150 protein-coding genes (1 of these 150 only partly in view) are annotated in these 167,395 nt (G+C 41.5%); 97 read left to right on the top strand and 53 right to left on the bottom strand.

What is annotated here, in order from left to right; all coding sequences use genetic code 11:
* Positions 1 to 214 precede the first annotated feature (214 nt).
* Both L3V25_RS04790 and L3V25_RS04785 read left to right on the top strand, forming a co-directional pair.
* On the top strand, positions 215 to 13,357 hold the full coding sequence (locus L3V25_RS04790; RefSeq protein ID WP_237294305.1) for a hypothetical protein: 13,143 nt from the start codon (positions 215 to 217) through the stop codon (positions 13,355 to 13,357).
* A gap of 291 nt (positions 13,358 to 13,648) precedes the next feature.
* On the top strand, positions 13,649 to 14,563 hold the full coding sequence (locus tag L3V25_RS04785) for an aldo/keto reductase family oxidoreductase (RefSeq protein ID WP_237294304.1): 915 nt from the start codon (positions 13,649 to 13,651) through the stop codon (positions 14,561 to 14,563).
* 99 nt (positions 14,564 to 14,662) lie between these two features.
* Here the strand turns inward: L3V25_RS04785 and L3V25_RS04780 are convergent, their stop codons facing one another.
* Complete coding sequence (locus L3V25_RS04780; protein ID WP_237294303.1) at positions 14,663 to 15,643, bottom strand: LysR family transcriptional regulator; 981 nt, start codon at positions 15,641 to 15,643, stop codon at positions 14,663 to 14,665.
* Positions 15,644 to 15,752: 109 nt separating this feature from the next.
* Here L3V25_RS04780 and L3V25_RS04775 point away from each other — a divergent pair, with 109 nt between their 5' ends.
* From L3V25_RS04775 to L3V25_RS04750, 6 genes are all read left to right on the top strand, one after another.
* A complete protein-coding gene (locus L3V25_RS04775; protein ID WP_237294302.1) occupies positions 15,753 to 16,958 on the top strand; it encodes a multidrug effflux MFS transporter in 1,206 nt (401 codons plus the stop codon).
* Positions 16,959 to 17,120: 162 nt separating this feature from the next.
* Positions 17,121 to 18,110: a 2-hydroxyacid dehydrogenase gene (locus L3V25_RS04770; RefSeq protein ID WP_237294301.1), complete on the top strand. Its 990-nt coding sequence runs from the start codon at positions 17,121 to 17,123 to the stop codon at positions 18,108 to 18,110.
* An 81-nt stretch (positions 18,111 to 18,191) separates the two neighbouring features.
* Complete coding sequence (locus tag L3V25_RS04765; protein WP_237294300.1) at positions 18,192 to 18,476, top strand: DUF1294 domain-containing protein; 285 nt, start codon at positions 18,192 to 18,194, stop codon at positions 18,474 to 18,476.
* 24 nt (positions 18,477 to 18,500) lie between these two features.
* A complete protein-coding gene (locus L3V25_RS04760) occupies positions 18,501 to 19,337 on the top strand; it encodes a sulfurtransferase (RefSeq protein WP_237294299.1) in 837 nt (278 codons plus the stop codon).
* A gap of 18 nt (positions 19,338 to 19,355) precedes the next feature.
* A complete protein-coding gene (locus L3V25_RS04755) occupies positions 19,356 to 19,775 on the top strand; it encodes a GFA family protein (RefSeq protein ID WP_237294298.1) in 420 nt (139 codons plus the stop codon).
* Between the two features lie 110 nt (positions 19,776 to 19,885).
* On the top strand, positions 19,886 to 21,301 hold the full coding sequence (locus L3V25_RS04750; protein ID WP_237294297.1) for a class II fumarate hydratase: 1,416 nt from the start codon (positions 19,886 to 19,888) through the stop codon (positions 21,299 to 21,301).
* A 103-nt stretch (positions 21,302 to 21,404) separates the two neighbouring features.
* Here L3V25_RS04750 and L3V25_RS04745 read toward each other — a convergent pair whose 3' ends face one another.
* A complete protein-coding gene (locus tag L3V25_RS04745; protein ID WP_237294296.1) occupies positions 21,405 to 22,448 on the bottom strand; it encodes an OmpA family protein in 1,044 nt (347 codons plus the stop codon).
* A gap of 559 nt (positions 22,449 to 23,007) precedes the next feature.
* Between L3V25_RS04745 and L3V25_RS04740 the strand changes: the two genes are divergently transcribed.
* The gene (locus L3V25_RS04740) at positions 23,008 to 23,922 is read left to right on the top strand and encodes an ROK family protein (RefSeq protein ID WP_237294369.1); all 915 of its coding nucleotides are present in this window, start codon (positions 23,008 to 23,010) and stop codon (positions 23,920 to 23,922) included.
* A 110-nt stretch (positions 23,923 to 24,032) separates the two neighbouring features.
* Here L3V25_RS04740 and L3V25_RS04735 read toward each other — a convergent pair whose 3' ends face one another.
* Positions 24,033 to 25,253 carry an ammonium transporter gene (locus tag L3V25_RS04735; RefSeq protein ID WP_237294295.1) on the bottom strand — a complete coding sequence of 407 codons (1,221 nt, stop codon included), beginning with the start codon at positions 25,251 to 25,253 and terminating at the stop codon, positions 24,033 to 24,035.
* Positions 25,254 to 25,513: 260 nt separating this feature from the next.
* Positions 25,514 to 26,962 (bottom strand): H(+)/Cl(-) exchange transporter ClcA, encoded by a 1,449-nt coding sequence (clcA, locus tag L3V25_RS04730; RefSeq protein WP_237294294.1) that lies wholly within the window; start codon positions 26,960 to 26,962, stop codon positions 25,514 to 25,516.
* A 622-nt stretch (positions 26,963 to 27,584) separates the two neighbouring features.
* On the opposite strand from clcA, the gene L3V25_RS04725 reads away from it, so the two are divergent.
* The gene (locus L3V25_RS04725) at positions 27,585 to 28,586 is read left to right on the top strand and encodes a GTP-binding protein (RefSeq protein WP_237294293.1); all 1,002 of its coding nucleotides are present in this window, start codon (positions 27,585 to 27,587) and stop codon (positions 28,584 to 28,586) included.
* A 24-nt stretch (positions 28,587 to 28,610) separates the two neighbouring features.
* Positions 28,611 to 29,009 (top strand): nitrous oxide-stimulated promoter family protein, encoded by a 399-nt coding sequence (locus L3V25_RS04720; protein WP_237294292.1) that lies wholly within the window; start codon positions 28,611 to 28,613, stop codon positions 29,007 to 29,009.
* On the opposite strand, the gene ylqF is transcribed toward L3V25_RS04720, so the two are convergent.
* A complete protein-coding gene (ylqF, locus tag L3V25_RS04715; RefSeq protein WP_193000208.1) occupies positions 29,006 to 29,950 on the bottom strand; it encodes a ribosome biogenesis GTPase YlqF in 945 nt (314 codons plus the stop codon). The genes L3V25_RS04720 and ylqF overlap by 4 nt on opposite strands.
* A gap of 196 nt (positions 29,951 to 30,146) precedes the next feature.
* Entirely contained in the window at positions 30,147 to 30,860 is a 714-nt protein-coding gene (locus tag L3V25_RS04710) for a UTRA domain-containing protein (protein ID WP_237294291.1), read from the bottom strand.
* Between the two features lie 206 nt (positions 30,861 to 31,066).
* Between L3V25_RS04710 and L3V25_RS04705 the strand changes: the two genes are divergently transcribed.
* Genes L3V25_RS04705 through L3V25_RS04680 form a run of 6 tightly spaced genes read left to right on the top strand, consistent with a single transcriptional unit; the run spans position 31,067 to position 36,360 of the window.
* On the top strand, positions 31,067 to 32,149 hold the full coding sequence (locus tag L3V25_RS04705; RefSeq protein ID WP_027695818.1) for an ABC transporter substrate-binding protein: 1,083 nt from the start codon (positions 31,067 to 31,069) through the stop codon (positions 32,147 to 32,149).
* Between the two features lie 10 nt (positions 32,150 to 32,159).
* Entirely contained in the window at positions 32,160 to 32,966 is an 807-nt protein-coding gene (locus L3V25_RS04700; RefSeq protein ID WP_237294368.1) for an alkaline phosphatase family protein, read from the top strand.
* Positions 32,963 to 33,871, top strand: coding sequence for an ABC transporter permease subunit (locus L3V25_RS04695; RefSeq protein ID WP_237294290.1), 909 nt, complete (start codon positions 32,963 to 32,965; stop codon positions 33,869 to 33,871). The genes L3V25_RS04700 and L3V25_RS04695 overlap by 4 nt, the downstream gene beginning before the upstream one ends.
* 2 nt (positions 33,872 to 33,873) lie before the next feature.
* Complete coding sequence (locus L3V25_RS04690; RefSeq protein WP_237294289.1) at positions 33,874 to 34,680, top strand: ABC transporter permease; 807 nt, start codon at positions 33,874 to 33,876, stop codon at positions 34,678 to 34,680.
* A complete protein-coding gene (locus tag L3V25_RS04685) occupies positions 34,677 to 35,696 on the top strand; it encodes an ABC transporter ATP-binding protein (RefSeq protein WP_237294288.1) in 1,020 nt (339 codons plus the stop codon). The genes L3V25_RS04690 and L3V25_RS04685 overlap by 4 nt, the downstream gene beginning before the upstream one ends.
* Before the next feature lies 1 nt (position 35,697).
* Positions 35,698 to 36,360, top strand: coding sequence for an HAD family hydrolase (locus L3V25_RS04680; RefSeq protein WP_237294287.1), 663 nt, complete (start codon positions 35,698 to 35,700; stop codon positions 36,358 to 36,360).
* A gap of 178 nt (positions 36,361 to 36,538) precedes the next feature.
* Here the strand turns inward: L3V25_RS04680 and L3V25_RS04675 are convergent, their stop codons facing one another.
* The 4 genes from L3V25_RS04675 to tal all read right to left on the bottom strand — a co-directional run bounded on the left by L3V25_RS04675 (position 36,539) and on the right by tal (position 40,721).
* Complete coding sequence (locus L3V25_RS04675) at positions 36,539 to 37,390, bottom strand: universal stress protein (protein ID WP_237294286.1); 852 nt, start codon at positions 37,388 to 37,390, stop codon at positions 36,539 to 36,541.
* A gap of 10 nt (positions 37,391 to 37,400) precedes the next feature.
* A complete protein-coding gene (locus tag L3V25_RS04670; RefSeq protein WP_237294285.1) occupies positions 37,401 to 38,888 on the bottom strand; it encodes a SulP family inorganic anion transporter in 1,488 nt (495 codons plus the stop codon).
* Positions 38,889 to 39,243: 355 nt separating this feature from the next.
* Positions 39,244 to 39,675 carry a universal stress protein gene (locus L3V25_RS04665; protein ID WP_237294284.1) on the bottom strand — a complete coding sequence of 144 codons (432 nt, stop codon included), beginning with the start codon at positions 39,673 to 39,675 and terminating at the stop codon, positions 39,244 to 39,246.
* A gap of 95 nt (positions 39,676 to 39,770) precedes the next feature.
* A complete protein-coding gene (tal, locus tag L3V25_RS04660) occupies positions 39,771 to 40,721 on the bottom strand; it encodes a transaldolase (RefSeq protein WP_237294283.1) in 951 nt (316 codons plus the stop codon).
* Between the two features lie 486 nt (positions 40,722 to 41,207).
* On the opposite strand from tal, the gene L3V25_RS04655 reads away from it, so the two are divergent.
* The gene (locus tag L3V25_RS04655; RefSeq protein ID WP_237294282.1) at positions 41,208 to 42,539 is read left to right on the top strand and encodes a glycoside hydrolase family 18 protein; all 1,332 of its coding nucleotides are present in this window, start codon (positions 41,208 to 41,210) and stop codon (positions 42,537 to 42,539) included.
* A gap of 51 nt (positions 42,540 to 42,590) precedes the next feature.
* Here L3V25_RS04655 and speG read toward each other — a convergent pair whose 3' ends face one another.
* The 3 genes from speG to L3V25_RS04640 form a co-directional block, all read right to left on the bottom strand.
* A complete protein-coding gene (speG, locus tag L3V25_RS04650) occupies positions 42,591 to 43,139 on the bottom strand; it encodes a spermidine N1-acetyltransferase (protein WP_237294281.1) in 549 nt (182 codons plus the stop codon).
* A 257-nt stretch (positions 43,140 to 43,396) separates the two neighbouring features.
* Complete coding sequence (locus L3V25_RS04645) at positions 43,397 to 43,912, bottom strand: GNAT family N-acetyltransferase (protein WP_237294280.1); 516 nt, start codon at positions 43,910 to 43,912, stop codon at positions 43,397 to 43,399.
* A 38-nt stretch (positions 43,913 to 43,950) separates the two neighbouring features.
* A complete protein-coding gene (locus L3V25_RS04640; protein ID WP_237294279.1) occupies positions 43,951 to 45,291 on the bottom strand; it encodes an alpha/beta fold hydrolase in 1,341 nt (446 codons plus the stop codon).
* A 173-nt stretch (positions 45,292 to 45,464) separates the two neighbouring features.
* Here L3V25_RS04640 and L3V25_RS04635 point away from each other — a divergent pair, with 173 nt between their 5' ends.
* From L3V25_RS04635 to aroG, 6 genes are all read left to right on the top strand, one after another.
* The gene (locus tag L3V25_RS04635) at positions 45,465 to 46,481 is read left to right on the top strand and encodes a lipoate--protein ligase (protein ID WP_237294278.1); all 1,017 of its coding nucleotides are present in this window, start codon (positions 45,465 to 45,467) and stop codon (positions 46,479 to 46,481) included.
* A gap of 329 nt (positions 46,482 to 46,810) precedes the next feature.
* Positions 46,811 to 47,020 (top strand): cold-shock protein, encoded by a 210-nt coding sequence (locus L3V25_RS04630; protein WP_017025742.1) that lies wholly within the window; start codon positions 46,811 to 46,813, stop codon positions 47,018 to 47,020.
* A gap of 631 nt (positions 47,021 to 47,651) precedes the next feature.
* Positions 47,652 to 48,170, top strand: a complete 519-nt coding sequence (locus tag L3V25_RS04625; RefSeq protein ID WP_237294277.1) for a chalcone isomerase family protein — start codon at positions 47,652 to 47,654, stop codon at positions 48,168 to 48,170.
* Between the two features lie 26 nt (positions 48,171 to 48,196).
* On the top strand, positions 48,197 to 48,724 hold the full coding sequence (locus L3V25_RS04620) for a DUF3833 domain-containing protein (RefSeq protein ID WP_237294276.1): 528 nt from the start codon (positions 48,197 to 48,199) through the stop codon (positions 48,722 to 48,724).
* 184 nt (positions 48,725 to 48,908) lie between these two features.
* Positions 48,909 to 50,987 (top strand): DUF4962 domain-containing protein, encoded by a 2,079-nt coding sequence (locus tag L3V25_RS04615; RefSeq protein ID WP_237294275.1) that lies wholly within the window; start codon positions 48,909 to 48,911, stop codon positions 50,985 to 50,987.
* Positions 50,988 to 51,250: 263 nt separating this feature from the next.
* Complete coding sequence (gene aroG / locus L3V25_RS04610) at positions 51,251 to 52,306, top strand: 3-deoxy-7-phosphoheptulonate synthase AroG (RefSeq protein WP_237294274.1); 1,056 nt, start codon at positions 51,251 to 51,253, stop codon at positions 52,304 to 52,306.
* A gap of 72 nt (positions 52,307 to 52,378) precedes the next feature.
* Here the strand turns inward: aroG and rlmF are convergent, their stop codons facing one another.
* The 7 genes from rlmF to rbsD form a co-directional block, all read right to left on the bottom strand.
* On the bottom strand, positions 52,379 to 53,527 hold the full coding sequence (rlmF, locus tag L3V25_RS04605; RefSeq protein WP_237294273.1) for a 23S rRNA (adenine(1618)-N(6))-methyltransferase RlmF: 1,149 nt from the start codon (positions 53,525 to 53,527) through the stop codon (positions 52,379 to 52,381).
* A gap of 114 nt (positions 53,528 to 53,641) precedes the next feature.
* Positions 53,642 to 54,652 carry a substrate-binding domain-containing protein gene (locus L3V25_RS04600; protein ID WP_237294272.1) on the bottom strand — a complete coding sequence of 337 codons (1,011 nt, stop codon included), beginning with the start codon at positions 54,650 to 54,652 and terminating at the stop codon, positions 53,642 to 53,644.
* Positions 54,653 to 54,694: 42 nt separating this feature from the next.
* Positions 54,695 to 55,627 (bottom strand): ribokinase, encoded by a 933-nt coding sequence (gene rbsK / locus L3V25_RS04595; protein WP_237294271.1) that lies wholly within the window; start codon positions 55,625 to 55,627, stop codon positions 54,695 to 54,697.
* A 114-nt stretch (positions 55,628 to 55,741) separates the two neighbouring features.
* Positions 55,742 to 56,626, bottom strand: a complete 885-nt coding sequence (gene rbsB, locus L3V25_RS04590; protein ID WP_237294270.1) for a ribose ABC transporter substrate-binding protein RbsB — start codon at positions 56,624 to 56,626, stop codon at positions 55,742 to 55,744.
* A gap of 73 nt (positions 56,627 to 56,699) precedes the next feature.
* Positions 56,700 to 57,689, bottom strand: a complete 990-nt coding sequence (gene rbsC, locus L3V25_RS04585; protein WP_027695841.1) for a ribose ABC transporter permease — start codon at positions 57,687 to 57,689, stop codon at positions 56,700 to 56,702.
* Complete coding sequence (gene rbsA / locus L3V25_RS04580; protein ID WP_237294269.1) at positions 57,686 to 59,191, bottom strand: ribose ABC transporter ATP-binding protein RbsA; 1,506 nt, start codon at positions 59,189 to 59,191, stop codon at positions 57,686 to 57,688. Before rbsA ends, rbsC begins: the two co-directional genes overlap by 4 nt.
* A gap of 13 nt (positions 59,192 to 59,204) precedes the next feature.
* Positions 59,205 to 59,624, bottom strand: a complete 420-nt coding sequence (rbsD, locus tag L3V25_RS04575; RefSeq protein WP_237294268.1) for a D-ribose pyranase — start codon at positions 59,622 to 59,624, stop codon at positions 59,205 to 59,207.
* Positions 59,625 to 59,873: 249 nt separating this feature from the next.
* Here rbsD and L3V25_RS04570 point away from each other — a divergent pair, with 249 nt between their 5' ends.
* A complete protein-coding gene (locus L3V25_RS04570; protein WP_237294267.1) occupies positions 59,874 to 60,377 on the top strand; it encodes an NUDIX domain-containing protein in 504 nt (167 codons plus the stop codon).
* Positions 60,378 to 60,467: 90 nt separating this feature from the next.
* Positions 60,468 to 61,649, top strand: coding sequence for a BamA/TamA family outer membrane protein (locus L3V25_RS04565; protein ID WP_237294266.1), 1,182 nt, complete (start codon positions 60,468 to 60,470; stop codon positions 61,647 to 61,649).
* A 43-nt stretch (positions 61,650 to 61,692) separates the two neighbouring features.
* On the opposite strand, the gene L3V25_RS04560 is transcribed toward L3V25_RS04565, so the two are convergent.
* From L3V25_RS04560 to tesA, 4 genes are all read right to left on the bottom strand, one after another.
* On the bottom strand, positions 61,693 to 62,196 hold the full coding sequence (locus L3V25_RS04560; protein ID WP_237294265.1) for a M48 family metallopeptidase: 504 nt from the start codon (positions 62,194 to 62,196) through the stop codon (positions 61,693 to 61,695).
* An 85-nt stretch (positions 62,197 to 62,281) separates the two neighbouring features.
* Entirely contained in the window at positions 62,282 to 63,931 is a 1,650-nt protein-coding gene (locus L3V25_RS04555; RefSeq protein WP_237294264.1) for an ABC-ATPase domain-containing protein, read from the bottom strand.
* A 224-nt stretch (positions 63,932 to 64,155) separates the two neighbouring features.
* Positions 64,156 to 65,355 (bottom strand): enoyl-ACP reductase FabV, encoded by a 1,200-nt coding sequence (gene fabV / locus L3V25_RS04550; RefSeq protein WP_237294263.1) that lies wholly within the window; start codon positions 65,353 to 65,355, stop codon positions 64,156 to 64,158.
* A gap of 231 nt (positions 65,356 to 65,586) precedes the next feature.
* The gene (gene tesA, locus L3V25_RS04545) at positions 65,587 to 66,195 is read right to left on the bottom strand and encodes a multifunctional acyl-CoA thioesterase I/protease I/lysophospholipase L1 (RefSeq protein WP_237294262.1); all 609 of its coding nucleotides are present in this window, start codon (positions 66,193 to 66,195) and stop codon (positions 65,587 to 65,589) included.
* Here tesA and L3V25_RS04540 point away from each other — a divergent pair.
* The 5 genes from L3V25_RS04540 (at position 66,194) to L3V25_RS04520 (ending at position 72,546) form a co-directional block, all read left to right on the top strand.
* Entirely contained in the window at positions 66,194 to 67,000 is an 807-nt protein-coding gene (locus L3V25_RS04540; RefSeq protein WP_237294261.1) for an ABC transporter ATP-binding protein, read from the top strand. The two genes, tesA and L3V25_RS04540, sit on opposite strands and share 2 nt — an antisense overlap.
* Positions 66,997 to 69,474 carry an ABC transporter permease gene (locus L3V25_RS04535; RefSeq protein WP_237294260.1) on the top strand — a complete coding sequence of 826 codons (2,478 nt, stop codon included), beginning with the start codon at positions 66,997 to 66,999 and terminating at the stop codon, positions 69,472 to 69,474. Before L3V25_RS04540 ends, L3V25_RS04535 begins: the two co-directional genes overlap by 4 nt.
* A gap of 435 nt (positions 69,475 to 69,909) precedes the next feature.
* Positions 69,910 to 71,364 (top strand): FAD-dependent oxidoreductase, encoded by a 1,455-nt coding sequence (locus L3V25_RS04530; protein ID WP_237294259.1) that lies wholly within the window; start codon positions 69,910 to 69,912, stop codon positions 71,362 to 71,364.
* A 94-nt stretch (positions 71,365 to 71,458) separates the two neighbouring features.
* Positions 71,459 to 71,863 (top strand): MbcA/ParS/Xre antitoxin family protein, encoded by a 405-nt coding sequence (locus tag L3V25_RS04525; protein ID WP_237294258.1) that lies wholly within the window; start codon positions 71,459 to 71,461, stop codon positions 71,861 to 71,863.
* A 2-nt stretch (positions 71,864 to 71,865) separates the two neighbouring features.
* Positions 71,866 to 72,546, top strand: a complete 681-nt coding sequence (locus L3V25_RS04520; protein ID WP_237294257.1) for an RES family NAD+ phosphorylase — start codon at positions 71,866 to 71,868, stop codon at positions 72,544 to 72,546.
* 234 nt (positions 72,547 to 72,780) lie between these two features.
* On the opposite strand, the gene L3V25_RS04515 is transcribed toward L3V25_RS04520, so the two are convergent.
* Positions 72,781 to 73,704: an endonuclease/exonuclease/phosphatase family protein gene (locus L3V25_RS04515; RefSeq protein ID WP_237294256.1), complete on the bottom strand. Its 924-nt coding sequence runs from the start codon at positions 73,702 to 73,704 to the stop codon at positions 72,781 to 72,783.
* Positions 73,705 to 73,972: 268 nt separating this feature from the next.
* Here L3V25_RS04515 and nrdD point away from each other — a divergent pair, with 268 nt between their 5' ends.
* From nrdD to L3V25_RS04395, 24 genes are all read left to right on the top strand, one after another.
* Positions 73,973 to 76,111 (top strand): anaerobic ribonucleoside-triphosphate reductase, encoded by a 2,139-nt coding sequence (gene nrdD / locus L3V25_RS04510; protein ID WP_237294255.1) that lies wholly within the window; start codon positions 73,973 to 73,975, stop codon positions 76,109 to 76,111.
* A 25-nt stretch (positions 76,112 to 76,136) separates the two neighbouring features.
* On the top strand, positions 76,137 to 76,607 hold the full coding sequence (nrdG, locus tag L3V25_RS04505) for an anaerobic ribonucleoside-triphosphate reductase-activating protein (RefSeq protein ID WP_237294254.1): 471 nt from the start codon (positions 76,137 to 76,139) through the stop codon (positions 76,605 to 76,607).
* Positions 76,608 to 76,735: 128 nt separating this feature from the next.
* Positions 76,736 to 77,920, top strand: a complete 1,185-nt coding sequence (locus tag L3V25_RS04500) for an amino acid aminotransferase (protein WP_237294253.1) — start codon at positions 76,736 to 76,738, stop codon at positions 77,918 to 77,920.
* A gap of 32 nt (positions 77,921 to 77,952) precedes the next feature.
* Positions 77,953 to 78,663 carry an ATP-dependent zinc protease gene (locus L3V25_RS04495; protein WP_237294252.1) on the top strand — a complete coding sequence of 237 codons (711 nt, stop codon included), beginning with the start codon at positions 77,953 to 77,955 and terminating at the stop codon, positions 78,661 to 78,663.
* Between the two features lie 92 nt (positions 78,664 to 78,755).
* Positions 78,756 to 79,139 carry a VOC family protein gene (locus L3V25_RS04490; protein WP_237294251.1) on the top strand — a complete coding sequence of 128 codons (384 nt, stop codon included), beginning with the start codon at positions 78,756 to 78,758 and terminating at the stop codon, positions 79,137 to 79,139.
* Positions 79,140 to 79,156: 17 nt separating this feature from the next.
* Positions 79,157 to 80,641 carry a cobyric acid synthase gene (locus L3V25_RS04485; RefSeq protein WP_237294250.1) on the top strand — a complete coding sequence of 495 codons (1,485 nt, stop codon included), beginning with the start codon at positions 79,157 to 79,159 and terminating at the stop codon, positions 80,639 to 80,641.
* Positions 80,642 to 80,693: 52 nt separating this feature from the next.
* Positions 80,694 to 81,503, top strand: a complete 810-nt coding sequence (gene modA, locus L3V25_RS04480; RefSeq protein ID WP_237294249.1) for a molybdate ABC transporter substrate-binding protein — start codon at positions 80,694 to 80,696, stop codon at positions 81,501 to 81,503.
* Between the two features lie 99 nt (positions 81,504 to 81,602).
* On the top strand, positions 81,603 to 82,349 hold the full coding sequence (gene modB / locus L3V25_RS04475; RefSeq protein ID WP_237294367.1) for a molybdate ABC transporter permease subunit: 747 nt from the start codon (positions 81,603 to 81,605) through the stop codon (positions 82,347 to 82,349).
* A complete protein-coding gene (gene modC / locus L3V25_RS04470) occupies positions 82,346 to 83,488 on the top strand; it encodes a molybdenum ABC transporter ATP-binding protein ModC (RefSeq protein WP_237294248.1) in 1,143 nt (380 codons plus the stop codon). Before modB ends, modC begins: the two co-directional genes overlap by 4 nt.
* 132 nt (positions 83,489 to 83,620) lie before the next feature.
* On the top strand, positions 83,621 to 83,791 hold the full coding sequence (locus L3V25_RS04465) for a hypothetical protein (RefSeq protein WP_237294247.1): 171 nt from the start codon (positions 83,621 to 83,623) through the stop codon (positions 83,789 to 83,791).
* The gene (locus L3V25_RS04460) at positions 83,784 to 84,638 is read left to right on the top strand and encodes an HAD-IIB family hydrolase (RefSeq protein ID WP_237294246.1); all 855 of its coding nucleotides are present in this window, start codon (positions 83,784 to 83,786) and stop codon (positions 84,636 to 84,638) included. The genes L3V25_RS04465 and L3V25_RS04460 overlap by 8 nt, the downstream gene beginning before the upstream one ends.
* A 50-nt stretch (positions 84,639 to 84,688) precedes the next feature.
* Positions 84,689 to 85,912 (top strand): glycosyl transferase, encoded by a 1,224-nt coding sequence (locus L3V25_RS04455; protein WP_027695866.1) that lies wholly within the window; start codon positions 84,689 to 84,691, stop codon positions 85,910 to 85,912.
* A 2-nt stretch (positions 85,913 to 85,914) separates the two neighbouring features.
* Positions 85,915 to 87,672: an alpha-amylase family glycosyl hydrolase gene (locus tag L3V25_RS04450; protein WP_237294245.1), complete on the top strand. Its 1,758-nt coding sequence runs from the start codon at positions 85,915 to 85,917 to the stop codon at positions 87,670 to 87,672.
* Positions 87,673 to 87,813: 141 nt separating this feature from the next.
* A complete protein-coding gene (gene mog / locus L3V25_RS04445; RefSeq protein ID WP_237294244.1) occupies positions 87,814 to 88,347 on the top strand; it encodes a molybdopterin adenylyltransferase in 534 nt (177 codons plus the stop codon).
* Positions 88,348 to 88,855: 508 nt separating this feature from the next.
* The gene (locus tag L3V25_RS04440) at positions 88,856 to 89,554 is read left to right on the top strand and encodes an HNH endonuclease signature motif containing protein (protein WP_237294243.1); all 699 of its coding nucleotides are present in this window, start codon (positions 88,856 to 88,858) and stop codon (positions 89,552 to 89,554) included.
* Between the two features lies 1 nt (position 89,555).
* Positions 89,556 to 89,966, top strand: coding sequence for a hypothetical protein (locus tag L3V25_RS04435; protein ID WP_237294242.1), 411 nt, complete (start codon positions 89,556 to 89,558; stop codon positions 89,964 to 89,966).
* Positions 89,967 to 89,968: 2 nt separating this feature from the next.
* Positions 89,969 to 90,268 carry a hypothetical protein gene (locus L3V25_RS04430; protein WP_237294241.1) on the top strand — a complete coding sequence of 100 codons (300 nt, stop codon included), beginning with the start codon at positions 89,969 to 89,971 and terminating at the stop codon, positions 90,266 to 90,268.
* Positions 90,269 to 90,457: 189 nt separating this feature from the next.
* Positions 90,458 to 91,027, top strand: a complete 570-nt coding sequence (locus L3V25_RS04425; protein ID WP_237294240.1) for a hypothetical protein — start codon at positions 90,458 to 90,460, stop codon at positions 91,025 to 91,027.
* Positions 91,028 to 91,428: 401 nt separating this feature from the next.
* Positions 91,429 to 92,415 (top strand): endonuclease/exonuclease/phosphatase family protein, encoded by a 987-nt coding sequence (locus tag L3V25_RS04420; RefSeq protein WP_237294239.1) that lies wholly within the window; start codon positions 91,429 to 91,431, stop codon positions 92,413 to 92,415.
* 108 nt (positions 92,416 to 92,523) lie between these two features.
* The gene (locus L3V25_RS04415; protein ID WP_237294238.1) at positions 92,524 to 92,979 is read left to right on the top strand and encodes a YhfG family protein; all 456 of its coding nucleotides are present in this window, start codon (positions 92,524 to 92,526) and stop codon (positions 92,977 to 92,979) included.
* The gene (locus L3V25_RS04410) at positions 92,972 to 93,574 is read left to right on the top strand and encodes a putative adenosine monophosphate-protein transferase Fic (protein WP_237294237.1); all 603 of its coding nucleotides are present in this window, start codon (positions 92,972 to 92,974) and stop codon (positions 93,572 to 93,574) included. The genes L3V25_RS04415 and L3V25_RS04410 overlap by 8 nt, the downstream gene beginning before the upstream one ends.
* A gap of 359 nt (positions 93,575 to 93,933) precedes the next feature.
* Complete coding sequence (locus tag L3V25_RS04405; protein ID WP_237294236.1) at positions 93,934 to 94,746, top strand: formate/nitrite transporter family protein; 813 nt, start codon at positions 93,934 to 93,936, stop codon at positions 94,744 to 94,746.
* A gap of 158 nt (positions 94,747 to 94,904) precedes the next feature.
* Positions 94,905 to 96,608 carry a bifunctional protein-serine/threonine kinase/phosphatase gene (locus tag L3V25_RS04400; protein ID WP_237294235.1) on the top strand — a complete coding sequence of 568 codons (1,704 nt, stop codon included), beginning with the start codon at positions 94,905 to 94,907 and terminating at the stop codon, positions 96,606 to 96,608.
* Positions 96,609 to 96,842: 234 nt separating this feature from the next.
* Entirely contained in the window at positions 96,843 to 98,264 is a 1,422-nt protein-coding gene (locus tag L3V25_RS04395; protein WP_237294234.1) for a hypothetical protein, read from the top strand.
* 78 nt (positions 98,265 to 98,342) lie between these two features.
* On the opposite strand, the gene L3V25_RS04390 is transcribed toward L3V25_RS04395, so the two are convergent.
* The gene (locus L3V25_RS04390; protein ID WP_237294233.1) at positions 98,343 to 100,946 is read right to left on the bottom strand and encodes an MMPL family transporter; all 2,604 of its coding nucleotides are present in this window, start codon (positions 100,944 to 100,946) and stop codon (positions 98,343 to 98,345) included.
* A 147-nt stretch (positions 100,947 to 101,093) separates the two neighbouring features.
* Between L3V25_RS04390 and L3V25_RS04385 the strand changes: the two genes are divergently transcribed.
* Complete coding sequence (locus L3V25_RS04385) at positions 101,094 to 101,786, top strand: aspartate/glutamate racemase family protein (protein WP_237294232.1); 693 nt, start codon at positions 101,094 to 101,096, stop codon at positions 101,784 to 101,786.
* 133 nt (positions 101,787 to 101,919) lie between these two features.
* Here the strand turns inward: L3V25_RS04385 and L3V25_RS04380 are convergent, their stop codons facing one another.
* Both L3V25_RS04380 and L3V25_RS04375 read right to left on the bottom strand, forming a co-directional pair.
* Positions 101,920 to 102,378 carry a DUF3069 domain-containing protein gene (locus L3V25_RS04380; RefSeq protein WP_027695266.1) on the bottom strand — a complete coding sequence of 153 codons (459 nt, stop codon included), beginning with the start codon at positions 102,376 to 102,378 and terminating at the stop codon, positions 101,920 to 101,922.
* A 61-nt stretch (positions 102,379 to 102,439) separates the two neighbouring features.
* Complete coding sequence (locus L3V25_RS04375; RefSeq protein WP_237294231.1) at positions 102,440 to 103,891, bottom strand: protein adenylyltransferase SelO; 1,452 nt, start codon at positions 103,889 to 103,891, stop codon at positions 102,440 to 102,442.
* 147 nt (positions 103,892 to 104,038) lie between these two features.
* Here L3V25_RS04375 and L3V25_RS04370 point away from each other — a divergent pair, with 147 nt between their 5' ends.
* The 6 genes from L3V25_RS04370 (at position 104,039) to L3V25_RS04345 (ending at position 111,275) form a co-directional block, all read left to right on the top strand.
* Positions 104,039 to 105,022, top strand: a complete 984-nt coding sequence (locus L3V25_RS04370; protein ID WP_237294230.1) for a Solitary outer membrane autotransporter beta-barrel domain — start codon at positions 104,039 to 104,041, stop codon at positions 105,020 to 105,022.
* Positions 105,023 to 105,132: 110 nt separating this feature from the next.
* Complete coding sequence (locus tag L3V25_RS04365) at positions 105,133 to 105,408, top strand: HlyU family transcriptional regulator (protein WP_237294229.1); 276 nt, start codon at positions 105,133 to 105,135, stop codon at positions 105,406 to 105,408.
* Between the two features lie 309 nt (positions 105,409 to 105,717).
* A complete protein-coding gene (gene pntA, locus L3V25_RS04360; protein WP_237294228.1) occupies positions 105,718 to 107,271 on the top strand; it encodes a Re/Si-specific NAD(P)(+) transhydrogenase subunit alpha in 1,554 nt (517 codons plus the stop codon).
* A 9-nt stretch (positions 107,272 to 107,280) separates the two neighbouring features.
* On the top strand, positions 107,281 to 108,663 hold the full coding sequence (pntB, locus tag L3V25_RS04355; RefSeq protein WP_237294227.1) for a Re/Si-specific NAD(P)(+) transhydrogenase subunit beta: 1,383 nt from the start codon (positions 107,281 to 107,283) through the stop codon (positions 108,661 to 108,663).
* A 257-nt stretch (positions 108,664 to 108,920) separates the two neighbouring features.
* Complete coding sequence (locus L3V25_RS04350; RefSeq protein WP_237294366.1) at positions 108,921 to 110,564, top strand: sensor histidine kinase; 1,644 nt, start codon at positions 108,921 to 108,923, stop codon at positions 110,562 to 110,564.
* Positions 110,565 to 110,573: 9 nt separating this feature from the next.
* Complete coding sequence (locus L3V25_RS04345; RefSeq protein WP_237294226.1) at positions 110,574 to 111,275, top strand: response regulator; 702 nt, start codon at positions 110,574 to 110,576, stop codon at positions 111,273 to 111,275.
* Positions 111,276 to 111,369: 94 nt separating this feature from the next.
* Here the strand turns inward: L3V25_RS04345 and L3V25_RS04340 are convergent, their stop codons facing one another.
* From L3V25_RS04340 to L3V25_RS04330, 3 genes are all read right to left on the bottom strand, one after another.
* Positions 111,370 to 112,911 carry a tripartite tricarboxylate transporter permease gene (locus L3V25_RS04340; protein WP_237294225.1) on the bottom strand — a complete coding sequence of 514 codons (1,542 nt, stop codon included), beginning with the start codon at positions 112,909 to 112,911 and terminating at the stop codon, positions 111,370 to 111,372.
* Positions 112,912 to 112,921: 10 nt separating this feature from the next.
* Positions 112,922 to 113,392, bottom strand: a complete 471-nt coding sequence (locus tag L3V25_RS04335; protein WP_237294224.1) for a tripartite tricarboxylate transporter TctB family protein — start codon at positions 113,390 to 113,392, stop codon at positions 112,922 to 112,924.
* Positions 113,393 to 113,562: 170 nt separating this feature from the next.
* Positions 113,563 to 114,531 carry a tripartite tricarboxylate transporter substrate binding protein gene (locus L3V25_RS04330; protein ID WP_237294223.1) on the bottom strand — a complete coding sequence of 323 codons (969 nt, stop codon included), beginning with the start codon at positions 114,529 to 114,531 and terminating at the stop codon, positions 113,563 to 113,565.
* Positions 114,532 to 114,895: 364 nt separating this feature from the next.
* On the opposite strand from L3V25_RS04330, the gene vxrA reads away from it, so the two are divergent.
* Genes vxrA through L3V25_RS04310 form a run of 4 tightly spaced genes read left to right on the top strand, consistent with a single transcriptional unit; the run spans position 114,896 to position 118,020 of the window.
* Positions 114,896 to 116,311 (top strand): sensor histidine kinase VxrA, encoded by a 1,416-nt coding sequence (vxrA, locus tag L3V25_RS04325; RefSeq protein ID WP_237294365.1) that lies wholly within the window; start codon positions 114,896 to 114,898, stop codon positions 116,309 to 116,311.
* On the top strand, positions 116,286 to 116,942 hold the full coding sequence (vxrB, locus tag L3V25_RS04320; protein ID WP_237294222.1) for a response regulator transcription factor VxrB: 657 nt from the start codon (positions 116,286 to 116,288) through the stop codon (positions 116,940 to 116,942). Before vxrA ends, vxrB begins: the two co-directional genes overlap by 26 nt.
* Positions 116,943 to 116,963: 21 nt before the next feature.
* The gene (locus L3V25_RS04315) at positions 116,964 to 117,824 is read left to right on the top strand and encodes a DUF2861 family protein (protein WP_237294221.1); all 861 of its coding nucleotides are present in this window, start codon (positions 116,964 to 116,966) and stop codon (positions 117,822 to 117,824) included.
* Positions 117,825 to 117,858: 34 nt separating this feature from the next.
* Positions 117,859 to 118,020 (top strand): YoaH family protein, encoded by a 162-nt coding sequence (locus L3V25_RS04310; RefSeq protein WP_237294220.1) that lies wholly within the window; start codon positions 117,859 to 117,861, stop codon positions 118,018 to 118,020.
* 83 nt (positions 118,021 to 118,103) lie between these two features.
* Here L3V25_RS04310 and L3V25_RS04305 read toward each other — a convergent pair whose 3' ends face one another.
* Both L3V25_RS04305 and hdfR read right to left on the bottom strand, forming a co-directional pair.
* Positions 118,104 to 118,280: a hypothetical protein gene (locus L3V25_RS04305; RefSeq protein WP_237294219.1), complete on the bottom strand. Its 177-nt coding sequence runs from the start codon at positions 118,278 to 118,280 to the stop codon at positions 118,104 to 118,106.
* Between the two features lie 109 nt (positions 118,281 to 118,389).
* Positions 118,390 to 119,253 carry an HTH-type transcriptional regulator HdfR gene (hdfR, locus tag L3V25_RS04300; RefSeq protein ID WP_237294218.1) on the bottom strand — a complete coding sequence of 288 codons (864 nt, stop codon included), beginning with the start codon at positions 119,251 to 119,253 and terminating at the stop codon, positions 118,390 to 118,392.
* Between the two features lie 173 nt (positions 119,254 to 119,426).
* Here hdfR and L3V25_RS04295 point away from each other — a divergent pair, with 173 nt between their 5' ends.
* Positions 119,427 to 119,777, top strand: coding sequence for a DUF413 domain-containing protein (locus tag L3V25_RS04295; RefSeq protein WP_237294217.1), 351 nt, complete (start codon positions 119,427 to 119,429; stop codon positions 119,775 to 119,777).
* A gap of 430 nt (positions 119,778 to 120,207) precedes the next feature.
* Here L3V25_RS04295 and L3V25_RS04290 read toward each other — a convergent pair whose 3' ends face one another.
* Positions 120,208 to 120,969: a DsbA family protein gene (locus L3V25_RS04290; protein ID WP_237294216.1), complete on the bottom strand. Its 762-nt coding sequence runs from the start codon at positions 120,967 to 120,969 to the stop codon at positions 120,208 to 120,210.
* 211 nt (positions 120,970 to 121,180) lie between these two features.
* On the opposite strand from L3V25_RS04290, the gene L3V25_RS04285 reads away from it, so the two are divergent.
* Positions 121,181 to 121,516: a hypothetical protein gene (locus L3V25_RS04285; RefSeq protein WP_237294215.1), complete on the top strand. Its 336-nt coding sequence runs from the start codon at positions 121,181 to 121,183 to the stop codon at positions 121,514 to 121,516.
* 16 nt (positions 121,517 to 121,532) lie between these two features.
* Here the strand turns inward: L3V25_RS04285 and L3V25_RS04280 are convergent, their stop codons facing one another.
* Entirely contained in the window at positions 121,533 to 121,769 is a 237-nt protein-coding gene (locus tag L3V25_RS04280; RefSeq protein ID WP_237294214.1) for a hypothetical protein, read from the bottom strand.
* A gap of 365 nt (positions 121,770 to 122,134) precedes the next feature.
* Positions 122,135 to 122,548, bottom strand: coding sequence for a hypothetical protein (locus tag L3V25_RS04275; RefSeq protein WP_237294213.1), 414 nt, complete (start codon positions 122,546 to 122,548; stop codon positions 122,135 to 122,137).
* A 219-nt stretch (positions 122,549 to 122,767) separates the two neighbouring features.
* Between L3V25_RS04275 and ccoN the strand changes: the two genes are divergently transcribed.
* The 11 genes from ccoN to ttcA all read left to right on the top strand — a co-directional run bounded on the left by ccoN (position 122,768) and on the right by ttcA (position 132,990).
* Positions 122,768 to 124,198, top strand: a complete 1,431-nt coding sequence (gene ccoN, locus L3V25_RS04270; protein WP_237294212.1) for a cytochrome-c oxidase, cbb3-type subunit I — start codon at positions 122,768 to 122,770, stop codon at positions 124,196 to 124,198.
* Between the two features lie 12 nt (positions 124,199 to 124,210).
* Positions 124,211 to 124,828 carry a cytochrome-c oxidase, cbb3-type subunit II gene (gene ccoO / locus L3V25_RS04265; protein WP_237294211.1) on the top strand — a complete coding sequence of 206 codons (618 nt, stop codon included), beginning with the start codon at positions 124,211 to 124,213 and terminating at the stop codon, positions 124,826 to 124,828.
* A 10-nt stretch (positions 124,829 to 124,838) separates the two neighbouring features.
* The gene (locus L3V25_RS04260; RefSeq protein WP_237294210.1) at positions 124,839 to 125,015 is read left to right on the top strand and encodes a cbb3-type cytochrome c oxidase subunit 3; all 177 of its coding nucleotides are present in this window, start codon (positions 124,839 to 124,841) and stop codon (positions 125,013 to 125,015) included.
* Positions 125,015 to 126,007, top strand: coding sequence for a cytochrome-c oxidase, cbb3-type subunit III (gene ccoP, locus L3V25_RS04255; RefSeq protein WP_237294209.1), 993 nt, complete (start codon positions 125,015 to 125,017; stop codon positions 126,005 to 126,007). Before L3V25_RS04260 ends, ccoP begins: the two co-directional genes overlap by 1 nt.
* 76 nt (positions 126,008 to 126,083) lie before the next feature.
* A complete protein-coding gene (locus tag L3V25_RS04250; RefSeq protein WP_237294208.1) occupies positions 126,084 to 126,563 on the top strand; it encodes a FixH family protein in 480 nt (159 codons plus the stop codon).
* A 9-nt stretch (positions 126,564 to 126,572) separates the two neighbouring features.
* Entirely contained in the window at positions 126,573 to 128,963 is a 2,391-nt protein-coding gene (locus L3V25_RS04245; protein WP_237294207.1) for a heavy metal translocating P-type ATPase, read from the top strand.
* Between the two features lie 13 nt (positions 128,964 to 128,976).
* Entirely contained in the window at positions 128,977 to 129,171 is a 195-nt protein-coding gene (ccoS, locus tag L3V25_RS04240; RefSeq protein ID WP_237294206.1) for a cbb3-type cytochrome oxidase assembly protein CcoS, read from the top strand.
* On the top strand, positions 129,168 to 129,839 hold the full coding sequence (locus tag L3V25_RS04235) for a sulfite exporter TauE/SafE family protein (protein ID WP_237294205.1): 672 nt from the start codon (positions 129,168 to 129,170) through the stop codon (positions 129,837 to 129,839). The genes ccoS and L3V25_RS04235 overlap by 4 nt, the downstream gene beginning before the upstream one ends.
* Before the next feature lie 93 nt (positions 129,840 to 129,932).
* Complete coding sequence (locus tag L3V25_RS04230; protein WP_237294204.1) at positions 129,933 to 130,679, top strand: FNR family transcription factor; 747 nt, start codon at positions 129,933 to 129,935, stop codon at positions 130,677 to 130,679.
* A 228-nt stretch (positions 130,680 to 130,907) separates the two neighbouring features.
* Positions 130,908 to 131,846 (top strand): universal stress protein UspE, encoded by a 939-nt coding sequence (gene uspE, locus L3V25_RS04225; RefSeq protein WP_237294203.1) that lies wholly within the window; start codon positions 130,908 to 130,910, stop codon positions 131,844 to 131,846.
* Positions 131,847 to 132,036: 190 nt separating this feature from the next.
* The gene (gene ttcA, locus L3V25_RS04220; protein ID WP_237294202.1) at positions 132,037 to 132,990 is read left to right on the top strand and encodes a tRNA 2-thiocytidine(32) synthetase TtcA; all 954 of its coding nucleotides are present in this window, start codon (positions 132,037 to 132,039) and stop codon (positions 132,988 to 132,990) included.
* Positions 132,991 to 133,088: 98 nt separating this feature from the next.
* Here the strand turns inward: ttcA and L3V25_RS04215 are convergent, their stop codons facing one another.
* From L3V25_RS04215 to L3V25_RS04205, 3 genes are read right to left on the bottom strand one after another with little or no spacing between them, the layout of a single operon-like run.
* Entirely contained in the window at positions 133,089 to 133,745 is a 657-nt protein-coding gene (locus tag L3V25_RS04215) for a DUF2987 domain-containing protein (RefSeq protein ID WP_237294201.1), read from the bottom strand.
* Entirely contained in the window at positions 133,745 to 134,536 is a 792-nt protein-coding gene (locus tag L3V25_RS04210) for a glucosaminidase domain-containing protein (protein ID WP_237294200.1), read from the bottom strand. Before L3V25_RS04210 ends, L3V25_RS04215 begins: the two co-directional genes overlap by 1 nt.
* Positions 134,533 to 135,345 carry a hypothetical protein gene (locus L3V25_RS04205; RefSeq protein ID WP_237294199.1) on the bottom strand — a complete coding sequence of 271 codons (813 nt, stop codon included), beginning with the start codon at positions 135,343 to 135,345 and terminating at the stop codon, positions 134,533 to 134,535. The genes L3V25_RS04210 and L3V25_RS04205 overlap by 4 nt, the downstream gene beginning before the upstream one ends.
* Positions 135,346 to 135,658: 313 nt before the next feature.
* On the opposite strand from L3V25_RS04205, the gene potA reads away from it, so the two are divergent.
* The 4 genes from potA to L3V25_RS04185 all read left to right on the top strand — a co-directional run bounded on the left by potA (position 135,659) and on the right by L3V25_RS04185 (position 139,684).
* Positions 135,659 to 136,798: a spermidine/putrescine ABC transporter ATP-binding protein PotA gene (gene potA / locus L3V25_RS04200; protein WP_267135406.1), complete on the top strand. Its 1,140-nt coding sequence runs from the start codon at positions 135,659 to 135,661 to the stop codon at positions 136,796 to 136,798.
* Positions 136,799 to 137,659 carry a spermidine/putrescine ABC transporter permease PotB gene (potB, locus tag L3V25_RS04195; protein ID WP_193001682.1) on the top strand — a complete coding sequence of 287 codons (861 nt, stop codon included), beginning with the start codon at positions 136,799 to 136,801 and terminating at the stop codon, positions 137,657 to 137,659. It begins immediately after the preceding gene.
* Positions 137,659 to 138,444 carry a spermidine/putrescine ABC transporter permease PotC gene (gene potC / locus L3V25_RS04190; protein WP_237294198.1) on the top strand — a complete coding sequence of 262 codons (786 nt, stop codon included), beginning with the start codon at positions 137,659 to 137,661 and terminating at the stop codon, positions 138,442 to 138,444. Before potB ends, potC begins: the two co-directional genes overlap by 1 nt.
* Before the next feature lie 193 nt (positions 138,445 to 138,637).
* Positions 138,638 to 139,684, top strand: a complete 1,047-nt coding sequence (locus L3V25_RS04185) for an extracellular solute-binding protein (RefSeq protein ID WP_237294197.1) — start codon at positions 138,638 to 138,640, stop codon at positions 139,682 to 139,684.
* Between the two features lie 101 nt (positions 139,685 to 139,785).
* Here L3V25_RS04185 and cobB read toward each other — a convergent pair whose 3' ends face one another.
* Positions 139,786 to 140,499, bottom strand: a complete 714-nt coding sequence (gene cobB, locus L3V25_RS04180) for a Sir2 family NAD+-dependent deacetylase (protein WP_193001676.1) — start codon at positions 140,497 to 140,499, stop codon at positions 139,786 to 139,788.
* 356 nt (positions 140,500 to 140,855) lie between these two features.
* On the opposite strand from cobB, the gene L3V25_RS04175 reads away from it, so the two are divergent.
* From L3V25_RS04175 to L3V25_RS04165, 3 genes are all read left to right on the top strand, one after another.
* Positions 140,856 to 143,207, top strand: a complete 2,352-nt coding sequence (locus L3V25_RS04175; RefSeq protein ID WP_237294196.1) for an ATP-binding protein — start codon at positions 140,856 to 140,858, stop codon at positions 143,205 to 143,207.
* Position 143,208: 1 nt separating this feature from the next.
* Positions 143,209 to 144,096: a mechanosensitive ion channel domain-containing protein gene (locus L3V25_RS04170; RefSeq protein WP_237294195.1), complete on the top strand. Its 888-nt coding sequence runs from the start codon at positions 143,209 to 143,211 to the stop codon at positions 144,094 to 144,096.
* A gap of 107 nt (positions 144,097 to 144,203) precedes the next feature.
* Positions 144,204 to 144,476 (top strand): DUF2960 family protein, encoded by a 273-nt coding sequence (locus L3V25_RS04165; RefSeq protein ID WP_237294194.1) that lies wholly within the window; start codon positions 144,204 to 144,206, stop codon positions 144,474 to 144,476.
* A gap of 82 nt (positions 144,477 to 144,558) precedes the next feature.
* On the opposite strand, the gene nagK is transcribed toward L3V25_RS04165, so the two are convergent.
* Complete coding sequence (gene nagK, locus L3V25_RS04160; protein ID WP_237294193.1) at positions 144,559 to 145,482, bottom strand: N-acetylglucosamine kinase; 924 nt, start codon at positions 145,480 to 145,482, stop codon at positions 144,559 to 144,561.
* A gap of 265 nt (positions 145,483 to 145,747) precedes the next feature.
* Between nagK and L3V25_RS04155 the strand changes: the two genes are divergently transcribed.
* The 4 genes from L3V25_RS04155 to L3V25_RS04140 all read left to right on the top strand — a co-directional run bounded on the left by L3V25_RS04155 (position 145,748) and on the right by L3V25_RS04140 (position 149,317).
* The gene (locus tag L3V25_RS04155; RefSeq protein WP_237294192.1) at positions 145,748 to 146,215 is read left to right on the top strand and encodes an NlpC/P60 family protein; all 468 of its coding nucleotides are present in this window, start codon (positions 145,748 to 145,750) and stop codon (positions 146,213 to 146,215) included.
* 149 nt (positions 146,216 to 146,364) lie between these two features.
* Positions 146,365 to 147,237: a fructosamine kinase family protein gene (locus L3V25_RS04150; protein ID WP_237294191.1), complete on the top strand. Its 873-nt coding sequence runs from the start codon at positions 146,365 to 146,367 to the stop codon at positions 147,235 to 147,237.
* Positions 147,238 to 147,573: 336 nt separating this feature from the next.
* Positions 147,574 to 147,771 carry a CPXCG motif-containing cysteine-rich protein gene (locus tag L3V25_RS04145; RefSeq protein WP_237294190.1) on the top strand — a complete coding sequence of 66 codons (198 nt, stop codon included), beginning with the start codon at positions 147,574 to 147,576 and terminating at the stop codon, positions 147,769 to 147,771.
* A 172-nt stretch (positions 147,772 to 147,943) separates the two neighbouring features.
* The gene (locus L3V25_RS04140; protein ID WP_237294189.1) at positions 147,944 to 149,317 is read left to right on the top strand and encodes an MATE family efflux transporter; all 1,374 of its coding nucleotides are present in this window, start codon (positions 147,944 to 147,946) and stop codon (positions 149,315 to 149,317) included.
* A 64-nt stretch (positions 149,318 to 149,381) separates the two neighbouring features.
* Here L3V25_RS04140 and L3V25_RS04135 read toward each other — a convergent pair whose 3' ends face one another.
* Positions 149,382 to 150,260 carry a DNA ligase gene (locus L3V25_RS04135; protein ID WP_237294188.1) on the bottom strand — a complete coding sequence of 293 codons (879 nt, stop codon included), beginning with the start codon at positions 150,258 to 150,260 and terminating at the stop codon, positions 149,382 to 149,384.
* Positions 150,261 to 150,419: 159 nt separating this feature from the next.
* Between L3V25_RS04135 and hxpB the strand changes: the two genes are divergently transcribed.
* A complete protein-coding gene (gene hxpB, locus L3V25_RS04130) occupies positions 150,420 to 151,073 on the top strand; it encodes a hexitol phosphatase HxpB (RefSeq protein WP_237294187.1) in 654 nt (217 codons plus the stop codon).
* Between the two features lie 76 nt (positions 151,074 to 151,149).
* Here the strand turns inward: hxpB and L3V25_RS04125 are convergent, their stop codons facing one another.
* The 11 genes from L3V25_RS04125 to L3V25_RS04075 all read right to left on the bottom strand — a co-directional run bounded on the left by L3V25_RS04125 (position 151,150) and on the right by L3V25_RS04075 (position 163,119).
* Complete coding sequence (locus L3V25_RS04125; RefSeq protein WP_237294186.1) at positions 151,150 to 152,337, bottom strand: betaine/proline/choline family ABC transporter ATP-binding protein; 1,188 nt, start codon at positions 152,335 to 152,337, stop codon at positions 151,150 to 151,152.
* Entirely contained in the window at positions 152,337 to 153,230 is an 894-nt protein-coding gene (locus L3V25_RS04120; protein ID WP_237294185.1) for a proline/glycine betaine ABC transporter permease, read from the bottom strand. The genes L3V25_RS04125 and L3V25_RS04120 overlap by 1 nt, the downstream gene beginning before the upstream one ends.
* 68 nt (positions 153,231 to 153,298) lie before the next feature.
* Positions 153,299 to 154,309 carry an ABC transporter substrate-binding protein gene (locus tag L3V25_RS04115; protein ID WP_237294184.1) on the bottom strand — a complete coding sequence of 337 codons (1,011 nt, stop codon included), beginning with the start codon at positions 154,307 to 154,309 and terminating at the stop codon, positions 153,299 to 153,301.
* Positions 154,310 to 154,477: 168 nt separating this feature from the next.
* Positions 154,478 to 155,497, bottom strand: coding sequence for a formate dehydrogenase subunit gamma (locus L3V25_RS04110; protein WP_237294363.1), 1,020 nt, complete (start codon positions 155,495 to 155,497; stop codon positions 154,478 to 154,480).
* A 16-nt stretch (positions 155,498 to 155,513) separates the two neighbouring features.
* The gene (gene fdh3B / locus L3V25_RS04105) at positions 155,514 to 156,167 is read right to left on the bottom strand and encodes a formate dehydrogenase FDH3 subunit beta (RefSeq protein ID WP_038149519.1); all 654 of its coding nucleotides are present in this window, start codon (positions 156,165 to 156,167) and stop codon (positions 155,514 to 155,516) included.
* A 10-nt stretch (positions 156,168 to 156,177) separates the two neighbouring features.
* Positions 156,178 to 159,048, bottom strand: a complete 2,871-nt coding sequence (locus tag L3V25_RS04100; RefSeq protein ID WP_237294183.1) for a molybdopterin-dependent oxidoreductase — start codon at positions 159,046 to 159,048, stop codon at positions 156,178 to 156,180.
* A gap of 11 nt (positions 159,049 to 159,059) precedes the next feature.
* Positions 159,060 to 159,278, bottom strand: a complete 219-nt coding sequence (locus tag L3V25_RS04095; protein ID WP_027695323.1) for a twin-arginine translocation signal domain-containing protein — start codon at positions 159,276 to 159,278, stop codon at positions 159,060 to 159,062.
* Between the two features lie 208 nt (positions 159,279 to 159,486).
* Positions 159,487 to 160,143: a molecular chaperone TorD family protein gene (locus tag L3V25_RS04090; protein ID WP_237294182.1), complete on the bottom strand. Its 657-nt coding sequence runs from the start codon at positions 160,141 to 160,143 to the stop codon at positions 159,487 to 159,489.
* Positions 160,144 to 160,145: 2 nt separating this feature from the next.
* Positions 160,146 to 161,840, bottom strand: a complete 1,695-nt coding sequence (locus L3V25_RS04085; RefSeq protein WP_237294181.1) for a 4Fe-4S dicluster domain-containing protein — start codon at positions 161,838 to 161,840, stop codon at positions 160,146 to 160,148.
* A 258-nt stretch (positions 161,841 to 162,098) separates the two neighbouring features.
* A complete protein-coding gene (locus L3V25_RS04080) occupies positions 162,099 to 162,683 on the bottom strand; it encodes a DUF3306 domain-containing protein (protein WP_237294180.1) in 585 nt (194 codons plus the stop codon).
* Positions 162,673 to 163,119: a DUF3305 domain-containing protein gene (locus L3V25_RS04075; protein ID WP_237294179.1), complete on the bottom strand. Its 447-nt coding sequence runs from the start codon at positions 163,117 to 163,119 to the stop codon at positions 162,673 to 162,675. Before L3V25_RS04075 ends, L3V25_RS04080 begins: the two co-directional genes overlap by 11 nt.
* Positions 163,120 to 163,307: 188 nt before the next feature.
* On the opposite strand from L3V25_RS04075, the gene L3V25_RS04070 reads away from it, so the two are divergent.
* The 6 genes from L3V25_RS04070 to L3V25_RS04045 all read left to right on the top strand — a co-directional run.
* Positions 163,308 to 164,141, top strand: coding sequence for a formate dehydrogenase accessory sulfurtransferase FdhD (locus L3V25_RS04070; RefSeq protein ID WP_237294178.1), 834 nt, complete (start codon positions 163,308 to 163,310; stop codon positions 164,139 to 164,141).
* A 104-nt stretch (positions 164,142 to 164,245) separates the two neighbouring features.
* Positions 164,246 to 165,055: a substrate-binding domain-containing protein gene (locus L3V25_RS04065; protein ID WP_237294362.1), complete on the top strand. Its 810-nt coding sequence runs from the start codon at positions 164,246 to 164,248 to the stop codon at positions 165,053 to 165,055.
* Between the two features lie 26 nt (positions 165,056 to 165,081).
* A complete protein-coding gene (locus L3V25_RS04060; RefSeq protein ID WP_193000574.1) occupies positions 165,082 to 165,780 on the top strand; it encodes an ABC transporter permease in 699 nt (232 codons plus the stop codon).
* Between the two features lie 46 nt (positions 165,781 to 165,826).
* Positions 165,827 to 166,534, top strand: coding sequence for an energy-coupling factor ABC transporter ATP-binding protein (locus L3V25_RS04055; RefSeq protein WP_237294177.1), 708 nt, complete (start codon positions 165,827 to 165,829; stop codon positions 166,532 to 166,534).
* A gap of 20 nt (positions 166,535 to 166,554) precedes the next feature.
* Positions 166,555 to 167,172: a molybdenum cofactor guanylyltransferase MobA gene (gene mobA, locus L3V25_RS04050; protein ID WP_237294176.1), complete on the top strand. Its 618-nt coding sequence runs from the start codon at positions 166,555 to 166,557 to the stop codon at positions 167,170 to 167,172.
* Between the two features lie 15 nt (positions 167,173 to 167,187).
* A protein-coding gene (locus L3V25_RS04045) for a bifunctional molybdopterin-guanine dinucleotide biosynthesis adaptor protein MobB/molybdopterin molybdotransferase MoeA (RefSeq protein ID WP_237294175.1) crosses the window boundary here: on the top strand, positions 167,188 to 167,395 show its 5' portion. 1,607 nt of this gene lie beyond the right edge of the window; 208 of the gene's 1,815 nt are visible here — the first part of the coding sequence; the start codon lies at positions 167,188 to 167,190; the stop codon falls past the right edge of the window.

Here is a 167,395-nt window from a genome sequence, read left to right as displayed (position 1 = left end):
AGATGGTGAAGATCCAAGTTTTGGTGACAATACCGAGATTGCTGAAATCACAGAAAACGACGGTGAACAAACGGCCAATGGCAGCATTGAATTTGACCAAGGCAGTGATGAGGTTGACCAAATTGTTTTCGACCCAAGCCAACCATCTCTAAATGACATCACCAGCAACGGCGAAGCGACTAGCTACAGTGTTGATGGAAACACGTTAAGTCTAGTGGATGCCGATGGCAATCCAGTGATGGATGTGACCATTGACGCTGACGGTAATTACGATGTCACTCAATACCAACCGATCGATCAAGATGACAGCACTATCACCAACATCGACTTAAACGTCTCAGGTACGGATGACGATGGCGATACCGCGAACGGTACCATCCACATCGTGATTAATGATGGCGAAAATGCTGCGGATGTCGATGCTGAAGTGACGGTAACGGAAGGGGATTTAGAAAACCCTGCTGATGGTAACGACTATCCGGTGGACAACAGCGTCTCGGTAACCATTGAGTCGCCAAGCGATAATTTAGTAGCGGGCTCACTGCGCTTAAGTGAAGCGGGTAAAGCTGCTCTACAAAATGAGAAGTCCGAAATCACCACCAATAATGGCGATCCGGTCGTGTTCAAGATGACCACTGATGAGAATGGTGTGATCACCATTACTGGTGTGGATGGCGAGGGTAACCCTGTTTTAGATATCACCATGACGCCGACCATGTCGGACAATGGCGATGTCACTGTGGTTACGGATGTCAATCAATATCAACCGCTTGATGAAAATGATGGTGCAGGTGATACCGATGGCCTTATCACCAATAATGGTGATGTGATCTCGATTGACCTACCGTTGGAAATTGATGACACCGATGGTGATACGTCTAAGGTTGATATCACGGTTAATTTTGCAGATGGTGAAGATCCAAGTTTTGGTGACAATACCGAGATTGCTGAAATCACAGAAAATGACGGTGAACAAACGGCCAATGGCAGCATTGAATTTGACCAAGGCAGTGATGAGGTTGACCAAATTGTTTTCGATCCAAATCAACCGTCTCTAAATGGCATCACCAGTAATGGTGAAGCGACGACCGTTGTGGTTGACGGCAGTACGTTAACGCTGGTTGATGTGAATGGTGACCCAGTAATGGACGTGACCATTGACGCGCAAGGCAATTACACGGTTACTCAATACCAACCTATCGACCAAGATGACAGCAACATCACCGACATCGACCTCAATGTCTCCGGTACGGATGACGATGGCGATACCGCGAGCGGTACCATCCACATCGTGATTAATGATGGTGCAAATGCTGCTGATGCGGCTGCTGAAGTGACGGTAACGGAAGGGGATTTAGAAAATCCTGCTGATGGTAACGACTATCCGGTGGACAACAGCGTCTCGGTGACCATTGAGTCGCCAAGCGATAACTTAGTCGCGGGCTCACTGCGCTTAAGTGAAGCGGGTAAAAGCGCTTTACAAAATGAGAAGTCAGAAATCACCACCAATAATGGCGATCCGGTCGTATTCAAGATGACCACGGATGAGAATGGTGTGATCACCATTACTGGTGTGGATGGCGAAGGCAACCCTGTTTTAGATATCACCATGACGCCGACCATGTCGGAAAACGGCGATGTCACTGTCGTTACCGATGTCAATCAATACCAACCGCTTGATGAAAATGATGGTACAGGCGATAGCGAAGGCCTTATCACCAACAATGGTGATGTGATCTCGATTGACCTACCGTTGGAAATTGATGACACCGATGGTGACACGTCTAAGGTTGATATCACGGTTAATTTTGCAGATGGTGAAGATCCAAGTTTTGGTGACAATACCGAGATCGCTGAAATCACAGAAAACGACGGTGAACAAACGGCCAATGGCAGGATTGAATTTGACCAAGGCAGTGATGAAGTTGACCAAATTGTTTTCGATCCAAATCAACCCTCTTTAAATGGCATCACCAGTAATGGTGAAGCGACTCACATTGATACCGATGCACTGGCCAACGATCCAAGCACGTTAACCTTGTTGGGTGTTGATAATAATCCTGTGATGAGCGTGACCATCGATGCGGATGGTAATTACACCGTGACGCAATACCAACCTATCGATCAAGATGACAGCACTATCACCAACATCGACTTAAACGTCTCAGGTACGGATGATGATGGCGATACCGCGAACGGTACCATCAATATCGTGATTAATGATGGCGAAAATGCTGCTGATGCAAGTGATACGGTCGATGTAGTGGAAGGGGATGTTGATACTGGAGCCGTGGATGCGGATGGAAATCCTATCCAGACCTACCCTGTAGAAGGCCATAGTTCAGTCACGATCGAATCACCAAGCGATAACTTAGTCGCGGGCTCACTGCGCTTAAGTGAAGCGGGTAAAGCTGCTCTACAAAATGAGAAGTCCGAAATCACCACCAATAATGGCGATCCGGTCGCGTTCAAGATGACCACTGATGAGAATGGTGTGATCACTATTACTGGTGTGGATGGCGAAGGCAACCCTGTTTTAGATATCACCATGACGCCGACCATGTCGGACAATGGCGATGTCACTGTGGTTACCGATGTCAATCAATATCAACCGCTTGATGAAAATGATGGTGAAGGCGATACCGATGGCCTTATCACCAACAATGGTGATGTGATCTCGATTGACCTACCGTTAGAAATTGATGACACCGATGGTGACACGTCAAGTGTCGACATCACGGTGAACTTTAAAGATGGTGAAGATCCAAGTTTTGGTGACAATACCGAGATTGCTGAAATCACAGAAAACGACGGTGAACAAACGGCCAATGGCAGCATTGAATTTGACCAAGGCAGTGATGAGGTTGACCAAATTGTTTTCGACCCAAGCCAACCGTCTCTAAGTGACATCACCAGCAACGGCGAAGCGACCAGCTACAGTGTTGATGGAAACACGTTAAGTCTAGTGGATGCCGATGGCAATCCAGTGATGGATGTGACCATCGATGCGGATGGTAATTACACCGTGACCCAATACCAACCGATCGATCAAGATGACAGTACTATCACCAACATCGACCTAAATGTCTCCGGTACGGATGACGATGGCGATACCGCGAACGGTACCATTCACATCGTGATTAATGATGGTGAAAATGCTGCCGATGCGGCTGCTGAAGTGACGGTAACAGAAGGGGATTTAGAAGATCCTGCTGCAGGTAACGGTTATCCAGTGGACAACAGCGTTTCGGTGACTATTGAATCGCCAAGCGATAACTTGGTCGCGGGCTCATTGCGCTTAAGCGAAGCGGGTAAAACTTCCCTAAAAAATGAGATGTCAGAAATCACCACCAATGGTGGCGATCCGGTTGTATTCAAGATGACCACTGATGAGAATGGTGTGATCACCATCACTGGTGTGGATGGCGAGGGCAACCCAGTTCTTGACATCACCATGACCCCAACCATGTCTGAAAATGGTGACGTGACGGTTGTTACAGACGTCAATCAATACCAACCATTAGATGATAACGATGGCACGGGCGATACGACGGGGTTAATCACGAATAATGGTGACACCATTTCGGTTGACCTGCCGCTAGAAATTGATGACACCGATGGTGACACGTCAAGTGTCGACATCACGGTGAACTTTAAAGATGGTGAAGATCCAAGCTTTGGTGACAATACCGAGATTGCTGAAATTACAGAAAACGACGGTAAACAAACGGCCAATGGCAGCATTGAATTTGACCAAGGCAGTGATGAGGTTGACCAAATTGTTTTCGACCCAAGCCAACCGTCTCTAAGTGACATCACCAGCAACGGCGAAGCGACCAGCTACAGTGTTGATGGAAACACGTTAAGTCTAGTGGATGCCGATGGCAATCCAGTGATGGATGTGACCATCGATGCGGATGGTAATTACACCGTGACCCAATACCAACCGATCGATCAAGATGACAGTACTATCACCAACATCGACCTAAATGTCTCCGGTACGGATGACGATGGCGATACCGCGAACGGTACCATTCACATCGTGATTAATGATGGTGAAAATGCTGCCGATGCGGCTGCTGAAGTGACGGTAACAGAAGGGGATTTAGAAGATCCTGCTGCAGGTAACGGTTATCCAGTGGACAACAGCGTTTCGGTGACTATTGAATCACCAAGTGACAATCTTGATCCAAGTACCTTGCGTCTAAGCGAAGACGGTAGAAAACAACTAGTTTCAGAAATGAGTGAAATGACCACTCATAATGGCGAACCCGTTAAATTCTCAATGACCACTGACGCTAATGGTGTAATCACTATTTCAGGGGTAGATGGTGAGGGTAATCCTGTTTTAGACATCACCATGACACCAACCATGTCAGAAAATGGCGATGTCACTGTCGTTACCGATGTCAATCAATATCAACCGCTTGATGAAAATGATGGTGCAGGCGATACCGATGGCCTTATCACTAATAACGGCAACACCATCTCGGTTGACCTACCGCTAGAAATCGATGACACCGATGGTGATACTTCAAATGTTGATATCAAGGTGAATTTTGTTGATGGCCAAGATCCGTCGTTTAGTGTTGATAGTGAAGCCGTTGTTATCACCGAAACAGATTTTGATAATGTTGATCCAGAGACTGGAGAAGTAACTCAAACTCCAGGTGAATCCACAGGTAAAATCCCAAGCTTTGATATGGGCTCTGATGAAATAGCATCGATGACGTTTGATGACCCTCAAGGTGAAAATTCCGGCTTAGATGATATTACTTATGATGGCGGCAAAGAAACCGACTATGAAGTGGATGGTAATACCATTACCGTCACCGGTGAAAATGATGAACCCATTCTAAGTATTACCGTTGATACGGATGGTAATTACACCGTTACGCAATATGAACCTATCGATCAAGATGCAGGAGATGTTGACCTTAATCTCAGCATTACTGCAGTGGATGATGATGGTGATAGTGCCTCGGGCAGCTTTAACATTGTGATTGTCGATCCAGAGGGAGTCGATGTTACTGATGAGGTCAATATTACCGAAGGTGATCAGGAGAACTGGGCTGATGGAAACGCTTATCCAGTATCAGGTAGTAGCTCAGTAGTTATTGATTCTTCTAGTGATGATCTACGCCCTGAGACCTTACATATTGATCCAGAAGTCTCTACAGCTTTGGAAGCCGAACTTGATGGCTTAACCAGTAATGGTCAACCGATTGACTTTGAAATCACTACAAATTCAGATGGCACAATTACGATAACGGGTACTTCTGGTGGCTCGGATGTCTTAACGATGACGATGACTCCAACCGTTGATGCAGACGGTAATGCCACCATTACCACCGATGTTATACAAAATGGTCCAATTGATCACGAAGATGGAGATGGTGATAGTGAAGGCTATGTGACCAACAATGGTGACACCATCAGTATTGATGTGCCATTAGTGATTGATGATGCAGACGGCACACCAAATAATGTTGATATCACGGTTAACATTGAAGATGGCCAAGATCCAAGTTTTGGTGACGATACTGGTGTAACAATTAGTGATGGCACTGATGGTGTGGATTCTGGGTCAGGTCAGATTCTTGTCGATACCGGAAGTGATGAAGTTGTCGATGTACGATTTAGTGACGACCAATCCCAATTAGATGGATTGACTAGTGATGGGCAAGCAACTTCCGTTATCGTAAGTGAAGATGGTCATACTTTAACCATTGTTGATGCTGACGATAATCCTGTAATGGACGTCACCATTGATCAAGAAGGTAATTATGATGTTAAACAATATCAACCGATTGACCAAGTTGAGCAAGTAGATGACATTTTAGATATCGATCTTAATGTCGAAGTTGAAGATGCAGATGGTGATGTAGGCAAAGGAACGATTACCATCAATGATGCCGATGGTACTAATGCGACCGGCGGCGGTAGCATTAGTGTTGATTTCACCGAAGGAGATTTAACGCCGGACACTGGTGATAGTGATGCTTATGGTCAAACTTTTTCGAGTGATAAAGTCCATGTTGAGCCTGGCGTTGACAACTTAGATCCATCAACCGTACAAGTTGACCCTGAAGTTATGGACGACTTGATTGCAGAATTAAATAGTGAAATTAAAACCGGCGGTGGTGAGTCGGTTACCTTCAGTTTTGACCCAGATACAGGTTTGCTTCAAGGGGTAGATGCTGATGGTAATCCTGTTTTAGATATCAACTTAATTGCTGAGCAAACTGAAGATGGTGGTGTAGACATCTCCGTTGATATGACTCAATACCAACCGATTGATCATATCGATGGAGATACAAGCGGTTATGTTCAATCTGAAGGTGATTCAATTAGCATTAATGTGCCAATTCAGATCCAAGATACCGATGGTGACTACCTAGATGAGTCAATTGACTTCAATGCGGTTATTCATGACGGTGAAGACCCTGAAATCATCAGTGCAGATGCGATTACCGTCGATGAAAGTCAAATTGATGCTGGCGGTGATAATCACCAAGGTTCAAACCCTAATGGTAGTGGCCAAACTGCGACAGGTACGATTAACACGGATTCGGGAAGTGATGGTTTCACTCACTTTGTTATTGATGTTGATGCTTTCAATAACACAAATGACATCACTTCTGGCGGTGAAAACGTTACTTTAATTGATAATGGTGACGGTACCTATTCTGGTATGACCGATTCAGGTGATGAAGTATTTAATATCACTTTTTCTGAAAATGGCAGCTACACCTTTACAGTAACAGGTGCGTTGGATGATCCTCTAGATGAGAATAATGGTGAATACATTAACGTCACTATTCCAATTAGCGGTGTCGATGATGATGGCGATCCAAGTAACACTGTTAATGCCGTTGTTACTATAAAAGATGATGTTCCGACAGCTACTGATATTAGTCATTCAGTCGAAGAAGGTGCTGAGTTTACCTACCTTGGTGATGTATTGACCAATAAAGGTGAAGGTGCTGATGGTGCTAAAGTTACTGCGATTATCGTTGATGGGAGAGAGATACCTTTAGATAGTTTACCTGTAGAAACAGCTCCAGATGGCAATGAATACTATGTTTATGAGCTTATAGATTCTGATGATGGTAATCAGGATTTAGGTACTTTATACATTTCAGACTCAGGTGAGGTGTATTTTGAACCTAATGATAACCTTGATCACAATGGTGAAGATTTAAGTGAGCTTGTGCAATTCGTTGTCACTGATGGTGATGGCGATACCGACACCGCAGATGTCAACATTGTTGTGACTGACGAAGGCCCAAGTTGGGAGATTGACGGTGGCAGTTATAGTGGCCATGAGGAAGATGGGCGCACAGACACAACGGATCTTGATAATCTGGATGACGTGCCAGACGAGACTCCAAATGGCATTCCGATTGAAATGAAATTGAACGTGGGTGATCGTGATGAAGGAGAGACCATCATCAACCCTGATAACCCAGAACAGAGTACCGTTGTCATCACACCTCCAGAAGAAGGCGCCCATGGGGTGTTTATGTACGATGGTGAGCCACTTGAAACTGACGCTGATGGCAATTTCATCATACCAGCAGCTGCATTTAGCTTAGTCGATAATGGTGATGGAACTTATAGTTATGAACTGTCTGGTGTCACGTTTGTACCTGATTCAGATTTCTCAACCGTTGATGGTAACTTAGAATTTGGTGTGCAAGCGGAAGTTATTGATGACGATCCCGAACAATCTGGTCAGATAATCAATGGCAACTTCAACATCACGGTTGAAGGGATTGCCGATACACCAACATGGGATATGGATAATACTGATCTCTATTATGAAACCGGTGAAGACAGTGACAATGTAAAACTGAATATAGATGTAAATCTGAATGATAATGATGGTTCAGAAACCCTAGAATATCACCTTGAAATAAAAGAAGGTGAAGGGGACATTTATGTTGATGGAGTAAAAATAGAGCCGGATGAAAATGGTGTATATACCATTTCAGCTGATGATATCGATAAAGTGGAAGTTGACCCTGCGGATGACTGGTCAGGTGAAATGCAAATTGATGCTTGGGGAACCAGTACAGAAAATGGCGATACGGTTGAAGGCAAAGAAACAGCAGAATCTGATCACCAAACGATTGTCATCGATGTGACTCCAGATGCTGATGAAGTCAGCTTGAGTACGAATAACAACATCAAAGTCGATGAAGATACTGCTATTCACTTATCGGATGTGATTACCAAAGCGCATACTTCTGTCGATGACGATGGTTCAGAAAGTTACTTTGTGCGTATTTCAGGTTTACCAGAAGGCGCAACAGTATGGGGCGTAGATGATGAAGGGAATCCTGTAGAACTAGAGCCAAATGCGGACGGTTTCTATGTGATTTCTTTCGATGATATTGATGATACTGTCATCATGCCACCGCCACAAAGTAATGACGATTTTACTTTTACCGTTGATGGAATGTCGGTTGATAACGCCGATCTGAGTGATACGGATCTGAATGATGAAGATACTTGGGCTGGCCAAGATAGCACTGAAATCAATGTCGATATGCACGGTGTTGTTGATGACCCATCCATTATTGCCAATGGTGAGTGGGAAGTTTCTGATGATGGTAAAACGATCTCAACCACAGTGAATGAAGATGGTTCAGCCACGATAGATTTCAACTTTATTTCTGGTGAGTATACAAACACCGATGGGCATGGAGCGGTATCGGAAGATACAGATTCATCTGAAAAGATCACTTTCACAACATTACAAGATATCCCAGAAGGGGTGTATTTTAGCGATGCTGATGGTAATCCATTAGAACCGACACTCGTCTCAACCAATCCAGACTTATACCAATTTGATGTTGATTCATTGAACGGTATTCAAATTCATACCGATAGCAATAGCGCGGATGATATTGATATTCCAGTACGTATTGTGGTGACTGAAGATGACGGTGCTTCGAAAGAATTTGAATATAATATCCATATTAATGTTAATCCTGTCGTTGATGGCGTTGGTAAGGACGAGAACGGCAATCTAGAGGAATACAACACCACATCAACAGGTAATGAAGATGAGTTAATCAAACTGAATTGGGATCCTACTGCGCAGTTTGTCGATAATGACGGCAGCGAAAAAGTGGTTGGATTAACCATTAATGGGTTTGAGAATTATCCTGATGGTTATGCAATCGTTATTGGTGATGAAGTACTTACCCCTGATGAAAACGGTTCAATTACCTTAACACCAGAACAATTAGCAGAAGCTCAAGAAAGTGGCTTGTATCTTAGCATGCCAGAAGATTCAGATAGCGATTTGCATTTAACCACGGATGTCACGATTCGAGATTCAGATACTGAAAATCCAGATGATAACTACGATGAAACCACAATCCATGGCAATTTAGATGTGGATGTTACCTCGGTCGTCGAAGAAGACGGTGATGGTGTGAATGATGGTGGTAAGTTGGTTATCGATGGTGCTGACGGTAATGCGATTGAAGATATCGATGGTGACGGAATTCAGGATGTATATGAAGACCAAGACCCTAATGATGAGTGGTCAAATGAAATTCACTTGTCAGTTAACGATGTAGTTAATGGTAGCTCAGGTGGTAACAGCTTAGATTGGGTCAATGATGACACTTCAAGTGATGAAGTAATCAATAAAGTGATCATTACCTTCCCAGATGATTTGCCCGATGGTTTCCAGGTTGAAGGTGCGGTAAATAACGGCAATGGTTCGTTTACGATTACTGAAGATCAACTCGATGATATCGTGATTAAAGCGCCTCGTGGGTTTGATGGGGATGTGACTATACACGTCAGTGTTACCGTACAAGACCAGGGTGATGATGCTAACTCGGAAAGTGAGACAGTAATCAAAGAAACCGATATTACTCTTCACTTTACTGATGAACATGATGGCGGTGGCGGCACTTATACTCCACCAGCTGCCGGCGATATTGATGATGATGCAACTCAAGATCAACAAGTCGATGCTTCTGAAGATCAAGCAGGTGGCGTCAATATAGGTGAGTTAATTTCTGATGGTTTGGTGATTAGCACTGATGATACTGATGGTGATGGCGTCTCTGATCTGGATAACGATACCACTTCGATCATTATTAATGCCGATGATTTGCCTCCAGGTGCCACGATTGGTGGTATGGAGTACAACGAGCAAACGGGTGAGTATGTCATTAGTGTCACTCCAAATGCAGATGGTTCAATAACGTTACCACCAGATGTGATTCTATACTTACCACCAGATTATGCTGGTGATATCGATATTCCCGTTAAAGTTGTGGAAACTGATAACGAGAGTGGCCAGTCTAATGAAGGCTCAATGAATATCACGGTTAATGTTAACCCTGTTGCAGATGCTCCAGACGTCACCATCACTGGCGGTGGCGATGAAGATAGTCTAATTGAGTTAGATTTAAGTGCTGTTATTGGCGACCAAAATAACGGTGGTACAGATAATGGCGGCGATGAAGAAATTACCGATGTGACAATTAAATTAGTTGATCCATCACAAGGTGAATTTGTCGACGCGAATGGAAATGTGATTCAACCTGATGCCAATGGTGAAATTCATGTTGACCCAAATGACCCAATTTATTTCCAACCTGCTCCAGATTTCAGCGGTACTGTTGATGTTACCGTGACAACGGATGTGACTGATACAGCAATGGTTGATGGTGAAGAAGTCAGTAATAGTGGTTCGTTTGAGCAGAATGTAAGCTTTGATGTTAATGCCGTAAACGATGATATTGAAATCAATGGTGAAGTCGCTACCGATGATAATCCTGTTCAAGTTACAGGTGACGAAGGGACATCGATTTCATTTGGTGATTTTAACGGTAATGTGACTGATATGGATGGCTCGGAAGAGATTGTTTCTGTCAGTATTACCGGCGTGCCAGATGGTTTCGTCATTGAAGGCGCTAATAATATGGGGGGTGGCGTTTGGTCTATCCCTGACGTGATTAGTGATGATGGCCAAAGTTTTGATTTATCAGGTTTGAGTATTCTGCCACCAAATGATTTTAGTGGTGATATTGATCTGACACTTAAAGTCTACACAACAGATGATAATGGTGATCCTGTTGAGAAAGACGTACCTGTTAATATCCATGTTGATGCAAAAGCAGATGCAGTGAATACCGATGTGGATGCTTCCGCTTCTGGGGATGAAGATGCGGCGAATGGCATAACAATCAATATCAATGCACATGCCGTTGATGATGAAAATAGCGTAACAGACCCGGCAAGTAATGTTCACGAAGATGAGCCAGAGCAAGTTCAAGTGACCATTTCTAATGTGCCAGATGGTGCGACTTTTGGATTCCCAGAAGGATCAGATGGTGAAATTATTCAAAATCCAGATGGTACGGTAACGATCATTTCAGATGGTTCGGATCTGGATAGCATCATCTTTTACCCACCAGAAGATGGTAACTCTGACAACATGACTGTGGCTGGCGAAGATTGGGACGGAACCCTTGATCTTGCTATCCAAGGTAATGATAACGGTGATACCTCTGGCCCTGTTGAAAACGTCACAGTTGATATTGATGTGAAGGCAGAAAATGATGCGGCGGTGAATACAGTTCCTGACTCCGTTCCTGCGTCTGCTGATGGTGTCACTACGATCACAGGTTTACAAATTAGTGATGTGGACGCCTCGGAAGGTAAGGGTGACTTTACTGTTGAGTTACATGCTGGAAATGGCAGTTTATCTTTACCAGAAGGTACGGACACATCAGGTCTTACTATTACTGAAAGTGGTGATGGTACTTACACTATCGAAGGTTCATTAGATGATATCAATGCCGTACTTGATGGCGGTATTATCTATACACCAGATGATGGCTACAGTGGCGATGACACTATCACCATGACGACGACAGATAATGGTGATGCTGATGGTAAGAATCAAGAAACAACAGAAAGCACGATCACCATTACTGATGTTGTAAGCACTGAATCAGATGAACCGAATGAGCAAGCTTCTAGCTATAACGCAACTTATACACCAACAGAGCCAGCCCAGAACTTACGTAGTCATCTAGCATCAGCAACATCACAAGTGAATGCTACATCGGCGATACCTTTAACAGCGTTACTATTAGGCGCTGCTGTTGCTGCAGACGAAGTAGAGTCGCTGCAATTAAATCAACTAGATGGTGCTAAGATTGTTGATGCAGATAACCAGCCTTTAGGGACGGTTGCTGAAGATGGTTCTGTAACATTAACACCAGACCAAGTTGCAGAGGCTTATGTACACCAACAAGCGGAATCAACCACGACTGAATTTACGGTAGTGACTAAATCTGCGGATAACCGTGTTGTGGGCGAGCATAATGTTTCTACCGCAAGCTTTAATACGACAGGGTTAGACTCACAACGTGATGTTGCAGGTCAAAATAACTCATCGGCTTCGTCTAACAACGCTGAGAATGTACAAGCCGCAGCAGTGGGTGATGCTGAACATGCTGTAGAAGGTCAAAATGTGGCGGATTTATTAGCCACAAACCCTGAAATGGCAGAGCAATTAGCCGAGAATGCTGAGCAGCTTTCGGATGATTTACACGCGATCGTTGATGAAGTATCTGCGCTTTCTCAAGATAATATTGATGAAGATATCCTAGATAAAGTATCGGAACTTCAACACGATCTTAATGATGTGTTGAACCAAGATGATTTAGCGAATCAAGATTTATCACCAACGGCTAACCCATTTGAGCAGGTAGATGAGACGGATGAGCTAGCAAGTACTGATGATAGTGCAAATTATTACGAGCAATCTCAGCAAGATGATGAGAACGCTCTAACGAATGATTATGCACAAGATGCCGATGATGAGCTTGATAGCGAGCAAGATGGCTTGTATTCAAATGACGACGCGAGTGACAGTTCACTATACGCGGATAATGACAATCAAGATGACGGCTTCTTCGATGAAGATGACAGCTTCGATTGGGATCACCTTGCTGCCAACGGTCTAGATGGCGAACTAACTGGCGATGCTTCTGGAATGGAAATAGCTGACGATGTGATGATGATGCACAGCGATACGGATTTTGATGTGTCAGATTTGCTTGATCAAGACGATCAGAATGGCAATCTTGATATGGATAAATTACTAGGTGAGGCAGCACCTTCATCGGCAGCAGATATTGGTAAGCCGGAAGAAGCATCAGCGGATGATTTAGCGTCTACCCAGCATCTTGACCAACCGGATGTATCTGGAATGGGAATGGATTTATCAGGGTTGCATGACACAAGCTCAGCAGGTCATATCATTAATGACTTGTTTGATCCAAACTCAATGAAGCCAACCGATGGCTAATGTCATTTTAAGTTTGTAGTAATACAGATGGCCTCACCGAGAAACAATTGGTGAGGCTATTTTTTTATGGGTAGGAGCAAGAAACGGTTTCATACATTCATCGTATTAGCTGGAAAACGCTACTAAGATCGAACATTCTATAACCTGCATTACCGTGATGTTAGCTTTTTAAACTAGCCATTGTACCTAGGTGAAAAACGCCATAGGATTAATAAAAATCGAGAGTAGTCATAGGCTTTCATCGAATTCAAAATATCCTCATCTGAGGTTAAACAACAGGGAGTCAACCAAATGGTTGCAGTGAAAAAACAACAAATTGCACCTCAAGGGCCTGAATTTTCAGAACTAGTTCAGGGTTATTGGCGCTTGGGTGACTGGGGTATGACACCACAAGAACGTTTAACGTTTTTAAAGCAACACGTTGAACTCGGTGTGACCACGGTTGACCACGCGGATATTTATGGTTACTACGAGTGTGAACAATTATTTGGTGAAGGATTAGCTCTCGATAAAAGCATGCGTGATCAAATTGAGATCGTCACTAAATGCGATATCAAACTATGCGGCGATAAAAATCCTGAGTGGAAAGTGAATCACTACAACACCAGTAAGAATCACATTGTTGAATCAGTTAATAATTCATTAGCGCGCCTACAAGTTGAAAATATTGATGTGCTATTGATTCACCGCCCAGATGCATTAATGGATGCAGATGAAGTAGCTGAGACATTTTCTGAGCTAAAACAAGCCGGTAAAGTGAAGCACTTTGGTGTGTCTAACTTTACGCCTCGTCAATTTGAGTTGCTGCAATCTCGCTTAGATGCGCCGCTAGTGACCAATCAAGTTGAAATTAACCCATTAAATTTTGATGTGGTTGATGATGGTACTCTAGATTTGCTTCAACAATTACGTGTTAAGCCAATGGCTTGGTCTTGCCTTGCTGGTGGCTCTATTTTTAATGGTTTAAAAGAGCAACATATTCGCGTACGTGATGAACTAGAAGCGATTCGTGAAGAAGTCGGCGCACAAAGTATTGACCAAGTGATTTATGCTTGGGTTCGTCGTTTGCCATCTAAGCCCATGCCAATCATTGGTTCTGGTAAAATTGAGCGAGTTCAAACTGCGATTGATGCTCTAAGTATTGAATTAACTCGTGAGCAATGGTTCAGAGTTTGGATTGCGTCGAAAGGTCACGGTGTGCCATAAATCACTATGCACGTATAGTAATAGTACTTAGTTAATAAGGAGCTCACTTGAGCTCCTTTTTACATTGTTTTGGTGTTGAATTCGGGACAACCCGTTGTTTTATGATAATGAGGTAGGTTGGTACGGCAGTCCGGCCTGTTGAATAGATTGGCATATCGTTTCACGTATCCATTGATGACCTTTATCTTGATTGTTTCTTTCATGCCACAGCAATACATAAGCCATTGGCATAAATTCAAAGGGTAGCGGTAATTGAGTCAGCGGATAAAGCTTTAGTGCGTGGCTAGCAAAGCTTGAGGGTAGGGTGAAGATCAAATCAGTATGAGCACATACGCTAGCCGCGCCATAAAAATCCGGCACAGTAGTATTAATTTTACGATGATGACCTAACTCTGCGAGGTAGTAATCTAACGCCCACCATTCTTTACCTTCGCACCTAACCTGCACATGTGATAAAGCTAAATAGTGCTCTAATGTCCAGTCAGTCTCTTTAATAGCTTTTAATACAGGGTGATCATTTCGTACTAAGCAAACTTGTTGATCCTTAAATAAGGTTTGGTGCTCAATGCCTTCGGGTAGCTTTCCGACACTAAATTCTGATTGAGGATGCAAATCCCGCCCAGCAATACCAAAATCGATTTGTCCGTGTTGTAAGTCGTTAAATGATTGGCCAGTCCATAGATAAGAATCAAGTTGAATATCAGGCGCTTGATTGAGTAATGAGCCAATAAAAGAGGGAATCAAGGTTTCGTAGGCGCTTTCTACCATAGAAAAACTAAACTTACGGTGACTCGTCTCTGGGGTAAACGTGGGTGGTTGAGTGATTTGGTATAAGTCTTGGAGTATGCTCGGCAAAATTTTGGCTAATGCGAGGGCATGAGCGGTTGGTTTTAAACCATGAGAAGTACGCTGAAAGAGGGGATCTTCTAGCGTATCGCGTAGACGGTTTAAACTTTTACTTAATGCCGATTGGCTTAAATTCAAACGACTGGCAGCACGCGTAACACTTTGTTCTTCAATCAGAACTTGTAAAATTACAAGTAAGTTAAGATCGATTCTGGCTAGTTTATCTAAATTCACTGTTATTCCTTTAGGGAAATTGTCTTTAGCTATTATACCATTTCTATTCATAACATCTAAGCGCTACACTAGCGGCCTTATCTGATGTGCCAACTTTTACGAGAATTCAATGCAACGCAACTTATTACCAATGTTAATGGCGATGGTGTTACTTAGCCCATTAGCTATCGATATTTACTTACCGTCTCTCCCGACGATGGCGGCGGAATTTTCTGTTTCCAATAGTGAAGTTCAATCCACATTAATTCTATTTTTGTTCGCAATGGGGTTAGGCCAGATTGTGATTGGCCCGCTTGCTGACCGTTTTGGTCGCCGACCAGTTGCGTTGTTTGGTGTCATTTTATACGGGTTGAGTAGTGTTCTAGCCGCCGTGGCACAAGAGTTTGAGCTGTTACAAATTGCCCGAGTGCTACAAGGGTTAGCGGCTTGCTCGACTTCCATTGTCGTATTCAGCGCAGTTCGAGATTGTTACAGCGTAAAAGATGGTGCAAAAATTTATAGCTACCTGAATGGCGCGATTTGCGTGATCCCTGCATTAGCACCGACCCTAGGTGGGGTACTGGCGCTCCACTTTGGTTGGCGTTCAACATTTGTATTTATGACCTGTTATGCCATTTTGATTTTATGCATGGTGGCGTTCCGCTTCCCTGAAACTCGTCCATCTCATACGGTTAGTGATGGTGCGTTATACCGTTGGGCTCGTTATAAGCCTGTACTGATGGATCGCCATTTTCTCTTTTATGCCATTTGTTGCATGACAGGCATGGGCGCGATTTTAACTTACGTGTCTTATTCTCCAGTGTGGCTGATTGGACATTTAGGTATATCGGAATTAGCATTTAGTGGTTTATTTGGTGTCAATGCGTTGATTAATATCGGTGCTTGCTTTGGCGCACCTTGGGTGATCAAAAAGCTTGGTAATCGCCCAACGGTTATCTTTGCGCTATCACTGTTCATTATTTCAGCGGTTTTACAGTTTGTGGTTCAGCAGTGGGGACTTGTTTCACCATTGGCAGCTGCGGCAGGTTTCATGTTACCAATGGCATTGCTATGTATTGGTTTTGCTTTGTTGCTTGGTCCGGCAACCAGCATGGCCTTATCTGGCTTTGGTGAACGCGCTGGAACCGCGGCAGCAATGCTTGGTTTTATTCAAATGAGCGGCGCGTCATTATTGGCGGGCTTGATTCAACAAACCTCGTTAACCGCTCCTTATGCGGTGATCTGTGTGATGGGGGGCGGCGCTATTGTCTTACTTAGCGTGATGTCGATGAAAAGAATGAATGCATGGCATGTCGAACGACTGGCTCACGATTGATGTGTCATGCTTCTCTTTATGAGTAATAGATGAAAGCCAGCCTAGTGCTGGTTTTTTGTTATTTGAATTTTGTATGTTTATCTTTAAATTATTTGTGCGACTGAAGCTTATGAAGCGTAGTATGGGTTTCAAATCATGAAACTTTAAATTAGAGGTGTACGGATGAAAATCTCAATGTTCAGCACAAAATCTTATGATGAAAGATCGTTTCTTCAAGCGAATGAAAATTATGGCTATGAGTGCCATTTTTATAACTTTCAACTCGATCTAAAAACAGCATCGATTGCTGAAGACTCTCAAGTCGTTTGTGCTTTTGTGAATGATGATTTAAGTCGCCCAGTACTAGAGAAATTAGCAAAGCAAGGCACTAAACTGATTGCAATGCGCTGTGCTGGTTTTGACCGCGTTGATTTAGAAGCCGCAAAAGAGTTGGGATTACAGGTTGTGAGAGTTCCCGCTTATTCGCCAGAAGCGATCGCAGAGCATGCCGTTGGTATGATGATGTGTTTGAATCGTCGTTTTCATAAGGCTTATCAACGAACCCGTGATGCTAACTTTTCTTTGGAAGGTCTAACCGGATTTAACTTTTATGGTAAAACCGCAGGCGTGATTGGTACGGGTAAAATTGGTTTAGCCACCATGCGTATTTTAAAAGGGCTAGGCATGAATGTTTTATGCTACGACCCATATCCTAGTGATGCGGCAAATGAAATTGGTGCCACTTACACATCGCTTGACGATATTTATCAGCAATCAGATGTGATCACTCTACATTGCCCTTTAACACCAGAAAATCGCCAACTCTTAAATGCTGAATCATTTAGTAAAATGAAAGATAAAGTGATGATTATCAATACCAGTCGAGGTGGGTTACTGGATTCACAAGATGCCATTGAAGCACTTAAAGCCGGAAAAATTGGCGCATTAGGACTTGATGTATATGACAATGAAAAGGAATTATTCTTCCAAGATAAATCAAACGACATCATTACCGATGATATTTTTCGTCGTTTATCTGCTTGTCATAATGTCTTATTCACCGGACATCAGGCATTTCTAACTAATGAAGCATTGGCTAATATTGCTGATACGACATTAAGTAACATTAAGTTGTTCTCGCAAAGTAAATCTTCTGGTAATGAAGTGATCTAAAGTCAAACTGTAGTAGTTAGTAATGGGGTGGAGTATTATTCGTATATCAATTTTACGCCACCCTTAAAAGAGTACGATTTAATGATTTCCCTGCAAGCTGGATTAATTTACTGCTTAATCCTGAGTTTTGTCACTTTTATTATTTATTGGAAAGACAAGCGAGCGTCAATCAAAGGCAATTGGCGTACCCCTGAAAAAACGTTACACATACTTGCTTTTTTAGGTGGATGGCCGGGCGCGTTGTTAGCTCAGCGCCTCTTTCGCCATAAAACCAGTAAGTTTCGTTTTCAGTTTGTATTTTGGTTATTAGTTGTCCTTAATTGTATTGGTACAGTCTTGATCCAAAACCCTGATTTTTATATGTGATGTGAATCAACAAGGATTACCGCCATGAACTCTGATTATCCTCTCGTTTCTGCAACTTGGCTCTTCGACCATTTTTCTGATGATAATGTCGTTGTTCTTGATGCGACAACTCAACATGCCGTAGTCGGTGAAGCCTTAGAAATGCCTCGCCAGTATTTACCCAACTCTCAGCTTTTTGATATCGAAAATGTTTTCCTTGATTTAACCAATCCGCTCCCAAATACCATGCCAAGTCCTGAGTTGTTTACCGAACAAGCTCGTCAGCTAGGCATAAATCAAGATAGTGTGGTGGTGCTCTATGATGCTCGAGGTTTATATTCTGCCCCTCGCGCCTGGTGGATATTTAAAACAATGGGCTTCGATCACGTCTATGTCTTAGATGGTGGAGTGTCATTATGGCAATCATTGGGCTACCCATTAGCGGATTCTTATTCCGATATAGATAGAGCGATGGGGAATGTGAAAGCAAACTATCAAGCGAATAAAGTGTTTAATGCAGATGATGTGTTAGCGGCGATTTCAAATGATGATATTCAAATTATTGATGTACGTTCACAAGACCGATTTTTAGGTAAAGTAGCAGAGCCTCGTGAAGGAATGCGCTCTGGGCATATTCCATCTTCAATTAACCTACCTTTTAGTACAGTACTTGAAGGCCACCAGTTTAAGACATCAGAAGTTTTAGACGCTTTATTTTCACAACAGTTAGACGCTTCAAAACAGCAGGTATTTTCATGTGGTTCAGGCTTAACGGCGTGTATCGTCCTGATGGCGGCTTATCTTTGTGGCTATACTAACCTAGCGGTATACGATGGCTCTTGGGCTGAATGGGGCGCAAACCATGATCTACCGATTGAATAAATAATAAGGAATCGAGTTATGACGGATGTCAGTTATCCAGTAAAAGGTCAATGTCAGTGTGGTAGTGTGAACTTTACATTGAAAGCGGCACCTAAAGTGGTAATGGCTTGCCATTGTAAAGAATGCCAGAAATTATCCACCAGTGCGTTTAGTATCACTTGTGTTGTGGATGCAAAGGATATTGATATTCAAGGTGAGCTAAAGCAAACCAGTCGTACTGCAGACAGCGGCAATGAAAACATCGGCCATTTTTGTGCTGGTTGCGGTAACCGTATCTATCAATTAAATCCTGCTGTGCCCGATATGATCAAATTTAAGGCCACGGCCAGTTTAGATGATACTCGAATGATTGTGCCGGCGATGCATGTATGGACAAGTCAAAAGCAAGACTGGGTTGTGATCCCTGATGATGTTCAGCAATTTGAAAAACAACGTTAATTGATAACAGGTGAGCGTTTAATTACTTTTCCTTATCACAATGATAACTTGCATATCGACTGAATAGGTTCGACACTGAAGCCATTCCATCACAACTTAAGGATGATGTTATGGCTTCTGTTCCCTCCAATACTTTTTACCGTACCGAACATGACAGCATGGGAGAGGTAAAAGTCCCCAAAGATGCTTTATATCAGGCTCAAACTCAACGAGCCGTCGATAACTTTTCAATCAGTTCTTTGACAATGCCACCTCGTTTTATTCAATCTGTTGCCATGATTAAACAAGCCGCCGCTAAAGCGAATGAAGAGTTAGGTCTACTCGATAGTTCAATGTCTAAAGCGATTCAGGCTAGTTGTCAGGCCATTATAGATGGCGAGTATCTAGACCAATTTCCGATCGATGTTTTTCAGACAGGTTCTGGTACCAGCACCAACATGAATCTTAATGAAGTGATCGCGACTTTATCAAACCAAATTCTTGAAGAAGAAACGGGGCAAGCACAGCGTGTTGGGCCGAACGATCATGTCAATATGGGGCAAAGTAGTAATGATGTCATTCCTTCGGCGATTCAGCTTAGTGCATTAATAGCAATTGAAGATGAACTGTTTCCTGCCATGGAGCATTTAAGTCAAGTGGTGGAAGAAAAAGCGTCGGCACTGTCTCATATTGTGAAAACCGGTCGTACTCACTTAATGGATGCAATGCCAGTAACCATGGGGCAGGAGTTATCAGGTTGGAAGGTGCAAATTGATAAAGCTCGCTGCCGCATAGAACAACTCTTGCCTGATTTAAAGCAATTGGCGCAGGGCGGAACCGCAGTCGGTACTGGAATTAATGCACCACAAGAGTTTGCTGAATTATTTACTCAGCATCTGAGTTCAATAACAGGAAAACCCACCCAACCAAGCGATAACTATTTCTACAATTTAAGTAGCCAAGACTCAAGCGTAGCAGTATCTGGTGAATTGAAAGCTTATGCCGTAGCGTTAATGAAAATATCCAATGATCTACGTTGGATGAATTCAGGGCCACTTGCGGGAATCGGTGAAATAGAACTGCCAGCTTTACAACCAGGTTCATCGATTATGCCGGGTAAAGTGAATCCCGTTATACCCGAAGCTGTAGCCATGGCAGCAACCCAAGTGATGGGGAATGACACAACGATTTCGGTTGCAGGGCAAAGTGGTAATTTTCAGTTAAATGTGATGTTGCCAGTGATTGCTTTTAATCTACTACAAAGCATTGAACTACTTGCTAATAGTTCACGTAGTCTTGCGGATAAAGCGATAAAAGATTTTGCTGTACGAGAAGATAACTTGGATTTGGCTCTCGCTAAAAACCCAATTTTAGTGACAGCGTTAAACCCTATTATTGGCTATGAAAAAGCCGCGCAAATTGCCAAGAAAGCGTATAAAGAAAAGCGTGCGATCATTGATGTAGCCGAACAAGAAACCGAACTATCACGTGAAGAGCTTGAGCGATATCTCGACCCAAGTAAGTTAACCAAAGGTGGACTAGCTTAAATTTTCTGATATTGAAGTTGGGAATAAAGTTACTTAGGTAGTGATGAAAAGAAAGAAGCCACGATCATGTGGCTTCTTTAGTGAGAAATTTTATATTAGCTGATTACTCGTAAAGTACTTCAACGCGGCGGTTATGCTCACGGCCTTCTTCAGTACTATTATCTGCAATCGGATCTTCTTCACCTTTACCGATAGTGGTAACACGTGATTCATCAATACCTTGAGATTCTAGGTAGTTAGAAGCAGATTGCGCACGTTGTTCTGATAATTTTTGGTTGTATTCAGCACTACCTGTTGAATCGGTATAACCAATGACATCTACGCGCGTTTCAGGGCTTTCTTTTAAATGAGTGACCACTTGATCAAGAGAGCTTTTCGCTTCAGGTGTTAACTCAGTTGAGTCATGTTCAAATGCACCTTTTGAAAGTGTCACGGCTGGAACTGGATCCGCTGGTGGAGCAGGAGCAGGCTCTACCACTGGCTCTGGTTCTTGCTCTTGAGTAGCAACTACTGCGGCGGTCGTTGCGGCTGCAGCTGTTGCCGCGGCACCATTATCAGAACTACCAAAGTAGTAGCTTAGACCTAGAGTTAAGTAGTTCACATCTGTTTTGTCGGTAGTGCTGTGCTCACCAACATTATTAAACCATTGATACTCTGTACGGATTCGCCAGTTATGGCTTAGTTGATACTCGATACCTGCACCCAACATGACTGACCAGTTTTCTTCGCTATCGTTGTAGTTACCTTCTTGATCAACATAGTTATAAGAACCACCTACTTTACCAAATAAGTTCCATGCGCTGGTTAGGTTCCAATCTAGTTTAGCGCCAAGCTCACCATTCTGAATTTGAGTTTTATTAACTTCATTGCCAGCGATATGCTCTTTAGAGTTACCTAGATAGTTATAACCACCCTCTAAAGAGAACCATTCGTTAAATTGATAACCACCGTAAACACTGCCACCCCAGGCATCATCATCACAATCACCGCCATTTTGGCAGAAATCGAAATTGGCCCAGCCGGTTTTTGCACCAAGGTAAAACTCTCCGGCATTTTCTGCAGCGGCATTGACCTGTGGCGACATAAGAAGGGAAAGAGAAATGATCGACGCGACAGAAGGGTAAAGAGACATCCGTTTAATATTCATATTGGCACCAACTATAAAGTTATTTTGTCCATACAAGCGATCCATAACTTCGACAAAGGAAACTTGGACCATGATTTTGCTAGCGAGTTATTGAAAACTATAAAGTTAATCAAAAATCTACCTACACAATACTGCTGTAAGAATAGTTTATCAATCCATTGGTGTGAAACCTTTGTAAATATTTGGTGTCATCGATTGGTTTGTTGAATGCTAGTGTGAAGTACATGTCGGTTGTGCTATGTATGGTATGTTACTGTTCGTAGTGTCAAATAAAGAAATTATATTTCAATGGTTTATATTTTATTTATGCCTGTTGAGTCATTTTCTAAATAATGAATTACGATTATAGTGATACCGTTTTTAGCTCTGGCTCGTCGTAATGTTGCTGTTTTGTGTTGAAAATGAAAATTAAATATTGTGATCTAGATCTCTATTTTTTAGTGCGCTCTATCACATAAAAAGGGATTTATTCGGTTCTAGCTAATTTATTACTTTCTAGTAGAAGAATAGAGTGTAGATCTAAATAGAGGTCATTAAGGTTCATAAGGAAAATGAAATGCTGAGTTTAGGTCTGGATATTGGTGGAACAAAAATTGAAGCGGTTGTGCTATCGGAAGATGGCCAAACTATTTATCAGAAGCGCATACCGACGCCAACTAGTAGTTACTCTGAATTCTTATCAACAGTCACCGGTTTTATTCAAAGTATCCAACAAACATTACAACAGCCTATGACGATTGGTATCGGCCTACCTGGGGCAATAAGCCCTGATAGCCAAACCATAAAAAATTGTAATTGCTTAATCTTGAATGGCCAGCATTTGGATAAAGATATTGCTGACATAGTTAAGCAACCTGTATTTATCGCAAATGATGCCGATTGTTTTACATTATCGGAAGCGCAAGATGGTGCAGGGGCTGGGCATGGCACAGTCTTTGGCGTCATTATTGGTACAGGTTGCGGCGGTGGTGTTGTCGTCAATGGTCAGTTACTTTCCGGGCCCAATGCGATTGCTGGAGAGTGGGGACATAATACCTTGCCACAATATCACCGAGATAATGATGGACTTGCACAGCAATGCTACTGCGGAAAAATTAATTGCATTGAACGTTTTATTTCAGGTTCAGGCTTTTCTGAACGCTACAATCAACAACATGGCACAGACTACAACTCTGCAGAAATCATGGATTTAAAACGTGCTGGCAATACGAATGCTGAGCAACATTATTTATCGTTTATTGATATGTGTGCCCGTAGTTTGGCATCAGTCATTAATGTGCTTGATCCACATGTGATTGTGCTTGGTGGCGGTTTGTCGAATGTAGAAGAAATTTACCAAGATATAAACGATGTAATTGGAACTTATGTTTTTTCGGATGTGTGTAACACTAAGATTGTGAAAGCGAAGTACGGTGATTCAAGTGGCGTGAGAGGGGCGTGTTGGTTGCCTAAAATGCATCAAGCTAATACCTAATTAACATTCAATGCAATTGCTAAAATAGCCACTCACTTTTCCTGATTGAACCGGATCGTTAAAGTTAGTGGCTATTTTTTAGAATCAACTTCAATTGAAGTTAATCAATATTAATCTTCATTGGTTGCGCTGATTTTATGGATAGATAAATCGGCACCGTTATATTCTTCTTCTTGGCTTAAACGTAAGCCTGATACTTTGTGGATCGTGCCATAGACCAGAATTGAACCTAATACGGCAATGGTAATACCTAGCAGTGTACCGAGAACTTGAACAGTTAAACTCACACCACCCATTCCGCCTAGTGCGGTTTGTCCAAAGATACCAGCAGCAATTCCACCCCATGCTCCACACACGCCATGCAGCGGCCAAACACCTAATACGTCATCGATTTTGGTTTTGTTTTGCATGAAGGTAAATAGCCACACAAAAATTGCAGCAGCTACAACACCCGTTGCTAATGCGCCGATGGGATGCATTAAATCTGAACCAGCACAAACCGCGACTAAACCCGCCAGTGGACCGTTATGAATAAAGCCTGGGTCATTTTTACCCATCACCATTGCCGCTAATATTCCGCCAGCCATCGCCATTAAAGAGTTAATCGCTACTAATCCACTAATACCATTAATAGTTTGTGCTGACATAACATTAAAGCCGAACCAGCCAACACATAGTATCCAAGCACCTAGTGCCAGAAATGGGATATTAGATGGCGCAAAGTTAGTATGTTTGCCTGCGCGGATCCGTCCGTTTCGCATACCAAGGAATATCACGGCGACTAGTGCAATCCAACCCCCGACACCGTGTACAACTACTGAGCCTGCAAAATCATGAAAACCAGTACCAAAGGTGCTTTCAAACCATGCTTGTAGGCCAAAATTACCATTCCAAATCATGCCTTCAAATAATGGATAGACTAAGCCAACAATAAAGAATGTGCCGATCAACACAGGGTAGAAACGAGCTCGCTCGGCGATACCGCCAGAGACAATTGCCGGAATTGCGGCAGCAAAGGTCAATAAGAAAAAGAACTTAACCAGTTCGTAGCCATTACCTGCTGAAAGGGTTGGGGCATCTACGAAAAAAGAGTGGCCGTAAGCAACCCAGTAACCAAAAAAGAAATAAGCAATGGTCGAGACACCAAAGTCGGACAGTATTTTCACTAACGCGTTAACTTGGTTCTTATGCCTTACGGTACCCACTTCAAGGAAGGCAAACCCTGCATGCATAAGAAAGACCATGATAGCGCCGAGTAATAAAAATAAAGTGTCAGAGCTTTGGGTCAATGCTTGTACTGCGCCATATACTTGAGTGGTGGATTCATCCATGTTCACGTATCTCCTAAAAATGAACGTATTTAACCTTTGGGGTTAGTGATGCACAACGGTGAAAAATCAGCACCGTTTTGATGCAACTACCGTCTCATAAAGCAACTATCATGCCACTTATATTTATGTGGTTATTGGATTGGTTTCGCAGTTTTATTGGGTTATATCGGTGATATTCATAAAAGAAAATGCACCAAGTTTGATCGCGAAGTTCAAACTTGGTGCATTTGTTGAAATAAGGAAGGATTTATTTGGTGCAATTACTTACGGTTGATTTCAGCTTCTACTTCAACACTGGCTTCAATTTTTTCTTCTTCATGCTTAGGAAGATCAACTTGTTGTAGTTTGGCCTTTTTCAAGGTTCTATGCAGTAATTGAGTGTAGATAGGTTGACCGCCTAGTAGCTGAGCCATAATGGTTGCACCTAGTGTGGTAATAATTAAAGGCAAAATCAGATGGTAGTTATTGGTCATTTCAATTACCAGTAAAATACCTGTGATCGGTGCTCGCACAGTTGCCGCAAAAAGTGCTCCCATACCAGCAATAGCAAACATACCTGGGTCAATGTTTAAGCTTGGGTCGATATAAAGTGCAAGTTGTCCAAAGAAAGTACCAAATAGAGTACCAAGCGCAAGCATAGGCGCGAAAATACCCCCTGGTGCTCCTGAGCCAAAACAGACTAAAGTCGTTGCAACTCGGGCAAAGAATAGAATAAGCAATAAGCTGATGCTGTAGTCGCCGTTCGTCGCACCAGGAATAAGTTGGATACCGCCGCCAGTTAACTCTGGAAGGTAAAGAAGTAGGAGACCAAAGGTACCACCGATGATAGTACCTGTGATTAAGTATCGCTTTCTATCGTTGCGATGAATCAACACGAACATATCTTGCGACCAAGTCACGAGACGGTTGAAGGTGACGCCAAAGATTCCGAAGATCAAACCCAAGACGAGAAACAGCCATAGGGTGTTGAGATCTGGTGCAATATACTGCGGCATCGTTATAACGGCTGCTTGTCCGCTGATTGAACGAAATACAATAGTCGCCACAACAGAAGAGATAATTACCGCTTTAATCGAGAGTAGGTTGTATCGGAAGTGAGGTCGCATTTCTTCAACCACAAACATGATGCCAGCCAGTGGCGCATTAAACGCCGCCGCCAAACCACCTGCCGCACCACAAGCGAGTAACGAATGGCGGCCATCTGGATCTTTTAAGCGAAAAATATCAGACACCATGCGGCCAATATTACCGCCCATTTGCACGGTTGGACCTTCACGGCCGAGTACCATACCGGAACCTAAAGCGCCAAGCCCACCGAAGAATTTTACTGGAAGGACTCGCCACCAACGTACCGGGCGAATATCATCCATCGCGCCTTCAATTTCAGGGATCCCAGAGCCTGCTGCTTCAGGAGCAAATCGACTTACCAGGTAATAACCAATAAATGCGAGACCTGCACTAACAAGAATGGCCGATACCCACAAAGGAAGTAATGAGCTCATTTCTTGTTTTAGCCAATCGGTACGAGTTTCCGAGACCCAATGCACACCAATTTCAAAGAAAGAGCCAACTAAACCCGCCAAAAGCCCCACAATCACAGAAAGTAATAAAATAGAGACTGGTGTCTTGTCTCTAGTCAGAATGACACCAACAAACTTTTTAGATTTGTATTGTGATAGAGAATTTCGAAATGATTTTGAATTGGCCATTAGGTTAGATTTTTCCACCATTGCTGAGAAAAGGTCGAGTATCTGTTTAGATGAAGAATAGATACATTGAAAAATAAAGTTCCACATCATTATAAGATGCAATGAGAGTATTACATCAAATTGTTACGAAAAGTTATTTTACTTAGATCATTAAAAGTGTACATAACGAAAAATAATAATATTTTGACTAGGTTACGAGTGAGTGACTTAAAGCGTGATAGAAGATGCTATTCACTAACTTGTCATTTGGTGTTTTTGTGCCATTCTTGTAATTAGATAGAAGAGAGTGACATTTCATTACGGAGGAAATCATCTTCTATCTACGTAACCGGTTACAAGAAGGTTATGTGTTTTTAGACGTAACACTACAATATGGATGTACATAGAGACATAAATTGAAATCCTCGACAATGATCATAGCTCAAATAAAGCTTAATGATTCGCATACTCACGATTGAGTCTCGAGGGGAGAAGCGCACTCAAATGGGTGCGCTTTTTACGTTTATGGCGATTGGTTATTTATCGTAGTTGAAGTTACTTACGGCGGTTATCTACTGCATCTTCAAATGAGTTGAGTATAATGCGGAAAAAAATATATACCCAAGGTTCAACGGAGTAGGACATGACACAAAGAGTGCCAACTAACATCATTACAGGTTTTTTGGGAGCAGGGAAAACCACCACTATTTTGCATTTACTCAAAAATAAGCCAAAAGACGAAAACTGGGCGGTTTTAGTTAATGAGTTTGGAGAAGTTGGTATTGATGGTGCGTTGATGACAGATCAAGGTGCGATGATTAAGGAAATCCCCGGTGGTTGTATGTGCTGTACTGCGGGCGTTCCTATGTCGGTAGGGATTAATGCATTACTTCGAACCAATCCCGATCGTTTACTCATTGAACCAACCGGTTTAGGTCATCCCAAAGAAGTGATTGCCAAATTGCTGTCTGAACAATTCATGCCTTATGTGGATTTAAAAGCCACGATAGCATTAGTTGACCCAAGGCATTTGTCGATTGAGAAATACACTGAAAATCAAAACTTCAATGATCAACTCGATTCCGCCCAAATTATTATGGCTAATAAAGTCGATCAGGTTGCTGAAAGTGATTTAGCGCAATTGGCGGTTTGGTTTGAATCATTTAAGCAAAAGCATAGTGCTAACGCTGAACAATTGCATTTGGTTACCGCTATTCAAGGCGAGTTAGATCTTTCTCTACTCGATATAGAAAGAATAGTAAGTGACCAAGATGAAGCTAAGCATGGCCACCACCACCATCATGATGATCTAGACCCTCAGTTTGGTTTAAAGCCTGGTGATAAATTTGTCCGCAAAGAAAATAAAGGGCAGGGCTATCACAGTTGTGGCTGGTTATTTGGCGCAGAATTCACGTTTAATTTTGATCAACTTTTCTCAATGCTGTCTGCACTAACGGCTGAACGAGTCAAAGCGGTAATGAATACCGACCAAGGTTGTTACGCTTTTAATGTCTCGAATAGTGTGGTGTCAGTGAATCAAATTAGTTTGGATGGTTTTGAATCTCGCATTGAAGTGATCGATAGCCAATTAATGCCATGGCAGCAACTAGAAGATGTATTGCTTTCTATTGCTGAAGAAAAGTAAGAAAGACCGATGTAGGTTGGAACGATGCAAGATGATATTTTACAAGGTGCATTACGCACTGAAATGAAAACCGTGACGGCAATGGTGGAGATCTATTGTCGCGCGCATCATCATGCTGAAGGCTCGCTATGTCAGCACTCGTTATGCCAGCAATGCAACGATTTGGTGGAATATGCTCGAATGCGTTTAGACCGCTGTCCGTATGGCGAAAGCAAACCAACGTGCAATAAGTGCCCAATTCATTGCTATAAACCTGAGCAAAAAGAGCAAATGCGTTTAGTGATGCGTTACTCTGGCCCGAGAATGTTACTACCGCATCCACTATTGGCAATTCGACATTTATACAAAGAAAGAAAAAAGGCGGTAGGAAAACCTGCCGCCAATCAATCAAATCGTGCTCAGAGACTACAAAAGCAAGATTAACGTTTGTTACGCAGGTAGCGTTTACGACGTTCTTCTTTTTTCTTAATTTGCATTTCTTTTTTACGCTCAGCTTCTATCTCAACTTGAATTAATTCTTCCGTGATCATCTCCGGTAGCTCAAGAGTAATTTTACCGAGTGTGCCATTACGAAGCTCATGTAGCAGAATCTCAGAGGCTTTATGTAGATCAATGCGGCCACCGGCACGTAAAGCACCACGCTTACGACCAATTGCTTCCATTAATTCAATTTCAGTTTCTGGCAATTCATCAATGTTGTAGCGTTCTTTAAGTAGTTCAGGGTATTGCTTAGCTAAATACTCAACCGTATAAAAAGCCACTTCATCGTATTCCATTGCAGTATCTTTTACCGCGCCGGTAGCCGCTAGACGGAAACCACTGTGCGGGTTCTCTACCTTAGGCCACAAAATCCCCGGAGTATCTGAAAGCACCATACCATTTTGCAAGTTAATACGTTGCTGACGACGAGTTACCGCTGGTTGGTTACCGGTTTGTGCAATCATGCGTCCCGCTAGGGTATTGATAATGGTAGATTTTCCAACGTTTGGAATCCCCATGATCATAGTGCGAATATCTTTACCAATCGCTTCACGGTGCGGAGCTAACTTACGGCACAACTCCATGATCTTAAATACTTCTTGAGGATTTTCAGTCGTGATCGCCATAGCCTTCACACCTTGCTCTTTCTCAAAGTGATCGATCCACATTTGAGTCAGTTCCGGATCAGACAAATCGCGCTTATTCAGTACTTTAACGCAAGGCTTATCACCACGCAGTTGCGAAATAAGCGGGTTTTCACTCGAAAATGGAATGCGCGCATCCAGCACTTCAATAATGACATCAATTTTAGGAATGACTTCTTCGATCTCTTTACGAGCCTTGTGCATATGGCCTGGGAACCATTGGATTGCGTTGTTAACCATTTGAATTTATTAACCTTGTGTTTGAAATTTTGCGCCTCGGGCCCTTTTGGGGTACTTCTTGGGGTATTAAAAATAAAAGTGAAACCACCAAAAGTGAGTGCAAATAACGAAATGCATTTTAATGGCGCAGAGTATAGCAGGTATGGATATGGGAGAGAAATTAAGTAATAGCCATGGTTACCACATTAAGTTATCCCTAACCAATCTTTATCCTCACCGCATCGGGTCGCCAATATTCAAACTCACAATCGATCAACTCGCCATCTTGCTTATAATTAGTTCGCTGAATTTTGAGTACGGGTTGGCCTTCTGCCAGGTTCAACGCATGTGCCACATGGTAAGGGGCTGCGGTGGGGATCACTTCAAATTGCGAATGAGAAGTCTGATAGCCGTACTTGTTTTGATATAACAGTGTTAGCGATGAAGTTAGGCATTCATCTAAAATCCCTTCAAATAATTTTTCTTTTAAGACGTTTTCAACAAACAAAACGGCGCGGCCATCAATTAAACGCAAACGCTCAATAATGATAATGGGCTCTGGTTGCTTTAAGGCTAACGCTTGTGCGTAATCAGCATTGGCAAGCTCTTCACGAACCTTTATTAAATGGGTTTTCGCAGTTCGATTTTGGTCGTTGACCATTTGATGAAAGTGGCAACGAGAGAGCGGGTTATAGGTTAATCGCTCTGGTGAAACGTACCAACCACGACGCTTTTCTCGGTAAATAACCCCTTCAGTTTCTAGTGCAATTAGCGCATCTTTTATCGTAATGCGGGTAGTGTCAAACAAGGTACTCAGCTCCCTTTCTGATGGGATTTTTTGTCCTTGTTGTAACTGCCCAGAGTGAATTTTGTTTTTTAGATCCGACTTGATTTTGCTGAGCTGCGTTGTAAATAAGGGAGCATTGTTCACTTGTATTCTTGACCTAGTCCATGAGTAATTCTTATTAAATTTAATCAGCAAAGGTAACAGAAATATGACAAGTTTCGATTGAGAATTCTGAAATGATTCCGTCATATAAAGTCATTAAAACTGTCAAAAAAGTGGCACGGAACCGTCATTTTTCCTCCCTAGGATAACTAGTGAACTCACTGACCTAGTCCAGAAGGATGGAAAACATGAAAACCTTAACAAGTCGTTCAATTCAATTTCCGATAAAGCATGTTGTGACTGCATTGATAGCGGTAGGTGTCTCTTCATCAGTATTTGCAAAGGAAAGCGATATCGATTCATTAGTGACTGCAGCAAAGAAAGAAGGCGCGGTATACAGCGTTGGAATGCCAGATAGTTGGGCAAACTGGAAAGACACTTGGCAAGATTTGAATGAGAAGTATGGTTTAAAACACCAAGATACGGATATGAGCTCAGCGCAAGAAATTGCTAAGTTTGAAGCGGAAAAGAAAAATGCTACGGCAGATATTGGTGATGTCGGTTTTGCTTTTGCGCGCGTTGCAGTGAAAAAGGGCGTGACTCAGCCTTATAAACCAACGACTTGGGATGAGATCCCAGATTGGGCAAAAGATAAAGACGGCCATTGGGCACTTGCTTATACCGGTACGATTTCTTTTATCTCAAATAATAACCTAGTAAAAGATGCACCGAAAACTTGGGCTGATCTCTTAAAAGGTGACTATAAAGTGACGGTAGGTGATGTGGGTGTTGCGGCGCAAGCTAACAATGCAGTATTAGCAGCGGCGTTTGCGAATGGTGGTGATGAAGCGAACTTAAAACCGGCATTAAAGTTCTTTGGTGAACTGGCGAAACAAGGTCGTTTATCCTTTACTGACCCCAGCATTGCGAACCTTGAGAAAGGGGAAGTTGAAGTTGCGATCTTATGGGATTTCAATGCTTTGAACTATCGTGACAAAATCGACCGTGAGCGTTTCACTGTTAATATTCCTCAAGATGGTTCTATCATTTCTGGTTACACCACCTTAATCAACAAATACGCGAAAAACCCAAATGCGGCCAAACTTGCTCGTGAATATATCTTTAGCGACCAAGGCCAAATCAACTTAGCAGAAGGGTATGCGCGTCCTATCCGCACCAACATTACTTTACCTAAATCGGTACAAGACAAGCTACTGCCAAATGAGCAATACAAAAATGTTCATCCAGTGACTGACTTTGCTGCATGGGAAAAATCAGCACGTAAACTTCCACGCCAATGGCAAGAAAGCGTTTTGATTAACCAGAAGTAGGGCCATGACTATGAACAATAAGGTTATCCTTGTTGTTTTAGATGGACTGAATAACCAAGTAGCCCGTGATTGTATGGGCTACTTAAATGGTCTACTAGAGCAACAACGCGCGACATTTTATACCGTACAAAGTGAGCTACCTTCCATGTCTCGCCCGTTATATGAATGTATTTTAACTGGCGTTCGTCCGGTTGATAGTGGCATTGTCAGCAATCAAATAGTACGACGTTCACATCATGAATCCATATTTAGTCTGGCAACTTCGCAAGGGAAAACCACCGCTGCTGCTGCCTATCATTGGGTGAGTGAGCTGTATAACCGTGCGCCGTATGAGGCAGTGCGTGATCGATTTACTCACGATAAGGATCTCAATATTCAGCATGGTTGTTTTTATCATTGGGATAATTATCCAGATGAAGCTTTGTTCTTGGATGCTGAACATTTAAGACAAACGCATCAGCCAGATTTCTTGCTAATCCATCCGATGAATATTGACGATACCGGTCATAAATTTGGTTTAGATTCTCGTCAATATCGAAACTCTGCTCGTCATGCCGATATTATTTTGTCGCACTATATCGATACCTGGTTACAAGAGGGCTATCAAGTGATTATCACCAGTGATCACGGTATGAATAATGATCTCTCCCATGGCGGTATTTTGCCCGAAGAAAGAGAAGTGCCATTTGTGGTGATTGGTGATGGATTTTCGCATCAAGATTGCAAGATCAAACAAACGGATATCTGTGGCAACGTATGTCAATTATTGGGCATTCAACACCAAAAAGATGTGACTCAAGGATTATTAGCCGTATGAATTCTCCTATCTCATATTCCACCACAGTGACGCAACCAAAGGCGAAAAAGCAGCCTGTTTGTCTTTGGTTCAAGAAGATCAAACCTGCCATTTGGCTTGTGCCTTTTGCTGTGGTGTTTTACTTATTTCAACTCGCCCCTATGTTGTGGGTGTTGGTCAATAGCTTTATTTATGATGAAGCGTTTGGCTTGGATAACTACTTAGATGTGCTGGATTCTGCATTTATGATGCAAGCGTTCGGCAATAGCTTATGGTTGTCGATTTGGTCGAGCTTTATTGGGCTGGCGATTGCCACTTTATTGGTGTCGTCACTGAGAAAAGTCAGTGGAAAATTGCGCGATGCGGTGATTGCTTTTACCAATATGAGCAGTAATTTTGCCGGCGTTCCGTTGTCATTTGCTTTCATTATTATCTTAGGAACCAATGGCGCGGTGACCTTGTTGCTTAAACAATATGGGCTACTGGGAGATTTTGATCTTTATGGACAATGGGGCCTGTTGGCGATTTATATCTACTTTCAAATCCCACTCGCGGTGTTGCTGCTTTATCCCGCGTTCGATGCGTTAAGCGATGATTGGCAATCGGCTGCATCTCTACTTGGCGCTAATACCTTTCAATACTGGTGTCGAGTGGCGCTTCCTGTGTTATCTCCGGCATTGCTCGGTACTTTTATTATTCTAGTGGCTAATGCGATGGGAGCTTATGCCAGTGTCTACGCATTAACTTCCGGCAACTACAATCTGATCACGATTCGTATTGCGAGTTTGGTGTCTGGCGATCTCTTCCTTGAGCCGAACTTAGCCGCTGCCATTTCCGTTATTTTGATGGGCATTTTAGCCTTTATTACAGTGATTAATCAGTGGCTTATTTCAAAAAGTTATGCAGCGAAAAAGGGAAGTGAATAGTCATGAAAGAACTGAATACTCAATTTCATAAAACGATGCTATTCCATAAAACCGTAGTGTTTAGCATTGTTAGCGTCATGATGCTCCCGATTGTCGCCACATTAGTGTATTCCATCTCATCACGTTGGGGAGCGACCATTTTACCGGATGGTTTCACCTTAAATTGGTATGTGCAATTACTGACCGACCCGCGCTTTGTGCAAGCCTTTGGACGTTCGTTATTTATTTGTATCGCGGCGCTACTACTCAGTGTGGTGTTGATTTTACCGGCAATTTTCGTAGTGTTTTATTACTTTCCAAAGCTGGATAAGGTCATGAATATTATGATCTTGCTACCGTTCGCCGTACCGCCAGTGGTGTCATCGGTGGGTTTGTTGCAATTGTATGCAGACAGCGATTGGTCGTTAGTGGGGACGCCATGGATTTTAGTCGGCACCTACTTCACTATTGCAGTGCCATTTATGTATCGCGCCATTGCCAATAGCTTTGAATCGATCAATCTGCACGACTTGATGGATGCCGCGCATTTGTTAGGTGCGAGTACCAGCAAAGCGTTTTTACTGATCATCTTACCGAACTTGAAGAAAGGCTTAATGGCATCGTTGTTTTTGTCTTTCTCTTTTTTATTAGGTGAGTTTGTTTTTGCCAATATTTTGGTGGGAACGCGTTATGAAACGCTACAAATTTATCTCTTCAACATGCGACAAACCAGTGGTCACTTTACCTCTGCACTGGTGATCACTTACTTCATCTTTATCTTTGTATTGACTTGGTTGGCAAGTCGTTTCAGCCGCGGAGCAACAGCATGAGTTACGTTACTGCAAAACAATTAACCAAATCATTTGGCGACAATACTGTTTTTGAGAATGTGGATTTTACCATTGAACAAGGCGAATTTATTACGCTTTTAGGGCCAAGTGGCTGTGGTAAATCAACCTTGTTGCGTAGCCTTGCAGGATTAAATCCGGTCGATCAAGGTGAGATTTGGGTCAATGGTGAAAACATTACTCACCAATCACCACAAGAGCGTGGCATTGGTATGGTGTTTCAGTCGTATGCTTTGTTTCCGAATATGACCGTTGAGGGCAATATTGCTTTTGGGCTGAAAATGAAAAAAGTAGCTTCCGGTGAGGTGGCTAAACTGGTGAGCCAAGTGATTGAGTTAGTGGATTTAAAAGGTAAAGAGAAACAGTATCCACATCAATTATCAGGCGGTCAGCGCCAGCGTGTAGCATTAGCGCGTGCTTTGGTCGTGAAGCCGAGAATTTTATTGTTGGATGAGCCATTATCGGCATTGGATGCCAAAATTCGTAAGCATTTACGCCAACAAATTCGCGATATTCAAAAAGAGATGAATTTGACTACGATTTTTGTCACTCACGATCAGGAAGAGGCGATGATCATGTCTGATCGTATTTTCTTGATGAACCAGGGTGAAATAGTACAGGCGGGATCGCCTGAAGAGATTTATACCCAACCTGCCAATGAGTTTGTAGCCGGTTTTATGGGGCACTATAACCTGATTGATGGCAGCTGTTCTAAAGCCTTGTTTGACCTTGACACGATAAGTAAAGTAGCAATCCGTCCTGAGTCGATATATGTCAAAGAAGAAGGGCGTCAGTATGCGCAACATATCTCTTCGCCACGACAAGGGGTGATTAAAAGTCATCAATTATTAGGTAATATTATTCGTTACCAAGTGGCGGTGGATGAGTGTGAATTGACGGTTGATTTATTAAACCGTTCATCTGAGCGCTTGATGCCAGAAGGGAGTTCGCTTGAGCTACTCTTTAATCTCAATGAAATTCAACCTGTGGGTGCTTAAGATGACACAACCTTTGTATGTCTTTGATATGGATGAGACGTTAATAGATGCTGATTGTGCGATGTTATGGAATGCTTTTTTAGTGCGTAAAGGCATCATCAAAGATCCGAATTTTCTTGAGCAAGACAAGCGTTTGATGAGTCTGTATGCACAAGGGAAAATGGATATGCAAGATTATCTAGAGTTCTCGATTGCCCCTTTAGCGAGTTTGCCGGTTGAAGAGGTGAATCAGCTGGTGGAAGAGTGCGTGGTGGAAGAGATCTTAGCTAAGCAGTTTTCTCAATCGAAAGGCTTGATTGAACAGCTTAAACAGCAACAAGCGCAGATGGTGATCATTTCCGCTAGCGTGTCATTTTTAGTGAGCGTCGTCGGGCGTCATCTTGGAATCCCCCATGCTTTAGGGATCGACTTGGTGACCAAGCAAGGTTGCTATACGCCTGAGATTTCCGGTATTCCCAGCTATCGTGAAGGAAAAGTATTGCGATTAAAAGAATGGATTAAGCGACAGCCAGAACGATTTTCCGAAATCCACTTCTATACTGATTCAATCAATGATTTACCTTTGTGTGAGTTTGCCGATTATGCGTATTTAGTGAATCCCTGCCCAGCTTTAAAAGCCCATTCTGATCCAGAAAACTGGCAAGTGTTGGAATGGAGTGTTTGATAGTGGCTCGTGTGATAATAGATCGCGTGATAGGCTGGTATTAGCTTGTTGTCCCTACTAGTTTAGTATCACTATTAGTTTATTTGCCACTATGTATTGGATATTCACGAAAGAAGAAAGAGTCGCCTAAGGTGCTACTCTTTATCTAGTCAACGTTGATCTGCATTAATCGGAGATACTAACGCAAAATCAATAATGGCAAGTGAGTATGCTCCAACATTTTTAGGGTGTTACTGCCTAGAAATATTTGTGCAAGTTTAGAGTGCGAGAAAGCACCCATCACCAACATGTCTACTTCATTATCTCTTTTGTAATCCATCAGAGAATCAAACACATTACCTTCTAAAAATTGAGACTTAACGTTAAAGCCATTTTCAATTAACAAAGCTTCAGTTTGTTTGAATTTATCCGCTAAGTCATTTTGGTTATTTTTTACTGTCACTAGGTGGCAAGTAAGGCCATGTAATAACCCTCCGTCAATCACACGTTGCACCGCTTTATCTGCGGTTTCACGTCCATCATAAGCCAACATAAAACTTTTAGGCTCGCTAAATTCCTTATTGGTAATGAGGATAGGAGTGTGAGCTTGACGAATGACCTTTTCGATATTCGAACCAAGCTTTTTAAACCCTTTATCGTGATCTTCACCTGAGCGGCCAATGACAATCAGTCTAGCTTCAAACTCTAGATCAAGAATGGCTTCTACGATGTGGCTGTAACGTTGAGTTTGTTCTACCGCCTGGCAACCTTGTTCTGCTGCAATCTGAGAAGCATGGGTGAGCATATCTTTGCCAACTTCTACCGCGAGCTTGCTTCTTTGTTCGTCTAGCGATGCCATATCTTTTAATAATGAAGAACGTGCACCAAGGCCAATTGCGCCACTCAAATCTTCGCTGGTGGATTGATTGTTTTTTTCAATCGCATGTAAAAATAGTAGGGTTTTATCGAGCTTATTCGCAGCCCAAATCCCACTTTGACAGACAGCATTGGCATAAGTTGAGCCATCGATACAGGTAATAATCTTATTCATAGTTCTCTCCTTAGTGACCAGCCATCAATTTTTCAACTTCTTTGGGATCGTTATGAACGCCAAACTTGTCGACAATGGTTTCTGTTGCTTCGCTCATGCCAATAATTTCCACTTCAGCGCCTTCACGACGGAATTTGATGACGATTTTATCGAGTGAAGAGACCGAGGTGATATCCCAAAAGTGTGCATGAGTTAAGTCAATAACCACTTTATCAACTACTTCTTTGAAATCGAACGATTCAGTTAATTGCTCAGAAGAAGCGAAGAACACTTGCCCTACGACTTGATATTTACGTACGCCATTGTCGGTTATGTCTGATTTCACCACCATAAAACGACCGATTTTGTTGGCGAAGAATAGCGTCGCTAACAAGACTCCTGCTAGCACACCTAAAGCTAAATTATGCGTGGCGACAACCACAATAACCGTCACGACCATCACAATGTTGGTCGATAGAGGGTGCTTTTTGAGATCTTTAATCGAGCTCCAAGAGAAAGTACCGATAGACACCATGATCATTACCGCGACAAGGGCCGCCATTGGGATTTGTTTCAGCCAATCATCTAAGAAAACCACCATGATGATCAAAAAGACCCCAGCAGAAAATGTAGAAAGACGTCCACGACCACCAGATTTTATATTAATCATAGATTGACCAATCATCGCACAACCAGCCATGCCACCCATTAAACCAGCTCCGATGTTGGCAATACCTTGGCCTTTACATTCTTGGTTACGGTTACTTTTGGTGTCGGTTAAATCATCCACAATGGTAGCAGTCATCATCGACTCTAATAAACCAACCACCGCTAAACCTACAGAGTAAGGCAAAACAATCAGTAGAGTATCAAGGTTAAGAGGAACATCTGGCCATAAGAAGATAGGTAAAGTATCAGGTAGTTGCCCCATATCGCCTACGGTACGAATATCAATTCCAAAAGAGATCGCAATAGCGGTTAATACCACAATGCAAACTAAAGGCGAGGGAATGGTTTTACCGACAAAAGGTAGGTAAGGGAAAAGGTAAATAATCGCTAAGCCGGCAGCCGTCATTGCATAAACATGCCATGTAACGTTGGTGAGTTCTGGTAGTTGCGCCATAAAAATCAAAATAGCTAGCGCGTTTACAAAGCCGGTGACAACGGAGCGAGAAACAAAACGCATTAGGCTGCCAAGTTTCAAATAGCCGGCAAGAATTTGTAATACACCGGTGAGTAGTGTTGCCGCGAGTAGGTACTCTAATCCATGTTCTTTTACCAGAGTGACCATGAGTAGCGCCATTGCACCGGTTGCCGCAGAGATCATACCTGGGCGACCACCCACAATAGCAATAATGACTGAGATACAAAAAGAAGCATATAAACCGACTTTAGGGTCAACACCGGCAATAATCGAAAAGGCGATGGCTTCGGGAATTAAGGCTAGTGCAACAACAATACCAGCCAGTAGATCGCCTCGAATGTTCGAGAACCATTCTACTTTCATTTTTTCAAGCATAGAAATCCTTATTATGTACTTGTAAATAACCTGACAGACAGCATGCGAGAAAAGACAGACATGAGTAGTCTTTCTGCGAGCATGGCAGTATGTACAGTTTTTTGAGATGTTATTTGTGTGTAATAGTGGTGACTCTGATATTTATATCAAAGTACCTACCGTGGAAACGGCATAAAAGTGTCACGCGAAAAGTGGTGACTTTTGGGAGGGTGTACGTCTAGGGCGGCGTAACAAGCAAAGTACTTTACCTTATGTATTGCAAATAGTGCTTGGAATATATAACAATTTTATTAACTAAGGAATAAAAAATTGTCGCACTATTCGTAAGGACTATCTGAATTAAGCTATGAAAACATTAATCAAAACTGTGTATTTGTAAGATATCGCACTGCAGATCGGCGGACAAATTGTCTTCAATACCACCAAAAAAGTGAGTGAGTTTATTTTTATGGCCGACAACCACAAGCTTCGCTTCAACTTCTTCAATTAAATCTTCTAAGTGTTTAATGACTTCCCCAGCAGCAAAGTGGATATTTTTTACAGGGTAAGGGCTTGATTGGCTTAACTCATGCAACTGTTGAATGAGTTCAAGTTCTTTGCCTGGATGAAAATTAAACAATCCTTCATCTCGATAAAGATACTGAATATTGAAAATGCCTTTTTCGACATAAGCAAGGTGAAGTTCTGCTTGGTTTTGCTTAGCCACGGTTGCAGCTTTAAAGACAAGCTGTTTGGCATGTAAGTCGTTTGGGTTAATGGCGACCAAAATAGTAGGATATAGATACATAAGCACTCCGATAAACAAAAAATGGCCAGTGATTAACTGACCATTTTAGCAAGGTAAACCTAGGGCAACATCTCCTAGATCTTGGTGTTGTAGGATTATAGTTTCGCTTTAATCATAGCTTCTAGTTTGCCTTGGTCGACAGCAAAAGCGCGGATGCCCTCAGCTAGTTTTTCAACTGCCATCGGATCTTGGTTGTGCTCCCACAAGAACTCAGCGTGCGTCATTTTTTCTGGTTGAGCTTGAATGCTTTGCGCAGGTTTCAGTTTTTGCACCACTTCACCTTGGCTATCTTCCAGCTCTTGCAACAACTGAGGGCTGATAGTTAAGCGATCACAACCAGCAAGTTCTAAAATCTCACCGGTATTACGGAAGCTTGCGCCCATTACTACCGTTTCGTAGCCATGTTGCTTGTAGTAGTTGTAGATACTGGTAACCGATTTAACACCAGGATCTTCACTCGCTTCAAAATCACGACCTTCTTTCGCCTTGTGCCAGTCCATAATGCGACCAACAAACGGTGAGATTAAGTAAACACCAGCTTCAGCACAGGCACGTGCTTGAGCGAAAGAGAAGAGTAGAGTGAGGTTACAGTTGATGCCTTCACTTTCTAAAATTTCCGCTGCGCGAATGCCTTCCCAAGTCGAAGCCAGTTTAATCAAAATACGGTCGTTAGTAATACCAGCATCGTTGTACATTTTGATTAGCTGGCGAGCCTTAGTCACACTGCCTTCAGTATCGTATGAAAGACGAGCGTCTACTTCAGTTGAAATACGACCCGGAATCACTTTTAAGATCTCTTGACCAATCGTTACCGCTAGCATGTCACAAGTATCTTGCACTTGTCGGTCTGCATCGTCGCTTTGCGCTTTGGCATAAGCGATAGATTGATCAATCAGGCGTGAATAGTTTTCAATTTGCGCCGCTTTTAAAATCAATGATGGGTTAGTGGTGGCATCTTGAGGTTGGTATTTTGCGATGGCATCAATGTCACCAGTATCTGCAACAACGGTAGTGAGTGCGCGAAGCTGTTCTAATTTACTACTCATGTATAACCCTATCTAATAATTGAAATGAAATAACAGAAGAAAAATAACTCAGCTAAGCGACATCAAGGTGGCAAGCTAAAGTCTGTAAGGTTTAATTAGGTATTCATAGTCGAAATATAACGAGCTCAAGTCAAACCAAGTGAGTGAAAAAAGATGCCTAGATCTCACTTTATTTTAAGGAAACGATTGCTAATTTTAGAACTTCTCTCTTTTCAATATCACGTCTTTTTAGCCAAACGATTGCATTAAATACCTCATTATTTTTGCGTGTGAATTTGAAAAAACATGCAACACACATGGTGAGATACATTAATTTTCTTCTAAAAATAACCACAGGTCATAAATTGAACTATTTGGCTCTACGAACTTAATAATTAAGATTAAGTTTACTCAATAGCATGATTAATTGAGGCTGCATAATCATGTGCTTAGGGTGCATTTGAACAGCGTACTCTTTGATTTGTCATGATTTATTGGGAGATAGAAATGAAAAAATTAGTATTACCCACGTTAGTCGGTTCTATTTTGTGTGCAAGTTTCAGTGGGGGCACTGCTTTTGCTGCTGAAAAGCCGATGAACTCACCCATCGTTGCTGGGTATTTTGCTGATTGGTTTTATAAAAGCGAGATCAATCCATATTCTGTAAAAGATATTCCGGCGGACAAACTGACGCATATTATTTATGCATTTCTATCTATGTGTGGGCCACATACTGGTGCAGGTGAAGCCGTTCAAACTCAAGTAGCCCAACAATGTGAAGGAAAAGAGCCTTATACGGCAATTATTGTCGATAAAGAGGCGGCGCTTGAGCATGATTTCGGGAGTGTATCTGTCGATGTGGATTACAAAGGTCATTTCTCTCAATTAGCACAGCTAAAAGCTAATCACCCAAATTTGAAAATTCTGCCATCTTTTGGTGGCTGGACAATGTCTGAACCTTTCCACGAAATGGCTAAAAATAAAAAAGCAATAGACCAATTTTCACGTACAGCTGTAGAGCTCATTGCTCAATATGATTTTTTTGATGGTATCGATTTAGATTGGGAGTATCCAGGAGGCGGTGGCTTAACGACTTCTCCATGGAATCCAGACACAAAATTAACCGATGAACAAAAAGCATTGGAAAAAGAAGCCTTTACTTATTTAGTAAAAACCATGCGGGCGGATCTCGATGCGTTAGAAGAGAAAACAAAGCGTGAGTATGAATTATCTATGGCGGTTGGGGTTGGTCCTAAAACAACGCAAATAGATTTTCAGAACGCGGAGCAATATCTAACCAATATGTTTGCTATGACCTATGACTTTTTAGGCGGCTGGGGTCAACAAACCGGTCATTTAACCAATCTACATGCAACAGAGCGTAGTTGGTGGGGAATGGGCGCTGATGTGTTTATTCAACAAATGATCGATCAAGGTATCCCCCCAGAAAAATTGGTTATTGGCGCGACATTCTTTGGCCGTGGTTGGGAAGGAACGAAAGACTTTGATGGTAAGTTGCCTAGCTCAACATTAACTTCAGAGAAAGGGGCAGCGTTTGGTACAACGGAGCCTGGCTTCTTCATGTATTGGGATCTGATGAAGAACTACACCAGCAAACAGGGCTACGTACAAGGCTATGATAAAGCAGCTCAAGCACCTTATTTATGGAACCCTGAAAAACAAGTGTTCATTAGCTACGATAATCCTGAATCTATTAAAGCTAAGGCTGAATGGGCCAAAGCTAATAATTTGGCAGGGATTTTTTCATGGGATTTATCAGGAGACACGAAAGATCATGATTTAGTTAATGCGATGGCTGATGGCATGAATAAAGAGTAGCAAAACAGAGAGCGCCACCTAGAAGAGATAATCAGGTGGCGCTAATTTTATTTATTCAGTTGCATTAATCGCACTAGGTTCATGTTGCAAGTTAATGTAGTCCCGCTGCAGCATGTACATACGAATGGCATTTCGATACTGACCATTCATGAAGAACTCCTCAATCAATAGGCCTTCACGTTTAAAGCCAAAGCTTTCGTACAGGTAAACGGCTTTCTCGTTTTCATCCGAAACTTGAAGATATAACTTGTTAATATTCAATATTTTGAAAGCGTAATTAACAGCGCGATCAATGATTTCTCGTGCATAGCCTTTGCCTTGAAAGTGAGGGGCAATGATGATCTGAAACTCAGCCGTTCGGTGGATATAGTTGATTTCAACCAACTCGACCAAACCAACATGCTCGCGGTCTCCATTCTCAGCAATAAAGCGTCGCTCATTCAAATCATGGATATGTTTAACATAAAGACTTTCTAGCTCCATAAAGGATTCATACGGCTCTTCGAACCAATACGACATCACACTGCGGTTATTGTTGAGGCTATGAATAAATCTAAGATCGTCTTTTTCTAAAGCGCGAATACGGATAGTGTCCGGCATAATTAACTCTTTAATATTCAATGATTAATAATAGAACCCAATCGACGGGTTGGCTTGAGTATAAAGGATTCAAGTTACGTTGAAGAACGAGAAATATTGCAGATCTTGATAAGATTTTTTTCTTGACATGGTGACGGCGTCACAATTGGTTTTACAGTGTAAATATGGCGATCGGTATAAAAATGCCGATGTAGTGGGTACATCGGCGTTGAGCTGTTAGTTATTGAAAATATTAGATATTTGTTTTTCGATGTGATTTAAGAAAGCATCTTATAGAAAAACGTGGTGCCATCTAACTCACCAGTGGCGCTTAAAGCAAAGTCAGGAATATAGCCAGCTTCGGTATAGTTCATACGTTTGTATAGTTCTGAAGCAATATCGCCGACACGGGTATCGAGAATTAATAATCGACGGCCGGCCACCAGAGCCTCTTCTTCTAGGTGTGATAATAAAGCCTTGCTGATTCCATTACCTCTATGCTGGGTATGTACCATTAACTTTTCAACTTCAGCGCGATGCTTAGCGTTTGATTTGCTAGCTAGAGATAATTGCACGCAGCCAATCAATTGTTCGCCTTCAAATGCGGCGATTAATAATCGAGTTGAAGGTTTTGCTTCGAGTGCAGCTGCGACATCTTGCCAATACTTTTGCGCTGTTTGAAGCTCTACTGGTGGCAAAAAACCAACCGATGCACCGCTCGCAACACAATCTTGCAATAGTACAACCAGATCATCCATGTACGGAGTAATATCTATTAAGACTTTGGTTTTCATCGTTATTTCCTTATAGCACCCTAGGCTAGGGGATTCGGCTATTGGTGGCTTGGCAGTTGGCTAATTTGGTTTAGCATTTCATCAAGTCGGTTAAAGATGGTTTCACCGTCGACACCAATGCCGTTGTGTTCATATTCATTAGTCATCCAAGCTCGACTGTTCGGTATGTTTGCTAGGGTTTCGCGTGAATAATCGAACTCAACATACATATCTTCAACATAAACCGCGCAAGCAATGGGAACGGTATTCTTTTTTAACTGTTCTACATCGTAAAGAGCAGACCAATCTTGTTTTTCAGCGAGTTTGTTTGCCGCCTCTTTTAATGGTTTTAAGCATTGCATTTGTTCAAACATCCACGGGTACACCATTTCACCAGTAAATAGGAAAGGGTTTCCAGTTTGGTAGTTGAATTCAGGGTAGGTTTGTCGAACACGATGCGCTGACCAAGCCGATGCTGTTTGCTCGGAATCATTCTTAGCAAAAGGCTGGCAATAAATCGATTCATGCAAAATGGCATAGATAGGATTGGTCTGGTAAGCCTGTTCCGCCAACATGGCATTCAAAAAGGCGTAGCTTAATGTTTCTTTGCCATCTACGGTGACAAAAGCGCTTTCAAGCAGGTAGTACATAGGAAGGGCTGCATTGCCACGACCTAGGTTAATACCGATCATTTGAAATTGTTCTACGGTAAATAGCTGGCCGTTAGGAAAATAGGTATCGTGATTGAGTAAGTAGTCTGCAATGCGCTGACACAAGGTTTGCGCCTGTGGAAATTGGCGGAAGAAACTATCATTTTTTTGTTTTACTCGTTGGTAGGTCGCTTGGTAAACCTCATCGGCATGGCGAGTTAAAGAAGGAACGCCGCCAGTAATATAAGATTTTAATAGACTATCAGGATAAAGCGATAGGTAGGTTAATGAACAAAAGCCGCCAAAGCTTTGGCCAAGTATTGCCCACTTTTCTACATTGAAATGTTTACGTATGGTTTCGGCATCTTTGACAATGCTGTCTGCTCTGAAATGGCAGAGATAGTCTGCTTGTTCATCACTACTCATACCTTCAAGTGTTTGGTGAGTAATAGGTGAACTTAGCCCTGTGCCGCGTTGATCGAGTAATAATACGCGATATTGCTGGAGCGCCGCTTTTAACCAACCCGATTGTCCATTCGCTCTAGGGGAAGGAAAACCTGGGCCACCTTGAAAATAAACTAGCCAAGGTAAATCTTGCGTTTGTTTCTCTAGGCTGACTAACTCGCGAGCATAGACGGTAATAGTCTGGCTTTGCTTATCATCATGCTTAAGAGGAACTTGAAATTGGTGCGGCTGATAAAGTATTCCATTATCAACAAATGATGAAGCAAGCTCATGAGGAATGGGCACTAGAATTCTCCTTAATTCAACAAACTACTTTTTATTGATGGAGCTTATCACCAAGCGTGAAGTGAGTTAATGGAAAGCTGCTGGAAAAGCAAAATTTTACATCTTGGTTAAGGACAGATGCTTTTCATTCAGGTTAATATCTGGCTATTAATGCATTACTACTGAGAGTTTTTATGTCATCACTTCGTTTGCTGTTTTCTACTTCAACCAATCCTCTATTTAACTTAGCGGTAGAAGATACCATTTTCCGTTCGATGAGTGCCGACCAAAAGGTGTTGTTTCTGTGGCGTAACGACAATACGGTGGTGATTGGCCGAGCGCAGAACCCTTGGAAAGAGTGTAATACTCAGCGTATGGAAAGAGACGGTATTACTCTCGCTCGTCGACAAAGCGGTGGTGGAGCGGTATTTCATGATCTTGGTAACAGCAACTTTACTTTTATGGCAGGCAAGCCGGGATACGATAAAACTGTGTCTACTCAAATTGTATTAGATGCATTAAAAGCATTAGGTATAGAAGGTAAAGCCACAGGGCGTAATGATCTTGTAGTGGAAACCGAAGAGGGAGAGCGTAAGTTCTCTGGCTCAGCTTATCGAGAAACAATGGACCGAGGCTTTCACCATGGCACGATTCTATTAAATGCAGACATGAGTCGCTTAGCGGACTATCTCAACCCAGATCCGAAAAAGCTACAAGCGAAAGGCATCACCTCGGTGCGATCTCGCGTAATTAATCTCAATCAGTTAGATGACACTTTAACCCACGACAGTTTATGTGAAGCGATCAAACAGGCATTCTTTGACTACTATGGTGAAACAGTCGAGCCAGAGTTTATCTCCGAAGAATCGATGCCGGATTTACCAAACTTTGAAGCGACCTTTACTAAGCAGCAAGATTGGCATTGGAACTTTGGTAATACTCCTGAGTTCAGCCACCACATTGACGAACGTTTCAAATGGGGCGGCGTAGAGCTACATTTTAACGTCAAGAAAGCGCACATTACAGAAGTGCAAGTGTTTACTGATAGCCTAGATCCTGCACCGCTTGAAGCATTGCAAGAGGCTTTGACTGAGCAGCTTTATAATGCTGAAGGAATAACGACCGCGTTAGATGAGGTTTCAATTCGATACCCACAGAATGCTGAAGAGTTAGCCCAAGTAAAAGAATGGTTGTTAGTTCAACTAGCTTAAGTAAAGCAAAGAGTAGGCTGAGTTTTTGAGAAAAATCAGCCTACTAAATATGTGACGAAAAACACAAACAAGATTTATTTTCAATAATATGTACGAAATAGGTGTACATCTCTCTCAAACCCTGTAATATCTACCTCGCTCTGTTGATAAGAGTGATTGATGAAACAATTTAGTAAAAGTAGAATCCTCAAATACAGCTTCGTTTTTGTCTTTGTTATTAGATTTTCCCTTCGCTTAATAAACCATTAAATCGTTCAACGTAGCACCCGTCGCATTTAGCGACATCATTTATGAACTGCATTTATTGCACACAAGATAAGGGACATAATATGTCTAAAACAACTGGTATCGTTAAATGGTTTAACGAAGAAAAAGGTTTCGGCTTCATTACTCAAGACAACGGCGGCGCTGACGTATTCGTACATTTCCGTGCTATCGCTTCTGAAGGTTTCAAAACTCTTGCTGAAGGCCAAAAAGTGTCTTTTGAAGTAGAGCAAGGCCAAAAAGGTCTTCAAGCTGCGAACGTTGTTCCTGCTTAATAATTGATTTTTTAGTGTAGAGTTTATCTCTAACACTGGAAGATATAATAAACGCTGGCTTTATTAGTCAGCGTTTGTTTTTATAAGAAGTAACACAAAAATAAAAAACCAGACTAAGCATTTTGCTTAACAAGCTGGCAAGGCAAGCCCAAATAACCCATTTATAAACTTCATTGTTTGAAGTGTGAAAAATTAATACTCGACCCTCTGCTTTAGCATCAAGTCCCGTTGTAATTCTGTTCACCGTACTTTCGATAAAAGAAAGTGTCTTCGAAAAGTCGTTTTATCGATCTTCTCTAAAAGCGAAACTCGAACTCAGCGTCAAAATAAATAGGTTAATACCGGCTTATATGCTCATTTTTGAGTATTCGATTAGCATCACAGTTTTTCTCTAAATAATTGAGTAATTTCAGTGATGTAATAGAAAAATAAGAAGGAAAATAACTATGATTCGTTCAAACGGTAGAAAACGTTTTTGGTTTCAACACCAACGTGATCAATCTCAGTCTCAAATGAAAGACAAATAGATTCTCTCTAAGAATCAACCCTCCCATTAGGGAAATGAAGCACAGCACTGATTCAGTGGTGTGCTTTTTTGATCTAAAAGCCCTTCAATAACGTATTAGCTAAAATGATTAACCAACCTAGCGATGATGTTATGTGGAAGTGGCTATTTATAGGATGTTTAGCGGTAAGCCAGGTAGTCAGAGCCCAAGTTGATTCGAGCAATTTACAGCTTGTTGGCGAAGCTCGCATGACATACTTGTTTTGGGATGTTTATGATGCGCGGCTATACAACTTATCAGGGAACTACACTACCCAGAGTTTTCCACTGTTACTTTCACTATCTTACCTAAGAGATTTTAAAGCCAAAGATATTGTCAAAGCGACCAATGATCAGTGGCAACATCTAGGTAAACAATCTCTTGTTGGTCAGTACGATCAAATATTAATGGCACTATGGCCAGATATTAGGCAAGGCGATACGTTAAGTGTTCTAGTCGATAACAATCAGACTTCCGTTTTTTTCTACAACGGTAAAAAGCTTGGCGTGATCCGAGATCCTACTTTTACCGAATCTTTCCTCGCGATTTGGCTTTCACCGAATACCTCTCATCCCAAAGTGCGTAAGCAACTCATTGGGCAATAAACATCAATAAACTCAAGGAAGCAGTTATGAACCTGATTAAATCGTTTTTTGTTATCTGTTTAGCGGCCGTTTTATCCAGTTGCTCAGCTCCCGACGTTGACTCTTATAAAGGTAGCCAACCTGAGTTTGATTTTAAGAGTTTTTTCACTGGTAAATTAAAAGCTTACGGCGTGGTGCAAGATTATAAGGGTGAGCTGACCAGAAAACTCGTTGTCAATATGGACGCAAGTTGGCAAGGAAATAAAGGCGTTATCGAAGAAGATTTTGTTTATGATGATGGCGAAACTCAAAAACGAATTTGGTATATCACCTTAAATGATGATGGTTCAATTTCAGGCGAAGCAAGTGATGTAATAGGCATTGCCTCTGGCCGCAGTTCCGGCAGTGTTTTCCACTGGAGTTATGATGTTGAGATCCCCTATAAAGAGGATACACTTGAAACTCATTTTGATGATTGGATGTATCTGGTGACTCCTACACGTTTGATTAACCGTACTAGCATTTCAAAGTTTGGTATTGAAGTAGGGCAAGTGACCTTAATTATAGAAAAGTGATATGGCTACTTTAAATATTGGTACTTTAAATCATGCTAATGATATTAATTTTGTGACAGAGCTAAGCACTTTTAACAAAAGCTTGTTCAGATTATTTTACTCGCTTTCTCTTTTTGTAATACAATAAGATTAATTTAGTGGTTCAGACAAACTTAATCTTAAAATTTATATAAAGAGAGTGACTATGACAGACCAAAAATCTCTTGATGCGATCAGGAAAATCAAACTAGAAAACGATACATCAGCGGGTAACTTAGTTGATTTACTTCCTATTGAAGTCCAAAAACGTGACTTTGATTTATCTTTTTTAGATAGCTTGAGCGCTGAGCGTCCACGTCTTTTAGTGCAATCAAAAGATCTTGCTGAGTTTAAAGCGAAAGTAAAAGCTGACGACTCATACTGCATGTTCAATGATTTTTATAACAATTCTACCGTTAAGTTCTTAGATGTAGAACCTTATGAAGAGCCACAAGCTTATCCTGAAGAAACAGTAGGTAAAGCATCACTATGGCGTCCTTATTGGCGTCAAATGTATGTCGATTGCCAGATGGCGATGAATGCAACTCGTAACCTTGCTATTGCAGGTATTGTGAAAGATGACGAAGATCTGATTGCCAAAGCAAAAGCTTGGACACTGAAGTTATCGACTTACGATCCAGATGGCGTGACTTCTCGTGGTTACAATGATGAAGCGGCTTTCCGTGTTATCGCTGCAATGGCTTGGGGTTATGACTGGTTACACGCTTACTTTACTGATGAAGAACGTCAACAAGTTCAAGATGCGCTCGTTGTTCGTCTTGATGAGATCATGCATCACCTTAAAGTGACCGTTGATCTACTGAACAACCCATTGAACAGCCACGGTGTGCGTTCGATTTCTTCTGCGATTATTCCAACGTGTATTGCTTTGTATCACGATCACCCGAAAGCGGGCGAGTACATTGCTTATGCTCTTGAGTACTACGCGGTTCACTACCCACCATGGGGCGGTGAAGATGGCGGTTGGGCGGAAGGTCCTGACTACTGGAATACTCAAACAGCGTTCCTAGGTGAAGCATTCGATCTATTGAAAGCTTACTGTGGCGTAGATATGTTTAATAAGACTTTCTACGAAAATACAGGTGATTTCCCACTGTATTGCATGCCAGTACACTCTAAACGTGCAAGTTTCTGTGACCAATCATCTATTGGTGATTTCCCTGGTTTGAAACTGGCTTATAACATCAAGCATTATGCGGGTGTAAACCAAAAACCTGAGTATGTTTGGTATTATAACCAACTTAAAGGCCGTGATACTGAAGCGCATACTAAATTCTACAACTTCGGTTGGTGGGACTTTGGCTATGACGATCTTCGTTTCAATATTCTTTGGGATGCACCAGAAGAAAAAGCGCCGTCTAATGAGCCATTACTGAAAGTCTTCCCAATTACCGGTTGGGCAGCGTTCCATAACAAGATGACTGAGCGTGATAACCATATTCATATGGTATTCAAATGTTCTCCGTTTGGTTCAATCAGCCACTCACATGGCGACCAAAATGCCTTTACTCTGCATGCGTTCGGGGAAACCTTAGCATCGATTACGGGTTACTATGGTGGCTTTGGTGTTGATATGCACACCAAATGGCGTCGTCAGACATTCTCTAAAAACCTTCCACTGTTTGGTGGCAAAGGTCAGTATGGCGAAAACAAAAATACTGGTTACGAAGCGCACCAAGATCGTTACTGTATTGAAGCGGGCGGTAACATTACCGATTACGATACAGAGTCTGATGTTAAATTCGTGGAAGGTGATGCAACCGCATCTTATAAACATTTTGTTCCTGAAATTGAATCTTACAAGCGTAAGATCTGGTTTGTGAAAGGTAAAGTATTTGTGATGCAAGACAAGGCAACGCTTTCTGAAGAGAAAGACATGACTTGGTTAATGCACACTACATTCACAAACGAAGTGGCAGATAAGAACTTCACTATTCGTGGCGACATCGCGCATCTTGATGTGAACTTTATCAATGAAAGCGCTGATAACATTCTTTCTGTGAAAAATGTAGAAGGCTTCGGTGAGGTTGACCCTGCTGAATATGAAGATTTAGAAATTCACCGTCATGTTGAGGTAGAGTTTAAATCAGCAAAAGAGCACAACATTTTGACCCTTCTTGTTCCTAATAAGAATGAAGGTGAGCAAGTAGAAGTGTCGCATAAACTCAATGGTAACGCTTTAGAGCTTACAGTTGATGGCGAAACGGTTGTGATTACGCTGTAAATCATCATTAAATTCCAGTAAATGAAAACCACCGATATCAAATCAGATACGGTGGTTTTTTATTTGGCTCGAACAATTTGAACTTCACTTGCTTCAAAAATGTATAAAATATGCCTTATATGGCAATTAATGATTGAAGTTCTGTTTTTGTAGGGATAAGTTAACTAGAAGGAAAAGAAATTAACATATTTTAAGCATTAGAGAATTCGAACTGTTTATCGAATCAAAGCTTGAGATGCACATAAAACAAGGACAATGTCGTTATGCAAAAAGTAGATGATGTAAGAATCAAACAAGTTAAAGAACTTTTACCGCCAATCGCTGTTTTAGAAAAGTTTCCTGCCACTGAAACCTCTAGCGATACGACATTTGAGTCTCGCCAAAGTATCCATAATATTCTTGAAGATAAAGATGACCGCCTTCTAGTCGTTATTGGCCCATGTTCTATTCATGACACCGAAGCCGCTCTTGAATATGGCAAACGCTTAAAAGTATTACGTGATGAGCTAAAAGACGACCTTGAAGTGGTAATGCGAGTCTACTTTGAAAAGCCACGCACAACCGTAGGCTGGAAAGGGCTTATTAACGACCCGTACTTGAATGATAGTTATCAAATCAATGATGGCGTGCGTATGGGACGTAAACTGCTTCTTGATTTAACCGATAGCGGCATGCCAACGGCGAGTGAGTTTTTAGATATGATCACACCGCAATATGTGGGTGATTTGATTAGCTGGGGCGCAATTGGTGCTCGTACAACCGAGTCACAAGTTCACCGTGAGCTTGCATCTGGTCTATCTTGTCCAGTTGGTTTTAAAAATGGCACCGATGGCAACATTAAAATTGCAACAGATGCTTGTAGTTCTGCTGGAGCCTCTCACCATTTCTTGTCAGTCACTAAATACGGCCATTCTGCAATTGTAGAAACCGCAGGGAATCCAGATTGCCACATTATTTTACGTGGCGGTAAAGAGCCAAACTATAGTGCTGAACATGTTGCTGCGGTGAAATCAGAATTAGCAGGTAACGGTCTACGCCAAAAAGTGATGATTGATTTCAGCCACGCAAATAGCTCTAAGCAATTCCAACGCCAAATGGTGGTTGCAGAAGATGTTGCCACTCAAATTTCCGGTGGTGAAGATGCTATCTTTGGCGTAATGATTGAAAGCCACTTAAATGAAGGTCGTCAAGATCTGGTTGATGGCAAAGTTGAAAACTATGGTCAGAGTATTACCGATGCGTGTATCGGTTGGGATGATACAGAAACAGTATTGCGCCAACTTGCAAAAGCAGTAGCGGATCGTCGTAAAGCGAAGTAATCCGAATTAGAAATACGATTAAATAGAATGCCCAGCGAATGTGCCGGGCATTATTGTATGTGAAGTTATTACTTAACTAAAAAACGACTTCTGCTCTAAATTAGTTAAAAAGCTCCACGCCACAAAGCGACTGATCTTCTGGCCTTGTGCCATCTCAACAACGCGAATATTAGTTGCGCCTAATTTTTTCAACTGTTGCTGCAGTAACGGCACATTTTCTTTCTTGGAGACTAGGCTGGTAAACCAACATACTTGCTTGGCAAAATCTTTACTTTCGATGGCCATTTGTTTTAAGAAAGCAATTTCACCACCTTCATAACACAATTCACTTTCAGTCCCTGCAAAATTTAAAACCGGTTGGCTATTTTTTGATAGCGGATCAGCTTTGCCTTTATTGAGGTTATTCACTTTACGTAAGCTGCCTTCACGTGCTTTTTCCAATGACTCGTGAAATGGAGGATTACACATGGTTAAAATGAAATCGTCGGTTTTCTTGATAATCCCGTGGAAAATGCTGTTTGGCTTAGCTTGCTGACGAACTTTCACTTTGTTCGTCAATCTCTTATTCGCCTGAATTAACAACTGTGCGGTTTTGACTGAAATAGGATCAATATCGCTGGCAACAAAATTCCAGTCATAAAGGCTTGAGCCTAAAATAGGGTAGATGCAGTTTGCCCCTGTGCCGATATCAAGCACGGTATGTTTATGATTGGCTGAACCTGCATTCGGATCGCGCTCGTCATTTTCAACTACCAGTGTATCGGTTTTTTCTTTAGTTGCGGTTAATAAGTCAGCAAGATAATGAATATAATCGGCTCTTCCCGGAATTGGCGGGCATAAGTAACCCGGTGGGATTTGCCAAAACTCTAAACCATAATACGCTTTTAACAGCCCTTCATTGAGTGCTAACACCGCTTTAGGATCGCTAAAACTAATCGAACGTTCACCACGAGGGTTTAGGATCACAAATTCTGTTAATGCCGGATTAGCAGCTTCTAATTTATCAAAATCATAACGACCATTATGCAGGTTACGTGGATGCAATCCGGTAGGTTTTTTATGTACGGGTGATTTTGAACGGTGTGATGCTGTCTTACTAATATTAGCTTTGGGTTTATTCGTTCTAGGCTGATTGGATCTTGGTTTCTGAGAGCTGGACTTATTACTTCTGTTAGTCGTTTGAGAGTGACGATTATTTTTGTTATGAGGTCCAGTGGCCATGAGGGCTCCAAGAAATAGGTAGAATGAAAAACGGCGTGAATAATAACTCACTTCGGTATCATACCCAAGTAACTTCCCAGCTAATATGTTCGGATGCTGCTCAGCGTATATCTGCTATTTTACTTGGTATTTGATCACGGAGTGACGCTCTATCAAGGTTGGCTCTAATTGAATCACTTGTTGAGGTGCATTTGGGCTTTCAAGACGTGACAATAAGGTATCTACCGCGGTTTTTCCCAGCTGATGTTTTGGCTGGTGGATGGTGGTTAAAGACGGAGTGATGTACTTAGTTAGTTGGATATCATCATAGCCAACAATGGAAAGCTCGTGAGGGATCTTTATACCATCCTGGCTAGCCGCATTAATTAAACCCAATGCCATCATGTCATTACAGACGAATAAAGCACTTGGTAAAGCCCCATTGAGTTTCAGAGCTTGATAAGCATCATAGCCACCGTCACATTCAAAGTTGCCTTGAGCAATCCAGTTTTCATTTAAAGTGAGGTTGTTATCATGCAGCGCTTGTTTAAACCCATCAAAACGCAGTGATGCTTGACTACGATGTAGCGGACCGGTGACACAGCCTATGTTGGTATGGCCATGGTCGATTAAATATTGAGTGGCTAAGTAACCACCTTTGAAAGAGTTATCTTGAATTTTATCGCTAGCGTATTCCATTGGGCCCCAGTCCATAACGACCACTGGTAGTTCTGGATAGCGTTCAAAAATTTCAATTTCTTCGCCTTCAAGGGTAGAGCACATGAGCATTAAACCATCGACACGCTTTTGTAGCAGAGTGTCGATAGAGGCTTTCATGCGTTCGCTGTCACCTTCGGTATTACAAAGTATTAAGTTATAACCTTTTTCATAACAACGTCTTTCAACACCTTTAAGTACCTCCCCAAAGAAAGGGTTGGTTGAGGTGGTCACTAGCATGCCAACGGTTTTAGTGCACTTCATCTTTAAACTACGAGCTAATGCCGATGGCGCGTAGTTAAGCTCTTTTGCTGCTTGTTTTACGCGCTTTTCAATATCTTCACTAACAAATCGTGTTTTATTCAATACATGGCTAACGGTGGACGTTGAAACCTGAGCAAGTCGGGCGATGTCTTTCATTGTTGCCATGTGATGTTTCCCTATTGATTGAAAATAAATTTAAACACGAAATTAAAGTGATTGTGATACCAAAAAATTATCCGTTTCTTGTCGTGTCGGAATGGAGGTTTGTGCGCCAAACCGTGTAACCGAAAGGGCAGCCGCAGCGTGTGCGAAATAGATCGCTTGTACAGTGTCAACGCCTTCAAGTAATGCAGTAACAAAAGCGCCATTAAAGGTATCTCCAGCGGCGGTTGTATCCAGCGCTTTTACTTTAAAGCCTTGAATAATTTTACCTTTACCATTTTCACTTAGCCATACACCTTTAGCACCTAGGGTAATAATTACGGTTGAGATACCTTTTTCATGGAGATTATTCGCCGCTGCTTGTGCTGAATTATCATCGGTGACAGCAATCCCGGTTAAGACTTCAGCCTCAGTTTCATTCGGGGTAATAATATCAATTTTATTCAGGATAGAGTCCGGCAATGCTTTCGCTGGAGCTGGGTTTAAAACGACTTTTATATCAGCATTCGAACTCGATTTAGCCAATTTGATTGCCGATTCAATACCATCTAAAGGGGTTTCAAGTTGCAGCAGTAAATAATCACAGTGTTGGATGGGATCTTTAAAAATAGATACTCGTTCTTGGTCTAGAGCATTATTGGCTTCTGGTGAGAGGCAAATACTATTTTCGCCTTCATCAGAGACTTGGATCAATGCTACGCCAGTAGGAGTCGATGGAATGCTAGATACATAGTCAGTGTTGATACCATCTTGTGCAAAACTTTGAATGATATTTTGCCCAAAGGAATCACTTCCTACACAAGCTATAAATCCAATGTCTGCACCTAAACGTGCGGCAGCCACCGCTTGATTAGCTCCTTTTCCACCAGGAATAACTTGGTAATTACGTCCCATTAGAGTTTCACCTGGGCGAGGGAAAGAGGGGACTTGAAGTACATGATCGGCATTAACACTACCTAAAACGATCAGCTTGTTCATATATCATCCTTATGGCGATAACGTTTAAATACGAATTGATATGACCGAAATACGTCATATCAATGAGCATTTTCAGTGAAGAAAGTGAGGGCAGTTCAGCCCCCACATTAGTGATTATTTAGTAATAACTTTAAGTGGAACCGGAATGTTTTTTTCCACTGACTCACCTTTTAAAACTTTGTCTGCAGTGGCAACACCCAGTTCACCAATTAAGGCTGGTTGCTGAGCAATTGTTGCGCCTAACATGCCGCGGTTAACAGCTGCAATACCATCATCGGTACCATCAAAGCCAACAATTAAAATTTCTTTACCGGAGGCTTGTACTGCACGTAAAGCGCCAAGTGCCATTTCATCATTTTGTGCGAATACTGCTTGAACTTCACCATTAGCCGCGAGTAGGTTTTCCATTACATTCAAACCTTTGCTGCGGTCAAAATCAGCAGGTTGGCTGGCAAGAAGGTCGAGTTGTGAATTTTTCACAGCGTTCATGAAACCTTCACCACGTTCACGAGCGGCGGAAGTACCGGCAATGCCTTCAAGTTGAATAACTTTGGCTTTTTCACCGACCTTTTCAATAATGAATTTACCCGCCATTTCACCACCAGCAACATTATCAGAAGCAATATGGCTGACAACGTCACCACGGCTTGCGCCACGATCGAGTGTTAATACTGGGATATTTGCGCGGTTAGCAATTCGAATCGCGTTAGAAACCGCGTCGGAATCGGTTGGGTTAATAAGAATCGCTTTTACACCTCGAACCGAAAGATCTTCGACATTAGAAAGCTCTTTACTTGGGTCATTTTGCGAATCTAAAACAATCAGATCGTAACCGAGTTCTTTTGCTTTGGCTTCGGCTCCATCTTTCATACTCACGAAGAATGGGTTGTTTAGTGTTGATACCACAATAGCCATTGTATCTTGAGCTTGCGCTGCAACCGACATCGTACTGGTTAACATGGCAGCGGAAAGCAAAGTAGTCAGTTTTTTAAGTTTCATGTTGTTATTCCTTTATCGTAGGGGAGCTTATTGTTAGCTCTTAGTGTCGGTAATGACGTTTATTATCAATCAATTACTTATTTTTATTATCAACTAGTACGGCCAATAAAATCACGACTGCTTTGGCAATCATTTGGTAATAAGAAGATACATCAAGCAGGTTTAACGCGTTGTTTAAGAAACCGATAATCAATGCGCCAATTAAGGTGCCCATAATGCGGCCACGGCCACCCATTAAACTGGTACCACCTACGACAACGGCAGCAATCGCATCGAGCTCATACCCCATGCCAGCGGTTGGTTGGGCGGAAGATAAGCGTGATGTGACGATCAAACCCGCAAGAGCTGAAAGTAGGCCACAAATCGCGTAGACACCAATTTTTACTCGGTCGACATTAATGCCAGATAAGCGAGTTGCCGATTCGTTACCACCTAATGCGTAAACGTATCGACCAAAGCGAGTGTGGTTTAAAACATACCAAGCGGCAGCAAAAACAAAGACCATGATCCACACAGGAACAGGAATGCCTAGTGTGTAACCAGTACCAAACCAAGCAAAGTTATCTGCGACATCCGTAAAGCCAGTTGAAATTGGGCGACCATCGGTATAAACCATTGTGACACCGCGTAAAAGCGTCATCGTGACTAAGGTTGCAATAAAGGCTTGAACTTTACCCTTGGCGATAATGACACCACTGATACCACCTAAAATAGCACCCGCTAATAGGGCAGTTGGAACAGCAATTAATACGGGTACTTCCATGGCAATTAAACTGGCGGCGAAAGCGCCACATAAAGCCAGAACAGAACCGACACTTAAATCGATACCAGCCGTTAAAATAACCAAAGTCATACCCACTGCAATAATGGCGCTAACGGAGGTTTGGCGCAGAATATTGAGTATGTTGTCGACGGTGAAAAAGTTAGGGTTTAAAAAGGAAACCACCACGATTAAAAAGATCAAGGCAATGAGCGATTTTTGCTCAATTAACCATTCCTTGCTCAATAAAGGCTTTTTTGGTTGTTCTGGTGTATTGGGTTTATTGATAGTGTTGCTGCTCATGCGACGTCCTTACTGATGTTTTTACCGACTGCACAAGCCAGTAGTAATTCTTGGTTAGCTTGTTTGGCGTCAAATTCGCCACTGATTTTGCCTTCATGCATAACTAAAATCCGGTCACTCATGCCAAGCACTTCCGGCATTTCTGAAGAAACAAGAATGATGCTCATCCCTTCGGCTTTAAATTTATTAATTAACTGGTAGATCTCTTTTTTGGCGCCAACGTCAACGCCACGAGTAGGCTCGTCCAAAATCAAAACATTAGGTCGAGTCATCAAACCTTTCGCAATCGCCACTTTTTGTTGGTTTCCGCCGGATAGATTTCCGATAATTTGTTCGCGGCTTGGCGTTTTTATATTAAATAGATCAATAAAGTCATCCACTGCCATGACTTCACTTTTATGCTGAATTTGAGCGCCAGAACTAAAGTGTTGTAGGGCAGAAAGCGTCATGTTGTCTTTGACAGAAAGCCCTAGTACTAAACCATCACCTTTACGATCCTCTGAGATATAAGCGATACCACAAGCCAGCCCTTCTTGAGGTGAGGTTGGATGAATTTTGTTGCCCTCTAATAAGATGTCTCCAGACTGGTAAGGTAGGGCACCATAGAGCATTTTCATGAGCTCTGTCCGACCTGCGCCCATTAAGCCAGAAACCCCCAAGATTTCACCGCGCTTGAGATCGAAACTAATGTTTTCAATACCTTTGCCTGTTAATCCTTTGACGGAGAGACGAGTTTCATCAGATTGCACAGCAATACGTGGGTATTGTTCTTCAAGTTTTCGGCCTACCATCATTTCAATCAGTGAATCCTCATCGGTATCTTTTACTTCGCATTGCCCAATGAATTTTCCGTCTCGTAATACGGTAATATCGTCACAAATTTCAAAAATCTCTTTTAAACGGTGAGAGATATAAACGATCCCACAGCCTTGAGAGCGCAGCTCATTAATCACTTTAAATAGAAATTCTGTTTCCTTATCTGTTAATGCATCGGTTGGCTCATCCATGATGATCACTTTTGATTCGAACGATAAGGCTTTGGCGATTTCAACCATTTGTTGCTCGCCTAAGCTTAGATCGCCCAGTAAGGTTTTTGGGCTACGTTTTACGTTTAATCGTGCAAGTAGCTCAGCCGCTTTTTCGTGCATTTGGTTCCATAAGATGCGGCCAAACGCATTGGTCATCTCACGGCCAAGGAAAATGTTTTCAGCAATGCTGATCTCAGGTATGAGATTAAGCTCTTGGTGAATAATGCTAATTCCAGCTTGCTGTGAATCTCTTGGCCCTTTGAATGCAACGGGGTGACCTTGATAATGAATACTGCCGTTATCTAACGAGTAGATACCTGTTAACACTTTCATCAGTGTCGATTTACCGGCTCCATTTTCGCCCATCAAAGCCATTACGCGGCCGGGATAAACATTAAGGCTCGCTTTATCTAACGCTTTTACGCCCGGGAACGCTTTTTCTATTTGTTTGAGCTCTAAAATAGCTTTTGTCATATTCATAACTCGCTTAAAAAGTGACACCAGATAGAAAGATTACATTCGCATAAGGTGTACATTCACCCGTACGAATGATGGCTTTACTTTGATGAGTCCTCGATTTAAAAGCTTCATGGCTGATGTAAGTAATGCTGATTTCTTTACCTGTTATTTGCTGTTCTTCTTCAATTCGTTGAAGTAGGGCGTTGTGGTGCTCTGGGCTGAATTGTTTAAATTCTTCTGCCAAAATGACACCTTCAATTTGTGATTCTTTTAAAAACACATCAACAGTTTGAGCAAATGTCGGGATGCCAAGTGTCAGTGCTAAATCAATACGACGAGTTGTGTTCGGAATAGGTAACCCAGCATCGCAGATGGTAATTTCATCGGTATGCCCTAATGTGGCTGCCAGATGTGAAAGTTCAGAATTGAGAAGGGCACTTTTTTTCATATTGATACACCTAGTTTGATTTATAATTCGGCATCAGCGAAACGTTTCGATAAAGAATAGTGATTGTTTTAGATAATGCATTCTATAGGTCAATATTTTGTGAAATAGATCATCGAAACGTTTCGATGGTTTTGTGCGGAATTGATCACTGTCACAGTTAGCTTTGGTGACGACTATAAAAATATACCTTCTAATGAGTATTCGATATCTTCATTACAGCTTATGAAATTTAGGACGAGAGGCACCAAGATGAAGAAGAGTAGTCACCCGCCAAAACACCGCATTCGCGCTGCTGGCATCATTGTTCAAGATGAGCATGTTCTATTGATTAAAGTGAAAGACTTTACTGGTGAATATTGGATCCCGCCAGGTGGTGGTTTAGAAGCTTGTGATTTGCACACCAAAGATTGTGTTAAACGGGAATGCTTGGAAGAGGTAGGGCTTGAAGTTCAGGTAGGTGAATTGTTGTGTGTGCGAGAGTTTTTAGAAACCACGGCAAATCGTTATAACGCGGAATTTTTTTATCATATAGAACAATTTGAAGGACAACCACACACTGACAATCTAGCCGGTTTAAATGATGAAGAATTTATTCAATCGGTGGAGTGGGTGCCGGTGACTAGTTTGGCAGGTATACGTACATTTCCTACCGATTTAGCGGCAGTGATCGAGTTAGTATCACACAAAGTAGGCAGTATTCACCTAGGTAGTTATATTCAAGGTAAAAATGAGACTCACAATCAATTGAAATGATCGCAACAAGCTAACTATTTGCGTATATAATCAACGGAAGATTGTGTGTGTAAATAGGTATTAAATTTATGGAACAACAAAGGAAATATGATGCCTCGTTCTAAGTCACTGCTAGCGATATGTTTACTTTTTTCATCCTCTTTTATCATATCTCCAGCAGTAAGTGCCGCCTCTTTCACTGATCCATTAGATGGTCAGTTTGATATGAGCGAGGCAATAGCAGAAAACCCTTATGCATTTCTACCAATTCCTATTGTGCTTACCGAGCCGGCTATTGGCTACGGTGGTGGCTTTATGGGCATGTTTTTACATGAATCGAAAGAAGCACGTGCTAAAAGAAAAAAACTCGCTCTAGAGTCGGCAGATGGTGGTGTGAACCTTATTCCACCTAACTTTACCATTCTAGGTGGGGCGGCGACTGAAAATGGCACATGGTTTTTGGGCGGGGGTCATCGACATACTTGGCTAAATGACCGCATTCGTTATTTGGGAGCGGGCGGCTATATCAATGTCAACATGGATATTTATCATCATTTTGATCAAATCCCCTTAGATAAAGATCTTTCTTTTGAAAGCCAGACAGAAGGCTTTGGTGGTCTGCAAAAATTGCAGTTTAAAGTTGCGGATACCAATCTATACCTAGGGGTATCTCAGCTTTGGTTTCATACCAAAATAGGGGCGAAAGAAGACGTTGCAAATGATATTTTACAACGTGTATTAGGTGATGAAAGTACCTCTTCCGCACTTGGTTTGATCGCGCAATATGACTCTCGAAATAACCTGTTTTATCCTACTAGTGGCGGTTCTGCTAAAGCTGAGTATTTATGGTATCGCGATGGTTTAGGCAGTGATTATGAGTACGATACTTTAACCTTAGATGGAAAGTATTTTATTCCTCTTTCTAAAACTTGGACGCTCGGGGTTGCGGGTAATTATCAGTCTTTAACCAATGCAGACAGAAACCTGCCACCATTGGCTCGCCCGTATATTAACTTGCGCGGTATCTCTCGTTATCGTTATCAAGGTGATTATGTTCTGACCGCACAAACTCAGCTTATGTGGCAAGTTACTCCGCGTTGGTCGTTGCAAGGTTTTGTTGGAGCGGGTTCAGTAGCAGAAGAGGCTTATGATTTATACGATGACACTGAAGTGGCTTATGGCGCAGGTTTTCGTTATTTAATTGCTCGTCGCTTTGGTTTGAATATCGGGATGGATTTTGCGTTTAGCGACGATGATAACGCATTCTATTTTAATGTTGGTTCTGGGTTTTAGCGGTGAATTTTATTCCGCTGCTATTGGCTGACAAGCTCTTTTATTAGCTAACCAGCTCTTTATAAGTCAAAAACAATCTCGCATCGAATTCTAGCTGGTGGTAATCCGGTTCCATATGACAGCAAAGGGCATAGAAAGCTTTGTTGTGCTCTTTTTCTTTGATGTGTGCCAATTCATGAACCACTAACATTCTAAGCAACGGCTCTGGTGCGTCTTTGAAAATAGAGGCAATCCGAATTTCATTTTTTGCTTTTAATTTCCCACCATGATTACGAGACACAAAGGTGTGTAAACCTAGAGCATGGTTGACGACATGGATTTTGGGATCGTAAATCACTTTGGAAAGGGGCGATGATTTTTTCAAATAACGATTTTTTATCGCCATAGTGTAGTCGTATAACGCTTTCTCGGTTTTCAGGTTGTGCATTTGTGGGTATTTGTTTTCAACCCATTTGGCGAGCTTACCTTGCTCAATCAGTGTTTTTACCTGAGATAACACCGCATCAGGGTAGCCTTGCAAATACTTGAGATTGGTTACAGACGTCATATTGAATTACTTTGAATGTGATGGGCGATATAGTGAATGATATTAGGCTACCTAGAAAGAAAGGTTTCTAGATAGCCCAATGAGATTAAGCTTTAAATTGCGCTTTACGTAAACGGTTTAAAACAGCCATTACATCTAAGGTTCTTGGTTTGGCTAGGTCACCATTTTTCGGCATCGTTTGATACCAATCTTGGTTTAGGGCGTTATTAAAGATCTTTGATGGATCTTTGCTCCAACCCGGCTGTTGAGACAGTTGGAACCATAACCAGCCAATCGCGTTCAGCTCACTTGTCGATTCAATTTGCTCAAGTGCAGAAACATCAATGTGCTCTTTACCAAAACGTAAGGTATGAGTGCCTTTCCCTTGAATTCGAAACTTTCCTTCCGCTAAGATTTTGGTCAAGCAAGTATTATTAAAGGCACGAGCAGGGTGCTGAACAAGTTCACTTTCTGATTCGAGTTGTCGCTGGCTAGGGTGCTGTTTAACCACTTCTTTTGCCTTAACCGTTACATCCAATGCTTGGTAGTCGTGCATTTGAATCACGGTATCGGCCACATCAAAGTAATCGCCTGAGCCGCCCATTACGATAATTGAAGAAACGCCTTGCTCATCACGCAATTGACCAATTCGATCGACTAATGGAGTGATCGGTTCATCGCCCTTACTGACCAATGCTTGCATGCGCTCATCACGGATCATGAAGTTAGTCGCGGAGGTATCTTCATCAATTAACAGCGTAGTGGCACCCGCTTCAAGAGATTCTTGTAACCAAGCCGCTTGAGAAGTAGAGCCAGAAGCATCTTGAGTGGAGAAATCAGTCGTGTCTTTACCCATCGGCAAATGGTTGATGTAGTTAGATAAATTCAAATGGTGAACACTACGGCCATCTTCTGCGCGAATCTTCATCGCTTGTGGATCCGTGACAATGTATTCACGACCATCTGTTGGAATATGATCGTAGATAGAACGTTCAATCGCTGTCAGTAGGGTTGATTTACCGTGGAAACCGCCACCGACAATTAACGTGATGCCTTTTGGAATACCTAAACCGCGAATTTTGCCTTTATGAGGAGTATTTAGTTCAATGGCTAGAGATTCAGGCGCCGCAAAGGTCACCGCTTCTTTCATTGGTAGATCGCAATCTCCAGATACGCGAGGAAGCACGCTGCCATCAGCAACAAAAGCCACTAGATTGTTTTCTGCTAGTTGCTTGCGTAGGGCAACTTGATCTTCGACTACTTCACAATGGCGCTTCAACGCATCCATATCTATTTCACGCGCAATCGTCGCGCGACGGATAAATTTAGGCAGGTGGAAAGTTAAAATGTTAATCGCTTTCTTACCGAGGATTTGACGACCATCGGCAGGTAGATTGACGCGAAAACGTAGCTCAATACCTTCTTGGTCAAACACAACGGCAGTGTGATCAAGTACGCTTTGGCCATTAAAGGCGATGTCTACAGAGGCTTCAGGCTGCGCAAGCTGTGAAAAGTAGCGAGCAATATAGTCACGTGCGGCGCGTTGGTAGTCTTCAGATTGTTCCAATAACCACTGTAAATCCGTTAGAGACCACGCTCGGCGAGCACGTAAGCGAGAGGCGGTAGCATGTGGGTCACCTTGAACGGTATCGATAAAAAGATCGAAATCAGTGAAATCATACTGACCTTTGATTTGTTGGTAAGCACGGTAGTTTTGCTTTTCGATATTTTTTAGTTTGAAGATCAAGGTATCCATAGGGTTCCGGTATCGCTTTAATAAAGTAAATCTGAGGCGGGATTATATACTAAATGAGGAATAGATGGAGGTTCGGGGCTATCTATATATAAAAAAAGCCTCCTTTGCACCATGACGAAGTATGTAGTGCGGCAAAGGAGGCGTTGAGCCATTACTCCCCTTACAGAGTTTAGCGGCTCAGAAATAACTTTAAACTTAAATTACTTGGGTCTATTGCATACAAATTAAGGCTGTAATGCAGTTAATGCTTCTAGGTCGATATCTTGTTGATAATCAACATCTTTAATATCAAAACCATTGAGCTGCATAAATTCTTGTTTGTAACCTTGATAATCACCAATCTCTTTAAAGTTAGTGGCGTTCATTTGAGTCATTAACTCAGCGACACGTTGTTGAATGCTTGGTTTCATTTCCCAATCATCCATACGGATCAAACGCTCCGCATCGACAGGTATCAGTTCTTGGTTATAAAGCTTATCGCTAAACAGACGTTGCATTTGCTCAATACAAGTTTCGTGGCTACCGTCTTCTTTCATCGCTTTGTATAGTGCAATGATATAAGGCGTGAAAGTTGGAATAAACACGCTTGCTTTAGTGACGAGTGCTTTACATACCGTGGCATGAGCAGAACCGTTGAAGTTCGCGAGTTTCAGGTTTAACGAGTGGCTTGCTTGATGCAAATCTACCTTAGCCCAACCTAGTGTACCGTCACGGTAGATAGGGTAGTTAGCCTCTGAACCAATGTATGAAAAGGCGATAGTTTTACAGCCATCAGCAATCGATTCTGCATTGATAAGGGTATCGACCCACGATTCCCAGTCAGAGCCACCCATTACTTTAATGGTCGATTCGATTTCTTGCTCAGTAGCCGGTTCAATGGTGGTTTCAGTCCACTCATCATTTTCAAGTAGTACCGTTGCGCCAGTGACGCTGTCACCAATTGGTTTAATGCTTGATACCCAATTTTCACCGGTCGCTGGATTTGGACGAATGCCAGTCGCTAAGCTGTAAATAATTAGGTCAACTTCGCCTTCAAAGTAAGTCTCTATTGCTTCAATAACTTGTTCACGAGTTTCTTTTGCAAATGCATCACCAACAATATTAACGGCAATACGGCCCGCTTTTTCGGCTTCTTGTTTAAAGAACACATTGTTATACCAACCGGCTGTGCCAAGGCCTTTTTCAGAAGGGCCACGCTCAAATGAAACGCCGATGGTGTCAGCATCACTACCGCCAAAAGCGAGAGCGATACGAGCCGCTAAACCAAAACCTGATGATGCGCCTAAGATGAGAACACGTTTAGGGCCTGCTTTAATTTGTGTTGCAGCTTTAGCGAATTTAATTTGTTGTTGGATGGATGCTTCACACCCGTAAGGATGGGCACTGCGGGCAACCACGCCCTTGATGATAGGTTCAATGACCATACGTTATCCTATGTAATCTTATTTTATGATGGATTGATTAATACTAGGATAAGGTCATCAAGAAAGTGAAATATTGAGCTGAAAGGGTATAAAGGTGAATTTTTAAGGTTAAATAAGAAAAAATTGTTTCAGATCATGAATGATTGTCGATAAAAGCAGCAAAGCCAGCTTGGATTAAAGCTGGCTTTTTAGTGATCGGTTTATGAGTAAAAAGAGTAATGGATTAATGATTTATAGAATAGGTTGTAGCTGAGACGCCATAAACTGGGCGATCCAAGGTTGAGCATCAGCTTTGGGATGCAGCCCATCTTTCATCATCCATTCCGGTTTGATGATGACATTTTCTAGAAAAAACGGCAGTAACGGAATGTCTTGCTGCTTGGCTACCTCAGGGTATAAATTAGCAAAAGCTTGAGTGTAACGTTTACCGTAATTCGGCGGCACCATAATTTGCATAAGTGCTACTTGGCTTCCGGCTTGTTTACTTTGCTCTATCAATTGGTTCAAATTTCTTTGAATGGTCGCTGGTGGAAAGCCTCGTAGACCATCGTTGGCACCGAGCTCAATCAATACCCAATCTGGTTGGTGTTGTTTTAATAATGAAGGAAGGCGTTGCAGGCCATTTCCAGTAGTATCTCCTGAAATACTGCCGTTTATTACTTCTGCTTCAATGCCTTTTTGTTGTAATTCTTTAGGTAGTAGTGATGGCCAACTTTGTTCAATCGGCATTTGATATCCAGCACTTAAACTATCGCCTAAGATTAAAATAGTGGTTTTTACCGCAGCTTGTGTGACGGAAGAAAAGCACAGCACTAATAGTAAGGATAACAATCTCATCATGTCTCAATCACCTATAAAAAATGCACCTTTAAAAGATCCATCTATAACAAAAGCAGCAGAGAGCGACGGCGTAGACTTGAATGCAGATCAAACTTCGTCTACGACTACATCACCTAAATTTGACGATTCGAACAAGATAGTCATCCAAGCCCAATCTTTGTCTAAATCAGTCTCTACCGAGAAAGAACATTTAACCATATTAAAACAGGTTAACCTAGCCATTCGTGCTGGGGAAAGTGTTGCGATTGTCGGAACCTCGGGAGCAGGTAAATCTACTTTGATGACCTTATTAGCAGGGCTAGATGTGCCAACTCAAGGTGAGGTGAGCTTGCTTGGCAAACCTTTATCGACACTTGATGATGAGCAACGTGCCGCGCTGCGTAGTGATTCCATTGGTTTTGTATTTCAAAGTTTCCTACTTATTCCAACCTTAACCGCACTAGAAAACGTTACCTTACCTTGCTTGTTAAAAGGCGAGAAAGAGGACATTGAACGAGCAACCCAGTTATTAACAGAAGTCGGATTAAAAGATCGATTAACTCATACCCCAAGTCAGCTTTCCGGTGGTGAGCAACAACGTGTGGCTTTGGCTCGCGCTTTTATGATCAAGCCAAGTATTTTATTTGCTGATGAACCGACTGGAAACTTAGATCAAGTGACGGCTGCGAAAATTATCGAGCAACTTTTTGAGCTCAACAAAGCGCATAAAACGACGTTGGTTTTAGTAACTCACGATAATGATTTAGCCAAACGTTGTGATAGAACTTTTTACATGCAAGCCGGTGAGTTGGAGGAAAGGGAATGAATCAAACGTCCAAATCATTGCCTAACCGAGAATTGCTAAGGTGGAGTTGGCGTGAAATCAAGCAAGGTCAGCTTTGGCCAATTGCGATTGCGCTGACCTTAATTATTGCTTGTGTGTTTGGTTTAGCCGCATTGGCTGACCGCATGGATCAGGTGATTGAAACTCAAGGCAAGAACGCGCTTACGGCTGATACGGTATTTCGCTCATCAAATCCTTTACCAGAAAGATTATTAGCGCAAACTGCTCAGCAGCAAGTTGAAACGGCGACGCTGACACGTTTCGCCACCATGGCATTTAGCGATAACAGCATGCAATTGGTGACAGTCAAAGCGGTGAATAGCCAATATCCTTTACGCGGTGAAATGGTGCTATCAAACAATTCTACCCAAAGCCAATCACCACAAAGCCATTCTACACAAAGCTCACATGTTCAAGCCAATCAATTGTGGCTTGAGCCTAGAGTCATGCAGCAGCTACAAGTTAAAGTGGGTGACAGTGTCACTATAGGCGATGCGGATTTTGAAGTGACAGGCGAAGTTTTGCAAGAACCGGGGCTTGCCTTTAATCCATTTCAGCAAATGCCGAGCGTGTACATTCACCAATCAGATGTAGCAAAAACCGGTGCCGTTCAACTAGGCAGTCGAGTAAGTTTTCGTCTGTTTATTAACGGTGATGCTCAGCAAATCTCTCAAATTAAACAATCGATAGAGTTAACCCCAAGCGATCGCTGGGTAGATGAAGATTCACAAAGCCGTACTTCAGAAGTATTTAATAAAACCAAACAGTATTTATCGTTAACGGTCGCGATTGTGGTCGTAATGGCAGCGATAACACTAGTATTAACTTGTCAGCATTACGTATCGAGCCGACGTCAAACTATCGCCATGCTAAAAAGCCTAGGGGCACAACGTCCTTGGTTGATTCGTTGGTTAAGCCTGCAAATTGGTAGCTTGTTTGCCATTGGCATCGTACTAGGTTCACTGATTGGCGTATTACTTGAAATGGTATTGCGTATTCCATTAACCGACGTTCTGCCGGATCCTTTACCTAGTTATGGTTTGATGCCGTTTTTGTTATCAGTTGGAACGTGTTTAGCGATTGGCATTCCCGCGTTAGGCATTCCTTTGATTGGATTGCTTAATACTTCTGCTGCATCAGTCATGCAACCTAGCCAAGGTAATATTCCTCAGAAAGCATGGTTGTTGATCTTATTGCCATTTGGTTTGTTGATGTCGGTTTACGGCGGCAACATGCTGGTTTGGATAGTGTTAGCCAGTATTCTAGTGCTATTTGTGATCCTTGGTGTAATCAGCCTATTTATGGTTAAAGGTCTACAGCGTCTACCTGCATCACCAGCATTGAAATTAGCCTTAAGCCGCATTAATCGTTCTTCGGTTGCTAGTGGCATTCAATTTGGCGCGTTGGCTTTGTCATTAATGCTGATTGCGATTATTTGGTTAGTACGTAGCGATTTATTAAGTGATTGGCAGCAAACACTACCTCAAGATGCGCCGAATGTGTTTGCGCTCAATATTGCCTCTTATGAGAAAGATCAATACCTACAAGAAATTGATGATCAGGAGTTAAACCGTTCAGAAGCTTACCCAATCATTCGTGGCCGTTTAAGTGAAATAAATGGTGTCGAAGCGAAAGAATATGCTGAAGGCGAAGACAAGAGTGACTCGCTACGTCGTGAATTGAACTTCACATGGGCGGAAACCCTGCCAGAGCGTAACGACTTATTAGAAGGTGAATGGGGCGAGTCTGGTACGGTTTCTGTTGAATCTGATGTGGCTAATGATCTTGGCTTAAAAATTGGTGATTCCTTAACTTTTGTGATCAGTAGTCAAACCGTTACCGCTAAAGTGAATACTATTCGTAAAGTTCATTGGCGTGAAATGAAGCCAAACTTCTACTTCATTTTCTCTCCAGATGTGCTTAAAGATATTCCAGGTACTTGGCTTGTAAGTTTTAAAGCGCCAGAAGGCAACAAAGCTCAAACCGATGCTTTCTTAAATAAAATGGCACGAGACTTCCCAACCGTGAGTTTAATGGACATTCGAACCATGGCTGGAAAAATTCAAGTTCTGCTGACGCAAATCGTATGGTCGATAACTGTATTGGCCGGATTAGCTGTGATTGCCGGTTTACTGTTGATATTCACATTACTGCGTTTGAGCCTGTCACAGCGACAAGATGAAATTCGTTTATACCGAACGCTAGGAGCGAGTAAAAAACGCATTAGCAGAACCGTATGGTATGAATACGGCATCATGGCTTTGATTGCAGGCTTGGTGGCCAGTTTCGGCGCAGAGTCTAGCGTCGCGAGCTTGATGAAATGGGGCTTTGAGCTAGATCCTACTTGGCATTTTGTTTTGTGGATAACGCTTCCATTGCTCGCATTTTTAACTTTGGCACTGGTGTTACAAACACTGATTAAGCAATTACTTATACCTGTTAATAAAGCGAGCTAATAAACGTACTATGAATAAAAAATGCAGTTATCCACAAAAACGGTGGATAAATATTGGGATAACTCCATTGTGAAAAATAACCAATCTGCTTGTAAGCCACGACTGGGTTTGCTTAGCGGATTTTGGTTATTCACAACATCGATTTTTGGCAAAAGTGAATAGAATCGGTCAAGCAATTTTTTATATTTTTTTGCGAAGAAAATTAGCAGAGTTAGAACCAAACTGGTGTAGGAAAAATCGCCCAGCAATTTGCTTGTATGATAAGGATATTTCCTATTTTTTAACCAGTTGGTAGCACCTGTTTAAAATTTAATTCGAAATATCCGACTAAAGTGGTAGGGTATTACTAGATAAAAACTCAACTCAAATATATTCAGTTCTTTCGCCGAGTTCATTTGGCATAAAGACGTTTGTTGTAGGAATAATTGATTAGCTATGGCTTCTCCACATATTGGTATTATTGGTGGTGGTATTGCAGGGGCAACGGCCGCGCTGCACTTTGCTGACCTTGGACTTCAAGTGTCTATTTTTGAACAAGGACCAAGCCTTGTCGATGGTCCACCTATTTGTCATTTGCATGCTGGTGGTAACTTGTATCGTGAGATCTCTCAGCAGCAATGTGTGCAACTTCTCAAAGAGTCGATTGAAACGGTTAAGCTGTATAAACATACGATGAATGTTCGTCCGACCGTTATCGCGGTTCCTACCCAAGATAAAGGCCAACCAGAAGAACTACTTCCTCGTTTGCAAGTGATCAAGCAGGCTTATCAATCACTGGTTGAACAAGACAGCAGTAACCAAGTACTGGGCGATCCGCAGCACTACTATAAATTGTATTCACAGCAAGAATTACAAGCGCTAGCGCAGTGTGAGGTGCCAGAAGTCGATTCTGTTACCGAACAAAGCCTAGATGAGTGGATGATCCCATTTGCGAAAAGCGTTGATCTCAATACCTTAAAGTTTCCTGTGGTTTTAGTGCAAGAATATGGGCTTAGCGTGTTCCGTTTATCAGCCACCGTGAACCTTGCATTAAGCCAACTGCCAAACTGCCAAATCTACACTAACACTCAAGTGACTGGCGTTGAGTCGCAAGGCAAACAATGGAATATCAATTACAAATCCAATAATAAGAGCTCAACGGAGTCTCCTGAGCCTATAACGGTAGATTACTTGATCAATGCGTCTGGCTATCAAACTGGCGTGGTGGATGATTGGGTTAAAGCGCCACGTTCACGTTTAGTGGAATTTAAAGCGGCTTATGTGACTCATTGGCCAGAAGGTAGTGCGCTATGGCCAGAAGTGATCTTTCATGGTGAACGAGGCACGCCGCAGGGCATGGCACAGTTAACGCCGTATCCAGATGGTTATTTCCAATTGCACGGTATGACGGAAGACATCACCTTGTTTGAAGACGGGGTAGCACATTCTACCGATGAAAGCTCGCAGCCTAAATTGCCCGAATATCTTGTTAATAAGATCATTCATGGTTGGAGCGAAGAGCAGCAAACCATTCGTACCAATAAAGCAATCAAACACATGGCGCAATTTATCCCTAGTTTCGCCAGTGCCACTTTAGGCGGTAAACCGTTATTTGGCGCACAACAAATTCCCGGAACCGACATTACGTTACGCGCGGCCAGTGTTTCTTTTGCTGGTGATAATTACGCTCGCATGGAAATCGTTAAGGCTTCGTCAGCATTAGAGGCCGCACAGCAAATCGAGCAGCAAATGCGTGAATGTGGGTTTTATGATGAACTTCATCTCACTAAACAAAACATTTCCTCACAACTCACCATTGAACAAGTTATAGATAAAGCCTGCACATTAGCTGAACAAAGAAGCTACCCGACGGCGCTGGCTAAAGTTGGTGGGGTTAAATCGCGTAACTAGATGATACTTTGGTTAGGCAGTCTCTTGCCTCTCTGTAGATGTTTCGTGTTAATTAATCTACAATGAGAGTGTTCAATTTGTTGTAGGAGGCAAAATGGATACTCAACTAATCGAAAAAAAATCGAGCACCAAAGCGATGGCTACGGCAGGTTTTAAGGCTGCTGAGCAAATCATGGATGGCTGGGGTTGTACGACCAAAGATAAGCAAAAGATCATGCGCATAGCGCCGTCGACTTATCACAAGTATAAGGCTAATCCTGAAAGCGTTTCTTTGGATAGTGATCAACTGGAACGGTTAAGTTACATCGTCAACATGCATGCCAGTCTACGAATCGTGTTTGATAACCCAGAAAACGTGAAAGGCTTTATGGCGCTAGAAAACCATAATCCATATTTCAATGGAAGATCACCACTTTCGATTATTCGTGATGGTAAGTTTGCGCATATTTATGAGGTGTTTTGCCGTATCGATTCCTTACGCTCAGGGTTATGGGGGTAGGCGTGGCTTCTGTTGTGCAAGGGTTTCGTCTTATCCCATCTAAATACCCTACGATTAATCTTTTTGATGATGTCGCGAATGAGGATGAATTTGCAGCATTGTATGAACTTCAAGCATTAACCAACCCACGTCTTGCTAATGAGGTTGGGGATATGTCGCTTTTAGATCAAAAGGAAATCCCATTTCATTGCAAAAGAGGGCGTAGTTATGCCATCGCAGCCTTTACCCATATCAACCGAGATGGCTCACGCTTTGCCAATGGCCAACACGGCATGCTTTATATCGCTGATGATGAAAAAACCGCCACACGAGAAGTTCAATTCCACCAAGCAAAGTACTGGCGTAATGTGACAGGTCTAAAGTATGACCGCATTATTTTCAGAACCTTAAAGTTTACCTTTGATGATTCAAGTTGTGTCGATATCACCGACAAGCCCATGTCAGACTCAATATACGATCCCGATAATTATCTAACCGCTCAAAAATTTGGCTTAGAAGTCTATCTGAATAGGGCTGAAACCACCGGTATTAAATACAATTCTGTCCGCTCGGAAAATGGAGTTTGTTGGGCATTATCGACCCCTTATGTGGTGCAAGATGTGATTCAATGCTCTCATACAGAAATGGTGTGGAATGGTAGCGACATTAAGCATGTAGATAAAATTAAACCGATGAAGCTTTAGTTTTAACTACTTTGGGACGAGAGGCGTGAACGCTGTGCTTCGTGTTACGGGAAAAGCATCCTATGTTGGAATTTTATAGAACCTATTGAGACACCAAGTGCGGCTGGAGATCCTGAATTGCGCTCCTACGTCGCTTTTCAGGATGACTGGCTGATCGTTTCTTGAAAACCCAAAGCACAGATCGAGTCACGAGCTACGAGAAACGAAGTGCCCGAGACTCGAATCCCCTTATAACTACCTTTGAATTTTACTCACCACCGGACAATGATCGCTTAAATGATAATTCAACGCTTCTTGTTCCGTAAACACTACCTGCTGTGTGCCTTGCGGGTGGTTTGCTTGGCTGACAATAATGTGGTCAATCAAACTAGGGTAGCGATACAACTTATTCGGGTTACGGTTTGATTTCACTTGGCAGATCGCAGGTGTCGTCTGCGTTGCCAGTTTTGCTTGGTTGTTCAATCCATTGGTTAACTGCTGCCACATCCAATCGCCTTTATAAGAGAGGTTGTGGTTAAAATCGCCCATCACAATGAAACTGTCCTGATTGCTCACTCGGGTTGTTAACCATTGATTTAGCTGGTCTGCTTGCTCAGATAGCTGTCGGCATGAACGAGAACGCTTTTTCTTGGTAGGGCAGCCACTTTTTAAATGTACCGACAATAAATGCATATCCGCTTGGTTAGGCTGCTTTAATACAATGTAGGTGGCAAAGCGCAGTTTAGAATTGGGAAGTAGTGAAATATCCTTTGGATCGATAATCGTTGCTTGGTTTTCTTTAAGCCACTTTTTAGATACCGCAAAGCCAGTGTATTGGTTGAGATCATTAAACTGTAGGTTGGCATATTGCGGTTTGGCGCGATCGGATAAATAGATCTGATAGTCATCACCAACCACTTTTTGAATGGCCTCGATGGAGTCTACTTCTTGAAAGGCAAGAATATCGGGTGAGATTTGGCGAAACTTACCGCTGAGTACACTAAAATCTTGCGAGTCTCTTTTACTTTCTTTGATTGAATGACTTGGGTTGGTGGTGAGCCATTCTATATTCCATGTAGCGATATTAAGAGTGCTGCCTTTTAATGAGGCAGCTGAAATAGGTAGAGAGACTAGATTCAAAAGCCAAAGATAAGCGAACCATTTCCATTGTATTTTCATTTCTAGATCGTCTCTTACAAGTTGATAATAACTGTTTCACGGTAAGCCTAAAATTTAACATAGCAAAGCAAATAGGTACGTTTATTACACAGATTATTTTTCATTTTGTGAGCAAAAAGACTTGCAAAAAATATCTTTAATACTCCTCCAAGATCATTTGATTAAGATCAAGATCGAGCGGTCGATAAAATCGATAATGGCACAACATATTGTGTTTCACGCTTTATTTTTGTCTATATCATGAATATTTTTAAGGGGCAAGGTTAGGATGAGTCAGTTAATTGTTATAAAAAGGGATGGCTCACAAGCCTTGTTTCAGCAAGACAGAATCGTTGCGGCGGTACTAAGTGCGGCAGATAAAGCTGACGATCAATTAAAGGGATATGCAGAGCAATTAGCGGGCTGTGTTGAGCAACGTTTAACTGAGACTCAAGCTGATTTTCCTGATGGTATTCATATTCAAGATATCCAAACCATGGTGGAAAACTATTTGATGCAAGGTGAATACAAATCACTCGCGCGTCATTATATTGAGTATCGCCATGACAGAGATATTGCTCGTGAAAAAACCAGTTCACTGAATAAAGAAATTGAAGGGCTGATTGAGCAGAACAACACAGACTTGCTCAATGAAAATGCCAATAAAGATGGCAAAGTGATCCCAACTCAGCGTGATTTACTGGCCGGTATCGTGGCTAAACATTATGCGAAACAACACATTTTGCCACGCGATATCGTTCATGCTCACGAATCTGGTGACATTCATTATCACGACCTAGACTACGCGCCATTTTTCCCAATGTTTAACTGCATGTTGATTGACCTAGAAGGTATGTTAACGCGCGGCTTTAAAATGGGTAATGCTGAAATAGATACTCCGAAATCAATCTCTACTGCCACGGCGGTTACCGCGCAAATCATCGCGCAAGTTGCTAGCCACATTTATGGCGGCACTACGATCAACCGTATCGATGAGATCCTTGAGCCTTACGTGCTTGCCAGTCATCAAAAGCAACTGAAGTTAGCGCAAGAGTGGGATATTCCTAATCCACAAGAATTTGCTCGCACTCAAACTGAAAAAGAATGTTATGACGCATTCCAGTCTTTGGAATATGAAGTAAACACGCTGCATACCGCAAACGGGCAAACTCCTTTTGTTACCTTTGGTTTCGGCTTAGGGCAGTCGTGGGCTAGCAAACTGATTCAACAATCGATTTTACGTAACCGCATTGCCGGCCTTGGTAAAAATCGTAAAACAGCGGTATTCCCGAAATTGGTATTTGCGATTCGTGATGGCTTAAACCATAAACCAAGCGATCCAAACTACGATATTAAACAGCTAGCGCTTGAGTGTGCGACTAAGCGTATGTACCCAGATATTCTTAACTACGACAAAGTCGTCGAAGTGACGGGTTCATTCAAAACGCCGATGGGTTGCCGCAGCTTCTTAAATACTTATGAAGAAAATGGTGAGTTGATCCACGATGGTCGTAACAACCTAGGTGTTGTTAGCCTGAACTTGCCACGTATTGCGATTGAAGCGCAAGGTGATGAAGCGCGTTTTTATGACATTTTGAAGACCAAGCTGCAACTGGCTCGACGCGCATTAGATACTCGTATTCATCGCTTAGAGAATGTTAAAGCACGTGTTGCGCCTATCCTTTATATGGAAGGGGCATGTGGTGTACGTTTAAATGCCGACGACAATATTGCTGAAATATTCAAAAATGGTCGTGCATCAATTTCATTAGGTTATATCGGTGTGCATGAAACGGTTGCCGCATTATTTGGTACCGAGAATCATGTTTACGATGATGAGAAGCTACGCTTAAAAGCACTTAAGATCATCGATTTTATGAAGCAACATGTTGAAGCTTGGACAAAAGAAACAGGCTACGCATTTAGCTTATATGGCACGCCAAGTGAAAACCTATGTAATCGTTTCTGCCGCTTAGATGCTAAGCAATTTGGTGTGATTGAAGGTGTGACTGATAAAGGGTACTACACCAACAGTTTCCACCTAGATGTACAAAAGAAAGCAACGCCTTACGATAAAATTGATTTTGAGATGCCATATCCTGAAATTTCAAGCGGTGGTTTTATTTGTTACGGTGAGTTCCCTAATATGCAGCATAACGTTGAAGCGTTAGAGAATGTTTGGGATTACAGCTATAGCCGCGTGCCTTACTACGGCACCAATACTCCAATTGATGAGTGTTATGAATGTGGTTATACCGGTGAGTTTGAATGTACTAGCAAAGGTTTTACTTGTCCTAAGTGTGGCAATCACGATTCAAGCAAAGTGTCAGTAACGCGTCGCGTATGTGGTTATTTAGGTAGTCCAGATGCAAGACCGTTTAATGATGGTAAGCAAGAAGAAGTGAAACGCCGCGTTAAGCATTTATAAGCTATAGCAAGAAAACAGAGCTGATATGAATATTTCTCAATATTACCCAGTCGATGTGATTAATGGCCCAGGAACACGCTGTACCTTGTTTGTCTCTGGTTGCGTGCATCAATGCAAAGGCTGTTATAACCAAAGTACTTGGTCGTTGAGCTCTGGAGTGACGTTTACCCAAGAAAATGAAGATGCGATTATTCGTGACTTGCAAGATACTCGAATATTTCGCCGTGGATTGTCGCTATCTGGCGGCGATCCTCTGCATCCACAGAATTTATCGGTGGTATTAAAGCTGGTTAAGCGAGTGAAGCTTGAATGCCCAGAGAAAGATATTTGGATGTGGACAGGGTATATCTTGGCAGATTTAACAGAATCACAAAAAGAAGTCGTGAACTATGTTGATGTGCTGGTGGATGGTAAGTTTGAAAAAGAACTGGCCGATCCTAGCTTGCAATGGCGAGGCAGTAGTAATCAGGTTGTGCATTATTTGACGGAAAAATAAGCACTTCTTAGTGTTTAAGTGATACCACGATTAGAATATCGACGAGAACTTTAAAATCTCGTCGATTTTTTTTTGCGTGGGTGGTAATTTAAATTTTTATTAATTGATCAGCACAGGGTTGTGTATTCATGCTTTCTCATCTAACCGCTTCGCAGCAAGATCCTATATTGTCACTATCTGTGGCATACCGTAACGATCCTCGTCCAGAAAAAGTCGATCTAGGTATTGGTGTTTATAAAAATAGCCAAGGCCAAACTCCAATTATGGCGGCTATCAAACAGGCTCAAACTCAACAAGCTCAAGAACAAACGACCAAAGCGTATGTTGGCTTAGCCGGCTGTGAAGAATTCAATCAATGTATGGTTGATTTACTGCTTAAAGATACTTCGGCTTATTCTCGTGTTTCGGCGATTCAAACTCCAGGTGCAAGTGGTGCATTGAGAATGCTGGGTGATTTATTGAAAATTGCAGAGCCAGAAACCACGGTGTGGATCAGTAACCCAAGTTATGTCAATCACCGTCCGGTTATGGAAGCGGCGGGTTTGAAAGTGCGCTTCTACCATTACTTCAACCCTGAAACGCGTCAAGTTGATTCAGCTAAAATGCTTGAAGAACTTGCTCAAGCGGGCCCTAAAGATGTGGTTCTATTGCATGGTTGTTGTCATAACCCAACGGGCGCAGACATCAGCACTGATGATTGGAAAGTGATTACAGAACTGGCCCAGAAAAATGGTTTCACACCGTTTGTGGATATTGCCTATCAAGGTTTTGGTGATGGTTTAGAGCAAGACATTGTTGGCTTACAACACATGGCTAATAATGTAGAAGAAATGCTGATTACCACATCTTGCTCGAAAAACTTTGGCTTATATCGTGAAAGAACTGGCGCGGCGATTGTTATTGGTAAAAACTTACAAGAAGCCAGTAATGCCAAAGGTAAACTACTGACGCTAGCCCGTTCTACTTATACTATGCCGCCAGATCATGGCGCGGCATTAGTGAAAACCGTATTGCAAAGTGAGCACTTAACGCAGCAATGGAAAGCGGAATTGGTTGAGATGCAGCAACGTTTAGTTGGTTTAAGGCAAGCGCTGTGTCAGGAATTGCTGAATAGTCATAAAAATGATCAATTTGAGTTTATAAAGTCACACAAAGGTATGTTCACTGTGTTAGGCTTTTCGCCTGAACAAATGACGCAATTGCGTGAAGAGTATGGAATTTATGGCGTCGGTGATGGCCGTATTAATATTGCAGGTTTGCAAGAAAAAGACATACAATATGTAGCAGATGCGATAAACACTCTGGCTCAATAGGCCATACGTACAAAAATAAAAGGTTATTGAACATGAAAAAATGGGGCTTTTTTCTTCCCGCGCTAATGTCTGTTGTTATGGTTGGTTGTTCGACAACCCCTGAACAACCAGCAGATAAATCAGATACTAGTAAAGCTGAAACGACTCAACCGGAAGAGGCGGCAACGACTCAGCCTGCAGAAAAACCAGAGTCAGAGCTTTCGCCTATGGAGAAACACCCAAATGTGAAACCTAAGCCAATGCCTACGGTAAAACCACAGCAACCAAAAGCACCTGTAACGGTTTCTGCTGGTGAAAAAAGCGCTGATGGCAAATTAATCTTGGGCCAAAAAGAGTGGGTTCATATTGAAGGTTTAGATGTCAATGTAGTTGCACGTGTCGATACCGGTGCTACAACATCTTCAGTAAGTGCTATTGATATCGTTGCTTTTGAACGTGACGGCAAAAAATGGGTGAAGTTCAAGCTTGCTCATGAAGGTAAAGAATCAAAAGAATTAGAGTTACCAGTGGTATCAACGAAATCTATTCGCCAATCAAGCTCTGATGAAACGTTTGAGCGTTATGTGGTTGAAGGTTGGATCAAAGTCGGTGACCTAAAAGTGAAAACGCCATTTACATTAGCGGATCGTACGCACATGGACTTCGGCCTGTTACTTGGTCGTAGTTTCTTCCGTGACGTAGCGATTGTCGATGTTAGCCGTGAGTTTGTTCAACCTAAATCTAAATTAGATTCGAGCAAATAATTCGTGTTATAGAAAACTCGTCTTGCTTATAATTGTTAAAGCCTCCAGCGTTGGAGGCTTTTTTCTATTTGTGTTATCTACAAGGAAATAAAATGTTTAATCAAATTGATCATGTTGCGATTATCTGCTCAGATTATGGTAAGTCTAAACATTTCTATTCAGAGATTCTGCAATTTAAGATCGTACAAGAAACTTATCGTGAAGCGCGTGATTCATATAAGTTAGATTTGCAAGTTTCTCCTACAACTCAAATAGAATTGTTTTCTTTTCCTAGTCCACCAGAGCGTGTCGACCGACCAGAAGCCTGTGGCTTGCGTCATTTAGCTTTTTCAGTGGATGATATCGAGCAATGTATTGCCTACCTTGAATCTCATAATGTGGGGTGTGAACCGATCCGAGTTGATGAACTTACCGGTAAACAATTTACCTTCTTTAAAGATCCTGACGGTCTGCCTCTCGAACTTTATCAATCTTAATCACTGGCGAGTTGACTATGTTAGAACCAATTCAAGCGTTAATGGTGCAGGGCACAACTTCCGATGCCGGCAAAAGTGTGCTGGTGGCTGGGTTATGCAGAGTGTTAATGCGCAAAGGTGTTTCGGTCGCGCCGTTTAAATCTCAAAATATGGCGCTCAATAGCGCAGTGACCAAAGATGGCGGTGAGATTGGTCGAGCTCAAGCATTGCAAGCCTTTGCCTGTGGCGTTGAGCCTAGTGTCCACATGAATCCAATTCTCTTAAAACCTAATACCGATATGAAAGCGCAGATTATCGTACAAGGTAAAGCGCTGCCGACAGAAGCCACTTTGGGCAATATTTCTTATAAAAACTACACCATGCCTTATGTGCTGGATTCTTTCGAACAACTGAACCAGAAGTTTGATTGTGTGTTAATTGAAGGCGCGGGTAGTCCTGCAGAAATTAACCTGCGAGAAAATGATATCGCTAACATGGGCTTTGCAGAAGAAGCCGATGTACCGGTGATCATTGTGGCGGATATTGATCGTGGTGGGGTATTTGCGCATTTGTATGGCACGCTCGCGCTATTATCTCAATCAGAACAAGACCGAGTGATGGGTTTTGTCATCAACCGTTTTCGTGGCGATATTGAGCTATTAAACCCTGGATTAGACTGGCTCGAACAAAAAACAGGTAAGCCAGTGATCGGCGTATTGCCGTATTTGCATGGTTTAGAGTTGGATGCTGAAGACGCGGTTGATAGTCAACAAACCAAAAATGAACAAACCAAACTCACAGTATTTGTGCCAGTTTTTCCTCGTATGAGTAACCACACCGATTTCGATATGTTTAAACATCATCCGGAGATCGATTTTCAATTTCGTTATCAAGGGCAAAGCCTGACGGGTGCTGATTTGGTGATTCTACCGGGAAGTAAATCTGTACGTGCCGATCTGGCCTTTTTGCAGCAGCAAGGTTGGCATAAAGATATTGAAAAGCATCTACGATACGGCGGTAAATTGATCGGTATTTGTGGCGGTTATCAAATGTTGGGTAAAACCATCGCCGATCCTGATGGTATTGAAGGCCCAGCAGGAATTGCAGATGGACTAGGCTATTTAGAGTTAACAACAGAACTAAAACCGCATAAATCATTAACTCAAGTAACAGGCACACTATCTTTAGTTGCAGGAAAAGTGGCCAGCATCATTGGCTATGAAATTCATGCAGGTGAGACACTTGTTGATTTACAACAACCTATATCAATAAACACAGTCTCACATGACAAAAAATATGATGGTGCCTTATCGGATGATGGTATGATCTTTGGAACTTATTGCCACGGTATCTTTGATTCGCCACAAGCCTTTGAACATATTCTTGAATGGGCTGGGGTGAGTGACTTGCAACAAATTAATAGCCGTGAGCAACAGCAAATCAAATCGCTGGATCGTTTAGCCGATAGTATTGAGCAAGATTTAAATCTAGCCTTACTTTGGCCAGAACTATTTTCTAGATAAAGTGATGTTGAGATTTTAAGCCATAATGAAGTAACACAACGTAGAGACTGCCATGAAAAAATCATTCACTAAAAAGCCATTTACGAAAAAGCCCGTTATAAAAAAATGGCTACTTTGTACGTTAGGCTTATCGGCTTTGTGCTCATCACTTCAAGTGTTGGCGGCTGACATTAATGTTTATGCGGCATCATCAATGACAGATGTCATGAAAGAATTAGGGCAAAAGTACCAAGCTGAAACTGGTGATACCTTGGTGCCAGTATTTGCTGGCTCGTCTACTTTAGCGCGTCAAATTGAGCAAGGCGCACCAGCCGATGTGTTTATTTCAGCCAACCCGAAATGGATGACTTACCTTGAAGATAAGGGCATGACGACCAAAGATCAGGTTACGGATCTTGTGGGCAATAGCCTAGTTTTGATTGGTTCTGACGAGGTGAAAAATGCACAAGTCAATGCGGGGACATTTAAAGAATTACCTAAATTATTGGGTGAGAATCGTTTAGCGGTAGGTGAGCCTCAAAGCGTTCCAGCGGGCATGTATGCCAAAGAAAGCCTTGAAAACATGGGACTTTGGTCGGAACTATCTTCTAAAACAGCACCAAGCAGTAATGTCCGTTTAACCATGTCACTGGTTGAGCGTGGTGAAGCACCATTTGGCGTGGTTTATAAGACCGATGCATTGATGAGTAAAAAGGTTTCGATTATTCAAACGTTCCCAGAAAGCACCCATTCGCCGATCATTTATCCAGCGGTTGCGTTGAATGACAAAGCCACTAGCCAAGCTTTCTTCAACTTTTTGAAAAGCCAGCAAGCGAGCGATACTTTTATTAAATACGGATTTACTCCGCTTGTGGCTCATTAAGTCCTGATTTAATAAGCCCTAACTCGATAAGCCTTAACGCGGTGAACTAATCATTTATCAGAATGAATAAAAACAGAATCAATAAAAGGATAACCAGTGATCTTGTCTGATTACGAAATTAGCGCCTTATTACTTAGCTTAAAAGTATCCTCAATCGCAGTCCTTTGGTTACTGCCGGTTGGGGTTTTCTTTTCTTGGCTACTTGTGACTAAAGAGTTTTGGGGTAAAAAGCTACTAGACAGTTTAATTCACCTGCCTTTAGTGCTTCCTCCGGTGGTGATTGGTTATATGCTCCTTCTAACCATGGGTAGAAAGGGCATTGTTGGCGAATGGCTGTTCGATACCTTTGGTCTAGTGTTTAGTTTTAACTGGAAAGGGGCAGCATTGGCATCGGCAGTCGTGGCCTTACCGTTAATGGTACGCTCGATTCGATTAAGCTTAATGAATGTCGATCCAAAACTCGAACAAGCGGCGAGAACGCTTGGTGCATCGCCATTTCGAGTCTTTATGACAATCACCTTGCCGTTGGTCTTACCGGGCGTAATCACTGGTGCCATGCTGTCATTTGCCCGTAGTCTAGGGGAGTTTGGTGCAACGATTAGTTTTGTGGCAAATATTCCCAATCAAACGCAAACTCTGCCATTGGCAATGTATAACTTTATCCAAACGCCCGGTGCGGAATTTGAAGCCGCACGTCTTTGCGTGATTTCGATAGTGATTGCACTATTATCTTTGCTTTGTTCTGAATGGTTAACTCAGAAAACCCAGAAAAGACTCGGCGTTTCTAGTGCTTCCAAGACTAGCGCTTTCAAGAGCAGTTCTTCCAAGCATGGAGGCCAAGCATGATTGATCTAAACTTTAAGCAGCGTTTCACGGATTTCGATTTAGATATTCAAGCTCAGATACCGAGCTCTGGCATTACCGCGATTTTTGGCCGTTCAGGCGCAGGAAAAACCAGTATCATCAATGCCGTGAGTGGATTAAAAAATCCCGACTCTGGCTCGATAAGAATCAATCAACGAGTGCTGTTTGATTCCCAACAAGGTATTAATCTTGCGGTTGAAAAGCGAGATATAGGCTATGTATTTCAAGAGTCTCGGTTATTCCCACACTATAAAGTGAAAGGCAACTTACTCTATGGTGTGAAAAATAAAGCTTTATTCAGTAAAGGCCAGTTTATTGGTAAAGAAAGGTTACCGGGTAACTTTAATCAAGTGGTTGATCTACTAGGCTTATCTGAATTATTAGATCGTTATCCGGCCGATTTGTCTGGCGGTGAGAAACAACGCTGTGCGATCGCAAGAGCCTTGTTGTCAGAGCCAAAAGTATTGCTGATGGATGAGCCATTAGCGTCTTTAGATCTGCCGAGAAAAAAAGAAGTCATGCCGTTTTTAGAGTCTCTAGCGCAAGAGATTCAAATTCCAATCTTGTACGTTACGCATAGTCTGGATGAAATTCTGCACCTAGCCGATCACATGCTATTAATGGACTCAGGAAGAGTAGTAGGCTCTGGCGATATTGAGACCATGTGGGCATCAAGTGCCTTTAAACCTTGGCATGATGAAGCGGATCTGAGCACTATATTTAAAGGAGTCATCAAACAACATCACCAACGTTACGCGCTGACCTATGTAGAAATTGCGCCGAGTTGCGGTGTTTGGATGTCGGGTATTGATGCCAGTGTCGATGAATCCGTTAGAATTCGTATTCATGCCAGCGACATATCGTTAACCTTATCCGAATCGACAGACACGTCGATTCGAAATATCTTGCCTGCAAAAGTCGTAGAGCTCGCGCCCGTGACGGATCCTGCGCAGCCCGTTTCAATTTGTTTAGCGATAGGCGAAGGTGAGGTTGAACATTACCTTTGGGCCAATATCACCGCTTGGGCCTACGAAGATTTACGGCTTGAGATCGGGCAAAAGGTATTTGCACAAATCAAGGGCGTGAAAATGACCAACAAAGATATGGCAATTCGAAAATAAATATCACTGTAAAAAAACCTTAATGGCCTGAATGGAAACGTTCAGGCCATTTTTGTATCTGGAAAGCCAAAACCCCAGTGGCACGCTTCTTGAATTACTTTTATTAAGTGTTTAACACAAGGAGCAACAACTATGTGGTTATCATTATATTTTCCATCATTGAACGCGACAATGGACGAACATAAGGTCATTTATAGTGCAAGCCCTTATGGTATGCCGCTTGTTGTGCACCATGTTGATGCAATCAGTCAAGCTGGGGCTAAAGCTGACTCACTAGCAAAGTCAGAGATCTTTAATGCTTAAGCTCGGACAGCAACTAATCATCTTTAGCGACTTAGACGGCACGCTACTAGATCATAATGATTACAGTATTGATGCCGTTGAACCGGTACTTAAGAAGTTAGTGCGTTTGAGTGTTGATGTGATTCCTACCACCAGCAAAACCTTTGCTGAATTGCAATTCATCATGCCGCAGTTAGGTTTAACGACTCCTTTCATTGTTGAGAATGGCGCAGCGGTATTTATTCCTAAAACAAACACAGCATTAATGAATCAACCAGAAGGCACTGAATCGATTCAAAACTATTGGCGCAAATCCTTTACCCAACCACGTAGTCACTGGCAACCATATATTGAGCAAGCTAAACGCCAATTTGAAGGATGCTTTAGTTTGATGACCGAGATGTCAGCAACACAAGTAGCGAAACTCACGGGCTTGACTGAGGAAGAAGCGCAACGAGCATTGCAACGTGACTATAGTGAGCCGGTTAGTTGGCATGGCAGCGTTGAACAAGAACAGGGCTTTATCGAGTTTATGCAGCAGTGTGGTGCAACGGTATTAAAAGGCGGCCGCTTTCTACACATCGGCGGCTGCGCTCAAAAGGGTATCGCAATGGAGTGGCTTATGAATGTTTATCAGAGAGATATTTTACAGCAAACAGGACAACAGAAAGATTGGTTCAGTATCGCGCTAGGAGACAGCGGCAATGATATCAGCATGCTCGAATTAGCGGATATCGCCGTTCGTATTAGTTCAGAGCATCATGATTTTCCGGTTCTTTCTCGTGAACAAGGAGTCATCGATAGTGACAGTTATGGCCCAACGGGCTGGGCAGAGTGTATGAGTAAAATTTTAGATTTGAAGCAGTAAATATTAATAAATAAACAGACTTTAATTTCGCATGGAATGCAGGAGGCATCATGGCTGACTTTTATCAAAACGGTATCGTGACAACATTACACAACTTGTCTGAACGGCCAGTGGAGGAATTGGAAGCGGAGCTGATGTCGTTTGCTGACCAGCGTTCTATGGGGTTGATTCTACCTTCTTTATTTTCGGAACTAGAAGGCGAAGCACTGCCGAAAATTGTCGAAGAATTAAAGAGTGTCCCTTACTTATCTCAGATCGTAATTGGCTTAGATAGAGCCGATGAAGCGCAATATAAACATGCTTTATCTTTCTTTAAAGATTTACCTCAGCATCATCGGGTTTTGTGGAATGATGGCCCTCGTTTACAAGCGCTAGATAAAGAATTAGCGGCACTAGGTTTAGCTCCTAAAGAGCTCGGCAAAGGCCGTAATGTCTGGTATTGCATGGGTTACGTACTAGCAACCGGTAAAGCCGAGTCGGTCGCATTACATGACTGTGACATTGTCACTTATGAGCGTGATTTATTGGCGCGTTTGATCTACCCAGTCGCTAATCCACGCTTTAATTATGAATTCTGTAAAGGTTACTACGCACGAGTCGCCAATGGCAAAATGAATGGCCGAGTGGCACGTTTATTGGTCACGCCATTATTAAAAGCACTTAAACGTGTGACCGACCAAAATGCCTACCTAGATTATATGGATAGCTTTAAATATTCATTAGCTGGCGAGTTCTCATTCCGCCGCGATGTATTGAGTGATATTCGTATTCCAAGTGACTGGGGATTAGAAATCGGTGTGTTGTCAGAAATGCATCGTAACTATGCCAGCAATCGTCTATGCCAAGTAGATATCGCCAAAACCTACGATCATAAGCATCAAGATTTATCGTTAGATTGCACCGATGGTGGGCTATCTAAAATGTCGATTGATATTACTAAATCTCTATTTCGTAAACTGGCGACTCAAGGTGAGACCTTTAATACTGAAGGCTTTCGTTCGCTTAAAGCCACTTACTACCGCATTGCGCTCGATTTTGTTGAAGCCTACCACAACGATGCCTTAATGAATGGCCTAACTTTGGATGTTCACCTAGAAGAGAAAGCGGTCGAAATGTTTGCCCAAAATATAATGACCGCAGGCCAAAGCTTCCTGGATAACCCGATGGAAACGCCATTTATTCCAAGTTGGAACCGCGTGGTCAGTGCCATGCCCGATGTGATGGAACGATTAAAAGAGGCGGTAGAATTAGATCAACAAGAATTCGGGGGCTAAGTATGACGTCATCAAATCTATTAGTAGATAAAATTTGTCACCATTTGGATGTGATCTACCAAGGTATTGAATTATCAATTGAGCATAAAGAATTAGCCAATCAACTAATCAGTGCGATGCGTCTATCGCCCAATTTAGAGACTTCTATGCCGATATCGCAATCGCAATCTCTGTGGACTGAGAAAGATACCATCATGATCACTTACGGCGATAGCTTGCTGCAAAGCGGTGAAACGCCTCTAAAAACCTTAAAATCCTTTCTCAATCAATATTGCCAGCCTCATATCAATGGCGTACATATTCTGCCTTTTTTCCCGTATAGCTCGGATGATGGCTTCTCAGTGATTGATTACTCGAGTGTCAATGAAGGCCTAGGTGACTGGCCAGATATTGAAGCGATTTCCAGTGAGTTTAATTTGATGTCGGATTTGGTGATCAATCATTGCTCAGCAAGGAGCGCTTGGTTTCAAAACTTCATTAAGAGCGAAGGTGTAGGGCATGATTACTTCTATACCGCTGCGCCAGAGATTGATACCCAACAAGTGGTGCGGCCTAGAACTTCAGACTTACTCAAAGAAGTAGAAACCGCACAGGGCACTCAATATGTTTGGTGTACCTTTAGCCACGATCAGGTCGATTTTGATTTCCGTAATCCAGAAGTATTAAAAGCCTTTGTCGAGATCATTCGTCAATATATCGATCATGGCATTCGTACCTTTAGGCTCGATGCAGTAGCGTTTCTATGGAAAGAACTCGGCACCAGTTGTATCAATCTCGATCAAACCCATGAAGTGATTCGTCTATTACGTAGTTTGATTGAACAAGCCTGCCCACAAGCCATCATAATTACTGAAACCAACATTCCCAACCATGAAAACCTGACCTATTTTGGCAATGCCAATGAAGCGCACGCCATTTATAACTTCTCGTTGCCGCCGCTACTGGTGAATACATTAATTACGGGCAATGGTGATCATCTGAAACGTTGGATGATGGGAATGCCTCCCGCGCAACAGGGTACAACGTACTTTAACTTTATTGCCTCACACGACGGCATTGGTTTGCGGCCAGCAGAAGGCTTACTCCAAGAAAACGAAATCAATGTATTGGTGAATACTATGCAATCGTTCGGTGGCTTGGTGTCATGGCGCACGACGGAAAATGGAGACCGTAAGCCTTATGAAATCAATATCGCCTTATTTGATGCTTTACAGGGCACGCAAGCAGGGCCAGATAAGTATGGTATAGACCGCTTCATTTGTGCGCATGCAATTATGTTGGCGATGGAAGGCATTCCGGGAATTTACATTCACAGTTTGCTTGGTACGGGGAATGATTACGATAAAGTTGAAAACACCAATCAAAATCGCTCGATTAACCGTCATCGTTGGGAGTTCTCACAACTGCAAGATCTATTATCTCAACCGCATACTCAACATCATCAGGTATTAAAACGTTTGATGCATCTAATCGAGCTGCGAACAGGGCAAGCCGCTTTTCATCCCAATGCGGTGCAATTTACGCTGCACTTAGGTGGACAGCTATTTGGTTTTTGGCGTCAAAGTATGGATAGACGACAAAGCATTTTCTGTGTCAGTAATATCAGTCTTGAAGAGCAAACCTTAAACCTAGCCGATATGAACTTGATCCAAACGGATCATTGGAAAGATCTGATCAGCGATACTGAACTGACAGGCTCAACGGAAAGCATCCAATTAAAGCCGTATCAAACCGTCTGGATCACGAATAGGTTCAACTAACAGTAAAAAGCTCGAATAAAATAGAGTTTCAAAGCAATAGGCTATGTTCATTTCTACCTTGAAACGGTATCTTAGCGGGGTTTAAAATTTTGAAATACCTCGCTTATGGTCGAGGTAAAAACTTCGGTAGAGGAACAAGCAATGAGCAAAGCAAAAATCGGTATTGTGACGGTAAGTGATCGTGCTAGCCAAGGTGTGTATGAAGATTTATCTGGCCAAGCCATCATTGATACGCTCAACGAGTACTTAACCTCAGAGTGGGAACCGGTTTACCAAATCATTCCAGATGAACAAGACCAAATCGAAGCCATGCTTGCAAAAATGGTGGATGAAGACGGTTGTAGCCTAGTGGTTACCACTGGCGGTACTGGCCCAGCAAAACGCGATGTAACACCAGAAGCCACAGAAGCAGTGTGCGATCGTATGATGCCAGGTTTCGGTGAGTTGATGCGTGCGGAGTCATTAAAGTTTGTTCCAACTGCGATTTTGTCTCGTCAAACTGCGGGCCTACGTGGTAGTAGCCTGATTGTAAATTTACCGGGTAAACCTAAATCTATCCGCGAATGTTTAGACGCCGTCTTCCCAGCAATTCCTTACTGCATCGACTTAATGGAAGGGCCATTCCTAGAGTGTGATGAAAGCGTAATTAAGCCGTTTAGACCGAAAGCGAAGTAACACCACATAATAAAATTAGCCTTTGGATTAATAGTGGAAAATCTATTAGTCCAAAGGGCTTTTAGTAAAACCAAATTTGCTACCAATCACATGTGTATACCGCTCTTTTTTACCGCACTTCTTAATTTCTTCCTAAACGCATTTTCATGTAAACATTGTAATTTAAACCTAACTCACTGATTTAAAATTAAGCATGTCATAATCTCAAGTTTGGATTGTGGCAACTGGCTCGCTAAACCCAGTTCTCGCTTTCTACATTGCATAAAATTAGCTAAATGCTTTTAAAAATCCATCATTATAGTATTTTATGATGATAACTGAATTGATTAGCAGTGAACGTGTTGAAATGATCTGTGGGTTTATCCGTGTATTATTACTAATACAATGTTATATCTATCAGCCAACATCGGTGCAATATATTAATTTTAAAGGAATAGATTTAAGTCAAACGTCGTCTTGTTAATGAGTGTTATTGTTTGAAATAACTGTTCAGAGCTTAGGTGTATAAATGTCGATAACGAATAAATCAATAAAACTGTTGTGGTCTAATGCTGCTGGTAGGTGCTCATTTCGAAGCTGTGGTGAAAGATTATCAGTAGAAGAAGCAGAAGGTGTTACTCCTTATACTCTTGGTGAAATGGCACATATTAAGGGTAATAAACCCGGTTCAAATCGCTATGATGTAGAACAATCAGCTATAGAAAGAGATAGCTATGAAAATCTTATCTTGCTTTGCCCAACTCATCATACATTGATAGATAAAGCTGAAAATGAGGCTGTGTTCTCCATTGAATTACTCCACGAAATGAAGCGTGAGCATGAGAATTTTATTTCAACTCGGTTACAGGGTTCAAAGATAGATAATATTGAGCAACTTAAGGACAAAATTGCTCCTTATATGGCAGAAAATTATCAAGCGTGGGAGCAATACGGTCCCATGTCAGAAAATGCTCGAAAAAATCCTAATAGTGACCAAGTTTACGCTTTATGGACTTCAGAGCGTCTATCAACGATCGTCCCAAATAATAGGGAAATCGCAGCCCTTGTGCAGGAATACAGAGAATTGTTCTCTCGCAGGGAACAAAGAGTTTTAAGTAAGTTTATACAACATGTCGAAAGTTATGAGCAATGGGTTCATGATAAAATCCCTTACAACGCTGTTCAACGCTTTTCGAGCGACTTTGAATACTTAATATTAGGAGAATAACATGCCCGCACATCACGATAACTTTCCTTGGATGAGTTACTACCGAAATTACAGGTTCTTTGAACAGCGTATGAATGAGCATAGTAAGGTTAGTTCATGTGAGCAACTAGATGCGGGTCTATATAGTATTGAACTAAATACTGGAAGTACCCTTAAGGTATTTATATGTGAATGTTATTCGTTCAGCACGGCTGAGTATGTCGAGTCTTGCGATAACTACGGTGCTCTTGATGCTGTTGTTATAAGCTCAAATTGGTGTGGTTATGGTCTTGAGCTAAAGCGAGATTGTATGGCAGATAAAGTTGGAATCTTCGATGTTCGTGGCTTTATGGCTGCAATCAATCAAAATGCATATTGGACTTATATGACAGAGGACGAAAAAGATAAATTTAAAGAGTATGGTTGGTTATAAAATTGTTAGCTAAAGTTTATGGCTTCGGCTCTTACTTTAAAGCTTCAGAGGCTTTCAATGATATAGATATCTTAATTGTTCATAATTCGACTAGCCGTAAGTCATGCTTAGACGCTATTTCATTAAAAAAAGGTCTAATGGAAAAAGTGGGGAAAGCCTCAATAACTATGCTTTCTAAATCAGAAGAAGCTGAATTGAACTTTATAAGTAAAGCATCAGCGAAGTATCTGTTATCTTATAATGGCAGTAATTTGTGTGACGTTATTTCTATCATAGAAACGATGAAACCAACTGATAGATAAACATAACAAAGCAATCAAGTTGACCCGTTACACTCGGCGGTTTTTGGTATGGAACTCGGTGTGCTTTGTAGGCTTTTCGTGGGGCACCTTATTGCAGGCGTTATGTGTCTGGTAGAAAGTAGTAAGGCTGAACCAAAATTTGTAGTAGAATTCATAAACTGTATTTAAATGTAAATTTGTATTTGATATATGTCCGAAACATTAAAAAAATCAATAGCTTTACCTAAACCTCAATACATTGATGGTATTACGGGGACGATAGTAGCTCATGAAAAAAGGCCTGTTGGCAAATACTTCTCAGGTCAAACCATTGACCAATCGAATGAGCTCACTTCAATTGTCAACAAGTTCATATTTCATAACTCTGCGGATAGTGCTTTTTACTCTTGGTATTTATTCTTATATGTACCTGGCCCCGATGCTCGTCACCTCCCGGGTAAAGCATCTTTGAACCCCTTAGAAACCTATTTTCTGCTAAATACTTTAAAGTTAGCACGGTCAAAGATGGAAGCACTATCATCAGTTGAGTTCGATGGCGAATACAAAAAAGACATTGATTGTGCAATTTCAAATCCTAAGCTTTCGGTTACAGCGAAAGATAATGTAATTAAACTAGAATTTTGGTTAACTAGCGGCGGAAAGTATATGTACGCTCGTAAATATACGTTGGCTCAAGTTGTGCAGATTATTACAGCAATCGAATCTTCATTTGAAATTGGAGAAAACTTAGCTGTAAACCTTCAATTGCTATCAGATTAAAAAGCACATAACATTTCATTCAAGTGGGAAAACTTACAGTTGGTTTTTCTCACTTCGTTCGTTATTTTAGCCAACAATAAATTTCCCCCCTTAATGCGGCGTTACTAAATCAACCGAGAATGCTTATGCGGACTTCCCCAGCCATTCCTACAGTGTGATTAGTGTGACAAAACAGAGTAGGTAAGGCTCTGATTGTATGTAGCAGATAACAAAATACTAAATCTTGGCTTTCAAGGTTTAGTAATTTTTGTTTTATAGTAGGTGTTTGACGACGGTTTAGCTTTAACTTTAGGTATAAATACTTGGGATATTTGGACATAGTGATTTATATAGTGACAGGATTGATTGTTGGAGCGACTCTGCTTCCTATATCCCGTCATCCACATTGGATTGTTAGAGGAATGGACTTTCCTCGGATGCAGCTCGCTATCTGTGCCGCATTACTGATCTTGCTGCAACTGATCATTCTTGACCTTTCTGAGCTTCAAAACTGGTTTATTATTATCCCGACAGCACTATGTTTGGTTTGGCAGCTTTGGTGGATTTTGCCCTATACCAAACTATGGCGAGTTGAAGTTCATTCAAGCCAAAATGTCGATGAGACTCGTCAACTTAGTATCTTAACCGCCAATGTTCTGACACCGAATCGAGATGCTCATAAGCTGGTTGAGCTGGTTAATAAATATCAGCCTGATGTGCTGGTGACGCTTGAATCGGATCAATGGTGGGAAAACCAATTAGAATGCCTTGAAGTCGATATGCCTGAAACCATGAAGTGTCCGTTAGATAACCTTTATGGCATGCATGTGTATTCGCGACTGCCGTTGCATGAGAAAGAAATTGCTTACCTAGTTGAAGATGATATTCCATCTATGCATACGCTTGTAGAGTTGCCGACCGGTGACTTGGTACGAATGCATTTTCTACATCCTGCGCCGCCAAGCCCTACAGAAAACCCTGAATCAGCCGAACGTGATGCCGAATTAATCATCGTCGCGCGTAGTGTGGGAGATAGCGATCAGCCAATCATCGTTACCGGTGACTTAAATGATGTGGCATGGTCTCGAACCACTCGTTTATTCCGTAAATTGAGTGGTTTACTGGATCCTAGGGTAGGTAGAGGAATGTTTAATACCTTTCATGTCGAATATCCGCTACTTCGCTGGCCGCTAGACCATCTTTTTCACAGTGAGCACTTTACCGTTCAGAGTATCCAAAGATTACCATCCATTGGCTCAGACCACTTCCCGCTATTTTCTCGCTTGGCTTTCACACCAATAAAAGGCGAAGGGCAAGATGGCTTGGTTCCCGATCAAGATGATAAAGCGTTCGCGACTTCTATTACCCAATCTCAAAATGTTAGCAAGGAAGATGTGCCTACACCTTAAATGGCATTAAAGTAGGGATGTTTACAGTTCATTTAGTGTTCAAAAATGGAAATCATTCTCTTTGAGTAGTAGACTAATATTATTTCCGCATAAATGTGCGAGGTAAGCATGAAGTACGAATTATTAGTTTTAGCTGCAATGACTCGATTGGAGTCTCCAAATACCCAAGCAATCGTTGCTGCAACTGGGATTTCTGAACGAAAAGTACAATCCGTAGTTAACTCATTAGTTGAAGATTTAGGCTTACACATTCAAAGAGAGCGCCAAGGTCGAACCTTCCGTTTTGCTATTAATAGTTGGGGTGTTTTTGAATCAGGGAAAGCGATTCAATCTCAACTTAATGACATTGATTTAGTTATGCCAAGTAATTCAAAACTTTCCTCTTACGAAGAAAAACATGCCTATTTCGAGCAAGTTAAAATGGATAACTTTAAAGAAAGTATGCGTTTAGAGGGACATGATGTTGCTAGTGATTTCGATGTATCACTCGACAGAGAGCAACAACGTCAAATTTTGTTAAATAAATACTCAAACCTCAATTCGTTAAAGGCGATCAGTGGCTGATAAATACGGGACAACACAAGATCCTTATACTTACGAAAATAGCACGGTTCTTGTTAATAAGCTCAACATCAGAAATGAAGCTGTATTAGAGGCTGCTGAACGTGATTTAACAACGTTGGCAGCAATGTATGTGGAATTTCAATTACCTCCTTACGACTTCAACTATCTGCGCTCAATTCATCACATTTTGTTCTCCGACCTATTTGAATGGGCAGGTGAACTAAGAACTATTGATATTTCAAAAGGGAATACACGTTTTTGTAATGTAGCTAGAATTGAAAAAGAAGCAAATAATCTGTTTTCAATGTTAGAAAAAGATAAGTATTTAGTTGATCTTCCATATAATGAATTGCTTATTAAGTTAGCTGAGTATTATTGCGATATTAATGTACTCCATCCATTTCGAGAAGGTAATGGTCGTGCTCAACGTTTGTTGTTTGAGCATATTGCAATCAATTGTGGCTACAATATTAATTTTTCTGGTATTACTCCTGAGCGATGGGTAGCCGCCAATATTCATGGTTACCATTGTAATTATGTACCAATGAAAGAGCTATTTTCTGTTTGTGTCACTAAAGCTGAAAAGCGCAGTTAAACACGATTTTCCACATTGGGTTGTGAGATTTCTTCACGCTAAACCCTTTTCTTTGTACTAAATAGCAAGGCGGGTAGAACTGTTTGGCTGTAAACCAGCAAGAAACCAATGCTGAACATACCTCAAGAAATATCATTTATTTAAAATCCCTTAAAAAATTCCCATAGAAATCATGCTATCAACTTTGGTGCAAAGGATTGCACTTATCATAACATTTTGCACTACTACTGTTCATGATAGCTTGTTAAATAGCTATAAAATTAAATTAATATCGTTAAATCAATAAGTTGAAATATTGGCACTTTTTGTGCTTAACAATATTGTAACAACTATAAATTTAACGATAACAGAGAGAAACTATGGCTTATATAGAACCAAGTGAATTTGTCACTAAAATGGTAGATGCCGGCGAGCAAAAAGTTTACATGTCTACTAAAGATACTTTAATTCGTGCTTTTATGGCGGGGGCCATTCTAGGTTTAGCAGCAGTTTTTGCTATTACCGTAGCGATGAAAACGGGCAGTCCTATTCTAGGTGCTTGCTTATTTCCTGTTGGCTTTATCATGCTTTATTTAATGAAGTTTGACTTATTAACGGGTGTATTTACCTTAGTACCGTTATCTTGGTTAGATAAGCGCCCAGGCGTTACCTTTGGTGGCGTTATGCGTAACTGGGGTTTAGTCTTTATCGGTAACTTTGCCGGTGCAATGGCTACTGCATTCTTCATGTCCTTTATTTTAACTTATGGTTACGCAACCGATGGTGGGGAACTAGCAGCTAAAGTGGCTCATATTGGGGAATCACGAACCGTTGGTTACCAAGAACACGGCATTGGTGGTTGGTTTACCATTTTTATTCGCGGTATGTTATGTAACTGGATGGTTTCTATGGGGGTTGTTGGCGCAATGATTTCAACATCTGCTGGAGCGAAAATGGCAGCAATGTGGATGCCAGTAATGTTGTTCTTTTTTATGGGCTTCGAACATTCTATTGTAAATATGTTTTTATTCCCGTTCTCTATGATTATGGGCGGTGAGTTTACTGTTTATGATTACCTTTTATGGAATGAAATCCCAACGGTATTAGGTAACTTAGCCGGTGGTTTATTACTCGTTGGTTTACCATTATATTTCACTCATGTGCGTACTTCTCCAGCACGAACTATTGGCTAAGTTAGCTGTATACAAAGTATTGTTATTACAATGAGATAGTACGAATAATACTGACATAACAATTGATAATATAAAGGTTTCTTAATTTAGGTTTTGAAACCTTTTTTGTTGAAGTTCTTTTGTCGAGATTAGTGTTGAAGGTAGGTTAAAGGTCTTTTATGGATAAATCGTTAAGTGTCAGTATTGGTAGTTCAACTAATAAAGGAATTAAAGCCATTAACCAAGATGCTTTAGGGCATGTTATTCCTAAAGAGCCTCTATCTAGTAGTAAAGGTATAGTGTTAGCTATGGCAGATGGTATTAGTTCTAGCGAAGTTAGCCAAATAGCGAGTGAAACAGCCATTGCTAGTTTTTTAGAAGACTACTACTGCACTTCTGATTCATGGTCAGTTAAAACCTCAGCCCAAAAAGTTATCCAGTCCATTAATTCATGGCTTTATGCACAAACCCGTAATAGTCAATATCGCTTTAATAAAGACAAAGGTTATGTGTGTACTTTCAGTGCTTTGATATTAAAGTCAAATACAGCACATCTTTTCCATTCTGGTGATACACGAATTTACCGTGTTTCAGGCGGTAATTTAGAACAGTTAACAGAAGATCATCGTCGAATTATTTCAGAAGATACTAGTTATTTAAGCCGTGCTTTAGGTATTGAGCATAACTTTGAGGTTGATTACAGCCAACAAGCTATTGAAGAAGGTGATACTTATGTAATTAGCACCGACGGTGTTTACGAGTTCCTAGCTGATCAAGAAGTTGCTGCTGCTATATCAGCTTCCAGTGATTTGAACGAAACAGCAGATAAGCTTATTGAACAAGCTATCAAATTAGGCAGTAATGATAACTTAAGCATTCAAATAGTCCGAGTTGATCAAGTAGCGACTTACCAACTTGATGAGGTTCATCAACTGACACAATTACCACTACCACCAACATTATCACCTAGAATGATTTTTGATGGTTACGAAATTTTACGCGATATTTATATTAGTAGTCGTAGTCATGTTTATTTAGCTCGCGATACTGACACCGATGAAACCGTTGTTATCAAAGTCCCGTCCGTTGAACTAAGAAGTGACAAAGAATACCTTGAAAATTTTATGTTAGAAGAATGGATTGCGAAGCGTATTAATAATCCTAATGTTGCTAAAGCTATTACCTCTAATCGTAAGCGGAATTATTTATACTTAGTCACAGAATATATTGACGGGATTTCTTTAAATCAATGGATGATAGACAATCCTAAACCTAAATTAGAACAAGTTAGAGACATAATTAAACAAGTCGCTAAAGGGTTACAAGGCTTTCATCGGCAAGAAATGATCCATCAAGATTTACGCCCAGCTAATATTATGATTGATAGCACTAATACCGTTAAAATTATCGATTTTGGCTCAACCTATATTGCTGGTGTTACCGATATGTACAAAGAAGCGGCGGTACGTGGCACCATTCGATATAGCGCACCAGAATATTTTTTAGGTCAACCAGGTACTAAGCGTTCTGATTTATACGCATTAGCGGTAATCACTTATCAAATGTTATCAGGGAAATTTCCTTATTCACCTAAACTAGCCCAAGCGAACAGTGTTTCAGCACAAAATAAGCTAGCCTACCGTAGTATTCTTGATGAAAATTGCCAATTTCCGGCTTGGATAGATGACACTTTAGAACATGCATTAAAGATAAATCCGCAAAAGCGTTACACAGAGATCAGCGAATTTGTTCACGACCTGCATCAACCAAATAAACAATTTTTAGCTAAAACTAAACCGCCGTTAATGCAACGAGATCCCGTCAAATTTTGGCAAAGTATTTGTGTTATCTTGATGATATTACTAATAATACAAAGCGTATAACTGGAAATTGATAATTCCGATACATTTTCAAGAACACGCACTCAGCCTTCAAATATCTTAAATCAAATATTTCAAAGCCCGCGATAGACATGCTAGTGGAAATAGTAGAAGGCAAACTAAAGTGATAAATCCCTTAGCAATATTGAGTAAAATTATGTAAATAAGATTCCGGTTTATAAGTACTGGACATAACCTTTAGATTATAAACACACACTATAAAAAAGGTTAGCAAGGATGCGTGTAATTCACTTTACGTTGGCAATGGTTTTATTAGCTTTACCACCTATTTCGAACGCTCAAGATAGCAGCATGGTCCGCGATATTGCTCAAAGTAATGTGGATGAAAAAGCCTTAACCGATGCAGTTGCCTCGCGTACTCTATCTTGGCTAACCGGAAGCTCTTCCAATAATGATTATATGTCTGTTGGACGCATGGCTAACTATTTTGGTTTTGTTGGCTTACGTGTTGCAAGTGGACATAGCTTATCTCGTAGTCAAGTCGCTAAACAAACCTTGTCGGTCCTCGATACTAAGCAACGTCAGGCTTTAATAACGCTCCTTGAACAGCAAAAAGCACCCTTTAAACAGGTGGTAACCAGTCGTTTTGAAATGAATAGAGCACTTGAAGGGTTGTTAGTTGGTGAAGATCTTTCAGAAGAAGAGTTCCTCGCATTAGGACAGACTTATGGACAAAATGAGGCAGAACTTGGTGAAGTGATCGCCGGTACTTTTGGTCAAGTAATGCAAACCTTGACTGTAGAACAGCAGCAACAACTCGATATGATTAGGCATGCTCACCTGAATGGCAAAGGGCAAGATGTCAAATTACCTAACTCGGAGCCTAAGATAAAACTTAATAAGGATGATAAGCGAGAATTGACAAACCTAGCTGCTCGTTTTCTAAGTTGGTCAACGGGCAATGAAGAATTTAATGATTTTGAAGTGGTTGGCAAGCCAAGTCAGCATTTTGGCTTTGTAAGTTTAAGATTAGCATCGAATCATGGCATTAAACGAGGTCAAGTATCCAAAGAAGTCATCGCATTACTTACTCCAGAGCAAAGAAATATTTTAGCGCAATCCGCGAAAAGCAATATCGTTGAGTTTCATGATTTTATTGAGCAGCGTGCAAAGCTCATGCGCAGTTTGGAAGCCGCGCAAAAAGGTCAATCTATCGATAGTCAAAAAGTGATTGAATACGGTCGTGAAGTTGGAAAAATTGAAGCCAGTATGACATGGGATCAGGCGATGGCCATGTTAAAAGTCAGGTCTACACTGACCGATGAGCAATCTCAATCTTTGTTGAATATTCGCAATAAATATACAGCAGGTAATGTAGCCGTTTTGTCTGAAAACAGCGTGGAGCGTGGTCGACAGCTTTATTCTCAATGTACTTTATGCCATGCCAATAACTCTACAATTGCACCAAACTTAAATTCAATTGTGGGACGAAAGGTGGCTTCACAAAGTAGTTATGATAATTACTCTAAAGCATTGGTCGACTTCTCTAAAAGCAATCCTATTTGGACGGAATCCTTGCTAAAGGAGTTTTTAGCATCACCTAAAAATTTAGTTCCAGGTACTTATATGGGCTTTACCGGTTTAAATGATTCTGTTGATCAACAAGCGCTCGTTGATTACTTAAATTCATTAGACTAGATATATAGGCTGCTTCACTTATGTTATTTCAAGGAAGCAGCTCTACATTTTTCTTCACGCTAAACGCTTTTCTTTATACTAAACTGCTTTCTTTGTACTAAACAGCAACGCGGGTAGAACCGTTAGGCTGTAAACTAGCAAAAAGCCAATCGCGATAGTCAGTAAGAAACCGATGCTGAACATACCGCGGTGATCGGCCAGTAATAATGAACCGAATGTCACTATGGTCGTGAGTGAGCTTAAAACAGCAGCTTTTGGTGTCGAAGATTGGTAGAAGGCTTTTACTGAGCCTACCTCGCGGAAACGTTCCACAATGTGAATCCCGTTATCTACGCCTAATCCAAAGATCAATGGGATCACGATGATATTCGCCATATTCAGTGAAAAGCCACTCCAATGGGCGACTGCCATGGTTGATAGGGTTGTCAGCAGTAGCGGAATAAAACTCAGTACCACATCTCTCTTATGCTTTAGAGCAAACAATAACACTAGTGCGATTAAGGCTAATGAATAGCAAGTGGCTTGCATGAAAGCTTGAGTAATAATCTTGCCAACTTGTTGCTCGGCGACTGGGCGTCCGGTGGCATTAGGCGCAACCGCCTGTACCGCATTAATAAACTCATCCAACTGTTTTACATCGCGCATATCACCAGATGGGTAGGCAACTACTAATGCGTAATCTTGATTGTAATAACGTTGTGCAAGTTGCATTGGAATGTCATCAATAGTGGCGGGTGGCGCTTGCATCATTTGTGTAAAACTTTGCTGCATTTGAGCTAAAGGTTGCAGGGCTTGCAGCGAAATTGCCTGATAAATCTCAGCTTGGTTAGCGTTTTTTAACCAATGTAATGTGTTGCTTGAAAGGGCATCTTTATAAGGTGAGGTTTCTAATTTCTCAGCAATCTGAGTTGGCGTAATGCCTTTAGCTTCAAGCGATGCCGGCTGATTTATAGCTTGTGACAATGTCACCGTTTTACTATTGCGATCTTGCGATAAGAACGAATTAATCGAGAGTGCATTGCTAACTTCAGGTAGCTTGGCAAGTTGCTGCTGCCACTGCTGTGCTTGCTCTGGCGTTTTTGCCAACATCATCATTTGATAGCTTGAAGTTAAGCCTTGTTGCTGGATCTCTTCTAGGGTGTTTACCGATTCTGATTTTGGTGATTTAAGCACTAAGGTTGAGAAATCGAATTTCATTTGGCTAGCACCAATGCCTGCGATGATGAGCAACACTACTGCGATACCAATCACCAGTTTATGATGCTCAACTAACCAATAACCTTCATCACTATGCTCTTGTTCAATGACTTGTTGTTTCTTTCTTGGATAGCCAAATAGGAAGAAAAACACGGGGATTACGCTAAACGTCGCCACTAAGCCCATCAACATACCTGCGGCAGAAATAATACCGAGTTCAGCAAGTCCTGTATAAGCGGTAGGGTAAAAGCCTAAAAAGCCGATTGCAGAAGTCAGGGCGCATAAGCTGAGTGGCGTTAATGTTCCGCGAATAGAAGTCAGTAAAGTGGCTTGATTATTGGCATGTAAGCCTTGTTCTTCTCTAATACGCAAACAAAAGTGGATTGAGAAGTCGACACCTAGGCCGATGAACATGACTAGGAACACAATTGAAATGGTGTTGTAGTTACCAACCAGCCACAAACCCAGAGCAAGCGTCCAGACTAGGCCGACAATCACCGCAACATAACTTGCCGCGATAATGCGCAGTGAACGAATACCAAAGCCTAAAACCACGATTAAGCCAATTAAAGACATAGTACCGGCTAATTTTACGCTGTGGTTTGCATCTTTAATTTCATCAAAATCTAAGGCAGTTTGTCCTGTTAAACGGATTTGAACGCCCGACACATCACTATATTGACTAATAATGTTCTGTGCGGTTTCCATGATGAAGCGGTTAGGCTCTTTTTGAGATCGATCCGGTTCGGCATTAATCGAAATGATTTGATAGCTTGTTTGTTTTGTTTCAGGAAAGAGCAGTGAAAACCAGTTTACACCTTGAGTCGTCGTGTTTTTTTGGGTAGCGGTGCCTTGATGATTCTTTTCGGATTGGTTTGATTCTGCCACTTGATTCAATGCTTGTATTAATAAGCGTGCAGCATTGTCATCTTTTGACTCTACCGCTTGATTAAGTTGAGCAAGAAGTTGTTTAGCCGGCAAGGTAGGATCGATTTGCGATTGGCTCATACTGGCACGTTGCAACCTTGGCATTAACGAGGCTAGGTTTTGCGAGAAGTCGTTAAATTCTTGGTCGGATAAAAACCACAGCGCTTGTTGTTTTAGCCAAGGTAGTGCCGAAGGTGCGAACACATCTTTAAAGCTAGGTTGCTTGGAAAAATCGCGAGTTAAGTTCTCGTTGATTTGTTGAACCTGTTGACGGTCATCGCCAGACACTACCACTACAAGAGAGCTTTCTGAGTCTCCAAACGCTTGAGTGGTTTTATCTAGGTTATCTCGCCAAGGGGCATCTTGTTTGACCAAATGATTGAGATCCGAATCGACGGAAAAGTGCTCTTGGCTGTATATCACACTGATATAGGTGGTTATGCAGATGAGTAGTAGGCCAAGCCAATAAGGCCATGATTGAGGTGTAAATCTAGAGTGCTTTGTTGACGTGCCTGATTTTGTGTGAGGATCTGATTTGGAATGCTGAGAAAGAGTCATGGGCTTCACTAGATGGTTGTCACTGAGAGCGGTGAGTATACAACCTATTAGAGTTTGAGAAAAATAGGTGATTAATATGAAGTTTCACTAGCTATTGATATGGTGATAACTTAAAGCACGGTGTTTAAATAACGAACTGGAGGCAATATGAAAACAATTGGAATGATAGGCGGCATGAGTTGGGAGTCGACGGTTAGTTATTATAAAGCGCTGAATGAAGGCATTAAGGCTGAACTAGGGGGCTTACATTCTGCCAAGATTTGCTTATACAGTGTCGATTTTTCTGAGATAGAAGCTTTGCAGCACCAAGGGAAATGGGATGAAACGGCGGTGATTTTGTCTAATGCCGCTCAATCAGTAGAAGCTGGTGGTGCTGATTGTTTGCTTATCTGTACTAATACTATGCATAAAGTTGCGCCTCAAATTGAAGAGAAAATTACTATTCCAATTTTACATATTGCGGATGCGACGGCTGAACAATTGTTGAGCGATGGCGTTACTAAAGTAGGCTTGCTTGGAACTCGCTTTACTATGGAGCAGGATTTTTATAAACGCCGCTTAGTTGATAAGTTCGGCATTGAAGTCTTGGTACCAAATGACGAAGATCGCGATGTGATCCACTCGGTGATCTATGAAGAGCTTTGCCAAGGTGTGGTTAATGCTGAATCGAGGGAGCGCTATCTTGATGTGGTTGAGCGTTTAGCATCACAAGGTGCGCAAGCTGTCATACTAGGCTGCACTGAAATTGCATTGCTCATTAATCAAAGCCACACAAATGTGCCGTTATACGATACGACTAAAATTCATGCTGACTATGCCGTGAAGTGGGCGATTAGCTAATTTATACCTAGGTGGCTTCAAGATGCAGAATTCAGATCTATCATCCAAACCTTTAGGCAATAAAAAACGCTGACATCAGTCAGCGTTATTTTTATTCATTTACTTATACTGGAATGCTTGGCTCTAGCGGCGATTAAGCTTGCTCTGCAAAGATTTCCATAAAGTCTTTTTTCAAGATAGGGTCACGACGTGCTTTTTTAAGCTGCTTAACCATATCTTTTACGCAATTTTGTAGCACTTTGTCTAGTAGGCTTGCGCGATATTCTTGTTGCTCTTCTTCGCTCATATCGTCACGCATTTTTAGCGTTTCGAACTCTTGCATGAAATCGATAGCGGCAAAAGTTTGGCCTACAGAAATCAAAGCATGGAATTGTTCGAAGTTATCTAAAATATTCTGCGCACTGCCTGGTAGATCATCCCATACATCACGAACGGCTTCTTCTGAAACTTCATGAATTGAAGTAACCATAGGTACAGCTTGCTCTGGTACTTGTTCGAACTCGATAAGGTGGCGAAGTTCTGGTGAATAAGTGCTTAGATCAATGGCTTCCACTGACTCTTCTGTAACGTTTACTTCTTGTTGTTCTGACATAAGGAAACCTCATTTAATTCTGCACAATTGTGCTGCTAAGCCTGCATTATGGATAAGCTTGCTACGAAGAGCAACTGATCTCAAGTTCATGTGCCCAAGAAGGCGGCAGATTTGAATATTGATCATACTCTGGTTGCTCATCATAAGGGTTTTGTAGCAAGTTAAATAATGTTTCTACTTCAGAGTAGTCTCCATCTTCCGCTTTATCGATAGCGATTTGAGCAAGATGATTACGCAAAATGTATTTAGGGTTGTGAGTTTTCATTGCTTCGCAGCGTTCAGCATCGCTTTGTGTTTCTAGAGTTAACCGCTGTTGGTATTGCTCTAACCAGATTTTCGCTGCTTCACGATCTAAGACCAAATCAATCACTGGCTGAATTCCTTGGCTATCGAGCATTGAAAGCTGACGGAAAAAGCGAGTGTAGTCGACTTTGTTTTTGGCTAGTAGAGCAAACATCTCACCAAATAATTCAGGATCTTGCTCTTGTTTGGTTTGCAATCCAATTTTATTACGCATCAAACGGCTGAATTCACGGTTAAGTTCCGGTTCGTAGAGCGCGAGAGCGTCATCTAAATCACTACGTTCAATCAATGGTGATAATGAGTGAGCGAGGGCGGTTAAGTTCCATAATCCAATATTCGGTTGATTGGCGAAGGAGTAACGGCCTTGGTAGTCAGAATGGTTGCAGATAAAGCTTGGATTGTAGTTATCTAAAAAACCAAATGGCCCGAAATCGAAGGTTTGTCCTAGTATCGACATGTTATCGGTATTGAGTACTCCATGAGCAAAACCAAAGGCATTCCATTTGGCAAATAATTGAGCGGTAGAAATGACCACTTGCTGTAGCATGGCTGCGTAAGGTTTTTCTTGTTGTTGGCATTCAGGGAAGTGATTGCTTAAGGTATGTTCAACCAGCTCTTTAAGTTGTTCGTGTTGACCTGTATAAAAGCAATGCTCGAAATGACCAAAGCGGATATGGCTTTCTGCGAGGCGAATACAAATTGCACCCGTTTCAGTTTTTTCACGATAAACCAGAGTCTCGCTATTGATTAATCCTAGCGCGCGAGTAGTGGGAATACCTAAGTGGTGCAAGGCTTCAGAACATAGATATTCACGGATGCTAGAACGAAGAACCGCGCGACCATCACCTTGACGAGAAAAGGGTGTTAAGCCTGCACCTTTAACATGAATGTCGTAACGTCGCCCATCGTTTGCTTTGATTTCTGCCATCAATAAGCCGCGACCATCACCTAGATCAGGGTTGTAATAACCAAACTGGTGACCGGCGTATTTCATGGCGATTGGTTTAAATTCTTCAGGTAGAGTAATACCAGAAAAAGCATTGAGCATTTCTGTATTATGTTCTGTTGGGAGTTGGAGTGATTCAGCAAATTCACGGTTCCAATGAACCCAATGAGGATGGCTTAATGGTGACGGCGTAACACCTCGGTAGAAGGATTCTGATAATCCATGAAAATGATAGCTAAACTGTGCGCTAGACCAAGATGACATAACGGAATCCCCTTTATTTTGTCTAGATAAATTAGCATACTTACTTGGGTATATAACACCGAGCAAAACTAAGGTTAAGCAGTACTTTCCATTTCATTTCCCATTCTGATTGAAATGAGAGTCATAAATTTATTATAAGGGTTGTCAGTGACGTCAGTTTTATCGGCATGGTTCGTTGGTTGTATTGTTTATTTTGCCGTGATTTTATCCGCTATCGCTGATGAGGAAATCCAATCTCGTGCACGGCAGAACTTCGCAACTGCTGTGGTATTAACCGATAGCGATGCGATTCAATTTGGCATACAAGATTTTAACCCTAACGCGATTACACCATTTGATAACGATGATTTAGGGGATGACAATTCATTAGATTTAAGAAACAAAGTTTCCGTTACTTCTTTTCCCTATTCATGGGAGCTCAATAGCCCCAGCCCTCAAGTTAAGCATGAAATAGCGGTACGTGCTTCTTATGTTCACTTTGAAAACACCATCTCTTTAGATAGCCGACCTGATTTACCCGCAGATACAGATAGTAATGAAGTCTATGATGCTTTTTTTGAATATCGCCTTATCTACAATATTACTGATTCTTGGAATATTAAGTACGGACTAGGCAACCATCTGATGTATTTCAAAAATAAGCACTCTTATAACAGTCGAGAAAGTGAGCAATTAAAACCCTTTTTAGATGGCTATGCCTATAATACATCGAGCCGTTCTTATATTGCTGAGCCTAACATTGAGCTGAATTATGAACTAAAGCGTAAGTGGGGCTATTGGAAGTACACATCATCCTTTAACTATTTTTATGGCAAAGTTTGGGATAAAAAGCGTGAGTATGATTTTGGTAATCCGAAAGGTTGGTACATGGTTAACGGCTTAAAGGCCAATTACAACTTAACCAATTGGGATGGATACATACCTTCGGCTTATACCAGTTTTAAGCGTATCGATTTAAAGGGAGATCCTGAGGCTTCGTTTGGTACGGATAACTATTATGAATTTTCGGTTGGATTACTGCTTACGCCGCCAATTTTTAAAGACTACATCGATAATGTCGGAATAGGCATTAACATGAATTATGGTAGTGCGCTGAAAGGCGGGAGCTTAGTTTTATTCTTTAATGAGTAACAACCGCATAGTCAATGTGTTGGATTATACGATTTAATCGTTTAGCTTGATGGCAGTAGTAAGAACGTTAAAACAAATATTGGATAGAGAATTATAAAGAGGATAGAGCATTGGGATTTTTATCGAAGTTATTTGGTGGCAGCAAAACACAAGTAAAAAAAGAAGTAGAGCCAATTGAGTACAATGGCTTTCTAATTTATCCAGAACCTATCGCAGAAGGTGGTCAGTTTCGCATCGCTGGACAAATAACCAAAGAGATTGATGGTGAGGTTAAGAGCCATCGTTTTATACGTTCAGATGTATTGTCTTCTGAATCAGATGCTTGTGAATTAATGGTTAAGAAATCAAAGGTGTTTATTGACCAGTCATCGGGCAATATTTTCTAATCTAATTGAATGTTTAATAAGCATTTTATGGCGTATCACAGGAAAGTTTTTTAGACAAATGCATGGCGTGCATATCAGGTATGACCTGTTATTGTGATCAATCTGTTGTTTTTTTACGTCATAAGAGTGAGAATCGTCAAACTTAGAGTTATATGTCATATAAAAATGTTTTTTTATTACATTGAACTTACGGTTACTATCGTTAACGATTATCTATCAGATGATGAAGCCTTTACGGAAAGTCATACTCTGAAATAGGTTAATGATAGTGAACTACAAATTTATTGTGCCAATGTTCAAGGAATAGCTATGCAGATTGGTGTACCAAAAGAAATACTCGCAGGTGAAGCGCGAGTTGCTGCCACACCTAAAACGGTAGAGCAGCTTTTAAAACTAGGCTTTACAGTCGCCGTTGAGTCAGGAGCCGGTGCTCTTGCCAGCTTTGACGATGCAGCCTTCGAAGCCGCAGGTGCTTCAATTGTTAATACTGAAGAAGTGTGGAAATCAGGCTTGATCTTGAAAGTAAACGCGCCTCGTATTAACGATGAAACAGGTGTGGATGAGTTTGAGCTAATTCAAGAAGGTGCGAGCTTAGTTAGCTTTATCTGGCCTGCTCAAAACGAAGAATTGCTTAATAAACTGGCGACCAAAAATATTAATGTTATGGCGATGGATTCTGTGCCGCGTATTTCTCGCGCGCAATCGCTAGATGCATTGAGTTCAATGGCAAACATCGCGGGTTACCGTGCGGTCGTTGAAGCTGCGCATCAATTTGGTCGCTTCTTTACTGGTCAAATTACCGCTGCAGGTAAAGTGCCACCAGCGAAAGTATTAGTTGCAGGTGCGGGTGTTGCCGGTCTTGCTGCAATCGGTGCTGCCGGTAGCCTAGGCGCTATCGTTCGTGCATTCGATGTACGTCCTGAAGTAAAAGAGCAAGTCCAATCAATGGGCGCAGAATTCTTAGAAGTTGATTTCAAAGAAGAGTCTGGCTCTGGTGATGGTTACGCGAAAGAAATGTCTGAAGCATTCAACAAAAAGGCTGAAGAGCTTTATGCTGAACAAGCTAAAGATGTTGATATCATCATTACAACCGCATTGATCCCTGGCCGTCCAGCGCCGAAGCTTATCACCAAAGAAATGGTTGATAGCATGAAAGCGGGTAGTGTGATTGTTGACCTTGCTGCTGCGAATGGCGGTAACTGTGCATACACTGAAGCCGATAAAGTAATTACTACACCAAATGGTGTAACGATTATTGGTTACACTGACATGGTAGGTCGTTTGCCGACTCAATCTTCTCAGTTGTACGGTACAAACCTTGTAAACCTTCTTAAACTGCTTTGCAAAGAGAAAGATGGCAACATCAATATCGACTTTGAAGATGTCGTTCTTCGCGGTGTGACAGTAGTAAAAGAAGGCGAAGTAACATGGCCTGCGCCACCAATTAAGGTATCTGCGCAACCACAAGCTGCTGCAAAACCTCAAGCTGCACCAGAACCTAAAGTTGAAGAGCCTAAGTCACCTGTTAAGAAAGTGGTGGGTATGGTTGTTGCTGCCGGTGCGTTTGCTTGGATTGCAAGTGTTGCTCCTGCTGCATTCCTTTCACACTTTACTGTGTTTGTATTGGCCTGTGTGGTCGGTTACTACGTAGTTTGGAATGTTTCGCATTCATTGCATACTCCATTGATGTCGGTAACCAATGCTATTTCTGGCATTATCGTTGTCGGTGCATTGTTGCAAATTGGACAAGGAAATACTTTGGTATCCGTCTTGTCTTTCATCGCTGTATTAATTGCGAGCATTAACATTTTTGGTGGCTTTACCGTGACCAAACGTATGCTTGAAATGTTCCGTAAGAAATAGGAGTAACATATGTCTGCAGGATTAGTACAAGCGGCATACATTGTTGCTGCCGTTCTTTTTATCATGAGCCTTGCTGGTCTATCTAAGCAAGATTCTGCTCGTGCTGGTAACTACTACGGTATTACTGGTATGGCGATCGCGTTGATCGCAACGATCTTTGGCCCTGAAACGGGTGGTATTACTTGGATCATCATTGCGATGGTGATTGGTGGTGCGATTGGTATTTTCTACGCGAAGAAAGTAGAAATGACAGAAATGCCTGAGCTAGTGGCGATGCTGCATAGCTTTGTAGGTATGGCAGCTGTGTTAGTAGGCTACAACAGCTACTTAGACATGGGCACTATGACTTTAAACCATGCTGAACACGTGATTCACCTAGTCGAAGTATTCTTAGGTGTATTCATTGGTACAGTAACCTTTAGTGGTTCGATTGTTGCTTTCTGTAAGCTACGTGGTCTGGTTTCATCTTCTGCGATGAACATTCCTCATAAGCATAAGTGGAATTTATTAGCATTAGTGACTTCAACTTTGTTGATGATCTACTTCGTGAACAACGATGGCAGCATGCTAGCGCTAATGGTGATGACGGCGATTGCATTGGTATTTGGTTACCACCTTGTATCATCAATTGGTGGTGCGGATATGCCAGTTGTTGTGTCAATGCTGAACTCATACTCAGGTTGGGCAGCGGCAGCAGCAGGTTTCATGCTAGCAAATGATCTACTTATCGTTACCGGTGCTCTAGTGGGTTCTTCTGGTGCGATTCTGTCTTACATCATGTGTAAAGCCATGAACCGTTCTTTCATCAGTGTTATTGCTGGTGGTTTCGGCGCAGCACCAACTTCTACATCAAGCGATGAAGAGCAAGGTGAGCACCGTGAAACAACCGCTGAAGATGTAGCTGAAATGCTGAAAGACTCTAAGTCAGTAATCATCACTCCGGGATACGGAATGGCGGTTGCACAAGCACAGTACCCAGTTTACGAAATCACTGAAAAGCTACGTGCACAAGGTATTGAAGTTCGCTTTGGTATTCACCCTGTAGCGGGTCGTCTACCAGGTCACATGAACGTATTACTAGCTGAAGCGAAAGTACCATACGATATCGTATTAGAAATGGATGAGATCAACGACGATTTCACCGAAACAGATACGGTTCTGGTTATCGGTGCCAACGATACCGTTAACCCGGCAGCTCAAGAAGATCCAAATAGCCCAATCGCAGGCATGCCTGTACTGGAAGTTTGGAATGCGAAAAACGTGATTGTCTTTAAACGTTCAATGAGCACAGGTTATGCCGGTGTACAAAACCCATTGTTCTTTAAAGAAAACACGCAAATGCTGTTTGGTGATGCTAAAGCCAGTGTAGATGCGATTGCGAAAGCACTGTAATTAATAGTATTCGTTAATTAATAAGCTTCACAATAAAAACCAGTTGCTGAAAAGTGACTGGTTTTTTTTGTGTCTGAAATCTATTTATCAATACACATATTTACAACTTGAGCCTTAAAAATGTAACGGCTGCAAGGCTTATCACAAAATCAGGTCATCGAATCGCTAGAACGCGGAAATTGTTAATAAAAAGTGGTATTTTCTTTGCCATCTTTTGGTTGTAGTCGTGTCCTGTCTTAAATAAGGTTGGTGCCGTGATCCAGTGGAATACACTTAATTTTCGTCGACGCTTATTGGTGATCATGACGGTATCAGGCTTATTTGAGCTTTTGGTACTGACTGCCGCAGGCTTTAGCTATATCAAACATACTCAACAAAATGATTTAGCCCAAAAAGCCAAAGAAGTGTCGGTTTTTCTTTCTCGTTCCCCAGAAATCATCCAATTAATTCAGACTCGTCAAGTAGGTGAACTACAGCAAGAAATGCGAGATCTCACAAGGTTAATCGGCGCGGCTTATATTGTGGTAGGTGATAAAAACAGCATTCGCCTTATTCACCCATACGACGATAGGCTCGGCAAACGCATGGTGGGTGGCGATAACCAAAAAGCACTCCAGCAAGGGTTGAGTTATATTTCTTATGCGAAAGGATCACTTGGCCACGCTGTGCGCGGTAAATCTGCGGTACTTGATAACAGTAGCAACATCATCGGTATTGTTTCAGTTGGCTATTTACTGGATAACTTACAAAATCGTATTGAGCCTTATCTTGCTTTCTTGTTGATTACAGCACTACTAGTTCTAACGTTAAATATTATACTTGCCAACTATGCATCGAGACGTTTTCAAAAAGCCATTTTGGGGTTTGAACCCGAAGAAATTGCCCGTTTGTATGTGGAACTAGATGTCACGCTAAGCACGATTAAAGAAGGGGTTCTGAGTATTGATGCTCAGGGAATCTTACGCTCTATCAACCGCAGTGCTTGCGATATTCTAAAACTGAACCGAGATGAAGTCTTGAATAAGCCTTTTTCAGCAGTGATGCCCGACAGCGATTTAGAACGATTATTGGTACAGCCAAAACCGGATCATAATATTAATTTGTTTTTGAATGGTCAGCGGATTATTGCTAACCGTAGTCCTATCTATATCGATGGCCAAGTGGTGGGGGCGGTATCGAGTTTCCGCCGCCGCGATGAAATTGCTGACCTAACAGAGAAGCTTTCGCAAACTCGTGAATATGCCGATTTACTTCGTTCTCAAACGCATGAGCATCGCAATAAGCTCAATACCATTAGTGGCTTATTACAACTGAACGAAATTGAAAAAGTACAGAATTTGATTGGTAGAGAAACCGAACATTACCAGCAGCTTATCGAGTTTTTACGTCAAGCGATTGCTGACCCATTAATTGCTGGCTTGTTACTTGGTAAAACCGAACGAGCAAGAGAGCTGGGGATTAGCCTACATATCGAAGAAGGCTGCCATTTAGAGGCATTACCGCTAGAAATTAACTCTGAAGATCTCGTTACTATTCTAGGTAATTTGATTGATAACGCGTTTGATTCGGTACTTGAAGCAAAAGAGGCTAAACAGTGTAGTGAACCTGTTGTGGTGGTCTCCATAAGTGATTATGGCACCGAAGTGATTTTGGAAGTTGAAGATAATGGCCTCGGTTTGCCAGATAAATATCGGCCAGAAGAACTCTTTGAAAAGGGAATTTCAAGTAAAGCGAAAACTAATCGCGGTGTTGGATTGTATTTAGTGAATACCATTACCAAAACCTATCATGGTCAGTTCGATATTATAAATGGGCTACAAGGTGGCGCACGTGTGACGATTTATTTGCCCAAAGATCAGCATCTTTATCGTAATGGTATGAACTCAGGCGAGATTAAATAGGAAGAAAAAATGACTCAAGAAAGTATTCGAGTGTTGATCATTGAAGATGACATTGCCATTGCTGAAGTAAACCATAAATACCTGAGCCAAATCGATGGCTTTGAAGTGGTAGGTATTGCGACTAGCCAACATGAAGCCGAGATTCAAGTCGATATTCTTAAACCACAATTGGTATTGCTCGATGTGTATTTACCTGATGGTAATGGACTAGATATTTTGCGTTATTTACGCCAGCAGCAACACCAATGCGATGTTATTTTGATTACTGCTGCTCGTGATGTTGATACCTTGCAACAAGCCATGCGTGGTGGTGTCGTGGACTACTTATTGAAGCCAGTGATTTTTTCTCGCTTGGAGTCAGCTTTAAATAAGTACAAACACCGATTAACGGGTTTTGAGCAAGCGTCTAGTCTAGATCAAGGATTAGTGGATAAGATGTTTCAAACGTCTTCCACTGATGGCGAAGGAAATCAGCATACATTGCGTCTACCCAAAGGCATTGATGGGGTGACATTAGATAAAATCCGCTGTTTGTTTAAGCAAGAAACCGGTCAATTAACCGCAGATGAAGCTGGAGAAAAAATCGGCGCGAGTCGAACCACTGCACGTCGTTATTTGGAGTATTTGATCACAACTGGTGAACTGGTGGCTGATTTAAGCTACGGCACGGTAGGTAGACCAGAGAGAAGCTATAAAAAAGTGGTTCGTTAAGCTTAAGATGAAAATCCAATAAATTGAATAACATAAAGCCACCAGTGACGGTGGCTTTGTTTTACCTATACTATCAACTCGTTATATCCGTTGATTATTGCGGGGCTTCACTAGACGATGCATCTACTTTACGACCTTTAAAATATTTCCATGCCATGGTTAGTAGTGGCGAGAAGAGAACCAGTACAGCGATAGAGGTAAAGGCTAGAGTAATCGGGCGTTCCCATAGGAAATTCAATTGCCCGTCACTGATCATTAAAGCTCGTCGCAAATTTTCTTCCATCATTCCCCCGAGTATAAACCCGAGTAGTAATGGGGCGAGCGGGAAGTTAGCCAAACGTAGTACAATTGCGACCATTGCAATCATGATCATAATGTACACATCCATGGTATTAAACGAAACCAGGTACACGCCTGTGATTGAGAAGAACAAAATCATTGGCAGGAGTACAGTTCGTGGCACCATGAGTAGCTTTGAAATATACGGGATCAGCGGCAAATTCAAAATCACTAACACGATATTGCCGAAGTACATTGAAATGATCACTGACCAAAAGATATCTGGGTTGTCGACAAATAGACGTGGGCCAGGTTGAATACCATAAGAAATTAAAGCACCAAGCATGATCGCGGTCGTACCAGAGCCGGGAATACCAAGCGTTAATAATGGTACAAAGGAACCACTTGATGCAGCATTATTAGCAGATTCTGGTGCAACTAAACCACGAATACTGCCTTTACCAAACTCTTCTTTTTTCTCTTTCGGGGCGAGATTACGCTCCATACCATAGCTTAAAAATGCCGCAATGGTTGCGCCAGCGCCAGGTAGTACACCGGTAAAGAAACCAAGAATCGAAGAACGAATCGACACTGGAGCGGCTTCTTTAAACTCTTCTTTAGAGATCTTCATGCTACCCAGTTCATTCATTTTTTGGCTTTCTTGTTGGCTAGTGTCTTTTGACGGTTTCAGGATTCCCATTAAGGTTTCACCTAGTGCAAAAGTTGCCATTGCCAGCAATAAGAAACTAAAGCCATCGATTAAGTCGGTTGAACCAAAAGTAAAGCGCTCAACACCAATGCCTTTGTCGATACCCACGGTAGATAACATTAAACCGAAGATAGTCATCATCCATGCTTTTATGACTTGTCCCTTACCAGCAAAGGCAGCAACCGCCGATAAACCTAGTAGCATTAATGCAAAATAATCGGATGATTGGAAGCTAAGTGATACAGAAGCTAACGCGGGAGCCGCAACCAGTAGCATGATGGCTGACAAAGTACCGCCAGTAAAAGAAGAATAGGCGGCAAGTGCTAAAGCTTTACCTGCTTGGCCTTTTTGCGCCATTGGGTAACCATCAAAAGCGGTCACAACCGTAGAAGAACAACCCGGTGCATTAATTAATATTGAAGAGGTCGACCCGCCAAACACCGCGCCATAATAAACCCCAGCCATTAAAATTAGGCCAGAAGAAGGATCTAACCCATAACTAATTGGGATCATTAGGGCAATCGCTGAAATTGGTCCAAGACCAGGTAACATGCCGATAAAGGTACCGACAAAGCAGCCCACGATAACCATGAAGATATTCATTGGCATAACGGCCGTGGATAAACCGATCAAAATTCCATCTAACATGATTTCTATCCTAGAAAAGGTTGAAGATGTACCCAGGCTCTAGATAAATATCTAAACCTTGAGTGAGTAATAAATAAAAAGCAAAAGCGAATGGGAACGACGCGCCAAATAAAATCGACTTTTTACGTTCACCGAGTAGATAAAAGCCGCCAAGTAAGAAGCCACCAGTGGCAAGAACAAAACCTAGCCAAGTTAAGCCAAATCCATAAAGTGCCATTAAAATCAGAAATGAAATAAGCAGCTTCCAATCAAAATGACTGGCAAGGCCGCGCTTTTCATCAGGCTGAGCTGTCACAAGCAGTAATAAAGATAAAATTGAACCAATTATTGCTAATGCAAAAGGTAAGGTTCGAGCGGTAAAGGGTTCATATTCATCACCCGGAAAAAGCATAATTTCGGTTGTTTGATAGCCATAGCCTAAGCAAAACAAGAGAAATAACAGGGCGCTAATTCGGTCGGTTGAGATAAATTTGGAGAACATAACTCTGCTCCAATAGTGAAAGGGAATAAGAAAGCCGCATTCAACCAGTTAACTACCTACGTGAGTAGCGATGCACAATAGTCATCTGTTAGTTAACCAAAGTATACAAAGGAGAACGTTTTAAAAATCAAATGCGGCAAATTGTGATTGTGCCTAATATGGCGACAATATTATTTTAAAAAGCCTAGCTCGCGCATCAGATCACCGATCTGCTGTTCTTGCTGCTCAAGAAAGGCGGTAAATTCAGGGCCAGCTTTGTACTCATCGATCCAACCGTTACGGTCACGAACTTCTTGCCACTCTTTGGTTGAGTACATTTTGGTTAAAGCCGCATTCCATTGTTCTACCTTTTCTTTACTAATGCCTGGAGAGGCAAAGAAACCGCGCCAGTTCGCAAAGACGGTAGGGTTGCCCATTTCTTTAAGTGTTGGAATATCAGGAGCGGTATCTAGGCGTTTAGGGGCAGTGATTGCAATGATTCGAACTTGACCACTTTTAGACAGCTCAAGCACTTCGCCTAAACCAGTTGATAGCATTTGGGTCTCACCAGAAAGTAGGGCGGCCATGGCTTTTCCACCTGCATCATAAGCAATGTAACGAACCTTGCGAGGGTCTTGATTTTCCCCTTTAAAGGCGGCTGCAGCAACAAGGTGATCCATACTACCGCGAGCAGATCCTCCTGCGATTTTTAATGAACGCGGATCTTGCTTAAACATGTCTACCGCTTGTTCCCACGTTTTGATATCAGAGTCAGAGGCAACTACGAAAGCAGCATAATCGGCAATGGTCTCAGCAACAGGAGTCAGATCTCGGAAAGATTGCGGGAAAATGCCTGATAAAGAACGAACTACTATTGGAGTAGAGTTAACCATTAATGTGTCTTGTTGACGATCTGCGGTTTCAATCATATAAGCAATTGCTTTACCACCACCGCCACCAGATAGGTTTTGGTATGAAACATTTTCAATAATACCAGCTTTTCTCAGTGCATCACCGGTACTGCGAGCAGTCATATCCCAGCCACCACCTGCGCCACCAGGAACCACAAAATGAATTTCTTTTATATCATTGGCAAACGCAGACGTTGCAAATGCAGCGGATAGTAGTGTGGCTGAAATTGAAGTGGTTAGTTTTTTCATGTTTAACGTCCTTATGTTCTTATAGTTATCTATTTCTATAATTGATTACCCAGTACTGCTGGGTTATTGGATCACGTGAATGAATTTAGAAGCTGGAGGCGAGTTTTTCTATAATGGAGACTTAAAAGGGATATTGTTACTTGTGTCCATTTTGTTCATAAAAATCACAGCATCGCCTTTTGACTAGGTAGGTTATGCTTAGCTGTGAGGTAACTTTTAATCAAAGGTTACATAAACGTTAATAATGACTTAAAAATGACATGACAAGTGGTTAGAACTGTTTTTTTGTGTAGTATGATACGCCCAGATATTTGTCAGATAGGATGATTACCCTTTGAAATTAACGCGATTTTTAATTTTGTCGATGACGGTGATAGCGGGGGCAGCAAATGCCAATACGCTACCTGATCGTATCGAGCAATTTAAAACATCGTTTGATAATGACAAAGCGGCAGCAGTCTATGATTTACGAGTGATTCAAACGGACTATCCAACGAGTCTATTATCACCAGATTCACTCATTCCACAGACCGCAACATATCCTCTGCAAGATATGCAACGTTTATACAAATTGGCGACGACATGTAAGGGAAAATACCCATTAAGCCCTTTAGTGACCGACCCTTTAGTTTTTTCTCGAGCCTTGTGTAATGGTACTAACTTACCAATTAAATGGTTTGTACGTTCTGGAATGATCCACCCTGGTGGGGGGACTTATGCAGCACGCTATGCGGAAGCTCATCCTGAGAGATATAAACAGCTATTACCTTTTATGCATATTAAAGAAAGGCCAATAGCGGATGAGAATACTTTATTAGGTCGTTTACAAATAATGCCTTATGATTCGATTTCTGCGTTGATTTCAGGATCGGAAACCATTATCGCGGGAAATGAATTTTGGTTACGAAAAGGCATGCAATATTATGTCTTCGACCAAAAGGCATTAGACACTAGGTTGCAAGAAGCAGAATTGATCGCGACGCCGGCAAGTCAAAGTGAACATTGTTACGTAAAAAGTGGCAATGTATGTTGGGATATAAAAAGCAACTCAGATACCTTATTTTACAGTATCTTAGCCTTAGGTATCGTCAATGTTATTCTAATCTGTGGCTGGGGTTATTCGCGTTGGATCAATAAACGTAAAGAGCTACGCAGCCGGATGTTAGTGCTACAAATTTTAACGCATGAGCTTAGAACGCCAATTGCAAGTTTGTCACTTACCGTTGAAGGTTTTCGCCGTGAGTTCGAGCACTTACCGGATACGGTGTACGATGAATTTCGCCGCTTATGTGAAGATACTCGCCGCTTAAGACAATTAGCCGAAGCGAGTAAAGACTATTTGCAATCTGATACTCAAACACTTGCAACAGAGTGGATCCCATCACTTGATGAATGGTTAGAGTACCGCTATGCGCAAGGCGAATTTAACATTGCCATTGAATTAAATCAGGATCTAGCCGTCAAAGTTAATATCTACTGGCTAGGGACTTGTGTTGATAACTTAGTAAGAAATGCATGTAAGTATGGTGTTGACCCTGTGGTATTAAAGGCAACAACGTATTCAAATAAATTGGTTCTTGAGATAATTGACCAAGGACAGTTGACTAAAAAGGACTGGGCGAAACTACGTAAACCATTCGTGAGCAAAAGCGGATTAGGCTTAGGATTAACTATCGTTGAATCGATGGTTGCACGAATGGGTGGCTCTTTGAGCTTAAGTGGCCCGCCGACAACATTTAAATTGGAGATTCCCTGTGAAACAGACACTGCTACTCGTTGAAGATGATCGCAATCTTGCTGATGGCCTATTGGTCAGTTTAGAGCAAGCTGGTTATGAGTGTTTGCATGTTGAGCGTGCAGCCGATGTTGCATCCGTATGGGGTAAAGCAGACTTAGTGATTTTAGACCGTCAATTACCCGATGGTGATTCTGTTACTTTCCTAAATGATTGGAAGAATATTAAATCGGTACCCGTTATTTTGTTAACGGCGTTAGTTTCGGTTAAAGATAAAGTCTCAGGACTTGATGCAGGTGCCAATGATTACCTAACAAAGCCGTTTGCTGAAGCGGAACTGTTTGCGCGAATTCGTGCGCAATTACGTTCACCAGATGCAGAGGAAGATGGCAACACAATTACGGTAGGTGACATCTTTATTGATAAAACGACTCGCGATGTGAAATTTGGCGAGGAAATGATAGTGATGACTCGTACTGAGTTTGATCTGCTCGTTTTCCTTGCAAGTAATTTAGGCCGAGTGTTTACACGAGATGAACTGCTAGATCATGTATGGGGCTATAACCATTTCCCAACAACTCGTACCGTGGATACACATATTTTACAGCTACGTCAGAAGATACCTAGTATCAAAATAGAAACTCTGCGTGGTGTTGGCTACAAGATGAAAGCTTAATAGTTAGTTGAGCGAATTGTTTTGAAGTTAAAATACTCATTAATTACACTGTCACTTTTTGCCGCTCCAATTTGGGCGGCGAATGACTGGTTTCTGGAACAAACTTCGTTAACCAATGCTCATAAGTTTTTATTAGAAGGCCATCTTGAAGAAAGCTTTGATGCTATGATTCAAACTTGGCAAAAAGAGCCACAAGAGAACATTGAAAGTCACCTTGATCAACTGTTATTAAAAGCGCTTGATAAAGATTGTGGTCGTTCTTTTGATAATTCAAAACTGCCAACATGGTTGAATAAACTTGCTATCCAACGCCAAGTGATACAAAGTCCTGGACGTTTAAGCTATCGGCTAGAAATTGATGCTCAAACGGATAGAGAGCTCGATCAGATCCTTTTTATTCAATGGCCTGAACAGGTATTGATGTCTAACGTTGATACGCCGGAAAAAATTGATGATAAATATTGGCAATATCGTCAACAGGCGGATCTAAATGCACAGTTAGATACCGGTCTCTATAAAGTCAAAATCAAAACTAGCCTTGGAGAAGAGTGGGAAAGTTGGATTTTACTGACGCATCCAAATAATAAACAGACCGTGAGATGGAGTTCCAAGGAATCTTGGGTTGTCGATAAAACTGCTTTGTTGAATCGATATTGCCCATTACCGGTTATGGATGTTGCTCTTTATGGTGATGTAGATGGTGACTATACCGAAGTTTGGAATAAACAGTATGAATCTGATTATCCTAGTGAAGTTCCTAAAACTAAGCTTCCGGTTGACCGGTATTTACTCGGGGTTTCAATTACTCATAAACGCTGGCAAGGTGCGATAGCCATTGAAGATAAGCAGGTTATCAATAAAGCTTTTGATATTTCTGAATAATGCAAAGCCCAACTTACTCTAAAAGAGAATTAATATGTTTGATGATTTACCAACGCTTAGCCATGCAGAGCAACAAGCGGCAGTAGAAGAAATACAAAAGCTGATGGAGCAAGGGATAAGTACCGCTGAAGCAATTGGAATTGTCGCTCAGCGAATCCGCAGTGAAAAGAAAGCTAAAGCCGAAGAAGGCGAGTAATCTTTACTCGCTTTGATGCACTATAACTAAATGAATTGACAAAAATATAAGAGGGCATTAATCGCCCTCTATTTCATTACACATTAGTACAAACGGTCTTCGAAGTCCTCGGATCGTGGGTGGTGCTTATCTCTATGAGATTTACGCTTTGATTTACTTTTTTCAATCAACTCACCGTCATAATCATCGAAATCTCGTCTGTTCTTCTTACCAGACAAACGAGAACTATCATTCTTTAACCACTTATCCCAGTTGCTCATGTTCCTATCCAACCATCTAACGTCTTAAAGTATTTTCAGACAACTTAGAGATTATGTAATAACAATGTGACAGTAAAACGAAGTTTTTTTGATGTCAGCATGAAAGTTATTAATCGTCAGAAGGTGTCCTTAATTCGAATGGAACCTCAGCTAATTGATTAATTAGATTCACTTTTTCATTATCTTCATTCCAGCATAAATACAAAGACTGCTCCATAACTGGGGAATCTTCCACGATAAATAACTTTCCAGCGTCAATATGTTTCGATACGACGGGCTCTGGTAAATAAGCCATACCCGTATTGGCACTTAAAAACTTAACAATGACGTTACTAGAAGCCGCATGTAACAATGGCGTTCTTTGTAACTCGGCAATTCTCGCATGCTCAATCGAAAAACGAGTACTCCAATCTAAGTAAGCTAATGGAACCGAAGGTAGTTGATTAAAATTCACATCCGGTTGCGTTGAAACTAACTTAAATTCGAAGCTAGCCACTTGTTTCAGCTTAAAGCCTTCGACTTTAGGTGGATCGCCGAGTAGTGCCATATCGATACTTTTTTCTAATAAAGCTCGTACGATATCTTGGCGACTAACAGACTCCATTCTGAATGCAACTTCTGGCAAAGCCTGATGAGATTCGTTAATCCAATCTGAAATGCCACCTAGTTCCCAAACACTAGAAGAAGCGCCTAAGGATATCTGCTCCATGTAGTTTTCGCTCAGAGAGACATCCTGCCTAGCGCGTCCCCAGGTTTGTAAAATAGATTCAGCGTAGGGTAATAACCTTTCTCCAGCTGGAGTGAGGTGAACATTACCTCGTTGACGTGAAAAGAGCGGGCTGCCTAATTGTGACTCTAGTTGGCGGATACGAAAGCTCACCGCTGATTGCGTGAGATACAAACTTTCTGCTGCACGACCAAAGTGACGCGTCTTTCCTACTTCTAAAAATGTCCTTAATAGCTCTGTATCCAAAGTTCACCTCAAAGGATTTGAAAAAAGTTTGATTCTTTGACTAATATGAAGACAAGAATATCGCAAAATGATAAAAAAATTTTATTAAATTGAACAAAATCTTTTGTTGTACAGTTAGACAATAAACACCTATTTTCGCTGAAATACAAGTAACACAGTAAAAGAGTTGAAATATGAGAAACCTAGGAAAGTTTTTTGATAATAAACACTTTGCACGCGGCTTTAGTCGTTCTGGTGAATTTACTATTAATGAAGCACAAATCCTCGAAAATTATGGTCGAACGATGCAAGGACTATTCGAAGGTAACTTAACTCCTGAAGATGATGACGAGAAAGAATTCATCACCGCTTTTCAGCAAGAAGGAGGCGAGGGGATTGCTAGTAAATATGTTCAGTGCTGGAAGAAGTATTTAAGTAAAACTCAGCGTAAGCGAACATACACACTCTGCAGCACGGTAAAAGGCAGTGCGTCATCTTATGAGGATGATGATAGTGATTCGGACGATCTATTGTTAGATGATTAAAGTCGACAAAAACTAAATTGAATTTTCGATGAGCCCACCAGAAATGGTGGGCTTTTTTTGTACTAAACATGCTCAGTAGAACGCAACGCCGTAACGAACTGGATAATTGTAACCTGTATATAAATTGCTGATTTGATTGGTTATTTAAATAGGGCTTTCAGATTGAAAGGTAAAATTTCCAACTTAATAACAACTTACCCACAAAATGAAAGCGAAAAATACCAGAAAATAGCGTGAGATTTTGGTGTGTTATTTTATTACAGTTGGGAGGAGGATGCTTATGAAGCTAATGGTAGGAAAATGCAAGAGTTACCCTGTAGCGTTTATCCCCAGATCGGCGCAGTATTAGTTACAGTGTAACTTTGTTGATGTGAAAAAATAGCGAATCTGTTAAATTCGCTATTTCAAATTAGATGATTTGGATGGTTCTTTATTTAGATAAGGTTTTTATTGCATTGGTTAATGACGCAACATCTGCGCCATTGATCACGTAGGTATTTTCAGTGGTCGCACCATCGGTTGGCATGACAACTAAAGCCGGTGTGCCTTTAAAACCAAGTTGAGAAAATAGTTGTAAGTTCTTTTGATAATTTTCCGTTGGTTTAAACTTATCTAATGAAGCCCCTGCATTTTTAGCTTGGGTATTCACAACTGCTTTAGTTAATTTACCTTCATTTAAACCACTGGCATAAATTCCATTATGATATTGCTCATATCCTTTAGAGCCTTTTTGAGCGAAAACTTCTAATCCCATTTGTGCAGCGTATTTTGATGGTTCCCAACGGTTACCAAAGATAGGGGTTTCTTTAAAGATAAAGCGTACATTCGGGTATTGCTTTTGCAAAGATTCAATTGTTGAAGAGATTCGGTAGCAGTAGACACACTGGTAATCAAAGAATTCGATAACATTCACTTTCGCATCTTTAGGGCCAGTAAAAGGGGTCGTCTTATCATTAATTAAAGCATTTTTATTTGCTATCACTGCCGATTTTTGAGCATTCGCTTGTTCTTCTAGCTGTTTCTGTTGCAGTTTCTGGCTGGCTTTAATTAAAAACTCTGGGTGATCGGCGAGGTATTGTGCGGCTATTTCACCAATTCTTGCTTCTTGTTCTGGAGTGAATGTCGCAGTATTAGCAGCTGTAGCACAATGTGTCACTGCGGTGAGTACAAGAGGTAGAATAAGCTTTTTCATAAAGTGTCCAATTTAAAAATAAGTGTTAGTGATTTTAGAACCTTTATTTAACAACAAGTTCCGTAATATGAAGTTTTCTCGCAATTATTTTCGTGAAATGTAATCGCTTCTTAAATCTGAGGTTAGCATAACTAACCATTGAAGTAGGCTTGATGAGATCATTGAAACGGTGAAAACTTTGATTTTGTTAATCAATCAAGGTGTTAGTAGGATGAAATCATTCGTTATATTCTTTTGTATACTTATCATTAGTCCATCAGTCTTTAGTTATGATGATAGCCAACGCTATAAAGTTGCGAAATTTTACAAAAAGAAAGCACAGAAAGCCGTAGATGATTCAGCCAAGCATTTAAAAGGTGAATGTAGGATCATGCTATCAATGAATCATCTAGACCAAAAGTATGCCAAGCTCAAACGAGTGAGAACCAATGGGAACAGTCAGGTATGTAAGGTTGTAAAGAAAGAGCTAAAGAAATACCGAAATCAAAAGATAGCCTATGATACACCTGAGAAGCTATTACGATTAACAATCACTACAGGACATTGATTGCTAAGTAATTGACTTAAAATAGTAAATTTTGAATGACCAAGCTGCCACATAGCAAAACGTAACCAGAAAAAATCATCCAGGCTCTTGATTGATAAGCAATAAGTGCTCCACAAGCCATTATCGGTGGCATAGCAAAACCAATTGGCAATAGATAAGTACTATCCATAATTGGTCGAAAATCAAAATACCAAAGGTAAGCAAGCCAAATTAATGGTGCAATCAACAATGCCTTAATAATGTTCTTGTTCAAGCAGTAGGTTCCTATGAATGAGATCGCGAGATTCTATCATCAAAAAATCATAATAAAAATTAGCTACTTAAGATTTCAGATTTGTTGGTTAAAGTTCAGACAATAGTGTGGGTTTAATACTAATAGAACTTACACCTTAGTGCGCATTACGTATATTATGTTAAATAAAGTGTGCATGTACGTAGGATTTGTTGTGATTGTTCAATGGAATACCCTATTTTGTATTTTTTAGAAGCCATCGATAAATGGCTTCCTTTGTATCCTAAATGCCCATCATCACAATATATAAATATATACCCATAAAACTTGAACTTGCCGCTTGTTACCTACGTTCTCAATCTCTCCAATCACATAAGCAAATTAAATCAATTCTGAGTGTTTAACGTTATCCAGTACATATTTCCCGTTGGTGTTGAAATCGACCAACGTGAGTTATCTATGTCTGATACTGTTTTGATGCTGATCGATTGTTCTAGGTGATGGCTTTTACTATCAAGTATGGCTGAAGAACTTAAAGTCAGATCCTGTAATTTGGTTTTAGTTTTACTATCAACTGGTTGAGCCAAAATCATAAGCGAATCATCGGTTTCTCTTTCAAAGAGCATTGAAAGCTCTATATCATCGACTTTTATTGTACAATTTTGATCTATTTGGCATACGGTATCAGTGCTTTGCTGTGGTTGGTGTTGAAATGTTCTCCACGTGAATGCTGTGGCTAATACGCTGAATATGATGAGTATTTGTACAAGTCTTGCTTTGGTGAGTTTCTCGGCTGCCATTACACTTTTATCCTATGCAACTTACTTCAAATTTTTACTAATTTACCTATATAACCTGTTCGCATGTCAGGTATAGTAGGCAACGAAAATGTTACTTTTATTGAAAACCATTGTTATCGGCTTATTTTTAATCAGTTGATGATGTGTGTTTGGGTGACATTACAACACTATTTTCGTGTTGATGCTATGTAGTTAATTATAATATTGGAAGCATTCAAGATGAGCCAAGAACATCAGCTTGAGCATAATTATAACTACACAGTCGTACGTCAATTCGCCCTGGTTACCATACTTTGGGGTATTGTTGGTATGAGTGTGGGTGTGTTAATTGCCGCTCAATTAGTTTGGCCACAGCTTAACTTTGATACGCCGTGGTTGACGTACAGCCGTTTACGTCCATTACATACAAATGCGGTAATATTTGCGTTTGGCACAAGTGCCCTATTCGCTGCATCATATTACGTTGTTCAGAGAACCTGTAAGACCCGCTTATTTGGTGGTTTATTAGTTCCGTTTACATTTTGGGGTTGGCAAGCCATTATTTTGGCTGCAGTTATCTCACTACCTTTGGGCTATACAACCAGTAAAGAATATGCGGAGCTAGAGTGGCCTATTGATATCGCTATTGCGATCGTCTGGGTTGCTTATGCGATTGTTTTCTTTGGTACTTTAATCAAAAGAAATACATCTCATATTTATGTGGCTAACTGGTTCTTTGGCGGTTTTATACTGACTGTTGCGGTACTACATATCGTAAATAGCATGGCAATCCCAGTTTCATTAGGTAAGTCTTATTCGATTTATTCTGGTGCTGTCGATGCCATGGTTCAATGGTGGTATGGACACAATGCAGTTGGGTTCTTATTGACTGCGGGCTTCTTAGGTATGATGTATTACTTTGTACCAAAACAAGCTGAACGCCCTGTTTATTCTTACCGTTTATCGATCGTGCACTTCTGGGGTCTAATTTCTCTTTATATTTGGGCCGGTCCGCACCACCTTCACTACACTGCTTTACCTGACTGGACTCAGTCATTAGGTATGGTGATGTCTGTGATCTTATTCGTTCCTTCTTGGGGCGGTATGATCAACGGTATTATGACGCTATCTGGTGCTTGGCATAAACTTCGCTACGATCCGATTCTACGCTTCTTGATTGTTTCTCTGTCTTTCTACGGTATGTCTACCTTTGAAGGTCCAATGATGGCAATTAAGACGGTTAATGCGCTATCTCACTATACTGACTGGACAATTGGTCACGTGCATTCTGGGGCATTAGGTTGGGTTGCAATGGTTACCATTGGTTCTCTATACCACTTGATTCCTAAGTTATTTGGCCAAGAGCGTATGTACTCTATCAAACTGATCAATGTTCACTTCTGGCTTGCGACTATCGGCACTGTGCTGTACATCGTTGCTATGTGGATTTCAGGTGTGATGCAAGGTCTGATGTGGCGTGCAGTTAACGCTGATGGCACATTAACGTATAGCTTTGTTGAGACGGTTGAAGCTTCTCACCCATTCTACTTAGTTCGCTTTATTGGTGGTGTGATTATCGTGTCTGGTATGTTGTTGATGGCTTATAACACCTACAAAACTATTTCTGCGCCAAAGGAAAGCTTAAAAGCTATTCCTCAACCGGCTTTATAGGAGGCTATGAATATGAGTTCGAATAAGAATCGCCATTCAATAGTCGAGAAGAACGTCGGTCTATTGGCAATTTTGATGGTTTTCGGTATCAGCTTAGGGGCATTAGTTGAGATCACTCCGCTAATCTTCCAAAAGCAAACAACTGAACCTGTTGAAGATTTAAAAGTATATTCAGCGCTTGAGATGGAAGGCCGCGATATCTATATCCGTGAAGGTTGTAGTGTTTGTCACAGCCAGATGATTCGTCCATTCCGTTCGGAAACAGAGCGTTATGGTCACTACTCTGTGGCTGGTGAATCAGTATGGGAACACCCTTTCTTATGGGGTTCTAAGCGTACTGGTCCTGACCTTGCTCGTGTAGGTGGACGTTATTCTGATGAATGGCATCGTGTCCATTTAATCGACCCTCGTGAAGTCGTGCCAGAATCTATCATGCCTGGCTATCCGTGGTTGGCAGAAAACACACTAACCGGTGAATATACTCAACAAAAACTTGAGTTATTCCGTGATGATTTCGGCGTGCCGTACACTGATGAGCAAGTTGCTAATGCGAAAAAAGATGTTGAAGGCAAAACTGAGCTAGATGCTTTAGTTGCTTATCTTCAATCGCTTGGCCACTCGATGAAATAAGGAGAGAGATATGGATATCGTAACCGTTCATAGTATCTGGACTCTTGTTTTATTCATCAGTTTTTGTGGTGTTGTATGGTGGGCTTATGGAAGCAAAAGCCGCCAGTCTCGTTTTGATGAAGCTGCGAATATTATTTTTGATGATGAGCCAGTTGAATCAGATAAAAAGCAGGGAGGAATGCAGTAATGACTACATTCTGGAGTGTTTGGATTACCGTAATTACACTAGGTACAATCTTTGGTATTGCGGCCATTTTAATCTGGTGTCTAAAAGATAAAATGGGCGTAGAAGAAGGTGCGGATATGGGGCATGAATACGATGGTATTCGTGAGCTCAACAACCCACTTCCAAAATGGTGGACTTACTTATTCTTCTCAACATTTATCTTTGCTGCTGTTTATCTAGCCTTGTTCCCAGGTTTAGGTAACTACCCTGGTCTTCTAGGTTGGACGAGTTCAGCGCAACAAGTTAAATCTGTTGAAGAGATGGAAGCATCAATTAAAGCTTCACAAGAGAATAAGCAGTTAGATCAATATGCAAAAGAGTTAGATGATGCCGATAAGTTTTACGGTGAGTCGTTTAAGCGCTTAGCTTATAACTCTGAAGGTACTGCATACCGTACATTACCTGAAATTGCTGCAGATCCAGACGCCTTACGCGTAGGACAGAATTTGTTTTTACAAAACTGTTCTCAGTGTCATGGTTCTGATGCTCGTGGTTTCAAAGGTTTCCCTAATTTAACCGACGATGCTTGGTTATACGGTGGTGAGCCTGAAGCTATCTTGACGACAATTCGTCATGGCCGTGTAGGTGCGATGCCTGCATGGGGAGAAACATTTGGCGATGATGGCGTACGTGAAGTGGTAAGTTATGTCTTGAGCTTATCTGGACGTAAAGTTAACTCACGTGAAGCGGCGGCTGGTAAAGTACGCTTTGCGGCGTGTGCGGCTTGTCATGGTACAGATGGTAAAGGTAACCCAGCATTTGGTGCACCAGATCTTACCGATAATGATTGGTTATTCGGCGATTCTCGCGCTGATGTGACTGAATCTGTTGAGTATGGTCGTCAAGGTGTGATGCCGGCTTGGAGCAATATCTTAGGTGATGATAAAGTTCACCTGGTTGGCGCTTATGTCTGGAGCTTGAGTAACCAACCTCAGCCAGAACCTGCCCAATAATACATTAAGTGGTTTAACAGCCCCGCTCTGGGGCTGTTTTTTCTTGTATCTATTTCGTTTTATTTGTGAGAACACTATGCAACAGCCCTGGTACAAACAATTCTGGCCTTGGTTTCTAATTTTCCTTCCTATGTGCGCAGTCACCGGTAGTTTCGTTACCCTTGGTCTATTTACGAAAAATAGTGTCGATTTGGTTTCTGAAAATTACTATAAAGAAGGCAAAGGGATTAATGTCGATCTGACTAGAATACATGTCGCAAAAGGCTTCAAACTTAATGCTAGTGTTGTTTCAACTCCTAGAGGCGTAAGTTTTAAGTTAGACAAAGGTAAACTCGAACTTTACCCTGCTTTAAAAGTCTCATTTACTCACCGAACCCTACCTGATCGTGATTTCGAACGTACTCTTAGCTCTGATGCTAATGGTAATTATCGACTTAGTTTAGATACGCCATTACAAGGCCCTTGGTTTATTAAACTAGAGCCACATAACAAAGAATGGATTATCCAAGGGAAAGTCGCATTTCCTAGCAAAACACCAACCGTTTTACTTGATTAAGGCGTAAAAATGTCTGCTCGTTCGACGCATCAAGTGTGTTATCACTGTAATGATGATGTACCAGCTAATACTAACTTTAACGTTGAAATACTTGGGCAGATTCGCCCTATGTGTTGCCCTGGTTGCCAATCAGTTGCACAAACTATCGTAGAGAGTGGTTTAGTTTCTTATTATCAATATCGCACTACTTCTGCTGAAAAAGTTGAGCTGGTTCCTGAGCAGCTGCAAAAGCTTATTCATTACGATAATGAAGATGTTCAGAAAGAGTTTGTACGACACACTGAAGATATGTCGGAAGTTACCTTGTCACTCGATGGTGTGTCTTGTGCCGCTTGTGCATGGCTTATCGAAAAGCAGTTAATGGCCTACTCTGGTGTTGTTTTAATTCGAGTAAACATCACTACCAACCGAGCCATATTACGCTGGGATGACTCTAAAATTCATTTAAGTGAGTTATTAAAAAATATCCATCAATTAGGGTATAAAGCTGCACCTTTTGAGCCTAATCAGCACGAAGAAAGCTACCACCAAATGATGAAGCAATACCTTTATCGCTTGGGTGTTGCAGGCTTAGCGACAATGCAAGTTATGATGCTTGCTATTGCACTTTATTTTGAAGTGTTCTCTGATCTTGATAGTGAGTTTAAACAGTTTTTAAGAGTGGTCAGTTTGATCTTCGCAACACCTGTACTGCTCTATTCTGCTCAGCCTTTCTATATTAATGCTTGGCGTAGTTTAAAGGCCAAGACGCTAGGTATGGATGTTCCCGTATCTATTGCACTTATCTTTGCTTATGTTTCAAGTTTATGGGCCACCGTGGCGGGCAAAGGTGAAGTGTTTTTCGAATCCATTTCCATGTTCACCTTCTTTTTATTAGTTGGCCGTTTCTTAGAAATGCGCGCACGCCGTAAAGCGGCCACCGCCAGCGCAAATTTATTGAAACTAGTACCCGCGATGGCAAGGAAGTTAGATGGAAGCCAGATCCCTGTCCGAAGCTTAACCATTGGCGATGTGATTCGAGTATTACCCGGAGAACATATTCCTGCAGATGGACAGATTGTCGTTGGTACCACACAAGTCGATGAATCCATGCTCACGGGTGAATCGATTCCCGTTTTAAAACAGCACCATGATTTTGTTTATGCCGGCACTATGAATGTTGGCGAATCTTTTGAGTTGGAAGTGACTTGCCACAAAGCCGACTCTGTCATTTCCAATATTGTGAGATTGCAAGATGAGGCCCAGTTATCAAAGCCTAAAATCGCAGAAGTCGCCGATCATGTTGCTAAGTATTTTGTTGCGGTCATTCTTGTTATTGCTGGTGCAACTTGGTTTTATTGGCATCAACATCGACCAGATGAAGCATTTTGGATTATGTTGTCAGTACTCGTGGCAACCTGCCCATGCGCCCTATCTCTTGCGACCCCAACAGCTGTGACATGCTCAACCTCAAAGCTGGGAAGCTTAGGTATTTTATTGCGTAAAGGTCATGTATTTGAAACTTTATGCCGAGTAGATCATATCGTATTGGATAAAACCGGCACCCTGACGGAAGGTAATATTGAGATTAGTGATACAGAGCTTTTAGATAGTCAGTATACCAATTCTCAAGTACTCGCGATTGCTGCTGCGTTAGAACAACATGCTAACCACCCAATCTCAAAGGCATTCCAGAAATATTCATCTGAAGAAGTCACGATAGAAAATGTCTCTAACGTTATTGGCTCTGGTGTCTCTGGACAGTATTTAAATGATGTTTGGCATATTGGAACCTTATCTTTTGCCTTAAATACTGATGAGAGAGAATTAGAACAGTCACAAGCATCTTCGGTATATTTATCTTGTAATCACCGCTTAGTAGCACGTTTTGAGTATACCGACCCTATACGTAAAGAAAGCCTCAGTTTTGTTAAGCAATTACAAAAAGCCAATATAGACATCACCCTATTGACGGGAGATTCAGCGTTAAATACTCAAAAAGTCACTTCAGCGTTGGGCATTACTCAATACCAATGCTCAGCCAAACCTGAAGACAAATTAGCTTATCTACAGTCTCTTAATGAGAATAGCGTTACCTTAATGATTGGTGATGGTATTAATGACGCACCAACTCTAGCGGGTGCGCACCTTTCTGTTGCCATGGGTAGCGGCTCAGATGTGGCAAAATCCTCTGCAGATATGGTTCTACTTGGCGATAGACTGGATAAAGTACTTGAAGCTAGAGGGCTAGCCATTCAAACTCGTGGTATTATTCGACAAAATTTAGCTTGGGCACTCGGCTATAACGCCTTAATTCTTCCATTGGCTGTTATGGGGTTCATTGCTCCTTATTTTGCCGTTATTGGTATGTCTGCAAGTTCCATTATTGTAGTGACCAACTCACTTAGATTGTTGAAGTAATAAGGTTCTTGAAATGGCCAGTTTGTATTTGTTAATTCCAATTGCCATCATATTTGTCTGTATCGCCGTTGGTTTATTTATGTGGGCAGTAAAAACCGATCAATTTGATGATCTCGATCGTCAAGGACATAGTATTTTATTTGATGATAACGATGACCTTGACGATAAAATCGTAAAGCCTGCTGAAAAGAAAGATAAAGCAAAATGAGTTCTGATTGGTTAGCGGCTTTTCTAATCGGTTTATTAGGCGCCAGTCACTGCATGGGTATGTGTGGTGGTATCGCTTCTTTAATGAACTTAGGCCAAGTTTCAACAAAGAGACAATGGCTGAATCCCCTTTTTTATAATATTGGCCGTTTATCGAGTTATGCTTTAATCGGAGCGATAATTGGCGGCTCTATTTCAACGATTTCGTCCTACTCTGGAATCAACTCTCCTCTCAATTGGTTACGTCTTTTATCTGCCGTATTCATGTTGCTACTGGCTTTATATATTGGGCAATGGTGGAACGGCCTGATATGGATAGAAAAAGTAGGTCAAAGCCTTTGGAAGCACATAGCGCCATTCGGTCAAAAGCTACTTCCTATTAAGCACCCTATTTATGCGATTCCATTTGGTTTCATTTGGGGATGGCTGCCATGTGGCCTAGTCTATTCTATGTTGACTTGGTCTGCTGCAGCTGGGAATTCAGTCAATGGTGCTTTGATCATGTTGGCATTCGGCTTAGGAACACTACCCTTGATGCTTGCGGTTGGCGTGAGTGCGACTCAGTTCAATCAACTAGTAAAATCCTTACTCTTTAGACGCCTTGGTGCCACGGTTTTATTGGCCTACGCCTTATTTCAGTTGTATCAAGGAGTTGTCCGTTTACTGTAATATAACTGTTATATCCGATGATTTTCTGCTGTCCTTTAGTGGTATGAGGTGCTAAAATCTTGATGTATATCAATTAAAACTGCTCGGTATTTTATGATTTCAGATAACGCAAAAACGAAACGAGTCCAATCAGGTGGCTGTGCCATCCATTGCCAAGACTGCAGTATCAGCCAATTATGTATTCCGTTTTCATTAAATGAAAATGAACTGGATCAACTTGATGAAATTATCGAGCGAAAAAAACCTGTCCAAAAAGGACAAGAAATTTTTAAAGCGGGTGATGAACTAAAATCACTCTATGCGATTCGCTCAGGTACGATAAAAAGTTACACCATCACAGAACAAGGCGATGAACAAATCACCGCTTTTCATCTTGCGGGTGACTTAGTTGGCTTTGACGCAATTAATAACAATTCTCACCCTAGTTTTGCGCAGGCGTTAGAGACTTCAATGGTCTGTGAAATACCTTATGAAACGTTAGATGAACTTTCAGGTCAAATGCCAAAATTGCGTCAGCAAATCATGCGCTTAATGAGTAATGAAATCAAAGGCGACCAAGATATGATCTTGCTGTTGTCTAAGAAGAATGCCGAAGAACGTTTAGCAGCATTCCTATATAGTTTATCGACTCGATTCTCACAACGTGGTTTCTCCCCTCGTGAATTCCGATTAACCATGACTCGTGGTGATATTGGTAACTACCTAGGGCTAACCGTTGAAACGATCAGTCGCCTACTTGGTCGTTTCCAAAAGAGCGATATTCTAAGCGTTAAAGGTAAGTACATTACGATCATCGACCATGATGCACTGCAAAAACTTGCCGGTTTTGCTGAAGAATAAAAATTAGATATTGAATCAATGATTAAGCCGTTAAGTTTTCATACTTAGCGGCTTTTTTCTTTCCAAAATCAAGGTTATGTCACTAATAATTATCTGCAAATTCAGCTAAAGTTAAACTAGTACCAACGGATTTCTTTTGCTGAAAGAATCAAAATCTAGGCATGTTGTACCCTTGGTATACTTTGATCTATCGTTAGATCAAATGAGTTAAGAAAGGGAGAGCTTATTATGAATTCATACAAAAATATTTTGGTGGTTGCTGATGTTAATAATGTCGAACAGTCAGCATTAGCACGTGCATTTCAGATTGTACGAGATCTACCGAACCCCGCTCCAATCACTTTTTTTCTATCTATTTATGATTTTTCATATGACATGACATCCATGCTGTCTTCTGAAGAGCGTGATGCAATGAGACGCGGTGTAATCCAGCAACGTGAAGAATGGATGAAAGAAGTCGCCCAACCTTATTTGAAAGATGGTGTCGAATTTAATATAAAAGTGGTTTGGCATCACCGTCCGTATGAAGCCATTATTGGTGAAGTGTTCTCTGGTGATCATGATATTGTTTTGAAAGCCACTCGTCAGCACGATGCGCTTGAGTCGGTATTCTTTACGCCAACCGATTGGCATTTATTACGTAAGTGCCCATGCCCTGTACTACTGGTTAAAAATCACGATTGGCCGGTCAATGGTAATATTATTGCATCAGTTCACGTTGGTTCGGAAAACACTACCCATACCGCACTTAATGAAAGCATGGTAGATCAAGGTTTAAAATTTTCGAAACAACTCAATGCCAAACTATTTCTGGTTAACTCCTACCCTGTGACTCCCGCGAATATTACGGTAGAGCTACCGGAGTTTGATCCGACTTCCTATACTGACGCTGTTCGTGGTTTCCACTTAACGGCGATGAAAGCGTTGCGCCAAAAATATAGTATCGATGAGGAACACACTAGAGTGAATGAAGGCTTGCCAGAAGATATTATTCCAAAAGCGGCCAAAGAGCTTGATGTTGGTTTGGTTATTCTAGGAACCACAGGTAGAACCGGTTTATCCGCTGTGTTTATTGGTAATACAGCAGAGAACGTCATTGATAAGATAAACTGTGATGTTTTGGCACTAAAACCAGAAGGCTTTATTAGTCCACTCGATCCTAATTAAGAGCTAATATTACGTCATTAAATTGGGTATCAAACGGCAAGAGCAATCCTTTCGAGTGTTGCTCTTTTGTCATTTGTGAGTATGATACGGCCTTTATTTATGCAGCACCTATGACCTTTAGAATTTTAAAAACTATAGGTACTTGGCAACACCATCAAGCATCGCTTGAGACCAGTAAAGGCAAATCACCATGAATTCAGATCAAAATACTGTTGAAGAACTTGAGCAAGCAGCAAAAAATAAGGCTGAGCAGTATAATTTCAATAAGTTACAGAAGCGTATTCGTCGTAATACAGGTCAAGCTATTGCTGACTTTAATATGATTGAAGATGGCGATCGTATCATGGTGTGTCTCTCTGGCGGTAAAGACAGCTTCACTATGTTAGAAATTTTGATGAGCCTACAAAAAAGTGCGCCCGTCAATTTTGAGCTTGTAGCGGTGAACCTAGACCAAAAGCAACCTGGGTTTCCTGATCATATTTTACCGGCTTACCTTGAGTCTTTAGGTATCGAATATAAGATTGTTGAAGAAGATACTTACTCAATCGTTCAAGATAAGATCCCTGAAGGTAAAACGACCTGCTCTCTTTGTTCTCGTCTACGCCGTGGTATTTTATACCGTACCGCTAATGAAATTGGTGCAACCAAAATTGCACTCGGTCATCACCGTGACGATATCTTGGAAACGTTATTTTTAAATATGTTTCATGGCGGAAAAATGAAAGCAATGCCACCTAAATTGGTATCGGATAACGGTGAACATGTGGTGATCCGCCCTCTTGCTTACTGCCGCGAAAAAGACATCATTAAGTTTTCAGCGATGCGTGACTACCCAATCATTCCTTGTAATTTATGTGGATCACAACCTAACTTGCAGCGCCAAAACATTAAGCAAATGCTTAACGAATGGGATAAGCGTTTCCCTGGCCGTATCGAGACAATGTTCAAAGCGGTGCAAAACGTGGTACCTAGCCACTTAGCCGATCACAATTTATTTGATTTTAAATCGATTGACCGTGATTCTGGCGTAATCAATGGTGGTGATATTGGTTTTGATAAAGAAACATTACCTGAAAGCTCAGTAGCGTCAGAAGATGCAATAGAGTTTGATCCTAGCTTACAGCTTGATGTAACGAATATTTAATCTCGACCATACTTAGCTTAAGCTGCGGATAACTAAAAAAAGAGCCGAACAATTCGATATTGTTCGGCTCTTTTTTATCTTATAAACTACTCTACTGGTTACTTTTCAAGTAAAGGCAATGCCCTGAACGTAGCTTGTGGAAGCAATAATGATTCATCTTCAGAGAGTTCGGCTAAGCTTACTTTGGCTTTACCGTCATCGATTGGGAAAGTATTGCCTTTAGAGGTTTGAATAGCGCCTTGTTTTAGCCCATCAAACTCTAATGTTAGACCAATTACTTTTGGCGCAAACCAACTTGAAAACATCCCACCTAGATCATCGAGCATCTTACTCATTTGTGGAAGCAAGCTCTCTATATCTTGATAAGAAACTTCACCGGAAAGTGGCTGCTTAGTCATCACTACCATAGAGAAATCACAGGTCTTGCCTTGCTCTGCATTGACATAGACTAAAGGACCTACCTGTCGCAAGTTGTTATCAAGTGGTACGATAAGCTCTTGAGATGGCGGAATAACAAACTCTTCGTAATGTTTGTCTTTTTCCATCCAAGCTTTATCTATTTTACATAAACGAGAAGTTTGATGTTCTTGAAAAAAGAACGCGACTTTAACATCGGGGTGCCCTTCTTCAAGGTTATTCTTCATCTGTGTATAGAGCTTAGAATAATTAAAACGATACTGCTCGGCATGCGCAGGTAAAGCTAAAACGGAAGCGCATAAAGCTGCGATCAATCCAATATGACGAATGTTCACCATTATTTATCCGTCCAAAACTCAGCGTTATGCTTAATCATCGATTGAAGATCATCAACGTAATCTTGTCCACGCTCAGAGTAACTCAGCAAGCCGTTGGTTAACTCTAATGCTGTTGCTTGAGATTTTAAATCCTGCTCATTACCGGCTAATTTCGCTCTAATATCACGAAGTTCTTTATAAGCGTTATTACGGTTCACATTCATAAAGTATGCGTGAATCGATTCTTGCGGAGAGTCGAATTTCGCCACTTCATGAGTTGCTCCTTCAACACGGTGTAAAGGCACTAACCCACAACCTTCTGTATAGCACCATTGCCCAAAGAAGTTGTTGCCTTCTTTAGCAAATCTTGAGGTTCCCCATGCAGATTCATTCGCCGCTTGAGTTAATACTAATGACTGCGGCAAAACATTAACGCGATTAAGCATCGTATCTAACCATGCTTCATCAATTCCCGCTTCAGGGATGGCTAATTCATAACCTTCAGCTAATTGTTTTGCTTTTGATGGTACTGAGGTGAGATCGCCCTCTTCAAATTGTTTTTTAATATCCAACAGTTCATGACGCTCTTCCACAACACGAGCATTTTCTTTTGCAATCCCAGGACGAAGCGCGTCAAAGAATTTTTGCTTTTTAAGATGAATATCATCAACCGGCATCGGAGCTTTCGGTTTAGACGCGTTCTCAGTTGCCTGTTCCTTGCTGGTATCAGGTTGTTGATTGTAATGATTTTGAAAATAGTAAACGGCCCAGAACGAAAGAATCGCTAAGGTCATAATGATTTTTTTCTTCATGCGTCAAATACCTGTGATTGTTTATTATTATTGCTAGGCGGCGTTCCGTTGCCTCCTGAATTGATTACTTTCATTTTAATTCCAAACATATCGCGATAGATGATGCCTTTAACATGGAAGAAAAATGGTAGAACAAGGATAAAGCCGATCCCATAGAACAGAGCTGCGGCAAAAAACATAACGAGAATCAAAGCATAAACTGCCACGACGGTTAGAAGTTTCTTATTAACCGCACGGAACGACAGCAACAACGACCGCATAGGTGTCATTCTTTTTTCACAGACCAGAAAAACAGAATTACTAAAAGTCATTGAAATATATAAAGATAGGAAAGGTAAAATCGCCCCAGCTAAACCTTGAAGAATTAATCCCATTAGCGTGACGAGCATTACTGGGATAGTAAAGTGTAATCCTTTAAAGATGTGGTTCGTTTTGGTTTTGAAGCCAGTAGCATGACTCATCGCCATTAAACATACGCCGGCATACAATGGCGCACTGATAATTTCATAGCTAAAGTTGGCGACGATGACAGACTGAATGATGCTTTCGATTTGGGTAGAGTCTGCACTGCCATCAAGTAAAGTAAAGAGGATGCTGGTATCCCCTAGCTGCAATTTTAAAGCAATCATAAAAATCGCTATTTGCAAAATGATTAAAACCACAATTGTCGGTGAAAATGACAAGAAGTTCTTTATTGTCAGTTGCCAAGCTTCTTTAATAATATTAGCTGCTTTTAGTTCGTATTGTCCTGATAGCGCGGTATCTATATTGCCACCGACATTAAACTCTTTTTCTACTTTATCATTCATAAAACGGGGATCCAGGATCTCTAACTAGCATAATTGTGGCTCATTATACTCAAGACACCTTAATATGCGAGTTTGTGTCTATTTCATTTTGTAAAAGCAAAGGAATAGCTTGATAAACCATCTCTTGATAGACCATAGCTTCGTAAACGATTGTTACCCTGTCGTTATTCTTTTTTGTATATCAGATATGAATAGATGATAATTAATAACCTCATGGCAAAAAATGCTATGAATTACACTTAATGGCGACTATGATTCGCCCTCAAATTTTTGTGTCTAACATCGCTGTTCTTTCTTGGGAGAAATACAGAAATTGAACGTTGAATCTACTCAAACTTCTACCGTTATCCAACTGACTGGTATCAGCAAAAGTTTTGATGGTAAATCCATCATTGAAAATTTCGATCTTAATGTTAACCATGGTGAGTTCTTAACTATTCTAGGACCTTCTGGCTGTGGTAAAACAACGGTATTAAGAATGATCGCAGGTTTTGAAACGGTTGATTCTGGCAAGATTCTACTGGCAAATGAAAATGTGACAGAACAGCCACCCGAACAAAGACACGTTAATACCGTATTTCAAAGTTATGCCCTTTTCCCTCACATGACGGTGTTTGAGAATGTTGCCTTCGGTCTGCGTATGCAAAAAGTCGCGCAAACGGAAATTGAGTCGCGCGTTGAAGAAGCCCTTAAAATGGTTCGATTAGAATCAATGGCGCAACGCAAACCTCATCAACTTTCAGGTGGTCAACAGCAGCGCATTGCGATTGCGCGAGCAGTGGTGAATAAACCTAAAGTACTGTTGCTAGATGAATCCTTATCCGCTTTAGATTACAAACTTCGTAAGCAAATGCAGTTAGAACTAAAACAACTGCAACGTCAGCTTGGCATTACTTTCATCTTTGTTACTCACGATCAAGAAGAAGCACTTTCAATGTCTGATCGCATTATTGTTATGCGTGATGGTGTAATTGAACAAGATGGCTCACCTCGTGAAATTTACGAAGAACCAAAGAACTTATTTGTCGCAAGCTTTATTGGTGAAATTAATGCCTTTGAAGCCACCGTCGTGAAGCGTAATGATGAGAAAACAATCACTGCTTTAATTGAAGGTATCGAGTGTTCTGTTCATTACAAGCACCCTGTCCAACCCGGCCAACATCTTAATGTTCTTCTTCGCCCTGAAGATATTCGCATTGAAGAGATCAAAGAATCTGAAGATATTGGTATTGTTGGTCATGTAACAGAGCGTACTTATAAAGGTATGACTTTAGATTCCGTGGTTGAACTTGAATCAGGAATGCGCGTCATGGTCAGTGAGTTCTTTAACGAAGACGATCCTGATGTCGATCACTCGATTGGCCAGAAAGTTTCGATCACTTGGGTAGAAAGCTGGGAAGTTGTTTTACCACAAGATGACGATTCTCATACTAACCATGAAGCAACAGAGTAGATGCAAATGAAGAAACTCAATCTTCAAAACAGCATAGTGCTTGTGATTGTTTCATGGCTGATGCTGTTTGTTTTTATTCCAAATTTGATGATTATCATTACCAGTTTTTTAACGCGTGATGAAGCCAATCTAATCGAATTAACCTTTACGCTAAGCAACTATACTCGCCTGCTTGACCCGCTTTATGCCAAAGTCATGCTGCATTCATTGTACATGGCGGTTGTCGCAACAGGCTTGTGTTTGCTGATTGGTTACCCTTTTGCGTATATCGTTGCAAAGATGCCGGTCAAGATCCGCCCATTTATGCTGTTCATGGTCATTGTGCCATTTTGGACCAATTCATTAATTCGTACTTACGGCTTAAAAATTGTCCTAGGTACTCAAGGTATTGTGAATAAAAGCTTAATGGCGATAGGCTTGATTGAGCATCCAATGCGCATTATGTATACCGAAACAGCGGTAATGATAGGTCTAGTCTACATTCTACTCCCTTTCATGATTTTGCCTTTGTATTCCGCGATTGAAAAGTTAGACCGCACCTATATTGAAGCGGCAAGAGATCTTGGCGCCAATAAGTTGCAAACTCTACTAAAGGTTGTCTTACCCCTCACCATGCCAGGCATTATTGGCGGTTGCTTATTAGTATTGTTGCCCGCTTTAGGTATGTTCTATGTTTCTGACCTACTAGGTGGCGCGAAAAACTTACTGATTGGTAACGTAATCAAGAGCCAAGTGCTCAATGCCCGTGATTGGCCATTTGGTGCTGCCACGAGTATCGCATTAACTCTAGTGATGGCATTGATGCTTTATGCCTACTATCGTGCGGGTAAATTATTGAATAAAAAAGTGGAGTTAGACTGATGAAAAAGTCTGTTGGTGGAACGGTTGCCAAGTCTAGCTTTATGAGTTTGGTCTACCTGTTTTTATACCTGCCTATTATTGTTTTGATCGTAAATTCATTTAATGCCAGTAAATTTGGTATTAAATGGGGCGGCTTTACGACTAAGTGGTATAGCGACTTAATGAATAATGACAGCTTAATTCAAGCGGCTGGTCATTCCATTACGGTGGCAGTCTTTTCTGCGACAGCTGCAACCATTATTGGTAGCTTAACGGCTGTCGCGCTATTTCGATATCAGTTTAAAGGGAAAGGCGCGGTTAACGGCCTGCTGTTCGTAGTCATGATGTCACCAGATATTGTGATGGCGATTTCACTGCTTGCTTTATTTTTGGTCGTAGGTTTCCAATTAGGGTTAATTACCCTGCTTATTTCACACATTACCTTTTGTTTACCATTTGTTGTTGTGACGGTTTACAGTCGCTTAAAAGGCTTTGATGTGAAAATGCTGGAAGCGGCGAAAGACTTAGGTGCCAGTGAGTGGATTATTCTAAAACGTATCATTTTGCCTTTAGCTAAGCCTGCGGTTGCCGCCGGTTGGTTGCTGAGTTTCACCCTATCGCTTGATGATGTCATTATCAGTTCTTTCGTGACTGGGCCAAGCTATGAAATTTTGCCGTTGAAAATTTACTCTATGGTTAAAGTTGGTATCTCTCCAGAAGTTAACGCGCTGGCAACCGTAATGCTAGTCGTCTCTTTAATGTTGGTGATGTGCTCACAAGCTTTAGCTCGAGATAAAGTGAAGTAAAACCCAAAGAAGTTACCCAATAAATAGCCTGCTGAGTTGCAGGCTTTTTTTTAATGAGTAAGTAGTGAATAAATACTTTAAAAAACAATTTATATGACTATACTCACACTATTTTGAAGCTAATGACGATTCTGCAAAAGATGAGCATTAGCAAAAGTGTTAATAAATAAAAATTCCATACTGGGGGAAATCAATGAAGACATGGTCTAAGTTTTTTGTCGGTGCAGCACTAGCGGCTACATTTACCACAGGTTATGCGCATGCTGAAGATAAAGAACTTTATTTTTATAACTGGTCTGAGTATATCCCAAATGAAGTTTTACAAGACTTCACCAAAGAAACTGGAATTAAAGTCATTTACTCTACTTATGAATCCAATGAGTCAATGTACGCCAAGTTAAAAACACAAGGTAAAGGTTACGATCTAGTCGTCCCTTCTACTTACTTTGTCTCTAAAATGCGTAAAGAAGGCATGTTGATGAAAATCGACCACGCCAAGCTTTCTCACTTTGCTGACTTGGATACTAACTACTTAAACAAACCTTTTGATCCAGGTAACGACTACTCTATCCCTTACGTTTGGGGTGCAACAGGTATCGGTATTAACACTGATATGTTGGATAAATCATCAATCAAAAAATGGGATGATTTATGGGATCCAAAATGGGTTGGTCAATTAATGATGATGGATGACCCTCGTGAGTTATTCCAAATTGCCTTAACCAAATTAGGCTACTCAGGCAATACCACCGATCCAGAGCAGATTAAGCAAGCTTACCTTGAGTTGAAAAAGCTAATGCCAAACGTATTAGTATTTAACTCAGACTTCCCTGCTAACCCTTATTTAGCTGGTGAAACATCACTAGGTATGTTGTGGAATGGTTCGGCTTATATGGCTCGTCAAGAAGGCGCTCCAATTCATATCATTTGGCCAGAAAAAGGAACCATCTTCTGGATGGATAGTTTAGCGATTCCTTCTGGCGCGAAAAATACTGAAGCGGCTTATAAGATGATTAACTTCTTACTGCGTCCAGAAAATGCTGCAAAAATCGCAATGGAAATAGGCTACCCTACACCGGTTAAAACAGCCTACCCATTATTGCCGAAAGAATTTGCTAACGATGAAAATGTCTTCCCACCACAGAAAGTATTAGATTCTGGTGAATGGCAAGATGATGTTGGTGATGCTAACGTGCTATATGAAGAGTATTTCCAAAAGCTTAAAGTAGAAATGAACTAAGTTCTTTCACTAAAGACGATAAGTAACAAATGCAAACCGCTGAGATTGAATAGTCTCAGCGGTTTTTTACATTAACCGAAGTGAAAATAACATGCGTTGGACTACAGTTTTAATAGTTCATCAACAAGCTTTGGTACTTCAATACTTGCTTTACCATAGCGCTTCTCTGCAAATTCGCTTTCTACCGCACTTGGTTCTAGATTGATTTCGATGGTATGTGCTCCATGCATTTTAGCATCGTGAACAAAACCTGCTGCCGGATAGACCACGCCAGACGTACCAATAGAAATAAATAAATCGGCCTCTTCAATCGCTGCATAGATTTCCGCCATTTGTAGCGGCATTTCTCCAAACCATACGATGTGTGGTCTGAGTGGATTTGGAATCTGGCAGCAGTGACATAAGTCATGCACACCGAGATCATCATAACGTTCGATTACTTGGTTGGACTCTGGGCAACGAACTTTAAATAGCTCACCATGCATATGAATAATATTGTGACTACCACCTCTTTCGTGTAAGTTGTCGATATTTTGAGTCACAATCGTTACTTTACCATCGAGTTTGCTCTCAAGCTCTGCCAAAGCGACATGTGCGAGATTGGGCTCGATATGCTTATCTTGCAGCCCTTTACGGCGTTGATTATAAAAGTTTTGTACCAATTCAGGGTTGTAGCTATAACCTTCCGGGGTCGCGACATCTTCAATTCTATGATTTTCCCATAATCCATCTTGAGATCGGAAAGTTTGAATGCCAGATTCTGCTGATATACCAGCCCCTGTTAGGACAACAATGTTTTGATATGGGAAGTTCATTCGAATCCTTTTGAGGTAATGGTTTGTCGATTTGTCTTAATCTTTATAAGGATAATTTATCTTGTCTATTCATGTAATAGCAACGCCAAGATAAAAAGTTTTGTACTAGATCCCTATTTAATATTAATTAATATAAATAACAGAAGAGCTCACAGTTAAAGTTAGTTATACAAAATACCGCTATTTCTTTGCCGGAGAACAAGCACTTAATGACAATAACTCATAGAATAAGTTATGATTTGCGCCGCTATTGTTCTATCTTTAGTAAGATATACCCAAGTAACTTCAATATGTGAAGTTTAGCGCCTTGAAGTCGCTTGGGTATATGACCTATCAACTATTTATAAGTGATATCTATGGGTAAAATTTACCAATTCTGTTTGGCCTTCTTGTTTTTGTTCTCATTAAATGCACATGCGGAATGGGAGCCAACACAACAATCACAAGTCGCAAAAATTACGCCACAAGCACAAAGCATATCGGATAAAGTTTCTAAACTACCCGATCCTTTATTTATGACGGATGCCGATCATGCAATGGTCGATGAACTACTTTCTACTACCCTTTATCAAATCGACAACACAACTAAAGATTTTGATGCGTCATTAAAAGAATACCGAAGCCAAGGTGGTCAAAAAGCTTGGCTTTCAGCACAAGAAGATTACTTATCACTTCATAGTTTTAATCGTTCAAAGCAAGACTTGCTCAAATTGGTCAATAGCCGAGTTTATAATAACTTAACTGGTTTTGGTCCATTTGGGGTGACTCAATTTAAAAACGAAATTCATATTACCCAGCTTAATGCTCAATATTTGATTTTCTTTCAAATTCAGAGCTTTAAGCAATTCATCAAAGACCTCGCAATATCCCCAGTTCCGGTTATTGTCACCGTCATCAAGCTTTTCCTGGTTTATCTAATTTTGAACTGGTGGCTTCGCAATAGCCCTGACATGATCAAGCAATTCCGAAAAGCCAAGCTAGATTCACCGACCAGCGCTCCACCAATATGGATTCGTTTATTGTGGTATATCAGCAAAGCTAATAAGCCGATTGCGTGGTTAATTGCGATTACGGTTTCCTTAGACATCCTTTCAGGCTTACAAAGCCTACAACACGTCAAGTTCTTAGATATTTTCACTTGGTGGATTTTGGGTGGCTCTATCGCGGTCAAATTCATCTTAGAATTCGTCTACCGCAACAGCCGTAGTACCTCTAAAGATATCATTGCAATTCGACTATCTACCATTCGCTACTATGTTTGGAGTGTGATTGGCGCAGGTGTTTTATTACAAATCACCAAGACGACGGTTGGTGAAGGCACCATTTATCACTGGGTTTCTAGCTTAATGTTCCTATGGTTTATCTTAATTACCATTGTGGTACTAAGAAAATGGAAGCCATACGTATTTAGTGACAATAACGTTAGTCTAGATCACCCTATTTGGGCGCAATGGGCGATTAATCATAAAGATAGTTTTACTTTATCAACCATTGCCACGGCGATAATGACATTTTGGATTTTTACCCGCCACTTCAAACAATTCGTGATTTCTAACTTATCGCAATATGCCTTTTTCAGCCAAGCTCTTGCCTATTTATTTCGTATTGAAGTTGCGAAACAAAGTGATACTGGAGGTCAAAATACAAACCTCGTTCCTCTCTCTGGCGATGAAGTATTTAAGTATGTTTTACCAGGACGAGAAGACAGTGAGTTAATTAGCTACGCTTCTGATGAAATCAAGCAACTCTCACGTTATGTATTAACCGATAGTCCTGCAATGTGTGTGATTTCAGGTGAGCGTGGTATTGGCACTACCACATTCCTAAAGCAGATTCTGTACCGTGTTAATAATGCTGAACCAATTTATTTGAACTGTCCTAACTCGGGTTATGCAGAATTAGTGGCAAATTTAGCGGAACAAATCGGTTTAAGCCGTGAATCTAGTGATATTCAAGTATTAGCTCATTTACGCAAAAGTGACACGTGCTATTTATTTGCTGTAGATAACGCTCAAAGACTCGTTAAACCTATGGTTGGTGGCCTTTCTGGGCTTATGAAGTTTGCCAATTTAATGCGCCGTTCTAAGAAAAATCACCGCGTATTATTGGCGATTGAAAAATCAAGCTGGCGCTTTGTCGACCGTGCAAGAGGCGAACGTCTATTATTCGATTTAGTCGCATTTATGCCGCGTTGGTCTGAATCACAAATCACCAATTTGCTCGATTCACGCTTAAATCAAGAATTAGAAAACCCAGTGTCATTTGATGATTTGAACCTACCTAAACAGTGGGATCAGGATGATATTTCGGAAGAAGAACGTGTGCGCCAAGGTTTCTACCGAATCTTATGGCACTACGCGGATGGTAACCCTACCGTTGCTCTGCGTTTTTTCCGTTTATCGTTACGTAAAGATCAAACCACGGGAAAAATCGTAGTGCGTCTCTTCCAGGCACCACAATCTGAAGAGCTGGAAAAAATGCCAAAGCCTATGCTGGCTATTTTGCGCTCGATTGTGCAGCTTGAAATATCGACTCCAGAAGAGCTTTCAGAATGTACCCAGCTCACTATCCCTGAAGTTATTGGGACATTACGCTACTTTGAAAGCCGTAATTACATTGAATGGTCAGATGATAAAGCGAAAATTTCCGACCACTGGTATCGATACATTACCAACGCCTTGCACCGTCAACATTTATTGGTGAAGTAATATGAAAAAGTTTCTTAGTTTAATCGTCTTATTGATGGTGAGTTCAACTGTTCTAGCTGCAGAAGGAACAGATGAACATTTAGACAATATAGTGCAATTTACTAGTCTGATTCGTTGGGGCGGCGTATTTTTTTCATTCTTTGTGATTTTGGCATCTTGGATACTATTACGATTTACCAATCGCCTAGTCGAAACCTTTAGTACTCAATTCGTACAGTATCGAATGGTGCTACAAAAATTGCAGTCATTCTTCCAGTTTTTCGTTTATATGTCGGCAGGTTTAGTCGTCTTCATGATTAGCTTTCGGATCAATGACCAAATTCTTACGTTGATTGGTGGTACGTTAGCGGTTTCCATTGGTTTTGCATTGAAAGATCTGGCGGCATCATTCATCGCCGGTTTAACCGTTATGATTGATAGACCTTTCCAGGTTGGTGATCGAGTGACATTTGAAGGTAACTACGGTGATATCATCACAATTGGTTTACGCTCAGTACGTATGCGAACACTGACTGATGACATCATCACGATACCGAATAACAAATTTTTAAGTGAAGTGACCATGAGTGGTAACTACGGCGCTCTTGATATGCAATGTGTGATCCCTTTTTATATTGGGATGGACCAAGATATCAACTTAGCTCGTGACTTGATCCAAGAAGCAGCGTCGTCAAGCCGTTATATTCACCTACCTAAGCCAGTTGTCGTGTTGGTGAACCAAGAAATTGCGGATAACTACATGGCGATAAAACTTACCTGTAAGGCGTATGTGGTCGATACTGTGTATGAGAAGTTATTCGAAACCGATATTACGCTACGTGTGATGAAAGAGTTTAAACACCACAATATTCAGCCACCAATGATTGCAGTTCGCTCAACCGTACAGTAGCAATGATTTAACGCCCTACCTCCCTATACGGTGAGTTTGGGTATATAATCCACATAATTAATTTCGAGCAGTAATTTCGGTTACTGCTTTTTCATTTAAGGCGTTTTATGTCTCGCACAATTTTATACACATACAAAAATGAAGAAAAAACCTTAGCGTTTAGCTACCGTGATTTTCACTCGATCCATGAAGCAGTTGCCGCTCATGAAGGGATTGATATTCGTGAGTATCTAAAAATGGAGCAATCAATTGAAGCGGTGTCTGATACAAAAACCGTTCGTAACTACCGCGATGCACATTTTAAAAAGCTTGGTTTTGGCAAAATCACTTTAATGCCGAAAGAGAATATCGGCATTGGTCAAAAGAAGAAAGATCAATAATCTCTCACTTTACTGCTGACTGCACCTCATATAAAAAAGGCTCGATGAAAAACCATCGAGCCTTTTTGTTTAAGCTGATTAGCTATTGAATATTTAAAAATGCAGCGCCACGTACACCACCAGAATCACCATGTTTGGCTTTTAAGATATGAGGTACTTTACCGATAGAAAGTAAATGCGGTTGGATACGCTTTGGCATTTCTTCATAAATTGCTTCAAAGTTTGATAAGCCACCGCCCAGTACCACGACATCTGGATCAAAAGCAGTAAAAATATTGCCTAAACAAATGGCCAGTAGCTCCATAAAGCGTTCAACATGTTCAACCGCTTTAGGCTCTTTTTGCTGGTACTGTTTGATGATGTCGATAGCCTTCACTTGTTCATCATAGTAATGATGGTAAAGCTGCTCAAAACCACGGCCAGATAAGTAGTTATCGATACAACCTTTTTTATCACAGCCACAGCCAAATAATGGTGCGTCTTTATCTTTAGCGCTATCGTTCAAGTAAAACCAAGCATCAATTGGCATGCGGGTATGACCTATCTCACCGGCAACATGACTACCGCCAGAAACTACATGACCATTAACGACAATACCGCCGCCAAAACCTGTGCCGAGAATTAACCCTAAAACGCTTTCTTTGCCTTGATGCTCTTCATCCCAAGCTTCTGATAGTGCAAAGCAGTTTGCATCATTCGCCACTTTTACTGGGCGGTCTACTAAAGCTTCAAGATCTTTGCGTAAGAACTTTCCTTTCGCGGCAGGGACATTTGAAGTCAGCACGGCACCATCTTCAACACTTTCCATGCCCGGAATTCCGATACCAATGGTACCTTTTAGCTCAAACTGCTCATCATATTTAGCCACTAAACCGGCAAGTGTTTCTAATAATGCTTGGTAATCTTCTCCAGGTGTTGGCACCCTTTCCGACGCGACTCTTTCTAACTTTTCGTTAAAAGCACCAAATTCAATCTTTGTGCCACCGACATCAAAACCGTAATACATTAATTCTCTCCATAAATTAAAATATAAAATCAAAAACAAATAAAATTAGCTTTATTATCCATAAACTTGTTGTACAAACTGTGATGGTTACGCAAGTTAGGCTTCTACTGAATTCAAGTGCGCGTTTTTCCGACACGTTTTGCCTATCCTGGCTTATATCCAAGTCACTTGGGTATTTACTTTCACCATATTAACTGGCGAGCATTTACTCATTCCCCTTTATCCGATAGCATCTCATCAATCCACAAATTTGAAGCGTGTAGAAATGAATAAAGCACTGACTATTCCATTGATGAGTATCCTACTGTTATCGGGCTGTGCTTCGAGCCCACCTCCTGCACCACCTCTGCCTTCTACTCCTGTAGAGAAAACTGAGTTCCAACACTTATACAAATCATGGTCTGGCGTTCCCTATCAATTTGGTGGTAGTACCAAACGAGGAATAGATTGCTCTGCCTTTATGCAAGTCACTATGTCGACAATTTATCAACTACACCTTCCTCGTACCACTGAATTACAAAGTCAACAAGGCGACTATATTCCAGAAGATGAAGCGGCTTTTGGTGATCTTGTTTTCTTTAAAACCGGTTGGAACCAACGCCATGTTGGAATGTACATTGGTAATAATCAATTTATGCATGCCTCAACCTCTAAAGGTGTGATTATTTCACGTTTGGATAATCCTTATTGGGCAAGTAAGTTTTGGCAGTTTAGGCGTTTTAGTCCAAATTAAATGCGTTGTTTTCCTAAGTGACTGCTATATAAACAACAGCTCGAATAACGTCAGTAAATGAAACTAATTTTTGCGAATCAGCTCTCTAATTTAAAAGTTCAACTAAGCTAATGTCATAGACTGATAACTTTCAGGTTCTGGAGGCAACTATGTGGCATGGTATCGCACAACAGCTATCACAAGTACTGGCGTTTGAATTTGTCATTCAGGAGCGAGAAAGGCTGCAAGGTGGTGATTGTAATCAGTGCTATATGATCTCTGACGGTCAGCAGCGTTACTTTGTCAAAATTAATGATCGAGAATACCTACCTAAATTTGAATCCGAAATAGATAACCTATCGAGCCTTCTTCATACTGGCACCCTATCGGTTCCTCAACCGGTTACTTGTGGTGTCGTCAAAGAGAACGCCTTCTTAATCTTAAACTACCTACCTACCAAACCTCTCACAGCGCCAACTGAGCAATACCACTTAGGCCAACAATTAGCGCATCTCCATTTGTGGGGAGAGCAAAAAGAATACGGTTATGATGCTGATACCTATGTTGGTTTAAACCTGCAACCTAATGCTTGGCATAAAAAATGGGGGATCTTTTTCTCTGAATGTCGTATTGGCTGGCAATTGCAGCTACTAAAAGAAAAAGGGATTGAGTTTGGTGACATCGAAGAAATCGTAACGTTAGTGAAGCAAAGAATCGGTACTCATAACCCGAAGCCTTCCCTTTTACATGGCAACTTAAGTGATAATAACTATGCGTTATCAGTCAATGGCGCTATCTGTTACGACCCTTCCAGTTATTGGGGAGATCCAGAATGCGATCTGGCAATTATCGAAGAATTTAGTCACCTAGGACCAGAATTCTTTGCTGGTTATGAAGATATCTTATCTATCGACGATGGTTACTATAAACGTCGCGAACTCTATCAACTTTACTACCTTCTTTGTCGATGCAATCAATATGGTGGAGAATACCTCACTCAATGCGTATCAAAGATTCAACTGATACAACAAGGTTCAATCTAACTTATTGTTAATTCAGTAACGTAATTAACAAATTAAATAATTGAGATATGCGTCGTAATAAAATGTCACTCGTAGACTAGACTTACAATTAACTTCAACATGGTCGATTTTCCACCATATTGTAGATTTTAAAAAATACAACTTCACGGTGAATGTCAGGATAAATCGGGCGGTTTTTGTTCATTACTTTGCACTAATTCAACCTTTTCGCTTTTTTTCAATCATGAACTAACTTAAAGCGCTAATATTGAATTAAACCAGACCAAGTTAACCACTTGATCTATTTATTTTGTAGTTCATTCAGCTTGGCACAAAGACGTAATAGTGAGGAAAGCAATGATAAAATACACTGAAAAAAGAGTACCCTGCCCACATTGCGGACATCAAATCGGTATGACCGTGGATTCATCGAGAGGCGATCAAGATTTTTATGATGACTGCCCTTCATGCAATCATGCTATCCACTTAGAGCTCAAAGTTGATAATGCCAAAGTTCATCTCACTGTGGGGGTTGAAGACCATTCAATCTTCTAATATTTACAATAGGTTATAAATATACCCAAGTAACTTGGGTATACCACTATCCCGAATAATCACTCCAAAATTGTTCGGGATTTTTTTATTGCCTTTTTGTTAATTTTTTATCGCTAATTGTATACAACTAGATATAATTCTTTTCCGCCTTTTCACGCAGTTAGGAGTTGATATGCACCGTTATCGTAAAGAAGGATCAATCCTTGTTAAGTTAGCAACCCCCGTGCTATTGGCTTCTGTTGCTCAAACCGGTATGGGTTTCATTGATACCGTCATGGCCGGTGGCGTAAGTGCAACCGATATGGCTGCGGTCGCGGTTGCTTCTAGTATTTGGCTTCCTTCTATTCTATTCGGTATTGGTCTGTTGTTGGCCTTAGTTCCAGTTGTTGCTCAACTTAATGGCTCTGGCCGACAAATAAGAATTGCCCATGAAATTCAGCAAGGTTTCTATTTGTCGTTTTTGGTAGCGATTCCTATCATTTTAGTCTTATCGCAAACTAAGCATATTCTCGACATCATGCATATTGAGCCTGTGATGGCGCAGAAAACTAATGGCTATATGTTTGCCATGATTTTTGCGGTTCCCGCTTTTCTACTCTTCCAAACATTGCGTAGTCTGTCTGATGGTTTATCGCTAACCAAACCAGCGATGATTCTCGGCTTCTTAGGCTTGGCGATTAATATTCCATTAAACTGGATCTTTGTTTATGGCAAGTTTGGTATGCCAGCACTCGGTGCCGTAGGATGTGGCGTGGCAACCGCCATTGTTTACTGGGTTATGTTTTTGCTGATGCTTACTTATGTATTAGTAGCGCAGCGCTTTAAGAATATTCATATTTTCAGTGAATTCCATAAGCCGAACCTGCACTCATTAAAGCGTTTATTCCGCTTGGGATTCCCTATCGCGGCTTCACTGTTTTTTGAAGTTACCCTATTTGCAGTGATTGCTTTGCTTATTGCGCCACTCGGCCCGATTGTGGTTGCCGCTCACCAAGTGGCGATAAACTTTTCAACGTTAATCTTTATGCTACCGATGAGTATTGGTGCAGCCGTCAGTATTCGTGTTGGTCACCAGTTAGGTGAAAAAAGTGTCGAAGGCGCTAAAATTTCAACGCATGTCGGTTTGTTATTTGGACTTGCAACCGCGGTTATAACGGCCTTGTTAACGGTGGTATTTCGCCATCAAATTATTGATTTATATACAGACAACCCAGAAGTAACCATCATCGCATTACACCTTTTGATCATGGCAGCGATTTATCAATGTAGTGATGCTATTCAAGTTGTTGCCGCCGGTGCACTACGTGGTTATAAAGATACCAGTTCCATCTTTACCCGCACTCTCATTTCTTATTGGGGAATCGGCATGCCGGTTGGTTATATTTTAGGAATGACCGATTGGATCACCTCGAAACCAATAGGTGTAACTGGCTTTTGGATTGGTATCATTATTGGCTTAACCACCGCGGCGATTTTATTATCACTTCGCTTATTATGGTTACATAAACAAGAAGATGATGTGCAATTAGAATTTGCTGGTCGTTAGATTTAAGAAAGGCTCGATTACTGTCGAGCCTTTCTCCTAAAGTCACTTGGGTATATATGCCCTATTACGCACCTTCATTTCTAACATGCACAAAGCGTGCGAAACGTGGTAATCCGTTTTTTGTGTAACCATTAAACCGAAAAGTGACTTTAGAGCCTAAAGCCGGTGGGTTTTCTCTTAATTCATCCGTGAGCCCGCTACCAACATAGAAACGCTTCCCGTCTTTCCATTCAACGTACAATGATCCCGTCTTTAATGCATTTCGTCCTTTGCCAGGTTTATAGCCAATCACAACCGCTTCATCATCTTGATAAGATTTAAGCTTTAAAAGATCTTCACTACGACCATTTTGATAAAGACTGCTGAAATTCCTTAGCATTAAGCCTTCACCATTCTGCTTTTCAATTTGTTCTAGTTTCTCAAATAACGCGTCACGGGATGGAATCGTTTCATACTCTACTCGGTTCAAATAAGGTGACTTAGCCTTATAAACGGCATGATTTAACCATTCGCTTCTAGTTATAAATGTGGCTTCCTCATCAATCACGTCAAATGCCATATAGAGAATATGCTTCCAATCTTCATCACTAGGAATATCATCAAGAACGGTCCGTTGAACTTTAGAAAATTCCCCTCTACCCGCCCATAATTCACCATCTAATTTGGTGTTTGGGAAATTTTTAGTAAACCATTTCGGCGCATGAATGGGGTGTCCATTACGTGTATAAAATTGCTCACCATCCCAAAATGCTCTTATACCGTCCAACTTTTCACTCATGTAGTAATCTTGAAGATTAATATCATCGTCATACTCATTAGCGAGCATCAGTTGCACCTTGTCATTCTCTTTAGCATTAACCTCAGCATTGATTGAAAATGCGGTTGGTAAGCACGAGATTGTCAGCATAAAAGATAGTGGTGTGAAATATTGATTATTAGCCATAAAGCCCTCCTCAGCTCAGTGTAAGCAGAGAGCTTGATTCAAGGCTTTTTAAAACGAAAAAATGCGATTGGTAGGAAACAAAAAAATAAGTGAGCATCATATAAGTTACAAATAATAATGATAAACTCATGCACTACATTTAATAGATGAGAATTTGCAATGATTAAAGCAGCTGTGTTTGATATGGATGGTCTTATGATCGACTCGGAACCTTTTTGGCGACAAGCCCAATTGGAAGTGTTTCCAACCCTTGGGGTGAAGATCAGCTTACAAGATACCATTGATACTACCGGTATTCGTATTGACCAAATTGTTGAACAATATTTTCGTCAACAGCCATGGGAAACTCACAGCTGTGATGATGTCTGCATTATGATTTTAAATCGCGTTATTGAGTTAGTGAAAGAACACAAGCCATTGATGCCTGGGCTATTTCATGCGCTGGAGACATGCCAACAACTAGACTTGAAAATTGCACTGGCTTCATCTTCGCCTATGGTTCTCATTCAGGCAACATTAGATGCGTTAGAGCTAGATGGTGTATTTGAAGCGGTATTGTCTGCGGAAGGACTACCTTATGGTAAGCCTCACCCTGAAGTGTATTTGAATGCTGCGAATGAATTGGAAGTGTCGCCGCTAGAATGTGTCGCGTTAGAAGATTCTTTTACTGGTTTACTGGCAGCTAAAGCCGCACAAATGAAAACTATCGTGATCCCAGACACTAATCATGCAAGCCAACCACGATTTGTGATTGCTGATCATAAACTCAGCTCACTTGAAGAAATTACTCCAGAGTTATTACAAGCTCTGTAAGTTAACTTTCCCGTTGCTATTTCCCGTCACTACTTTCTCGTAGCGACGGGAATTTTTCTACCTTTTGGAAATAGCGTTACATCCCATCGAGCAGTTTAGCCAGTTGTTCTTTTTGAAGTACTCCAACATAGCGTCCACCTTTATCAATCACAGGTAATAACCCCTTACTTTCTAGTACGGTAGGCATAATGGACTCTATGCTTTGCTCTATATTTGCAATAGCTTGCTCATGAGCTTGTTTACCCAATAATTCACCTATATGCGCATTTGAATTTGTGGCTTCTTTTAACTGATGCAGAGTAACATTAGCTATGTACTGTTGTTCTGATGTCACTACCGCCATTTCACTCAATGCCAATTGTTGCATTTGCTCGATAGCTTCACTGATCGTTAGCGTTTCTAATAGAGCCTCCTGCGCTAAATAGGCGTGTTTAACGGTTAATGCTCGACCTCGATTAATATCCTGAACAAACGACGCTACATAGTCTGTCGCAGGGTTTAATAATATATCGACCGGCTTACCTTGCTGAACCAATTCACCATCTTTTAAAATCGCGATTCTATCGCCTAAGCGAAGTGCTTCATCAAGATCATGGGTGATGAAAATAATAGTTTTATGCAGTTTTTGTTGAAGATCTTTTAATTGCTGCTGCATTTCACTACGAATGAGTGGATCTAATGCAGAGAACGCTTCATCCATTAATAAAATATCAGGGTCAGTACATAGCGCTCGCGCGAGGCCTACCCTTTGTTGCTGTCCACCTGACAATTGATTGGGGTACTGATTCTCATAGCCATTAAGCCCCACAATATCGATCCAGTGCTGCGCTTTTTCTTTCCAGTCGGCTTGGCTAATACCCTGAATTTTTAATCCGTAAGCCACATTTTGAATCACTGTACGGTGTGGCAGTAATCCAAAGCGTTGAAACACCATCGACATTTTATGACGGCGTAGGTCTTGGATTTGCTTTTTATCTAGCGAGCAAATATCAATGCCATCGATTTCGATAGTCCCTTCGCTTGGCTCGATCAGACGATTGAAATGACGTATTAAGGTCGATTTACCAGAGCCGGACAAGCCCATCACCACGAAGGTTTCCCCTTGTTCAATCTCTAAATTAATGTCACTTAGCCCGACACTTAGTTGGTAGCGATTCATTAACTCATCTTTTGACAGTCCTTGCTTTAATTTAGTGACGCCGTCACTTGAGTGTTCACCAAATACTTTATAAAGGTTCGAAATTTTAATATAGGAAGCAGACATTAAGACTTACCTCCTAGGTGCTGTTGTGTACGCTTTGCATAGCTTTGGGTTACACGGTCAAAAATAATCGCTAGTGCTACGATTGCTAGGCCATTCAATAAACCTAGAGTGAAATATTGATTGGTTATCGATTTTAATACTGGTTGCCCTAGCCCTTTAACCCCAATCATTGAAGCGATCACCACCATTGCCAGTGCCATCATTATCGTTTGGTTAATACCGGCCATGATATTGGGCATCGCCAGTGGAATTTGAACGCCAAATAACCGCTGCATTCGATTGGCACCAAAAGCGGTTGATGCTTCTAGTACTTCTTTATCGACTAAACGAATGCCTAAATTGGTTAATCTGATCACGGGAGGAATCGCATAGACGACAACGGCAATGAGCCCCGGAACTTTACCTATCCCAAGTAGCATCACAATAGGAATTAAATAAACGAAAGCCGGCATGGTTTGCATCACATCAAGCAGCGGCGTGACGACTTTTTGAATCCGATTGGAACTTGCCATGGCAATACCTGTGGGTACACCGAGCACAATGGCGACAAAGGTAGAGACAAGAATAATACTCATGGTACGCATGGTATCTTCCCACATCCCTAAGTAGCCGATAAAAAAGAAAGCCGCCACCACACTTAACGCCAGCTTCCAAGAACGGCTCGCGCCATAGGAAAGAGCGGCTAATACGGCGATCACAAGCCACCAAGGTGTTGCCAGTAGCAGTTTTTCAAAATGCACTAAGAAAGATAATAGTGGATCAAAGAAGGATTCAATTGTTTCGCCATATTGACGGGAAAAATCACGATACGCCCCATCTAAGGTTCTTCTTAGCCATAATAAGCTATCGCGATCAAGCTCGGGGAATTCGGTTATCCATTGAGGTACAGACATATCATTTCCATTTTTATGATCATTACAACAAGCGGATACAGGCTCTTCTGCACCCGCTAGACCAACATTTATAGCTCATCTACCGCAGCTTGAACGGCCGCTTGTGCTTTTTCATCTAGCCACTGAGACCATATGTCTTTGTGCTTTATCATGAACTCTTCCATCGCCATATCACCATCGGCCTGATTGTCTTCCATCCAAGCAAGCATTTGGTTCATTTGCTTATTGGTATAAGAACGGTGAGATAAATACTTCATGGCCTCTGGAGCCCGATTAGCAAAAGATTCCGTGACTACTGTGTCTACTTTAGAAGGTGGCCACATAATTGGTTTTGGAGTCGCGCATTCAACTTGAGTAATACACTCTTGGTAATGCTTGACATCGGTGCCTTGTCCGAATTCCACTTTTACCATTGGATACTTACCTAATACCGAAGTTGGTGCCCAGTAGTAACCAAACCAAGGTTGTTTTCTATCGTAGGCTTTGGCAATGGTGGCCGCTAAAGCCGCGCCAGATCCCGGATCGACTTTCTCAAACCCTGACTGGTTAAGATGAAGTGCATCAAAAATGTGTCCAGCTGAAATTTGGCAAGTCCAGCCTGCCGGGCAAGTATAAAACGCGGATTTGCTGTTATCTTCTGGGTGGGTAAATAACTTTGCATTGGCTTTTACACCCTCAATGGTAGCTAGGCTTGGGTCTTTATCCACCATATATTGCGGAACCCAAAAACCTTCTTCACCACCATCCGATAGGCTCTGCACCGCAAAGCGCAGGCGTTTTTCTTTTACGCCGTTTTCTAGCAGTTCTTTTGCGGAGTTACTCCACAGCTCGGGGGCAATATCCGGCTCGCCTTTTTCAACCATAGAAGTGGTTGTCGGAACGGTGTCGCCTGGTACCAGTTCGACGTCACAATCGTAGGCATTTTCTAATATGAATTTATCGACGTTGGCCATTAAAGTGGCGGAGCTCCAATTCATATCGGCAATCGAAACTGTACCGCACTCAGATGCCACGGCTGACAATGGAAAAGATGAAGCAAGCAAAAGAGAAGACAAGCCTAATAAATGTTTTTTCTGCATAAATATTTCCTTATATTTTTTATTAATCGTACTGTAATTGCTTATAAAATTATTCCTCTAAATATAAATAGTAGATATAGGGCAAGGTTTTGCTGAATTTAAATTAAAAACTAGGCAATAAAAAAGCAGCTAAAAACTAGCTGCTTTGATTGTTAAGACTGAAAATGGCTAGACTTTGGGGTCTTCCACTTTGCCTTGAGCTTTCATTTCTTCATACCATAAGTCATGATGCTCTTTAGCCCAAGTTTCATCCACTTCACCTTTCACCATGCCCTCTAGAGCGCCTTCCATACCGAATAAACCGATATAAATATGGAAGATAAAGCCACAGATAAGGATCAAGGCGGAGATCATGTGCGCTAAGTTAGATAGCTCCATATCTCTGCGCCCTTGGCCAAACATAGGGAAGTCTAAGATAAAGCCGGTGATTGCTGCCACAACCCCCATGAAGATAAGCATCCAGAAGATCAGCTTTTCACCGGCATTGGAAAACTCCGCCGATGGATGTGAGCCTTTATGCTTACCAACCATGCCGCCTAGTTTCAAACACCAATCAAGGTCGATTTTCTTGAAGGTACTTTTACGCCACCACTTAATCAGTACCGCAATCAGTAAAATAAAGAAAATAGGACCAATATAGTTATGGAACTGCTTAGCAAAGTAGATGATATCTCCCCATGCTGCGGTTGAAATAACAGGTTTAAGGAAATGTTTTCCCCATACCAATGTCATTCCTGAAAACGCGAGGCTTAGGAAAGTAAACGCCATTGACCAATGCAAAGCGCGATCAAAGCGCGACCAACGCTTAATAGTGCGCCCTGTTCTAGGCTTACTTAGTTTTAGTGGACCGACGATAAAGTACGCCAGCGTAACCATGGCTAAACTGCCTAGTACTGCAATCGCGCCTAATGGCGACATCCACTTTTCTTTTAATTTATACCAAGTCTCACTTGCGGTGCTGACTAAAACGCCATGCTCCATCGATTGAGAAGTGGTATAGCCTTCCTGACCATCTTTCACTTGCTGAAAAAACTCATCACCCGCTAGGCGAGTCATTTCTTTTTCAGCCGTCGTAGCAGGCGCAACACCGGTTTGTTTATTTTCGTTGTCGTTAGCTAAAGTGGTAAAACTCAAGCACAACATCATCACTGTCACCAAAGAGACAGCAAACGTCTTGAATGATTTCATAAACATGCCTTTCTCCTTATTTGTGACTGCTTGGTTGCGATGCATCATGTGCAAGAGAGTCATCATAAACAACTCCAGTCACATTGCTGCGATCGTCTTTACCACCACGGTCATGCACACGTTTTGCCATGACTTGAGCAATCTTATCTGCAGGACCGGCGATTAATGCTTTGGTCGAGCAAAGAGAAGCACACATTGGTAGCTTGCCTTCCGCGATACGGTTAGCACCATACTTTTCGCGCTCTTCTTGTGAACCCGCTTCTGTTTCAGGACCACCGGCACAGAAGGTACATTTATCCATTTTGCCACGTTCTGCAAACGCACCATGTTGAATAAACTGTGGTGCGCCAAATGGACAGGCAAACAAGCAGTAACCACAACCAATACATAAGTCTTTATTGTGTAGAACAATATTGTCTTCTGTACGATGGAAGCAGTCAGCAGGACACACCGCCATACAAGGCGCATCATCACAATGCATACAAGCCACCGAGATAGACGCCTCGCCAACTTCACCATCATTAATGGTTACAACACGGCGACGTTGAATACCCCATTCAAGAGCATCATCGTTTTCGTTTTTACAGGCAGTGACACAACCATTACATTCAATGCAGCGTTCCGAGTCACATAAAAACTTCATTTTAGATTTTTTATCTGTCGTAGACATAACCTACCCCTTACGCGTTTGAAGTGCTGGTGGCTTTGCTGATTTTACAAAGCGTCACTTTGGTTTCTTGCATTTGAGTCACAGGGTCATAACCATAAGTAGTTGCCGTGTTTGCTGACTCGCCAATAACGTAAGGATCGGTACCTTCTGGATACTTCTCGGTTAAATCCTTGCCTTGGAACTTACCGCCAAAGTGGAATGGAATAAATGCCAGTCCAGGTAGAACACGGTTCGTCACCATGGCTTTCACCTTAATGCGACCTTGTTCTGCACCTTCCACCCAAACATCATCACCATCCTTGATGCCATTGGCTTGTGCTTCTTGTGGGTTAATTTCCACAAACATTTCTTGTTGAAGCTCAGCCAACCAAGGGTTAGAACGGGTTTCTTCACCACCACCTTCGTACTCAACCAAACGGCCAGAGGTCAGAATAATTGGATATTCTTTCGAATGGTCTTGATCTTGTATTGATTTATACAAAGTCGGTAGACGATAAATCGCATCGTTATCTTCCCACGTTGGGTAGTCGGCAATCAGATCACGACGTGGTGTATACAGTGGCTCACGGTGCAATGGCACGCGATCTGGGAACTGCCATACAATCGTACGTGCTTTACCGTTACCAAATGGAATACAACCATGCTTAATCGCAACACGTTGAATGCCGCCTGATAAATCCGTCTTCCAGTTTTTACCTTCAGCAGCGGCTTTTTCTTCAGCGGTTAACTCATCCCACCAACCAAGTTGCTTCAATAGCTTGTCGGTAAATTCAGGGAAACCATCTTCGATTTCACAATCTTTCGAGAAGCTGCCATCCGCTAACAGACTCTTGCCTTCAAACTCGACACCAAAACGAGTACGGAAGTTACCACCACCGTTCGCAACGCTTTTCGACGTATCATAAAGAATGTGAGTGCCCGGATGTTTCAACTCTGGCGTACCCCAACATGGCCAAGGTAGACCATAGGTTTCGCCTTTGATTTCACCTGATTCCGCTTCCAGGTTTTCATGGCTAAATAGGTGCCAATTTTGTTGATGGAACTTCAAACGCTCAGGGCTTTGGCCTGTGTAACCAATTGTCCACATGCCGCGGTTAAATTCACGGGTGATATCTTCAATAACTGGCTGGTTATTCTTGATTTCTACATTTCTAAATAACTCATCGGCAATGCCAAGTTTTTTAGAGAGTAGATACATGATTTCATGATCAGGTTTTGATTCGAACAGAGGATCAATTACTTGATCACGCCATTGAATCGAACGGTTTGAAGCTGTCACCGAACCATGGGTTTCGAACTGAGTCGTTGCCGGTAGTAGATAAACACCGTCAGTACGATCATTAATCACCGCTGCAACCGTTGGATATGGATCGACAATCACCATCATATCCAGCTTTTGCATCGCTTTTGGCATTTCATGTCCACGGGTTTGCGAGTTCACCGCATGGCCCCAGTAGAACATGGCACGAATATTATCGTTTTGCTCAATGCGAGATTTGTCTTCTAGAACACCATCTACCCAACGAGAAACAGGAATACCCATATTATTCATTGGTAATTTTCCGTTGTATTTACGCTGATCAAAACGGCCTTTTAGCCAGTTATAATCAATGCCCCACACTTTCGACCAATGCTGCCAAGCGCCTTCAGATAAACCGTAGTAGCCTGGTAAATCGTGAGATAACACACCAAAGTCGGTTGCGCCTTGTACGTTATCGTGACCACGGAAGATATTTGCCCCGCCGCCAGATTTGCCCATGTTGCCCAGTGCAAGTTCAAACACACAGTAAGCACGAGTATTGTTGTTGCCCGTTGTATGCTGAGTACCACCCATACACCAAACCACACAACCCGGTTTATGATGAGATAAGGTCTTCGCCGCTTGGTAAACTTCTGCTTCAGGAATGCCTGTTACACGTTCAACTTCAGATGGGCTCCACTTCGCGACTTCTTCACGAATTTCATCCATGCCGAATACGCGTTGATGGATAAACTCTTTGTCTTCCCAACCGTTATTAAAGACATGCCACAACATACCCCAAATAAAGGCAACGTCAGTACCAGGACGTAAAGGAACGTGTTGATCGGCTTTTGCTACGGTGCGGGTTTTACGAGGATCCGCAACGACGATCTTACAACCACGCTCTTTGGCGATAAGAATGTGCTGCATCGCAACCGGGTGCGCTTCCGCAGGGTTTGAACCAATAAATAGAATCGACTTACAGTTATGCATGTCGTTAAATGAGTTGGTCATTGCGCCGTAGCCCCAAGTGTTAGCAACACCGGCTACTGTGGTCGAGTGACAAATACGCGCTTGGTGATCAACGTTATTGGTGCCCCACATAGAGGCCATTTTACGGAAGGTATAAGCTTGTTCGTTGTTATGCTTAGCGGAACCTAAGAAATACACCGAATCAGGGCCAGATTCTTGACGAATTTTTAATGCTTGGTTACCGATTTCTTCGATCGCGGTATCCCATGAAATTCGTTTCCACTTGCCGCCTTCTAACTTCATTGGATATTTTAAGCGACGTTCGCCATGACCATGTTCACGTAAGGCTGCGCCTTTAGCACAGTGACCACCGGCATTAAATGGGTGATCGAAAGCAGGCTCTTGACCTGTCCAAACGCCATTTTGCACTTCTGCATAAATGCCACAACCTACCGAACAGTGAGAACAAATGGTTCTTTTCACTTCGGTTGGCGCTGAGCGGTCCACTTCTTGAGCTTCGGCTTTTTTCATAATGCTTGGGGCAAACATAGAGGCGCCCACAACCGCACCACCGGCAGCGATACCGGTGTTTTTCATGAAATTACGACGGCTTAAACCGAGTTGGTTCTCGCTTTTCGAGACGCTATCAGAGCGCTTTGTCAGTTTCATTATCGCTACTCCTATAGAGAATCGAAATAATCACGAATGTGTTGCGTTTCGTGATAGCCCTTTTTTAATTTTGGCTGCTCATTATTTTGAGGCTTTTCTGCAGCTGATACTTGCGTTGAAATACCGGCTGCCACTACACCACCTACAACCGCGGCAGTAGTGATTCCCTTGAGTAAATCTCGTCGACTTTCGTTGACGCTCTCTTTATTTAGAGATGTTGTCGTTTTCATACATTGCTCCTTGTAACCGTGTATCCGGTTATCGGAAACCATTGTTAAATAAGCGATTTGATAGATAGATTCACCGAACCGCTTATGACGCAGATTTAAATTGCTTTCAAAGGCAATTAAGGTCCATGGTTGAACCTGAAGGCTATCAAAGGTATTCCCCTTAAATGCCTATTCTTCAAATATAGAAATACTTAAAGAAAACTTATTCTTATTGCAGACGAGTTATTTCTATTTCGCCTGACGATGTTTTTTCGGTATATCGAGCCTGCTCGATTAAGCCAAAGTGGCGCAGTACCCGTGAAACCGGTAAATAAAACTGAGCCGATTCAGCCTTCTCAATTTCATTACAAAATGAGATAAACCACGGGCGAATATGAGCATTAAAAAACTGTTGCTGAGAATCGAATTCTTCAAATTGCAACATAGACATCACTTCTAACAGCGCCGAAATACTGTCTTCTGGCTCGCGAATATCTTCTTGTCTTTCAAAGCCAAAACGTTTGAGATCTTGGCGAATCGCAACCAATGGTTTTTCCATCAAGGTGCCCGCTATGTGCCATGAACTAAATGGCACTACTTCACCGCAGCCAATACCAATAAATAAGTCTTGGTACTCATCGGCAACCTGTTCTGTTGTCGTTGCCATGGCGGTTTCTTTTAACTTAAACCAGGCGTTAGTCATTGCGTGCTGTTCACAAGGTTCAACATCTAATTCACTTAACCATTGCAGAACTTCTGATGATGACACTTCACGGAATAAGCACGCCAATAAACCATAAATTTCCGCCGTCACCTGATCTTGTTGGTCACCTGCTTGTTCATCAATAAGGTCTTGCTCAGCAATATTTTCATTCGACTGTGACATAGTTAAATATCCAATTGTTTTGCAGGGTTAGCGGTAAGGTCTGAGAACAAATCACGCACACGACAATCTTCACACATCGCAATACGGCGTAGTTTTTCTTCACTGGCAAAATGAGAGTGACCGCGTAACTTATCTTGCAGCATTTCTATCATTGAAGCGGGTGCAAATGGCTTACCACAACTTAAACAATGCGCCGCTGGCTCTTGATGCAGCGTAGTATCTTGTGTGCGCTGCTGCTTATCCCAGTTAAACCTAGGCTCTAGGCTAATCACTTTTTCTGGGCAGGCGCTTTCACATAAACCACATTGAACACAGTCTTGTTCGGTAAATAACAACGCCGGACTATCACCTTTGGCATGTAAAGCGCGCGTTGGGCAAACCGACACACAACTCATGCATAAAGTGCAGTTATCAGAATCACAATTCACGCTACCAAAAGGCGCACCACTCGGTACTGGCGCAATATTATTAGTCACTAACTTGGCATCTGGCGTGTAGTGTTCGGCCAGTAAATCTAAAGCATTGAACAAACGATCACGCTTCATGCCTGACTGAATATTGCTTGTGGTAATTGCCAGCGGTTGCTGAATTAATGTCGGTTCGCTGTGGCGTAGATCTTCCATGTAAAGAATATCGATACGTTGCTTTTCTAACCCTAGTTGAGCCAGTAAGGTTTGCGCAGTTTCAACCTCGGTTTCTAATACACGAATAATGGTCGCGGGCATATGTCTACTCGCCGCAAACATCACCTGACAGGCACCGTGAACCAGCGCACTAAACCAGGTATCAATTCCGACACTGGGCAACTCATCTAAAGTAATAGGGATGACGTTGTCAGGTAGCATGCCTAGCATCATGAGGTTGTATTTTTCATGACGTTCACTACAAAACATTACGATTGGCGTTTCGCCACCTTCTGCAAAGTACTTGGCAAGCACACGTTCAATAAAGGTTTGAGTCTCTGTTGGCTCCGGCAGTGCGTAACTGATGGCTTCAGTCGGGCAAGAAGTCGCACAAGTACCAACGCCTTGGCAAAGGTATGGATTAATTTCGATTTTATGGCCGGTTTGTTCACTACCCTGACTGGTTAAAGCTCCAGCCGGACAAGCATCAATACAACGAGTACAACCTTTCACACCACGTGAACTGTGGGCGCATAATTCAGTATTCAAACGGAAGAATTTCGGCTTATCAAAGGTGCCGATAAGATCTGGAATGGCTTCTAATGATTCATCAAGTGTTGGGTAACCACGACCACTTGGGTAGTAACCCGGAACTGGCACTTCTTCGGTCATCATGCCATCAGTGGTGAGATCTAAAACCACATCGAAATGATCTTCACCAGTCACCGCTCGCGCTAAATTATGTGAAATACCAGAGCGAGTAATACGAACTTCAAAGTGACCAAGAAAACCAGAAATCGTCACTTGTTGAGAATAGAAACACTGAGTAGAAGGAATGACCGTTGAGGTTTGAGTTTCAGCGCCAACAATTAACGCCGTCACCGAATTCATCGCATCAAAATGACCAAATACCGCCTCCACTTCTTGCAGTGTTCCAACAATAAGTAGATTGCCACGAGACTCGTAGCTCACGGTTGGTGGGATCAAGTTTTTTAGCTCGACCGTATTTAACAACGCGAATGAACGTGCTTTACCGTTAGCGCTCGATTGTTGCTCTAGAAATGATGTTAACATTGCTCTTCTTCTTATATTGAAGTTCTAATTTTTTGTAGTATTCCAGTCGTGATAATTCAAAATCGATTTAATCATCGAGCACTAGTGCTACTGATAATAACCTTTTTAAAGTTATGGTTAAGTTATAATGTGATGAAAACGCTAAATTTTTGAATTCGAGCCCCTTTTAGTGACTGGAATGAGAATCGATATTAATAAGCCGGCTCAAATATTGACCAAATAAAAGCTTAGTCTAAATATGGACATTACAAGTCACTATCATCCTGACTTTTGATTACCCTCATCCATCGCCACTTTAGTTAGCTCGCTTTCTTCCATTTCAGAAGACGCTTGATCATCTTGTGCCAATTCTGATTTTTCAGCTTCAACGTGAGTGATTTCTAGATCTTCATCCTCATCGAACACTTCCTCGACACGCTTGTGCCAACTGCGCAAAGTATCCGCGACATCTTTAGGTAGGCTTTTTACTTTGGTGTAATCCATGTTGTAGCTATCAAGCGGATCGATGCCGGAAAACTCATCAGAATGAAATAACGCGCGAAGTTGCTGCTGTTTTTCCTGCTTTGAAAAACCATCAGCAAAGACATGGGCGATAGTTGTCAGTGGTAACTCTTGAGTGGCTTGTTCTTCACTCTCAGCATGTTGAGAAGCCAGCTCGTTCGGCTGCTGATGAGTAGAGTTCGACTCCGATTCAGACTCGAGAATGGTTTCAGTATTCGAATGAGCATCGGTTGAATCTAGAGCATCCTCTGACTGTGCTGTGCGTGGCGTGTCTAGTTCTTGGCTTTCCTCCAAGCTTTCATTCTTTTTACTTAACCAACGTTGAAATCGATTAGTTGCCATTTGAACGCCCCGCGCCTTGACGCTTTTTCTTACGAACTTCTAATAACTCGCCGTGCCTTCCAATAAAGGCTTCCATCCAGGCTTGAATCGCTAATGGCATATCAATGGATAACACCAAATAATCCGTATCCATGTAGCAAGCAATAGCCGCTTGTGAAGCGGTCAGGTGTGAGATTTTAGGCGCAGAATTGGTATCTAAGAACTCAAGAGCAAGAAATAATTTAGGTTGTTTAGAGCTTAGGTTGAATCGATAGTCAGTTCGTTCGTCTTTATATAATTCTAATAATTGGAGATACGGATTTGGAATAGTTAAGTCTGGTGTCAATTCTAGCCCTATCCATTGCCAGGATTCCGTTTCCCATCGACCGACTTGTTTAATTTGTTTTTCTAACAAACATAAGACTGGCCAGCTTTGCGCATTTTTTTTCATCAACATGTGAATCCTTTTTCCGTATGTTCGAATTTTGATCTACGATAATGGAACAATATTTGACATGAATCATTAAACCTACAGATAATAGGGTAATTCACCCATTTAGAGGTAGTCGTACATTAAATTAGTTAGTTTACTATTGATTTAATACGTTATTTCTCTGCCTATACTGATACTCCTAAGGAGCACTCGTGTCCGACTATCCAAGCATAATCAAAAGTGGAACAACGCCAGTTCAAACTGAAATTGTAGAAGTTTTTGATGAATATGGTGAAAAGTTAACCAAAGAAATTGCTTGTGAGCGACCTCTTACGGTTTTATTAAATTGGAAAGAAATCGTTACTTTAATGACTTTAGGATCTCGTCCTGAATCATTGGTACTTGGTTACTTGAAGAATCAAGGGTTTTTAAACGATCCAAAAGCAATTCAATCTGTGATCATCGATTGGGAAACACAAAGCGCTGCGATTGTCACCAATGAAAATACCGACCATTTAGATAAAGCATTAGAGAAAAAAACCGTTACGTCGGGCTGTGGTCAAGGCACTATGTATGGCAACGTAATGGCGCAACTAGAAAACTATCAAGTCCCACAAGTCGCCCTTAAACAATCCAATATTTACGCCACACTTGAAGCCTTAACCCACTTTAATGAAACCTACAAAAAAGCCGGAGCTGTTCATGGTTGCGCGGTATGTCGTGGCAGCGAAATCTTATCCTTTGTGGAAGATGTTGGCCGCCATAATGCGGTGGATACGTTGGCTGGGGAAATGTGGTTAAAGCAAGAAACGGGTGACGATAAGATCTTCTACACCACAGGTCGCTTAACCTCTGAAATGGTGATCAAAGTCGCGCAAATGGGCATCCCTACATTGTTGTCTCGCTCTGGTGTGACTCAAATGGGGCTCGACCTTGCTAAACAATTTGGTATTACCACGATTGCTCGCGCCAAAGGGTTACGCTTTCAGGTCTTTTCTGGCGCAGACAAAATTGAATTTGATGTCAAAGGAAAGCAGACAGGGTAATTAATCTACTTGGCTTTTCTTTGGTTCAAACAAATGGCCTTTGATTAGGCTGTCATTGATAAAATTGGTCTAACCATTAACAATAAGATGGAATTTCTATGAAAATGCGCTTTTGGGCAACCGCCCTGCTTTGCTTAGCCACGCTCGTTCCAACCGCTAATGCACAAGATGTCAAAACGATTCGCCTTGCGACGACGACCAGTACCTACCATTCAGGTCTTTTAGACTACCTCCTGCCGAAATTTAAAAATGAAACTGGCTACACCATTGATGTGATTGCAGTGGGTACAGGTAAAGCCTTAAAAATGGGCGAGAATGGTGACGTTGATTTGGTGATGACTCACGCGCCGGGCGCAGAAGCAGAATTCATCAATAAAGGTTTTGGCGTAGAGCCCCATCACTTAATGTATAACGACTTTGTGATCGTTGGTCCTAAAAACGATCCTGCGGGCATCAAAGATGAAAAATCAGCCGCTAAAGCATTAAAAACAATAGCCGATAAAAACATCACTTTTGTTTCTCGTGGTGATGATTCAGGTACTGATAAAAAAGAAAAAGCGATTTGGAAACAAGATAACATTCAACCTAGCTTCTCTGCTTACCGTTCAGTCGGTCAAGGTATGGGCCCAACGTTGAACATGGCATCTGAGCTTCAAGGTTACACGTTAACGGACCGTGGTACTTGGATTGCATATGAAAGCAAACTGGACCTAGAAATCATGGTAGAAGGTGATAAAGCGCTATTCAACCCATATCAAGTTATCTTGGTGAATCCTGAGCGTTACAACGGCTTAAACACTAAAGGTGCGCGTGATTTCAGTAACTGGTTAATCTCAAAACACGGTCAACAACTGATCAATGAGTACCAGTTACAAGGTCAAAAGTTATTTACTGCCAGCTACGACGGTAAATAAGCCAGTTAAATTATTGAGAGAAAAGAATGCAGATCTGGCAAACGACACTTGATGCACTTCAGCTATTAGTCAGCTTTGATGCCGACTTATGGAAAGTGGTGTCTGTGTCTTTTTCGGTTTCATTTAGTGCCATCCTATTGGTTTTAATACCAGCATTACTATGCGCGTTTATTTTGGCCTATTGTGAATTTCCCGGACGCTGGATGCTGCTTTCTTTTGTCCATACATTACAAGCCGTTCCAACCGTTGTGATCGGCTTACTTTTGTATATGACGTTATCCCGCGCAGGCCCATTAGGTGATTGGCAAATGCTATTTACCCAAAAGGCGATGATCTTAGGGCAAATGTTGATTAGCTTCCCTATCCTAGTCTCATTGATGTATGGCGCATTTCAAAACAGCGATAAACGCTCAATTGAAACCTCTTATACTCTAGGGGTTAGTCGTGTACGTATTTTAATGACCTTGCTGTGGGAAACACGTTTTCCTTTATTTGCAGCGGTTGTGGCGGGTTTTTCTCGGATCATCACCGAAGTCGGTTGTTCTATGATGGTTGGGGGAAATATTCTCAATTCGACCCGCAATATTCCAACAGCAATTGCGCTAGAGAGCCAAAAAGGCGCATTTGCTCAAGGAGTCGCACTAGGTATGGTGCTTTTGCTACTTGCCTTAGTGATGAACTTTATTTTAACGTCTGCCAAGGGTCAGGGACATTTACGGGTTTAGTTCTCTAAACTTTCCCTCGTAAGCACTATACACAATGGAATAAGCCATGCTGCCACTACAAGTGTCTAATCTATCAATGCAATTTAAGGGTAAGGTTTTATTCCATATCCCTAAGCTGCAACTTGCTCCCAATGAAGCAGTGTATTTACGTGGCGATAATGGCGTAGGCAAAACCACATTATTAAAAATATTATCCGGCCTTATCGAACCTAGCTCCGGCAATTTAAGTCATTCCCAGTCTTGGTTATCACGTTGGTTTAACCCTAATAAACACGGCATTGTGTATTTACATCAATCTCCTTACCTATTTGATGATACTGTTTATCAGAATGTTTTATATGCCATCAAATTTGCCAAGCTGTCTCGCCAAGAAAAACGAACGCAAGTGATCACCGCATTACGTAAAGTAGGTCTTGAAACCCTTGCCAATGAGCATGTATCGGTATTATCTGGCGGAGAAAAACAACGAATCGCAATGGCGCGAGCCTGGATCACTAAACCGGCAATCCTTTTAATGGATGAACCTAGCTCTAGCCTTGATCTTGAATCTATTTCACGTCTAACCTTGTTAGCCAAAGAGCTATTAGAAATTGGTTCAAGCTTAGTGATTACCAGCCATCAACAAAATGAACTGACTCAATTATGTTCAAAGCAATGGTGGATAAAAAATCATACTTTGGTTGAATCACCGTTATTACAAGTGATTCAAGATTCAGCCGAACCAGAACCACTACAACAAACCACAGTGCTATAAAGAAAGGGTGCTATAGAGACATGACGCTAAAACCACAACAAATCGATTGGGTGATCCTCGCTGGCGGGCAAGGCTCTCGCATGGGAGGCATGGACAAAGGTTTAGTCGAACTCAATGATAAACCACTGATTGAATATGTGATTGAAGCACTGCAACCTCAAACGTCGAGTATCACGATTAATGCTAACCGTAGTCATGATATTTATCAGAAATATGCGCCAGTAATAGCCGATAGTTTCACTGAATTCCCCGGCCCACTAGGTGGTATTCATGCAGGGCTTAGTCACCTAAGTGAAAACCAACAAGGTGAAAACCAATGGGTCGGTTTTGTACCTTGCGATAGCCCGAATATTCCTAGTAATCTCGCGCAGATTTTTTGTGATGCTTGGCATGAAGATGCGGATATTTTAGTGGCGCATGATGGTGAGTTTTATCAACCGGTATTTACCCTATTTCACCGTCGCGTTGTCGATAAGCTGCATGCCTTTTTAGAGCGTGGCGAACGTAAAATCATTCTATTCTATGATGAGTGCAATACGGTCAAGGTTGATTTTTCGAATGCAAAAGACACATTCATCAACTTAAATACGCCAGAACAACTCAAGACATTTTCTCAACGCTCATCAAATCAAATATAACGAGAAGGTTTTTCTATGACTTCATTTCCAATTCCAGTGCTTGGCTTTGCTGCATACAGCGGCACAGGCAAAACTACCCTACTTGAAGCCTTGCTACCTAAGCTCACCGCAAAAGGTTTACGAATTGGCGTATTCAAACATGCTCACCATGATTTTGATATTGACCAACCGGGAAAAGACAGCCATAGATTAAGAAAAGCCGGTGCGACACAAATGCTGATTG

It is taken from the genome of Vibrio sp. CK2-1, from assembly GCF_021726515.1.
GTDB lineage: Bacteria > Pseudomonadota > Gammaproteobacteria > Enterobacterales > Vibrionaceae > Vibrio.
This window is presented reverse-complemented; position numbering and strand designations above follow the sequence as displayed.

Excerpts from the sequence above, each read along its gene's own strand:
- ccoN (WP_237294212.1), top strand. The coding sequence starts at position 122,768 with ATGAGCCAAGAACATCAGCTTGAGCATAATTATAACTACACAGTCGTA.
- L3V25_RS04250 (WP_237294208.1), top strand. The coding sequence starts at position 126,084 with ATGCAACAGCCCTGGTACAAACAATTCTGGCCTTGGTTTCTAATTTTC.
- L3V25_RS04085 (WP_237294181.1), bottom strand. The coding sequence starts at position 161,840 with ATGTTAACATCATTTCTAGAGCAACAATCGAGCGCTAACGGTAAAGCA.
- L3V25_RS04530 (WP_237294259.1), top strand. The coding sequence starts at position 69,910 with ATGGCTTCTCCACATATTGGTATTATTGGTGGTGGTATTGCAGGGGCA.
- nagK (WP_237294193.1), bottom strand. The coding sequence starts at position 145,482 with ATGTATTACGGTTTTGATGTCGGTGGCACAAAGATTGAATTTGGTGCT.
- mobA (WP_237294176.1), top strand. The coding sequence starts at position 166,555 with ATGACGCTAAAACCACAACAAATCGATTGGGTGATCCTCGCTGGCGGG.
- L3V25_RS04185 (WP_237294197.1), top strand. The coding sequence starts at position 138,638 with ATGAAGACATGGTCTAAGTTTTTTGTCGGTGCAGCACTAGCGGCTACA.
- L3V25_RS04060 (WP_193000574.1), top strand. The coding sequence starts at position 165,082 with ATGCAGATCTGGCAAACGACACTTGATGCACTTCAGCTATTAGTCAGC.
- L3V25_RS04760 (WP_237294299.1), top strand. The coding sequence starts at position 18,501 with ATGAACTCTGATTATCCTCTCGTTTCTGCAACTTGGCTCTTCGACCAT.
- ccoS (WP_237294206.1), top strand. The coding sequence starts at position 128,977 with ATGGCCAGTTTGTATTTGTTAATTCCAATTGCCATCATATTTGTCTGT.
- L3V25_RS04695 (WP_237294290.1), top strand. The coding sequence starts at position 32,963 with ATGAATTCTCCTATCTCATATTCCACCACAGTGACGCAACCAAAGGCG.
- ttcA (WP_237294202.1), top strand. The coding sequence starts at position 132,037 with ATGAATTCAGATCAAAATACTGTTGAAGAACTTGAGCAAGCAGCAAAA.
- L3V25_RS04175 (WP_237294196.1), top strand. The coding sequence starts at position 140,856 with ATGGGTAAAATTTACCAATTCTGTTTGGCCTTCTTGTTTTTGTTCTCA.
- L3V25_RS04330 (WP_237294223.1), bottom strand. The coding sequence starts at position 114,531 with ATGAAAAAACTAACCACTTCAATTTCAGCCACACTACTATCCGCTGCA.
- L3V25_RS04055 (WP_237294177.1), top strand. The coding sequence starts at position 165,827 with ATGCTGCCACTACAAGTGTCTAATCTATCAATGCAATTTAAGGGTAAG.
- L3V25_RS04630 (WP_017025742.1), top strand. The coding sequence starts at position 46,811 with ATGTCTAAAACAACTGGTATCGTTAAATGGTTTAACGAAGAAAAAGGT.
- L3V25_RS04500 (WP_237294253.1), top strand. The coding sequence starts at position 76,736 with ATGCTTTCTCATCTAACCGCTTCGCAGCAAGATCCTATATTGTCACTA.
- L3V25_RS04450 (WP_237294245.1), top strand. The coding sequence starts at position 85,915 with ATGACGTCATCAAATCTATTAGTAGATAAAATTTGTCACCATTTGGAT.
- L3V25_RS04555 (WP_237294264.1), bottom strand. The coding sequence starts at position 63,931 with ATGGATACCTTGATCTTCAAACTAAAAAATATCGAAAAGCAAAACTAC.
- L3V25_RS04455 (WP_027695866.1), top strand. The coding sequence starts at position 84,689 with ATGGCTGACTTTTATCAAAACGGTATCGTGACAACATTACACAACTTG.
- L3V25_RS04095 (WP_027695323.1), bottom strand. The coding sequence starts at position 159,278 with ATGAAAACGACAACATCTCTAAATAAAGAGAGCGTCAACGAAAGTCGA.
- L3V25_RS04210 (WP_237294200.1), bottom strand. The coding sequence starts at position 134,536 with ATGAAGAAAAAAATCATTATGACCTTAGCGATTCTTTCGTTCTGGGCC.
- L3V25_RS04375 (WP_237294231.1), bottom strand. The coding sequence starts at position 103,891 with ATGTCATCTTGGTCTAGCGCACAGTTTAGCTATCATTTTCATGGATTA.
- L3V25_RS04125 (WP_237294186.1), bottom strand. The coding sequence starts at position 152,337 with ATGTCTGCTTCCTATATTAAAATTTCGAACCTTTATAAAGTATTTGGT.
- L3V25_RS04090 (WP_237294182.1), bottom strand. The coding sequence starts at position 160,143 with ATGTCACAGTCGAATGAAAATATTGCTGAGCAAGACCTTATTGATGAA.
- L3V25_RS04385 (WP_237294232.1), top strand. The coding sequence starts at position 101,094 with ATGAAAACAATTGGAATGATAGGCGGCATGAGTTGGGAGTCGACGGTT.
- rbsK (WP_237294271.1), bottom strand. The coding sequence starts at position 55,627 with ATGAACAAGCTGATCGTTTTAGGTAGTGTTAATGCCGATCATGTACTT.
- L3V25_RS04670 (WP_237294285.1), bottom strand. The coding sequence starts at position 38,888 with ATGCTTGAAAAAATGAAAGTAGAATGGTTCTCGAACATTCGAGGCGAT.
- potC (WP_237294198.1), top strand. The coding sequence starts at position 137,659 with ATGAAAAAGTCTGTTGGTGGAACGGTTGCCAAGTCTAGCTTTATGAGT.
- L3V25_RS04525 (WP_237294258.1), top strand. The coding sequence starts at position 71,459 with ATGGATACTCAACTAATCGAAAAAAAATCGAGCACCAAAGCGATGGCT.
- L3V25_RS04305 (WP_237294219.1), bottom strand. The coding sequence starts at position 118,280 with ATGAGCAACTGGGATAAGTGGTTAAAGAATGATAGTTCTCGTTTGTCT.
- tal (WP_237294283.1), bottom strand. The coding sequence starts at position 40,721 with ATGAGTAGTAAATTAGAACAGCTTCGCGCACTCACTACCGTTGTTGCA.
- L3V25_RS04275 (WP_237294213.1), bottom strand. The coding sequence starts at position 122,548 with ATGGCAGCCGAGAAACTCACCAAAGCAAGACTTGTACAAATACTCATC.
- L3V25_RS04680 (WP_237294287.1), top strand. The coding sequence starts at position 35,698 with ATGACACAACCTTTGTATGTCTTTGATATGGATGAGACGTTAATAGAT.
- modA (WP_237294249.1), top strand. The coding sequence starts at position 80,694 with ATGAAAAAATCATTCACTAAAAAGCCATTTACGAAAAAGCCCGTTATA.
- L3V25_RS04535 (WP_237294260.1), top strand. The coding sequence starts at position 66,997 with ATGAATCAAACGTCCAAATCATTGCCTAACCGAGAATTGCTAAGGTGG.
- L3V25_RS04100 (WP_237294183.1), bottom strand. The coding sequence starts at position 159,048 with ATGAAACTGACAAAGCGCTCTGATAGCGTCTCGAAAAGCGAGAACCAA.
- L3V25_RS04770 (WP_237294301.1), top strand. The coding sequence starts at position 17,121 with ATGAAAATCTCAATGTTCAGCACAAAATCTTATGATGAAAGATCGTTT.
- L3V25_RS04745 (WP_237294296.1), bottom strand. The coding sequence starts at position 22,448 with ATGAATATTAAACGGATGTCTCTTTACCCTTCTGTCGCGTCGATCATT.
- L3V25_RS04395 (WP_237294234.1), top strand. The coding sequence starts at position 96,843 with ATGCGTGTAATTCACTTTACGTTGGCAATGGTTTTATTAGCTTTACCA.
- rbsA (WP_237294269.1), bottom strand. The coding sequence starts at position 59,191 with ATGACAAAAGCTATTTTAGAGCTCAAACAAATAGAAAAAGCGTTCCCG.
- L3V25_RS04310 (WP_237294220.1), top strand. The coding sequence starts at position 117,859 with ATGTTTGATGATTTACCAACGCTTAGCCATGCAGAGCAACAAGCGGCA.
- L3V25_RS04415 (WP_237294238.1), top strand. The coding sequence starts at position 92,524 with ATGAAGTACGAATTATTAGTTTTAGCTGCAATGACTCGATTGGAGTCT.
- L3V25_RS04140 (WP_237294189.1), top strand. The coding sequence starts at position 147,944 with ATGCACCGTTATCGTAAAGAAGGATCAATCCTTGTTAAGTTAGCAACC.
- pntB (WP_237294227.1), top strand. The coding sequence starts at position 107,281 with ATGTCTGCAGGATTAGTACAAGCGGCATACATTGTTGCTGCCGTTCTT.
- L3V25_RS04755 (WP_237294298.1), top strand. The coding sequence starts at position 19,356 with ATGACGGATGTCAGTTATCCAGTAAAAGGTCAATGTCAGTGTGGTAGT.
- L3V25_RS04700 (WP_237294368.1), top strand. The coding sequence starts at position 32,160 with ATGAACAATAAGGTTATCCTTGTTGTTTTAGATGGACTGAATAACCAA.
- hxpB (WP_237294187.1), top strand. The coding sequence starts at position 150,420 with ATGATTAAAGCAGCTGTGTTTGATATGGATGGTCTTATGATCGACTCG.
- nrdG (WP_237294254.1), top strand. The coding sequence starts at position 76,137 with ATGAATATTTCTCAATATTACCCAGTCGATGTGATTAATGGCCCAGGA.
- L3V25_RS04460 (WP_237294246.1), top strand. The coding sequence starts at position 83,784 with ATGCTTAAGCTCGGACAGCAACTAATCATCTTTAGCGACTTAGACGGC.
- L3V25_RS04435 (WP_237294242.1), top strand. The coding sequence starts at position 89,556 with ATGCCCGCACATCACGATAACTTTCCTTGGATGAGTTACTACCGAAAT.
- ccoP (WP_237294209.1), top strand. The coding sequence starts at position 125,015 with ATGACTACATTCTGGAGTGTTTGGATTACCGTAATTACACTAGGTACA.
- rbsD (WP_237294268.1), bottom strand. The coding sequence starts at position 59,624 with ATGAAAAAAAGTGCCCTTCTCAATTCTGAACTTTCACATCTGGCAGCC.
- L3V25_RS04490 (WP_237294251.1), top strand. The coding sequence starts at position 78,756 with ATGTTTAATCAAATTGATCATGTTGCGATTATCTGCTCAGATTATGGT.
- L3V25_RS04690 (WP_237294289.1), top strand. The coding sequence starts at position 33,874 with ATGAAAGAACTGAATACTCAATTTCATAAAACGATGCTATTCCATAAA.
- L3V25_RS04340 (WP_237294225.1), bottom strand. The coding sequence starts at position 112,911 with ATGTTAGATGGAATTTTGATCGGTTTATCCACGGCCGTTATGCCAATG.
- L3V25_RS04405 (WP_237294236.1), top strand. The coding sequence starts at position 93,934 with ATGGCTTATATAGAACCAAGTGAATTTGTCACTAAAATGGTAGATGCC.
- ccoO (WP_237294211.1), top strand. The coding sequence starts at position 124,211 with ATGAGTTCGAATAAGAATCGCCATTCAATAGTCGAGAAGAACGTCGGT.
- L3V25_RS04665 (WP_237294284.1), bottom strand. The coding sequence starts at position 39,675 with ATGTATCTATATCCTACTATTTTGGTCGCCATTAACCCAAACGACTTA.
- L3V25_RS04295 (WP_237294217.1), top strand. The coding sequence starts at position 119,427 with ATGAGAAACCTAGGAAAGTTTTTTGATAATAAACACTTTGCACGCGGC.
- clcA (WP_237294294.1), bottom strand. The coding sequence starts at position 26,962 with ATGGCCAATTCAAAATCATTTCGAAATTCTCTATCACAATACAAATCT.
- L3V25_RS04655 (WP_237294282.1), top strand. The coding sequence starts at position 41,208 with ATGAAAAAATTAGTATTACCCACGTTAGTCGGTTCTATTTTGTGTGCA.
- ylqF (WP_193000208.1), bottom strand. The coding sequence starts at position 29,950 with ATGGTTAACAACGCAATCCAATGGTTCCCAGGCCATATGCACAAGGCT.
- L3V25_RS04065 (WP_237294362.1), top strand. The coding sequence starts at position 164,246 with ATGCGCTTTTGGGCAACCGCCCTGCTTTGCTTAGCCACGCTCGTTCCA.
- L3V25_RS04170 (WP_237294195.1), top strand. The coding sequence starts at position 143,209 with ATGAAAAAGTTTCTTAGTTTAATCGTCTTATTGATGGTGAGTTCAACT.
- uspE (WP_237294203.1), top strand. The coding sequence starts at position 130,908 with ATGAATTCATACAAAAATATTTTGGTGGTTGCTGATGTTAATAATGTC.
- L3V25_RS04230 (WP_237294204.1), top strand. The coding sequence starts at position 129,933 with ATGATTTCAGATAACGCAAAAACGAAACGAGTCCAATCAGGTGGCTGT.
- L3V25_RS04345 (WP_237294226.1), top strand. The coding sequence starts at position 110,574 with ATGACTCAAGAAAGTATTCGAGTGTTGATCATTGAAGATGACATTGCC.
- L3V25_RS04260 (WP_237294210.1), top strand. The coding sequence starts at position 124,839 with ATGGATATCGTAACCGTTCATAGTATCTGGACTCTTGTTTTATTCATC.
- L3V25_RS04735 (WP_237294295.1), bottom strand. The coding sequence starts at position 25,253 with ATGGATGAATCCACCACTCAAGTATATGGCGCAGTACAAGCATTGACC.
- L3V25_RS04515 (WP_237294256.1), bottom strand. The coding sequence starts at position 73,704 with ATGAAAATACAATGGAAATGGTTCGCTTATCTTTGGCTTTTGAATCTA.
- L3V25_RS04600 (WP_237294272.1), bottom strand. The coding sequence starts at position 54,652 with ATGGCAACAATGAAAGACATCGCCCGACTTGCTCAGGTTTCAACGTCC.
- speG (WP_237294281.1), bottom strand. The coding sequence starts at position 43,139 with ATGCCGGACACTATCCGTATTCGCGCTTTAGAAAAAGACGATCTTAGA.
- vxrA (WP_237294365.1), top strand. The coding sequence starts at position 114,896 with ATGACGGTGATAGCGGGGGCAGCAAATGCCAATACGCTACCTGATCGT.
- L3V25_RS04120 (WP_237294185.1), bottom strand. The coding sequence starts at position 153,230 with ATGTCTGTACCTCAATGGATAACCGAATTCCCCGAGCTTGATCGCGAT.
- L3V25_RS04720 (WP_237294292.1), top strand. The coding sequence starts at position 28,611 with ATGCAAGATGATATTTTACAAGGTGCATTACGCACTGAAATGAAAACC.
- rbsB (WP_237294270.1), bottom strand. The coding sequence starts at position 56,626 with ATGAAACTTAAAAAACTGACTACTTTGCTTTCCGCTGCCATGTTAACC.
- L3V25_RS04245 (WP_237294207.1), top strand. The coding sequence starts at position 126,573 with ATGTCTGCTCGTTCGACGCATCAAGTGTGTTATCACTGTAATGATGAT.
- L3V25_RS04570 (WP_237294267.1), top strand. The coding sequence starts at position 59,874 with ATGAAGAAGAGTAGTCACCCGCCAAAACACCGCATTCGCGCTGCTGGC.
- L3V25_RS04750 (WP_237294297.1), top strand. The coding sequence starts at position 19,886 with ATGGCTTCTGTTCCCTCCAATACTTTTTACCGTACCGAACATGACAGC.
- fabV (WP_237294263.1), bottom strand. The coding sequence starts at position 65,355 with ATGGTCATTGAACCTATCATCAAGGGCGTGGTTGCCCGCAGTGCCCAT.
- L3V25_RS04560 (WP_237294265.1), bottom strand. The coding sequence starts at position 62,196 with ATGACGTCTGTAACCAATCTCAAGTATTTGCAAGGCTACCCTGATGCG.
- tesA (WP_237294262.1), bottom strand. The coding sequence starts at position 66,195 with ATGATGAGATTGTTATCCTTACTATTAGTGCTGTGCTTTTCTTCCGTC.
- modC (WP_237294248.1), top strand. The coding sequence starts at position 82,346 with ATGATTGATCTAAACTTTAAGCAGCGTTTCACGGATTTCGATTTAGAT.
- L3V25_RS04725 (WP_237294293.1), top strand. The coding sequence starts at position 27,585 with ATGACACAAAGAGTGCCAACTAACATCATTACAGGTTTTTTGGGAGCA.
- L3V25_RS04400 (WP_237294235.1), top strand. The coding sequence starts at position 94,905 with ATGGATAAATCGTTAAGTGTCAGTATTGGTAGTTCAACTAATAAAGGA.
- L3V25_RS04110 (WP_237294363.1), bottom strand. The coding sequence starts at position 155,497 with ATGAAATCATTCAAGACGTTTGCTGTCTCTTTGGTGACAGTGATGATG.
- L3V25_RS04495 (WP_237294252.1), top strand. The coding sequence starts at position 77,953 with ATGAAAAAATGGGGCTTTTTTCTTCCCGCGCTAATGTCTGTTGTTATG.
- L3V25_RS04390 (WP_237294233.1), bottom strand. The coding sequence starts at position 100,946 with ATGACTCTTTCTCAGCATTCCAAATCAGATCCTCACACAAAATCAGGC.
- L3V25_RS04785 (WP_237294304.1), top strand. The coding sequence starts at position 13,649 with ATGGTTGCAGTGAAAAAACAACAAATTGCACCTCAAGGGCCTGAATTT.
- L3V25_RS04635 (WP_237294278.1), top strand. The coding sequence starts at position 45,465 with ATGTCATCACTTCGTTTGCTGTTTTCTACTTCAACCAATCCTCTATTT.
- L3V25_RS04135 (WP_237294188.1), bottom strand. The coding sequence starts at position 150,260 with ATGGCTAATAATCAATATTTCACACCACTATCTTTTATGCTGACAATC.
- L3V25_RS04625 (WP_237294277.1), top strand. The coding sequence starts at position 47,652 with ATGATTAACCAACCTAGCGATGATGTTATGTGGAAGTGGCTATTTATA.
- L3V25_RS04165 (WP_237294194.1), top strand. The coding sequence starts at position 144,204 with ATGTCTCGCACAATTTTATACACATACAAAAATGAAGAAAAAACCTTA.
- cobB (WP_193001676.1), bottom strand. The coding sequence starts at position 140,499 with ATGAACTTCCCATATCAAAACATTGTTGTCCTAACAGGGGCTGGTATA.
- L3V25_RS04335 (WP_237294224.1), bottom strand. The coding sequence starts at position 113,392 with ATGTTCTCCAAATTTATCTCAACCGACCGAATTAGCGCCCTGTTATTT.
- L3V25_RS04615 (WP_237294275.1), top strand. The coding sequence starts at position 48,909 with ATGACAGACCAAAAATCTCTTGATGCGATCAGGAAAATCAAACTAGAA.
- rbsC (WP_027695841.1), bottom strand. The coding sequence starts at position 57,689 with ATGAGCAGCAACACTATCAATAAACCCAATACACCAGAACAACCAAAA.
- potB (WP_193001682.1), top strand. The coding sequence starts at position 136,799 with ATGCAAATGAAGAAACTCAATCTTCAAAACAGCATAGTGCTTGTGATT.
- L3V25_RS04205 (WP_237294199.1), bottom strand. The coding sequence starts at position 135,345 with ATGAATGATAAAGTAGAAAAAGAGTTTAATGTCGGTGGCAATATAGAT.
- L3V25_RS04540 (WP_237294261.1), top strand. The coding sequence starts at position 66,194 with ATGTCTCAATCACCTATAAAAAATGCACCTTTAAAAGATCCATCTATA.
- L3V25_RS04115 (WP_237294184.1), bottom strand. The coding sequence starts at position 154,309 with ATGCAGAAAAAACATTTATTAGGCTTGTCTTCTCTTTTGCTTGCTTCA.
- L3V25_RS04485 (WP_237294250.1), top strand. The coding sequence starts at position 79,157 with ATGTTAGAACCAATTCAAGCGTTAATGGTGCAGGGCACAACTTCCGAT.
- L3V25_RS04380 (WP_027695266.1), bottom strand. The coding sequence starts at position 102,378 with ATGTCAGAACAACAAGAAGTAAACGTTACAGAAGAGTCAGTGGAAGCC.
- L3V25_RS04150 (WP_237294191.1), top strand. The coding sequence starts at position 146,365 with ATGTGGCATGGTATCGCACAACAGCTATCACAAGTACTGGCGTTTGAA.
- L3V25_RS04080 (WP_237294180.1), bottom strand. The coding sequence starts at position 162,683 with ATGGCAACTAATCGATTTCAACGTTGGTTAAGTAAAAAGAATGAAAGC.
- L3V25_RS04765 (WP_237294300.1), top strand. The coding sequence starts at position 18,192 with ATGATTTCCCTGCAAGCTGGATTAATTTACTGCTTAATCCTGAGTTTT.
- L3V25_RS04675 (WP_237294286.1), bottom strand. The coding sequence starts at position 37,390 with ATGAATAAGATTATTACCTGTATCGATGGCTCAACTTATGCCAATGCT.
- L3V25_RS04145 (WP_237294190.1), top strand. The coding sequence starts at position 147,574 with ATGATAAAATACACTGAAAAAAGAGTACCCTGCCCACATTGCGGACAT.
- L3V25_RS04420 (WP_237294239.1), top strand. The coding sequence starts at position 91,429 with ATGGACTTTCCTCGGATGCAGCTCGCTATCTGTGCCGCATTACTGATC.
- pntA (WP_237294228.1), top strand. The coding sequence starts at position 105,718 with ATGCAGATTGGTGTACCAAAAGAAATACTCGCAGGTGAAGCGCGAGTT.
- L3V25_RS04425 (WP_237294240.1), top strand. The coding sequence starts at position 90,458 with ATGTCCGAAACATTAAAAAAATCAATAGCTTTACCTAAACCTCAATAC.
- L3V25_RS04155 (WP_237294192.1), top strand. The coding sequence starts at position 145,748 with ATGAATAAAGCACTGACTATTCCATTGATGAGTATCCTACTGTTATCG.
- L3V25_RS04565 (WP_237294266.1), top strand. The coding sequence starts at position 60,468 with ATGCCTCGTTCTAAGTCACTGCTAGCGATATGTTTACTTTTTTCATCC.
- L3V25_RS04775 (WP_237294302.1), top strand. The coding sequence starts at position 15,753 with ATGCAACGCAACTTATTACCAATGTTAATGGCGATGGTGTTACTTAGC.
- L3V25_RS04215 (WP_237294201.1), bottom strand. The coding sequence starts at position 133,745 with ATGGTGAACATTCGTCATATTGGATTGATCGCAGCTTTATGCGCTTCC.
- L3V25_RS04685 (WP_237294288.1), top strand. The coding sequence starts at position 34,677 with ATGAGTTACGTTACTGCAAAACAATTAACCAAATCATTTGGCGACAAT.
- rlmF (WP_237294273.1), bottom strand. The coding sequence starts at position 53,527 with ATGGCCACTGGACCTCATAACAAAAATAATCGTCACTCTCAAACGACT.
- L3V25_RS04290 (WP_237294216.1), bottom strand. The coding sequence starts at position 120,969 with ATGAAAAAGCTTATTCTACCTCTTGTACTCACCGCAGTGACACATTGT.
- L3V25_RS04645 (WP_237294280.1), bottom strand. The coding sequence starts at position 43,912 with ATGAAAACCAAAGTCTTAATAGATATTACTCCGTACATGGATGATCTG.
- fdh3B (WP_038149519.1), bottom strand. The coding sequence starts at position 156,167 with ATGTCTACGACAGATAAAAAATCTAAAATGAAGTTTTTATGTGACTCG.
- L3V25_RS04440 (WP_237294243.1), top strand. The coding sequence starts at position 88,856 with ATGTCGATAACGAATAAATCAATAAAACTGTTGTGGTCTAATGCTGCT.
- L3V25_RS04235 (WP_237294205.1), top strand. The coding sequence starts at position 129,168 with ATGAGTTCTGATTGGTTAGCGGCTTTTCTAATCGGTTTATTAGGCGCC.
- mog (WP_237294244.1), top strand. The coding sequence starts at position 87,814 with ATGAGCAAAGCAAAAATCGGTATTGTGACGGTAAGTGATCGTGCTAGC.
- L3V25_RS04075 (WP_237294179.1), bottom strand. The coding sequence starts at position 163,119 with ATGTTGATGAAAAAAAATGCGCAAAGCTGGCCAGTCTTATGTTTGTTA.
- aroG (WP_237294274.1), top strand. The coding sequence starts at position 51,251 with ATGCAAAAAGTAGATGATGTAAGAATCAAACAAGTTAAAGAACTTTTA.
- L3V25_RS04465 (WP_237294247.1), top strand. The coding sequence starts at position 83,621 with ATGTGGTTATCATTATATTTTCCATCATTGAACGCGACAATGGACGAA.
- L3V25_RS04705 (WP_027695818.1), top strand. The coding sequence starts at position 31,067 with ATGAAAACCTTAACAAGTCGTTCAATTCAATTTCCGATAAAGCATGTT.
- nrdD (WP_237294255.1), top strand. The coding sequence starts at position 73,973 with ATGAGTCAGTTAATTGTTATAAAAAGGGATGGCTCACAAGCCTTGTTT.
- L3V25_RS04620 (WP_237294276.1), top strand. The coding sequence starts at position 48,197 with ATGAACCTGATTAAATCGTTTTTTGTTATCTGTTTAGCGGCCGTTTTA.
- L3V25_RS04285 (WP_237294215.1), top strand. The coding sequence starts at position 121,181 with ATGAAATCATTCGTTATATTCTTTTGTATACTTATCATTAGTCCATCA.